A 227,486-nucleotide genomic window follows, 5' to 3' on the forward strand; every position below is an offset into this window, starting at 1 on the left:
AGTGCTCAACACCTCGGCTTTCTCGGTCAACACGACGGAAACGGAAACGGGCCGCAGCAGCTACGAAGGCGCCTGCCAGAAGGCGCTCGAGGCGGGCTTCCACATTGCCTTCACGACCGACCAGGACAACCACTGCGCAAACTGGGGCGCGTCCTACACCAACCGTACCGGTGTCCTGATCCCGACCGGCACCCCCTTCACCAACGCCAGCTTTATCGAGGCCCTCAAGGCGCGCCGCGTGTTCGCGACCATGGACAAGACCTCGCAACTGATCCTCACCAGCAAGGGCAACGGTGTGACGGTGGGCGAGACGCACATGATGGGCGAGCGCATCACCAACTACGGCTCGCTTGCCTTGACCGCGAACTATTCGAACAGCACCGGCAAGTCGGCCTCGACGGTGACTTTCTATGAAGGCGTGCCGGGCCGTAATGGCACCGTCACCGTGCTGGGAACGGGCGCATCGCAGGCCTTCACCCCGACACTCGGCGAGCATTTCTACTACGCCAAAGTGACCCAGAACGACGGTAACGTCCTGTGGTCGGCACCGATCTGGGTGACCCAGGTGGCCGGCGGCGACGATCTGGTTCCCCCGACTGTCAGCGCCGGTGTCAGCGGCAGCAGCGGCAACATCAAGCTGTCGGCCAACGCCACCGACGACAAAGGCGTGACCGTGGTCGAGTTCTACGTCGACGGCAACCTGATCGCGAGCACCGGCGTGGCCCCCTATGCCGCCACGCTCGATTCGACCAAACTGTCGAACGGCAGCCACAGCCTGGTGGCCTGGGCTTACGACGCGTCGAATAATATCGGCAAGTCGGCCCCGGTCAGCTTCACGACCAGCAATACGATCATCGATACGGTCGCGCCTAGCGTCTCCGCCAGCGTCACGGGTAGCGCGGGCCGCATTGCCCTCAACGCCACGGCCACCGACAACGTCGGCGTGACCAAGGTCGAGTTCTATGTCGACGGCAGCCTGGCCGGTTCCAGCACGGCGGCGCCGTACACGCTGGCATACGACTCCACCTTGCTGACCAAAGGCAGCCACAGTCTGGTGACCAAGGCCTACGACGCGTCCAATAACGTCGGCACCTCCAGCGCTTTTGCGTTCACGGTCGACAATACGGCGGGAACGCCTGCGCCCCAGGCTCCCCATCTGGTGATCAGCCAGATCTATGGCGCCGGCGGTAACGCCAACGCGGCGCTGAAGAACGATTACATCGAACTTTTCAACCCGACCTCGGCGCCGATTTCCCTGAGCGGCCTGAGTGTGCAATATGCCTCGACGGCAGGCACTTCGTGGAGCAACACCACGGCGCTGCCGGCGAAGACACTGCAGCCTGGACAATATTTCCTGATCGCGGAGTTTTCGGGCGGCGCCAACGGGTCGGCACTCCCTGCCGCGGATGCGACCGGCACGATCAATATGTCCGGGACGGCCGGCAAAGTGGCCCTGGTCAAGGGCACGGCCGTACTGCCCGCGTCGGCGACGCCAACGACCACGAACGTGATCGACTGGGTGGCGTTCGGCAGTGGATCGACGCCTGCCGAAGGTGGCACGCCGACCGCAACGCTGGCGCCGACGACGGCCGCCTTCCGCACCAATGAATGCGTCGATACCAATAACAACGGTGCCGATTTCACGGTCAAGCCTGTGTCGCCACGCAACATGTTGACCCCGATCCATAGCTGCATCACCAATGTCACCACCAGCTTCGGCGTCACCAGCGTGGGTCCGGTCTATAACCGTACGACCCAGAAGTTCAGCGTGACCTATACCTTGACCAACAAGTCGGCGGCAAGCATCAGCGGTCCGATCAACCTTGAGTTCACCGGCCTGACGACGGGCGTCTCGGTCGACGCCGCCTCGGGCACCCACAACGGTGCGCCGTACGTCACCTTGCCGAATGCCTCCTTCGCTGCGGGCCAGACCGCAACGATCACGGTGATCTTCTCCAACCCAAGCAAAGGCCCGATCGGCTACACCGCTGTCATCTACGCCGGCACTCTCTAAGTCTAAGGAAAACACATGTTCAACATTCAAAAATATCTGCGTCATGTCGTACTGGCCCTGGGCCTGACTGCGGCGAGCCTGACGGCCGGCGCCACCGTGCTGCCGACTTACAAGATCGGCGCCGCGAATACCGCCACCTCGGATATCGCCGCCATCGACCTGGTGTTCAGCAGCATCACCGGCGCCGCCCCCGTGACGGCCTACCTGTCTCACTTTACCGGGACCCCGCTTGTCGAGCTCGACCGTCAGGGCGCGGTCAGCGACACGGCAGGCGTTTTTTCGATCGGCAACCCCGGCAGCTACAACGATCTGTACCTCGAGGTCGACGGCCCGTTCGCGTTCAGCCTGAATTTTTCGGAAGCTTTCCTCAGCTCCAACAATGCCTCTGACAACAATGGCTTTTTCTCGATCGTGTTGTACGACTCGTTCGGCAACGTCATCGGCGATCCGACCGGCGCGCTGCAATTCGCGCTGACGAACACGGGCGTCGACTACGCGTCGACCTCGTCGCTGCTGAGCTTGAACCTGGTGCCGGAGCCGACCGACTGGGCGCTGATGCTGACCGGCCTGGCCCTGGTGGTCTACACGACGCGCCGCAAAGGCCGTGCCACGGTGCGCGGGATCGCCGCAGCGTAAGTGGTGGGGGCTCCGCCGCGCTAGTCGGCCACCTCGTTTGCCAGTACGGCGGCGGCCGGATCCGGCGCGGCCGTGCCTTCCATGACCAGTACGCGCTGCGTGGCGGGTGCTGCCGCTGCCGCACCGGCCTGGGCAAAAGTGCGCACCGGGCCGATCATGGTGCCCGCCGCCATGCCCTTGGCGTCGGTGCGCAGCGAGCCGGTAAGCTGGCCGCCGAGGTAGACGCTGTACTCGGTTCCCGGCTTGAGCTTGAACACCGTGACTTCCAGCGCATCGACCACGCCCAGTTGGCGCGCCACCACCAGGCCGCGGCCGGCGCCGCCTGGGGCCTTCAGCGACAGCGGCTGCGAATCCCGGTTCACCCGCTGGACCAGGTTGTCCGCGCTGCCCGGCGCGGCCACATTCGACAGATAGACCAGCGCTTGCGGCGCCTGGCCGCCCGGCATGCGGGCGATCACGCGATTGATGGCCGTGTCGATGACTTCGGCGCCGTCGCCGTTTTCCAGGCCCACGTAGACGCGGCTGCTGTCGTCCGAGGTCCAGATGCCGTGCGGTAGGGCGCCGGTCGGTATGCTGGCGACCGGTTTGGCTTCCTTGCCGGTGGTGTAGACCTTGACCAGGTTTTCGCCGCCGACGCTCACATAGACCAGTACCTTGCCATCCACCCTGGCGAAGGCCAGGTGGTTGGTGATGAAGCCGGTATCGATCACGCCGGTCACCGCCAGGGTATGGGTATCGATGCGGGTTACCTTGCCCACGTCCTTGTGGGTCATCCACACTTCCTTGAAGTCTGGCGTGAACTGCAGGAAGGGCGAGAACGGGCTGAGCACGGGTATGCGCTTGATCACCTTGTGGGCCTTGACGTCGATGACGTCGACTTCGGGCGTGAAGCTCGACACCGCGAACGCCAGCTTCCCATCCGGCAGGAACTGCACCATGCCGGGGCCGACCGCGGTCGGGATGCGGCGCGTTTCCTTGTAGGTGCGCGGGTCGATCACGGAAATATAATCCTCTCCGCGCACCACCACCCAGACTTCCTTGCCGTCCGCCGTGAAGAAGCCTTCGTGCGGCGATCGTCCGACATAGGTCTTGCCCTTGACCTTGTTGGTCGCGGTGTCGATGAAGGCGACGGAATTCGAGCCGTTCGAGATCGCGACCAGGGTCTTGTGGTCGGGCGAAAAACCCAGGCCGTGGACGTTGATCTCGCCGCGGTAGAGCGGCGACAGGACGTCGGGCCGCTGGTTTCCGAGCACGATCTGGCCCAGCAGCCGGTTGCTGGACGGGTCGAACACCGACACCGTGTTGGAATTCTGGTCGGCGGTGTACACGCGGTCGGACGGGGCAGGCAGGGCATGGGCAGCCGGCAGCGTACCGATCAGCCCCGCCAGTGTCAGCAGCCGTGGGATGGTCTTCATTTTTTCTCCTTGTGGTCGGGATGGCGCGCGAGCCAGGCCCGCATCACGTTGATTTCGTTCTGCTGCTCGGCGACGATGCCGAGCGCCAGGTTGCGCAATTCGGGATCCTGCGTATTCAGCAGGACCGCCTTGGCCATGTCGATCGCGCCCTGGTGGTGCGGCAGCATCATGGTCACGAAGTCGTGCCCCGGCTCGCCGTTCATCGGCGCCGCCTGCATGCCGCGGTCCATGACCGCCATCGCATCGTCCATCAGGCGGGCGAACGGGCGGTCGCTGCTGGCGACGAAGACCGCCGGCGCGCCGGCGGCCGGCTGGCCGTGGTGATGGTGCATCTCCTGCGCCTGCGCCCCGGCGGCCAGGCACAGTGCGAATGCGCTCAGGCGTGCTCGCATGGCTCAGCCCTGGCCATCCACCGTGAAGTTCACGGTCTCGCCGTTGACGACGTTGACGTAGCGGGTATCGGCGCCGACGGCGATGTTGCGGTTGCCGTCGGCGTTCACCAGCATGCCGGCGTCGAGCGGCGAGAAGGGACTGGGCAGGGCCTGCGCGCTGCCGGCGGCGAAGCCTGTGGCGGCCAGCAGGGGGAGGATCAGGGCGAGTGAGCGGGCTTTCATGAGGATGTCCTTTCGTGGTTGGGATGGCTGCAGTGTGCGGCCGCCACGCTGACGCCGGCATGACCCGAAGATGACAATTCGATGACAGTCCGCTGACGCACTTGTCATCCTCGGCGGCAGCAAACTCCGGCACAATGGCGGGAGGAGAAGATCATGCGAATTCTGATTGTCGAAGACGAGCCCAAGACGGGCGATTACCTGCACAAGGGCTTGCGCGAGTCCGGCTTCACGGCCGACCTGGCGCGCACCGGACCGGACGGCCTGCACCTGGCGCTCGAGCACGACTACGACCTGCTGGTGCTCGACGTGATGCTGCCGAAAATGGATGGCTGGGCAGTGCTGCAGAAGCTGCGCGAGTTCAAGCAGACGCCGGTGCTGTTCCTGACAGCGCGCGACGAGATCCCGGACCGCGTGCGCGGGCTCGAACTCGGTGCCGACGACTACCTGGTCAAGCCCTTCGCGTTCGCCGAACTGCTGGCCCGCATCCGCACCCTGCTGCGCCGCGCGCCGCTGCGTGAGCCGGAGATCCTGCGCGTCGACGACCTCGAGATCGACCTGCTGCGCCATCGGATCGTGCGCGGCGGCGCGCGCATCGACCTGACCCCGAAGGAGTACGCGCTGCTGCAGCTGCTGGCGCGGCGCCAGGGCGAGGTGCTGTCGCGCTCCCTGATCGCCTCGCAGGTCTGGGACATGAACTTCGACTCGGATACCAACGTGGTCGATGTCGCCATCCGCCGCTTGCGTACCAAGGTGGACGACCCGTATCCGCGCAAGCTGATCCACACCATGCGCGGCATGGGATACGTGATGGAAGCGCGCGACTGATGCGCGCGCCGCTCTCGATTTCCCTGCGTCTTGGACTGTTGTTCGCGGCCATCGCCGCCACGGTGTTCGTGGCGGTGGGGGCCTATCTGTACCAGACCCTGTCGGGCCAGATGGGAAGGCGCGACGATCTCGATCTGCTGAACAAGGCCGTGCTGATACGCCAGCTGCTGCACGAGACGCCGGATGGCGGGACCATGCCGCATGCGCTGCAGGACGTGCTGGGACGGGCCATCGGCCAGGATGGCGTCATGCTGCGTATCGTCGCGCCGTCGGGCGTGGCCCTGCTCGACACCATGTCCGCGGCGCCCGCGATGGCCCGCGGACTGCGCGCGCCGGTCGAACCCGGACGCGAGCCGCAGGCAGACGACATTGCCAGTATCGACGGCGCGACGGGACCGGTGCGGGTGCTCAGCGTGCTGGCCGGCGCGGATGGCGGCATGCTGAAGGTGACGCTGGCGCGCATGCGTTCGGACCGGCTCGCGGTCTTGAAGCGATATGCCTTCGACCTGTTGGCCGCGCTGGCCGTCGGCAGCCTGCTCGCCACGCTGCTGGGATTCGCGGCCGTGAGGCAAGGCTTGCGTCCGCTGTACGGCATGATCGCCAAGGCCAACGACATCAGCGCCCACCGTCTGGACCAGCGCCTCGCCGTCGACGGTGTGCCGGCCGAATTGCGCGAGCTTTGCACGGCCTTCAACGCCATGCTGGACCGGCTGGAGGAGGGCGTGCAGCGCCTGTCCGGCTTCGCCGCCGACCTGGCCCACGACCTGCGCACACCGGTCAACGCGCTGATGATGCAGACGCAGGTGGCCTTATCGCGCGAACGTCCGGTGGACGAGTACCAGGCCCTGCTCGCGTCCAATCTGGAAGAGTACGAGCGGCTGGCGCGCATGATCGAAAACACCCTGTTCCTGGCGCGCGCCGACAATGCCCAGCTGGCGCTGCGCCGCGAAACGCTCGACGTGCGTAAGGAACTTGCGCATATCCAGGACTACTTCGAGATGCTGGCGGAAGACCGGGACGTGGCGCTGACGATGGGGGCTGTCCCGGCCCTCGCGCTGCAGGCGGATCCCGTCCTATTGCGCCGTGCGGTGAACAATCTGGTGTCGAATGCCATCGCCCATACGCCGCCCGGCGGTACGGTTGCCCTGGACGCGTCTGAAGACGAAACCTGGCTTGCGATTACGGTGGCGAACACCGGCGATGGCATTCCCGAGGCCGACCAGGAGCGCCTGTTCGAACGCTACTACCGTGCCGACCCTGCGCGCGCGTCCGGCAGTTCCGCAGGCCTGGGCCTCGCGATTGTCCGGGCCATCATGCAACTGCACGATGGGATCGCGCAGGTAGACAGCCGTAATGGCAAGACGATATTTACGCTAAGCTTCCCACGCCGCGCCTCCACATTCTCCCGGCAGGACAGCGTTTGAGTTCCTGAGATGTGTATACTCGGTATTTTTGTAAGCGCGTTCCATGGCTGCTGAACAACCAGACCGAACACCCCCTATGAGCGCACGCGCAGGCTGCGGATCTTTCCGCAAGACGTCGGCGCTGCTGCTGTCACTGGCCGCCATGCTGAGCACCGGTTCCGCATCAGCTCAAGCGGTCAAGCCTTCACCGCCCGCGGCCTCCACCGCAGCTGCAAAAGTCGACACGGTCACCGTGCGCCGCGGCGACATCCAGGAAACAGTCGATGCAGCCGGCAAGCTCCAGCTCCACAAATGGGCGGATACCCATGCCCAGCTTTCTGGACAAATCAAGGACGTGCAGGTCGCCATCGGTGACACCGTCCAGGCCGGCCAGGTCCTGCTCGAGATCAGCCCGGCCCTGCAGCCTGCCAAAATCGAAAGCAACCGCGCCCGTATGGCCCGGCTGCAGGCGGAGCTGGCCGACCAGCGCGCGCAGCTCGATTTCGCCCAGCTTCAGTTCAAGCGCCAGACCCAGCTCAAAGCGCAGAACGCCACGCGCGAGGAAGCCTTCGAATCGGCGCGCATGAATGCCTCGTCGGCGAGCGCGCGTGTCGATGCGATCGCTGCGCAAATCCAGGAACTCGAAGCGACCGTGAAAATCGACGAAGACCTGCGCCAGCAAACGCAGCTCAAGGCGCCGATGTCCGGCACTGTCGTATCGCTCGCCGCACGGACCGGACAAACGGTCGCCGCCGGGCAGCCGGCTGCGTCGCTGGTCCGCATCGCCGACCTCTCCGACATGACGGTGGCGGCACGGGTTGCGGAAAACGATGTGACGCGTTTGCGGCCCGGCATGGCGGCGAGTTTCACGACCCCCGGCTATCCCGGGAAGCGCTGGTCGGGCAAGCTGCGCCAGGTCCTTCCCACGCCGGTCGACGGCACGGGTGAGCAGGGCAAGCAGGCCTTTTATATTGTCCTGTTCGACGTCAGGAATCAGGATCGCGAACTGATGAGCGGCATGAGTGCGCAGGTGCAGTTCGTCGTCGCGCAGGCGCGCGACACGCTGGTGCTGCCTGCAAACTGCCTCGGTGCGCCCGACGAGGATGGGATGTACAAGGTCTCTGTGCTCGATGCGGCCCAGCATGTCGGCGTCCGCAAGGTGAAAGTCGGCGTGCGCAACGCACAAACGGCACAGATCCTGTCCGGCCTGGCCGCAGGGGACAAGGTCGTCGCCGGCCCGGCTCCCGAGGAAGGCCAATGACGCGGCGCGCCCTGACGCCGGCATTTTTCCGCTGGCCGGCTGCTTCGTCCCTGCTGTCAGGTCTGGTCTGCGCCGTGCTGGCAGGCTGCGCCAGCCGCATGCCGAACCCGGAGCCGCCGCCCAGGGTCGACTTGCCCGCCCATTGGGTGGGGAACGGAAGCGCACATCCTCAAGCGTGGCCCGACAAGGATTGGTGGCAGCGCTTCGGCAGTCCGGAACTGACGCGCCTCGTCGACGAAGGCCAGGCCGGCAATCTGGAACTGGCCGGCGCGCTGGCGCGCGTGAAGCAGGCCGAGGCCGAGGCGCGCATTGCCGGCGTGTCGCTGCTGCCGACTGCGGACTTTTACACCGATGCCATCCGCGCCGTGCCGATCGGCAGCGGCAGTGCCAGCACCGCCGCCGGCAGCAGTCTGCAGGTCTCCTACGAAGCCGATTTCTGGGGCAAGAACAAGGCAGGCGTGGCGTCGGCGGAAGCCTCGCTCGAAGCCAGCAGTTTCGACCGCCAGACCGTGGCATTGACGGTTACCAGCGGCATCGTCGCGACCTATCTGCAGGTGTTGTCGCTGCGCGACCGCCTGGCCGTCGCGCGCGAGCATGTGGCGAACGCCGAGCATGTCCTGGCATTGGTCGAGGTGCAGCGAGGCGCGGGCGCGGCGTCGCCGCTCGACCTGGCGCGCCAGCGCTCCGTCGTGGCGCAGCAGAAGGCGACACTGCCGGAACTGATGCAGCAGGAGCGCGAAGCGCAGGCGGCCCTGGCCATCCTGCTTGGTAAAACGCCGCAGACCTTTTCCGTTGCCCAGAACGGACTGGACACAATTACCTTGCCCGAGGTGTTCCCGGGCTTGCCATCGGAGCTGCTGGCGCGCCGGCCCGATATCCGCCGCGCCGAGGCCACGCTTGCCGCCGCCGATGCCAACGTCGCGGTCGCGCGGGCGAACCTGTTCCCCAGCATTAAGCTCACCGGGGCCCTGGGCGCGCAGAGCAGCGCCTTGCTATCCCTGCTGAACGCGCCCAACCTGCTCGCGAATGTCAGCGCCTCGCTGACCGCGCCGATTTTCGATGGCGGCCGGCTGAAGCGGGAACGCGATCTCGCCATCGCACGCAAGCAGGAACTTGTGCAGGTGTATCGTGCGACCGTCATGTCCGCTTTGTCGGAAGTGGATACGGCGCTGGGCCAGATCCGCAGCCTGGACGAGCAGCGCGGCTTGAAGACGCTCGAGCTGGAAGAGGCGCGCAAGGCCTACGACCTCTCGGAAATCCGATACCGGGCAGGGGCCGAGGACCTGATGACGGTGCTCGATACGCAGCGCGCCTTGTCCGATGTGCAGAACGACATGGGGATCCTGAAACTCAAGCGCCTGCAAGCGACGGTGGCGTTGTACAAGGCGCTCGGCGGCGGATGGAGGGACGGACAAACGGAGCGCCATGGCAAGTCGGCTTCGTGATAAAACGATGAACTTATGAACTCGCATCGAAAGGCAATCGCCGTCGCGGCGGCCCTGTCCTCGCTGCTGTGGCCATTCAGCAGCCATGCCGACTGGGCGCAATTGTCCGATCCGCTGGTCGTCCGGACCACCCCGGCCAACGGCGAGCACCAGCTGCAGAACCCGCCCACCTTCACCTGGGCCCGTTACCCGGGCGCGGCCCGCTACGAGATCCAGATCCTACCGAGGGACGGTTCGCCGATGGGCGCGACCGTGGACCGCACCTGGTACCTGCCGGCCAAAGCCCTGGCCCCGGGCGATTACACCTGGCGCGTGCGTCCTGCCGGCTCGGCCGACTGGTCCAGCCCACGCGCATTTTCGATCGGCGCAAAGTCGGTCATCTTCGAGGTGCCGGACAATGCCGCCCTGCGTGCGCGCATCCTCGACAAAGCGCGGCCACGTTCGCTGCCGTCCTCGTTCGCGCCCTACGCCAGCTGGAGCCCGCAGAAGAAGCGTGACCTCGACCCCTATCTGAGCCGGCTGCTCAACGTGGTCAAGCTGCAGACGGGCGCATTGGCGGACCTGAGCGACGAAAGCTGGCCGCTCGCGATCGCGGCGCCGCTGACTGCGGCAATGGCGGCCCAGCAGAGAGAGGTCGCCAACCGCATCGACGAAACCACGCAGCAGCTGGAAGGGGCTGCCATCCTGTGGCGCCTGAAGAAGGATCCCGCGCACTTGAAAGAGGCGCTCAAGCGCGGCGACCAGCTGGCTGCCCTGAATCCTGCGGGCCCGACCAGCTATGCCAGCCAGGACCAGGCGACCCGCCAGATCGCGCTGTCGCTGGTGAAAGCGGTCGACCTGCTGGCCGACGACCTGGACGCCGAGCGCAAGGCGGCATGGCTGAAGGTGGTGAGCGTGCGCGGCAGCGAGATGTTCAGGGACCTGGCCGCCGGCGGCGGGCGCCTGGATCAGCAACCCTTCGATTCGCACGGCACTACGCTGCTGTCCTACATGGCCCTGATTTCCACGCTGGCGCTGGGTGAGGTGCCGGACGCGCAGAAGTGGTTCGACTTCACGTTCCGCCATTTTGCCGGCGCCGCCGACCCGTGGTCGGGGCCGGAAGGCGGCTACGCCAACGGCACCGCGTATGCCCAGTACGCGGCCGCCTACATGCTCGAACTGTGGGATCCGATACGCGAGGCGACCGGCGTGAACATGTATGCGAAGCCCTGGACAGCGGGCTTCATGGACTTCCTTATCGAGTTCGTACCGCCCGGTGCACCGGTGCATGCCTTCGGCGACGGTTCCGAGACCAGGCCCGATTTCCGTGTGCTGCGGGCGTTTGCGGACCGCGTGGCGACGCCGCACGCCGCCTGGTATGCGGACAAGCTGACGGCGAACGAGGACGCGCTGTCCCGGCTCGAGGCGCCGTACCCGATGTCGGTGGCAGCAAGGCGCAAGAGCAAGCCGCCCAACGCTGTCGGGTTCCAGAGCATCGGCTGGGTGGCCATGCACAGCGACATCGGCGCCAGCGGGGACATGGCCTTCTACTTCAAGTCCAGCCCCTACGGCTCGTTCAGCCACAGCCACGGCGACCAGAACGGATTGCTGCTGACGGTCGCAGGCCAGCCGCTGCTGGTCAAGGCCGGCTGGTACGACTGGTATGGTTCGCCGCGCTGGACCGACTGGTACCACCAGACCAGGTCGCAGAACGCCATCACCTTCGATGGCGGCAAGGGGCAGGTGGTCAGCGGATACCGCGAGCAGCTGCAGCACAACGGGAGCATCGTCCAGTTCACGCCGCGGCCGGACTACGACTACGCGGAAGGCGACGCGACCCCGGCGTATGGCGGCCAGCTGACGCAGGCCCGCCGCCAGGTGGTCTACCTGCATGGCCCGGATGCGATCGTGGTGCGCGACACCCTGTCGGCGTCGGCGCCGCACACCTACGAGTTCAACGTGCACGCGCCCAGCGTGATGAAGATCGAGAGCCCGTCCAGCGTGAAGATTGCGGCCGGCGGCCAGTCCGTTTGCCTGCGCGACCTGAATGACAATGCCCCGTTCGCGAAGTGGAGCGGGCCAAGCCCGAAAAAGGGCGTGACCGAAGACCATGGCGCGTTCTATCTGAAAGCCGATAGCGGGGAGGTGGCGGAATTCCTGGTGCTGCTGGACGTCGGCTGCAAGCGTCCGCGCGTCAGCGTCGATCAATCCGGCAAGCGCCGGACGGTGAAGATTGGCGGGCAGGTTTTCGAATTCGGTTGAGAATTCTGGCGGGCCCTATCGTTTAGAATACCCCGATGAGCAAATCCAGCCGATCGAAAACCGCCACCCCAAATGAGGAAGAAGAGGGCACCCGCGACAAGATCCTGAATGTCGCGCTCCAGGAATTTTCCAGGCGCGGCCTGAGCGGCGCCCGCATCGATGCGATTGCGCTCGAGAGCGGGAGCAACAAGGGGATGATCTACTACTACTTCGGCAGCAAGGAGGGACTGTACGTCGCCGCGCTGGAGGAGAGTTACCGCCGCTTCCGGCAAATCGAAAGCGACTTCCATCTCGAGAGCCTGGCGCCGCTGGACGCCCTGGCCCACCTGGTCGGCGCCAGCTTCGATTTCCATGCCGCGCATCCCGAGTTCATCCGCATGGTGATGAGCGAGAACATCAACCAGGGCGAGTACATCCGCAAGATCCCGGCGCTGCGAGAGATCAACCAGTCCGCCATCACCGTGCTCGACCGCCTGTGCAAGCGCGGCATCGCCGAAGGCGTGTTCCGCGCCGATGTCGATCCGGTCGACCTGCACATGTCGATCAGCGCACTGTCGTTTTACAACGTGTCGAACCGCCACACCTTCAGCTATATCTTCGAGCGCGACCTCGGCGCGCCCGAGGTGCATGCGGCGCGGCGAAAATCGGTCATCGACACGATCGTGCGCGCCGTCAGAAGGTGATTTTCAGCTGGGTGCCGATCGCCAGCGCGTTCTGCGTCTTGCGGTAGCCGAAGGCGCCGGGGTCGACGATGTACTGCAGGTCGGCCCGCACGCCCAGCCAGCGCCGCGGCTGCACACCGTAGCTCAGTTCGACCACGGATTCGCCGGCCGGCAGCGACGCATAGCTGCCGGTATCGGGACTGGAGACAGCGGCGCTCTCGCGCAAGCGCGGATTGACCTGGGCATGCACCAGGCCCAGCGCCAGCGTATCCGCATCCCGGCCCGCAAAGGTGCCGGTCTTGACCAGGCCGGCCGCATGCCAGCGCGTGATCTGGGCCGATGCCCGCGGATTGGCCGTGAACTGGCCGAACACCGAGAGGCCGCGGCCGCCCGCACCCTGGCGCAGGATCATCTGGTCCGCCAGCAGGTAGATGCCGTAGCGTCCGTCCACCGTCCCTGATTCGCCCTGCCGCTTCACGCGCGCCGTATCGTAGAAGACGCCAAGCTTGTAGTGGCCGGGCAGGGCTGCGCCGTGCGGCGCGCTGCCGGGCGCGTATTCCAGCTCCAGCGGCAGCAGCACGCCCGCCGTGCCGGCGGCGAATGGCTTGAACGCGTTGACCTTGTCGCCGAGACGCGGATTGTCCTGATAGACGCCGGTGCGCAGCAGCAGCTCCGGCCCCAGCCTGTAGCGTACCGCCGCGCCCCAGCGCGCATTCGGGTAGTTGTACCAGCCGCTATTGCCCGACATGGAAAGCGGGTGGGCGCAGAAGGCTGCGTTCACCAGCTGGCAGCCGATTGCCATGCCCCCCAGGTCGTTCCCCATCGCGAAAAATCCGAGACGCAGATCGAGCCGGCCGTCCATCAGCTGCTTTTCGATGCTGGCCTCGCTCAGGCGGGTGTAGGGGCCGCCGTAGACTTCCTGGACCGGCAGCCGGTTGCCGATGTAGTCGGCGGACACGCCCGCGCCGCGGCGGTCGTTGATGGTGAGGCGCAGCGTGGCGCCGGACCAGCCGGCGATGCGGTTCATATCGAGGTCCGCACCCAGGCGCAGCTGCTGGGCATAGGTGCTGCCCCGTGCGCGGCCGCCACTGACGTTGGCGAAGGTCTCCGACACGTAATCGCTGCGGAAGCTGACGCCGGCTTCGGCGTAACGGGTCCGCGCGCCGCCCCAGTCGCCGCTCAGGGTGGACGCATCGTCCGCGAATGCGGCTGCCGGCGCCAGCGCCGCCAGGGCCAGCAGCGTGGCGGGGCGCCAGATGCGCTGGCGCTCGAATCGATTCTTCACTTGCATTCCCGGCCTCACTTCAGCGCGTAGGCGATGACGTAGTCGCCGCGGTCCTGCGACTGGCGCGCGCCGCCGGCCGAGATCAGCACGTACTGCTTGCCGGTCTTCGGCGATACATAGCTCATTGGCCCGCCCTGGCTGCCCACCGGCAGGCGCGCTTTCCAGACTTCCTTGCCGGTCGCGCTGTCGAATGCGCGCAGGTAGTAGTCCTGGGTGCCGGCGATGAAGACCAGGCCGCCCTGGGTCGCCAGGGTCCCGCCCAGCGTCGGCATCCCGATCGGCATTGGCATGCGCATCTTGACGCCGAGCGGACCGGTGTCCTGCACGGTACCGACCGGCACCTGCCACAGCACTTTTTGCGTCTTCAGATCCACTGCAGACAGCGTGCCGAAGGGCGGCTTCTGGCAGGGAATGCCGAGCGGCGACATGAAGCGGTTCTTGTTGACCGCATAGGGCGTGCCTTTCAGCGGCACCGCGCCCATGCCGGTGTTGACCGCTTCGCCGCCGTTGCCGGCGGGGCCGGCCTCAAGCTTCTGCGGGATCATCTGCACCCACAGGCCGAGGCGCATGTCGTTGACGAAGATGAGGTGCTGGTGCGGATCGATGGAGAGGCTGCCCCAGTTCATGCCACCCAGCGAACCGGGGAAGCTCAGGGACACGTCGGTACCCGGCGCCGTGAACAGACCTTCGTAGCGCATGGACTTGAAGCTGATGCGGCACATGAGCTGGTCGAACGGGGTCGCGCCCCACATATCCGATTCCTTCAGGGTCTCTGCACCGATCTGCGGCATGCCGCTTGAAAACGGCTGCGTCGCGGCGTACTGCTCCTTCATGATGCCGGCGGTCTTCACCGGACGCTCCTCGACGCGCGTGAGCGGCTTGCCCGTCATGCGGTCGAGGACGAAGAGTTGGCCGGACTTCGAGCCGAACACGACGGCGGGGGTGCTCGAACCGTCCTGTTGCGGAAAGTCGACCAGGCTTGGCTGCATCGGCACATCGAAGTCCCACAGGTCGTTATGCACGGTCTGGTAGACCCATTTCTGCTTGCCCGTCGTCGCGTCCAGAGCGAGGATGGACGTCGCATAGCGATGATCCAGCGGCGTGCGATTGCCGCCCCACAGGTCCACCGAGGAACTGCCCATCGGGATGAACACGGTATTCATCGTGGCGTCGTAGGACATCGGCGCCCACGAATTCGGCGTGCTGCGGGCATAGGTCTGGCCCGGCTGCAGGCGCGCGGTCGGATCGTCGCGGCCGGGATCGAAGGCCCAGCGCATCTGACCCGTGACGACATCGAAGCCGCGCAGCACGCCGCCCGGCATGTCGATCTGCACGTTGTCCGCTACACGGCCGCCAACCACCACGGTCGTGCCGGCGATGGTGGGCGCCGAGGTCAGCTGGTACTTCGGATCCTCCGCACTCCCCAGTCCCGCCTTCAGGTCGACGAAGCCGCCCTTGCCGAAGCCTTCGCACATGGCGCCGGTGTCGGCGTCGATCGCAACGAGGCGGGCGTCGATGGTATTCATCAGGAGGCGGCGCAGGCAGTTTGCGCCGGCAGGGAGGGAAGGGACCGGAACCGGCGTGGCGCCGGCGGCGCTGGGCTGCTGGAGCGGCTGGGTCGCATCGAAATAGGCCAGGCCGCGGCAGCGGTTCCACACCTGGGACCGGGCGTTGATGTCGCGCTCCCAGATCTTCTTGCCGCTGTCCGCGTCGACTGCGATCACGTTGTTATGCGGCGTGCACAAGTAGACGCGGTCGCCGATCTGAAGCGGGGTCTCCTGGTCTTCCGCACCGTTGCCGGTCGGGCTGATCGGGGTATCGCCGGTATGGAAGGTCCACGCGACCTGCAGATTCTTCACGTTGTCGCGCGTGATCTGGTCGAGCGCGACGAAGCGGCTGCCGCCGGGCGTGTTGCCGTAGCTGCTCCAGTTCTTCTGCTCCTCGCCTTTCGCGACCGGCACCAGCGGCGTGGGCCTGCCTTCGAAGGCGACGGTCGGGTGCGGCGTGAACATGCCGGCGAAGGTGGCGGCCATGCCGACCGCGAGCAGCGCGGCCAGGGCATAGGCGCCTTTGTTCGCCGGTCTTCCGGTGTCGACCCTGCGCAGCGCCGGCCACGCGAGCAGCGCAAGCACCATCAAGCCGGTCGGCAGCATGAGACGCGAAACGAGCGGCCAGAAATCGAAGCCGACCTCGGTCAGCGCCCAAAGCAGGGTGCCGACAAATGCCACGCCATAGACGATGACCGCGGACGACTTCAGCCGTATGAACTGTATGGCCGAAGCCACGATGACGAGACCTGCGATCAGGAAGTAGGGACTCCCATGCAAGGCCACCAGTTTCGCGCCGCCGACGGCGAAGAACAGGCCGGTGGCCAGCAATACGAGTCCGAGCAATACACACCCGGCCTTCAGTGCGACTGAAGGGCGGGTTTCACTTGTAGTCATTTGAAAATTCTCCGAGAACGAATCCTGCATCGAAGCGGTGACAGGCACGGCCGAACAAGCCGCAAAACGAATTATAACTAACTAGTTGGTTAATTGCTGGCGCCGCGTTGGGCAGTGGCCCGATCCTTGCATGAGCTCAGCTATCCGAACGTGTCAGGGAGCCAATGATGTTTCTGCCAAATGATGTCATTCAGTACACGGATCCGGCGCGCGCGCTGCGCGTCCTATGGGTCGAAGCCCAGGCCGGCATCGTCCATCTATTCGTACTCGGGGGCGCCCGCAAGGTGCCCGAGCCTGTCCCGATACATGTGTTGACCGGCGACGTACGCAGTGGCCGTGCGCGCTTGCTGCTGCAGGATCCTTATGCCGCGGCGCCGGCGCCGGCGGTGCTTCCCCAAAAGCAGCGTGATATGCAGGCGCGCGCCTGGCGCATCGTCGTCGAGCTGCAATCCCAGGCCCCGGCTCTGTATTACCCGCGCGAACGCGCCGCCATGGTGGCGCGCAGCGCCGACGAACATGGCGTCTCGCGTGCCAGCGTGCTTCGCTGGCTGCGCCGCTTCTGGGAGCGGGGACAAAACCAGAATGCACTCCTGCCCGACTATGCGAACTCCGGCGCCCGGGGGAAGACGCGCACTGCCAACAGCGGCGTCAAGCGCGGCCGCCCGCGCAAGTCGGGTAGCTACCAGGGCCTGAACGTCGACGACGCGACGCGGGCCGTCTTCAGGGCTGCCGTTGCGCGTTATCGCGCTGCGCATCCCGGCGCCGGTTTCGTGCGCCGCGCTGCTTATCGCCAGATGCTCGACGAGTTTTATAAAGGCGCTCCCTCGTCGCAGACGCCCAGTTTTGGCCAGTTCAACTACTGGCTCGATAAGGATGAGGCGCCAAGCACGAGCAGGAAGCAAATGCCGGTGACTTACCCCAGGTTCGTTGCGGTGCAGCATACCTAGTGCCCGCAGCCAATCCAGTGCAGTGCGAACCAGCATGGTGCGGCGCACCAAATCACCGACAGGGCAGCCGGGGCACAAAGCGAAAAACAAAGTTTTGCTGCCGAAAATAAAGTCTGCTCTTTGAGGAATGCCGGCCAGGCGGTGAACGCCCATGCCGCAAGGGATGGAAACCGGCGCTGGAAAACTTTATTTTGCCAAACGAGCTTACTCCAAACTTACGTTCTTGAAAGGTAAAGACAAACTTTATTTTAATCGTCAAAAAGTCGTAACTACCTCATTTAGCTGGCACAGGTATTGCTGAAGCATAAGCGTAGGCAGAAGTGTTTCGGCAATAACAGATGAGGTGCGAATGAATCGTTTCAGTCCGTCGCTGACCCGACGAGAGTTCCTTTTCCGCGCCGCCGCCGTCGGCGGCTCGGCACTCCTACTCAACACCATGAACGCCTGGGGCATGGGCATTGCGTCGACGGCGAATGCCCCGCCCGCACTCTCCGGCAGCGGCAAGGGCAAGAAAATCGCGATCCTTGGCGCCGGCCTGGCCGGCATGACCGCGGCCTGGGAGCTGTCCAAGCTGGGCTACCAGGTCGAGGTGCTGGAAGCGCGGCATTTCGCCGGCGGACGCTGCCAGACGGCCCGCAAGGGTTTTCAGCTGCAGGAACTGGGGGGCGAGGCACAGGCTTGCCGGTTCGACGAGGGCCTGTACATCAACCACGGCCCCTGGCGCATTCCGCTCGACCACCAGTCCACGCTGTATTACACCAGGCAGTTCGAGGTCCCGCTCGAAGTCATGGTCAACGATAACGACCACGCCTGGGTCTACATGGAGGACGCAGGGCCGTTCTCGAAAAAGCGCCTTCGGCAGGAACAGGTCAAGGCCGACATGCGCGGCCACGTGGCGGAACTGCTGGCCAAGTCGGTCCAGTCGAAACAGCTCGATGCCCGGCTCACCGCCGACGACCAGGTACTGCTGCTGGACTACCTGGCCCACGAAGGCGCATTGAGCACCAAGGATCTCGTCTACAAGGGCCGCAACGGCGCCGGCTACGCGGTCAATCCCGGCGCGGGACTCAAGCCCGGACGGCTCACCGATCCACTGGGTTTTCACGACCTGCTGAGTGCCAAGGTGGGAAAGATCTACAGCGCCGTCCAGGAATTCCCGATGCACGCGACGATGTTCCAGCCGGTCGGCGGCATGGACCGCATCGCGCAGGCGTTTGCGAAGCGCCTGGGCAGGAAGATCCGTTATGGCCAGGAAGTCCAGACCATCCGCCAGGCGCCCGACAAGGTCAGCATCACGGTCAAGGACACGGCCAGCGGCAAGCTGTCGACCGTGAGCGCCGATTACGTGCTGTGCACGATCCCGCTGTCGGTGCTGCGCACCATCGACGCCGACTTCTCGGACAAGTTCAAGGGCGCGCTGAAAGCGGTGTCGTATGCACCGGTGGGGAAGATCGGCCTGCAGATGAAGCGCCGCTTCTGGGAAGAGGATGACCAGATCTATGGCGGCCATGTACTGACCGACATGAAGGGCATCAACACGATCTCGCTGCCTTCGTCCGGCTGGCAACAGAAGAAGGGCGTGGTGCTGGGCTACTACCACTACGCGCTGGACGCGATCGAAGCCAGCGCACTGACGCCCGCCGAACGCGCCGAGTTCGCGGTGGCCGCCGGCGAAAAGATCTTCCCTGCCTACCGCGACGCCTACGAAAACGCGTTCTCCGTGGCCTGGCACCGCGTCCAGTACAACCTGGGCGGATGGGCCGAATGGGACGACGCCGGCCGCAAGAACGCCTATCCGGTCCTGCTCGAGGGCGAGGGCAGGGTCATGCTCGCGGGCGAGCACCTGAGCTACCTGACCGGCTGGCAGGCCGGCGCCATCGAATCGGCCTGGCAGCAGATCGAACAACTCCACAAGAGGGCAAGCGCATGAGACTCCGATCCATCCTGATCGCGCTGGCGCTGAGCGGCGCCGGCATGGCCCCGGCGACTGCCGACGCCCAGGCCACGGCTTCGCAGGCGCCGGACGGCAAGACCCTGTTTGCGAAGAACTGCGCCGCCTGTCACCAGGCCAGCGGCAAAGGCATACCCGGCGCTTTTCCCGCGCTTGCCGGCAACGGCTTCGTCCAGGGCGCGCCTTCGGACGTCTCGACCGTCCTGCTCAAGGGCCGCGGCGGCATGCCCGATTTTTCCGGCAGCCTCGACGACGTCGAAATCGCCCAGGTGCTGAGCTATGTGCGCAGCAGTTGGGGCAACGCTGCGGCGCCGCTGTCGCCGGACGAGGTGGCGGCACAGCGCGCCAGTCTCGGCGTGGCGCCGGCCACTCACGGCCGCTTCGGCAACAAGCACTGACCATCCACCATCGAGAAAGAGCATCCATGACGTCTTCCCACACTGTCCGGCGCCTTGCCGCGCTGTCCCTCGTGCCGCTGCTGGTGGCTGTCCAGGCGCCCGCCGCCGCCGCGCCCGGCGAGGCCATCGTGCGCCACAAGATCCCGAACTCCGACTTCCCCATTGCCCAGGCCGTGACGCTGCCGGCAGGGACCACGATCCACTTCATCAGCGGCCAAGTGCCGCCCGCCGTCAGCAAGACCGCCGACCAGAATTCGCTCGCCGCCTTCGGCGACACCAAGACCCAGACCGTGGGCGTGCTCAACAAGATCCAGGACATCCTGAAGGGCATGGGGCTGGGCATGGGCGACGTGGTCAAGATGCAGGTCTTCCTGGTCGGCGATCCCGCCAGGAACGGCAAGGCCGACGTCGCCGGCTTCATGGAGGGCTATACCCAGTTCTTCGGCGGACCTCAGCCCAACCTGCCGGCGCGCGCCGTGGTGCAGGTGGCCGGCCTGTCGAATCCGGGCTGGCTGGTGGAGATCGAGGTCGTCGCCGCCAGGAAGTAAGCCAGCCCTTGCAAGGCCATCAGAACAATCCGTTTTGCAGTCCAAAAAAAGAGGGGTAATTCATGCACAAGGCCATTCTCCATTCCGGCGTCGCCGCCGGCGTTCTTTCTTGCGGTATCGGCTTTGCCCATGCGGCCGACGACAAGCCCGTCGACGACGACAAGCCCGCAGCGGCAGCGCCGGCCGTCGCCGCAGCAGCAGCCGAAGCCGGGCCGGTGACCAGCGGCGTGGTGATCGTCACCGGTACCCGCGCCATGGGCCTGAAGGTCGAGAACAGCGCATCGCCGGTGCAGGTGGTCGACGCCACCTCGCTCGGCCGCACCGGCCAGCCCGACCTGCTGCAGGCGCTGGCGCAGAACCTGCCGTCCCTGAACGCCCAGGCCTTCGGCGGCGACATGGCCAACATGACGCTGTCGGCACGCCTGCGCGGCCTGTCACCGAACAACACCCTGGTGCTGGTGAACGGCAAGCGCCGCCACGGCACCTCGAATCTGGCGGTGCTGGGCGGTCCCTACCAGGGCGGCGCCGCGGCTGACCTGAACTATATTCCGGTGGCCGCGATCGACCATATCGAGGTGCTGCAGGACGGCGCCGCGGCGCAGTACGGCACCGACGCCATCGCCGGCGTGGTGAACATCATCCTCAAGTCAAACTACCGCGGCGGCAACGTCAACCTGAACGGCGGCGGCTACGGCGACGGCGGCGGCCGCACCGGCGACGGCGCGGCGAACATCGGCCTGACGCCGTTCACCGACGCCTTCCTCAGCCTCACCGTGGAAAGCAAGTACCACGGCTTTTCCGACCGCGGCGGGATCGACCCGCGCGTCAACGATCCGGCCACGCTGGCCTCGATGCCGCAGCTGAAGAATGCGCCGGGCTACCCCTATGTCAACCACATCTCGGGCGATGCCCAGTACCGCCAGCACATCTTCGCCGCCAACTTCGGCGCGGAGCTGAGCGAGGACCTGAACCTGTACGGTTTCGCCACCTACGGCAAGAAGAAGGCCGCGGCCTTCGAGAACTACCGCATGCCGAACCGCCTGCCGACGATCTACCCGCTAGGCTTCTCGCCGCAGGAGCGGTTCAAGGAGGAAGACTATGCGTTCACCGCCGGCATCAAGGGCAAGGTCTTCGGCAGCTGGCGCTGGGACCTGTCCAGCACCTATGGCAAGGACGTCGCCGAACTGGGCGTGGCGCACTCGGGCAACGTGTCGCTGTTTGCCGATACCGGCGCCACGCCGCTCGACTTCTATGCCGGCAAGTTCATCGCCAGCCAGTGGACCAACAACCTCGACCTGAGCCGCGAATTCGACGCCGGCTGGGCCACCCCGCTGAATGTCGCGGTGGGCCTCGAGCACCGCCGCGACGAATACGAGATCGGCGCCGGCGACGCCGCTTCGCGCTACAAGGAAGGCTCGCAGTCCTTCCCGGGCTTTTCGCTCACCGATGCGGGCAGCCATAGCCGCAACAACAAGGCCGCCTACATCAACTTCTCCGGCCAGCCGGTGGCGGGATGGACGGTCGACCTGGCGGGGCGCTACGAGCACTTTTCCGACTTCGGCAACGCAAAGGTCGGCAAGCTGACCAGCCGCTACGACGTCTCGCCGATGCTGGGGCTGCGCGCGACCTACTCGAACGGCTTCCGCGCCCCGACCCTGGCCGAGGAATACTATTCGGCCACCAACGTGTCGCCGCGCAGCGCCTTCGTGCAGCTGGCGCCGAACTCGCCGGGCGCACGCCTGGTGGGCGTGAACGGCCTGCGTCCCGAGGCGTCCACCAACCTCAGCGCCGGCTTCGTGCTCAATCCTTCGGCCAATCTGGCCGTGACCCTCGACGCCTACCAGATCACGATCCGCGACCGCATCGTCGGTTCGGGCTCGCTGTACGGTTCGGGCGGCTCGGTGAACTCGCCGGCGGTGACGGCCGCGATCCTCGCGAACGGCAACGTGCTCGACCCGACCGTGGTGCAGACCGGCATCAACATCTTCTCGAACGCCGTGAACACGCGCTCGCGCGGCCTGGAGTTCGTGACTACCCTGAACAGCAACTACGGCGCGAACGGCAAGGTGGACTGGTCGCTGGCGGCCAACTATAACAAGGTGCAGGTCATCAAGATCAACCAGGCGCCGGCCCAGTTGCAGCCGCAGACCCTGCTCGACGCGACCGCGATTTCGGATCTGGAAACGGCGTCGCCGCGGGTCCGCGTCAACCTGGGCGCGCTGTGGCGGATCGGGAACTGGTCGGTGAACGCCCGCGAAGCCTTCTACGGCAAGTCCTCCGAACTGCAATCCTCGGATGGCGCCACCTACTATGAAACCAAGGTCAAGCCGACCGCTATCACCGACCTCGAGATCAGCTACCAGTTCAACAAGGCCTGGACGCTGTCGGTCGGCGCGAACAACCTGTTCAACCAGTACCCCGACCACGTGAATGCCACGCTGCTGGCCGAGCAGCGCGCCAACCTGGACAACGCGGCAGTCACGGTCTATCCCTCGTTCTCGCCCTTCGGGATCAACGGCGGCTATTACTACGCGCGGGCGGGCTTCAAGTTCTGATCGGAGACCTGCATGGCCATGTACAGTTTGCGGAAGATTTCCAAGCTCCGCCAACTCGTGAGTGCACTCGCGGCCGGCGCCATGGGGCCGGCCGCGGCCGCGGCACTGCTCGACATCTCCTACAGCGCCGCCCGCAATTACATGGAAGCGCTGGTCGAAGGGGGAGCGGCAAGCCATCACCCGGATCGGCGCAGCCATGTGCGCCTGCACCCTGACCGGGCTGTCGTCGAGCGTTTCCTGGACTCGCTGGCGGAAGAGGGCGGGGAACAGCGTGTCACCCTGCGGCGCAGCGCTTCGCGCCACTGCGTCGATCCCGGCAAGTCCTACCTGCACGTGCTGGCCGACGATGTCCGCTTCCCGCTGGTGCGGGCGCAGTCTTCGGCCAGGCGCGATCCCCTGGTCGCCGCCTTGTTCGGCGCCTGCAGCCGGCAGGCTGCCTGAGCTGAAATTCGCAAAAAAGCATCACCGTGCGAATTCCTTTTGGCGGAATACTTGTATAGACATTACACTTGCGTATTTACCAAATTTGTCTAACCACGTAAGGAAGAAAATGAAGCGTATCCAGATGCACCTGCCGCGCGCCGGCCGCCAGAGTCTCATTTGTCTCGCCATTCTTGGCGCCTTCCCGCTGCAGCATGCATCGGCCCAGGAAACCCCTGCGGCGGACAACGCTTCTGCCCCGCAAACCAATGCCGAACAAGGCGGCAAGCGCCTCGACGTGGTGATCGTCACCGCCCAGCGCCGGGCCGAGAACATCCGCGAAGTGCCGATGTCGATCACGGCGGTGAGCGGCGACCGCCTGGATACGCTGACTGCCGGCGGCCAGGACATCCGCTTCCTTTCCGGCCGCGCGCCCAGCCTCAGCGTCGAATCGGATTACGGCCGCTCGTTCCCGCGTTTCTACATTCGCGGCCAGGGCAACACCGATTTCGACCTGAACGCATCGCAGCCGGTGGGCCTGGTGGTCGATGACATCGTGCAGGAAAGCCCGATGCTGAAAGGCTTCCCGGTCTTCGACACGGAACGGGTCGAAGTCTTGCGCGGTCCGCAGGGCACGCTGTTCGGCCGCAATTCGCCGGCCGGCGTCATCAAGTTCGACTCGGTACGCCCGTCATTCAAGACGGAAGGTTATCTGAGCGTCGGCGCCGGCAATTACGGCGCCAAGAATGCGGAAGGCGTCTTCAATCTGCCGCTCAGCGAAACGGTGGCGGCGCGCGTATCGCTGCAGTCGCAGAACCGCGACGACCGCGTGCACAATCCACGTCCGACGGGCACCCGCGATTTCGAAGGCTATCACGACAACGCCGGCCGCATCCAGGTGCTGTTCCAGCCGAACAAGGCCTTCAGTGCGCTGCTGAACGTGCATGCCCGCGACCTCGATAACAACGCCACGCTGTTCCGCGCGAATATCATCAAGCAGGGCACCAGCGACCTGGTCGACGGCTTCGATTACGGTTCGTATCCGACCGATGGCGTCAACAAGCAGACCCTGCGTACCAAAGGCGCGAACCTGCGCATGCGCTGGAATCTCGACACGGTCACGCTGCACTCGATCACGGGCTACGAAACGGCCAAGTTCTACAGCCGCGCCGACGTCGACGGCGGCTACGGCGCCGTGTACGCACCGCCGATGGGCCCCGGCTACATCCCCTTCGTGGTCGAAACCGCGGACCTGCTGCCCAACCACAGGCAGCTGACCCAGGAATTCCGTGCCGAGTCGAACACCTCGGGCCCGCTGCAGTGGATCGGCGGCCTGTTCTTCTTCAACGAAGACATCCGCATCGACAGCATCAGCTTCGACTCGCTCGCACCGGGCAATCCGCAGAATCCGTTCTATGCCACCCAGGACCAGTCGACCAAATCGTGGGCCGCGTTCGGCTCCCTGAACTACACCGTCAGCGAGAAACTCAAGCTGCGCGGCGGCCTGCGCTACACCAACGACTCGAAGGACTTTTCGGCCAAGCGCGTCGAAGCCACCACGGCCGGTCCCTTCGTCATCAATAACGATTCCAGCAACGTCAGCTGGGATCTGAGCGGCACCTATGCGCTCGACAAGGACACCAACCTGTTCGGCCGCATTGCCACCGGCTACCGCGCACCGTCGATGCAGGGCCGCCTGAACGGCCTGGCGGACCGGCCGTCGTTCGCAGGCGCGGAGAAAGCCCTGTCCTTCGAAGCCGGCATCAAGGAAGAGCTGTTCGACCGCCGTGCACGCGTGTCGGCGAGCGTGTTCCAGTACCGGGTCAAGGACAAGCAGCTCACCGCCGGCAGCGGCGTGATCAACATGAATCAGCTGATCAACGCGGACAAGGTCACCGGTCAGGGCGTCGAGCTGGATATGCAGGCGGTGCTGAGCGACGCGGTACGCATGACGGTCGGCGCCAGCTACAACGACACCGAGATCAAGGATGCTTCGCTGTTCGTCCAGCAATGCGGCAACTTCGCAAACACCGGCGGCCGCGCCGGCTGCACGGTGACGAATGCGGTCGGCCCGTTCCCGGGCACCGTGCGCATCGACGGCAATCCGCTGCCGCGCGCACCGAAATGGCAGGCCAACTTCGCCCTGTTCTACAGTACGCCGATCGGCGAGGGCGTCTTCTCCGCTTCCACCGACTGGTCTTACCGCAGCACCTACAACATGTTCCTGTACGAGGCCAAGGAATACAAGGCCCGCTCGCTGGTGGAGGGCGGCGCGCGCATCGGCTACAAGTGGAAGGACGGGAAATACGAAGTCACGGCATTCGCACGCAACATCACCGACCGTGTCCAGGTCGTGGGTGCGATCGATTTCGACAACCTGACCGGCATCCTGAACGAACCGCGTACGCTCGGCGCACAGTTCAAGGTCAACTTCTAAAGGCCTGCGCGCCTGTACCGAGTTCCTTGACGGTATAGGCGTCACGTCCGGCGCGTTTGGTCTTGTAGAGCGCAGCGTCGGCATGCTGCAATAAATCGCCGGCCTGCGCGACCGGCGGTTTCGTCACCGCGAAGCCGATGCTGGATGTGACGGACAACTGCTTGCCTTCGACCTCGAAAGGCTTGCGGATTGCCTCGATCAGCCTGGCCGCCAGGCGTTCCACGCCCTGGGCCGAATCGACATGCTCGAGGATGATGACGAATTCGTCGCCGGCCAGCCTGAACGGCTGGTCGCTTGGACGGAGGTTGCTTGTCAAACGCCTGGCAAACTCCTTCAGCACGCAGTCGCCTGCAGCGTGGCCATGGGTGTCGTTGATGGATTTGAAATGATCGATGTCCAGGAAGCCGACTGCCAGCGCGTGCTGCCTGTCGGTGGCGCGCTGGACGGCGGCCGCCATCTCGTCATCGAGCTGGCGCCGGTTCCCCAGGCCGGTCAGGCTATCGGTCCGGCTCAGTAATTGCAGCCGCCGTTCCGCCTGTTCGCGCTTCAGGGACAGCGAATGGAAGGCCCGTCCGAGCGCGCCGACTTCATCGTCGCGATCGAGGTCGAACACGCCGATTTCCGCCTTTTCCTGTTCCACGGCCTTCACATGCCGCCGCAGCGAGCGTAGCGGTTTCAGGAGATACAGCACGGTGGCCCATCCGACCAGGCCGGCCAGGATGGCGATGCCGATTGCCGACGCCCACGCATAGCGGCGCGCCTTGGCAATCCCGGCGAATGCTTCGTCGGCAGGAAAAAACGACCCGAGGACCCAGGCCGAACCCCTCATCTGTTTGTAGGTCAGGATGCCCGGCAAGCCCTGCTTGTTATGCGACAGCGTCCATCCTTCCCAGCCGTCCAGGGCGGCCCTGGTCGAGGCGACCATGTGTCCTTGCTCCAGATTGAGGTTCTGTGTGAGGCGTTTGGCGTCCGGATGGTGAAGAATCAGCCCGCTTTTTGTAAAAGCGAAGAGATATCCTGTCGAGCCCGCATGAAGCCGGCCGATTTGTCCGAAGAACGCCGGGTCCGCAAGGTAGATCCCGCCACCGATCACGTACGCCACATTGCCTGCACGGTCCAGTATCGGCTCGGTGACCAGCACCACCGGCCGGCCCGACAAGGTGCTGATTATGGGCTGGGAAATCACGCCCCGGCGAAGGCGCAGGGTGTCCTTGAGATAGCTCCGGTCCGAATAGGGGCCGCGGCCGATGTTCGACGGATTCGTCATATCGGCCTTGAGCCAGCCTTGGGCATCGAAGATCACGACATTCGAAAACGCGGCAAGCAGGCTGGGATGCCGGACCAGGCTGTCCTGCATCGAACGGCCTGCGCCGGCGTCTGCCGACATCTCTTCGGCGACGAGCCGCAGCAGCTTGTGCTTGCTGCCCAGCTCCGCTTCCAGTTGCGACGCCGCGCTGGTCAGCAGATTGAGTTGCTGGCGCCCGATCGCCTCGACTGCGCCTTGCGACGCGATGTTCAATGCAACGGCACCGACCAGCACGCTCGAACCGGCGACGAGTACCACGACTGCAGCGGTCAGCCGGCCCTTCAGCGTTCCTGAAAACAGGCCGGCTCTTTTAACAAAAGGAATTCGGGAAGCCACGTTCGTCTTTATCCTCGCTGCAATTCTCTCCAATTGTAGCAATGTCCTCTGCATAACAACATTATTACCTGGCGCCGCCAGGATCAAATTATTTATCGCAATAACGATTATTTTGCTTGCCAAGCCCCGCGCCGGCTGCTATCTTTATCTTCACAATGATTATCACGATAAGTAGTTTTCGATTGTCTTCCTTTGGAGTACACCATGAGCAAGCATGACAAGTCTTTCCGTCTTCGTTTCATCGCGCTGAGCGTCCTCGCCGCGGCCCAACTCGGCATGGCCGGCATCGCTCGCGCACAAGCGCCGGCGCCCACCTTCGCCGCCATCAAGCAGATCGATGCCGGCGACCTGAACGTCGGCTACGTCGACGAAGGGCCCGCCAACGGTCCGGTGGTGATCCTGCTGCACGGCTGGCCCTACGACATCCACAGCTACATCGACGTCGTCCCCATGCTCACCAAGGCGGGGTACCGCGTGCTGGTGCCTTACCTGCGCGGCTATGGCACGACGCGCTTCCGCGACCCGAAGGCCGTGCGCAACGGCGAGCCGGCGGCGCTGGCGGCCGACGTCGTCGCCTTCATGGATGCGCTGAAGATCGACAAGGCGATCCTGGCCGGCTATGACTGGGGCGCGCGCAATGCCGACATCGTGGCGGCACTGTGGCCCGAGCGGGTGAAGGGCCTGGTCTCCGTCAGCGGTTACCTGATCGGCAGCCAGGAAGCCGGCAAGCAGCCCTTGCCGCCCAAAGCCGAACTGCAATGGTGGTACCAGTTCTATTTCGCCACCGAGCGCGGCCGCATCGGCTACGAAAAGAACCACCACGATTTCGCCAAACTGATCTGGCAACTGGCGTCGCCGGAGTGGAAGTTCGACGACCCTACCTTCGACCGCAGCGCCGCCGCGCTCGAGAATCCGGACCATGTCGCGATCACCGTCCACAACTACCGCTGGCGCCTCGGACTGGAACAGGGAGAAGCGAAGTACAGCCAGCTCGAAGCCCGCCTGGCCGCGCTGCCCGTCATCAAGGTGCCGACGATCACGCTGGAAGGCGATGCCAATGGCGCGCCTCACCCCGAGCCTGCAGCCTACGCCAAGCGCTTCACCGGCAAGTACAAGCACGAACTGATCAAGGGCGGCGTGGGCCACAACCTGCCGCAGGAAGCGCCGCGCGCCTTCGCCGACGCCGTGATCGCCGTCGACCATTTCTGATTCAGCTTCTCACCATCGAAAGGAAACACCATGAACAAGATCGATCAAGTCCTGTACACCGGCAAGACCCGCACCACCGGCGGCCGCGAAGGCGCCGCCCGCAGCGACGACGGCCGGCTCGACATCACCCTGACGCCGCCGGGCGGCCGCGGCAAGGGCACGAACCCGGAACAGCTGTTCGCGGCAGGCTGGTCCGCCTGCTTCATCGGCGCGCTGGGACTCGCCGCACGCGAACGGCAGCTCGCCTTGCCGGCGGAGACGGCGGTCGATGCGGAAGTCGACCTGGGCACGGGCGCCGCCGGCTACCTGCTGCAGGCCCGCCTGCGCATTGCCATTCCCGGCCTGCCGCGCGAACTCGCGCAGGAACTGGTCGATGCGGCGCACCAGACCTGCCCGTACTCGAAGATGACCCGCAATAACATCGACGTCGACCTCGCACTGGCCTGAACCATGAACCCGAAAAAACTGCTGCTGTCTCTGTCCCTCGCCGCATCCTTCGCCGCCGCCTTGCCGGCGGCACGGGCCGAGGCCCCCATCACCGCCGTGCAGGGCGCCGCCGCCCGGCCCACGATCGTGCTCGTCCACGGCGCATTTGCCGATGCCGGCAGCTGGAACGGCGTGGTGAAGGCCTTGTCGGCGAAGGGCTATCCGGTGCTGAGCATCGCCAATCCCTTGCGCAGCGTCGCCGGCGATGCGCAGTACACGGCCAGCGTTCTGCAAGCGCTCAAAGGCCCGCTCGTGCTGGTCGGGCATTCCTACGGCGGCATGGTCATTTCGAAGGCGGCCGAGGGCAACCCCGAAGTGAAGGCGCTGGTCTATGTCGCTGCGCTCACGCCGGAGCAGGGCGAAACGGTCGCCGGCCTGGCCGGTAAATTCCCTGGCGGGACCCTGGACCAGGCGCTGGCCGACCCTGTTTCCCTGGCCGATGGCGGCAAGGAGCTCTACATCCGCCAGGACAAGTTCCGCCAGCAGTTTGCCGCCGACGTGGCGCCCCAGCAGGCGGCGGCGATGGCCGCGGCCCAGCGTCCCGTGACCGTCGCGGCCCTGAACGAGGCGGCGACCGGTGACGCCTGGAAGCGCCTGCCCTCGTATTTCGTGTACGGCACGGCCGACCGCAACATTCCCCTCGAGGCGCTGCGCTTCATGGCCGGGCGGGCGCGGGCGAAGGACATCGTCGAAGTGAAGGGAGCATCGCACGTCGTCATGGTGTCGCACCCGGAAGCGGTGGCGAAGCTGATCGAAGAGGCCGCGGGCAAACGCTGACCCACTCACAAGGAGCAAGACATGAAACGACATATTCCGGGTATTGCAGCCGTCCTTGCCGCGATGGGCGTGATGGCCGGCCTGGCCGCAACGGGCACGCCAGCCGCCATAGCCCAGGCCAGCCGGGGCAGCTTGCCGGTGGAGGGAAGGGCGGCCGGCTTCGAGGGCGCGACCACCTGGCTGAACTCCGCGCCGCTGGGCGCCACGCAGTTGCGCGGCAAGGTGGTACTGGTGGACTTCTGGACCTACTCCTGCATCAACTGCATTCGCACCGTGCCTTATGTGCGCGCCTGGTCGCAGAAATACCGCGATCAGGGCCTGGCCGTGGTCGGCGTCCACACGCCGGAATTCCGTTTCGAGGAAGACCTGACGAACGTGAACAAGGCGGTGGGCCGCTTCAACATCGATTTCCCGGTGGCCGTCGACAGCAGGCAGGCGATCTGGCGCAGCTGGAACAACCGCTTCTGGCCGGCCTTGTACCTGGTCGACGCGAGCGGCAGGATCCGCTACCACCAGTTCGGCGAAGGCGATGTCGACAAGACGGAAAGGGCGATCCAGTCCCTGCTGGCCGAGGCCCGCGGCGCGCCGCTGGCGGACACCAGCCTGGTCGATCCGAAGGCCGGGGCCGAGCAGATGGCGCCCGACCTCGGCCGCCTGGGGTCGGAGGAAACCTATGTCGGCTACGGCAAGGCCGCCAATTTCCGCTCGCCGCAGCGCCTGCGCGAAGACAGGCCGCAGCAGTACACCGTGGGGAACCTGGGCCTGAACCAATGGGGGCTGTCGGGCCAGTGGGTGGTGGCGGAGGAGAGCGCGCGTGCCGACCAGGCCGGCGCCAGCATCGCCTACCAGTTCAGCGCACGGGACCTGCATCTGGTGCTGGGCCCCGGCGAGGCAGGGCGCAAGATCCGCATCAAGGTCACGCTGGACGGCAAGGCGCCAGGTGCCGACCATGGCAGCGACATCGATGCCGATGGCAATGGGACGATTACCGACACCCGGCTGTACCAGCTGGTGCGCCAGAGCGGCAAGCCGGGCCAGCGTCGTTTCGAGATCCGCTTCCTCGACCGCGGCGGCGAAGCCTACGCATTCACCTTCGGTTGAAGGATCTTTAGCTCCGCGCCCGCTATTTTTCAAGTACGATAATGCTTATCTCGATAAATAATTACGGACCATGATATGAGCAGCAAGGAAAATCAGCGGGAGAAGACCGCCAGGCTGGGCGACTTCATGTGCTTCGCCGTCTATTCGACCAACCTGGCCTATTCGCGTGTCTACAAGCCCGTGCTCGATGCGCTCGGCCTGACCTATCCGCAGTACGTGACCATCATCTGCCTGTGGGAACAGGACGACCAGACGGTCAAGGGGCTGAGCGAAAACCTGTTCCTGGAGCCCAGCACGATGACGCCGATGCTGAAGCGCCTCGAAGCCATGGGTTACGTCCGGCGCGAACGCGACAAGGAAGACGAGCGCAGCGTGCGCGTGTCCTTGACGGAAGCGGGGCGCCAACTGCGCGAGAAGGCCTTCGACTACCGCGAGATCACGGCCAAGGCCTCCGGCCTGTCGCCCGAGGAATTCCGGGTGCTGCAGAAAGCCATCGTCCAGCTGCGCACGAACCTGATCGATGCGGCCGACCAGAGGGCGGCGGCCGGCGAGAACTGATCCGCTGTCAAGGAAAGGCGCGGCTTACAGCGCTGCGGCGACCGCTTCCGCATCCTCGCCCGCGGGCAGCCGCATCGGCGCCGACGGCTCGGTTGCCGCCCGAAATACCGCATGCGCCACATCTTCGGCATGGGTGACCGGCCCCGGGCCGCGCACGCCGGCGAAGATGGCGTCCAGCATGGGCTGGTAGGCATGCGGCACCTCGCCCTGCATGTGGCCGCGCGCGTTGTCGCCGAAGCGGGTTTCGGGCGAACGTCCCGGCAGCACGAGGCGGGCGCGAATGCCGAGCGGTTCCAGTTCCAGCGCGAGCGACTCGGTGAAGGCATTCACCGCGGCTTTGCTGGCGGTGTAGACCGACAGCAGCGGGAGCGGCGTCAGGGTCACGCTCGATGTGACGTTGACGATCACGCCGGCGCCCCGTGCCCGGAAGGCGGGCAGCACGGCCTGGGTCATCGCGATCGTGCCCAGCGTATTGGTCTCGAACACGGCGCGCGCTGTCTCCATCGCGATCGCTTCGAGTGGATGGAGGACGCCGATGCCGGCATTGTTGACCAGGACGTCGACAGGGCCGGCGGCGTCGATGGCGGCGCGGATGCTCTCCGCATCGGTCACGTCCAGCGGGAGCAGGCGCAAACGGCCCGACTGCGGCAGGACCGCAGGGTCGGGCGTGCGCATGGTGGCGACCACGTTCCAGCCGCGCTCCAGAAAATGGCGCGCGATCTCCAGTCCGAAACCCGACGAGCATCCGGTGATGAGTACAGTGTGCATGAGCGGCTCCAATAAAAAGTGAAAGTAGGGATACGATAGAGCCTGGCATCCGGACGCGCTACAATCGAAAGTCCATCAATCTTTTGCGAGAGTCCGGATGATCGATCCACTGGCGGAAGTCGTCGGTTTGCTGCAGCCGGTCCCGCGCTATGCCAAGGTAGTCGGCGCCGCCGGCAGCTGGGGTGTGCGCCGCGCCGAGACCGGGCAGCCATCGTTCTGTGTCGTGCTCGACGGCAGCTGCCGTCTGGCAGTGGGCGACAGCGCGCCGCTGGTCCTGGCGGCCGGCGACTTCGTCCTGATCCCGGCCACTTATGACTTCGCCATGTCCAGCCTCGCGCCGCCGGCCGGCGGCGCGGCCGATATGCTGCCGGTGCAGCTGCGCCCCGGCGAATTCCGCCTGGGCGAACAGGACGGCGAGCCCGAGGTGCGCTTCATCATCGGCCACTGCGCCTTCGGCTCGCCGGACGCCGCGCTGCTGGTGCCGCTCTTGCCCGCACTGGTGCACGTGCGCGGCGAACCCCGGCTGGCCACGCTGGCGCAGCTGGTGCGCGACGAAACCCTCGCACAACGTCCCGCGCGCGACGTAGTGCTGGCGCGCCTGCTCGAGGTATTGCTGATCGAAGCCTTGCGCTCGGCGGACGGCACGGCGGCAACGCCCGGCCTGGTGCGCGGCCTGGCGGACGCCCGGCTGGCCCTCGCGCTGCGCCAGATTCACGCCGCGCCGGCACGCGCCTGGACGGTCGCCGCCCTGGCGCAGGAAGCGGCATTGTCGCGCTCGGGCTTCTTCGAGCGCTTCAGCAGGGCGGTGGGCATGGCGCCGATGGAGTATGTGCTGGCATGGCGCATGGGGCTGGCAAAAGAGCTGCTGCGGCGCGGCGCCGTAAGGATCGCCGAGGTGGCCGAGCGCGTCGGCTACAGTTCCGCCAGCACCTTCAGTGTCGCCTTTGCGCGCCATGTCGGCATGCCGCCGGCGCGCTATGCCCGCCTGGCCGATGAAGAGGTCCTTGCAGGAGCCCCTGCCGATCTGCATACGCCGGGCGCAAGCTTGGTGCAATGACAAACTTGCAAATTTGCGTATAAAACACAAAAACAGGTACTTACATTAAGAACCTGAGAATTTACTTTAAGTGTTCGCCGCGCTTTGCTAGCATCGTCCGCTCGTTTGGAGGAAGGCATGGCTGAGCAGAACCGCAATGATGCACGGACCGATGGCACAACCGCCTATTTTGTCGATCAAGGCCTGAAGCTGTGCACCCGTCATGGGGTGCATCCTGCGCTGCAGTTCATGGAACAGGCCGGGGTGCCGCGCGAGGTCGCGCTCAGGGTTTTGTGCTCGCCTGTGCATTTTCGCAAGGACTGCAAGATACACGACGATCGCCCGCACGGCCATCCTTGAATTACAGGCGAGCCCAGCTACCCTTGTACAGCACCGGCCCGGTCGGTCCGTTCGGATCGGGCGAGCCGCCTTTCGGCTCCAGGCTGATCGCCAGCAGCACCACATCCGGACCGATCGCGCGCTGGTCCAGCGTCAGCTCGGCGTGCCGGTTGTCGGCCAGGATGCCGAGCGAGCGCGGCTTGCCGTTGGCGCCGATCGCCCACAGCTGCAGGGTGCGGTCGTCGGGAACCTGCACGTCGCGCGCCACGCGCACGTCCAGCCTTCCGCGGGCGGCGTCCGCCGTCACCACCAGGGCCGTGCGCGACTGCGCGTCGGCCAGCGCTGCCACCTGCTGCGGCAGCGCCGTGCCTTCGCGCCCGGCAAGCATCACGCCCAGCGCCAAGGCGAGGCCGCCGGCCGCAAAGCTCAGCCAGGCCCAGGGGCGGGCCGCATCCAGGCGCCAGAATTGCCACCATGGCGCCGACGGCGCCAGCTGCAGGCGCCGCTCGATGCCGGTCCAGACCCGCGCCGGCGGCGTGACCGGGCGCCCCAGTTCCGACAGGGTGCCCAAATGCCCCTGCCAGCTGGCGACCGCGGCGCGCAGCGCGGCATCCTCGCGCAGCCAGGTTTCGAAGCGGCGCCGGGCGCCGCCGCGCAGGGTGCCCAGCACGTATTCGGCCGCCAGTTTTTCGCGCAGTACCGCATTGTTCCTGAGGTTCATGCAGTCTCCCGGTTCGTGAGGCAATCGCGCAGGCGGTCGAGGCCACGGCGGATCCAGGTCTTCACCGTCCCCAAGGGCAGGCTGAGCTCGGCCGCCACTTCTTTGTGCGACATATCGTGCAGGTAAGCCATGCCGATCGCCTGGCGCTGGCGTCCGGCCAGCTTTTCCATGCAGCCGGCCAGGGCCAGGGCATCGCGCGACAGCTCGGCCAGGTCCTGCGGGCCGGCGGCCGTGTCCTGCAGCGCTTCCACCGGATCGTAGTCCTGCAGGGCGAGTTCGAATTCGCCCTTCGGCTGGCGGCGATGGATGTCCAGGGCCTTGTTGCGCACGATGGTCGCCATCCAGGTGAGCGGGGCGGACAGGTGCAGCTGATAGCTCGCGGCCGCGTGCCAGATCGACACGAAGGCATCCTGCAGCGCTTCTTCCGCCAGCTCGTCCTTCCGCAGGATGCGCAGGGCGAAGCCGAACAGCTTCGCCGAGGTCGCGTCATACAGCTTGCGGAAGGCGCCCTGGTCCCCGAGCGCCACCGCGCCCAACAGGCGCTGCAGCTGCTCGCTGTCTTCCAGATCTCTGCTCACGGCGTCCCCGTCATTGATTTAATGCAATCATTCTAACGCGTCATTACGGGGATTGCGGCAGATTCGTCAAATTTTCCTGTTTCACTTCGGCATCAGGACGGTGTCGATCACGTTGATGACGCCGTTCGACTGCGCCACATCGTAGGTGCTGATGCTGGCGGTGTGGCCGCTCTCGTCCATGACCTGGATATTCCGGTTGCCGTTCATCGCGAAGCTCAGCATGCCGCCGCCGACCGTCGCCAGGCGCGCCTTGCCGCCCTGCTTGACGATTTCCCTCTGCAGCGCGGCAAAGTCGTAGCGGCCCGGCAGCACGTGGTAGGTCAGTACTTTGGTCAGCGTGTCCTTGCTTTCGGGCTTGAGCAGACCATCCACCGTGCCGGCCGGCAGGTGGGCGAAGGCGCTGTCGGTGGGCGCGAACACCGTGTAGGGTCCCTTGCCCTTGAGCGTGTCGACCAGGCCGGCCGCCTTGACCGCCGCCACCAGGGTCTTGTGGTCGGCCGAGTTCACGGCATTGTCGACGATGTCCTTGCTGGGGTACATGGCCTGGCCGCCGACCATGACCGTGCTCTCGTGCGCCTCCGCCGCAGCGGGCAGGGCGAGCAGGGCGCTAATGAGGGCGAAACTGCCGGCGGCGGCGAAGCCGGTGCGGGAAGTACGGAACATGGGTATCTCCTGGTTGTGGTCGGTGTACTTCATATACGCATGACCCACCCCGGCTGGATTCAAAAAATCTTTTTGAAATTTTTAAAATTTATTGAATCCAGTTGCACCGCCCCTGCGTATATGGATGGCAAGCATCTACGTTCGACGTCAACAAGGGGGAGAAAACATGAAACGCAAGGGAGCACTACTACCGGGTCTGATCGCCGCTGCGCTGTCCGCAGCCATCGTCCAGCCGGCCGCATACGCGTCGAGCCATCGCGAGGCGCCGTTCATCACCCAGCATCCGAAGATCGACGCCACCGACTTCTACATGTTCCGCAGCTACGAAGCGGGACGCGACGGTTTTGTGACGATGATCGCCAACTACGTGCCGCTGCAGGATCCGCAGGCCGGACCGAATTACTTCGCGATGGACCCGGAAGCGCTGTACGAAATCCACATCGATAACAATGGCGATGCGAAGGAGGACCTCACCTTCCAGTTCCGCTTCCAGAACACCAACAAGGACACCAAGCTGACCGTCGGCGGCAAGCAGGTGGCGATCCCGCTGGTCATCAACGGCGGCGCCATCGACGGCCCGAATGCGGCCGGGCTGAATGTGCGCGAGACCTATACCGTCAACGTGGTGCGCGGCGACCGCCGCACCGGCACCCGCGCGGCAGTCACCGGCATGAACGGTGTGACCACCTTCGACAAGCCGATCGACAACATCGGCAACAAGTCGATTCCGAATTACGCGGCCTACGCCGCCAAGCATGTCTACCAGGTGAACATTCCGGGCTGCGCGACGCCGGCGCGCATGTTCGTCGGCCAGCGCAAGGATCCCTTCGTGGTCAACCTCGGCGAGACCTTCGACCTCATCAACATCAAGGCGCCGGCCACCGAGTTCTCCGCCGGCGCCGAGCGCGCCGCCAAGGACGACCTGGCCGGCAAGAACGTGACCAGCATCGAGCTCGAAGTCGCGGCCTCTTGCCTGGTCGCAGGAACCGACCCCGTGATCGGCGGCTGGACGACCGCCAGCATGCGCCAGGCGCGCCTGTTGAATCCGACGCCCGGCACCGGCACCGGCGCCTCGAAGGAGGGCGGCGCCTGGACCCAGGTATCGCGTCTCGGCATGCCGCTGGTGAACGAGGTCGTGATCGGCCTGAAGGACAAGGACCGCTTCAATCACAGCAAGCCATCGGCCGACGGCCAGTTTGCCGACTACGTCACCAACCCGACCTTGCCGGCCCTGGTCGAGGTCCTGTACGGCAGCGCCGGCGCCAAGGCGCCGACCAACTTCCCGCGCAATGACCTGGTGGCCGCCTTCCTCACTGGCGTCAAGGGCCTGAACCAGCCGGCCAAGGTCACCGCTTCCGAGATGCTGCGCCTGAACACCACGATTGCTCCGGTGGCGCAGGGCGCGCAGAAACGCCTGGGCGTGATCGACGGCGACAATGCCGGCTTCCCGAACGGCCGCCGTCCCGGCGACGATGTGGTCGACATCGCGCTGCGGGTGGTGATGGGCAAGCTGTGCACCCTGAACCTGGGCTGCGCACCGGCCGACGCGCCCGCCGGCGGACTGCATTTCACCGACGGCGCCTACCTGGACGACAGCTTCTTCGGGAACGCCTTCCCTTATCTGAAGACGCCGCTGGCCGGTTCGCCGCAGCAGTGAGGAGGCCATCATGCGTACATTGAGCCTGCTTTGCCTGACGCTGCTGTTGTCGGCCTGCGGCGGCCACGACCGCCATGACGATGCGCCGGCGACCATGCCGCCGCCGCCACCGACCACCGGCGGCACGACCTCGCCGGACGTCTTTGCCGCCCAGGTATCGACGGTAGCGGCGACCCGGCCCGACGACACGGAACCGGCGGCCCTGGACGCGACCGCGCCCACCATGCCGGACAACACCGAACCGGCGCCGGTGACGCCATGAGGGGCGGCGCCGCTGGCCTGCCACGGGCCTTGCTTGCGGTGCTGATGGCGGCGCCCGTGCTGGCCGCGGCGGCGCCACGCCTGCCGGCCAGCGGCGCCGAAGTACTGGAAGTTCTGCCATGGCGGAACAGCCCGCAGCAGCGCGAACTGCGCGAGCTGCGCGCCAGCCTCGCCGGCTCGCCGCAGGACCTTGGCCGCGCCGCCAAGGTGGCGCGGCGTTATATCGAACTGGGGCGGCGCGAAGCCGACCCGCGCTTTTTCGGCTACGCCCAGGCCGCACTGGCGCCGTGGTGGCGCCAGCCGGCGCCGCCGGCCGAGGTACGCCTGCTGCGCGCCAGCCTGCTGCAGACCGAGCACCGCTTTCCCGAAGCCCTGGCCGACCTCGACGCCGTCACCGCCGCCGAGCCGGGCAATGCCCAGGCCTGGCTGACCCGCGCCACTGTCGAGACGGTGCGCGCCGATTACCCGGCCGCGACGCGCAGCTGCGCGCGCCTGTCCAGTCTTGCCGACGAACTGGTGACGGCCGCCTGCATCGCCAACGTCGGCGCCATGACCGGACGCCTGCATGCGAGCGAAGCGCTGCTGGCCGCCACCTATAAACGCGGCGCCGGCGCCCAGGCCGGGGTCGACGCCTGGGTGCTGGGCAGCCTGGCCGAGATGGCGGCGCGGCGCGGCGATGCGGCCAGCGCCCGCGCGCGCTTCCGCCAGGCGCTGGCGCTGGCGCCCGGCGACAGCTATCTGCTCGCCGCCTACGCCGATTTCCTGCTCGAAGAGCGCCGGCACGATGCGGTGCAAGCGCTGCTGGCGCCCTATCTGCGGATCGACGGCTTGCTGCTGCGCCACGCGCTGGCACTGGCGGGCGCCGGCGACAAGTCGCGGCTGGCGCCCGAGCTGGCCGAGCTGAACGCACGCTTCGACGCCGGCGAACGGCGCGGCGACGGCGTGCACCTGCGCGAACAGGCGCGCTTCGAGCTGCAGCTGCACGGCAACGGGCCGCGCGCGCTCGGCCTAGCGCAGCGCAACTGGGCATCGCAGAAAGAGCTGGCGGATGCCCGCGTGCTGCTGGAGGCGGCGCTGGCAGCGCGTCATCCGCTGGCGGCGCGCCCGGTGCTGGACTGGATGAAAGCCTCGGGCGTGGAAGACCCCGCGCTGGCGCGCCTCGCCCAGCAGCTGGGCGGAGCAAAGAAAGGGAACGAAGGATGAAGCGGATCTGCTGCCTGTTTTTCCTGCTGCTGGCCGTGGCGCTGCCGGCCGCCGCGCACAAGCCGAGCGACAGCTATCTCAGCCTGCAAGCGGCAGCGGGCAGCGCGCCGCTGCAGGGCCGCTGGGACATCGCACTGCGTGACCTCGATTATGCGATCGGCCTGGACGCCGATGGCGACGGCCAGATCACATGGGACGAGCTGCGGCGCCGCCATGCGGACATCGCCGCCTATGCGCTGGCGCGCCTGCGCATCGCGCGCGGCGGCCAGCCATGCCGGCTCTCGGCCGGCAGCCAGCTGGTCGACAGCCACACGGACGGCGCCTATACGGTATTGCCCTTTATCGCTACCTGCCCGGCCAGCGGCAGCCTGGAATTCGACTACCGCCTGTTCGCCGACGTCGATCCCCAGCACAAGGGGCTGCTCAGCGTGACCGGCGCAGGCGCGCCGCGCACGCTCGTGCTGGGCAGCAGCCAGCCGCACGCGCAGCTGGAAGAGAGCGGCGCGCAGGGCTTCCTCGGCTTCGTGCAGCATGGCATATGGCATATCTGGATCGGCTACGACCACATTCTGTTCCTGCTGTCCCTGCTGCTGCCCGCGGTGCTGGTATGGCGCGAGCACGCATGGCGGGCCGTCGCGGGGCCGCGCGCCGCCCTGGTGGACGTGCTGCGCATCGTCACTGCGTTCACGGTGGCCCATTCGATCACGCTGAGTCTGGCCGCGCTGGACGTGATCGCGCTGCCTTCGCGCTGGGTCGAGTCGGCGATCGCGCTGTCGGTGCTGCTCGCGGCGCTGAACAACCTGCGCCCCGTCACGCACAAGCGGCGCTGGGTCGCGGCCTTCGGCTTCGGGCTGATACACGGCTTCGGCTTCGCCAGCGTGCTGGGCGACCTGGGACTGCGGAGCGGTGGACTGGCGGCATCGCTGGTCGGCTTCAACCTGGGCGTCGAGATCGGCCAGCTGGCGATCGTCGCCGCCTTCCTGCCGCTGGCCTGGCTGGCGCGCGGCACCTGGTTCTATCGCCGCTTCATGATGATGGGCGGATCCTGCCTGATCATGCTGATTGCGGCTATCTGGCTCGGCGAACGCGTGTTCGACCTGCGCCTGCTGCCTGCCTGACGATCCAACGCGGCCTTGTCAGACGGACGGGGCGAGTTCCGAATGACGCGACAGGTGCTGGACGACGAACCAGCTTTGCAGCTCGTTGGTTCGCACGATCTCGCTGACGATCAGATCGTTCGTGCCGTCGTCGCCGGCGTCGTTGGCGGCGCGTGCCAGCGGACGGGCTTCCAGCAGGATCATTTCGTGCCCATCGGCCAGGCGGTCGAGCTGGGCGCGCGCCGTTTCGCGGCCGCGCGGCGCGCGGGCGATGGCCGATTCGCTCGCCACGTCGCCGGGCAGGGCGACCGTCACGCCGCCCAGCGTCTGGATGCGTTCCGCGATCGAATCCATCAGTGCCACCTGTTCGTCATAGTGCTTGTCGAACAGGAGATGCAGTTCATAGAAGGTTGCCCCGGCGGTCTGCCAGTGCGCTTTCTTGTAGGCGTCGCGCATCGCCATCGTATGCGCGAGCAGGCGGTTCAGCGCGCGCACGCTCTTGGAACGGACATCGGCATCGAGACCGATGCGGACGGGTGCGAGCGCACCGAATTCCTGGACTATATTCTTTGCAGTGGTGTCGGTCATGTCATCTCCTTGAATACCAATCGGCCAGCCGACATGATCGGCCGCCTGGCCTGTTCGCGCCCCTGCCCTAGGACAGGGGCGCAAGGCCGCCACAGCTTCCATACTTCGTTCTCGACCAGATCCTTGACATGGCAATCGCGGAACATGAGGCCTTCCAGTACCGAGCGGGCAAGCAGCGCAGAACGCATCGACGAGCACATCGACGTCCTGCGGATTCGTTTATGGAACCCGACCAGGGCGACTGTGCTGATCAGCGAGTTCCAGAGCGCCGATCGGGTCCTGGCGCGCTGGGGCTTGCATGCGGACCGCGATCATGTCGGCTTCGAGATCGTGTTCGCCGATGGCACCGTCGCCAGCGGATCGCATGAGTTCTTCAAGAACGGCAAGCGCCGCTGCCTGTTCTCGACCCACGTCCGCCGCCTCATGGACCAGGCGGCCAGGTCGCGCTACGCGATCCCGGGCTGAACCCGCGGCGCCGTGTCTACCGTCCTCTTTCCCTTCACTTCGCAGGATTTCAACATGCACCCTCGCTTCGTCCATGCCATTCCCACCGCGCACCGCTCCCGCCCAGCCGGGCTGCTGTACCGGTTTTTTCTTCTGCTGCTATGTTCGGCCTATCTGCAGGGCGGGCTGGAAAAGGCCATCGATTTTCCGGCAGCGCTGGCCGAGATGCACCACTTCGGGATGGAACCCGCGGCGCCGCTGGCCTTGCTGACCATCGTCGGCGAACTCGCCGCGTCCTTCCTGATCCTGAGTGGCGTCAAGCGCTGGGCCGGCGCCGTCTACCTGGCCTTGTTCACGCTGGCGGCGAACCTGGTCGCGAACCGCTTCTGGGAGCTGGCCGGCCCTGCGCGCAGCATGGCCGAGAACGGATTCTTCGAGCACCTGGGCCTGGCCGGCGCCTTCATGATCGTCGCCTATGCCGATCTGCGCACCCGGCCGCGGACCCGGAAACCCCGGTCCTTCGGCCAGGCGTAAGGAAAAGGAGGGGCGCCGCCCCTCCGGCGCCATCAGCCGGGACGGCGCGGCGGGATCAGCTGCGCAGGAAATCCAGCAGTTCGGCGTTCAGCTTGTCCTTGTGGGTCGACGGCAGGCCGTGGCCCGCGCCTTCGTACACCGACAGGCGGCCCTGCGGCAGCAGCTCGACGGCGCGGCGCGCGGTGGTCGGCAGCGGGACGATCTGGTCGTCGTCGCCGTGGATGACCAGGGTCGGGATGCTCATCTTCTTCAGGTCTTCCGTGAAGTCGGTCTCGGAGAACTGCGCGACGCAGGCATGCGCGCTCTTGATGCTGCATTGCAGGCCCTGGATCAGGAAGGACTGGCGCATGCCTTCCGATACCGTCGCACCCGGACGGTTGAAGCCGAAGAAGGGCATGGTGAGGTCGAGGAAGAACTGGGCGCGGTCCTTGCGCACGCCTTCGCGGATGCCGTCGAAGACCGACATCGGCACGCCGTCCGGGTTCGCCTCCGAAACCACCATCTGCGGCGTCACGGCGCCGACCAGCACCGCCTTGGCGACGCGGCCGGTGCCGTGGCGGCCGATGTAGCGCGCGACTTCGCCGCCGCCGGTCGAATGGCCGACCAGGGTGGCGCCGGTGATGTCGAGGGTGTTCAGCACCGTCGCCAGGTCGTCCGCGTAGGTGTTCATGTCGTTGCCGTGCCAGGCCTTGCTCGAGCGGCCGTGGCCGCGGCGGTCGTGGGCGATCACGCGGTAGCCATGCTCGGCCAGGAACAGCATTTGGTCTTCCCAGGCGTCGCCGGAGAGCGGCCAGCCGTGGCTGAAGACGACCGGCGTGCCGTGACCCCAGTCGGTAAAGTGGATGACGGTGCCGTCGTGTGCGGCCACGCTGTCGATGGTGCGGGTAGTGGTCATGCTGCGATCCTTTCAGGAAGTGATTGCGCCGCGGCCTGCGGCGTTGCTTCGATTGTGGATGCGATGGCCGTGCCGGCCTAGATATACGAAGGGATAGCGCGCGGCCGGCGCCGCCTTCAGAGGCTGATGTAGCCGCGCTTGAGCGCAAGGGTGACGGCGTGGGTGCGGTCGCTGGCGCCCAGCTTGACCAGGATGGTGCTCATGTGGGTCTTCACCGTCGGCTCGCCGATGCTGAGCGCTTCGCCGATGACGCGGTTCGAATTGCCGTTGGCGGCCAGGCGCAGCACGTCGAGTTCGCGCGGCGACAGCGCGTCGGCCCGGAAATGGCTGTCGACGTCGCTCTGCGCCAAGGGGGCGATCACGCTGGCGCCGCGATAGACGTTGCGCACCGCCTGCGCCAGGGCCAGTCCGGAGGCGTCCTTCAGCAGGTAGGCGGCGGCGCCGGCCTTCAGCGCCGCCAGCACGCGGGCGTCGCCGCGGTAGGTCGTCAGGACGATGATGCGCGCGTCGGGGTGCAGCGCGCGGATGCCGATGATGGCTTCGAGCCCGTCCTTGACCGGCATCTGCAGGTCGACCAGGGACACGTCGGGCCGATGGCGCGCGAAGTCGGCGATCGCCTCGTTGCCGTTGGCGGCGGTGCAGACGATTTCGATGCCGCCCTGGGCGAGCAGGGCGGCCGAGATACCTTCGCGCATCATCGGGTGGTCGTCGACGATCATGACGCGGATCGGGGCTGGAACAGGAGTGTGCATGGTGGTGGCGTGGAGATGGGCGAATACTACACCTTATTGCAGCGGCGCCGGCGTGGCGGCCACCGGCAGCCGCACCCGGAAGCAGGCGCCATGGGGTTCGCAAGGCTCGAACCAGATCGTGCCGCCATGTGCGCGCACGATGGACTGGCAGATCGACAGGCCCATGCCCGTGACACGCCCGTGTGCGGCCGGCTTGGTGCTGAAGCGGCAGCCGAACAGGCGTGCCCGGTCGCGCGGCGCGATGCCGGGGCCGTTGTCGCTGACGGCCAGTTCGACGCCGCGCTCGCCATTGCGCAGGGATGCGATGCGGACCCGCCGCGCGCCTGCCAGGCCGGCGGTCGCATGCGCCTCGATCGCGTTGACCAGCAGGTTGGTCAGCAGCTGCTGCAGCTGGACGCGGTTGGCGGCAATCGTCCGCGCGGCCAGGCCGAGCGCCAGCTCGACCTCGACCCCGTGCTCGCACAGGCGATGGCGCAGCATCGCCAGCACCTCGCGCACGGCCTCGTCGACCTCGACCACGGCCGTCTCGAGTGGCTGGCCGGACGCCAGGCACTGCAGGCCGCGGACGATCTCGCCCGCCTGGCGGCCCGCTGCGCCGATCAGCGCCAGGGAGTCCAGCGCGCGTTCCACGTCCGGCGCCGCGCGGCGCAGCCATTTGCCGGCCGCTGCCGCATGCAGGGCGATGGCCGCGAGGGGCTGATTGAGTTCGTGGGCGATCGCCATGGCGTGCCCGCGCTCGCCATCGGTATCCTCGTTCCAGGCGCGCTGCAGGGCATGCACCCGGCCGGCCGCGCCCCAGCTCCGGTAATGCGTCAGGCACTGGCGGCGATAATGGCGCGCCGCCGATGCCAGCCCGCTTTCGTCCGCCTGCATCGCGGCCTGTTCGTAGGCGAGCGCGGCCAGCCAGTGCAGGTCGAGCCGCGCCGCGCCGCCGGCGGTGCGTTCGAAGCCGCCCAGCGCGCCGATGCCGTCGCCGCGCCTGCGGGCGCAGGCGGCAAGCGCCAGTGCGTGCATGGCGCCGCCGCTGGCCTGGCAGCGTTCGTCCATATAGCGCAAGGCTTCGCAGTGCCGCTCCAGGCTCTCCGGTTCGGCCGCATCCTGCCACCAGGCCAGCGCCGATACCGCAAAGCTGTGGAAGAGCATCAGGTCGCCGGTCGAGGTCTGCGGGCCGGTCAGGGCAGCAGCCGCATCGACGGCCTCCAGCGCGACCGCGGGCGCCTGCGCGTACCAGGCGGCCTGCAGGCGCGTCAGCCAGTGGCCGAAGCGGAAACTCTGGCGGCCTTTCGGCGCCGCGCATGACTGCAGAAGGATGGCCGCGCTGTCGGGCGAGAGCAGGCCGCGCAGCAGGCGGGCGCGGTCCGCGAGTTCGCGCGCCAGCGCCCCGTTGTCCTCGGCCTGGGCCTGCCGCTGCGCCGACCCCAGATGACGCAGCAGGTCGGGAACCGATCTGCCTGCGGCGAACGCGATACCGCCGAGGTAAGGCGCAGCCGCCCGGCGCGGCGCGGCATTCCTGCGGATGGCGGGGTAAATGCGGGTCCCGCCAGGACGCGGGACGGGTTCGAGGACCAGGGTCATGGGCAGTACTCCTTCAAGGCAATCTTGGCGCCGCGCGCTTTCATCTGGCGCGGCGCTCAGTGCCATTATCGGACGTCCTGCCCCTTATCCCTTCATACGAAAGTCGTAGTGCCTCAGAAAGCGAAGCAGCTGCAGCCGAAGGCGCCCCAGAAGCCATGGTGGTCGGAAACCGGCATGGTCGAGCGGCGCGCGCGGTCGTGGCCGTGGCCATGCACCCCGCATGGCCCCTGGCACTGGTGGGCCAGCATGGGCTGCGGCGCCGCGTGGCGGTAATGGCCGCTCACCTTGTTCACCGGCGACCATTCCGGCAGCACCGGAATCGGCGGCGGTGCGATGGACGAGAACTCGGCCTGGCCGTACACGATCTTGCCGCCGACGACAGTCAGCACCGATTCGATCGCCTTGATCTCCTCCTCGGGTACGCGGAAGAAGTCGCTGGAGAGCACTGCGAGGTCGGCCAGCATGCCGGCGCGGATCCTGCCCTTCTTGTTTTGCTCGCTCGAGAACCAGGCGCTGCCGCTGGTCCAGAGTTCCAGGGCGGTGCCGCGCGCCAGGCGCTGGCCGGCATCGTAAAGACGCAGGCCGCCAACGGTGCGTCCGGACACCAGCCAGTACAGTGCAGTCCACGGGTTGTAGCTGGCTACGCGGGTGGCGTCGGTGCCGCCGCCGACCGGAACGCCCATTTCCAGCATGCGCGCCACCGGCGGCGTCGCCTTGGCCGCCTCGGCGCCGTAGCGCTCAACGAAGAACTCGCCCTGGAAGGCCATACGGTGCTGGATGGCGATGCCGCCGCCCAGCGCGCGCACGCGCTCGATGTTGCGCGGGCTGATGGTTTCGGCGTGGTCGAAGAACCAGGGCAGGCCGTCGAAGGGAATCTCGCGGTTCACCGCCTCGAACACGTCCAGCATGCGCGTGATCGACTCGTCATAGGTCGCGTGCAGGCGGAAGGGCCAGCGCTGCTCGACCAGGTGGCGCACGACCTTTTCCAGCTCGCCTTCCATGCCGGGTGGGAGGTCGGGACGCGGCTGCAGGAAGTCTTCGAAGTCGGCGGCCGAGAACACCAGCATCTCGCCGGCGCCGTTATGGCGGTAGAAGTCGCTGCCCTCGCCGGGCTTGACCATGCCGGTCCATTGTTCGAAATCGGCCAGCTCGCGGCCCTTGTTCTGGGTGAACAGGTTGTAGGCGATGCGGATGGTCAGCTGGTTCTCGCGCGCCAGCTCGTCGATGACGGCGTAGTCCTCGGGATAGTTCTGGAAGCCGCCGCCGGCGTCGATCGCGCTGGTGACGCCGAGGCGGTTCAGTTCGCGCATGAACTGGCGCGTCGAATTCACCTGCAGGTCGTGGGGCATGGTCGGACCCTTGGCGAGGGTGGCGTACAGGATCATGGCGTTGGGACGGGCGATCAGCATGCCGGTCGGATTGCCGTCGGCGTCGCGCACGATCTCGCCGCCCGGCGGATTCGGCGTGTTGCGGTCGTAACCCACCGCGCGCAGGGCGGCGCGGTTGAGCAGGGCACGGTCGTACAGGTGGAGGACGAAGACCGGGGTGTCGGGCGCGGCGCCGTTGATTTCCTCGATGGTCGGCATGCGCTTTTCGGCGAACTGGAATTCGTTCCAGCCGCCCACCACGCGCACCCACTGCGGATGCGGCGTGCGCTGCGCCTGTTCCTTCAGCATGCGCAGGGCGTCCGCCACGGAGGGCACGCCTTCCCAGCGCAGCTCGAGGTTGTAATTCAGGCCGCCGCGGATCAGATGCAGGTGCGAATCGTTCAGGCCGGGGATGACGGTGCGTCCGTTCAGGTCGATCAGCTGGCTGCCGGGCGCCCGGTGGCGCATGACTTCGTCGGTATCGCCGACGGCGAGGAATTTGCCGTCCTGGATGGCGACGGCGCTGGCCTGGGGATTTTCACGGTCGACGGTGTGGAAGCAGCCGTTGAAAAGGATGAGGGGGGCCGATGGCGTGGATGCCGGCGCCGTTGCTTGCATGTTTGCTCCGTGGTTGCGGGCCCGCGGGCCCTTGGTGGTTCAGTAGGGATGCAGCAGGCCGCGCTGCTGGGCGACGCAGGCTGCTTCCGTGCGGGACGAGACGTTCAGTTTCGAGAGGATGTTATTGATGTGGTATTTCACGGTGCCGACGCCGATGCCGGCATCGCGTGCAATCAGCTTGTTGCTCTTGCCGGCGGACAGGTGGCCCAGGATGTCGAGCTCGCGGCGCGAGAGTGCGCTGCTGTGGATGCGCGAGGCCAGCTTGTGCGCCAGCTGGGGGGGCAGGTAGCGGCCGTGGCGCACGACCTGCTGCAGGCACAGCACGATTTCCTCGAAGGCGGACTGCTTGAGCAGGTAGCCGGCGGCGCCGGCCGCCAGGCCGCGGTGCACGTCTTCGTCGCCCTCGTAGGTCGTGAGGATCACCACTTTCGCCTCCGGATGGCGGGCCCGCACCCGGGCGATCGCTTCCAGTCCGCTGCCGGGCATGTTGAGGTCGACCAGCAGCACGTCCGGACGCAGGCGTTCGTACTGCGCGACCGCGCCGTCGGCGTCGACCGCCTGTCCGAGCAGGCGCAGGCCGGGCTCGGATTCGATCAGGGTGGCGATACCGGCGAGAATCAGAGGGTGGTCATCGGCGATGACCAGGGAGATCGTAGGCTTGTCCAATCGAAGGCTCCTGCAGGCGGATGGCGAAGGCGTCGGCGGCATCCGGGCCGACCGCGCCATTGTCGGCGGCGGCCGGCCGCTGGTCCAGCTATACCAAAGGATAGGCGGCGCCTTCGTCCTTACGCCTTGATGAAGGCGAGCAGGTCGTCGTTGAGGCGATGCTTGTGCGTCGTCGGCAGGCCGTGCGGCGCGCCTTCGTAGACCAGCAGGCTGGCGTTCTTCACCAGCCTGGCGGCGGCGCGGGCGGACGCGTCGACCGGCACGATCTGGTCGTCGTCGCCGTGCACGATCAGGGTCGGCACGTCGATCTTCTTCAGGTCGGCCGTGAAGTCGGTTTCCGAGAACTGCTTGATGCAGTCATACGCATTCTTGATCCCGCACTGCATGCCCTGGGCGCGGAAGGTGTCGCGCACGCCCTGCGACACCTTGGCGCCGGGGCGGTTGTAGCCGTAGAAGGGCAGGGTCAGGTCCATGAAGAACTGCGAGCGGTCTTCCAGCACGGCTTTGCGGATGCCGTCGAAGACATCCATCGGCAGCCCGTTCGGATTGCCTGGCGACTTCACCATCTGCGGCGGCACGGCGCCCACCAGCACGGCTTTCGCCACGCGGCTGCTGCCGTGGCGCCCCAGGTAGCGGGCGACTTCGCCGCCGCCGGTCGAGTGGCCGACCAGGATCGCCTTCTTCAGGCCGAGGTGGTTCAGCAAGGCCGCCAGGTCGTCGGCGTAGGTGTCCATGTCGTTGCCGGTCCATGGCTGGCTCGAGAGGCCGTGGCCGCGGCGGTCGTGGGCGATCACGCGGTAGCCGTGCGAGGCCAGGAAGAACATCTGGTCTTCCCAGGCATCGCCCTGCAGCGGCCAGCCGTGGCTGAACACGACCGGCTGCCCGCTGCCCCAGTCCTTGTAATGGATGACGGTGCCGTCGGCAACGGTGAGGAAGTTGCCGGCGCGTGCGCCCGCCTGGGTTGGCGCCGACGGTTTGCCGCTTGCGGCTGCAGCGGCGGTGCCGGCGGCGGCCAGTCCTGCGCCCGCGGCGGCGGTGGCGGCGCTGGCCAGCAGCGAGCGGCGCGAGAGAGATGCTTGTTTCATGCGTGTCCTTTCAGGGATTCGGTCCTGCGCGATGGATGGCAGGGTGCGCCCAGTCTAGGCAGGCAGCCCGGCCGCGGCACCGGCCAAAAGGCCAGGTGGCGGCCGAACTGGCCTTATGGGAGGGGCAGGGCGGGCGCCGCGCTTCTAGCATGGCGGCATGCATGTTGACTGGGAAGGAAAAGAAGCATGAATGAAAACCAACGCAGCCAGGCGCAAGGGGCGGCGCTCGGCTTCCTGGCCGGCTATGTCGACACGCTCGGTTTCCTGGCGCTGTTCGGCCTGTTCACCGCCCACGTCACCGGCAACTTCATCCTGATCGGCGCCGCCCTGGCCGACCCCTCGCGCAGTTCGGTGCTGCTGAAATTCCTGGCCTTCCCGGCCTTCATCGCCGGCGTGGCGTTGGCCCGGCTGCTGATCGTCGCGGTGGAGAAACGCCAGGGCGCGGCCCTGCGTCCGGCCCTGCTGCTGGAACTGCTACTGCTGCTGGGCTTCATGGGCTTCGGCATGGCGGCGACGCCGGTCGGCGCCGAAGCCGGCGCGCTGGCCATGACGGCCGGCCTGCTGGGCGCGGCTGCCATGGGCGCCCACAGTGCCACCAGCCGCCTGCTGCTGGCCAACCTGGCGCCCACCTCCATGATGACCGGGAACGTGACCCAGATCGTGATCGATACCGTCGACCTGCTGCGCGGCGCCGACGACGCCGGCCTCAAGGTCCGCTTCGCCAAATTCCTGTGGCCGCTGGCGGCCTTCGCCATCGGCTGCACGGCGGCCGCATTCGCATACGCCTGGTTCGGCTTCGCCGCGCTGGCACTCCCTGTGCTGATCCTGGCGGGACTGGCACATTCTTCAACCAAGTAAACAAAAGGTAACACCATGCGCAATCCAAAACTGGAAGTCCTGACCCCGCAAAACTGCCAGATCATCTTCATCGACCAGCAGCCGCAAATGGCCTTCGGCGTGCAGTCGATCGACCGCCAGGTCCTGAAGAACAACACCGTCGGCCTGGCCAAGGCCGCGAAGGTCTTCAACATCCCGACCACCATCACCACGGTCGAAACCGAAAGCTTCTCAGGTCACACCTACCCGGAACTGCTCGACGTCTTCCCGGGCAAGGAGATCCTGGAGCGCAGCTCGATGAACTCCTGGGACGACCAGAAGGTCCGCGACGCGCTCGCCGCCAACGGCCGCAAGAAGGTCATCGTGTCGGGCCTGTGGACCGAAGTCTGCAACACCACCTTCGCCCTGTGCGCGATGCTGGAAGGCGAGTACGAGATCTACATGGTGGCCGACGCTTCCGGCGGCACCTCGAAGGATGCCCACGATTTCGCCATGCAGCGCATGATCCAGGCCGGCGCGGTCCCGGTGACCTGGCAGCAGGTGCTGCTAGAGTGGCAGCGTGACTGGGCCCACCGCGATACGTATAATGATGTGATGGCAATCGTCCGCGAGCACTCCGGCGCCTACGGCATGGGCGTCGATTACGCCTACACCATGGTGCACAAGGCGCCGCAGCGTACCAAGGGCAGCCACGAGACCCTGGCGCCGGTACCGGCGAAGTAAAGGCCGCATGCGCGTGCCGGCGCGGGCAAGTACGGACAAGCCGCCTGGCACGAGCAGAGGAGCGTCGACAATGAACCGGCAGCAGGAACAAGACGAGCAGCACGCGCTGTCCACGAAGCCGACCGTGTACGTGGTCGACGACGACGACAGCGTGCGCGCCTCGGTGCTGAACCTGATGCAGGCCGAAGGCATCGACGCGCGCGGTTTCTCCGCCGGCGCCGATTTCGTGGCGCACGCCCGCGCCGATGCGCCGTCCTGCCTGGTCTGCGACATGCAGATGCCCGAGCTCGACGGCCTGGAAGTGGCCGCCGAACTGGCGCGCCTCGGCAAGGCCATCCCCGTCATCTTCATGACCGGCTTCGGCTCGATTCCACTGTCGGTACGGGCGATGAAGGCCGGCGCCATCGAATTCCTCACCAAGCCGGTCGAACCGGATGCCCTGATCCAGGCCGTGCGCGAAGCGCTGGCGCTGGATGCCGAGGGCCTCGCCTCCCGCCGCGAACTGGCGGACCTGCGCCGGCGCCATGCAAGCCTGACCCCGCGCGAGCAGGAAACCCTGCGCCTGGTGATCGGCGGCCTGCTCAACAAGCAGATCGCGGACGAACTGGGCGTCAGCGAAATCATGGCCAAGACCCACAAGCGCAAGGTCATGGAAAAGATGGCGGCGCGCTCGCTGCCCGACCTGGTGCGCGACGCCGAGCGGCTGCAGATCGAAAAGACGCGCAGCCGCTAGCCCCGTCAGAAGGCGTGGCGCATGCCCAGGGCGGTTCCCGAGACTGTCGAACCGGCGCCGCCCTCCAGTCCATTGATCGCAAAATCGGTCACGCCGCGGCTGTCGTTGCGCAAGTGCGTGTAGAAGGCGAACAGGCTGCTGCGCTTCGACAGCGCATACTCGTAGCCGACCGTCGCATGCACGGCGCCGGTGTCGCTGCCGGCCCGGACGAATCCCACCCGTTCGGTGCTCTCGCCTTTTCCATCGCCTGCCCTGGCGATGCCGAAGCGCAGGCCATGGGGCCCGAATTGCCGGCTCAGCGACAGGTAGTAGTCCATCCGTTCCAGCTTCCCGCTCAGCGTTTCGTAACGCAGCTTTTCGACCGCGCCGGCCAGCTTGAGGGCGCCGAACTGCCAGGACGCCGCCAGCTTGATGCCCTGGTCATTTAGGCCGGGCCCGCGGTAGTCGTGGTGGCGCTCGTAGGCGAGGGCGGCATACAGCGCTTCGCCCTGGAACTGCAGCGAGCCCGAGCTCAGCGAGGGCCTGGCGCCGCTGGCCGGCCGTTCTTCGTTCAGGCCCTGGGCCAGGCGCAGCGACCATCCTCGCCACGCCGGGCTCCAGTAATGCAGGCTGTTGCGCTGGCGGCGGTCGAAGGAGCTGGTGTCGCTGGCATTGTCGGCGCTCGCGGCCGAGCCGTTGCCCATGATGCTCATGTAGCCGGCCGTGGTCGGATAGAAGGGATCGAGGCTGGCGCTGGCGGCATTGTAGGGCGTGGTCCAGTTGCCGGCGAACAGGGTGCCCCAGTGTCCTTCCAGTCCCACGCGCGTATCGCGTGCGGCGACGGCCCCGGCGCCCGTGTCCGGCGACAGCGTGCCTTCGACCTGGAACAGCAGCTTCAGCCCGTCGCCCAGCTCTTCGCCGCCGCGCACGCCGAACACCGAGCGGTAATTCGAGAGGCGGACCGAGGTGGCCTGGCCGTCGCCATGGACACGCATGTCTTCGACGCCAAGGTTCAGGCGCCCATATAGTTGCGTCGCTTCGGCCTGGGCCAGGCCATGACCGGCCAGCAGGCCGAGCAGGGAGGTACGGAGGATCGTGGTTTTCATGAGGCTCGCTTCGAATGGAGGATGAACCGATCCTAGCAATCCGGCGCAGGCTTGACCCCCGCCATTGGGCAAGGCGACGCCACCATGCCAAGCATCGAAAAATTCGATCGGTAATAACAAAATAACTCGTTTTTCCATCCTGCCGCGGCCCTGCATAATCCACTTCGTCCAAGCCGCCGGCCCCGTCATAAGGCAGGGGACGCCGGCGCCGCCAGCCCTTATCGTGAACGGAAGCTGCTCAGCCTCGCAATCAAGGAAAGACCGATACCATGACCAACCACACCCCAACGATGCGCACCGCGCTCCTGTCCACCGCGCTCGCCGCCAGCCTGTTCGCCGCCAGTGCGGGCGCCCGGGCCCAGGCCGACCTCATCCTCACCAACGGCAAGATCGCCACCATGGCCCGCGAGGGCGAGTTCGTCCAGGCCGTGGCGGTCAAGGACGGCAAGGTCCTGGCCACCGGCAGCGATGCCAGCATGCTCAAGCTGAAGAACGCCGCAACCCAGGTGATCGACGCCGGCGGGCGCACCGTGATCCCCGGCCTGAACGACTCCCACCTGCACGTGATCCGCGAAGGCCTGAACTACAACATGGAGCTGCGCTGGGACGGCGTCACCTCGCTCAAGCGCGCCCTCGAGATGCTGAAAGAGCAGGCGGCGCGCACGCCGGAAGGCGAATGGGTGAAGGTGGTCGGCGGCTGGAACGAATACCAGTTCGAGGAAAAGCGTCTGCCGACGCTGGAAGAAATCAACGCGGCCGTACCCGACCGCCCGGTCTTCATTCTCTACCTGTACGGCCTCGGCTTTCTCAACAAGAAGGGTGTCGAGACCCTCGGCTACACCAAGGACACCAAGTACAAGGACGGCGAAGTCGAAATCGGCGCCGACGGCCGCCCGACCGGCAGGCTGATCGCGAAGCCGAACGCCCTGATCCTGTATTCGACCCTGGCCAAGACCAATAAGCTGAGCCGCGACGACCAGCTGAATTCGACGCTGCACTATTACCGTGAGCTGAACCGCCTCGGCCTGACCAGTGCCATCGATGCCGGCGGCGGCTTCCAGAACTACCCGGACGACTACGGCGTGACGCTGGAGCTGGCGCGCGAAGGCAAGCTGACGGTGCGCACCTCCTACTACCTGTTCGCCCAGCGCGCCGGCAAGGAACTGGAAGACTTCCAGCGCTGGCTGACCATGACCCATCCGAAGAAGAACGACCATATGTTCTACCCGAACGGCTTCTCGGCCGAGGGCGGCGGCGAGAACCTGGTGGCCAGCGCCGCCGACTTCGAGAACTTCCTCGAGCCGCGGCCCGAGCTGCCGGCATCGATGGAAGGGGAGCTGGAGCAGGTGGTGAGCCTGCTGGTGAAGAACCGCTGGCCCTTCCGCCTGCACGCCACCTACGGCGAGAGCATCGACCGCGACCTGGCGGTGATCGAAAAGGTGAATGCCAGCACGCCGCTGAACGGCTTGCGCTTCATCGTCGACCATGGCGAGACCATCACCGACAGCCAGCTGGTGCGCATCAAGAAGCTGGGCGGCGGTGTGGCGGTGCAGGACCGCATGCACTTCCAGGGCGAGGCCTACTGGAAGCGCTACGGCGAGCAGGTGCGCCAGATGCCGCCGATCCGCAAGATGCTCGACATGGGCGTGCCGGTCGGACTGGGCACCGACGGCACCCGCGTCTCCAGCTACAACCCCTGGCCTTCCCTGTATTGGGCGGTGACGGGCAAGACCGCCGGCGGCATGAAGATCTGGCGCGACAAGGATGTCCTGAGCCGCTATCAGGCGCTGCGCCTGATGACCACCGGCTCGGCCTGGATGAGCGGTGAAGAAAAGCTCAAGGGCACGATCAAGCGCGGCCAGTACGCGGACTTCGTGGTCCTGCCGCAGGACTTCTTCACGATCGATGCGGAAAAGATCAAGCGCCTGGAAAGCGTGCTGACCGTCGTGAACGGCAAGGTGGTGTACGGCGCCGGCGCCTACGCACCGCTGGCGCCGCAGCTGCCGGCGGTGTCGCCGGCCTGGAGCCCGGTGGCCGCGTATGGCGGCTACCAGAACCGCTGATCGTCCGGCCGGAGCGGGAGACGTCATGGGCAAAGGCAGGCTCGAAGCATTCAGCGATGGGGTGATCGCCATCATCATCACCATCATGGTGCTGGACCTGAAGACGCCGCACGAGGCCACGCTAGCGGCGCTCGGCCCGCTCATGCCGGTGGTGTTCGGCTACGTGCTCAGTTTCATCTACGTGGGCATCTACTGGAACAACCACCATCACCTGTTCCAGGCGGTGCGTCGCATCGACGGCGCCACGCTCTGGCTGAACCTGCATCTGCTGTTCTGGCTCTCGCTGCTGCCGTTCGCAACCGCCTGGATGGGGGCGCAGGGCGTGCACACCGTGCCGGTCGCCCTGTATGGAACGGTGCTGCTGATGTGCGCGACGAGTTATACGCTGCTGGAGCACAGGCTGGCGCGCCTGCAAGGCAGGAACGGCAGGCTGGCGCGGATGCTGGGGGCCGATCGTAAGGGGCTGGTGTCGCTGCTGCTGTACGCCAGCGGCATCGCGCTCGGGCTGCTGAACGCCTGGCTGGGGCTGGGCATCTATGTGCTTGTGGCCGCCATCTGGTTCATTCCCGACCGCCGCATCGAGCGCGCCTTCGCCACGCGCTAGCAGGCGTGCTCCGGTGCGCCGCCGCACCGGCCTATAATGGCCGCGTGTCTATCCGGCGAGCGCGCATGAACACATTACTGGTCTTCGACTTCGAGACGACAGGGACGGATCCGGTCCGCGACCGTCCCGTACAGTTTGCATGCGTCCGTACCGACCTGGATCTCGAAATCCTCGCCCAGCCCACCACCCTGCATTGCCAGCCGGCGCCGGATCATCTGCCCGATCCGGCGGCCTGCCTGCTGAACGGCATCACGCCCCAGTTCTGCCGGCAGGTGGGCCTGCCCGAATTGCGCTTCGCCGATGCCGTCAACCGCGAGCTCGGGTCGCCGGGCACCATCAGCTTCGGCTACAACTCGATCGCCTTCGACGACGAGATCGTGCGTTTCATGCTGTGGCGCAATCTCATGGACCCCTATGCCCGCGAATGGAAGGACGGATGCGGCCGCTGGGATCTGCTGCACCTGGTGCGGGCCGCCTATGCACTGCGCCCCGACACGCTCGAGTGGCCGCGCAAGGAACAGGGTGAGGTCTCCTTCGAACTGGCGCGCATCAGTGCGGCGAACGGGCTGCTGCACGAATCCGCGCACGATGCGCTGTCCGACGTGTATGCCGCGCTGGCGCTGGCGCGCCGCATCAGGGAGCGCCAGCCGCGCCTGTACGCCCACTGTTTTTCGATGGCCGACAAGAACCTGGCGCTGCGGGAGATGGACGTGGCGCAGCGCCGGCCCTTCATCCACGTCGGCCGCAACGCCGCGACGGCGGCCGGCATACGCATCATGCTGCCGATCGCCCAGCATCCGATCAACCGCAATGTGGTGATTTCCTGGGACCTGGCGAAGGACCCGCGCCAGCTGCTCGACATCGACGCCGAGACCATGCGCAGGCGCCTGCTGACCGGCCAGGAGGAGCGTCCCGAGGATTTCGATCCCTTGCCGCTTTCCTGCGTCGCCGCGAACCAGTCGCCGGCGGTGTTTCAGGATCTGAAGGTGCTGTCGCGCGAGCGGGCCGCCGAACTGGATATCGACGTCAGCGCCGCGCTCGCGAATGTGCCCGTCCTGCTGGGCGTGCTCGAGACGCTCGACCTCTCGCGGCAGCTGCAGGCCGTGTTCGACCCGCGCGGGCCCCAGTGCCACCCCGAGCAGGCTTTGTATGCGGGCTTTATCGGGCATACTGACCGGCGCGCGCTGGATGCGCTGCGGGCCCTGGACCCGGCGGAGCTGGCCATCGTCAAGCCCGAGTTTGCCGACCCCAGGCTGGCTGAGCTCTTCCTGCGCTACAAGGCGCGCCATTATCCGGAAGCGCTCTCGCAGCGCGAACAGGACAAATGGGAAGAGTACCGCTTCCGCAAACTGATAGCCGGCGATTGCGGTAGCCGCACGGTATCGGCGGTGCGCGAATCGGTGGAAAACTGCCGGCGGCAACTGGCCGCGACCGGCGACACCGCCGATCCGGCGGCCGAGGCGATCCTCGACGAGGTGCTGGCCTACACCAACAGCCTGGCGGCCGTGATCGATCCTTTCGACATCGCCGCGCCGCCGGTTGCACCGGCGCCGGCGCCGGCGCCCACGCCAGCGAGTGCGCCGGTACAGCCCGACTTCTTCGGCGGCGCAGGCAAGGCGCCACCCAAACGCCGCGCTACGGCGCGCCGCCGCTGAGCAGGCGCGCGCGGACCAGCGCCGGATCGACGCCTTCTTCGAAATCGAAACGCTGGCCGTGCGTGCTGAATACCGCGCCGGCCCGCTCCAGCGCGCGCCGGATGTCGGCGAAGCGGCTCAGCTCCTGGATGGGCAGTTTCAGGCTGCTGCCTTCCGGCTCCAGCGCGGCCAGCTGTTCGCGCAGTTCCTCGTCGCTGTGCGGCGCCGGCGTGGCCGGGAGCTCCGGCGCGGCCGGCTGGTCGGGCAGGGCGGCGTCTGCGAGGCCGGCAAGCAGCGGATCGGCGCGGTAGGCGGCCGCGAGCTGCCGCGTCAGGCGCCCGGCATCGAAGCAGCCTGCATAGCGGCGGCCGGAGAGCAGCTGGAATTTGAGATAGAGGCGGCCGTCGTCGCCGGCCTCGAGCAGGTAATCGTCCGCCAGGTGTCCGGCCGCCGGCCCGCGTCCGCCGGCGCGAGCGATAAAGTCCTTCAGTTCCTCGGTGGCCTGCACCCGTACCGAAAACGCGGCGGCGAGCACCCGCGGGTCCTCGGGGTCGAAGCCGGCGTCCCTGAGCGCCTGCGCGCGCAGCGTGTCGCCGATGTGCAGGGTGAGCTCGCCGGGCCCGTGCGCCGGCACGCCGGTTGCATAGCGCACCGCGCCAGGATCGTCCGCACGCGGCAGCGCGATGGCATCGAACAGTGCGGCGATACTGTCTTCGTTCAAGACGCTGCGGTAGCGCGGGTCGAGCGCCGCCAGCCCGACGCCGTCCGCCGCGCCGTCGGCCAGGCAGCGTTCGCGCAGCGCCTGGTAGGCCGGATCGGCCTCGAGCTCCGGCGCGGGAAAGCGCAGTTCGCGGTCGATGCGCTGGCCATCGTAGTCCGGAACGCGCGCCGCCCTGAACTCTTCGCGGGTGGACTCCGCGGTCGGCCAGCGCTTATGGTAGGCCGCGAACAGCTTGCCGAGACCGATGTAGTAGGACAGGTCGCGCGCCGTCTCCTGCTGGCCGAGCGGCAGTTCGAGCTGGGATGTACCGGCTTGCGCCGGATTCGCTTTGCGCCTCATGCCAGGCACGATACACGATCGCCGCAAAGCCAGCCGCAGCCTTGGTACAATGGCATCACCATGACCAAGACCGCTCTCTCCCTCGTCCTCGGCGTGACCCTGTGCGCCGCGCTGTCCGCCTGCGACAGCAAAACCTCCGCCAACGAAAAGAACTTCGGCATGACCGTCACCCAATACTTTGCCAAGAAGGGTGACATGTGCCTGGACCCCATCAAATGGCCGGTCGACGTGTACGACATCGACATGCGCCAGCGGAAGCTGTACCCGGACGGCGTCGCCGGCCAGATGACGGCGTTGGAGGCGGCGGGCCTGGCCAAGGGCGAAGACGTTGACGTGCCCGGCATGGCGGTAAAGGTCAGGCGCTACACCATGGCCGATGCCGCCAAGCCTTTCCTGCACACGGATGCCAGGCAGCAGTCGCGCCTGTGCTGGGGCCGCAAGGCCCTGCACAAGGTCGTGCGCTGGGCGGACCCGCACAAGTCGGAGGGCCACGAAGAGTCCGCCGTGATCTACACCTACACGCTGTCGAACGTGGCCGCCTGGGCCCGGAAGCCGGACATCAAGGAAGCCTTCCCCGTCCTCGGGCGGACCGTCGACGGCGAGCGAACCCAGAAGGAAAAGCTGTACGTCAAACTGACGCCGCAGGGCTGGGAAGCCTTCGGCCTGAACGACTGAGCGCCTGCCGGGGCCATCGCCGGCGGCATCTCAGCTTCCGGCGGGGACGCGTTCCTTCACGATGCCGCGGTAAACCAGGAAGGTGGCGATCAGGCTGATCGCGCCCGCGGCCGCCATCCAGTAGCCGGGCGCCGCCTTGTCGCCGGTGGCCGCGATCAGCCAGGTGGAAAGCAGGGGCGTCATGCCGCCGAACAGCGCCGTCGCCAGGCTGTAGGCCAGCGAGAAGCCGGTCGTGCGGATCTGGACCGGGATGATTTCCGTGAGGGCGACGATGGTCGCGCCGTTATAGCTGCCGTACAGGAAGGACAGCCAGAGTTCGACCAGGACCATATGGCCGAAGCTCGGGTTCGCGATCAGCCAGGACAGCGCCGGATAGGCGGTCGCCGCCGTCAGCGCCGCGCACACGGTCATCACGGGCCAGCGGCCGATGCGGTCCGAGAGGGCGCCCATCACGGGCAGCCAGAAGAAATTCGATACCCCGACGCACAGCGTCACCAGCAGGCTTCCCTCGGTGCTCAGCTTCAGCACGCTCTTGCCGAAGGTGGGCGTGTACACCGTAATCAGGTAGAAGGCGACGGTGGTCAGCACCACCAGCATGGCGCCGGCGGTGACCAGCGGCCAGTTGGCGCGCATGGTGCGCATCATCTGGCCGAAGCTCGGATGGGTTTTCTGCGCCAGGTAGGCTTCCGTTTCCTGCAGCGACCTGCGGATGATGAAGATCACAGGGATGATCGAGCAGCCGACGAAGAAGGGAATGCGCCAGCCCCAGTCGGCGATGACGTCCTTCGGCATGGCCTGGTTCAGCGCATAGCCGAGCGCAGCGGAGCAGATCACGGCGAGCTGCTGGCTGGCCGACTGCCAGCTGACATAGAAACCCTTGTTGCCAGGCGTGGCCATTTCGGACAGATAGACCGAGACCCCGCCCAGCTCGACGCCGGCCGAGAAGCCCTGCAGCAGGCGGCCGATCAGCACCAGCAGCGGCGCCAGCAGGCCGATGCTGGCATAGCCCGGCACGAAGGCGATCAGGGCGGTGCCGGAGGCCATGATCGCCAGGGTCAGCACGAGTCCCTTGCGGCGCCCGATGCGGTCGATGTAACTGCCGAGGAAGATCGCGCCCAGCGGCCGCATGAAGAAGCCGGCGCCGAAGGTCGCGAAGGTCATCATCAGGCCCGCATATTCGCTCGTGGCGGGAAAGAAGGCGGCGGCGATCTGGCTGGCGTAGAAGCCGAACAGGAAGAAATCGTACATCTCGATGAAGTTCCCGCTCGTCACGCGAATGACGGTGGACAGCCGGGAATGGGGACGGACCGGCCGCGAAACGGCGGGTGCGGCGGGCGCCTCGATGACGCTGCGCTTGATGCTTGGTGTTTGCATGGTCTGCTATGCCTCCGGATGAATGCCTTCTTGTCGAGGCTGGGAATTGGTCGGATCATCATCCACCAGACTGAGTGATTTGATAATTGCAATTTTCGGGCGTATTCTTGCGCCATGCGCATCAATTACGACATCCTCGATCTGCAGGCCTTCGTCGCCGTCGCCGAACGGGCCAGCTTTCGCCAGGCGGCCGCCGACCTGTTCCTGTCGCAGTCGGCGCTCAGCCGCCGCATCGACAAGCTCGAAGAAAGCCTGGGCGTGCGGCTGTTCGAACGCACGACCCGCCGCGTGCAGCTCACCAACGTGGGCGAGACTTTTCTCGTCAACGTGCGCACCGCACTGGACGGCCTGGAAGACGCGGTGCTGGGCATCGCCGACCTGGCGGCGCATCGCACCGGCACGGTCAGCTTTGCCTGCGTGCCGTCCGCGGTGCGGCACTTCCTGCCGGCGGTGTTGAAGCGCTTCAGCGAACGCTATCCGCGCATTCGCGTACGCATCCACGACGAAAGCGCCCAGGACGTGCTGAACCTGGTGCTGAACGGGGAAGCCGACTTCGGCATCAATTTCGCGGGCGCGGAAAACCCCGAGATCGTGTTCGAGCCCATCCACGTCGAGAGCTATGTGCTGGCGATGCGGCGCGAGCATCCGCTGGCGAAGCGGAAAAAACTGGCCTGGAAGGAGACGGTCGGCGAGCGCTATATCTCGGTCGCCAAGTCGAGCGGCAACCGCAGCCTGATCGACACGGCGCTGGCCGGCATCGAGAAGCACCCCATCATCTTCTGCGAGGTCAACCACGTGGCCGGGGTGCTGGCGCTGGTCGAGGCCGGGATGGGCGTGGCCGCCGTGCCGGGGCTGTCGCTGCCGCCCGGCGGGCAGGGGAGCATCGTCGGCGTGCCGCTGGTGAGCCCGGAAATCAAGCGCACGCTGGGCCTGATCGGCAAGCGCGATCACAGCATGGCGCCGGCGGCGCGCACGCTGTTCGAGATGCTGCGAGAAGCCTTGGGCGCTCAGCAGTCCGAATCGTCGGCGTAGTTGACGGTGCTGGTTCCGGTCTCGGGCGCATACGTCAGGCTGCACGCCGGATGCCGGGGATCGACGGCGATCACGCCCGCCACGCGCGTATCGTAGCCATCCGCAAGCCCGGCGGCGACCACGATGCCGGCGCCGGTCGGATAACCGTTCCCGTTCATCTCCACCTCGTCGAGCACGGTCGCCGTCGACGGCGAGCCGGCCAGCATCCACTTAAGGTGGTACATCCGCGCCGACTCGTTCACGGCGCGGCGGGCGATCTCCATCTTGGCCACGCGCGCGCTGCGCATCGTGTCGACATAGCGCGGCATGGCAATCGCCGACAGCGTGCCGACGATCGCGATCACGGTAGTGAGCTCCAGCAGCGTGGAACCGCCCTGGCGTTTTGGCATCCGCATGACATCGCTCCCTGACGAAAGGCGCTGTCATGCATTTTAGATAATTGTCGAGCCGGCGGGCGCGCGCCTGTGAGAAGCTGGGACAGCCTGCCGGCGCGGACACGGCTATCGTGCGCCGGTGGATTCCTTTGTGTTCCTGGATTAAATTAGAGCAAACTGCGTGGAGGTGATGCGATGCTGCACCTTTTCAACGATTTCGAACCCAGGCTCCTGCTGCATGCGGGAATACTCGTCTTTGGACTCGCCACCTTTGTCGCCCTGATCCTGTATAGCCAATGCCCACGCTGCAACTGGCTCGAGTGGGTGAGCGAGCGCCGGGACGCCGACGACGCCGAATGAAGCAGGGCTGTGCGGCAGCGATGAATCAGCTACGCAGCAGCTGCAGGATGGTGTCGATCCTGTAAGGCTTCGACGTGTAGAGATAGGGCCGTTCCCGATCCGCCAGCAAGTTGGGGAGGGTGTAACCGGAGGCCAGCACGATCTTGACCCGCGGGTACATCTCGCGGATCGCATCGGCCATCTGCAGGCCGGTCATCCCGGGCATGACGACATCCGAGAACACAGCGTCGATCTCTGGATCGTCGGCAAGAAACTGCATGGCGGCGTGGCCGGAATACGCCGTGACGACTTCGAGGCCGTGCGCACTCAACAGGGTAGAGGCCAGGTCGGCCAGGTCCTGCTCGTCGTCGACCACCAGCACCTTGCGCAGCAGGGAAGGGCGCGCGTCGGCCGGCTCGCCTGCGGTATCGGAGGAGCCGAACGGGCCATGAGCCTTGCTTTTGTTGCCGGACCAGTGGGTAGTGCGCGCGCCTTGCATTGCCTGCTTTCGAAATCGGTGTTGGGTCCATTCTAGCGAATACATTGGCCGCGTGAACGTCCCGCATTCCGAAAATTGCAGGAATGCTCAATTTGTTGCTTTTCTTACACGTTCGCCGGCTGGCCTGGCGGCGTGCGCGGCGGATCCATGGAACTGTTAGTATGCCGCGATACCCTACCAATTTTCGTCGCCGCCTACCTGCATGCTGCCCACTTCCCCTGCGGACGTACTGCGCAATCCCGATGCATTGCATGAGCACCTGCCCGCGGGTGTGGTGGTCCATGCGGCCGACGGGCGCATCGTTACCGCGAACCGCCTGGCGCTGGAACTGCTCGGCGTGAGCGAGACCGAGCTGCGGGCATACGAGGCCGGTACGATCCCGCGGCAGATCCTGCGCGGAGACGGCTCGGTGATGCCGGTCGCGGAATTTCCTGCGAATGTGGTTCTGCGGACCGGCGAAAAACTGTCCGGCCTCGTGGTCGGCATCGGCGCGGCGGGATCGACGTCCTGGCTGTTGTGCAACGCCTATCCCGAGTATGACGAGGCAGGCGCCGTCCACCAGGTCGTGGTCTGTTTTACCGATTGCACCGCGCTGAAGCAAACCCAGTTGTCGCTGGAGAAGTCCGAAGAGAGGCTGCGCCTCGTACTGAAGGGGTCGACCGATGCACCCTGGGACTGGGACCTGATCACGGGCGAGGTGTATTACTCGGAACGGTGGTGGAACATGCTGGGCTATCCCAGCGGCGAGAGAGTCGACGATCCCGGCGCATGGCTGCGGCTCATGCATCCGGACGACGAAGCCAAGATCGCCGAGTACGTGCAGAACCTGACGCAAGGCCCCCAGGACGCCTACTGCCTCGAGTTCCGCTTGCGCCATCGCGAAGGACACTACGTGCCGGTGCTGGCGCGCGGTTACGTCTTGCGCGACGCGGCGGGAACGGCGCTGCGCATTTCCGGCGTCAACACCGATTTGACCGAACGTAAGCGCACCGAAAGGCGGATCTACGAACTGGCTTATTTCGACCAGTTGACCGGCCTGCCGAACCGCCGCTTCCTGCTCGAGGAACTGGAACATGTGCTGGCGCGCGGCCGCCGAACCAGGCATTACAGCGCGCTGGCCTACCTCGACCTGGACAACTTCAAGCTGCTGAACGACACCAAGGGGCATGACCTGGGGGACATGCTCTTGCAGCAGGCCGCGCAGCGACTGCGCTGCACGGTGCGCGAAAGCGACCAGTTGTCCCGGCTCGGCGGCGACGAGTTCGTCGTGGTGCTGGAAGATATCGGCATGACGCCCCGTACCGCGGCCGCTGAGGCGGACCGGACGGTAGCGAAGATCCTGGCGGCCCTGGGCCAACCCTTCCAGCTCGGTTCGGTCCTGTTCAAGACCTCGGCCAGCATCGGCATCACGCTGTTCGACGGCAGCGGCACGAGTGTCGAAGGCCTGCTGAAACAGGCGGACCTGGCGATGTACCGCGCCAAGGCCGACGGCCGCAACCTGGCCCGCTTCTTCGATCCGAGCATGCAGGATGCGGCCAACCGCCGCGCCAGCCTGGAAGCGGCGATGCGCGAAGGACTAGCGCTCGGCCAGTTCCGCCTGTTCTGCCAGCCGCAATTCGATTGCCGCAAACGGCTGGTCGGGGCGGAGGTGCTGCTGCGCTGGCAGCGCAGCGCCGATGAGCTGCTCGGGCCAGGCCATTTCATCGCGTTTGCCGAGGAGTCGGGCCTGATTCTTCCGCTCGGCGAGCAGGTGTTGAAGCAGAGCTGCCAGGCGCTCGCGCGCTGGCATCGCGACCCTGTGCTCGGCAGCCTGAATCTCGCCGTAAACGTGAGTATCCACCAGATGCGCGATCCCGATTTTGCCGGTGCGGTCGCCGGCATTCTCGACGACACGGGCGCCCCTGCGGAACAGCTATGCCTGGAACTCACCGAAAGCGTGTTTGCCGAAAACATGCAGGAGATCACCCATCGCATGCACGAGATCCGCTCGCTGGGCATCTACTTCTCGCTCGACGATTTCGGCACGGGCTATTCCTCGCTGGCCTATCTCAACCGTTTTCCGCTGGCCGCGCTGAAGATCGACCGCTCCTTCGTGCGCGACGTCGGTCTCCAGTCCGGATCGGCGCCGATCGTCGAAGCCATCATCGCGCTCGGACACAAGCTCAAGCTGGACATCGTCGCCGAAGGCGTCGAGGACGAAGCGCAGCGCAAGTTCCTGGTCGAGGGCGGCTGCTCGTCGATGCAAGGCTTCCTGCTGGGGCGGCCGCTGCCGATGAGCGAATTCGAGCGGGTTTACGGCGCCGCCGGGGTTGGCCACGCCTGACGCCGGCGCGGACCGTGATAGAATGCAAGGCCATATCGCCGCTTGCCGGCGATTTTGCATTTCTAGCCCCGAAAAAAATAGCGAACTGATCATGGATCACGAGAACAAGAGCATCAAAGAAGTCGGCGCGCTCGTGCTGCGCGCCTGGCGCGAAGCGGCGTCCTTTTTCCTCAGCATCGAGCTGTGGCTGGTGGTGCTGGTGGCGTTTGCCACGGTGGGCGGCGTCTGGCTGGCCGCCATGGGTGACCTGCGCTGCCTGCTGGCCTTCGGTTTCGCGATCGCCTACGTGACGGGGCGCTCGGTGCTGCACGTGAAGCGCATCCTGGCCTGGCCCTTCATCTGAGCGCAGGCCGCTTCATTCGTCGACGGGCGCGTCCACCAGCAGCCGCGGATCGAGCGCCCGCATCCGTGGTTCGACGTAGTAGCCGCCGGCTTCGACATACTTGAGGCAGCAGCGCCCGCAGACGGCGCACTGGAGCACGCTGCAACGGTTATAGGGATAATGCCGCCAGGCGATCGGCGCCTCCGCCGACCAGTAATTCGTGCCGGCAGGATGATATTCCTCGTAGGTCGCTTCGAGGTAGGGATCGTCGACCAGGGTGCCCGCACCCCGCATCTGCTGCTCGGGGAAGGACACCGGAATGCGGGTCCATTCGCGGCAGTTCTCGATGGCGCAGGCGCAGCTGCGGGTGACGGCGGCCGATGCGGTCGCCAGTTGCATCAGTTCGGGGAATGCCAGTTTTTTGTCGGTGCTCATGCTGCGAGTATGCCATGCCGGCGCCATCGGTTTGCGCCACCGCATGGCCGGCCCGGTCCATGCGCGTACCATTCTCTTCGGCGAGGTAGCAAAGAGGTTATGCAGCGGCTTGCAAAGCCGCGTAGACAGGTTCGATTCCTGTCCTCGCCTGAGGATTCCGATCAGCCCACCGCCGCGTGGGCTTTTCTTTTTTTACTTGTCTGCTATAGTTCTCCACACAAATTTGGCAACGTTTCCAATTCGGCGCCGGCACCGGCGGCGGGGTGGGAGCGCCTACAACAAGGAGACGAAGACGATGGCAATCATCACCCGGCTGCGCCTGCGCAGCGCGATCCCCATCCTGCTGGCCGCGGCGTTCAGCGCGTTCCCGGCAGCCGCCGCAGCCATGAAAGGCGAGGGCGCCACGGTCCATGCCTGGATTACCACCGGCGACCAGGCCAAGCTGCTGTCCCGCGAAGCCGACGCCAGCTTCGGCAGCGCGATGGTCAAGATGGCCGCCGGTACGCCCGTGATCGAGGTCGATCCCGCCACCAGCTACCAGCAGATCGCCGGCTTCGGCGCGGCCATCACCGACGCCTCGGCTTACCTGATCCAGCAGAAGATGACGCCGCCGCAGCGCGAAGCCCTGATGCGCGAGCTGTTCGGGCGCGCGGGGCAGGGCATCGGCCTGTCCTTCACCCGCCTGACCATCGGCGCTTCCGATTTCTCGCGCAGCCACTACAGCTTCGACGACATGCCGCCCGGCCAGGCCGACCCGCAGCTGCAGCACTTCTCGCTGGATGCCCAGCGCGACACCGTGCTGCCGGCGGTGAAGGCGGCGCTCAAGGTCAATCCGCAGCTGAAGGTGATGGCCTCGCCCTGGAGCGCGCCGGGCTGGATGAAGAGCAGCGACAGCCTGGTCAAGGGCACGCTCAAACCCGAAGCCTTCGACGCCTTCGCGCGCTACCTGAAGCGCTACGTCGACGCCATGCAGGCCGAGGGCGTTGCCATCTCCGCGCTGACCGTGCAGAACGAACCCCATTTCGAACCCGGCGACTATCCCGGCATGCGCGTCGATCCGCCCAAGCGCGCCGCCTTCATCGGCGGCCATCTGGGCCCGCTTATGGCGCGCGCGAACCCCGGCACCGCGATCTTCGACTGGGACCACAACTGGGACGAGCCGGATTCGCCGGCCACCGTGCTGGCGGATCCGCAGGCGGCAAAGTACGTGAGCGGCATCGCCTGGCACTGCTATGCCGGCAAGCCGGACGTGCAGGCCATGCTGCACGACAAGTTCCCGTCCAAGGACACCTGGTTCACCGAATGCTCGGGCGGCCGCTGGTCGCCGGACTGGGCCAAGAACCTGCAGTACTTCACGAAGACCCTGGTGATCGACACCACCCGCGGCTGGGCGCGCGGGGTGCTGTTCTGGAACCTGGCGCTGGACGAGAACGACGGCCCGCACCTGGGCGGCTGCAAGGATTGCCGCGGCGTCGTCACCGTCGATTCGAAGACCGGCGCCGTCACCCGCAACGTCGAGTACTATGCGCTGGCCCACGCCAGCCGCTTCGTGCTGCCGGGCGCGCGCCGCATCGCGTCGAGCGAAGCATCCGATGGCGTGGCCAATGTCGCCTTCCGCAATCCGGACGGTTCCATCGCGCTGCTGCTGGCGAACGGCGAGGCGGCCGCGCGCACGGTCGCGGTCAAGGTAGGCAGGCAGTCCTTCCGCTACACGCTGCCGGCGTCCAGCGTCGCCACGCTGGTCTGGAAATAAGCTGGCAGAAGCTGCGTTGGCTGTTGCGCACACGCACCTTCTCTATTGACATTGAAATTCGAGCAAGTTAATAATGTCAAGACAGCATCTGGCAACGTTTCCAATCTTCGGCTTCATACGATTGGACCAGGAAACCAGATGCGATGAAGGCTGACTTACCGAGCCGGACCCCATTACCGGAAACGTTCCGCCCTAATCTGGCAACGTTTCCATTTTTTAGGTCGCGGTTTGGCAACGTTTCCATACCCGGACCATAAAAACATTCAGGAGACAGAAACATGGCTCACCCAAGCACCCGCCGCGCCCATCCCTTGTCCATCACCCCGATCGCCGCTGCCTGCGCGATGCTGCTGTGGGGCGGCGCCGCCGTCGCCCAGGACAGCACCCAGGGCGACTCGCCCTCGCAGGTGGTCGTCACCGGCATCCGCGGCAGTATCGAGAGCTCGATCGCCATCAAGAAGGATGCGGACAACATCGTCGAGGCCATCACCGCGGAAGACATCGGCAAGCTGCCGGATACCTCGATTGCCGAATCGATCGCGCGCCTGCCGGGCCTGACCGCCCAGCGCGTGGCCGGCCGCGCCCAGGTGATCTCGCTGCGCGGTCTGGCGCCGGACTTCGGCGTGACCCTGCTGAACGGCCGCGAGCAGACTTCCACCAGCAACGACCGCAGCGCCGAATTCGACCAGTACCCGTCCGAGCTGCTGGGCGGCGTGACCGTGTACAAGACGCCGGATGCGGCGATGACCGCGGCCGGCCTGTCGGGCACCATCGACCTGCGCGCCGTGCGTCCGCTGGACCGCCGCGGCCGCACCGTTGCCGTCAACCTGCGCGGCGAGCATAACGGCAACGGCAAGCTGAATAATGGCTGGTCGGACAACGGCGGCCGCGCCTCGATCTCCTACATCGACCAGTTCATGGACAACACCCTGGGCATCGCGATCGGCTATGCCCACCTGGATTCGCCGGGCCAGCAGAAGGAGTACAAGTCCTGGTGGTGGGGCGACCAGAACAATCTGCCGCCGGGGAACGCGGACGTGGTCGGCCTGAAGGGCGCCGAAGTCACGGCCACCTCGCGCAAGCAGGTGCGCGACGGCCTGATGGCGGTGGTCGACTACAAGCCGAACCGCGACGTGCGCTCGGTCCTCGACCTGTACTACTCGCAGTTCGACCAGAAGGAAATCATGCGCGGCATGATGTGGAACTCGCACCAGTGGAGCGACGTCACCTACAGCAACCCGCAGATCCAGACCATAGGCGGGACCCGCCTGCTGACCGGCGGCGCGCTGGTCAACCTGGAACCCATCGTCCGCAACGACTACAACAGCCGCAAGGACAACCTGTTCGCCGCGGGTCTCAACAACAACGTGAAGCTGGCGAACCGCTGGACCCTGGACAGCGACCTGTCCTATTCCTCGGCCAAGCGCAAGGAAACCACGTCCGAGACCTATGCCGGCCTGGGTCCGGCCGGCTCGCACGTGACCGACAATAACTTCCAGTTCCAGATCCCGGTCGGCGCCGGTCTGCCGCGCTTCACCCCGAGCGTGGACTTCACCAATCCGGCCATCATCCGCCTGACCGACGTCGGCGGCTGGGGCCATGACGCCACCATGCACCACCCGATCGTCGAGGACACGCTGAGCGCCGCCAAGTTGAGTGCCCGGCACGAAATGGACGGTTTCTTCCGCGACGTCCAGGCCGGCCTGAGCTACTCGCAGCGCGAGAAGTCGCACGAAGACGTGTCGCAGCTGTACGCGCTGAAGAACAATCGCGCGATCACCACGGTCGGTTCCGACATCATCCAGCCGACCACCTCGCTGGCCTGGGCCGGTATTCCGGGCGTGCTGAGTTTCGACCCGATCGCCGCCATCAACCGCTACTACGACAAGATGCCGGTGGATACCGACGTCGCCCAGCAGGATTGGGGCGTGACCGAGAAGCAGACCCTCGGCTACCTCCGCCTCGGCATCGACACGGAGCTCGGCAAGATCCCGGTGCGCGGCAATGCCGGCGTCCAGTACGTGCACGTGAACCAGCAGGCCGAGGGCAAGGCCGTCAACAATGGCGTGATCTCGGACCTCCACGGCGGTTCTTCCTATAACGACGTCCTGCCCAGCCTGAACCTGAACTTCGACCTCGGCAACTACGTGGGCGACACCTACCTGCGCTTCGGCGCCGCCAAGACCGTGGCCAGGCCGCGCATGTCGGACATGCGCGCCGGTATCTCGGCCGGCGTCGACCAGACCACCCGCATGTGGAACGGCAGCGGCGGCAATCCGAAGCTGGAGCCGTGGCGCGCCAATTCCTACGACCTCTCGCTGGAGCACTACATCAGCAAGGGTAGCTATGTGTCGGCCGCTTACTTCTTCAAGGACCTGAAGAGCTATATCTATAACCAGCAGCGCGAGTTCGACTACAGCGGCTTCCCGAATTCGAGCGCGGTGGTCCCGCTGCAGAGCATCGGCACCATCAACCAGCCGGCGAACGGGCAGGGCGGCTTCGTGCGCGGCGTCGAGCTGACCGCCTCGATGCAGCTGAACATGCTGTGGAAGCGCCTGGACGGCTTCGGCCTGCAGGCCAGCGCCTCCGGCACCGACAGCTCGATCCACCCGAACGGCCCGGGGACCAAGGAAAAGCTGCCCGGCCTGTCCGGGGTGGTGGCGAATCTGACCGCCTTCTATGAAAAGAACGGCTTCTCGGCGCGTATCTCGGAACGCTACCGCTCGGCCTTCCGCGGCGAGGTCACCGGCCTGTTCGCCCAGCGCGCCTTCAGCGAAATCCGCGCCGAGCGCCAGATCGACGTCCAGATCGGCTACGAGTTCCAGGAAGGCCGCTTCAAGAACCTGGGCCTGCTGCTGCAGGCGAACAACCTGCACAACCAGCCTTACCAGACCATGCAGGGCGATCCGTTCAGCAGCGGCGCCTACGCGCCTGAGCGTTACACTACCTACGGCCGCCAGATTCTGCTTGGCCTGAACTATAAGCTGTGAACGACGAGGAGACCAGATTGACGACCAAACGATATGCGATGCGGCTGCTGTGCGCGGCCCTGATGATGGCCGCGGGCGGCACGGCGCTGGCCGCGGATAATCAGCAGTGGCAGGTCTACACCACGGCCCAGGGCGCGAGCGAGCGCTTCGTGCCGCAGACCCTGGGCGCGCCGCGCGCCGCGACCCAGCCGATGGAGACCGAGATCGCGGTGTTCGTGGACACCCGCCGCAGCTTCCAGGAGGTGTTCGGCTTCGGCGGCGCCGTCACCGACGCCACCGCCGAGACCTATGCCAAGCTGACCCCGGCGCAGCAGCAGGCCTTCCTGGCCGCCTACTTCGACCCGAAGCAGGGCCTGGGCTACAGCATCCTGCGCACCACCATCCACAGCTCGGACTTCAGCAGCGGCAGCTACACCTACGTGAAGGACGGCGACCGCGCGCTGGCGTCCTTCAGCATCGACCACGACATGAAGTACCGCGTACCGCTGATGCGCCAGGCGCTGGCGGCCGGCGCCAGCAAGGGCACGCAGATGCGCGTGTTCGCCTCGCCCTGGAGCGCCCCAAGCTGGATGAAGTCGAACGGCAGCATGCTAGGTGGCGGCACGCTGCTGCCCGAGTACCGCGACACCTGGGCCCAGTACATCGTCAAGTTCGTCAAGGCCTATGAAAAGGCCGGCATCCCGCTGTGGGGCCTGTCGATCCAGAACGAGCCGATGGCCAAGCAGAAGTGGGAATCGATGATCTACACCGCCGAGGACGAGACCCGCTTCCTCGGCGACCACCTCGGGCCGGCCCTGAAGGCCGCCGGCCTGCAGGACAAGAGGGTGATCGTCTGGGACCACAACCGCGACCTGCTGCCGCAGCGCGCCGGCCACATCCTGGCCGACAAGAAGGCGCGTCCCTACATCTGGGGCGTCGGCTACCACTGGTACGAGACCTGGGCCAAGGGCGAGCCCATGCACCGCAACCTGGCCGCCGTGCACGAAGCCTGGCCGGAGGTGCCGTTCCTGCTGACGGAATCGTCGATCGAGCACTTCGACCCGGCGCAGATGCAGTCCTGGGTCAACGGCGAGCGTTACGGCAGCGAGATCCTGGCCGACCTGAACGCCGGATCGAGCGGCTGGGTCGACTGGAACATGCTGCTCGACAGCCGCGGCGGTCCCAACCACGTTGGCAACTACTGCTTCGCACTGCTGCATGCGAGCGACGACGGCCAGCTGATTTATACGCCGAGCTATGCCTACATGGGCCACTTCACCCGTTACATCCGGCCGAAGGCGCGCCGCGTGAGCGCCGCCACCAGCCGCAGCACGCTGGATGCGACGGCCTTCCGCAATGCCGACGGCAGCCTGGCGGTGGTGGTGATGAACAAGACCGCGCAGCCGCAGCATTACCGCCTGATCGTCGACGGCAAGGAAGTCGCGGTCGACATCCCGGCCCACGCGATCCAGACCGCCGTTCGGTAAAACGGCGGCCGAAAGCTGCTGCGCCCGGGCCCGGCTTGCAGTATGCTTGGGCCCGGGAGGGGACTGTCTGTGTCGACTATCAAGGATGTAGCGCGCCTGGCCGGCGTCGGCCTCGGTACCGCGTCGCGCGTGGTGCGCGGCAAGGGCTCGGTGTCGCCGGCGAAGCTGGAGCGCGTGCGCAAGGCCATCGCCACGCTGGGCTACCGTCCCTCGCACGCGGCGCGCTCGCTCCTGTACGGCAGCAGCCGCATGATCGGGGTCTACATCCCGCTCATGTCCGGCACCTTCTATACCTCGATGCTGCAGATCGTCGACGCCGAGCTGCGCGGCGCCGGCCTGCACATGATGGTCGCCTTCGGCGTCGAGCGCGAAGGCGCGCGCCAGCAGGCGATCGACGGCGTCCGCTTCCTGGTCGAGCGCGGCTGCGACGGCGTGATCGTGCTGACCAGCCCCCTGCTGGAAGAAGACCTGGAAGCCCTCGGCCCCAAGCGGGACAAGCTGGTCCTGCTGAACCACAGCTTCGACAGCATCCCCGAACAATGCTTCACCGTCGACCACCGCCTCGGCGGCCGGCTGGCTGCGCGTGCGCTGCTGGACCACGCGCACCGCGAGATCGCCGTCATCGCCGGCCCGGCCAGCGTGGCCGACAACATCGAGCGCATCGCCGGCTTCATGCAGGAGCTGGAGGAGGGCGGCATCGATACCGCCGGCCTGTGGATGACGGAGCGCGACTTTTCTTCGGACGGCGGCTGGTCGGCGGCACAGGAGCTGCTGGCCTCGGGACGGCCGTTCAGCGCGGTGTTCTGCGCCAACGACGAGATGGCGCTGGGCGCGCTGGCCTGCTTCCACGAAGCCGGCATCCGCGTGCCGCAGGACGTGTCCGTGATCGGCTACGACGACGTGCCGAGCGCCGCCTACTCGGCGCCGCGCCTGAGCTCCGTCCACATCCCGTGGCGCGAGATGACCCGCAGCGGGGTCGCGGCCCTGCTCAATCTTTGCTATGGCCACGAGCGGCCGCTGACGCGCACGTTTCCGGTCAGTGTGAGCCTGCGGGCTTCGCTTGCAAGGCCGGCCACGCCAGCGCGGCGCAAGGCCTAGCCGTCCATCCCGCGCCAGACGATCCTGTTCCGCCCCGCATGCTTGGCGCGGTACAGCTGCACGTCCGCCGCCTCGAACAGTTCCGCCGCGCTTTCCGGCCCATTCCCGCTGAGCGTCGCGCCGCCCACGCTGGCGGTCAGCCAGGGCGCCACGCCGGAAGCGGCATGCGCCAGCTGCAGGTCGGCGATGGCCTTCAGTATTTCATCCATCACATGCCGGGCCTGCAGCGCGTCGGTGTCCGGCAGCAGCAGCACGATTTCTTCGCCGCCGTAGCGCGCCGCCAGGTCGGCGGGGCGGCGCAGGCCGGCGCCGGCCGCGCGCGCCACGGCGCGCAGGGCGCGGTCGCCGGCCGGGTGGCCGTAATGGTCGTTGTACTGCTTGAAGGCGTCGATGTCGAGCAGGGCCAGCGACAGCGGACGGCCGTTGCGCTGGGCGCGCTGCCATTCGACCGCGTACAGCTCGTCGAAGCGGCGGCGGTTGGCAAGTTCGGTCAGGCCGTCGACGTTGGCCAGGCGCTCCAGCATGCGGCGCTGGCGCACCAGCTGCAGGTGCAGGGCCACGCGCGCCATCACCACCGTCGCGTTATAGGGCTTGGCGATGTAGTCGGCGGCGCCCATCTTCAGGCCGTTGGCTTCGTCCTCCGGGCGGTTCAGGCCGGAGATGAAGATCACCGTGACCTGCGCCGTCTGCGGATCGGCGCGCAGCCGGCGCAGCACTTCGTAGCCGTCCATGTCCGGCATCATTACGTCCAGCAGCACCAGGTCGGGCGCGTGGCGCTGGACGCGCTCCAGCGCCTGCTCGCCGTTCTTCGCCAGCAGCACCGTGTACTCCGGCTTCAGCAGGTCGGCCAACACCTGGCGGTTGATCGGGTCGTCGTCGGCGATCAGGACTTTTTGCGGTTCGAGGTTCATGCCTGCAGCGCCTCCGGTCCGCCTTCCAGTTCCGCCAGCATCGCCAGCGCGCTGCCGTACTCGATCTCGTCGACCGCCTTGCGCAGCGCCGCCAGCAGCTCGGCGTGCCGATCGCCCGGCAGGGCTGCCTGCAGCTCGGCCAGCGCATCCTCGGCGCGGGCGTCGTCGGCGCGCAGATGCTCGGCCAGGCGCCGCAGCAGGGTCTGGACCTCGGCTTTCGGCGCCGGCGCGCCAGCCGCGGCGCCGGCCGCCCGCGCCAGGCCGTTGAGGACGGCGTCGAGCGTCAGCGAAAGTTCCGGCGCAAGCAGCGGCAGGCGTTCGCGGCGGCCGGCGCGGAGCGCCTGTTCGAGTTCGCCGCTGACGCGCGCCAGCGCGTTCGCGCCGATATAGGTGGCGCCCGAGCGCAGGTTGTGCGACAGGCCGAGCAGCACATCGTCGGCGCCGGCGGCCAGCGCTTCGCGGATCGTGCGCGGGGCGTCGCCGTATTCGCGGACGAAGCTGGCAAGACGGCGGCGCAGGCGCGCCGGATCGCCGGCGGCGCTGGCAAGCGCCTGGCTCCAGTCGACGCCCGCCACCGGCGGCAGCGGCGCATCCGGCGCGGCGCCGGGATCGGCCTCGCCGGCTGCGCGCTGCGGCAATGCGCGCCCCACGAGGCGCTGCGGATCGATCCAGCGCAGCAGTGCGTGGAACAGCAGGTCGGGGTCGATCGGCTTGACCACGTGGTCATTCATGCCGGCCGCCAGGCTCTTCTCGCGATCGCCGGACAAGGCGTTCGCGGTCATGGCGACGATAGGCAGCGCGGCGCGGCCGGGCAGGGCGCGGATCTCGCGGGCGGCGCTCAGGCCGTCCAGCACCGGCATCTGGATGTCCATCAGCACCAGGTCGTAATCGCCGGCGCGCACCATGTCCACTGCCTCGCGGCCATCGACGGCGACGTCGACCCGCATGCGTGCGGCCTCGAGGAAGTCGAGCGCGACTTCGCGGTTGTTGGCGTTGTCGTCCACCAGCAGGATGCGGGCGCCGTCGAGGCGCGTGAGATCCGGTGCGGCGGCGGGGACGGCCGCCTGCGCGGCCAGCGCCAGTTCCGGATGCAGGGCCTGCAACACGCTCTGCTGGAGCAGGGCCGGGTTCACCGGCTTGGTCAGGAAACCGTCCAGCGGCACCTCTCCCTGTTCCTGCAGCACGCCTTCGCGCGTGCAGACGCTGACCATCAGGATGGACGGTGTCGCCTCGAGGCGGGCGTCGCCGCGGATGCGGCGTATCGTTTCGACGCCATTCCAGCCGGGCATCAGGTAATCCATCAGGACCAGCTGGTAGGGCGCGCCTGCTTCGGCAGCCCGCGCCAGCTGCTCCAGCGCTTCCTCGCCGGAGGCGACGGCGCCGGCCCGGACGCCATAGGCGCCAAGCATCTCGACCAGGGCGTCGCGCGCGCTGGCGCTGTCGTCGACCACGAGCACGCGGGCCTGCTCCAGCACCGCGGCCCGCACGCCCTCCGGCCCGAGGCCGAGGGTGACAGTGAAGCTGAAGCGGCTGCCGGCGCCCGGCGTGCTGGTCACGCTGATCGCGCCGCCCATCAGCTCGACCAGCTGCCTGGAGATCGTCAGTCCGAGGCCGGTGCCGCCGTACTTTCGCGTCACCGAGCTGTCGGCCTGGGTGAAGGCCTGGAACAGGCCGGCCAGCTGCTCGCCGCTCATGCCGATGCCGGTGTCGCTGACGGAGAATCGCAGCCTCGCCCGGCCGTTGCGGGCGTCGACGGGTTCGACCAGCTCGACCGCGACCACGATCTCGCCGCGCTCGGTGAACTTGACGGCATTGTTGGTCAGATTGATCAGTACCTGGCCCAGGCGAAGCGGATCGCCGACCAGCTGCGGCGGCACCCCGGGCGCCACGCGGAACACCAGTTCGACCTGCTTGGCGTCCGACTTGATGGCGGCGATGCCGGCCAGGTGCTCGAGCAGGCTGTCGAGTGCGAACGGGGCCGATTCGACCGTCATGCGGCCGGCCTCGATCTTGGAGAAGTCGAGGATGTCGTTGATGATGCCCAGCAGGTGTTCGCCGGCGCCGAGGATCTTGCCCAGGTAGTTGCGCAGCTTCGGATTCGGCTCGGTCATCAGGGCCAGCCGGCTCATGCCGAGGATGGCGTTCATCGGCGTGCGGATCTCGTGGCTCATGGTGGCCAGGAATTCGGACTTCATGCGCGCGGCATCCTCGGCGCGCAGGGTGGCGTCGCGGCTGGCGCGGCTGCGCAGGCCGACGATGCGCAGGAAGGCCAGCATGTCGAGCGCGGCGCCGAATTGCACGGCATGCATGTTCCAGAAGGTCGGCGGGGCGCCGGCATGCGATACTTTGGTCATGATGGCGGCGCCGGTGAAGCTGATCGTCCAGCCGACCAGCAGCCAGATGCCGACCGGGTCGCGCTTGCGCGCCAGGCGGAAGGCCCCGGGCAGGCCGAACAGGGTCGGGAAGATGCCCAGCGTGCTGACCATCAGGATCAGGAACTCGTCATGGATGATATCGAGGCCGAAGGCGACGGCCAGCAGCAGGCACAGCACGGCGCAGGTCTTCATCACGCGCGTGAAGATGCGGTTCTGGCCCGGACGCGCCAGCACGTGTTCGACGAACAGGTAGGCGCTGCACGAGCAGACCATGGCGGCAATGCCGCTCATGTGCAGCGACGCCCACATGCTGCCGGCCCACAGGTACTGGCCGCCCACGCCGTACACTGCGGCCGAATAGATGGCCAGGCTGCCGACGTAGAGCGCATATTTGGCGTACAGCGTTTCGCGCAGGTGGGCCCATTGTGCCAGGCTGTAAATCACCAGGAACAGGCTCAGTCCGGACAGCAGTCCTTGCAGGATCTGTTCGTTCATGGTGTTGCGATAGGCGGCCTCCGGCTTGCGCAGGCGTACCGGCAGGATCTTCGGCGCCTCGGTATCGATCCGCAGCAGCAGTTCGTAACGCACGCCCGGTGTCAGCTGCATGCGGAAGGCCGGATTACCAGGGCCGAGGGCGCCTTCCGGTTTGACCCCGGAGCCGCCGACCGCATGGCGCACGATGCGTCCATCGCGCACCAGCCACAGGTCGGCGCGGTTGATCAGGCCATAGGCGATGTCGAGCACCCATTCGCCGTCGCCGCCGGTGGTCTGCACGGGAATGCGCAGCCATGCGTGGCCCTTCTGTACGCCAATGCTGGCAAACGGCGAGTCGGGCTTCCCGAAACGCTCCGGTGCATTCAGCAGCGTCTCGACCTCCAGCCGGCGGCCGGGGTCGACCAGCACGCTGACGGCCGGCCATGGGTCGACGTCGAGCTGATGGTCGTCCAGCAGCAGGGGTGCCGCCGGAGCGCCCTGGGCGCCGCCCGTCATCAGCATCAGCATCGTCAGGACAAAGGCGGCGGTCCAGGTTCGCATGGTGGGTCTTTCTTAGAAGCGGTAGTCGAAGCGCAGGTCGGCGGTGCGCGGCGCACTGGGCAGGGCCATGCCGAAACTGTTGACGGCGGTCGGCCGCACTTCATTCTCGAGGTTGCGCACGCGCGCTTGCAGGGACCATGGCGCGCCTGCCGGTTCCCACGCGAGGCGCAGGTCGGATTCTGTATGGCCGGGCACCCCGTACTTCAGGGCCTTGGTCGGCACCGTCAGCAGAGTGCGGCCGCTTGCGCGGGTGTGCACGCCGGCGACCAGCGCGCCGCCGGGGAGGGCGAAGCGGTGTTCCCAACCCAGCGACAGGGTGCGGGTGGGCGTGCGGTCCAGCTTCACGCCGGCCCAGGAATGCAGACCGTCCGGCGAATACTTCACGTAGTGGGCGTCGGTCAGGGTCAGCGCGTAATCGATGCGGTCGAGCGGGGTGGCGCGCAGCTGGCCTTCGGCTTCGAGGCCGTTGACGACCGCCTGGCCGGCATTGCTGGTCACGTAGACCGGCGAACCGCCATGGAAGGCCACCGCCGACAGCTGCAGGTTGCGGTAGTCGTAATGGAAGGCCGCCAGGTTCAGGCTGGCGCGGTTCTGCCAGAAACGCGTCTTGAGCCCCGCTTCATACGAGGTCACGGTCTCCGGTGCGTACACCAGGTCGGCCGCCGGCACCTGGCTCAGGGCATTGCAGCGCACGCCCAGCTGCTCTTCGCCGGCCACGCAGCCGTCGTTGAAACCGCCCGCCTTGAAGCCCGTGGCGACCACGCCATACAGCAGCGTGGCGGGCGCCAGGTCGTAGTCGGCGCCCAGGCGCCAGGTGGTCTTGTGGGTCGAGAGTTCGCCGTGGACCAGCGCGCGCAGGTCGGTGGCGGCATTGAAGCTGCGGGCCTGCTGGTAGCTGGTGGTGCCGACGCGCGACTTGCCGTCCTGGTTGACGCGGGCGCCAGCGGTCAGGCGCAGGGCGTCCGTGAGGGCGTAAGTCGCCTGGCCGAACACGGCGCGGCTGCGCGACACCGATGGAATGATGTCCCACACGTAGTAGGGCGTCAGGCCGATCGGCTCCATGTCGCGGTAGACGTAATGGTTGTTCGCGTCTTCGCGGAACCAGTACAGGCCTCCCTGGGCGCTCAGGCGCCCGCCCGCCCTGGTGGCGAAGCGCAGCTCGTGGGAGTCCTGGTTGTAGTCGCCGCTGAAATCGTGTCGCAGGCCGATCGCCAGGGTCGGCACCACGCGGTAGTAATAGTTGTACAGGTAGGTCGAGGAGAAATCGCGGTGCGACGCCAGCCAGGTCGCGGTGAACGGCCCCAGGTCCCAGTTCAGTTCCGCCGACAGCGCCGACATGGTCTTGTGCGTGTGGCCCTGTTCGTTGCGCATGTTGGGCGCAATGAAGGCATTGGTCAGGCGCTGCGGGGCGGGAGCGTCGATCCAGACCGGCGTGCCTTGCGCGGCGCCGCGGTAGAAGTTCGTGTCCGGCAGGCTGTCGTCGTTGCTGGCGTCGTTCTGCTGGCGCTCGTAGCGCAGCAGCAGCGAACTGTCGCCGCCCAGCACGGCGCCGAGCTCCGCTTTCGCCGACAGGCGCGCGGCCCAGTCGTCGCGCTCCAGGCCGAGATGGTAGGGCGTGCCCTGGGCATTGCGCAGGAAGGAGTCGCGCTGGTTCGATGCGAGCGCGGCGCGCAGCGCAAGCGCTGGGCCGACCGGCACATTGACCGTGGCGCCGAGCTTGCGGCTGTTGTAGGCGCCGGCTTCGGCATGGGCTTCGCCCTCGAAGCGCGGCACCGGGGCCTTGCTGATCACGTGGACCACGCCCGCCGTCGTATTGCGGCCATACAGCGTGCCTTGCGGGCCGCGCAGGACTTCGACGCGGTCGACGTCGAAGAAGGATACCGTCTGGCTCTGCGGGCGCGCGACGTAGACGCCGTCGACCATGAAGGCAGCGGATGGATCGCCTTTTTCCGTGTTGTCGGCGTTCGACACGCCGCGGATCGTGATGCGCAGGCCGTCGTTGCCGTATTCCAGATAGGTGTTCGGGAGACGGCTGCCGATCGCCATCGGATCGTCGAGGCCGAGTTTATCGAGCTGTTCGCCGGTGAGCACGCTCATCGTCACCGGGGTTTTCGATTCCGGCGCCGCGGTGCGCTGGGCCGTCACGATCACTTCCTGGAGGGACTGCGCCTGGGCGCCTTGCCAGGCGATGCCGGCCAATGCAGCGGCCAGCAGGGTAAGGTTCATGCGAACCTGCTGCTTCTTCATAACATCCCTATAACTACTTGATTTTGTGATTAATCTTTTTTGTAATGCATCTGCCTGCGTTGTCTTGCAGGCATGCTTGTTGCATATATGCTAGTTGCGAGTCTAGCAGTTAGTGCTTGTGCGCAATAGTGCTGTGTAACCACAGTTTGTGTTATTTGTGACTGGCGCGCACAAATGAGACAGCGCAAACGGCAGCGTTGCCCGGCCTCTAAGCTGGCATGCATTACGGGTGAACGACGAGGTGACAACATGCCGGCAGCACCCCGCGTCAGCGTCCTGATGCCCAGCTTCGAGCAGGCGCATTTCCTGCCGCGCGCCCTCGCCAGCCTGCAGGCCCAGACCCTGTCCGAGTGGCAGGCGATCATCGTCGACGACGGCTCGCAGGACGCGACCTGGCGCGCCGCCGCGCCCTTCCTCGACGATGCCCGCATCCGCTATCTGCGCCTGCCGCACAACGAGGGCCTGGGGCGGGCGCTCAATGTGGCCCTCGACCACGCCGAGGCCGGACTGGTGGCCTACCTGCCCAGCGACGACGTGCTCTATCCGCGCCACCTCGAGACCCTGGCGGCCGCGCTGACGGACGCCCTCGAGGCGGTGCTGGCCTATTCCGGCATGCGCCACCACTACAACCGCAGCGCGCCCGGCGCGATCCCCGGAACATGGCTCCAGCTGGTGCAATGCATGCACAGGCGCGTGGACATGCGCTGGATCGAGCGCGCCGAGCTCGAATCCGACGACCTCGAACGCCTTTTCTGGTCGCGCCTGCGCATGCTGGGTGCGTTCGTCGGTACCGGCGAGCTCAGTTGCGAATGGGTCGATCATCCCGCCCAGCGCCACAAGGCCATGCAGGAACCGCTCGGCGGCATCAACCTGTTCCGCCAGCGCTACCGCGTGCGCACGCCTTTGCGCTACCACGCCAGCACCGGCAACGCGATCGACGAGGCGCGCCTGTACCGGCAATTCCGCGAGCGTCCGCCGACGCCGGCCGCGCCGGACGGCCTGCGCATCCTGCTGGTGGGCGAACTGGCCTACAACGCCGAGCGCGTGCTGGCGTTGGAAGAGCAGGGCCACGCGCTATACGGGCTGTGGATGCGCGAACCTAGCTGGTTCAATACGGTCGGCCCGCTGCCTTTCGGCCACGTGCAGGACCTGCCACGCGAAGACTGGCCGGCCGCCGGCCGCGAACTGCAGCCCGACCTCATCTACGCCCAGCTCAACTGGCAGACCGTGCCTTTCGCCCACGAGGTCATGTGCGCCACGCCGGGGATTCCCTTCGTCTGGCATTTCAAGGAAGGGCCTTTCATCTGCCTGGAAAAAGGAACGTGGGGCCAGCTGCTGGAGCTGTACCGCCATGCCGACGGCCAGATCTACAGCAGCCCCGAGATGCGCGACTGGTTCGACACCGTCTGTCCCGGCCTGAGCGGCTCGGCGCCGCAACTGGTGCTGGATGGCGACCTGCCCAAGCGCGACTGGTTCGAGGCCAGGCGCTCGCCGCTGCTGTCAAGCGTGGACGGCGAAGTGCACACGGTGGTGCCGGGACGTCCGATCGGCCTGCATCCGCACACCGTGGACGAACTGGCGCGGCAGGGCGTGCATCTGCATTTCTACGGCGATTTCACCCAGGGGCTGTGGCGCGACTGGATCGCCAAGGCGGGTGCGCTGGCGCCGCGCCGTTTGCACCTGCATGCGAACGTGGCCCAGGACCGCTGGGTCGAGGAATTCTCGCGCTATGACGCCGGCTGGCTGCACTGCTTTGCCAGCCGCAACGGCGGCGAGCTGCGGCGCGCGGACTGGGACGACCTGAACTATCCGGCGCGGATCGCAACCCTGGCCATGGCCGGGCTGCCGATGATCCAGCGCGACAACGCCGGCGCCATCGTGGCGGCGCAGAGCCTGGCGCGGCGGCTGGATACCGGTCTTTTTTTCGACAGTATCGACGACCTGGCGGCCCAGCTGCGCGAGACAGGCCGGATGGAGCGCCTGCGCGCCAGCGTGTGGCGCCAGCGCGGGCATTCGCCTTCGACACCCACGTGCCGGCGCTGCTCGCGTTCTTCCGGCAGGTGATGCGGGAGGCCGGCGCTCAGCGTCCCTGCAGCAGGTCGGCGCGTGGATAGCCCCAGCCCGGTATCGGCCGCGGGCAGGGCTGTGCACTGGCGCCGCCATAGTTCATGGTCGAGAAGTTGCGGCTCCCCGGCTCGCCCCAGCGCACATCGGTCGCCACGCCTTCCGCCAGCGAGGGTGCGCGGGCGAAGCGCATCCAGGCGTTCACCCGGCAATCACGCGCCGCCAGCTCGCGCAGCGTCGCCAGCGGCTGGCGGTCCTCCGCCTGCCAGGCGATCTGCGGCGGGGCATCTTCGAGCGCCGGACCGGCGATGCGCGCCGGGCAGTGCGACACCGGCGTCAGGCCGGGCGCGACGCTCAGCATGCCGCGCCGCAGGTGGACCGTGCCGCTGTTGTCCGCGCCGGTCCTGGCCACCGTCACGAAGGACCAGCACAGCGGATTCGCGGGGTAGGCCGAGAGCGCCGTGTCCAGCAGGCGTTCTCCGGCATCGATGCGTTTCACTTCGGCCGCGACGATGGCGCGCGCCTGCTGCAGAGTGAATGCCTGGACGCCGACCCAGGCCAGGCAGACCGCGAGGCCGGCGGCCAGCGCCATGCGTCCGCGTTCGGACCTGCTCTCGCCGTGGTGTTCGTCGCTGCGCCGCTGTATCCAGGCCAGTAGCAGGCCCAGCACCAGCAGGCCCAGCAGCGATCCCCATTGCAGGAAGCCGAGCAGGGTGGCCGCCAATGGCACCAGGGCGATCACGGCCAGCCATAGCAGGCGCAGCGGCCGGCTGCGCACCAGGGCCGCCAGCGGCACACCGAAGGCGATCCAGAACACCGGCTCGACGATGAAGACCAGGTCGCCGTAATACCAGTTCGGGTCGAAAGGCCAGAAGGGGTGGACGCCGTAGACGTTCAGGCTGTCCATGCTTATGTGCAGCGCCAGCCCGGCGAAGGAAGCCAGCGCTGCGCCCCAGCGCGCCGCTGCGCTGGCTTGCTGCAGGCGCCGTGCGGCCGGCCACAGCAGCCAGACCAGGGCCAGCAGCAGGGTGGCCTCGAGAAGGGCGGCGATCAGCGTATGCGTGTGGCCGCGGTGGTGCAGCAGGTAGCCCAGCGGCGCATCGAGCAGGGGCGTGAGGACCAGGTCGAGGTCGGGGAAATTGCTGGCCAGGCAGCCGATCACGAGCAGCATGCGCGAGCGGGTGCGGCGCTTGTCGGGATCCGCTTCGGCGGGCAGGCTGCGGTCGATCAGGGCGCCGATGCCGAGGCCGACGACGGAGTGGGTAAGATTATCCATTCTGCAATCTTACCCGGATTGCAAGCTGGATGGTGTCAGGCTGAGCCGGGCGGCAAGGCGAGGATGCCGGCATAGCCTTCGGGCAGCTCCAGCGGCAGGCAGCGGCAGGCGGCCAGTTCGGCGTCGCCTTCCTCGCTCCATTCGATGAGTTCGCGGCCCAGGTATTTCAGGCGCGCCTCGCGTTCGCTCCAGGCGCGGGCGAAGGTCTCCGCGAGTTCGGCGGCGGGCAGGGCAGCCAGCGCCGCTGTTACCGCCGGACCGAGGTAATCGCGCGCCACCGGCTCCCAGTCCGGAATGTCCATCACAAGGGTGACGTCGATGCCGACCGCGCCCTGCAGGGAGATCGCGGCCAGCGACAGCGCGCCGTCGTGGCTGATGGCGATCCAGGCGCGGTGCTGGCCCGTAGGCGTGTCGAGCAGGGCGTAGGGCACCTGGCCTTCCGGCGTGTGCAGGGCGATGCGCTGCGGCGGCAGGCCGCTCAGCGCCGCCAGTTCGTCCACGATGGCGGCGCGGATCGCAAGGCGCGCGGCTTCGCGGCCTGGCTGCCCCTGGATGCCGATGACGACGGCGCCTTCGAGCTCGCAAGAATTTGCAACTAACCGACAGGAGCCGGCAGGACCACCGAAACCCCCGCCGCCAGGGGCCGACGGGGACGTGGGGGACGGCGGCGACGAGGGTGAAGCATCGCCCACCGCCCGCCACTGAACCGGCACCGCATCGAGGCTGGAAGATCCCGTCATCGCTGTCTCCTCCAGATCGGATCAATCCCGCTGCGGCGCAGCCGGCAAGCCATTCCACGCGGTCGCCGCCGGAATATGCTCGCCCTTCATCACCAGGGTCAGCGGCCCGATGCGCGCATTGTCGCCCACCTTGGCGCTGTACAGCACCGCGCTGCGCGGGCCCACGTACACCTTGCTGCCGATGTCGACGCGGTCGATCTTCATCACGCGGTCTTCGAACAAATGGGTCTGCGGGCAGGACAGGGAATTCAGTTCGCTGTGGTCGCCGATGTGCACGCAGTCGAATTCCGTAATGTCGGTGGTGTCCATGTAGACGCCCTTGCCGATGCGGCAGCCGAGCAGGTTGAAGGCCAGCGGCAGCCAGGGCGTGCCGCGCAGGTAGCGCATGAAGTTGGGCACGGCGATGCCCTCGTACATATTGGTCACGCCCTCGGACAGCCAGACGAAGGGCGTCCACATCGGTTCCGCGCGCTTCTTGTAGCGGCCCAGCAGCAGCCACTTGAAGGCCAGCACGAACAGGTAGTTGCCGATGCCGTAGGCGAGGCCGACCAGGGCCATGTCCCAGATCACTTCGCCCCAGCGTCCCTGGCCGGCCAGCGGCATCAGGTCAAGCACCACCGTGTAGCCGACCGCGATCACCACCGCGTGCGGGGCCACGATGCGGAAGGCCTCCACCAGCGCGCGTCCCAGGCGGCGCGCCATCGAGGGCCGGTAGGTCAGATGCTCCGGATAGCCGCTGACCTGCTCGCGCGCCGGCAGGTGGATGGGCGGGGAGCCGAGCCAGGTGTCGCCGCCCGTCATGCGCTCGTTGGCCGGGGCATGCGTGTGCACGCCCACCAGCACGCCTTCCGGCAGCACGGTGCCGTCCGGGATGTAGCTGCCGTTGCCGACGAAGGAGCGGTTCGACACCACGGTCGGTTCCATCGTCATCCAGCCGCCGTCGATCTGCTCGTCGCCCAGCATCACGGCGTCGGCGATGAAGGTCTCGTCGCCCAGGGTCAGCATGTCGGGCACCACGCCCAGCGCGGTCGAGATCTCGGCGTCGCGGCCCACCTTGGCGCCCAGCAGGCGGTACCAGAAGGGCGCATACACGGTCGCGTAGATGCCGTGCAGGACTTGCAGGCTGGACTCCTGGATGTGCGAGACCAGCCACTTCTTGCAATAGGTGTTCGAGTGCACCGCCGAGCGGCCCGGCTGCAGGCGCGGCAGGAAGCCCCAGCGGATCGCCGCCGACACCAGCATGGTCAGCGCGATCAGTACCGCGCTGGCCGGCAGCGCGAGCACGAAGTAGCGCGCCAGCTGGCCCTGGATGGTGCTGGCCTGCAGCCAGGCCAGGGTGCCGCGCTCGTCGAACCAGTCGATCAGCACGAAGCTGGGGAAGACCGGCATGAAGAACAGGGTCGCCACCAGCAGGATGCCGAACACGAAGAACAGGCCTTCGCCTGCCAGGCGCGCGCGGCTCGCGACCGGCCGCGGCGGCAGCGTGGACGGATCGAAGGCGCCGGCATCGCGCGCGGGCGACCCCGACCACACGCGGCCAGCCGGCACTTCCGCGCCATCGCCGAGCGCCGACTGGCCCTCGAGGTGGCCGCGGCGTCCCATGCGCGTGTTCCCTTCGAGGATGGCGTAGGACGAGACGCAGGCGTCGTCTTCGAGTGCAATGGGCCCCAGCAGCAGGCGCCCGCGTTCGACGCGCGCGTTCTCGAAGTTGACGCCGTTGCCGATGCTGACGTTGTTCCCGAGTGTGAACAGGTCCGGAGCGCGCAAGGTCATCGAGCCAATGACGACGTCCTTGCCGACCTTCGCCCCCAGCAGGCGCAGCCACCAGCCGTACAGCGAGGAGCCGGCCAGCAGATAAGTCGGCGCCGCCTCGACCAGGCGGTCGGACAGCCACCAGCGGTAATAGGTCATGCCCCACAGCGGATAGCTGCCGGGCTTCAGCCTGCCGGCCACCAGCCACTTGCCAGCGGCCGCGAACACGAATTCCATGACGGTGGCGAGCAGGAACACGCCGATCGAGGCGGCGATCGCGCGCGGGATCGAATCGCCCGGGTCGCCGGTCATGAAGTGATAGGTGAAGAAGGGCGCCAGCCACTGCGCCATGCGCAGGGTCACCAGCACCGGCACCGCGGCCAGCTGGCCTATCCCGCAGGCCCAGCGCCGCGCGCTCGGGGCCGGTGTCCAGTCCTGCTCGACGTGGGCGGTGCCGGCGGCCTGGTCGAGGCTGGAGGCGATCGCGCCGATCTGGCGATTCTGGTAGATGTCGCGCACCGTCATGTGGGCGAAGGCCGGGTCCTTGCGCAGGGCCGTGGCCAGGCGCGCGGCAAAGAAGGAGTGGCCGCCGAGGTCACTGAAGAAATCGAGCTCGCGCCGGATCGGCTGGCCCGGGAACAGCTGGGCGAGGGCGGCGAACAGGGCTTCCTCGGCCGGGGTCTCGGGGGTGTCCGATTCGGCGGCGTCGCTGGGCAGCGGCGCGCTCAGGGCCATCGCCTTCAAGGCCTTGCGGTCGATCTTGCCGGAGGTCAGGCGCGGCATCACGTTCAGCACTTCGAAGCGGCTCGGCACCATGTAGGGCGGCAGCCTTTCGGCCAGGGCTTTGCGCAGGGTGGCCGCGGCCAGCTGCTCGCCGGTGGCGCCCAGCGCCGGCACCAGGTAGGCCACCAGGCGGTCGATGCCGTCGTCCTTCCGCAGCAGGACGGCGGTGGTGCCGATACCATCCTGCTGGGCCAGCACGGCCTCGATCTCGCCCAGCTCGACGCGGAAGCCGCGGATCTTGACCTGGTCGTCGGTGCGGCCCAGGCAGACCACCTGGCCGTCCGGCTCGATGCGCGCGAGGTCGCCGGTGCGGTACAGGCGCAAGTCGTCGGGGCCGGCGCTCCACGGATTCGGCTGGAATTTTTCGGCGGTGAGGTCGGGGCGGCCCAGGTAGCCGCTGGACAGGCCGGGGCCGATGATGCACAGCTCGCCGGTATCGCCGCGCGGCAGGAGCTGCAGGCCCTTTTCCGTATCCGTGGAGATCACCAGCAGGCCGTAGTTCGGCAGCGGATGGCCGATCGTGATCAGCTTGCCCGGTTCAAGGCGCGCCAGGCTGGCCGACACCGTGGCCTCGGTCGGCCCATAGGTGTTGAACATCTGGCGGCCCGGTTTCGAGAAGCGCTCGACCACGGTCTCCGGGCACATCTCGCCGCCCAGGTTGATGATGCGCAGGCTGGGCACGTCCTCGGCGAACAGGGCCAGCAGGGTCGGCACCGCATGCAGGACCGTCACACCGTTCTCGTGCAGGAGGCGCGGCAGGGCTTCCGGATCGCCGGCCGTCTCTTTCGGGCCGAGCCAGAGCGTGGCGCCGACCAGGTAAGAGATCCAGATCTCTTCGAAGGACATGTCGAAGGCGACCGAGAAGCCCTGGTAGACGGTATCGGAGGCAGCCACGCCCAGCACCTCGTTCTCGCTGCGCAGGAAGTGGCAGATGCTGCGCTGGTCGATCAGGATGCCTTTCGGCTTGCCGGTCGAGCCGGAGGTGTAGATGACGTAGGCGGGCGCGCTGCCGGACACGGGACCGCGGCGCTTGAGCGCATAGCCGGCGGGGGCGGGCGCCAGCAGGCTCTCGGCCGTGTGGATCGGGCGGTCGACGCCGGCCAGGCGTTCGCCCATGCGCTCGCTGCTCACCAGGGCCGGCGAACCGGCGTCCTCCATGCAGACCAGCAGGCGCTCGACGGGCGTGTCCTCGTCCACCGGCAACCAGGCGGCGCCGGCCTTGGCGATTGCGGCCTGCATGACGAGCAGCTCGATCCCGCGCGGCATCCACAGGCCGACGATATCGCCGGGCAGGATGCCGGCCTCGATCAGGCGCGAGCAGGCCAGGCTGGCCAGTTCGTCGAGTTCGCGGTAGCTGAGCCGGCGCTCGCCGGCGACCAGCGCAGTCTGCTCGGGTGTTCGAAGAGCGCTGGCTTCCAGCAGGTCGGCCAGGATTTCGTCGCGCAGCAGCTCGGGCTGGTGCGGACCGTAGAGGACATCGGGATGCCGTGTCAGGTGGGAAATATCGTTCATCGACGGCAGATGAGGGCAAACAAAGGGGCAAACAAGAGCGGGCACATGGGCGCAGCGTACAACATTTTGCGCAAGTTCCGCAGCGCGCTTTGCTTTTTTAGCCGGGACGAGCCATTCGCCTACGTTTTTGATCTAGATCAAGGATCTTTCTTGCCTCAGGTCGATACAATTCGCCCAGCAAATGTTGCTGTATGGAAATTAAGGAATTGTCGTGCGCACTAACCTGCCGGTCACCGGCATCGAATACCTCCTCCAGGACGGCCAGTCCATCGTCTCCAAAACCGACACCAAGGGCCGCATCACCTACGTCAACCCGACCTTCGTCGAGGTCAGCGGCTTCGCACGCGGCGAGCTGATCGGCAAGGCCCACAACATCGTGCGCCATCCGGACATGCCGCCGGAAGCCTTCGCCGACCTGTGGCAGACCCTGCAGGCCGGCCTGCCCTGGACCGGCATGGTCAAGAACCGCCGCAAGAACGGCGACTTCTACTGGGTGGTCGCGAACGTCGTGCCGATCAGGGAAAACGGCGCGACGGTGGGCTACATGTCAGTCCGCACCCGTCCCGAACGCGAACAGGTGAAGGCAGCCGAGGAGCTGTACCGCCGCTTCCGGACCGGCGAAGCGAAGGGCATGGCGATCCGCCGCGGCGCCGTCGCCCGCACCGGCTGGCGGGCGCGCGTGGCGAGCCTGCGCAAGCTGCCGCTGGGCCGGCGGCTCGGCCTGATGCTGGGCACGCAGTCGGCGCTGCTGGTCGCGCTGGCGGCAGCCGTCGACGGCACACTGTGGCGCGTGCTTGCCGGAGCGGGCGCCCTGTTCACGCTGCTGGCCTGGAGCGAACTGCAGCGCGCCATCGTGCGCCCGCTGCAGCAGGCCAAAGATGCCGTCCATGCCTTGGCCGGCGGCGACCTCTCGCACATGCCGCCGCTTGGGCGCGACGACGAAGTCGGCCACCTGCTGCTGGCGCTGCGCCAGCTGAACGTCAACCTGACCGCCATCGTCGGCGACGTGCGCGCCAACGTCGCCGCGATCGAGACGACCACGCGCGGCATCGCGGCCGGAAACCAGGACCTGGCGCAGCGCACCGAATCGCAGGCGGCGAGCCTGGAGCAGACCGCGGCCAGCCTGGCCCAGGTGGCCGCGGCGGCCGGCAGCAACACCGAGAGCGCGGTGCGCGCCGACGGCCTGGTGGGCGCCGCCTCCAGCGTGGCCGACCGCGGCGGCGCGGCGGTGCAGCAGGTGGGCGCGACGATGGACCAGATCAGCGGCTCGGCCACGCGCATCGTCGACATCATCGGCCTGATCGACGGCATCGCCTTCCAGACCAATATCCTGGCCTTGAATGCGGCCGTCGAAGCGGCGCGCGCCGGCGAACAGGGCAGGGGCTTCGCGGTCGTCGCCGGCGAGGTGCGCTCGCTGGCCCAGCGCTCCGCCGGCGCGGCCAAGGAGATCAAGTTGCTGATCGAAGATTCGGTGGCGAAGGTCGGGCAGGGCAACGAGTACGTCGGCGCCGCCGGCCAGACCATGCGCGAAGTGGTGGCCTCCGTGCAGGACGCGGCGCGCATCATGCACGGCATCACCCTGGCTTCACGCGAACAGCACGAAGGGATCGCTCAGGCGGATGCGGCGATGCGCGCGCTGGACGGGATCACGCGCGAGAATGCGGCGCTGGTGGAGGAAGCCGCCGCGGCCTCGAGTAATGTGGCCGAACAGGCCCGGCACCTGTCGCAGGCGCTGTCGGCGTTCAAGGGAGTCTGATCAGGTACCGACCGGTTTTTTCACCGGACGCAGATGATCTTCCAGTTCCTTGAAACTCGGTCGCCGGCTTGTCGACACCAGTTTCCTGCCGAATTCGACGGCCAGGCTCGGTGCGTATCCATTCATGCTCGCAATGATGGAAACCTTGATGCACTGATACACCCTGGTCGACTCCTGGAGCTTTCGGGCGAGCAGGTTTGCCAGGGGCGTGACGACACCATAGGCCAGCAAAATCCCCAGGAAGGTGCCGACAAGTGCCGCCGCGATCAGGTTGCCGAGTTGGGCCGGCGGCATGCCCACCGATCCCATCGTGTGAACCACACCCATGACCGCCGCCACGATGCCGAAAGCCGGGAGCCCGTCCGCCACTTTGTGCAAGGCCTGGATGGCGAGTTCGCCATCCTGATGATGAACGTCGATTTCGTTGTCCATCAGGTTTTCGATCTGGAAGGGATCCATATTCCCCGAGACCATCAACCTGAAATAGTCGGTAATGAACTCGACCAGATGATGGTCCTTCGAAACGATGGGATAGCTGGTAAACAAAGGGCTGTCGTGCGGGTTGTCGATGTCGGATTCGATGGACATCAGCCCCTCTTTCCTGACTTTCGAAAATATGTCGAAAAGGAGCGAGAGCAATGCAAGATAGAGCGCCCGGTTCTGCTTTGCCGATTGAAATATCGTGGGGAGCGCCTTCAGGGTGGCGCTTCTCGATTCGCTGTCATTGGAGATGACGAATGCGCCCAGGGCGCCACCAAGGATCATCAGAAGCTCGTAGGGCTGAAACAGTGGGCCCAGATGTCCGCCCTCCAACGCGAAGCCGCCGAAAATAGCGCCCAGGACTAGTACGATACCGATGATGACAGCCACTTTCACTCCAAGTTATAGAATTGTCACCATCCTAGCAGGATGCGCCACGGAAAGATACGAGTGGGAGGCCTGGCGAAATTTTGATGCACGTCAAGGATTTTGCTGATCTAGATCAATAGACTGCTTGCATAAAGTGACCCCGCCCATCGGTGGTCCGCAAGGAGTTTTCATGACGCAGTTACAAGACCTGCCGGCCACAATCCTGGCCTTCCAGCCCACGGCGCAATCTTCCGTCGACTTCGACGCCGGCCTGATCTCCCGCCTCAGCAAATCCGGCCCGCGCTACACCTCGTATCCGACCGCCGACCGCTTCAGCGACAGTTTCGGCTACCGCGACTACCTGCATGCGGTGGCCGATCGCCGCACCCGCGGCAATGCACGCCCGCTGTCGCTCTACCTGCACATCCCGTTTTGCGACACGGTCTGCTATTACTGCGCCTGCAACAAGATCGTCACCAAGAAGCGCGAAAAGGCCGCCACTTACCTGGCCTACCTGAAGCGCGAAGTGGCGATGCAGGGCGCGCTGTTCGCCGGCATGAACGACATCGAGCAGCTGCACTTCGGCGGTGGCACCCCGACCTATCTCAGTGGCGCGCAGATGGGCGAGCTGATGGAGCACCTGCGCCGCTGCTTCCGCTTCGCCCCTGACGCGGTCGGTGAATATTCGATCGAAGTCGACCCGCGCACCGTGTCAGCAGAGCGCGTGCACGGCCTGCGCGCGCAGGGCTTCAACCGCATCAGCCTGGGCGTGCAGGACTTCGACGCCGACGTGCAGCAGGCAGTCAACCGCATCCAGCCGGAAGCAGAGACGCGCGCCATCATCGCCGCCGCGCGCGACGCCCGCTTCCGCTCGGTCAGCATCGACCTGATCTACGGCCTGCCCAGGCAGACCCCGGCCACCATGGCCGCGACCCTCGAGAAGGTGGTGGCGGCCGATCCGGACCGCATCGCCGTCTACCACTACGCGCATCTGCCGCATCTGTTCAAGCCGCAGCGGCGCATCATCGACGAGGACATGCCGGACAGCGATGCCAAGCTGCGCATGCTCCAGTTCTGCATCGAGCGCCTGACGGCGGCCGGCTACGTCTATATCGGCATGGACCATTTCGCCAAGCCGGACGACGACCTCGCCATTGCCCAGCGCCAGGGCCGACTGCACCGCAACTTCCAGGGCTACTCGACCCATGCGGACACGGACCTGGTCTCCTGCGGCGTGTCCGCCATCGGCGCGGTGGGCGCGACCTACAGCCAGAACCTCAAGACCCTGGACGCTTATTACGATGCGCTCGACCGCAACGAGCTGCCGGTGGCGCGCGGCGCCCGCCTGAACATGGACGACGTCCTGCGCCGCAGCGTCATCCAGAAGCTGATGTGCCAGTTCGAGCTGTCGATTTCCACCATCGAGCAGGCCTTCCCGGTCGTGTTCCGCCAGTACTTCGCCGCCGAGCTGGCGCAGCTGGCGGCGATGGAAGACGACGGCCTGGTGAGCGTGAACGGCGACTGGATCAGCGTGAGCGCAAAAGGCCGCCTGCTGATCCGCAATGTGTGCATGGTGTTCGACCGTTACCTGGCTGCGCGCAGCGCCGAACCGCGCTATTCGAAGACCGTCTGAGATGGGCATCGCGTTGTTTCCGCTGTTCTTGGTCGGCCTGCTGGGCAGCGTGCATTGCGCCGGCATGTGCGGCGGGATCGTGGGGGCGCTGTCGATGGCGCCGGCTGGCCGGCCGGCGCCGGTCCCGCTGCGGAGCCTGACTCCGGCGCGGCCCGCGCTGGTGAACGTGCTGGCCTATAACCTGGGCCGCATCGGCAGCTACATGCTGGCCGGCGCCCTGGCCGGCGGCATCGGCCAGGGCGCGGGTGCGCTGGCCCGGCTGCCGGCCCTGCAGGCGGGCGGCTACTGGATGGCCAACCTGATGCTGGCCATGCTCGGCCTGTATCTGATGGATGCCTGGCGCGGCCTGGCGCGCCTGGAGCAGGGCGGCCAGATCCTGTGGCGCCGTGTGCAGCCGCTGCTGCGCCATGTGCGCCCGGCGCCGGGCGCAGGTTTCGGCCCGGTCCGGATGCTCGCCGCCGGCGCGCTGTGGGGCTGGCTGCCCTGCGGGATGGTCTACAGCGTGCTGGTGACGGCCATGCTGTCCGGCTCCGCGGTGGGCGGCGCGCTCGCGATGCTGGCATTTGGCCTCGGCACGCTGCCGATGCTGCTCGGCCTTGGCCTGCTGGGCGCGCGCCTGCGCGCGGGCCTGCGCCGGCGCGGCGTGCGCCTCGCCTGCGGCGCGCTGGTGCTGGGCTTCGGCCTGCTCGGACTGGCACGCGCGGCCGGCGGGCTGCCGCACAGCTGGCTCGAAACCATTTGCCTGACAGCGGGAGCGGCGTCATGAACGCGGTCAGCGAGTTCGCGGCCTGCTTTCACTGCGGCCAGCCGGCCGTCGACGGCGCGCGCTGGCGGGTCAGCATCAAAGGCGAGGCGCGCAGCATGTGCTGCCCCGGCTGCGCGGCGGCGGCCCGGGCCATCGCGGACGCCGGCCTGGACGATTACTACGACAGGCGCAGCGGCTACGCGGCCTCGGCCGCCGGGGACGATGCGCCCGAGCTGAAGCTCTACGACGAACTTGGCCTGGATGGCGACGCCGTGTTCACGGTCGAGGGTCTGCGCTGCGCGGCCTGCGTCTGGCTGATCGAGCGCCGCGTGTCCGCACTGCCGGGCGTGCTCTCCGCCGTGCTGAACGTGGCCACCGAGCGCCTGCACGTGCGCTGGGATGCCGCCGTGTGCCGTCCCAGCGACACCCTGCAGGCCCTGCGCGCGATCGGCTATACCGCCTATCCCTACGACGCCGGCCGCCATGGCGCCCAGCTGGAGCGCGCCCGCAAGACCCTGCTGCGGCGCCTGTTCGTGGCCGGGCTGTCCATGATGCAGGTGATGATGTACGCCTTCCCGGTCTACATGGCGACCGATGGCACGATGGACGCCGACATGAAGGCCCTGCTGGGCTGGGCGTCCTTCCTGCTGACGCTCCCCGCGGTCACTTACTGCGCCTGGCCATTCCTGCGCGGCGCCTGGCTGGACCTGCGCCGCGGCCTGCCCGGCATGGACGTGCCGGTGGCGCTGGCCATCCTGGCCGCCTTCGCCGGCAGCGCCGTCTCGCTGCTGCGGGGGCAGGGCGAAGTCTGGTTCGATTCGATCACCATGTTCGTGTTCCTGCTGCTGGGCAGCCGCTGGCTCGAGCTGGACGCCCGCCGCAAGGCTGCGCGCGCGCTGGAGGGCATGCAGCATGCCGCGCCGGCCACCGCCTTGCTGCTGGCCGGCTGGCCGGCGTCGTGCGAAGCGGCGACGATCGCGGCCGATCGGCTGCGTCCCGGCGACGTGATCCTGGTCCCGCCGGGGCAGACCGTCCCGGCGGACGGAATCATTCTCGAAGGCGCTACCTGCGTCGACCTGGCCCTGCTGACCGGCGAGAGCCGCACCCGCGCCATCGGCCCCGGCGACCAGCTGCCCGGCGGCGCCGTGAACGTTACGCAGGCGGTGACGCTGCGGGTAGCCAGCAGCGCCGCCGACAGTACGCTCGCCATGCTGGTCCGCCTGAGCGAACGCGCCGGCCAGGACAAGCCGCAACTGGCGCAGTGGGCCGATCGCGTCGGCGCCTGGTTCGTGCTCGCGCTGCTGGCCCTGACGGCGGCCGTGTTCGCGTTCTGGCACGCGGTCGATCCGGCGCGCGCCTGGCCGGCGGCGATTGCGGTGCTGGTGGTGTCCTGTCCCTGCGCGCTGTCGCTGGCGACGCCGACCGCGCTGGCCGCCGCGCTGGAACGCCTGTTGCGGCACGGCGTGCTGGCCGTGAAACCGCATGTGCTGGAGACGCTGGAGCGCGCCACCCACGTGGTGTTCGACAAGACCGGCACCTTGACCCTCGGCCGGCCAGCGCTGCGCGAGACCGTGGCGCTGGGCGCGGCGGACGGCGCCGCTTGCCTGCGCATTGCGGCGGCGCTGGAAGCGGGCAGTGCACACCCCTTGGCGGCCGCCTTGCGCGATGCCATGGCCGCTCCCGGCGCCACTGCGTTGACGGCGCGCGGCATCGAGAACATGGTCGGACAGGGCATGGAGGGCGAAGTAAGCGGCCGGCGCTATCGCCTCGGCAGCGCCGCTTTCGTGGCCGAACTGGCCGGTAGCGAAGCCCCGCCGGGTGCATCGTCTGGCGCCACCGCCGTCTGGCTGGGAAGCAGCGAAGGCTGGCTCGCGCGCTTCGAGCTGGCCGACGCGCTGCGACCTGAAGCGCCGGCCCTGGTGCGCGCGCTGCAGGCGCGAGGCAAGACCGTGCTGCTGCTGTCCGGCGATGACGATGACGCGGTGCAGGCAGTGGCTGCGCAACTCGGCATCCGCGGCGCGCGCGGCCGCCAGCTCCCGCAGGACAAGCTGGACGCGGTGCGCGCCCTGCAGGCCGGCGGCGCCGTGGTGGCGATGGTCGGCGACGGCATCAACGATGCCGCGGTGCTGAGCGGCGCCGACGTCTCCTTCGCCATGGGCCAGGGCGCCCAGCTGGCGCAGCTGCATGCGGATTGCGTGCTGCTGGATGCCGGCGATGCGGGCCTGGCGCCCTTCGGCGAAGCGCTGCGCACGGCGAGCGCCTGCGTGCGCATCATCCGCCAGAACCTGGGCTGGGCGATGCTGTACAACCTGGTGGCGATTCCGGCGGCGGCCGGCGGCTTGCTGAACCCGTGGCTGTCCGCGATCGGCATGACGGGCAGCTCGGCGCTGGTGGTCCTGAATGCCTTGCGGCTGAGGAGGGGAGGCTGATGGAAGCCTTGTACTTGCTGATTCCGCTGAGCCTCGTCCTGGTGGCGTTTGCGGTGTGGGTGTTCTTCGGCGCCGCGGAGAGCGGGCAGTTCGAGGATCTGGACGGCCCGGCGCTGCGGATTTTGAATGATGACGATTAGAGAAAACTACATCGTCGGCCCACGCCCCGTACCCTGTTCCTTCTCGATCTGTTCCTGGCAAGCGATACAGGTCTGCACGGCCGGCGTCGCGACCAGGCGTGCTTCCGGGATGTCCTGGCCGCAGGACACGCAGATCCCGTAAGCGCCCGCTTCCAGGCGGCCGAGCGCGGCATCGATATCGGCCAGCATCCTGGTCTCGTGCTCGGCCAGGTGTTCTTCGTTATGGCTCAGCATTTCGCCGGCCGGGGCATCGTCGTTCGAGCCCATGTGGGCCATCGGCGAGATCGCCGGGCGGTCGTCGGTATCGCCGTCGGTACGGGCGCGTATGGTGGCCAGCATGTCCTCGCGATCCTTGCGAAGTCGCTTGAGGATGTCGTCATGTAATTGGGCGGAAATGGGCGGCATGGGAGTCCTATCGAGGCTTAAGTGTTCTTTCTCGTCCCTTACTACAACCCGTTCTGAACATTTTGATTCACATCAAGGATTTTTCAAGTTCAGAAACTTACGCTTCCGATGTCGTCCTTTATTCTTATCAGGGAGTGCATCTTGGACAGCAGTCTAAACTACAACTACAAAATCGTGCGCCAGTTTGCGATCGCCACCGTGGTCTGGGGCGTGATCGGCATGCTGGCCGGCGTGTGGATCGCGGCCCAGCTGGCGTGGCCGGCGCTGAACTTCGACATCCCGTGGCTGACTTATGGCCGCCTGCGTCCGCTGCACACGAACGCCGTCATCTTCGCCTTCGGCATCTGCGGGCTGTTCGCCACCTCCTACTACGTTGTGCAGCGTACCTGCCAGGTCCGGCTGTTCTCCGACAAGCTGGCCGCCTTCACCTTCTGGGGCTGGCAGGCGGTGCTGGTATCGGCGGCGATCACGCTGCCGATGGGTTTCACGCGCGGCAAGGAATACGCCGAGCTGGAATGGCCGATCGCGATCCTGATCGCCATCGTGTGGGTGGCCTATGCCGTGGTCTTCTTCGGCACCATCGTCAAGCGCCGCGTGCAGCACATCTACGTGGCCAACTGGTTCTTCGGCGGCTACATCGTCGCGGTAGCGGTGCTGCACATCGTGAACGGCATGTCGATGCCGGCTTCTTTCATGAAGTCCTACTCGATGTACGCCGGCGTGCAGGACGCGATGATCCAGTGGTGGTACGGCCATAACGCGGTCGGCTTCATCCTCACCGCCGGCTACCTCGGCATGGTGTATTACTTCATCCCCAAGCAGGCCGAGCGCCCTGTGTATTCCTACCGCCTGTCGATCGTGCACTTCTGGGCCCTGATCTTCACCTACATGTGGGCCGGTCCGCACCACCTGCATTACACCGCGCTGCCCGACTGGACCCAGTCGCTGGGCATGGTGTTCTCGCTGATCCTGCTGGCGCCATCCTGGGGCGGCATGATCAACGGGATGATGACGCTGTCGGGCGCCTGGCACAAGCTGCGCTCGGACCCCATCCTCAAGTTCATGATCGTCTCGCTGTCCTTCTACGGCATGGCCACCTTCGAGGGCCCGATGATGTCGATCAAGACCATCAACTCGCTGTCGCACTACACCGACTGGGGCATCGCCCACGTCCATGGCGGTGCACTGGGATGGGTCGGTTTCATCACCATGGGTTCGCTCTACTACCTGATCCCGCGCCTGGCGAACAAGCAGCAGATGGCGAGCGTGGCCCTGATCGAGGCCCACTTCTGGCTCGGCACCATCGGCATCGTGCTGTACATCGCGGCAATGTGGATCGCCGGCGTGATGCAGGGCCTGATGTGGCGCGCGGTGAACCCGGACGGCACCCTGACCTATACCTTCGTCGAGGGCGTCAAGGCGACCTATCCCTACTACGTGATCCGCTTCGGCGGCGGCCTGATGTACCTGAGCGGCATGTGCCTGATGGCTTACAACACCTGGCTGACCATGCGCGGCACCTCGTCGGTGGATGCGCGCATCCCCTCGCTTCAGCCGCACAAGCCGGCTGCCACGCCGGCAATTCCCGGACACGCTTAACCAACGCAGGATAAAACATCATGAAACTTGGCGTTAGAAAATTCAGCCATGAGTGGATCGAGAAGAACCCCTGGCTGCTGATCGGCCTGGTGCTGGTCGTGATCTCCTTTGGCGGCCTGGTCGAGATCGTGCCGCTGTTCTTCCAGAAGTCGACCACCGAGCCGGTCGCCGGCCTGAAACCCTATTCGGCCCTGCGCCTGGCCGGCCGCGACATCTACATCCGCGAAGGCTGCTACAACTGCCACTCGCAGATGATCCGGCCCTTCCGCGCCGAGACCGAGCGCTATGGCCATTACTCGGTGGCCGGCGAATTCGTCTACGACCATCCTTTCCAGTGGGGCTCGAAGCGCACCGGCCCGGACCTGGCGCGCGTCGGCGGCCGCTACTCGGACGAGTGGCACCGCACCCACCTCGACAACCCGCGCGACGTGGTCCCGGAATCGAACATGCCGGGCTACCCATGGCTGGCCGCCACCCGCCTCGACCCGCAGTCCATCGTGCCGAAGATGCGCGCGATGCAGCGCCTTAACGTGCCCTACTCGGAGAAGGAAGTGCAGGACGGGCCGGCCGAGCTGGAAGGGAAGAGCGAGCAGGATGCACTGATCGCCTACCTGCAGGGCCTGGGCACGCAGATCAAGACGAGGAACTGAGATGGAACTCCACACCCTTTTTGAGAACGCAAGCCGCGTCATGACCGTGATCAGCTTTGCCACCTTCACCGGCATCCTGGTCTGGACTTATGTGCGCAAGGAGCGCGACTACGCCCAGGCGGCGGCACTGCCCTTCGCCGACGAGCAGGAGGCGGAAGATTATGTCTGACTTCACGAGCGGTTTCTGGAACTGGTACGTCGCCCTGATCACGCTGCTGTCGATTGCCGGCTGCGGCATCCTGCTGTGGTCCCAGTCGCGATACAAGGTCAAGATCGGCCAGGACGGGCAGCCCGAGAAGACCACGGGCCACGTCTGGGACGAGGACCTGACTGAACTGAATACGCCGATGCCGCGCTGGTGGATGGTGCTGTTCTACCTGACCATCGTGTTCGCGATCGGCTACCTGGTGCTGTATCCGGGCCTCGGCGCCTATGCGGGCAAGCTGGGATGGAAGTCGAGCGGCGCCTACCAGCTCGAGGTGAAACAGGCGAATGCCGACTATGGGCCGCTGTTCGACAAATACCTGCAGCAGGACATCAAGGTGGTCGCGCGCGACCCGCAGGCGCATGCGATCGGCGAGCGCCTGTTCCTGAACTACTGCGCGCAGTGCCACGGCTCCGATGCCCGCGGCAACAAGGGCTATCCGAACCTGACCGACAAGGACTGGCTGTACGGCGGCGAGCCCTCCATCATCAAGGAAACCATCATGAAGGGCCGCAACGGCCAGATGCCGCCCATGGGCGCGGCCCTTGGTTCCGATACCGACGTCGAAAACGTGGCGCATTACGTGCGCAGCCTGTCCGGCCTGACCGCGGATCCGCTGAAGGTCGCTTTCGGCAAGCCGAAGTTCGGCGCCTGCGCGGCCTGCCACGGCGCCGACGCGCACGGCAATCCGGCGCTGGGCGCGCCCAACCTGACCGATAAAGTCTGGCTGTATGGCGGCAGCGCGGAAACCGTGATGGAAACCATCCGCAAGGGCCGCAACAACACCATGCCGGCCTGGGGCGAATTCCTGGGCGAGGGCAAGTCGCACGTACTGGCCGCCTATGTCTGGAGCCTGTCGAACGAGGGCGAATCGAAATGAACGCGCCGGTGGTCAAGGAGGCGGTCGTCAAGATGTACGCCGCGCGCGAAGAGATTCACCCGCGCGAGGTGAAGGGCCGCTACGCCACGCTGCGCTGGGCCTGCGTCTGGCTGACCCAGGCCCTGTTCTACGGGCTGCCCTGGCTGGAGCTGCACGGTCGCCAGGCCGTCCTGTTCGATCTCGGCGCCCGCAAGTTCCACCTGTTCGGCCTGGTGCTGTGGCCGCAGGACTTCATCTACCTGGCCGGCCTGCTGATCATCTGCGCCTATGGCCTGTTCCTGGTGACCACGGTGGCCGGGCGCGTCTGGTGCGGCTATGCCTGCCCGCAGACGGTCTACACCGAGATCTTCCTGTGGATCGAGCGCCGCATCGAAGGCAACCGCAGCGCGCGCATCCGCCTCGACCGCCAGCCGTGGACGCTCGACAAGCTGGGCAAGCGCACCGCCAAGCACCTGGCCTGGGGCGTGGTGGCGCTGTGGACCGGTTTTACCTTCGTCGGCTACTTCACGCCGGTGCGCCAGCTGGCCCACGAGGCGCTGAGCTTCTCGCTGGGGCCATGGGAAGCGTTCTGGGTGCTGTTCTACGGCTTCGCCACCTACGGCAACGCCGGCTGGATGCGCGAGCAGGTGTGCAAGTACATGTGCCCCTACGCCCGCTTCCAGAGCGCGATGTTCGACCACGACACCCTGATCGTCAGCTACGACACGGCCCGTGGAGAAAGCGACTGCATCGACTGCAGCATGTGCGTGCAGGTCTGCCCGACCGGCATCGACATCCGCAAGGGCCTGCAGTACGAATGCATCGGCTGCGCCGCCTGCATCGACGCCTGCGACAGCGTGATGGACAAGGTGGCAAGGCCTCATGGCCTGATCCGCTACGCCACCGAGAATGCGCTCGCAGGCGGCTGGTCGTCTGCACAGATCAAACGCAGGCTGCTGCGCCCGCGCGTGCTCGGCTACGGACTCGTGTTTTTCGCCATCGCCGCCGCCTTTTCAAGCGCGCTGGCCTTGCGCACGCCCTTGAAGGTCGACGTCATCCGCGACCGAGGCGCCATGGGGCGCGAAGTCGAGGACGTGATGATCGAGAACGTGTACCGCCTGCAGGTGATGAACACCGCCGAGCAGGAGCATTTGTACCGCATCGAGGTCGACGGCATCCTGAGCGCCGGCATCGCCGACGAGGACGTGGTCGAACTGGCCGGCGCCTCCACGCGCGCGGTGCCGGTGCGCGTGCGCATCGCCGCGGGCAAGGCCGGCGGCGGCTCGCATCCGATCCGCTTCACCGTCAGCGCGCTGGACGATCCGTCGCTGCGCGTGACGGAAAAAGCGGTCTTCATCGTACCGAAGTAAAGGAAACGCCATGCACATCACTCCTACGCAAAGCTCGCCCTGGTACACGCACCGCTGGCCCTGGTTCCTCATGATCGGCCCGGCCGCGGTGCTGGTGGGGGGCTCGGTCGCCACCTGGCTGGCGCTCGGCCACCCGGACGCCATGGTGGTCGACGACTACTACAAGCAGGGCAAGGCAATCAACCAGGACCTGCGCCGCGACCGCGCCGCCAGCGCCATGGGACTGGCCTTGCAGCTGCGCTATGAGGGCGGCCGCCTGAGCGGCCGGATCGCGGGCTTCGGCCGGCCGCTGGCGGCGCCGTTCACGATCAGGCTCGCGCATCCGACCTTGCCGCAGCGCGACCTGAGCCTGCTGGTCAGGCCGGATGGGCAGGGCGCTTTTTCGGTATCGCTGCCGGTGCTCGAGCAGACTCACTGGCAGGTGGTCGTCGAGGGGGACCGGCGCGACTGGCGCCTGGCCAGGAGCTGGGACTGGCCGCGGCAAACGGCGTTGAAAATCGTGGCGGATACCCTCTCGGAATAAGCTGTGGTGCTTATTCAACATGCAATAAGGATATTTCAAAACCGCAAGTATTTTCGTCAAGAATTGCTGCAAAATCCTCTAGGTTTTCTTACTCGAGGAGGCAGCGATGGTGAACCTGGTGGTATGTTGCGACGGTACCTGGAACGACCCGAACCAGAAAGACAACGGGGTGCTGGCGCCCACGAATGTCGTCAAGCTGTACAACGCGGCGCTCGACAGCGACGCGCAGAAACGCTACTACCACCCCGGTGTCGGGGCCGGCGATTCCTGGTGGGACAAGGCGATCGGCGGCGGCACGGGCACGGGGCTGTCGCGCAACATCATGAGCGCCTACCGCTGGCTGTGCGAGAACTACGAAGCGGGCAGCGCCATCTACCTGTTCGGATTCAGCCGCGGCGCCTTCACGGTGCGCAGCCTGGTCGGCTTCATGAATTGCTGCGGACTGCTGCGCACGGCGCAACTCGGGGTCGAGGAAGTGTGGCCGGCCATCGAGAAATTGTACGAACGCGGCTACCGGCAGCGGGCCGACATCGGCCTCTTGCGCGAAGAGATCGGCGAATCGAAGTTCCACAACGCGGCGAAAGAGCTGATTCCGGTCCGCTTCGTCGGCGTGTGGGATACCGTCGGCGCGCTCGGCATTCCCGATTATCTCGGCCTGCTGAACGCGGTCTTCGACCTGCGCGACAACAACTTCCACGACACCCGCCTGGGCCGCAACGTGCAGACGGCCCGGCACGCGCTTGCCATGGACGAGATGCGCGAAAGCTTCCAGCCGACGCTGTGGACCGATGTCCCGGCGGACGCCGACGTCAAGCAGGTGTGGTTCCCCGGCGTCCATTCCGACGTCGGCGGCGGCTACCAGCAAAGCGGCTTGTCGGACGGCGCGCTGCAGTGGATGCTCGAGGAAGCAAAGCAGGCCGGCCTGAAGGTGCGGGCGGGCGTCGAGCAGCAGATCAAGCCGAACGCCCTGGACATCCTGCACGACTCCTGCGAAGGTTTCTTCTCGATGCTGCCGACCCAGCCGCGCGCCGTGCCTTCGCTGCTGGAGCACGGGCATTTCCATTCCTCGGCCCTGGAGCGCTACGAGGTGCCGCCGCTGACCCAGGCGCCGTATCGCATGCCGCACCGCAGCGCGGACGGCAAGGGCATCGACATCTTCGCGCGCCAGCAGTGGAACCTGACCGGCATCTGGCTCGAGGCGGGCAAGACCTACCGCTTCAAGGCGCGCGGGCAATGGCTGGACGCCTCGATCAGCTGCGGCCCGGCCGGTGCCGATGACGGGCATTTCCAGGCCGGCGAACTGGCATATGCCTTCGGCGACCTGCTCGGCCAGGTAAGACGCGCCTTCCGCAAGATGACCGGCAACGAGAACGCCGACCTGCGATTCACCCGCCGGCATGAAGACGTCGAATGGTTCTGCCTGACCGGTGCGATCGCGAACGGCCGCGGCGTCGTCGGCGCCCACGCCGTACCGCACGAGTACTTCACCATCGGCGACGGCTGCACCTATGTGCCGCAGGAAGCGGGCTATCTGTACGCGTATGCGAACGATGCCTGGAACTGCTACGGCAACAACAAGGGTTCGGTCGAGCTGACGGTCGAGGAGGTGGACGGCTGAGGCAGACACCGGCCGGCGAGCGTTTCGTGTTCGCCGGCCGGTCCGGAAAGCCGGGCTGGGCCGGCTTTTCATGGTAAATTTCTCAGAGTCAATACGACTCGAACGATAAGAGAGAGACATGCCCCAGACCCGTCCACGCGCACTTCACGCCTTCCTTGCCACCCTGTTCCTCCCGCTGGCCCTGAGCGCCGGCATGCCGCAGGCACTTGCGGCCGGCACCTCCGCCAAACCGGCGGCCGCCGCCATCAAGCCGAACAAGGCCTTCGACACCTGGGCCGACCGCTTTGCCGAAGACTGGGTCCGCGCCAATCCGCAGCTGGCCACCTCGACCCAGTACTTCGAAGGCGCCCGCCAGGACGCCCTGGACCGCCAACTGACCCCGCTCACCCGCGAGCAGCGCCGCAAGATGGTGGCGCTGGCCAAGACCGGCGTGGCGCGCCTGGACGCCTTCCTGGCCGGCCCGCTGAGTGAAGAGCAGCGCACCTCGGCCGCGGTGATGCGCTGGAGCCTGGCGAATACGGTCGCCAGCGAGCCCTTCGAGGACTACAGCTTCGTCTTCAACCAGTTCAGCGGCGTGCAGGTGGGCCTGGTGAACTTCATGACCAACACGCACCCGCTGCGCCGCGCATCGGACCTGGGCAGCTACATGGCGCGCCTGGAGCAGGTCGGCCCGCGCATCGACGAAGCCCTGGTGCGGGCGAAGGAAGCGGCGGCGAAAGGCCTGATCCCGCCGCGCTTCATCCTCGAGCGCGCCCAGTACCAGGTCGACCTGTTCCTGACGCCCGAGGCCGCGAAGAACGTGCTGGTGACCACGCTCGACGAGCGCCTGGCCAAACTGGCCGACGTGCCGGAAGCGGCGCGCACCAAGGCGGCGACGGACGCGGCGCGCATCGTCGAGGAGAAGATCCGCCCGGCCTACCGCCGCGTGCAGGCCTTCATGGCCGAGATCCATCCGCGTACCGGCGACATTGCCGGCATCACGCGTCTGCCGGGCGGCATGGCGGCCTACCAGCAGGCCTTGCGGACTTATACCAGCACCAGCCTGACGGCCGAGCAGATCCACGAGATCGGCCTGCGCGAAGTGGCGCGCATCGAGGGCGAGATGGACCGCCACCTGCGTTCGCTCGGCTTCGCGGAAGGCACGATCGAGCAGCGCATGAAGCAGCTGGACGCCAGCTTCCAGCCGAAGACGGAAGGCGATCCGCGCCCCGAGATCCTGAAAAAGTACGCGGCCATGGTGGCGGACGCCGAGCAGCGCAGCAATGCCCTGTTCAACCTGAAGCCGCGCGCCCCGGTCGAGGTGCGCCGCGAACCGCCGCTGACCGAGCCCTCGGCCGCCGCGCATTACTCGCTGCCGGCGCCGGACGGCAGCCGTCCCGGCATCTTCTGGGTGCCGATGCGCGGCCCGAGCTTCGACATGGTGCGCATGCGCAGCCTGTCCTACCACGAGGCGGTGCCGGGCCACCACTTCCAGCTGGCGATTCAGCAGGAGCAGACCGGCCTGCCGAAGTTCCGCGCCCAGCGCATCTTCGGCGGCGGCAGCGCCCACAGCGAAGGCTGGGGCCTGTACGCCGAACGGCTGGCGGTGGAGCAGGGCTGGTACGAGGGCGACGTGCCCGGCCTGCTGGGCGCACTCGGCTCGGAGCTGTTCCGCGCACGCCGTCTCGTGGTCGATACCGGCCTGCACACCAAGGGCTGGACCCGCCAGCAGGCGATCGACTACGGCATCGGTGCGCAGGAAGTGGAGCGCTACGTGGCATGGCCGGGCCAGGCATGCGCCTACATGGTCGGCATGCTGCGCATCCTGGAACTGCGCGACCAGGCGAAGCGCGATCTGGGCGACAAATTCTCGCTGCCGGCCTTCCACGACGTGGTGCTGAAGAACGGCTCGGTGCCGCTGGACGTGCTGGGCGAGATCGTCCAGCGCTGGGTGGCGCAGCAGAAGCAGGCCTGAGGCCTCAGCCCGGCCGCACCAGCGCCGCCAGCCGGCGGCAGTCCTCGGCGATGCGGGCCACGTCGACGTTGGTCACGCCCAGCAGCAGCCCTTGCCGGCGGGGCGGCTGATCGTACCAGGGCGACAAGGGTGTCGGCGCCAGGCCGAACTGGCGCGCGCGCACGGCAATCTCGACGTCGGATACCGGCCCGTGCAGGCGGGTCACGACCGCCATGCCGGCCGTGGCCTGCACTTCGATCGCGCCGGCCGCCTGCTCGCGCAAGCCATCCAGCAGGGCTGCGCGGCGCGCCGCATACACCCGCTTCATGCGCCGCAGATGCCGCAGGTAGTAACCTTCCTGCATGAAGGCTGCCACCGCGCGCTGGACCATGCCGGCGGGCGCCGGCGCCAGGCAGGCCATCAGGTCGCCGAAGCGGCGTACCAGAGCCGGCGGCACCACCAGGAAGCCCAGGCGCAAGGCCGGGCTGATCGTCTTGCTGAAGGTGCCGATATGGAGCACGCGCTCGCCCTGGTCGAGCGAGGCGAGTGCCGGCGCAGCCCGTCCCGCCAGCTGCAGCTCGCTCAGGTAATCGTCCTCGACGATCCATGCATCCTGCTGCCGCGCCCATTCCAGCAGCGCCAGGCGGCGCGACAGCGGCATCGTCATGCCGAGCGGCGCCTGCTGGCCCGGCGTCACCACGGCGAGCGCCGCAGCGGGTGCGATCCGCGTGCCGGCCGCCACGTCCAGTGCTTCCTCGTCGACCGGAACGGCCACCGGCCGCATGCCCGCCAGGCCCAGCGCGGTGCGGGTGAGCGGAAAGCCCGGCTCCTCCATCCAGGCCTGCTTGCCTTCCAGTCCGAGCCCGCGGATGGCGAGGCCCAGCGCGCCGGAAAAGCCCGCCGTGATCAGCACCTGGGACGGGCTGCAGCGCAGTCCGCGGCCGATGCCCAGGTAGGCCGCCACTTCCTTGCGCAGGGCCGGGTCGCCGCGCGGATCCGGATACCCGACCGCGCCCGCTGCGCTGCGCTTCGCCTCCTGCGCCAGCATGCGCGACCACAAGCTGACAGGAAACTCGTCCTGCGCCGGAACGCCCATCTGGAAGGGCAGGGGCAGGGTCCCGAAATCATGGAACAGGTCGGGCATGGGCGGCGCTTCCGCGGACCAGGGCGACACCGGGGTGGTTGAAGGGCGCTCGGTGACGCGGGTGCCGGCCGCGCCCAGGCCCAGCGCAAGCTGCTCGTCGATGAGGCGCTCGTAGGCCAGGCGCACGGTGCCGCGCGAGACGCCCAGCTGCACCGCCAGGTCGCGCCACGATGGCAGCTTGGCGTGCGGCGGGATTTGCCCCGACTCGATGGCCGCGCGGATGGTCGCGTAGATCTGGGTGGCGAGCGGCGTCTTCTTGTCGCGGTCGAGGCTGATGGAAAGCTGGGTCATCGCCGATGGTACATTGAAAATGGCGATTCTTGGCACTGTTTTTTGACCACCCGATAAGCCATCCTTCTGCTTTCACCCGCTCAAGCAAGGAGAACACAATGACTCAGCGTATGGACTACAACACCGCAAGCCCCGCCGGCATGAAAGCGCTCGGCGGCGTCTACGGGCATATCCTGCAATCCGGCCTGCCCAAGGTCTTGGTCGACCTCGTCTACCTGCGCGTCTCGCAGATCAATGGCTGCGCCTATTGCATCGACATGCATTCGCGCGACCTGCTGAAAGAGGGCGTCACGATCGACAAACTTGTGCTGGTGCCGGCCTGGCGCGAGGCCGAGGCCCTGTTCAGCAGCGCCGAGCGCGCCGCGCTGGCCTGGGCCGAAACCGTCACCCGCGTGGCGGACAGCGGCGTGCCGGACGCCGAGTACGAAGCAGCAGCGGCAGTATTCGACCAGAAGCAGCTGGCCGATCTGACCATCGCGATCGGCCTGATGAACGCCTACAACCGCATGGCGATCGGCTTCCGCGCCGTGCCGGCGGCCGTCAAATAATCGGCGCAGGGCCATGGACACCGCTATCGCCGGCGTGCGCATCCCGGACAGCAGCATCGCGCGCGAGATCGCCCAGCTCGTCCGCGATACCGGGAGCGAGCTGCTGTTCCAGCATTCGCTGCGCGTCTATTACTGGGGCGCCCTGAGCGGCAAGCGCCAGGGCCTGCAATTCGATCCGGAACTGCTGTACGCGGCCGCCATGTTCCACGACATCGGCATCGCGCCACGCTACCACGGCAGCCAGTTGCGCTTCGAAGTGGACGGCGCGAATGCCGCGCGCGACTTCCTGCGCGGCCACGGGATTCCCGAGAGCGAGGTCGAGAAAGTCTGGCTGGCGATCGCCCTGCACACGACGCCGGGAATTCCGGAGCACATGCATCCGGAAATCGCCCTGCTGCAGGCCGGCGCGGGCATGGACATCGCGGGCCGCAACTTCGACCAGTTCAGCGGCGACGAACGCGAAGCCGTGCTGGCCGCCCATCCGCGCGGCCCCGGCTTCGGGCACGAAATCATCGACGCCTTTTATTGCGGGTTGAAGCACCGGTCGGCCAGCACCTTCGGCAGCTTCAACGACGACTTCCTCGCCTTCAAGGATCCGGGCTTCCAGCGCGCCGACATGTGCAGCATCATCCTCGGCTCGCGCTGGGAGCGGCCGGAGGCCTAGCCCACCACCACCTCGCTCATCTGGATCACCGGCTTCTGGTTCGTATAGTTGGGAATATCGCCCATGATTTCCTTCGTATGCGGCCCGAAGCCGGTCTGGAAGTCCTCGACCGAATCGCAGAACAGGTGGCCCATGGCGATGTAGGGCGCGTTCGGGTCGGCTGCGCCCTTGGCCAGCGCCTTGTCGACCGTATAGAACTTGCAGTAGTCGCCCATCAGCCGCTTCACCATGGGCATGTGCTGGTCCCGGTAGTAAGTGTCGTCGAAGCGGGCGTCCGGGCCGTTCGGGTACATCACGCTAACCTTGATCATGGTCTGTCTCCTCTTTGGGGTTGGCTCAAGTTGTGCAGTGCATCCTGCGCCAGTGGCGGGCGCTTTTCAAGTTCCCATGCATATATCAGCAATTCGTCGTTCAGACATCGAATACCGCAACTCATCGCAATATATCTTGAACATTGCTTTTAATTAAGTGTAGATTATCCAAAAGGAAATATTCCTGGACAACTTTTGGAGAACCCGGATGTTATCGATCAAGCAGCTCAACAAGACCTATGCCAACGGCGTCAAGGCCATCAACAATGTCAGCCTCGAGATCCCGAACGGCATGTTCGGCCTGCTCGGCCCGAACGGCGCCGGCAAGTCCTCGCTGATGCGGACCATCGCGACGCTGCAGGATCCGGACAGCGGCAGCATCCATTTCAATGGCCTCGACGTCCTGAAGAACAAGGAAGGGCTGCTGCGCCAGCTCGGCTACCTGCCGCAGGACTTCGGCGTCTATCCGAAAGTCAGCGCCGAAAAGCTGCTGAACCACTTCGCCGTGCTGAAAGGCCTGACCGGCAAGGGCGAGCGTAAGGAAGCGGTCGAAGGCCTGCTGCACCAGACCAACCTGTGGGACGCGCGCAAGCGCCAGCTCGGCACCTATTCGGGCGGCATGCGCCAGCGTTTCGGCATCGCCCAGGCCCTGCTCGGCGCGCCGCGCCTGGTGATCGTCGACGAGCCGACCGCCGGCCTCGATCCCGACGAGCGCAACCGCTTCCTCAACCTGCTGGCCAAGATCGGCGAGCAGGTGGTGGTGATCCTGTCCACCCACATCGTCGAAGACGTGACCGACCTGTGCCCGCGCATGGCGATGATCGCCAAGGGTACGGTGCTGCTGCAGGGCGAGCCCCAGGCCGCTATCGATACCCTGAAGAACCGCGTCTGGCGCCGCACCGTCAGCCAGGACGCGCTGCCGGAATACCAGGAGCGTTTCAATGTGCTGTCGACGCGCCTGGTGGCGGGCCGGCCGCAGATCAACGTATTCGCCGAGTCGCAGCCGGACGAGGGCTTCGTGAGCGTCGAGCCGGACCTCGAAGACGTCTACTTCCTCCAGATCCGCAACGCCGGCCGTGCAGCAAGCGCGGCGCCGGCCGTGGCCGCACCCGCAATGGCATAAGGAGCGGCCATGTTGAGAGAATTCTTCAGTTTCGAGCTGGGCACCCAGCTGCGCCAGCCCCTGCTGTGGGTATGCGCGCTGATCTTCGGCGCGCTGGCCTTCGGCGCCACCACCACCGACGCGATCCAGGTCGGCGGCAGCATCGGCAACGTGAACCGCAATGCCCCCGTCGTCGTTGCCAACCTGCTCGGCGCCTTCAGCCTGATGTCGATGTTCGTGGTGACCATCTTCATTGCCGGCACCGTGCTGCGCGACAGCGAAGTCGGCATCTCCGACATGCTGTTCGCGACGCCGATGAAGAAGCATCATTACCTGGTCGGCCGCTTTTCCGCCGGCCTGGTGGCCTGCCTGCTGATCTTCGCCGTCGTCATCGCCGGCATGATGCTCGGTCCGCAGATGCCCTGGGTCGACCCGCAGCGCGTCGGGCCTTTCCCCGGCGGCGCCTACCTGTGGGCGCTGGGCGTGCTGGTCCTGCCCAACCTGTTCTTCGTCGGCGCGCTGCTGATGCTGCTGGCCTCGACCACGCGCTCGATCATGCTGGTCTACGTCGGCGTGCTGGCCTTCTTCGTGCTGTGGATCGTGGCCGGCAAGTTCACCCAGAACATCGACAACGAATGGATCGCCGTCCTGGCCGACCCCTTCGGCATCCGCGCGCTGGGCCGCGCCACCCGCTACTTTTCCACCGCCGAGGCCAACGCCGGCCTGCCGGACATCGCCGGCTATATGCTGGCCAACCGCGTGGTCTGGACCTCGGTCGCGCTGGCGCTGTTCGGCCTGACCCTGGTCCTGTTCAAGCCGCAGCGCGCGGGTACGGGCAAGCGCCTGTTTGGCAAGGCCAAGCCACTGCCGGCGCCGGTGCCGGTTCCCGCACACATCGCCCTGCCGCGCATCGAACCGCGCTTCACGAACGCCACCCGCTGGACCCAGTGCTGGCACATCTTCGCCTTCGATGCCGTGGCGGTGTTCAAGAGCGTGCCTTTCCTGGTCATGCTGCTGTTCGGCGTCCTGAACATGGTCGGCGCCGGCTCCCAGATGGGCAAGATGTTCGGCACCGACGTCTATCCGATGACCCATCTGATGATCGAACTGCTGAGCGGCAGCTTCAACTTCTTCCTGATCATCATCGTGACCTTCTACGCCGGTGAGCTGATCTTCAAGGAGCGCCAGGTCAAGATCGCCGACGTCAACGACGCCATGCCGGTGCCGAACTGGGCGCCGCTGGCGGCCAAGAGCCTGGCGCTGATGGGCGTGGTGCTGGCCTTCCTGTTCGCGGGCAGCCTGGCGGCGATGGCGATCCAGCTGGTCAAGGGCGGGGCGCCGATCGAGCTGCCGGTCTACGTCAAGGGCGTCCTGATTTCCGGCCTGCCTTTCGTCCTCATGGGCTTGATTGCCGTGGTCCTGCAGGTCATCACGAACAACAAGTTCGTCGGCTATCTGCTGATGATCCTGCTGCTGGTATCGCAGATCGTCGCCGGCTTCATGCACTTCGATCACAACCTGATGAACATCGCCGGCCTGCCGCGCACCCCTTACTCGGACATGAACGGCTATGGCCACTTCATCGCCGGCTGGGCGTGGTTTGCGCTGTACTGGAGCCTGTTCACCGTGGCTTCCCTGATCCTGGCCCAGGCCTTCTGGGTGCGCGGGCTGTCGCTGGACTGGCGCTCGCGCGTGCGCCACGCCGGCCGCCGCCTGAAGGGCGCGTCCGGCGTGGCGCTGGCGCTGTGCCTGGTCGCCTTCGCCGGCGTGGGCGGCTGGATCTTCCACAACACGAATACCCTCGCGCGCTACGAAGCCGGCGACGTGGCCATGGACAAGAGCGCGGACTACGAAAAGACCTATCGCAAGTACAAGGACCTGCCGCACGCGAAGATCACTGACGTCAGCGCCGCGGTGGACATCTATCCGGACCAGCGCCGTGTGCTGATCAAGGGGCACTACGTCCTGCAGAACAAGACCGGCCAGCCGCTCGACACCCTGCGCCTGCAGCTGAATCCGGACGTGGAGACCACCTTGTCCGGACTGCCCGCGCACAAGGTCGAGCTGGATGACAAGAAGTTCGGCTTCCGCATCGTCAAGCTGGCGCAGGCCCTGCCGCCGGGCGGACGTTTGCCGCTGGACTTCACGGTCGACGTGCGCCGTCCGGGCTTCCGCAACAACGGCGAGGCCGACACGATCAACTACAACGGCACTTTCTTCAACAACCGCGCCTTCTTCCCGCTGATCGGCTACCAGCGCGACCAGGAGCTGCAGGACCGTAACGAGCGCCGCAAGCGCGGCCTGGGCGAACCGGAGCGCATGGCCAAGCTGGAAGACCAGGCAGCGCGCGCCAATACGATGTTCGGCGCCGACGCGGACTGGATCAACTTCGAGACGACCGTCTCGACCAGCGGCGACCAGATCGCGCTGGCGCCTGGCTACCTGCAGAAGTCGTGGAAGGAGAACGGCCGCAACTACTTCCAGTACAAGATGGACCAGAAGATGATGCCTTTCTTCGCCTACCTGTCGGCCAACTGGCAGGTCAAGAAGGGCGACTGGCACGGCATCCCGATCGAGATTTACCACGATCCCAAGCACCGCTACAACGTGGACCGCATGATCGAGGCCACGCAAAAGGCGCTGGACTACTACACGACCCAGTTCACGCCTTACCAGCACAAGCAGGTGCGCATCCTGGAGTTCCCGAACTACGCCAGCTTTGCGCAGTCGTTCGCGAACACGATCCCGTTCTCGGAAGCGATCGGCTTCATCGCCGACCTGCGCGACAAGGAAGCCATCGACTACGTCTTCTACGTGACGGCCCACGAAATGGCGCACCAGTGGTGGGGTCACCAGGTCACCGCCGCCAACGTGCAGGGCTCGAGCATGCTGATCGAATCGCTGTCGCAGTATTCGGCGCTGATGGTCATGGAGAAGGAATACGGCCGCCACCAGATGCGCCGCTTCCTGCGCTATGAGCTGGACCGCTACCTCAGCTCGCGCGGCAGCGAAGCCATCGAAGAACTGCCGCTGATGCGCGTGGAAAACCAGCAGTACATCCACTACCGCAAGGGCAGCCTGATCTTCTACCGCCTGCGCGACGAGATCGGCGAAGAGGCCCTGAACCGCGCGCTGAAGCGCTTCCTCCAGGACAAGGGCTACCAGGAGTCGCCGTTCACGACCTCGGCCGAGCTGGTGTCGTATATCCGCGCCGAAGCGCCGGCGGACAAGCAGGCGCTCATCACCGACCTGTTCGAAAAGATCGTCTTCTACGACAACCGGGTGACTGAGGCGAGCGCGAAGAAGCGCGCCGACGGCCAGTGGGACGTGACCATGAAGCTGCACCTGGCGAAGATGCAGGCCGACGGCAAGGGCAAGGAGACTCCGCGCGCCTACGACGAGCCGGTGGAGATCGGCGTGTTTGCGCGCGCCAAGGGGGCCAAGGAGGCGGACGAGAAGGTGCTGTTGCTGGAGAAGCGCGTGCTGTCCGGGGCCAATCCGGTGCTGACCGTGACGGTGAAGGAGCGGCCTTTCGAAGTTGGCGTCGATCCTTACAACAAGATGATCGACCGGGTGTCGCGGGATAATCGCAAGGAGATCAGTATCGACTGAGCACCGGGGTCGAAGCGCTGAACGAGGCTTCGATCCCGACTTCCGTCCATTGTTAAGATTTGGGGGCTAAGTTGCGTGTTGCTTGGCCTTCGACTTCACCGCTTCATCGACAGCTTGCCTCAGACCTGGTGACATGCCGGTAATGATGTAGAACCCGTTTCTCCACTCCTCATCAATGGCATAAGTGGCATTCTCACGTTCTTCGTCTCGCTCGGCTTTCGTTCCTCCGCGAACCTGGACTCGCTCGTAATGGCATGCGGTGAAGAAAAGCTGGGTGGTGGTACACCTGGCGACGATTCGTCGTTTGCCCCGATGCTTGAGTCCGGGCGTCGGGACCGTGTACTCGAGGTACCTGCCGCTCGGCAGATCGCCAAAACTGTTCCCAAAGAAGTCACCATCTTTCCCCGGGTAAGGAAATGGCCCGTCGGTCACGATCAGCCCGATGGTCTTACGGGCTTCGGGCGGTAACTGGTCGTAGTCGATTGCATATAAGGCGTTCCCCATGTTGCTGCCGCGCCCGAGCATTCCATGTCGCCGCATCCCGTGTTCTTCGATTGACCGATCCAAATAACTTACTGCAACGGGTCTGGACATCATCTTTCTCCGCCAGGTTCGCCGACGCAGCCGGCGATCGCTGCCCGGCCTGGCGGTGTCCGCCATGGCAGCCGGGCAAGCGCGATGCGTCGCCACTTAACGCCGGTCTGCCGGCGGCGTGTCGGTTGGCGGGGTGCTAGGCGGGGTGGTTGGCGGGGTCGTCGACGTTGCGCCGGCGCCCTGGCCCGAAGCACCCACCGTACCCGGGCTGCCGGTGGCGGGCGAACCCGCGGCGCCGCTCTGGCCGCTGCCGGTGGTACCCATCGCGTTGCCTTCCGTCGTGCTGCTGGAGGCGGAGCCGCTTGCCGTCGAACCCGTTGCCGAGCTGCCGCTCATGTCGCTGTCGCGGCTGCCTGTCGCGCTGCATGCTGCCAGGGACAAGCTAATCATGCTGCTGATGAGAAGGACTTGCATTGTTTTCATGATCATCTCCTTATATAGCTTGGTAAGATCACCACAACAGCAAATAGTTCAGGATCAGGGATGCATGCAATTCTTACCATCTCGGACCAGTTCCTGCCCCATGCCGAGTTGAGGAATGCGACCGAAAAGCTGTACCTGGAAGGCTGACTCGGGGCCATCCCCCTGTCGGTTCGCGCGCCGCTCCGGTATCATTCGGGGATGAACCAGATTTCCTTCCAACCCTTTGTCATCGGTGTCGCCGGCGGTAGCGGCAGCGGCAAATCGACGGTGACCCAGCAGGTGCTGGCGTCCTTCGGCGCCGAAATGGTCTCGGTCGTGATGCAGGACGACTACTACAACGACCAGTCCGACCTCACCCCCGAAGTCCGCCGCAAGCAGAATTACGACCATCCGGACGCCTTCGACTGGGCGCTGATGGTGCAGCATGTCCAGGCCCTGCGTAATGGCGAAACGATCCAGATGCCGGAATACGACTTCACGATCGACAACCGCTCCAGCAAGACCATTCCGGTCAAGCCGGCGCCGGTGATCGTGATCGAAGGCCTGTTCGCCTTGTACGACGCGGACTTGCGCAAGATGATGTCGCTGAAGATTTTCGTCGACACGGCGCCGGACGTGCGTTTCATCCGCCGCATGCAAAGGGATATCTCCGAGCGCGGCCGCACGACGGACAGCATCGTCAACCAGTACCTGGAAACAGTGCGTCCGATGCACAAGCAATTCATCGAACCGACCAAGCGCCACGCCGACGTCATCCTGCCGCACGGCGCGAACGGCCCGGCCGTCGACGTCATCACCACCAAGGTGGCGAGCGTCATTGGAAAGCTGAAACAGCCCTGATCAGGCCATCGGACTGCACTGCTCGGTCCCGGCCGCCAGCGCCTTCAGGCGCGCCGGATCGAGCAGGGTCACCTCGCGCTTGTCGATGGCCAGCAAGCCCATCTTTTTGAAACGCGACAGCAAGCGGCTGATGCTCTCGATCGTCAATCCCAGGTAGTTGCCGATGTCTTCGCGCGACATGCGCAGGGCGAACTGGGTCGGCGAATAGCCGCGCGCGGCGTAGCGGGCCGACTTGTTGACCAGGAAAACGGCGAAACGCTGCTCCGCCCGCATATTGCCGAGCAGCAGCATCGCGTTCTGCTCGCGCGTGATCTCGCTGCTCATCATGCGGTGGAAGTGGCGCAGCAGGGTGGGCACCTGGCCGAACAGGTCTTCCAGATTGGCGAAGGGGATCTCGCAGACTTCGCTGTCCTCGAGCGCGACGGCATCGCAATGGTGGCGTTCGCTGCTGATCGCATCCATGCCGAGCAATTCGCCGGCCATCTGGAAGCCGGTGATCTGGGTCTCGCCGGCCGCGTTGATCTGGTAAGTCTTGAAATGCCCGAAGCGCACCGCGTACAGGTTGCGGAATGGGTCGTCCTTGCGGTACAGGTGCTCGTCGCGCGCCACCCGGCGGCGGCGGCCGATGATCTTGTCGAGGCGCTCGATGTCCGCATCTTCCAGGCCCATCGGCAGGCAGAGCTGGTGCATGCTGCAGGCCACGCAGCTGGCCTTCAGGGTCTGCACGTTCAGCGGCTTGTCGTCATTGGGGAAGCTGATGGCCTGGATCATCGGGTAGGCGGGCGAAGGGTGTGAATGTCCGTGATTATACGGGTGCTGTTCAAGGAGCGGGCCGCCATCAGGCTGAGCTTTAATGTCCTGTTCACACTCTGTCGCATTTTGATCCCGGACCAGCCTTGCCACCCTGGCAATCGTGCGCACCCCCGCGCGTGCTAGATTCGGCACACAACAATAAGGGGAGCTCACATGTTCGGCTTGGCGGCATTGGACCTGGCGCGCCTGCAGTTCGCGTTCACGATGTCGTTCCACATCCTGTTTCCGGCCATCACTATCGGCCTGGCAAGCTACCTGGCCGTGCTCGAGCTGTGCTGGCTGAAGACCAAGCGCCAGGTCTTTGTCGACCTGTATCACTTCTGGCTGAAGATCTTTGCCGTGACCTTCGGCATGGGCGTGGTCTCCGGCATCGTGATGGCTTACCAGTTTGGCACCAACTGGAGCTATTTCTCCGAATACGCCGGCGCCATCACCGGGCCGCTGCTGGCCTATGAGGTGCTGACCGCCTTCTTCCTCGAAGCCGGCTTCCTGGGTGTGATGCTGTTCGGCTGGACCAAGGTCGGGCCCGGCCTGCATTTCCTCGCCACCTGCATGGTCGCGCTCGGCACGCTGATCTCCGCCACCTGGATTCTCGGCTCCAACAGCTGGATGCAGACGCCGCAGGGCTATGCCATCGTCGAGGGTCGCATGGTGCCGGTCGACTGGCTCAAGATCATCTTCAATCCTTCCTTCCCGTACCGGCTGGTGCACATGTCGATCGCCGCGTTCCTGTCGACGGCGCTGTTCGTGGGCGGATCGGCCGCCTGGCATTTGCTGAAGGGACGTGGCAATGAAGCGGTGCGCACCATGCTGTCGATGGCGATGTGGATGGTGCTGATCGTCGCGCCCATCCAGGCCGTGGTCGGGGACATGCACGGCCTGAACACACTGCAGCACCAGCCTGCCAAGATCGCGGCGCTCGAGGGACACTGGGAAAACGAAGGGAACAAGCCGCTGCCGCTGCTGCTGTTCGGCATCCCGTCGATGAAGGACGAGGAGACCAGGCTGGCCGTCGGCATCCCCCGCGTCGGCAGCTGGATCCTGACCCACACCTGGGGCGGCCAGATCAAGGGTCTGAAGGAATTCCCGAAGAACGAGCGGCCCAACTCGCTGATTCTTTTCTGGAGCTTCCGCACGATGGTCGGCCTGGGCCTGCTGATGATCGCGCTGGGCGCCTGGAGCCTGTGGCTGCGGCTAAAAAAGCGGCTGTACGACAGCCGCGGCTTCCTGACAATGGCGATGTGGATGGGCCCGGCGGGCCTGCTGGCAGTGCTGGCCGGCTGGATCACCACCGAGGTCGGGCGCCAGCCCTGGATCGTCTATGGCGTGCTGCGCACGGCGGATGGCGCCTCGAAAATCTCCGCCGGGCCGCTTGCCTTGAGCCTGGCCCTGTTCGTGGCCGCCTACCTGTTCGTGTTCGGGGTCGGCATCGCCTACGTGCTGCGCCTGGTGCGCAAGGGGCCGCAAGCCTTCGACACCACCCGCGCGGCGCGGGGCGGGCCGGGCCAGGGACGCACGCCGGCGCGGCCCTTGTCGGTGCCGGAAGCCGAGGCCTCGGCCAACGAAGACAACATCACCTGAACGAGCATGGACATCGACATCACCGCGGTCTGGGCAGCCATCATCTTCTTCTCCGTCTTCATGTACGTGGTGCTGGACGGCTTCGACCTCGGCATCGGCATGCTCTATCCCTTCGTCCCGGCCAGGCGCGACCGCGACACGATGATGAACTCGGTGGCGCCGATCTGGGACGGCAACGAGACCTGGCTGGTGCTGGGCGGGGAAGGGCTGCTGGCGGCCTTTCCGGTGGCCTATGCGGTGATCCTGCCCGGCCTCTACCTGCCGCTGATCTTCATGCTGATCGGCCTGATCTTCCGCGGCGTGGCCTTCGAATTCCGCTTCAAGGCCAACGACCGCGAACGGCCGATCTGGGACCTGGCTTTCATCTGCGGTTCGATGGCGGCGGCCTTTTTCCAGGGCGTGGCGCTGGGCGCCTTCCTTTCCGGGATTCCGGTGTCGGGACGCAGCTACGCGGGCGGGCCGCTGGACTGGTTCGCGCCTTTCCCGCTGGCGTCCGGCGGCGGCGTCATGATCGCCTATGCACTGCTGGGCGCGACCTGGCTGGTGATGAAGACCGGCGGCGAACTGCATGAACGCATGCTGAAGCTGGCGCGGCCCCTCACCTGGCTGCTGCTGGCGTCCATCGCCGTGGTCAGCGTGTGGACGCCTCTAGCCCAGCACCAGGTGGCCGAGCGCTGGTTCAGCTTCCCGAACCTGCTGATCCTGTCGCCGGTGCCCTTGCTGGTGGCGGCAGCCGCCTTCTGGCTGCTGTGGTCGCTGCAGCGCAGTCCGTCCTGGCAACCCTTCGCCGCCGCGCTGGCGCTGGTGCTGCTGGGCTTTACGGGCATGGCGATCAGCATCTGGCCGCACATCGTCCCACCCTTCATCACGATCTGGGAGGCGGCCGCGCCGCCGGCCACCCAGAGCTTCGCGCTGGTCGGCACGCTGATCGTGCTGCCGCTGATCCTGGCCTATACGGGTTGGGCTTATTACGTGTTCCGCGGCAAGGTCGTCGATACCGAGGGTTATCACTGATGAAGTCGCTTTGGATGCGCAGGCTGGGCTGGATGCTGGGTCTCTGGATGCTGGGCGTGGCGGCGCTGGGCGCCATCGCCTGGCTGTTGCGGGTGCTGATGCATGCGGCCGGCATGAGGTGAGGGGGCCGAAAAAGTTCAAGCGTGCGCGCCCTTCAGCTTCCCTGGTACTACACTTTCGGTGCAGATTTGCTAACGGGAGAACCGCTCAGTGCCACCGGAGAACGCGTCTTTACAAACGATTGCCTTACCCTTGTCTGATGAAGACCAGGCGCGGGCCGATTTTTACGCACTGATTGCCCGCCTGATGCTGGCGCCGCCGAACGCCGGCCTCTTGAAAGCCTTGGCCGACGCCGAGCCTGTCCACGCCGAGGGCCTCGCCGAAGCGGGTCTCGCCCTCGAAGACGCCTGGCTGAAACTGAGCCAGGCCGCCAGCGTGATGGACGCGGAGGCCGTCGCCGAGGAATTTTCGGCCCTATTCGTCAGCACCGGCAACCCGCTCCTGAATCCGAATGGCTCCTTCTATATCGCGGGCCACCTGAACGACACGCCGCTGGCCGAACTGCGCCATGACCTCTCGCGCCTGCGCATTGCGCGCGCGCGCGGCGTCGGCGAGTTCGAGGACCACCTTGGCGCCCTGTGCGAAACCATGCGCGTGCTGATTGCCGGCGCGCCGGGCATCGCGCGCCAGCCGCTCGAAGAGCAGCAGCAGCTGTTCACGGCCCATATCCAGCCCTGGTACGCGGCCTGCCTGGCCGACATCGCAGCCGCGGAACCGGCCAATTTCTACCGGGTGGTCGCCGCCTTCGCCGGCGCCTTCCTCGGGGTCGAAGCCCTTGCGTTTGCAATGTGGCAGCCGGCCGATTCCTACCAGCCCGCATGAGGACCATCATGGCCAACGACCCGAAACGTCCCGATCACGCTCCCGATCAGGCTCCCGATCCCGCCCGCCGCAGCCTGCTGAAGGCCGCGCCCCTGGGCGCCCTGGCCGTGGTGGCCGCCCGCGCCGGCGCCGCCGAGACAGCGCCGCCCGCAGCCGCGCCCGCGGAAGACGCCAAGCCCAAGGGCTACCGCGAGACCGAACACATCCGCCGTTACTACGCGACGGCCGCGTACTGGTAAAGAGGAGCAGCAGCCATGAGCCTGGTGAAGACTTCGCGCGACAACGGCCTGAAGCGCCGCAAATTCCTGGTCGGCGCCGGCGTCACGGCCGGCGCGGCGGCGGTCGCGCGCCACCTGCCGCTGAACGTCATCGAGCCGGCCAGCGCCGCCGATCCGGCGCCGGCGGCGGCCGCCAAGACCGAGATCAAGCACACCGTCTGCAGCCACTGCTCGGTCGGCTGCTCGGTGGAGGCGGTGGTCAGCAACGGCGTCTGGGTGCGCCAGGAAGCGGCCTTCGATTCGCCGATCAACATGGGCGCCCACTGCGCCAAGGGCGCTTCGGTGCGCGAGCACGGCTTCGGCGAGCACCGCCTGCGTTATCCGATGAAGCTGGTCAACGGCAAGTACGAGCGCATCTCCTGGGACCAGGCCATCAACGAGATCGGCGACAAGCTGGCCGAGCTGCGCCAGAAGTCCGGTCCGGATGCGCTGATGGTCATCGGCAGTTCCAAGCACAACAACGAGCAAGCCTACCTGCTGCGCAAATTCGTCTCGATGTGGGGCAGTAACAACTGCGACCACCAGGCGCGCATCTGCCACTCGACCACGGTGGCGGGCGTGGCCCAGACCTTCGGCTACGGCGCGATGACGAACTCCTTCAACGACCTGCACTACAGCAAGGCCGTGATGTTCATCGGTTCCAATCCGGCCGAGGCCCACCCGATCTCGATGCTGCACTTCCTGCACGCCAAGGAGCTGGGCGCCAAGATGATCGTGATCGATCCGCGCTTCACGCGCACGGCGCGCTTCGCCCATCACTACGTGCGCGTTCGTCCGGGCACCGACATCCCGCTGGTGTGGGGCATTCTGTGGCATATCTTCGAGAACGGCTGGGAAGACAAGGAATACATTGCCGCCCGCACCTACGGCATGGACGACGTGCGCAAGGAAGTGGCGAAATGGACGCCGGATAAAGTCACCGACGTGACCGGCGTGCCGGAAGCCAGCGTCCGGATGGCGGCCGAGATGCTGGCCAAGAACCGTCCTTCGTCGGTGGTCTGGTGCATGGGCATTACCCAGCACCACGTCGGTACCGCCAACGTGCGCGCACTGTCGATCCTGCAGCTGGCGCTGGGCAATATCGGCAAGCCCGGTGGCGGCGCCAACATCTACCGCGGCCACGACAACGTGCAGGGCGCGACCGACGTCGGCCCGAACGGCGACTCGCTTCCGGGTTACTACGGCATCGCCGAAGGCGCGTGGAAGCACTTCTGCGCAGTCTGGGGCGTCGATTACGAGTGGATCAAGTCGCGCTTCGGCTCCAAGGAGCTGATGGAAAAGCCGGGCATCACGGTCTCGCGCTGGTATGACGCCGTGCTCGAGGACAACCAGTATGTCGACCAGCCGAGCAACCTGCGCGCGGTGTTCTACTGGGGACACGCGCCGAACAGCCAGACCCGGCTGCCGGACATGAAAAAGGCGATGCAGAAGCTCGACATGCTGGTCGTGATCGACCCGTATCCGAGCATGACGGCCTCGATGCACGGGCGCGAAAACGGCGTCTATCTGCTGCCGGCGGCCTCGCAGTTCGAATGCCAGGGCTCGGTCACGGCTTCGAACCGTTCGATCCAGTGGCGCGAGCGCGTGATTCAGCCGCTATTCGAATGCAAGACCGACCACGAGATCATGTATTTGTTCGCGAAGAAGCTCGGCTTTGCGGAGCAGCTGTGCAAGAACATCAAGGTGGTCAACAACGAGCCCGTCATCGAGGACATCCTCCGCGAGATCAACCGATCCTGCTGGACCATCGGCTACACCGGGGCCTCGCCGGAGCGCCTCAAGCTGCACATGCAGAACAAGCACACCTTCAATCCGACCACCATGCGCGCCGACGATGGCCCCTGCAAGGGCGATTACTACGGTCTGCCGTGGCCGTGCTGGGGTACGCCGGAAATGAAGCACCCGGGCACGCCCATCCTGTACGACCTGAACAAATCGGTGGCCGAGGGCGGCCTGCCGTTCCGCGCCAACTGGGGCGTCGAACACAACGGCGAGACTTTGCTGGCGGCCGACGGTTCCACCAATAAGGACAGCGAACTGGACGTCGGTTATCCCGAGTTCGACCACGTGTTCCTCAAAAAGCTGGGCTGGTGGGCCGATCTCACGCCGGAAGAGCAGCTGGCGGCAGAGGGCAAGAACTGGAAGACCGACCTATCGGGCGGCATCATCCGCGTGGTCATCGCCCACGGCTGCGCGCCCTGGGGCAACGCACGGGCACGCTGCAACGTCTGGAACTTCCCGGATCCGGTGCCGACCCACCGCGAGCCGCTGGTGTCGCCGCGCCGCGACCTGGTGGCGAAATACCCGACTTACGACGACAAGGCCGCCTTCTGGCGCCTGCCGACGCTCTACAAATCCGTGCAGCAGGTCGATTTCTCGAAAGACTATCCGCTGATCATGACCTCCGGCCGCCTGGTCGAGTACGAAGGCGGCGGCGATGAGACCCGTTCCAATCCCTGGCTGGCCGAGCTGCAGCAAAACATGTTCTGCGAGGTGAACCCGGAGGACGCCGCGCAGATCGGCGTCAAGCTGGGAGACTTCATGTGGGTCGAGACCCCGACCGGGGCCCGCCTGAAGCTGATGGCAATGGTGACCCAGCGCGTGCCGGTGGGCATCGTGTGGATGCCTTTCCACTTCGGCGGCTGGTGGATGGGCGAGGACCTCGAAAAGCATTATCCGGAAGGCGGCGCCCCAACCGTGCGCGGCGAGGCCGTCAACACAGGATGGACCTATGGCTACGATGCCGTGACGATGATGCAGGAAACCAAAGTGTCGTTGTGCCGCCTCGTGCGCGCTTAGTGAGGAGCTGAACATGTCGGCAAGGATGAAATTTATTTGCGACACGGAGCGCTGCATCGACTGCAACGGCTGCGTGACCGCCTGCAAGAACGAAAACGAAACGCCCTGGGGCGTGAACCGGCGCCGCGTGGTGACCATCAACGACGGCGTGCCCGGCGAGCGCTCGATCTCGGTGGCCTGCATGCATTGCACCGACGCGCCTTGCCTGGCGGTGTGCCCCACCAACTGCATCTACCACACCGAGGACGGCATCGTGCTGCACTCGAAAGACCAGTGCATCGGCTGCGGCTACTGCTATTACGCCTGTCCCTTCGGCGCGCCGCAATTCCCCGAGACCGGCCTGTTCAACCACCGCGGCAAGATGGACAAGTGCACCTTCTGCGCCGGCGGTCCGGAACCGGATACCTCGGAAGCCGAGTTCAAGAAATACGGCCGCAACCGGATTGCCGAGGGCAAGCTGCCGGCCTGCGCCGAGATGTGCGGCACCAAGGCCCTGCTTGCCGGCGACGCCGGTGTGGTCGCCGACATCTACCGCCAGCGCGTCGAGACCCGCGGCTATGGCCCGGAGCTATGGGGCTGGAAAATTGCCTACGGCAAGCCCAAGCGCGGCGGCGACATCAAGGCCACCGGCAACGCGCCGCGCGAAAACCAGAACCTCAGGGATTCGCAGAACGACGAAGGGAGACTGGTTCCATGAAGCGATTCTTCCTGATGCTCATGCCACTCGCGCTGCTGGCCGGCTGCCTGGAGGTCGACCAGCACCCGAACTGGATCAAGGGCCAATACGCGGGAAAGAAAGACAACCGCCAGTCCGACGTGCACCTCCACCATGACAAGCTGTCCTGGTGGGGCACGATCAGCAACCGCAACCAGCACCAGAACGAATACAACCGGGCCAATCCCTGAGGAGCCGACAATGCGATCGTCGAACTGGATCTTGTCCTGCCTGTTGGCCCTGTTGATGGCGTTCAGCCTGTCCTCGGCCCGGGCCGGCGTCCCCAACAACCGCGCAGAGCCGGCCTACGCCGAAGAGCAGACCATCCTGCAGGCCCAGCAGGACTCGAAGGCGCCTGAACCGGGCCTGGCGTCGAAGGATTCGGGCCGCGTGCATATCGACCGCCACTACCTGGGGCAGTACGGCAGCAAGGAGGGGACGGTCATCGTCCAACGCGGCGGCAACCAGTGGCGTGTGTGGCGCAATGGGCCGCTGGCGACGCTGGCCGGGGCCATCCTCGTGCTGGCTCTGCTCGCCATCCTGCTGGTGGCCAAGGTGGTCGGCAAGCTGACTTCCGACCCCGATACCGGGCGCCGCATGCAGCGTTTCACTGCCTGGGAGCGTCACGTGCACTGGGCAACGGCGATCACCTTCCTCATTCTGGCCGTCACCGGCCTGGTCATCCTGTTCGGCAAGAAGCTGCTGATCCCGCTGGTCGGGCACGATGTGTTCGCGTTCATCGCCTACATCTTCAAGTACCTGCACAACTTCGTCGGTCCGCTGTTCATCGTGTGCTCGGTGCTGATGTTCTTCACCTTCCTGCATAGGAACTTTTTCCGCAAGATCGACTGGCAGTGGTTCAAGAAGGGCGGCGGCATGCTCACCCATGAGCATGTGCCCGCCGGCTTCTTCAATGCCGGCGAGAAGAGCTGGTTCTGGCTGGGCGTGACACTGCTGGGCCTCGTCATGTCGATCAGCGGCCTGATCCTCGACTTTGTCAGCTTCGGCCAGACCCGCTACGTACTGCAGATCGCCAACTACCTGCATCTGCTGGGCGCCACCTTCTACATCGCCGCGGCCATGGGGCATATCTACATCGGCACCTGGGGCACACCGGGCGCCTACCACGCGATGCGCCATGGCGACGTCGACGAAGCCTGGGCCAGGGCCCACCACGGTATCTGGTATGACGAGGTAAAGGCCGGGGTTCCGCCGGGGACCTTCGACAAGCGCCCGCCGCCGCCCGACCATCCGCCAGCCGGCGGCGCCCCGCGCGACCTGCCGCCGGGGGTACGTCCATGAAAGCATTAACTTTTCTTATGCATGCAGGCGCTGCTGCCTTGCTCCTGAGTACGGCCGGCTGCAAGCAGCATGGCGATAACGCCCTGCGCGAGACCAGGTTCCCCGGCATGGTCTCTGCAGGCGGCGGCACCAGCGGCCAAGTGATGGCTGCCAGCAGCAAGCCGAAGACCGATGCCACCACCGCTGGCGGGACCCCGGGCCTGGCCGGCGGCTCCGGCGGCAACAACGCCGGCGCGGAAATGGGCGGCACGGTCCGCGAAACCGGCCAGGGCCCCAGTTCGGGCGTGTCGACGCCGTCCAGCGGCGCCGCCGCGCGGACAGGCGCCACCAACACGCCGTCCGGCGATAGCGGCAATAACCCGGTCAAGCCGGACGCGGCGCCGGCGCCGCAGCCGGCCGCCGCCCACCGCGACCCGGGCGCAAACAGCGCCGCGCCAGGACGTTGATCAGAGTGAGGAGTCAGGCATGAAACCGAGCCACATCCGAAGGGGGCAAGCGCAAGGGCATCCGGCGCTCAAGGCGGCAGTGCTGATCGTGGGGCTGTTGGTGGCCAGCCTGGCCTGGGCGGCCCTGCCGGCGCCCACCCCGGCCCAGCAGCAGGCCGCGGCCGAGAAGAAAGCCAAGGCCGACGCCCAGGCCGCGAAGGACAAGGAAAGCCTCGCGGCTTCCATGGATGCGGTTACCGCCCACTACCGCACGCGTGCGGCCCAGCAGGGTTGGAAGACACATCCCGCGGTGGCGATCGCGGCCGCGCCGACAGCCGCTGCCGCGCCAGGGTCCGCGGCCGCTACCGCATCCGCGCCAGCCAGCGCGCCCCCTGCCGGAACCGTGGGAGCGGGCGCGACGCCGAGCGGTGCTGCGCCCAAGATCCAGAGCGAAAAGCTGGGCACTGCGCCGCCGAGCGAGGACGTCAAGAAGATGCAGACCCGCGCCCAACCGCGCGATGCCAAACCGACCGTCGACAAAGGCACGCCCGACGTGAAAAACAAATGAAGATGGGGAGCATGCCGATTGCGGTGCTGATGCAGCGCCGCAGCGTCAAGCACGTCTGGGCCGACGAAGCCTGGGAAGCGGTGGGCGTGGTGCCCGACCGCGGCAATTTGCCGAAGGTAGAGATGCTGAGCCAGTCGCCGGAGCGCGACTACTACCTGGTCTCGGGACTGGAGCTGGAACTCTACCCGGACGAGAACGAGGGCTATTTCGAGAACGTGATGGCGCCGGAATCCAAGGTCTTTGTGTTGTGGCGCATGGAAGACGGCCGGGCGATGCCGGTGCGGGCCTCGGTCAGCTATGTCGAGGGCACCCGCATGTTCGACTCCGGCGAGAACGCCGACGGCGTGACCATGCCGGCCGATATCTACGCCTGGGTGGCGAGCTACCTGCGCGAACATTATCAGCCCAAGCCGCGCCGCGGCCGGCAGCACGGATAAGGCAAGGCATGGCCGACGAAGGCTTCCTGCGCCGCTGGGCGCGCCGCAAGACCGAGGTGCTGGAAGGGCGCGAGCCCCCGCCGGAACCTGCGCCGGCGCCTGTGGTCGAGGCGCCGCAGCATGAGCCGGCGTACGCGGCGCCGGTGGCCGCACCCGTGCAGCCACCGGTGAAAACCACTGCCGCGCCTTTACCCGCGGCGCGCCCGCTGCCGACCATGGACGATGTCGCGGCGCTGGACAAGGATTCCGATTTTTCTGGCTTTGTCGCCCGCGGTGTCGACCAGGCCGTGCGCCGCAGCGCGCTGAAGAAACTGTTCGCCGATCCTCACTTCAATGTCATGGACAGGCTGGACGTCTATATCGACGACTACACCAAGCCCAGCCCGGTTTCCGATGCGATGCTGGCTTCGCTCGAGCACGCGAAGAGCGTGTTCATGAAGATGGTCGAGGATGAACCGGAAGCGCCGGAACTAGAAAACAAAACACAAGCACCACCACCTGAACAAGAGACACAATGAATATCCGTTTCATCGAAGGGCAGGGCGCCGACCCGGCCCAGGAGGCCAGGAACCTGCTCGCCAGGGTGGCCGCGATCGCCTCCCTCGGGACCATCGAAGCGCCCGAGGCGCTCGACACGGTCGGCTACCAGTCCGCCGGCCATACCCTGGTCATCGGCAGCAGCGCCCAGGCGCTGCCCTGGGCCGACCGCCTGTCCGGCGGCCTGAACGTGACGGTGCTGCTGCTGGACGACGATGCGCTTGAGCCAACCCGGCCGCCGCTGCGCATCTACCCGGTCTTCAACGCCCGCGCCATTGTGCTGAGCGGCTGGCTGGGCGCCTTCCAGGCCACCTGGCAGGCGCCGGGCAGGGCGCCCGAGCACGGCAAGTTCGACCTGGTGCTGGACCTGGGCGCCGCGCCGCAGATCGCCACCCACCAGCGTCCGCACGGTTACTACTATCCCGGCCCCGACGAAGCCGCGCGTACGCAAGCCGTCGAGCAGCTGCTGGACATGGTCGGCGAATTCGAGAAGCCGAAATACTTCAGCTACAAGGAGCGCCTGTGCGCGCACAGCCGCAACCAGCTGGTCGGCTGCAACGCCTGCGTCGAGATCTGCTCGGCCGGCGCCATCGAAGGCGCCGGGGACCTGATCAAGGTGAACCCCTATCTGTGCGCCGGCTGCGGCGCCTGCACCACGGTCTGCCCGACCGGCGCGATTTCCTATGCCTACCCGTCCGCCAGCCACACGGGCGGGCGCATCAAGACCGTGCTGCAGGCCTATGCGGAAGCGGGCGGCCAGGAGCCGGTCCTGCTGCTCCACGGCCTCGAAGGCGCGGCGATGCTGGCCCAGGCCGGCGACGCCATCCCCGGCCGCCTGCTGCCGCTCGGCCTGCATCACACGGCATCGACCGGCATCGACGTCTGGCTCAGCGCGCTGGCCTACGGCGCGGCCGGGATCACGGTGCTGATGACCGAGGCCGAAGCCCCCCAATATGCGGCCGCGCTGGGCCAGCAGATGGAGATCGCCCAGGCCATCCTCGACGGTCTCGGGTATGCCGGACCGCACCTGCAACTGCTGCGGGTGAGCAGCCTGGACGAGCTGACGGTGGCGCTGCAGCACGCGCCGCGTGGCGAAGTCCCAGCTCAGCGCGCCGGCTTCAACATCGCCGCCGATAAACGGAATACGCTCGACTATGCGCTCGACCACCTGGTGAAGCACGCCCCGGTGAAGGCGGACCAGATCGCGCTGCCGGCCGGCGCGCCCTTCGGCACGCTGGCGGTGGACAGCGCGGCCTGCAGCCTGTGCATGTCCTGCGTCGGCGCCTGCCCGAGTTCCGCGCTGATGGACGGCCAGAACGCGCCCCAGCTGCGCTTCGTCGAGAAGAACTGCGTGCAGTGCGGCCTGTGCGCCACCACCTGCCCGGAAGACGCGATCCGCCTGGTACCGCGCATGAACCTGACGGAGACGCGCAAGCAGACCGTGGTGCTGAACGAGACCCAGCCTTTCCACTGCATCCGCTGCAGCAAGCCCTTCGGCACCCTGAAGATGGTCGAGACCATGCTGGCGCGCCTGGCTTCGCACCCGGCCTTTGCAGGGAACCTGGACCGCATGCGCATGTGCGGCGACTGCCGCGTGATCGACATGATGACGCCGAAGGACGAGGTCAACATCGCTGAGGTAAGGGAGCTGCGCCGCTAAGCAAGCCATGGCAGAATGTTCGAAACAGAACATAAGGAGACTGCCATGGCCGCTACCCCCTACGAGCGCTTCATCCAGGCGCGCGACTTCTTGCAGCAGCACCGCCTCGACTACGATACCGCCTATCGCGACTACCGCGCCCCCGAACTCGATGAGTTCAACTGGGCGCTCGACTTCTTCGACGTCCAGGCGCGCGGCAACGATACGCCGGCCTTGTGGGTGGTCGAGGAAGACGGCAGCGAACGCAAGATCAGCTACGCCGACATGGCCGCACGCTCCGACCAGGTGGCCAACTGGCTGCGCGCCCAGGGCGTCAAGCGCGGCGACCGCGTGCTGCTGATGCTGCCCAACCGCGTCGAGCTGTGGGAGATCATGCTGGCCGGGATCAAGCTGGGCGCGGTGCTGGTGCCGACCACGATGCTGGTTTCGCCCGCCGACCTCGAAGACCGCCTGCAGCGCGGCCATATCCGCCACGTGATCGCGCAGGCGTCCGAAGCGCACAAGTTCGCGACGCTGGCCGGCGACTACACCCGCATCGCCGTCGGCGGCGCGGCCGAAGGCTGGACCGAATTCACGGATAGCGCCAGGGCCGACAAGCAATTCGTCCCCGAAGGCGTGACCAAAGCCACCGACCCGCTGCTGCTGTACTTCACCTCGGGCACCACCGCGAAACCGAAGCTGGTGTTGCACAGCCAGCAGAGCTACCCGGTCGGCCACCTGTCGACCATGTACTGGATCGGCCTGAAGCAGGGCGACGTCCACTGGAACATCAGCTCGCCGGGCTGGGCCAAGCATGCGTGGAGCTGCTTCTTCGCGCCCTGGAATGCCGGCGCCACCATCTTCGTCTACAACTACGAGCGCTTCTCGGCGCGCGCCTGCCTGGACGTGATCTGCCGCTGCGGCGTCACCTCGCTGTGCGCGCCGCCGACCGTGTGGCGCATGATGATCAAGGAAGACCTGAGCGCCTGGAAACCGCCGCTGCGGGAACTGGTCGGCGCCGGCGAGCCGCTGAATCCGGAAGTCATCGAACAGGTCGAGCGCGCCTGGGGCATCCGCATCCGCGACGGTTTCGGGCAATCGGAAACCACCTGCCAGATCGGCAATCCGCCGGGCCAACTGGTCAAGCCGGGCTCGATGGGACGCCCGCTGCCGGGCTACAAGGTGACCCTGCTCGACATCGACGAGCAGCCGGCGCAAGAGGGCGAGATTTCGCTCATCCTCGACCCGGCGCCGCTGGGCCTGATGCTGTGCTACGAAGGCGACGAGGCCAACACCGCGGACGTCATGCGAGGAGGCCACTACAACACCGGCGACACCGCCACCGTCGACGAGGACGGCTACTACTTCTACGTCGGCCGCAACGACGACGTGTTCAAGTCCTCGGACTACCGCATCAGCCCCTTCGAGCTGGAGAGCGTGCTGATCGAGCACCCGGACGTGCTGGAAGCGGCCATCGTGCCCAGCCCCGATCCGCTACGCCTGTCGGTGCCGAAGGCCTTCATCACCCTGCGGCCGGGCGTCGAGCCGACCCGCGAACTGGCCGGCGCCATCTTTGCCTTCGCGCGCGAGCGGCTGTCGCCGTATAAACGGATCCGCCGGCTGGAGTTCGCCGAGCTGCCGAAGACGATCTCGGGCAAGATCCGCCGGGTCGAGCTGCGCAAGGCGGAGCAGGCGGGTGGGCGAGAGGGGATGGAATTCCGGGAAGAGGATTTTGCTGCTTGATTGCAGGTTTGTGATCTGATGGCGTACAGTCTGGATGGCAAAGACCGCTTGAATAGCGGGCGGACGTTCGATTACAACTCGAAGATCCTGCTTTCTACGGGCGACAGCCTGTGGTCCGACTCCAGCAAGCAAATGCTGACGATCGTTGCTGACGAGGTAGGCCGACACGATTTTCTATACGCGGCCTGCAGTGTCGAAATGTTTCAAATCCAGTACGGCGTCGAAGGACACCATCCGAACTGCACAGAGAATTTGACGAAAGGCCTGCAGACGCTGGGCATCGAGCCCGGTCCGCTGCCAATCCCATTCAACATTTTCCAGCACGCTACGATTGAGGGCGCCAAGCTTGTCGTGCACTCGCCGCTATCCGAAGCTGGCAACGCAATCGTATTCAAAGCGGAGATGGATGTGGCGATTGCGCTTTCTGCATGCTCAGCTTCAGTCTGTAATGGTGGCAAGTGCAAGCCGATTGCATTCGAGATCCTGGAGCAGTAGAGCTCACCCCTATGGCAAACTCGCAGGCTCACGCGCAAAAATGGATAAGCTTCCTGTTGACGCAGGACCTGCCGTTTATCGCCACTTTGTCGAAACAGATAGCAGTCGGCAAGCTTGGCGAGCTTTGTGAGTGCGGCTGTCACGGATTTGCGTTTGTGGTCCCGGATGACGCGAAGGTCCCGCCGCTACAGGATAGAGCGGGCCTGTTTTACGAGGTGGCTTTCACGTCGAACTTCCCCGAAGAGATCGATATGCTTTTCTTTACTGACGAGAGAGGGAATCTGAGCTGGGTGGACGTCACGTACGGCGGGGCGAACATCGGGCCTATGCCTGAAGGGGTGATTCCAGGTGACAAAATCGGTGTCTGGCCAGCCCAGCGTGACTAGCCCACTGGCGAACATGTCGAGCAAGTCAGTCAAGTTGGCGCCGCGAAAATTTCATGAACTGATCGACCGGGGATGGGTGTAACATGGCATTTTGGCAACCCACCATGTCGAAAGAAGCCTCCATGCGCCTGCCCATCGTCCGTCGCTTGTCCACCGTGCTTCTCGCGCTGTCCGTGATCGCCGCCTGTTCGACGCTGCAGTGGCGGCCTGACAGCAAGGCCACTGCGCCGGCAATCGATGGTTTCGGCGTGGACGGCATGCAGCCTTCCAAGGCCAACGAAGCCGCGCGCCGCCTGTTCGCGCAGGGCATGGCCCAGGTCTACGGCTTCAACGAGGCTGAAGCCATCCGCTCCTTCAAGGCCGCGCTGGCACAGGATCCCGATTGCGCGCTGTGCGCCTGGGGCGTGGCGTATCAGATGGGGCCGAACATCAACGATACCGACCGCCACGACCTGCGCGAGGCGATCCGTTACGTGGACTACGCCGTCAAGCACAGCGCCGGCAGTTCGGAGCACGACCGGGCCCTGATCGATGCGCTCGCCGTGCGCTACGGCACGGACCGCAAAGCCCGCGCCGCTGCCGTGATCCAGGCGGACATCTGCGGCGCGCCCGGATCAAAGCGGGCCGATCCACTCGACATTGTGTATGCCGAGCGCATGCGCGAGCTGGTAGCGCGCTTTCCCGGCGACCCGGATATCCTGGCGATCTATGCCGAAGCCGAGCTGGTGGCCACGCGCGACGACTGGTGGGACCGGCGTACCGGCAAGCCGGCCGGCCGCGTGGGCGAGCTGGCCGGCATGCTCGAACAAGGCCTGGTGCTGCATCCCGGACACGTCGGGCTGAACCACTACATGATCCACACGGTCGACGCGGTGCCGGTAGCCCGGCGCGCCGAGGCGTCAGCAGACCGGCTTGGCGCGCTGGCGCCAAAGTCGCCGCATTTGCTGCACATGCCGTCCCACACTTACGCCCACCTGGGCCGCTATGCCGACGCCACCCGCGTCAACCAGGCGGCCGTTGCCGCCGACGAGGCCATGGAACTGGAAATGAAACGCCAGAAGTTCTCGGTTAGCAAGGACTGGCGCGGCCACAATCTCCACTTCCAGTGGCATGCCGCGCTGATGGAGGGACGCGGCGACCTGGCGCTGTCCACTGCGCGCGCGCTCGCCCTGCGCGGCAAGGGCGACAACACGTATCACGAATACCTGCGAAGCCTGCCGATGCTGACCCTGCTGCGCCTGCAGCGCTGGGACGCACTGCGCAAGGAGCCACTGCCGACCGGCGACAAGGGCGTCGCGACCGTGATGGGGCAAATGGCGAGTGGCATCGCACTGGCGCAGGCGGGGCAGCGCAGCGCAGCGCAGGCGGCGCAAGCGCGGCTGGACCCGGCGGCCGATAAGTTGGTCAAGGATCATCCCGGCCAGGGCTATGTGGACAAATTGATGCGCAGTCTGGCGCGCACCGCGCAGGCGCAACTGCGCGCCGAAATTGCCTGGTACGGCCAGCAGGTGGACGAAGCCCTGGCTCAGCAGCAACTGGCTGTGACCGCCTCGTACGACGCCGAAGCCACCGAGCCGCCGATGCTGGCCGGCGGTCCGGGTTTGCGCCTGGGCGCCATGCAATTGGAGGCGCGGCGCTACGCGGCGGCCGAACAGAGCTTCCGCGCCCACCTGGCGGAACATCCGGGCAACGGTTGGGCCTTGCAAGGCTTGCGCCAGGCGCTGGCGGCGCAGGGCAAGCAGGCGGAAGCACAGGCCACCGAGCGCGAGCTGGAACGCAACTGGAAGCAGGCCGACAGCGGTTTGCGCTCGGCGGCGCGATAAGTTCCGGGATCAGCCCACAGGCTTACAAACCGAGCATCCTGATAAGGAAGTAGGTGACGAGCCCCAGGCCCAGGAGCGCCAGCAGGAAAACTGCGACCGCCTTGCCGCCCGCGCGCAACACCGCACGCCTTTCGTTCGCGATCCGCTTCCCTTTCTTCCCCTGATCGTAATGCCACTTGACGGCGAAGAACATGCCCGTGGCTAGCACGAGAAACTTGAACGCAACGAAGACGACAGGGATCCATTCCATCATGTGAATATTTCTAATGTGCCGAATGCAGATGAGAGGAGAAAAGCTCAGCGAACGCCATGCAAGAACGGTGTCGCTACACGTTCTGACGCATACTACTTGAAAGCAATATCCATACATCGAGACAAAATGTCCCAGTTGAGAACCATACAAGATGAGGATTTGCCAAGCTGGCTGCCGCGCCTGGCCGGGAACAAAGGGCCACGTTTCCTGCAGATTGCGGATGCCTTGCAAGCGGCAGTGGAGGACGGATCGCTAAAACCGGGCGACCGTCTGCCTCCGCAGCGCCAGTTGGCAGCCCAGCTGGACGTCGACCTGACGACAATCACCCGCGCCTACGACGAAGCCAGACGCCGCAAGCTGTTGGAGGGCCGGGGCGCGCGAGGCACGTATGTCGCGGCGCCGAAAGTCGAATTGACGGCTATCCTCGACCTGAGCATGAATACCCCGCCACCGCCGGAGGGCGTGGACTTCGACGACATGTTGAAACAAGGTCTGTCTCAAGTACTGATCCGGGCAGATAACGAATTGCTGATGACTTACCACCTGGGCGGGGGCAGCGACGCCGACCGCAAGGCTGGCGCCACATGGCTGGCGCCGATGTTCGGACATCTGGATTCGCGACAGCTAGTCGTCTGTCCGGGTGCGCAGGCGGCGATCGCCGCCTTGATCCTTGCGCTGACGGTGCCTGGCGACGTCATCCTGGCAGAGCCAACGACGTATCATGGCTTGCGTGACGCAGCGACCCAGTTCGGCCGGCACCTCATTGCGGTGGACGCGGACAAGCACGGGATGGTGCCGGAGATGCTCGAGGAAGCGTGCCGCCGGCACATGCCCCGCCTGGTCTACCTCAATCCGACCTTGCAGAACCCGACCGCGATCACCATGCCGGAACGCCGGCGCAAGCAGCTTGCCGGCATCGCGAAGCGCTGCAATGTACGCATCGTCGAGGACGATCCCTACTGGCTCCTTGCCGATGCCCCGCCACCGCCCATTGCCAGCTTCGCCCCGGAACAGGCGATCTACATCTCGACCCTGTCGAAATGCCTGACGCCCGGCTTGCGTATCGCCTTCGTGCTCATACGCGATCCGCGGGAACGCGAACGTTTCCTGGTCGCGTTACGATCGTTTGCACTGATGGCCGCGCCCCTGACGGCCGCACTGGCGACGCAGTGGATCCTCGACGGTTCGGCTCAGGGATTGATGGAAGGCGTACGCAAGGAGGCGCGCCTGCGCCAACGGATGGCCCGGGATGTTCTGGCGGGGCGCTATAGCGGCGCCGGAGATGGCCTGCACGTATGGCTCGAGTTGCCGGCCTATTGGAACTCATCGGCGCTTGCGCGTGCCGCCGCCAGCGACGGCATCGCAGTCACGCCCGCGGAGGCATTCGCAACCGGCAGCGTATCCCCGAATGCAATTCGGATCTCCTTGGGCAGCATCAGGGATCGTGGCCGCTTGCAGGCGGGTCTGCAACGCCTGTCCCAGCTGCTTGTGCGGCGGCCCGAGTCGGTCGGCGCTGTGGCGTCCTGAGGTGGCCTACATCGCCAGGCCGATCCCTGCCGCGCCTGCAAGGACCAGGCTGGCGCCCCACACGGCATCCAGGTTCAGCCAAACCCGCCGCAGAAAACTCAAGCCCAGATAGCGGTACACGATCCACGCAATGGCGATCCCGGCGAGCAGGGTAGCGAGGGTGTGCACCACCGCGACCAGCACCGCCGTCCCCATGGTCGCCTGCGCCAGGGCGCGCGCCAGCTCGCCATGGCCCGGCGCGGGGCACAGGCTGAGCATGAAGGGCACCAGCATTAATCCCGCCCCGTGCGCGGTGGCCATCAGGAAGGACCACCACGCCAGCCGGGTCGGCGGAATGCGCGCCAGCAGGCGGGGGTGGCGGCGCCTGAGCAGCTTGAAGGCGCCGAACAGCAGCACGGCCAGGCCGGCGCCTATGCGGATGGCGCGGCTCCACTCCACATACCAGCTGAGCCAGGCAAAGGGCGCCAGCGCGACGGCGATCGCCATGAAATGGCCGCCGCCCAAGGGCAGCAGGGTGGCGAAGACGGACCGCGCGCGCCGGTCCGCCATGCCGTTGGCCACCGCCAGCGGCCAGCCCATGGCGGGATTCAGGCCATGGTAGAGGCCCAGCGCGACAACGGCGACCCAGAGCGCGATGGTGTTCAAGCCGAGCGCATCAAGCCGATGGATAGCAGAACGAATCGGTCGAGCAGTCGCCGCCCTGCAGCCGGATCTGGTGCGCGGCGTAATCCGGCCCGAAATCGACATAGAAGGACGGGTCCAGTTCGATGCCGCCGTTCTCGCCGACCTTGCACATCAGCTGCACGCCCGGCACGCCGTCCGGGTAGAACTGCGCGTCCCAGCTGCTGTAGAGCGAGTTGGTGAAGTAGACGCGCTTGCCGTCCCGGCTGATCTCCGTCATCTGCGGGCCGCCGCCGACCGGCCGGCCGCTCGGATGCTTCGCATGCTGCGCGATGCCGCCGACGCGTACGCTGCCGGTCAGCTTCGGGTTCATCGGATCCCTTACGTCGTACTGCCGCAGCTCGCCGGTGCCCCAGCAGGCCACGTAGAGGAAGCGGTCGTCGAGCGACAGGTCGATATCGCTGATCAGCGGCGGCACCGCGCCAAAGCCTTTCAGCAGCGCCGGCAGCTGGTCGGCGTCGGCCGGCTCCGGCGGGATGACGGCGGTCTTCTTGATGTGGAATGTGCCGTTTTCGCGATACCAGGTCCAGATCGATCCTTCCAGGTTGCTGGTGTCGACCACCACGCCCAGGAAGCCGTATTCCCGGGTGGGATCGTGGGCGGGGCGGATCTCGAGCGCCATCTGGTGCTTGGCGCCCAGGTCGATGGTCTGCAGGTGCTTGCGGTCGCGCAGGTTCCAGAAATGCACTGCGTGCCCGTATTTGTTCGCGAGCAGGTCTTCGGGGACGATGCCGTTTTCGAATTGCGGCGGCAGCCCCCATTCGCTCGACACCATGTAATCGCGCGGCAGGTTCCACCAGAAATCGTAGTGCAGCTTTTGCGGGCCGCGGTCGATTTCCCACTTGCCGAGGATCTCGAAGTTTTCACAGTCCATGATGGCGATGCCCGGAGGACCCTCGGTGCCGTCCGCACCGGCGCCGCCCAGGGTGCTGATGTAGATGCCCTCCGGGCCGCAATGCACGGTGTGGGGACGCGAGTAGCCAGTCTTGCGCATCAGCTCTTCCGGTTCGATGGTCTTGACCAGCTGCGGGTTGCGCGGATCGGGCTGCGTATCCACGATGTAGATGCGCGAGGAGCGGATGCCGGGAATGACCAGGTAGCGGCGCGCCAGGTGCGCATGGCCCGACATCGGCGACAGCGCCGAGCTGCAGGCGTTCCAGCCGAAGTGGTGGAACTCGTCCCCGGTATAGGGCATGACCAGCTTGTTGATCACCGCGCCATAAGTGCTCGACTGCGGATCGACGTCGATGACGGCCAGGGCATCGGGCCGGGAGCGGCTAGGGGACAGCAGCACCGTGTAGGCGATATGTTCGGGTTCCGCTTCCATCGCGAGGCGCGGCGACGGATGAAAGGTGGGATCGGGACGCAAGGTCTGCAGCATGACGGTTCCTCATTCAAGGTGGTCAGGGTGGCCGACCCATAAGACTGTGCGCAGGACCGGGCGCCGTCAAGACCGATGCTTATGCTCTTTGTCCCGGATCATATTGTTCGTGTGCGGCACAAGTAGTGCTTTTCGGTCAATAATAGGCATCCTCTTCGTTCATCCATCGCCCACGAAACCGCAATGAGCCCATCCGCAAAAAGTTACGAAGTCAGGAAGTCCCCGGTCCACGGCAACGGCGTGTTCGCGCTGCGCCCGATCGCCGCCGGGGAGCGCATCATCGAATACCGCGGCGAACGCATCAGCTGGGATCACGCCACCGAGCGCGCCGCCGAGCGCGGCGGGCCGATCAACCACACCTTCTATTTCAGCCTCGCCGACGGCAACGTGATCGACGGCGGCCGCCGCGGCAACGATGCGCGCTGGATCAACCACGCCTGCGAGCCGAACTGCGAAGCCTACGAGGAAGACGGCCGGGTCTACATCCACGCCCTGCGCGATATCGACGAGGGCGAGGAGCTGAACTACAACTACGCGCTGATCTACGACGAGCGCCACACGCCCGCCCTCAAGCGCCTGTTCGCCTGCCGCTGCGGCACGCCGGGCTGCACCGGCACCATGCTGGCGCCGAAGCGCCGCGCCAAAAAGTCGTCCACCGCCCGCGCCTGAATCGAAAGGTCTTCATGAAACCAGTCGTCCGCAGCCTGTTAGAGACCGATCTGTACAAGTTCACGATGTGGCAGGCTTTCCTGCACATGCACCCGGGCGCCACCGGCGAATACGATTTCAAGTGCCGCAACACGCCCGCCTATCCGCTGGCCGAGCTGAAGGACGACGTCGAGCGCGAGCTGGACCACCTGTGCGAGATGATGTTTACCGAGGAGGAAGTCGAGTACCTGCGCGGGCTCCGCTTCATCAAGAGCGACTTCGCCGACTTCCTGACCCTGTTCCGCTTCCAGCGCAAGTTCATCCACGTCGAGACCGACGGCCCGCACCTGCGTATCCGTGCCGTCGGCCCCATCGTGCACGTGATGGGCTTCGAGATCTTCGTCCTCTACATCGTCAACGAGCTGTACTTCCGCCGCTTCGACCAGGCCGTCGCGCTGGAAGAGGGACGCAAACGCCTGGCGCAGAAGGTTGAGGAGTTCCGCGCCTTCGATGCCGAGCCCAAGCGCCTGAACCCCTTCGAGTTCTTCGACTTCGGCGTGCGCCGCCGCTTTTCCGGCGAATGGCACGAGGAGGTGGTGCAGACCATGGCGCGCGAGCTGCCGCACTTCTTCAAGGGCACCTCGAACGTCTACCTGGCCAAGAAATTCAACCTGGTGCCGATCGGGACCATGGCCCACGAATACATGCAGGCCTTCCAGTCCTTCGACGTGCGCCTGCGCGACTTCCAGAAGAAGGCGCTCGAGGACTGGGTGCAGGAATACCGGGGCGACCTCGGCACTGCGCTGACCGACGTGGTCGGCATGGACGCCTTCCTGCGCGACTTCGACCTGTATTTCGCCAAGCTTTTCGACGGCCTGCGCCACGATTCCGGCGACCCGGTCGAGTGGGGCGAGAAGGCGATTGCCCACTACGCCAAGCTGCGCATCGACTCGCGCACCAAGCGCCTGGTGTTCTCTGACGCGCTGACGGTGCCGAAGGCGCTGAACCTGTACCGCCACTTCGCCGACCGCGTGCAGCTGGGCTTCGGCATCGGCACCAAGCTGACCAACGACACGCAGTATGAGCCGCTCAACATTGTCATGAAGCTCACGCGCTGCAACGGCCAGCCGGTGGCCAAGCTGTCCGACAGCCCGGGCAAGGGCATGGGCACGGACGAGACCTTCATCGCATACTTGAGGCAGGTGTTCGACCAGCATATCTGAGGAGTTGCGATGAAACTCGACGGGCGCAGCGCAATAGTGACCGGTGCGGCCGGCGGCATCGGCCTCGCCACCGCGCGCCGGCTGCTGAAGGACGGCGCCAGCGTGCTGCTGGCCGACCTGAACGAGGAAAAGATGGCGGCGGCCGCGGCCCAGCTGGCGGCCGAGCTGAAGGCTGACCCCAAGCGCATCGCCACCATCGTCTGCGACGTTGCGAACGAGGACCAGGTCGTTGCTGCGGCCGACGCCGCGATCGCGAAGTTCGGGCACTGGGACATCGTCGTCAACAATGCCGGCCTGATGATCTTCAAGCCGATCGAAGAGCAGACCGTCGAGGACTGGCAGCGCATCCTCGGCGTCGACCTGCTCGGCGCCTTCCTGTTCATCAAGCAGGCCTTCCTCAAGATGAAAGGGGGCGGCGCCGTGGTCAACGTCTCCAGCGTGCATGCGGTCGAGACCGTGCCGCTGGTCGCGCCCTATGCGGCGGCCAAGACCGCGCTGCTGTCGCTGACGCGCTCGGCCGCGCTGGAGGGCAAGCCCAAGGGCGTGCGCGTGAACGCCGTGCTGCCGGGCGCGGTCGATACGCCCATGCTGTGGGAGAACCCGAACGTGCGCTCCGGCGCCGAAGTCATCAACAAGGCCGAAGTCGGCACCCCCGACGACATCGCCGCCGCCATCGCCTTCCTGTGCGGCGACGATGCCGCCTTCATCCTGGGCGCCGGGCTGCGCGTGGATGGCGGGCGGCTGGTGCGGCTTTGATCTCTCAACGACGACTGCGCTTGCAGATCCTCGCATAGCACCTATCCTGCATAGGATGGCGCCGATGGCGTCCACTATTGCGGAGGTGCGCATGACCAACATGAAAAACGAAGTGGTCGCGGCATTCAAGGCCACGCTGCGGGGACCGGTGCTACAGTCGGGCGACCCCGGCTACGACGATGCGCGCGCGATCTGGAACGCCATGATCGACCGCCGCCCCGGCCTGATCGCACGCTGCGCCGGCACCGCCGACGTGGTCCAGGCCGTGAATTTCGCGCGCGAGAACGGCTTGCCGCTGGCCGTGCGCGGCGGCGGCCACAACATCGCCGGCAGTGCACTGTGCGAGGACGGCCTGGTGATCGACCTGTCCGGCATGCGCGACGTCCACGTCGACCCGCGCAAGCGCTTTGCCTGGGTCAGCGGCGGGGCGCTGCTGTCCGACGTCGACCATGAAACCCAGTCCTGCGGGCTGGCGGTCCCGCTCGGGATCAACTCGACCACCGGCGCCGCCGGCCTGACCCTGGGCGGCGGCTTCGGCTGGCTGAGCCGCATGTACGGGCTGGCGGTCGACAACCTGGTCGGCGCCGAGGTCGTTACCGCGGACGGCAAGCGCCACTGGGCGAGCGCGCAGGACGAGCCGGACCTGTTCTGGGCGATCCGCGGCGGCGGCGGCAACTTTGGCGTGGTCACGCTGTTCCAGTTCGCCCTGCACCCGGTCGGACCGGAGGTAACGGCCGGGCTGGTCGTGTTCCCGTCCTCGCAGGCACGCGAGGTGATGCGCCGCTACCGCGATTTCGTCGACGTCCTGCCGGACGACGCCAGCGTCTGGGCCGTGCTGCGCCAGGCGCCGCCGCTGCCTTTCCTGGCGCCCGAGGTGCACGGCACCGCCATCGTCGCGCTGGCCGTGTTCTCGCCCAAGCCTCCCGATGCGGTGGCGCCCATGCTGGAACAGATCCGCGGCTTCGGCCAGCCGGTGGGCGAGCACGTCGGCGCGATGCCCTACGAAGCCTGGCAGAAGGCCTTCGATCCGCTGCTGGCCCCGGGCGCGCGCAACTACTGGAAATCGCACAACTTCACGCGCCTGTCCGACGACGCCATCGACGTCGTGCTGCGCTATGCCGGGGCGGTGCCGACGCCGCAATGCGAGATTTTCCTCGGCCTGATCGGCGGCAAGGCCAACGCCCGCGCCCCCGGCGACACCGCCTACCCGCACCGCAACGTGCAGTTCGCGATGAACGTGCACGGGCGCTGGCTGGAACCGGCCGACGACGACAAGGTGGTGTCGTGGGCGCGCGAGTTCTTCACCGCCGCCGCGCCGCACGCCGCCGGCAGCGTCTACATCAACTTCCTGACCCAGGACGAAGGGGCGCGCATCCACGAGGCCTATGGCCCCAACTACGCGCGCCTGGTCGAGATCAAGCGGCGCTACGATCCCGACAACCTGTTCCGCTTCAACCACAACATCCGTCCTGACGCATGACGCGTCGGATCGATGCCCGGGGGCATCGCTTGCGGTGCCCCCGGGACCGTTCACCCGTCCTATCGGTGCTAAACTAGCCCGATGCTTTCCACCGTCGACCTCCACCTGCGCAGCTACGGCAAACTCACCGATCCGGACCGCCACGACTACGGCCAGCTGGTGCTGCCGCTGAAGGGCGCGCTGCTGCTCGAGGTCGAAGGGCGGCAGGGCGTGCTCGATCCGCTGCGCGCCGGCTTCGTCGCGCCTGGCGCCTGGCATGCCCAGCACGGCGATGCCGGCAACCGCTCCATCATCGTCGACATCGGCTTTGACGCGATCGCGCCGGACGCCGCCGAGCGCCTGTTCGAGCGTCCCTTCGCGCCGCTCGGCCCGGCCTCGCGCAAGCTGATCGAATTCATGGCGCTGATGACGGAGCGCGGCGCGGCGGCGCCTGCGGTGGTGCAGGGCTGGGTGCCGCTGCTGGTCGATACTCTCACGCTCGACGAAGCGCGTCCCGCGTCCAGGCTGGCCGCGCTGCTGGCCCGCATCGAAGCCGCGCCCGGGCAGCCATGGACCACGGAATCGATGGCGAAGCTGCTGGGCTGCAGCGTCAGCCGCCTGCACGCGCTGTTCCGCGAGGAGCACGACACCACGCCGCATGCCTGGCTGCTGGAGCACCGCCTGGCCCGCGTGCGCGACTGGCTGACGAGCACCGACGCGCCTATCGCCGAGATCGCGCTGCGCGCCGGCTTCTCGGAACAGAGCGCGCTGACGCGGGCGCTGCGCAAGGCCACTGGAATGACGCCGGCGGTGTACCGGCGGCAGCACCGGTCCGCTCAGGCATGAGCCGCAAGCCGCCGCCATTCACGGATGCCGACCGCTGGGAGCTGTCGCGGGCGATGCTGACCCTCGCTGACCAGGCTGAGGCGATCTGGGCTGAGCTGGCGGCGCAGAACTATGGCCGGCCGAGTGCAATCGTGCGTGCGGCGCAGCTGGATTTTGCCGGCCGGGTCGCGAGCAGGGAAGGCTTGCGCGCATATTGGCGTGAGACGGCCAGGGAGCAGTTGTCGGCCCTGGATTCCACGTTCGACAAGCAAAGCGGACATGTTGTGGCGCCCTACGCCTACCGTTCGCCCTTGATCGGCGAGCTGCGCAGCAAGGCGCATTTGCTGCCGAGCGCCCCGGGCCGGACTTCGCCGCAAATCGAGCCCGCACTCAAGGCATGGGTCGAGGAAATCGGCACGGCTTATGCGGACAAGGAAGGGCTGCTGGAGCCTGCACGGAGTGCGATCCGTGACGCGGCAAAGGCCCTGGGCGCTCCCGAACGGCCCGAATTTGCCGGACTGGATTGGCGCGGGCGCATGGCGCTGCAGCGCGAACGCTACGCGCAGGCCCTGGCTCCCGAAGGCTTCACGCTTGTGGCCCCCAGCCGCAGCTTCACGCATTTCCAGCGGCCTATGACGGGCGGCAAATATGTTTTCAGCCTGCTCGACGATTTCAAGGCGATGGGCATGCATGGCAAACTCACGCCCCAGTTCGCGATCATTTTGCCAGGCACGCCGATCGCCTCCGTCCATCGCATGCCGCCTTGCCTGGCCGAATTCGCGCCAGGCGCGGTGGTGCCGGAGTTCCACTGGTCCTGTCATTTCGAGCCCGCCTCGTGGCCCGAACTCTGCCTGGCCACCGACACGGTCGCCCACCTGACAACGATCCTGTTCCGCCGCTTGGACGCCGCGCTGCAGAACAGGTCAATTTGAGGCGAGGCCGGGTCAAGAAATAGCCGAGCGTTTCCCGCATCATGCTGCTCGGAGGTTTTACTTACATGCTTACACGTAATCACTGGCTCGGCATTGGCGCGAGTATCCTGGCCGGCGCCTTCTGGGGCCTGGTCTTCCTTACTCCCGAGCTGACGCGCGGCTTCACGCCGCTGCAGCTCTCGGCCGGCCGCTACCTGGCCTACGGGCTGGTGGCCGCGGCGCTGCTGGCGCCGTCCTGGCGCCGCGTGCGGCCCATGCTGGGCTGGCGCGACTGGCGCACGCTGGGCTGGCTCAGCTTTGCCGGCAACATCATCTATTACGTCTTCCTGGCGAACGCCGTACAGCTGGGCGGGGTGGCCATGACCTCGCTGATCATCGGCCTGCTGCCGGTGACCGTCACGCTGGCCGGGCGCCGCGACGCCGATGCAGCGCCCATGCTGCGTCTGCTGCCTTCGCTCGCGCTGGGCATTGCGGGACTGGCCTGCATCAGCTGGCAGTCGCTGTCGAACCCGCAGCATGGCTCGATGCAGGGCTCGCTGGTCGGCCTGTTGTGCGCGGTCGGTTCGCTGGTGTCCTGGACCCTGTACGCGGTCGGCAACAGCCGCGCGCTGACCCGGCTGCATGGGGTGTCGGCCCACGACTGGAGTTTGCTGGTCGGCGTCGTCACCGGGGCCCAGGCGCTGCTGTTGGCGGTGCCGGCTTTCGTGCTGCATCCCGGCGAGCATGCCTCGTCTTCGTGGCTGTACTTCGCCGGCGTGGTCACCACCGTCGCGATCCTGTGCTCGGTGGTCGGCAACGCCTTGTGGAACCACGCCAGCCGCCTGCTGCCGCTGACCATGACCGGGCAGATGATCGTGTTCGAGACCCTGTTCGCGCTGCTCTACGGCTTCATCTGGGAAGCGCGCCTGCCCACCGGGCTGGAATGGCTGGCGATGGCGCTGCTGATCGCGGGTGTGCTGAGCTGCGCGTCGGCGCACCGGGAGCGCTCGCCGGAAGCTGCTGCCGTCGTTACCTGAGCAGCGCGAGTTCAGCAAACTGCGCCACGGCGAAATCGACGAAGGCACGCAGCCGCGGCGGCATATGGCGGCTGCTGGGCATGACCAGGTGCACCGGCAGCGGCTCCGGTTCGTAATCGTCCAGCACGCGCGTCAGGAGGCCGGCGCGGAGCAGCGGCTCGACCTGGTAGGACAGGGCGCGCGCAATGCCGAAGCCGTCGCAGGCCGCGCCCAGCACCGCCTCGACGTCGTTCATGCGCAGGCGCGGGCTGTAGCGCACCACGTGCTCGCGTGCGCCGGCCTTGAATCGCCATTCGGCAACGCTGCGCACCGAGGTCGACATGATCAGCTCATGCTCCGCCAGCTCGGCCGGCGTGGCCGGCGTGCCGCGCCGCTCGAGATAGCCGGGACTGGCCACGGTCACCCGGGCTACCTGGCCGAGCGTGCGCGCGACCAGGCTCAGATTCGACAGGGCGCCGATGCGTAGGGCGGCGTCGATGCCTTCCTCGATCAGGTCCACGTTGCGGTCCGACAGCAGCAGCTCGACCTGCACTTCCGGATGCGCGGCGAGGAAGCGCGTCACCACCGGCGCCACGTGCCTGCGCCCGAATACGTTCGGTGCGGCGATGCGCAACAGGCCGCGCGGCGTGCCGGCGGTTTCCGGCAGCAGCGCGGCGTCGTAGTCGGCCAGCAGGCGGCGCGCCTGTTCCGCCAGGCGCAGGCCTGCTTCGGTCGGCGTCAGGCGGCGCGTGCTGCGTTCCAGCAGACGCGCGCCGGCGCGCACTTCCAGCGCGCCCAGCACGCGCGTGACGGCGGCCGGGGAACGGCCCAGCTTGCGCGCGGCGGCGGCCATGCTGCCGGTATCCAGGATGGCGACCAGGATCTGCAGTTCGTCGAGTCTGTCCATTATTGCGTGAAATGAAATGCTGAATTGCCATTATGCCGGATTCACACGGTAAGGCGATGGGCCTAGGATGGTGGCTCCAATCACTCTGAAGAGACGATCATGGACCAGCCTCGACGCATCCTCCACGGCACCCGCCTGTCCGGCCACACCCACCGGGTCATGCTCTTTCTGCACCTGCTCGGCCTGACTTACGAGTTTGCCGACAGCCCGGCGGCGGTGCGCGACACGCCCGCATTCCGCCGCCTGAACCCGACCTGCCAGATCCCGGTGCTGGAAGACGAGGGCCTGGCGCTGGCCGACAGCAATGCCATTCTCGTCTACCTCGCCAAGCGCTATGCGGCGAACAGCAACTGGCTGCCGGAAGACCCGGCGGGTGCGGCGCGCGTGCAGCGCTGGCTGTCGCTGGCGGCCGGCGAGATCGCCTACGGCCCGGCCAGCGCCCGCATCAACGCGCGCTTCTACGACACGGGCGTGCAGCCGGCGCTGATCCAGCGTCTTGCGGCCAGGGCGCTTGGCTTGATGGAAGGCGAGCTGGCCGCGCATGCCTGGCTGGCCGGCGAGGCGCCGAGCATCGCCGACGTTGCCTGCTACGCCTACATCGCCCATGCGCCCGAGGGCGGCATCGCCCTGGATCCCTACCCGCAGGTGCGCGCGTGGATCGCCAGGGTGCAGGCCTTGCCGGGCTTCGTCCCGATGCCGGACGCGTGAGGCGGCCATGAGCGACGACCGTATCGCCATGCCTTTCCACGCCGGCGAGCTGCAAGCCCAGCGCCTGGCCGGCGCCGCACCCGCCGCGGCGCCGATCCGTGCCACCATGCCGGAGCAGCACCGGGCCTTCTTTCCCTTGCTGCGCTTCGTCTGCGTGGCGGTGCCGGATGCGGACGGCTGGCCGCTGGCGACGCTGGTGGAGGGTGCGCCCGGTTTCGCCAGTTCGCCCGATCCGGCGCGGCTGATGGTCGGCGCGATGCCGCCGTCCGGCGATCCGGTGCGTGCGCATCTGAGGGCAGGGGCGCCGGTCGGCCTGCTCGGCATCGACCTGGGCACGCGCCGGCGCAACCGCCTGAACGGCACGTTCGTGCAGGTGGCGGCGGAGGGCTTCGCGATCGATGTGCTGCAATCTTTCGGCAACTGCCCGCGCTATATCCAGGTGCGCGAGCTGGCGCCGGTGGTGCGCCAGACCGGGCCAGCGATCGACTTCGGTGAAGTGTTGCCGGCACGGGCGCGCGAGCTGCTGGCAAGCAGCAGCACCCTGTTTGTGGCCAGCGCCAGCGGCGCCGATGCGGCAGGCGCGGCGTCAGGCCTGGACATCTCGCACCGCGGCGGCCCGGCCGGCTTCGCGCGGCTGGAGGACAGCGTGCTGAGCATCCCGGACTTCAACGGCAACCGCTACTTCAACACGCTCGGCAATTTCATCGCCGAGCCGCGCGCCGCCATCGTGCTTGCCGATTTCGAGAGCGGCGACATGCTGCAGCTGCAGGGCCTCGTCGAGATCGACTGGAGCGCGGCGGATCCGGACCAGACGCCGCCGGTCGAGCGGGTCTGGCGCTTCCGCATCGTGCGCGGCGTGCTGCGCGAGGGCGCATTCGGACTGGTCGACCGCGCCGCACGGGGCCTCAGTGTCCAGGCAGGCGCAGGCGCCACAACTGGGTCGGCAGCGCCAGCGGCGCATCGCGGTTGAAGAAGGCCGAGTCCTGGATGCGCGAGGTGGTCACGTAGAGGCTCCCGTCCGGTCCCTGGCTGAAGGTGTCCGGCCAGCGCAGCCGCGGGTCCTGCGCCACCACGCGCAGGCCGCCAGCCGGACCCTGGGAGAGGTCGCGCGCCTTGACGGCATTGTCTTCGATCGAGGTGACGAACAGGGTCTGGCTGCCGCGGCCTATCCACAAGCCATCCGTGGGGCCGACCTGGCCGTAGGGCTGCACATAGCTGGAGACGTCCTGGCCGGCGAAGCCGCGCGTCTCCAGCACCGCGGACGGGATCCGGTACAGGTTTTTGCCGGTCAGCGACTTCCAGTACAGGTAGCTGCCATCCGAGGATAAGGCGATGCTGTCCGCCGCGAAGCTGATCTTGCGCCCGTCCGGATAGCGCAGCGGGCGACCGTCCGTTTCCACCACCACGCCCCGTTCCGGCTGGGTCGATGGATGGCCGTCGAGCACGCGGCGCGCCTCGCCGCTGGCCAGCTCGACCACTACCAGCGCGCCGCGCTGTCCCGCATCGGTAATGAAGGCAAAATGGCCGTCCGTCGAGAAGCGCACGTCGTTCAGGTAGGAACCCGGAATCGCGACCTTCTGGTTAAAGCGGATCACCTGGACGACGCGGTTGCTGGCCAGATCGACGCGTACCATTTTCGGTCCGCCCGGCACCAGGCCGTCGACGGCGGGCGCGGCCGGGTCGAGCACCCACAGACTGCCGCGTCCGTCGGCGACCACGCTCTGCACGCACACCCAGTAACGGGCCGGGTCGAGCTCGTCGGCGCGCACGTTGCGCCAGGCATTCCAGCGTGCGTCGGGATAGGGCCGCAGCGTGCCGTCCTTCATCACTTCGGCGACGGAAACCGGGCTGTCCTCGGTCCAGCGCGGGAAGTTGACGAAGATGCGGCCGCCTTCCGTCACGGTGACGCCGGTGACCTGGTGGGCGAACTGCGCGACGCGCTCCGGCGTGACCGTGTTGCCGGTCCAGCCCGTGGCCGCGGGCAGGTAAGCAAGACCGCCTGCGGCGGCGCTCGCAAGGACGAGTGCGGATAGCCTGAGTCTGAGCACCATGTCGATCTCGTGATTGGGCTAGCCGCAAGTCTGACATGCGCTTTTCGAAGGGCGTGTAGGCGCACGCCGGTTCCAGCTTAGGAATCGATGAAGACGATGCGGAAGGCGCCGGCGCCGTCAAAGATGACGCAGTGCCCACAGCCAGGCCGGCATGGTCGCCGCGCACAGGAGGCTGGAGAGCAGGATGGCCGAGTTCACGAGCTGGGCGCCGCCCCCGGCCGGCTTGACCACGAAGGCGGCGTTGATGCCGACCGGGCAGGAGGCCAGTACGGTCAAGACCATCGCGGCCGCCATCGGCAGCTGGAACACGAACACGGACAGGGCCGTCACGCCCAGCGGCAGCAGGACCAGCTTGGCCAGCACGACGGCGCCGGTGCGGCTCCAGCGGCCGGGCTTGAGCGAGGCCACCGAGGCGCCCAGCGACAGCAGCGCGCAGGGCAGGGCCGCGCCGCCCAGCATGTCGAGCGCGCGCAGCAGCGGGGCCGGCAACCCGACGTGCAGCAGGTTCAGCGCAAGGCCGAGCAGCAGGGCGGCGACGATCGGATTTTTCAAGGTGTTCAGCACCGGGCCGAACCAGCCGGACGGCGCCCCATCCTCGCTCAGGTGATAGAGCGTGAAGCAGAACAGGCTGTGGAAGGCGATCACGGGATAGGCGAACTGCAGGCTGCCTTCGCCGAGCACCTGCACCAGCACCGGCACGCCGACGAACACCGTATTCGAGTAGGTGGCAGCCAGGGCCGTGGCGGCGCCGTCGCTGCCGCGCTTCGCGATCCAGCGCGCCCCGGCGAACAGCAGGCCGAGCGGCAGGTAGAAGGCGCACAGCACCTTCCACGACAGCGAAGGCGGAATGCCGGTGCGCCAGGCGCTCGTGAACAGCAGGACGGGCACCAGGAATTTTGCCGTCAGCTCGGTGACGTCGGCATGCCAGCCAGGCTTCAACCAGGGCAGGCGGACGAGCAGGGCGCCGAGGCCCGCGAGCAGGAAGACCGGCAGCAGTTGAGTGAAAGGCATCGGCGCAGGAAGAGTCGGGTTCTGCGCCATTCTAATTGATGCGTTGCTTCTAGGATACACGTTACATTTCGTGTATTTCCTTTTGTATTTATCGCGGTATGCTAGAAAACTAGCTGCACAGAAATATCTAGAATCAGGATAAAGACATGAGACACTCCCTGCCTTCCACCCGTTTCCGCCGCCTGCGCGTGCTGTCCCTGCTGGCCGCCGTTGTCGCTCTTGCCAGCATCAGCCTGGCGCATGCCGATACGTCGCCGGCGCCGGTTCAAGCCGTCCAGAGCCGTTAATCGATCTTCCCGCGTACGCCGGCGCACAGTCGGCGTGCTGGCGCTTGCGTACAGTGTTCTCATTGGCCCCATGGCCTTCGGAGAACACAATGGATTCTATCAACCGCAATCAGCCCGAGAACAATCGCAAGGACCTCAGCGGCCGTGACGCCGTCAAACGCCTCAAGGACATGGCCGATGAGGCCGAGACCTGCTTTTTCGTGACCGCCACGGCGACCGGCGAAACCAACGGCGTGCGCCCGATGAGCGTGCGGGAAACCGACGACGCCGGCAACCTGTGGTTCCTCAGCGCCAGCGACAGCCACAAGAACCAGGAATTGGCATCCAACCCAGCGGTGAAGCTCTACTTCCAGGTCGGCGCCCATGCCGGTTTTCTCGAACTCGAGGGCCGCGCAGAAGTCCTGCAAGACAAGGCGAAGATCCACGAGCTCTGGAACGGCATGCTGAAAACCTGGTTCACGGAGGGCGAGGATGACCCGCGCATCACCGTGATCCGTTTCCAGCCGCAGTCCGGCTACTACTGGGACAACAAGCACGGCGCCGTCGTGGCGGGCGCCAAGATCGCCGTCGGCGCGCTGGTCGGCAAGACCCTCGACGATTCGATCGAGGGCCGCCTGGTCTTCTGAGGCTTCCGGAATACGGCGCTCAGCTGTCGAAACGCAGCTTCCACAACTGCGTCGGCAGCGCCGCCGGCGCATCCGGCTTGAAGAAGGCCGAGTCCTGGATGTGCGAGGTCGTCACGTAGATCGTGCCGTCGGGCCCCTGCGAAAAGGTGTCCGGCCAGCGCAGGCGCTCGTCCTGCACCACGATCTTCGCTTCGGCCTGCGGTCCGTCGGACAGCTTGCGCACCTTGATGGCATTGTCCTGCACCGAAGTCAGGTACATGTCCTCGCTGCCGCGTGCGATCAACAGGCCGTCGTTGACGCCGTTGGTGCCGTACTGCTCGACCTGGCCCGACACGTCCTCGCCTTTCAGACCCGGGCCGGTGAGGGCGCTGGACGGGATGCGGTACAGCTGGTCGCCCTTGATCGCCTGCCAGTAAAGGTACTTGCCGTCGGATGACAACTCGATGCCGTCGGCCGAGAACTCGACGCCGCGGCCGTCCGGGCGGCGCAGCACCTGGCCGTCGGCCGTCACGTTCAAGCCCTTCTTCATCTGCGTGGACGGATGGCCGTCCAGCACGCGCGCCGTCTTGCCGGCCGCGATATCGACCACCAGCAGCGCGCCCTTGACGCCGGAATCGGTAATGAACGCGTACTTGCCGTCGTTCGAGAAGCGCACGTCGTTCAGGTAGGAGCCTTGCGGCGCGGCGTCTTCGTCGAAGGCGATCACCTGGGTCACCTTGTCGCTCGCGAGATCGATGCGCACCAGCTTGGGCCCCTTGTCGACCACGTGGGCCTGGGCCGGCGCGGCCGGGTCCAGCACCCACAGGCTGCCGCGCTGGTCGGCCACCACGCTCTGCACGCAGACCCAGTGGTCGTTCGGCGTGATCTCGTCCTTCTTCGCATTGCGCCAGGCGTTCCACTCTTCGTCGGGATAAGGCTTGACTTCGCCGTCCCTGAGTTCCGCCACCGAGACCGCAGTGTCCTCGGTCCAGCGCGGGAAGTTCACGAAGATGCGATTGGTCTCCGAGACCGACACGCCCGTCACCTGGTGGCCGAAGTCGGCGACCAGTTCGATGTTTGCCTTACCTGTCATCGTACGTCCTTTTTTGTTAGGGGTTGAGCTCAGGCGGCCCTGCGGCTGCGCTGGACCTTCTTCGGCTCCGGCACGTCCCGCGCCAGGCGCTGCTGCAGCATGGCCAGCACCGCGGCTTCCTCGGGCTGCAGGTCCTGCAGGTCTTCGGCCAGTTTCTCTTCGGCGCGCGCCAGCAGGCCCTCGACCATGGTGCCGTCCATGTAGGAGTCCAGCACGGCCGGGTGCACGTAGCATTTACGGCAGACCGAGGGCGTGTTGCCGAGTTTTTCGGCCACCGTCTCGATGGCGCGCACCACGTTCTTCTTGGCCTGGGCCTCGGAATCGAATTTCTCGAATTCCTGCAGCGCGATCGCGGCCAGGACCGTGCCCGACCAGGTGCGGAAGTCCTTGGCGGTATAGTCCTCGCCGCTGATTTCGCGCAGGTAATCGTTGACGTCGGCGGAGTTGACCGTGTGCGGCTGCTTGTCGTCGTCGAGGTACTCGAACAGGTCCTGGCCGGGCAGGTCGCGCGAGCGCTGGATGATGCGCGCCAGGCGCCGGTCGTTGACCTTGACGTCGTGGTAGACACCGCTCTTGCCGCGGAAGCGGAACTCGACTTCGCTGCCGTCGATCTTCACGTGGCGGTTGCGAAGCGTGGTCAAGCCATACGACTTGTTTTCGCGCGCGTATTCGTCATTCCCGATCCGCATCATGGTCGCCTCGAGCAGGTAGACGATGGTCGCCAGCACCTTCTCGCGCGGCAGGCCGGGCAGGCTGAGGGCGCGGTCGACCTCCTTGCGGATCTGCGGCAGCGCCTTGCCGAACTTGATCATCCGCTCGTACTTCACCTCGTCGCGCACCTCGCGCCATTTCGGATGGTAGCGGTACTGCTTGCGCCCGCGCGCGTCGCGCCCGGTGGCCTGCAGGTGGCCATTGGCCTGGGGGCAGATCCAGACCTCGGTCCAGGCCGGCGGGATGGCCAGCGCCTTGATGCGCTTGAGGGTCGCTTCGTCGTGGATGGGCTCGTTGCGGGCGTCGAAGTAGCGAAAGCCGTCCTTGTCCGGCTCGCGGCGGATGCCGGGACGGTCGTCGAGGACGTAGCGCAGGCCGGCCGCTTTGGCGGCGGTGGGCGGGTCGCTGTTCGGTATCGGGTCGGCGTCTGTGGCGCGTTGTTCGGGGTCGTTGTCGCTCTTCATGATGGTCCCGTTCGTAGGTAGAAGCGGGGCCAAGTCTACGCCGGGGGCATATCGGTGCACCGTACGGGAGCGCACTTTGCTGCGGTATCTGCTTTACGATGACCATGTAGAAAAGAAAGGAGTGACGGTGATTACTCGACGGGATGCACAAAAGTATTTTCAGAAGTACGGAATTGCTTGATATGTTTTCAAGATCTTCAGACTGCTGTCGTTAATGCACTTACCTCAACCTTTGTCTTGAACAATATGAACAAATATGTGCAGTTTATTTTCATCGTTCTATTTTCGATCGTGTCAGCATTTTCCGAAGCGGCCACGAGCGATCCCTTAGAACGGACAAAGGCCACCTTGAACATGATTCAGCAAATTGCGAATGACATGTGTGAACAAGTGCCGCTAAATGGCTCACAGCAGAATTGGGAATTGTCCGGTGAAATGAAGGTGAAGCTGAGCAAGCTTCTCAAAGTGGCGGCAGATGCCGGCTTCAGCGGCGCTGCCAAATACAAGACCGGAGACTACAGTGGTTTGCTGCAACGGGATTTGCTGGCCGCGCAGAGGAATCGCAATGAGTGCCGCCAACACTACTTCGATGGCTTGAAAGACAAGCTCTTGAGTCCGAACCGTGTGGGCTCGAGTGCCATGCCGGCAAATTCGGCCAAGGTATCCTTGACGATCGACGATTTCAGCGTCGACGCCAAATCGAGGACACTCCAGCTGCGCGGTGTGTTCAGCAATACTCTCTCCAGCCCCGTGACAGTTACCGCAGTCTCGTTTTCGGCAAAGCACGAAGAACACAGAGCCAGACTCATCATCGCCGAACCGCAGTGGTCCCCGTTGTCCCTTTCACCGAATACGGCAACACCTTACTCGTTCGCAGTCCCTATTTCAGCCCGGGATGCAGACTCTTTTGCACAGCCTGCCAATCTCCCCGAGCAGATCTTCATCGATGTGCGTTCAGTCGACTCGAACGGCAATGCGAGCGACACAAGCAAACATTTCATGACTCTGAACTACTCCGAAAATTGTCACTGTGTGATCGGGATGTTGTTCGCAATGCCACACGCGATTCTTAAAAATACGACACCTATCTATAAGCCGGGAAAAGATGTTTATATAGTTGCAAAAGGGTTCATGCCTGCTTTGGACTAGATCGCCCATTAATACCTTCTGCTTGTCCTGATATAGAGAAAGAGCTAACGTGTCGGAACCGGCATCAATTAGCTTGATGGCTCTGGCTGCCGATTAGGGCTCCCTATACCGCGCCTCTACCAGATCAATCTCCCGCAACAACTTCCGCGCAACCTCATCCGAAATCTCGCGCCGCCGCCCCAGCCGCAAGATGGTATCCCGCTCCGCCCGCAGCGCAGCCAGCCGATACTCCCGCTCGGCCCGGCGCGCCGCGTGGACGTCCGGCCCGTTGGCATCGCTCTGCTGGATATTGCGCAGTCGGTTGCGGTAGAGGTTGACCACCGTGCCGCAGACGTTGGCATGCATCTCGGCGTCGGGCCCGCCGGCGTGTTCGCGGCCGGCGCGTTCCACCGCCTCGACAGCGGCCTGGACAGCGGCATGGCGGGCACGGTCCTCTTCCTGTTCGACGTCCGGTTCAAGCGGCACTTCCAGCCCGCGCAGCAGCCGCGGCAAGGCCACGCTGGCGAGCAGCAGCGAGACCACGATGACGGCGCTGGCCAGCAGGATCGCCAGCTGGCGGCCGGGGAAGGGCGAGCCGTCTGCCAGCGTCAGCGGCAAGGTCATCACGCCGGCCATGGTCAGCGCACCGCGCACGCCGGCGAATGAGGTCGCCAGGACCAGCCGCATGCGCGGCTTGAACACCTGTTGGCCCAGGCGGCGCTGGTTCAGGATGGTCAGGCGCAGCGACACCCACACCCAGATGAAGCGCAGCAGCACCAGGCCCAGGCTGAGCGCCAGCGCATTGCCCGCCAGCCACCACGGATCGAGGGGCGCGCCGCCGCCGGGCGGGTGCAGGGCGCCCCGCGCGATGTCGGGCAGCTGTTCGCCCAGCAGCACGAACATCACGCCGTTGAGCGCGAACTGCAGGGTGTCCCAGACCACGCCGCGGCGGATGCGGGTGGAGGGCGAGGCCGAACCGCTCAGCTCCACATAGCTCATCGTGATGCCGGCCGCCACCGCCGCCAGGATGCCCGAAGCGTGGATGTGCTCCGCCGCCAGGTAGGCGCCGAAGGGCGTCAGCAGGTTGATCAGGATGGGCATGCCGTCGTCCTCGCCGAAGCGCCGCAGCAGGGCGCCGTGGGTGCGGGTGACTGCCCAGGTAACAAGCACCCCGGCGGCGATGCCGGCCAGCGCCACCCACAGGAAGGTCAGGCCGGCCTGGGTGGGCGAAAAGCTGCCCGTCACCGCGGCTGCCACCGCGAAGCGGAAGCAGACCAGGCCGCTGGCGTCGTTGAGCAGTGACTCGCCCTCGATGATGTGCATCAGGCGCGGCGGCACCGGGATCCGGCTGGTAATCGCGGACACCGCCACCGGATCGGTGGGCGCCACGATGGCCGCCAGCGCGAAGGCCACCGGCAGCGGCATCGAAGGGATCAGCCAGTGGACCAGGTAGCCGGCGCCGACCACGGTGAACAGTACCAGGCCGAGCGCCAGCTCGATGATGGTGCCCTTGTCGCGGAACAGGCCGACCTTGGGGATGCGCCAGCCGTCCAGGAACAGCAGCGGCGGCAGGAACAGCAGGAAGAAGATGTCCGGTTCCAGCGCCACGCCGTGGCGGAACACGCCCGATATCACGGCGCCCAGCGCGATCTGGATCAGCGGCAGCGGCACGCCGAAGGGCAGTATCCGTCCTACCCAGCCGCTGGCGACCACCGCCAGCAGCATTGCCAGGACGACTTCGACCGACTCCATCCCCTACCTCCTTATCAAAACCCGATGATAAGGGATGCCGCGGATGAGCGTGGTCCGTTACCGCGGCGAGGACGTCATGGCTGGCCCCCGGCGCCGGTCTGGCCCAGGGTCTCGGCCATGCGCACCAGCTTCACGAACTCGGCGCGGTAGCCGTCCGGATCGTCGCCGCGCGCGGTGTTGGCCAGCTCGGCGATGCGGTCGTAGCCGAAGTCCGCCAGCTGCGGCTCGCCGCGCAGGCGCTGGCCGAAGGCGGCGACGGCGATGGCGAAGCGCTGGTCGCTCGGCGCCGCATCCAGGCTCTTGCGCGCGGCCGTGGCATGCACCGGGTGCGCGATCTCGCGGCTGGTCGGCTTGCCCGGCAGCTTGTAGCGCAGTTTGACGAAGCAGAGCTCGTCGCCATGCTTGCCTTCAGCGGCTTTCGCCTTTTCCTTCTTGCCGTAGCGGAGAGGGTCGGCCAGCTTGCCTGCCTCGCTGGCCGGGGTGATCTCGTAGATCGCGGTGACGGTATGGCCTGCGCCCATGTCGCCGGCGTCGATCTTGTCGTCTTTAAAATCCTGGCGCTGCAGCATGCGGGTTTCGTAGCCGATCAGGCGGTAGGCCGCCACTTGCTCGGGATTGAATTCGACCTGGATCTTGACGTCGTTCGCGATCGGGAACATGGTCGAGCCCAGTTCTTCGCCCAGTGCCTTGCGCGCTTCCAGCAGCGAATCGATGTAGGCGGCATTGCCGTTGCCCGATTGGGCCAGGCGCTGCATCAGGGCGTCGTTCAGGTTGCCTTCGCCGACGCCGAAGATCGACAGGTAGATGCCGGTCTTGCGCTTGTCGACGATGAAGCGTTCCAGCTGCTTCGGATCGGTCATGCCGAGGTTGAAGTCGCCGTCGGTGGCCAGGATCACGCGGTTCACGGCTTTCGGGTCGAAGTGCCGCTCCGCCATTTCGTAGGCGCGCTGCAGGCCCGCGCCGCCCGCCGTGCCGCCGCCGCCGCGCAGCGAGTCGATGGCGTCGAGGATCTTGCCCTTGTCCTTGCCCGGTGTCGGTTCGAGCACCACGCGGGTGCCGCTCGCATAGGTGACGATGGCGACGGTGTCCTCGTCGCGCAGCTGCTGGGCGAACAGGCGGAAGCCTTGCTGCAGCAGGGGCAGGCGGTCGGCCGGCATCATCGAACCCGAGACGTCGACCAGCAGCACCACGTTGGCACGAGGCCGCGCGGCAGCCTTGATGTCGTAGCCGCGCACGGCGATGTGGACCAGCTGGGTGCCGGCTTTCCAGGGATTCGGCAGCACCTCGGTCGCGACCGCGAAGGGCTGGTCGGTGCTGCGCGGACCGGCGTAGTGGTAGGGGAAGTAATTCACCATCTCCTCGACCCGCACCGCGTCCGGCGCCGGTAGCCGGCCTGCGGACAGGGTGCGGCGCACGAAGGCATACGAGGCGGTATCGACGTCGGCGCTGAAGGTGGAAACCGGCTGCTCGCTCACCAGCACCGTCTTGTTGGCTTCCTTGTCCGGGAACTTGTCCGTGTTCCGGGGCAGTACCACTGCAATGCCGGGCGGGATATACGAGGGCGGCGGCGCGTACATCAGCGTTCCCGGTGCGCGCCTGTATGCCTGCGCGTTGGCGGAACCCGTGACCGTCACCGGGGACGGCGCCGGCGGGGCCGCCGGTGCGGGCAGCATCACGGAGCGCGCCGAGCTGGCATCCGCGGCCACCGTCTTCTCGACCGTGACTTCCTGTTGGGACGGTGTGGACGTGCTGCAGGCGGCCAGCAGCAGGGCGGTCAGGGTCAGTGAGCCGGCGGCGGTTGCGGGTTTCATCGATGGACCTCGTAGAAGTTATTGTGCCGATAACTTGCTACAAAGGCATGGCCCTGGCAACCGCCGTTACATCTTGATATCTTTTCAGCTCCTGACCTTGGCCTCGGCAGCCGCCGCCAGGATGTCCGACAGCTGGGTCGTGTTCACCGGCTTGACCAGGTAATGATCGAAGCCGGCCGCCATCGAGGCGTCGCGGTCCTGCTGGCGGCCGTAGCCTGTCATCGCGATCAGGGTCGCGCTGGTGGTCTGCGGCAGCACGCGCAGGCGGCGCGCCAGTTCGTTGCCGTCGAAGTCGGGCAGGCCGATGTCGAGCAGGCAGACGTCCGGGGCGACGGTCTTCGCCAGCTCCAGCGCATCGCCGGCCGAATACGCGACCTCGACCTCGTGGCCGGCCGAATGCAGGAACAGCTGCAGCGTATGGACGGCGTCGACATTGTCGTCCACCAGCAGGATGCGCAGCGGCGCGGCGCCCTCGGGCAGGGGTTCGCCGGACGGCTGCGGCGCCAGCACCACGTCCTGGGTGTAGCGCGGCAGGCGCACGGTGAAGGTCGAGCCCTTGCCCAGGCCCGCGCTGGCCGCCTGCACGGTGCCGCCGTGCAGTTCGACCAGGCTCTTGACCAGCGCCAGGCCCAGCCCCAGGCCGCCCTGCGAGCGGTCCGGCGTGCGCTCGGCCTGGGTGAACAGGTCGAACACGCGCTCCACCAGGCCCGGGTCCATGCCGATACCGTCGTCGAGGACGGTCAGCACGAAGTCGTCACCGTCGGCTTCCAGGCGCACGCGCAGGGTGCCGCCTTCCGGCGTGTACTTGGTCGAGTTGTTCAGCAGGTTGGCGACCACCTGCACCAGGCGCTTGTGGTCGCCCTTGACGTGGGCCGGGCTCGGCGGCAGCTCGACCACCAGGCGGTGGCGCCGCGCGGTGATCAACGGGCGGATCTGCTCGGCGGCGTCGTCGACCACGCGCTTCAGGTCCAGTACCTGGGTCGACAGCGACACCAGGCCGCGCGTCACGCGCGAGACGTCCAGCAGGTCGTCGACCAGGCTGGTCATGTGGTCGACCTGGCGCACGATGATCGAGCAGGTCTGGGTGATCTGGGCGTTATCCGAATGTAGCAGCTTGAGCAGATGCGCCCCGGTGCTGATCGGCGCCAGCGGGTTGCGCAGCTCGTGCGCCAGCATCGCCAGGAACTCGTCCTTGCGCTGGTCGGCGGCGCGCAGCTCGCGTTCGGCCAGCGAGCGCGCCGCTTCCTTCTTCTGCAGCGAGGCGGCCATGCGGTCCAGCGCCTGGGCCAGGTTGCCGATCTCCTCGTTGGCATAGTCGATGCCGGAGCGGGCGTCGAGGTCGCCGGCGGCGATGCGCTCGGCGGTGCCCATCAGCTTGCGCACGCGCTGCACGATCAGCACGTCGCCGACCAGCCAGGCCGCCAGCAGGGCCAGCATGGTGGTGGCGCCCAGGCCCAGCAGCGACATCAGCTGGTCGTGGCGCGCGGCCGAGGTGATGGTCTCGGTCGGGATGCCGATGGTGACGGTGTAGTCGGTCAGGGCCGGCGCGCCGACGCGGGCGAAGGTGTGCAGGCGCTCGATGCCGTCCTCGCCGCGGATCGTGACGGCGCGCTGCCCGGCGGTGGCCAGCGCCTCCAGCGTGGGCGGCGACAGCTTGGTGCCGAAATAGCGCTCCGGATCGGGGCGGCGCGAGATGATGCTGCCGCGCGCGTCGGCGGTCGCCAGCACGGAGCCCGGCGGCAGGTTGATGTCGTTGATGAAGGTGTCCAGGCCTTCCAGGTCCATGGCGGCGAACACCACGGCCAGCACCTTGCCGCTGCGGTCGATGACCGGGTAGGTGAGGTTGATCGTGTGCTTCTTGATCACGCGCCCGAACACGTAGTCGCCGGCGATGAAGCGGCGCTCGGAGATCGCACGGCGGAAGTGGCTGCGGTCGCCCAGGTTGACCGGGTGCAGCAGGGGCACGGCGGAGCAGGTGACGTCGCCGTTCAGCTGGATCAGGCCGAAGTTGACGAAGCCCTCGTTACGGTCGAGGACATCCGACAGCAGCGAAGTGCACTTGGCGGTATCGCCCATCAGATCGGGCACGCTGGCCAGGTCGACCAGGATCTGGCGCGCGCCTTCGATCGACTGGGCCTCGTTGGCCGCCGCCATGCCGGTCAGCCGGCGCAGGTTTTCCTCGGACGCCTTGATGGCGTGCTCGCGCTCGCGTATGCCAGACAGGATCGTCATTACCGCGAGCGGCATCATTGCCAGCGCAACCAGCAGCATCAGCCGGCTGCGCAAACTGTTCAACCGAAATCGACCCTTACTACGGCCCAACCCAGAAGTCATTGTTATCTTTACACTGCCTTGTAGGCATCACCAAAGTCTATGATCCTGCAGATGCCGTCGCGCAGCGTTGCCACGTCGTCGGAAATGTAGCCCAGGCGGATAAAGCCCGGTACGCCCAGCGCCTCGCCGGGCATGATGGCCACTTTCTTCTCTTCGATCAGCCGCTCGGCGAAGCCGACGGTGTCCATCGTCAGGCTGCGCACGTCTCCCCACAGGTACGGACCGGAGGCCGGCGCGTGCATGACGATCCAGGGGACCTCGGCAAACAGCCTGACCGCCAGATCGCGCCGCTGGCGGTATTCCGCCATCATCTCGTGGGGCGCGCCGGTGGCGAAGGCAACGTCGGCCGCCACCTGCGACAGGTGGGGCGCGGCGGCCGTGATCGGACCCTGCAGCGTCTGCATCGCGTTGACCACTTCGGCAGGGGCCAGCGCGAAGCCGACCCGCCAGCCCATCATGGCGTAGCTCTGCGAGGCCGAGAAGATGGTGATCACGCCGATCTTCCGCCAGTCGCACGAGGCCGCCAGGCTGACGTGTTCGCCGTCGAAGATCAGGTGCTCGTAACTCTCGTCGACGATGACCTTTGCCCCAATGCGTTCCACCCAGGCACGAATGTGTTCCAGTTCGCCGGGAGTGTACACCTTGCCGGTCGGGTTGTGCGGGTTATTGATGATGACGACCCTGGGCGTTTCCAGGCTTTCCAGGAACTGTGGCGTGATCGCGTCGGGCAGGTCCGCCAGGATGGGACGCAGGCCCAGCAGCTGGGAAGTGGCGACGTAGGCCGGCCAGTGCGGCTTGAACACCAGGACGCTGTCGCCGGCATTGGTGATCGTGTACAGGGCTTCGTACAGCGCCTGCTTGGCGCCGTTGGTGACGATGATCTCGTCGGGCGTGGCGTCGATGCCGTTTTCCTTGGACAGCTTGGCGGCAAGGCGGGCGCGCACGTCGAGCGCGCCGACCACGCTGGTATAGGGCATGGTGCGCTCGCGTTCGACCGCGGCGGCGACCGCGTCGAGCACGGGGCGCGGGGCCGGGAAGTGCGAGATCGCGATCGAGAAATCGATGACCGGCACACCTTCCGCGCGCAGGCTTTCCACACGCCCGTGCATGGCGGTGGTCGCAAGAGGGCGGGAGTTGGCGATCCTGGCCGATATATGCATTCTGTGCTGCCTCCGTAACTGTCTGATATTGCTGAGATTTTTACCGTCGTACGGTAGAGTGTTTCCTGATTGTACTAGTTTTAAAAATTCATGACGCACGGGACACATATGTAACTGACGGGCAATCTTGGACGAGAACCAGGGGTGCGCGAGCGCCGCGCCGCGGCCGTTTCTGGTACGGTGAACTTGACCACATCCTTGTTGGAGCAAGCCATGCATAACCCCATCGTCCGTACTTTCAAGCAGCTGGCCTCGGCCGAGCAGGCGCGCCAGGAACTGCTGGCGGCCGGCGTCCCGGCCGACGACGTCAAGATCGACGTCCTCATTTATGAAACCGGCGCCGTCCAGGGCAATTTCACCGTGGGCGACAACCCGCAAGTGAAAGGCAAGACCGCCTACACCCATACCTACGCGCCGACGGCGCAGGACGACGTGCGCGACTGCATGATCGTCGTGAACGCGCTCGAAGACGATCTGGCGGAGCGGGCCGAGGCCATCCTCGAGCGGCACGGTGCGCTGGACCCGGATCCGGCGCACCGGCACTGAACAGAGCGACCAAAGTTGTACCGTTAATTACGGTATGGTATTTTCGAAGTACGGATTCCTTTACTTCAGCATGGATTCCCGCCTCCGCGGGAATGACGACTGAGCGGAGAATTAATGAGCGCCATCCACCTCGAACCCAGCGACGCCCTGCTCATCATCGACATGCAGGTCGACTTCCTCCCCGGCGGCGCCCTTGGCGTCGAGGCCGGACACGAGGTCGTCGCGCCGATCAACCACCTGATCGAACTGTTCCGCGAGCAGGGACTGCCGATCGTCGCCTCGCGCGACTGGCATCCGGAGAATCACTGTTCCTTCGCCGCCCAGGGCGGGCCATGGCCGCCGCATTGCGTGGCCGGCACGCCGGGCGCCGAGTTCACTGCCGAACTGGCGCTGCCGGACGACGCCATCGTCGTCTCCAAGGCCGATACCGCGGCGCTCGACGCCTATTCGGCCTTCAACGGCACCAGCCTGGCCGGCGAGCTGCGCGCGCGGGGCGTCGCACGCGTCACCGTGTGCGGCCTGGCCACCGATTACTGCGTGCTGAACACCGTCACCGATGCGCTGGAAGAGGGCTTCGACGCCATCATCGTGCCCGAGGCCATGCGTGCGGTGGATGTGGAGGCGGGCGATGGCCGGCGTGCGATGGACCGCATGGTGGCGCGTGGCGCCGTGCCGGTGCGTCTGGGCGAAGTGGGGATGACCGCTCTGTCGGTCGCTTGATCGGTGCGTGGGCACCCCGTGCCCACGCGGAATTACGTTAACGTCACGCGCAGAAGGAAGAGTTGGCCAGCCACGTCGGCGCCGTGCTCCTTGCGCAGCACGGCCTCGCGCGTCTCGACCACCTCGAAGCCGGCCGCCGCCGCACAGGCGCGCACGTAGGCGGGCGCGTGCGCGAAGCGGTTCGAGGCCGTGATCGCGTAGCCGGCGCCGCCTACCTCGGCGGATGCCAGCGACTCCACCGAAAACGCGAACCAGCCGCCGGCACGCAGGGCGCGCGCGATGCCGCCGAACAGCGGCGCCAGCTCGCCCAGGTAGACCAGCACATCGGCCGCCAGCACCAGATCCCATTCCGCCTGCCGGCCGTCCAGCCAGGCCACAATGTCGGCGCAGGCCAGCTCGTCATACAGCCCGGCCTCGCGCGCCTTGTCAAGCATTTTCTCCGACAGGTCGACCCCGGCCAGGCGCCGCGCCAGCGGCCGCAGCAGGGGCGCGCACAGGCCGGTGCCGCAGCCGAGATCCAGCGCCGAGTCCAGCGCCGGCTGCGGCCCCAGGTGGGCCTGCAGCAGCCCGATCAACAGTTCCGGCGTGCGGTAGCCCAGCACCCCGACCAGGTGGCGGTCGAAGTGGCCGGCGTACTGGTCGAACAGGCCCTTCACGTAGTCGGCCGGCGCCGAGGAAGGCAGTTCGCCTTCGCCCAGTGCGGCCAGCGCGAAGGCGATGCCGGCCGGGTCGGCGCCCAGCTCGCGCGCGCGGCGGTAGGCCTGCACGGCATCCTCGCGGCGGCCCAGCGCGCGCAGGACGTTGGCGCGGTAGTGCTCGGCCATCGCGTAATCGGGGCGCAGCTGCAGCGCCTGCTGGTAGCTGTCCAGGGCCTGCTCAAGCATGCCGGACTTCTTCAGCGCGGCGCCGCGTGCGCACCAGATTTCCGCCTGCTGCGGCGCTGGTGCGGCCGCGAGGGCGCGGTCGTAGGCCGCCACCGCTTCCAGGAAGCGCTCCAGCGCCTGCAGGGCATTCCCGAGCGCCTGCAGCGCATCCGCATAGCCGGCGCGTATGCTGAGGGCCTGTTCGGCGCTGGCGGCGGCATCGGCATGGCGGCCGAGGTCGTTCAAGACGATGGCGCGGTGGCACCAGGCTTCCGGATAGCCGGTCTGCAGGGCGAGGGCGCGCTCGTAGCTGTCGAGGGCTTCGGGCTGGCGGCCCAGGCGGCGCAGGGTGTTGCCGCGGTTGTTCCAGGCCAGCGCATAGCGCGGGTCGAGGCGCAGCGCGGTCTCGTAGCTGTCGAGGGCGGCGTCGAGCTGGCCAAGGTCGTTCAGGGCCGCCCCCAGGTTGGCATGGGCACGCGCCTGTTGCGGGTCGATCCGCAGCGCCGCGCGGATCAGGTCCACGGCGCGCACCGAGTCGCCGCGCTGGCGCTCGATTACGCCGCTCAGGTGCAGGGCGTCGAACTGGTTCGGATCGAGGGCCAGCACCTGCCCGTAGAGCGCGTGCGCCTGCTCCAGCCGGCCCTGCTGGTGCAGGGCGACGGCCTGGCGGAGCAGGGCAGCCAACTCCACGTTCAGCTCCAGCTGAGGTCCGCGTTGGACAGCGGCAGCTCGCGCACGCGCTTGCCGGTGGCGGCGAAGATCGCATTGCAGACGGCCGGCGCCAGCGGCGGGAACACCGGTTCGCCCAGGCCCGTGACCGGATAATCGGTCTTCAGGAAGTGGGTTTCGATTTTCGTGGGCGTGTCCGGCATGCGCAGCAGCGGGTAGTCGTGGAAGTTGCTCTGCACGATGCGGCCCTTCTCGACGTTCAAGGCCGGGTACATCAGCGTCGACAGGCCGTCGATCACCGAGCCCTGCACCTGGTTCTCGGCGCCGGACAGGTTGACGATCTGGGCGCCGATGTCGGTGACCACCACCACGCGGTCGACCTTCAGCTGGCCTTCCTTCGATACGCTTACCTCGGCCACTTCGGCCACATAGCCGCGGTGGCTGAAGTGGAAGGCCACGCCCGCGCCTTGCCCGCGCGCGAACTTGCGCTTGCCCCAGCCGGACTTCTCGGCCACGGCCTTGAGCACATTGCGCATGCGCGCCACGTTGTAGGGCACACCGCGTTCGCCGGTGCCGGCCACCATGTCCTTGTCGCCCAGGATCTCGAGACGGAACTCGATCGGATCCCGGCCCGCCGCATGGGCCAGCTCGTCGATGAAGCTGTGGAAGACCCAGGCGAACACGTTCGAGCCCGGCGCGCGCCACGGTCCCATCGGGATGCGGCATTCGAGCGGGGTCTGCTCCAGCAGGCAGTTGGGCGCCCAGCGGCCGGGGAACTCGTCACCGGACAGGTTGCCGCCACTGCCGGGCTGCAGCACGCTGTTGCTGGTGCCGTCGCTTTCCTTCTTCTCGATGCGGTTGGCGAAGGTGACGAAGTGGTTGTGCCAGGCCACCAGCTTGCCCGCTTCGTCGACGCCGCCGCGCAGGAAGTGGAAGCCGCCGGCGCGGAAGTGGTCGTGCTGCAGGTCGTCTTCGCGCATCCAGGTCAGCTTGACCGGCGCTTTCACCTTCTGAGCGATGGCGACAGCGTCGACGATGAAGTCCGACGACAGCCGGCGTCCGAAGCCGCCGCCGCTGCGCGTGATGTGCAGCTCGATCTTCTCTTTCGGGATGTTGAAGGTGCTGGCCACCAGCGCCTGGCCGGCGCCCGGGTTCTGGGTCGGCGCCCACAATTCGATGCTGCCGTCCTTCGGATCGACCGAGGCGGTGCAGTTCTGCGGTTCCATGCTCGCGTGCGAGATGAAGGGATAGACGTAGGCCGCTTCCACGGTGCGGGCGGCCCCGGCCAATGCCGTTTCGACGTCGCCGTCGCGGCGCATCGTGGCGGCGCCCGGCTGCTTGCTGGCCGCCTGGGCCTGGGCCAGGAAGCCCGACCAGCTGTGGTTCGCGCCTTCGCCTTCGTCCCATTGGACCACCAGCTTCTTGCGCGCGCGGATCGCGTTCCAGGTGCTGTTGGCGACGATCGCCACGCCCGGACGCAGGCCGTTCAGGTTGTCGGTGCCTTCGACGATGAAGGCATCCTTCACGCCCGGCATGGCCTTGATGGCCTCCAGGTTGGCCGACACCGGGCGGCCGCCCAGCACCGGGCACTTGACGTAGACGGCGTACAGCATGCCGGGCAGCTGGACGTCGATGCCGAACAGCGGCTTGCCCGCGACGATCTTGTCGTTGTCGACGCCGCCGACGCGGGTGCCGAGCAGTTTATAGCTGGCGGGATCCTTCAGCTTGACGCCTTTCGCATCCGGCACCGGCAACCTTGATGCCGCCTTCACCAGCTCGCCGTAGCCGAGACGGCGTTTCGAGGCATCGTGCAGCACGGCGCCGTGCTCGGCGCGGCATTCTCCCGCCGGCACGCCCCAGGCCTGGCTTGCAGCCTGGACCAGCATGGTGCGCGCGGTGGCGCCCAGGCGGTGGAAGTTCTCGTAGTTGGTCGGCGTCGAGGTCGAGCCGCCGGCGCCCTGCGAGCCATAGGCCGGGTTCAGGTCGCCCTGGACCACGCGCACATCCTTCCAATCGACTTCCAGTTCTTCCGCGATCACCATCGGCAGCGAAGTCTTGATGCCCTGGCCGATTTCCGGCTGCTTGGACACCAGGGTGACCGTGCCGTCCTGGGCGATGCGGATGAAGACGTTGGGCGAGAATTCGGCGCCGGCCGCATTGCCGGCGGCCTTGTCCTGGCCCTGGGCGAGGGCGGCGATGGCGCCGTTGCCGAAGACGCCGAGCGCCAGCAGCGAGCCGCCGGCCGCGGACTGGCGCAGGAAGCTGCGGCGCGCATTGGAAACCGGCGCCGATGTCAGGTCGTCGTGGCGGGCGCTCATTTCTTGCCCTTTCCGGTCGATGCAGTCGATGCACTCGATGCGATGTCGGCCGCGCGGCGGATGCCGGCGCGGATCCGCACATAGGTGGCGCAGCGGCACAGGTTGCCGGCCATGGCCTCGTCGATCTGGGCGTCGCTCGGGCGCGGATGCTGCTTGAGCAGGGCGCAGGCGCTCATGATCTGGCCGGACTGGCAGTAGCCGCACTGGGGCACGTCGAGTTCCTGCCAGGCTTGCTGCAGCGGGTGGGCCGCCCTGGCGTCCAGTCCCTCGATGGTGGTGATCTTGCGCTTGCCGATGCTGGAGACCGGCAGCTGGCAGGCGCGCGCCGGCTGGCCGTCCACGTGCACAGTGCAGGCGCCACAGGCGCCGACGCCGCAGCCATACTTGGTGCCTACCAGGCCCATGGTATCGCGCAGGGCCCACAACAGGGGCGTATCGGCCTCGACGTCCACGGCTTGCGCCTTGCCGTTGACGTTCAACGTGTATTTACTCATGTCTCCGCTCAATGTCCGCTTGTTTCCGATGATGAATTGCCAGAACATAACGCCCAACATCCTAAACCAAAGCGGGCCGTCAAGACCAAGGATTTATGGATGCAGTTTCGATAATCTGTCACACTGACAGCACAAAAGGAGAAGCGGATGATCGATCTGGATCCAGGCGTCGTCCAGGCCAGCGTCGCCCGGCATGAAGGCAGGCATGAGGATGCACTGGGTGTGCTGATCGGCCTGTTCGCGCGCGTCTGCAAGGACGAGGCGTTTGCCGCCAATAACATGTTCATCGTGATGTTCGAATGGCGCATGCTGTGCGAGGTGCATGCGCCGGCGCGCGCTGCCCTGGCCCGCGCACGCGACGCCCAGGTCCACCAGCTGCTGGGCGGCGATACGGATTTCCGCTCGGGGCGAATCTATCCGAACACCCGCTTCCAGTTCATTGCCGACCTCAACGACACGCTCGCAGATCCACAGTCGACCCGCGACCTGTTCGTGCAGATGGAAAGCGCGATGCCCGAAGCCGCGCGTGAGGCGGCCTGGACCGCCTTGCCGGCCCTGGTCGAGGCCGGCGACTTCGAACGCGCGGAGCGCTACCTGCCCGAGCCCCTCGCGCGCATCGAGGAGCTGAACGCCTTGGCCGCGAAGCTGCCGCTATTTCCCCCACATGGCGCGGCGCCGCGGCTGGCGGCCGAGCTGTCCAATACCATGAAGGACTTGCGGCTGTGCGTCGCGACCCTGGAAGGGCTGGGACGGACCGGCGAAGCGGCAGATTTGCGCAGCGCTGCGCTGGCGCGGCTGGGTTCCGACGAGATGCGCGAGCTCGGCGGGCGCGAACTGGCCGAGCCGGGCGCCATTCACCGTGAGAACGCCGCCCGCCAGATGGCGCAGGAGGGAAAGGGCAGGCACCTGCACATCGTTCAAAGCCCGCCGGGATAGGTCTCGGGCGGCTCTTCCGAATGCCAGCCGCCGCCCGCGTCGAGGGGCGTGACCGCCGTGGTGCGGTCGATGTGGATGACGGCGTCGAACTGCACCGCCATCTGGGCCGAAAAGTAATGGCTCTGGCGCTCGGTGCGCGGCAGATAGATGACGCCGATCGCGCGCTCCAGGCGGCGCTGCATCAGGGCTTCGCGGGCGGGATTGTCTCCGCGCAGGGGGAGCATGAAGCGCTCGATGCCTGTGCTGTGCAGCAATTCCTCGTAGCTGCCGGGCATGCCGGGGCGCACCTGCTTGTGCTCGGCCGGGCCATCCCATTCCGAGGCCGCCGTCACGAAGCCTTCATAAGTCGAAAAGCCGATCAGGCGGGTCTGGCCATCGTAGGCCTTTCGCGCCAGTTCGCCGACGTTCCACTCGCCCAGCTCGCCGACCTCGGTGGCACGGGCGTCGCCGATGTGGGAGTTGTGTTCCCAGACGACGATCTTGGCCGGCTCGCCGTCCTTCGACAGATGCTGGGCCAGGGCTTCCAGGGTCTCGGCCATGTGGCTGTCGCGCAAATTCCAGGACGAGACGCGGCCGCGGAACATGGTCCGGTAGTATTCCTCGGCATTCTTCACCAGCCGCGCGTTCTGCTGGGCGTGGAAGAAGGCGTCGGCGCTGCCGTCCTTCTGCGAATACTCGTAGGCGCGCTGCTGCAGCTGGTTCAACTGCTCGATCACGCCTTCCTCGCAGGAGGCGGACAAATTCATGTTGGCCGAGTAGCCGTAGTGCTGGCTGTCTTCGTAATAGTGGTCGAAGCAGGCATAGCGCTCGCGCGCCACCCTGGCCGCCTGCGGATCGACCTTGTCGAGGTAGGCCAGCACTTCGCGCAGCGAGGTGAACAGGCTGTACAGGTCTAGGCCGTAGAAGCCGACCTGCCTGCCTTCGGCCTGCTGTTGATTGTGCTCGCGCAGCCATTCGACGAAGGCGGAGACGTCGGTGTTCCGCCACATCCAGTTCGGGAAGCGCTCGAAGCCGGACAGGGCGGCGTTGGCGTCGCCGTCCTCTCCCTGGCCGCGCACGTAGCGGTTGACGCGGTAGGCATCCGGCCAGTCGGCTTCGACGGCCACGGCATGGAAGCCTTTTTCCTCGATCAGCCTTTGGGTGATCCGCGCGCGTTCCTCGTAGAACTCGTGGGTGCCGTGGGTGGCTTCGCCCAGCAATACGAAGCGGGCGTCGCCGACCAGGTCCAGCAGTGCGTCGTAGTCGCGCGGCCCGCCGCCCAGGGGGAGGGCGGCGGCGCGGATGGCGTCAACGGGATCGAGAGTCGCCATAATGCTCAGCGCGGAGTCGCTGCCGGTTTAGTGCAGGAAGCGGCTGGTCCAGCTGGACTGGGCCGCCTCGCGCGGCATGGAACCGCGCTCGATGAAGGCCCGCATGCGCGCCAGGTCCTCGTCCATCTTGGACTTCGGATCGGAACCGAGCAGCAGGGCCAAGCCATGGCCGAGGGCGCCGGCCGGCGGGGTGTAGGACATGCGCACGGTGACCAGGGTGCCGCCGCGGTGGCGCTCGAACTGGATCGAACCGCTGTTCGGGATCTCGGCGCCGGCTTCGCTGCGCCAGGCCAGGCGGTTCGGCCGGCTCTGCTCGGTCAGCACGGAATTCCACTCGAACTTGGAGCCGCCCGGACCCTTCACGCTCCAGTGGGAGCGGCGGTGACCCAGGTCGCGCACCTCGGTCACGTGCGACATGTAGCGCGGGAAGTTCTCGTAGTTGGCGAACTGTTCGAAGACCTCGTCCGGCGATGCTTCGATGTGGATGGTCTTCTCGAAGTCAATGGTCTGGTCCATGCTCAGCTTGTGCGCCAGGTCCTTGCTCATGCCGAGACCGGCGGCGCCGCGGCCCGCCAGCGCGCGCAGCGGCTGGTTGGCGGCGCTGCGGGCCAGCAGGGCGGCGCCGGCGAGGCTGAGGACGGCGCCCATCGGCGAACGGCGCATCAGGCCCATCAGTGCCAGCAGGCCGCCACCCACCAGCGCGGTGTTGCGCATGGTCGGGCTCCAGGCGCCCTGGCTGTCGCCGCGCACTTCCTCCGCCACGCGCTTGCCGAGGAGGCCGGCGCTCTTGCGGGTGTCGTCGTAGAAGTCGGCGGCAGTGTCGGCGGCGCGGCTCACGGCCTTGCTCACGCTGTCGCGCGCGTTCGAATACGTGTCGCTGTCCCTGGCATCGTCGGCCAGGTCGCCGGCGGCGCTGGAGGCGCGGCTGAACACATCCTTGGCTTTCGAGATGGTGCTCGAGATTGCCGAGCCGATGCTGCCGTCCGGTTTGGCCGCTTCGATGGCATCGTCGGCGGCTTCGCCGATGTGGCTGCCGGCGCCACGCCAGACATTGCCGAGGGCGCTGGAAGTTCGCGTGCCGGCGTTGCGCACGGCGGCGGCCGACTGGGCGCGGCGTTCGCCGCCGCGGTCGGGGTCGAGCATGTACATCAACAGGGCGCCGGCGGCGGCGCCGCCCAGCCATTTGGCAAGTTCAAGCCCGGTGTCCGTCGTCGTCGTGCTTGTCGTCGGCAGTCGTTGCATGATTCGGTCCTCCATGTGGTTGTTGTCGTTCGGCCGTCCGCGCATGCCAGGCGTCGGCCAGCAAATCCTGCACTTCCTCGTCGCTGGTCTGGTCGAAGGCGTCGTACCACTGTCCCACGGAGCGGAACAGGGGCGGCGCCGACAGGCACACCAGGCGGTCGACCTCGGGCTCGAGCATGGCCAGGGTCTGCGGCGGCGCCACCGGCACCGCCAGCACCAGCTTGCCCGGGTCCAGGCCGCGCGCCACGCGAATCGCCGCCAGCATGGTCGAGCCGGTGGCGACGCCGTCGTCGACCAGGATCGCCGTGCGCCCGGCCAGCGCCAGCGGCTCGCGCGCGCCGCGGTAGGCACGCTCGCGCCGCTCCAGTTCCTCCAGCTCGCGCTGCGTGACCGCCTCGACCTGCCCGGCTGTTACGCCCAGCAGGCCGGGCACGCCCGGCTGCAGCACCCGCACGCCGCCGCTGCCGACCGCGCCCATGGCGTATTCCTCGCGCCCCGGCAATCCCAGCTTACGTACGAGAAGAATATCGAGTTCGATTGCGAGCCGCTGTGCGATGGCGAACCCAACTGGCACGCCGCCGCGCGGCAAGGCCAGCACGATCGCATCCGCGCGCCCCGCGTACCCGCGCAGATCCCGGGCCAGCAGTTTGCCGGCCTGGGTGCGGTCCTTGAAGCGGCGATACTCGGCCATGCCTTGCTGCGCTCCCGCTGCCTGGCAGCTCACTGGATGGTCAGGCGCTTTGCCGCGCCACCCTGTTTCTTGGGCAGCGTCAGCATCAGGATGCCGTTCTCGAGCTTCGCCTCGGCGCCGGCGTCATCGACCTCGGACGGCAGCGTGAAGCTGCGCTGGTACCTGCGCGTCGAACGTTCAGAATACACCACCTGTTCGCCCTGACGCTGTTCGTTTGCCTGTTGACATTCTCCCTCGATAGTGACGCGCTGGCCGTCGATCGAGACCTTGAGATCGTCCTTCTTGACGCCCGGCAGCTCGGCCTGCACTTCGAAGCTTTTCTCGGTCTCGCTGACGTCCAGGCGCGGCATGGCCAGGCCATCATCGGTCCAGCGCCCGGCCTGGGCCAAGGGTGCGAAGAAATCCTGGAACATGTTCTCGACCATGCGGCCGAACTGCTCGTCGATGGGGCCGCCACGCATGGTGGAGAGTGGGCTGTTGCCTCTGCGGATCAGGTTCATGATGACCTCCCTTTGTAATGGATGAATCACATGGCGGACGATGCAAAGCATGCCGCCACTCCTTTTTTATAGGGCGGACGAAAACCGATTTCAAGCGGAGCGGAAGCAATTTTGACGCCCGCCAGCCGGCGGGCGCACGGAGGGAATCTTGCGGGTCAGGCGAGATTGCGGGCGTGGAAGCGCAGGTGGTCTTCGACGAAGGTCGAGATGAAGTAATAGCCGTGGTCGTAGCCGGCATGGCGGCGCAGTTCGAGCGGCTGGCCGGCGGCGCGGCAGGCTTCCTCCAAGGCTTCCGGATACAGCTGCTCGGCGAGGAATTTGTCGGCCAGGCCCTGGTCGACCAGGATGCCGTCCGGGAAGACGGCGCGGCCCGCATCCTTGATCAGCTCGCTGGCGTCGTGGGCGCGCCAGGCCGCCTGGTCGGCGCCGAGGTAGCCGCTGAAGGCCTTCTGGCCCCAGGGGCAGCGGGTCGGCGCGGCGATCGGCGCGAAGGCCGAGACCGAACGGAACAGCTCGGGGTGGCGCAGCGCCAGGGTCAGTGCGCCATGCCCGCCCATCGAATGGCCGAAGATGCCGACCCGTTGCGGATCGACGGGCAGGCTGGCCAGCACCAGTTCGCGCAGCTCGAGGATGTAGCTCTCCATGCGGTAGTGACGGGCCCAGGGCTCGACGGTGGCGTCGAGGTAGAAGCCGGCGCCCACGCCGAAGTCCCAGCTGTCGGTCTCTCCGGGGATGCCAGCGCCGCGCGGGCTGGTGTCGGGCGCGACCAGGACCATGCCCAGCTCGGCGGCCACGCGCTGGGCGCCGGCCTTGATCATGAAGGTTTCTTCGGTGCAGGTCAGACCGGCCAGGTAGAACAGCACCGGCAGCTGCTTGCCTTCGGCGCCGGGCGGCAGGTAGACGGAAAAGCGCATCGGCAGGCCGATCGCGCTGGAGGCGTGCTGGTAGAAGCGCTGGACGCCCCCGAAGCAGGCGTGTTCGCTGAGCACATTTAATTGGGCAAGCTCGGTCATGTTTCTTCTCTCGTCAGGTGAGCAATAACGCAAGTATGCCGCCTATGCGCGCGCCGTGCACGGCGGCGCTCACATTACACGGGCTGGTGCAAGGCGCCCAGGGCAAGGCGCACCGGCGAAGACAGTACGCCAGTACGGCGAGCCGGTGCAACGCCGGCATGGGCGCCTTACACCAGCCCGAAGCCGCCGAGGAGAGCGCCGGCCGCTAGAACCCACAGCAGGTGCAGCTTGGTACGCCAGATCACGACGCCGGCCGCGACCGCCAGCAGCGGCAGGCGCCAGCCTGCGGCGCCCACCGAGCTGCCGAGGATCCAGGCGGTCGACAGCAGCAGTGCGATCACCACCGGCGCCATGCCCTGCTTGAAGGCGCGTACCGCGCGCAGCTCGCGGTTGCGGTGGCCCCAGCGCGCGGCCGTGTAGGTGATGATGGTGGAAGGCGTCATGATGCCGACCATGCTGACCAGCACGCCGAACAGGGCGGCGCCGACGCTGCCCGCGTTCATGCCGACATGCCAGCCTATCAGCGCGACGAATAAGACGTTCGGACCGGGCGCGGCCTGGGCCAGGGCGATGGCGGCGTTGAACTGCTCCGGGCTCAGCCAATGATGCTGCTCGACCAGGAAGCGGTGCATTTCGGAGGAGGTGGAGATGGCGCCGCCGATCGACATCATCGACAGCAGCAGGAAATGGCCGAACAGATTCAGCCAGTCGGACCAGGCCAGGGCCAGGTGCAGGGTCTCGGGCGCCGGGCTCATGCCTTGAGCCTGCGCCAGGTGAGGATGCAGCCGAGGCCGCCGAGCCCCAGCAGCACATATAAAAGAGGACATTTCAGCAGCGCCACCAGCACGAAGCCGGACGCGGCGATGGCCACGCACCAGGCCATCGGCAGCGGGCTGCGTTTCAGGGCCACGGCCAGCTTCAGGCCGGCGGCGCCGATCAGGCCGGCCGAGACGGCGGCCATGCCGCGCAGGGCGCCGGCGACTTGCGGGTTGTCGGCGAAGCTGTCGTGCAGCACGGCCAGGCCCAGCACCAGCACCAGCGGCAGGGCCAGCAGCCCGCCGAGAGCGGCGAGGGCGCCGGGCAGGCCAAAGTAGCGTCCGCCTATCATCAGCGACAGGTTGACCACGTTCGGGCCCGGCATGATCTGGGCCACGGCCCAGTCCTCGATGAATTCTTCCTGGCTCAGCCAGCGCTTGCGCTCGACCAGTTCGCGCTGGACGACGGCGAGCACGCCGCCGAAACCCTGCAGGGCCAGCAGCGTGAAGGAGATGAAGAGATCGGACAGGGATTGCGGGCGGTGCGCAGAAGCGGGGTCTGCTGGCGATGGCTGCGGCGGTATGCTCATGGCACGATTATCGCGCCGGCATAGCCTCCCTGTCCATGCGGAGAGCTACTTAGCCGCCGCCGATGCCGCGCATCACGCGGCCTGTGCCTTCGCATTCCGGGCACTGTTTGCCATTGTCGAGCTTGCCGCTGCCGCCGCAGGTCTCGCACAGGTCCTCGCCCGCGCCCGGGGTGCCGGGCTCGGCTTCGTCGCCCGGTTTCAGGTCGGGATCGGGAGTCGTGGTCATGGGGTCCTCGCTGGTGATGGATGTCGGGGCCATTCTAGGCCGGGCGGCGCGGGGACGGCGCACGCGGTCGCGCTGGCGGCAAAATTTGTCTTGACTTAAGGATGTGCGCGCCGATACTGCACTTGCGGCAATCGGCCGCGATCATGAAACGGGAGGACCGATGAACCAGATTCGCACCAGCCAGCGCCAGGATGCGCACCGCCGCGAGATCGTCGACCGCGGCATTGCCCTGCAAGGCGATTCCGGCACCGTGTCGGCCGTTGAATTCCTGCGCTCTCAGGACATTGCCGCCGCAGTTATTGAACGGGTGCTGGGCGAGCCGGAACGTCGTCGTGCTTGTGTTGCCTGAGCCTTTCTTGGGCACACTGGTTATGCACAAAAGTTTCCAGCGCACATCTTGCAAAAATATTTGAATTGTGCGCGTCTTGACTTCGTAAACCATTGATTTTGTGGTCTTCACACGCTGCACGTGCAATGTGCAACTTGTTGAAAGCCGCATCAATCCTTGCTTCCCGCATGTCAAGGGGGTGTTTTTCCACATGCTTGTCCACAGATTTTGTGGATATCTGGACAAGCCCGGCAATAGATGGGACTTGCGTAACTCTACTGGATAAATGTACAGTTCTGTCATCATCAGAACTGTCGTCCCATGCCCGATACCGTCGATCCCAGTTGCCAGGAAGCCGAGCCCGCGCTCGCCGATCCTTACGCGTCCCTGAACCCCGAACAGCGCGCGGCGGTCGAGCATGACGTCGGCGCGCAGGCGCCGCGGCCGCTGCTGGTCGTTGCCGGCGCCGGCTCGGGCAAGACCAATACGCTGGCGCACCGCGTCGCGCGCCTAATCCAGTCCGGCGCCGATCCGCAGCGGATCCTGCTGCTGACGTTTTCGCGGCGCGCCGCCAACGAGATGGTGCAGCGCGCCGGCGGCGTCCTGCAGCGTGTCCTCAAGACCTCGAGCCAGGCGGTGGCCGCGCTGCCCTGGGCCGGCACCTTCCACGCCATCGGCGCGCGCCTGTTGCGCGAGTACGCGGGGCGGATCGGACTGGAAGCCTCCTTCACCATCCACGACCGCGCCGATTCCGAAGACCTGATGGGCATGGTGCGCCAGGATATCGGCCTTACTGGCGGCCAGAAGCGGTTTCCCTTGAAAGGGACCTGCCTGGCGATCTACTCGCGCGTGGTGAACAGCCGCGATACGCTGGGCGAGGTGCTGCAGTCGACCTTCCCCTGGTGCAGCGAGTGGGAAGAAGAGCTGAAACGCCTGTTCGGCGCCTACGTGGACGCCAAGCAGGAGCAGAACGTGCTCGATTACGACGATCTGCTGCTGTTCTGGTCCGAGATGGCGTCCGACCCGGAACTCGGGCCGGAGCTGGGTGCGCTGTTCGACCACGTGCTGGTCGACGAATACCAGGACACCAACCGCCTGCAGGCCGCCATCATCCAGGGCATGAAGCCGGACGGGCAGGGCGTGATGGTGGTCGGCGACGACGCCCAAAGCATTTATTCCTTCCGCGGCGCGACGGTGCGCAACATCCTCGACTTCCCGCAGGCCTTCTCGCAGCCGGCGCGCACGATCACGCTGGACCGCAACTACCGCTCGACCCAGCCCATCCTGGATGCCTCGAACGCGGTGATCGCGGCGGCGCTGGAGCGGCATGCGAAGACGCTGTGGACGGACAAGGTATCGACAGCGAAGCCGCAGCTGGTGCTGATCCCGGACGAAGCCGAGCAGGCGCGCTGGGTCTGCAACCGCGTGCTGGAGCAGCGCGAAGCGGGCACGAAACTGACGCAGCAGGCGGTGCTGTTCCGCGCCGCCAGCCACAGCGCCGCGCTGGAGCTGGAGCTGGTCCGCCGTAATATCCCCTTCGTGAAATTCGGCGGCCTGAAGTTCCTGGAGGCGGCCCACATCAAGGACATCCTGGCGGTGCTGCGCTTCGCCCAGAACCCGAGCGGGCGCCTGGCCGGCTTCCGCGTCGCCCAGCTGATCCCCGGTATAGGCCCGGCCACCGCGGCGCGCCTGCTCGATGCGGTGGCCGAGGCCGCCGAACCGACGGCGGCAGTGGAAGCCTTCGAGGCGCCGGCCCGCGCGCTGGGTGACTGGGAACCCTTCGTGGCCCTGTTCAAGCGCCTGCGCACGCCGGGACTGCGCTGGCCGATGGACATCGAGCTGGTGAAGGACTGGTATCTGCCGCACCTGGAGCGCCTGTACGACGACGCCCCGGTGCGCACGGCCGACCTCGAACAGCTGGTGCAGCTGGCCGGCGGCTACGGTTCGCGCGAGAGCTTCCTGACCGAGCTGACCCTGGACCCGCCCGACGCCACCAGCGACCGCGCCGGCCCGCCGCTGCTGGACGAGGACTACCTCATCCTGTCGACCATCCATTCGTCCAAGGGGCAGGAGTGGAAGTCCGTGCACGTGCTGAACGTGATCGACGGCTGCATCCCCTCCGACATGGCGACCGGCAGCGCGGAGGACATCGAGGAAGAGCGGCGCCTGCTCTATGTGGCGATGACGCGCGCCAAGGAGCAGCTGCACCTGGTGCTGCCGAACCGCTTCTTCATCAAGCAGCAGGCGCAGATGGGCGACCGCCATGTGTACGCCCAGCGCACCCGTTTCATCAGCCCGGCCATGCTCAAGCATTTCGAGGAATGCAGCTGGGTGAATGCGGAGACGCCGCACAGCCGCAAGCCGATGCCGGACGAAGTCAGGATGCTGGTGCGCGAGCGGGCAAGAAACGCGTGGAAATAGGCCGAAAACAGGCTAGTCCGAATGAGTTATCCCCCGTGTCCTACACGTGTAGGAATTTGCCTCATAGCCATATCCTGCACAAAACTAGGGCTCGTGTAAGTCATTGATTTATATAAGCTTAAAATTTGCCTGTTGAACGGGCAATTTGTTGAAACCCGCATCAATACTGCGCTCCCGGCTTGTCAAGAGGCGCTTGTCCACACAGTTATCCACATTTCCTGTGGATATGAAAATAAAAGCTGAGGAATCAAGGATTTAGGCGCTGATCTTGAGAAAGGTCTTAGCATTTTCGTAAGGCCAATTCTTCTGGCTGGCTATGGTTTCGCGGCTAGTTCTTATGAAAGAAAATTTCACCACGAGCTAGTTGCTGAAAGATTCTTTCACTGCTGCAAAGCTTCGCGCAGGCGGCGCAGCGCATCGAGTGCGCCGGCAGCGATGCCGACATCACGCGGCAAAGGCACTTCCGGCTCGCGTGGATTGATCCGGATTAGCGGTGCGCCCAGGCTTTCCCCCATCCGCCGCACCGAGGGCACATCAGTGCCGGCGCCCAGCTCGATCACGACCAGGCGCTGGGCCTGCCTGAGCCAGGCTTCGAAACGGCCGTACTGGGCATCGGTGCGCGCGTCCAGCCAGCTGCCGTCATTGAACATCAGGACGTTCGGCCGCGCCAGCGCGCCGCAGCGGGGGCAGGCGGGCAGGGGCGAGTGCATCAGGCAGTCGGCAGGGTCGATCTCGGGCTGGACCGCATCGGCGGGCCAGATGGCGTCATGGCAGGGCCGGCTGCACTGCAGGTGGTGGATCGAGCCATGGCATTCGACCACCTGCGCATCGCTGAAGCCGGCGCGCTGGAACTGGCCATCGACGTTGCTGGTGAAGACGAAGACGCCGTGGGTCAGTGCCTCGCCCAGTTCGCGCAGAATCGCAAAACCCTCGTGCGGCGCCGTACTGCGGTACAGCGCCAGCCGGTGCCCATAAAAACCCCAGGCCAGCTCCGGATGCCGGGCAAAGCTGCGCGGATTCGCGATCTCGACGAAGCGGATGCCCAGCCTGGCCAGCGGCGGATAGGCTTTCCAGAAGCCGTGGTCGCCGCGGAAGTCGGGCAGGCCGGAATCGACGCCCATGCCGGCGCCGGCGCCGATCAGCAGGGCGTCGGCATCGCGCAGCAGGCCGGCGGCGCGGGCGATCGCGGCATCCAGGCCGGCCTCAGCCATGCGCCTCTCCCGCATCGATGCGCTGCTTCAAATGGTCCAGCTCGAGCAGGAAGCGCTCGGCCGCGACGACAGGCGGCCAGGGCTCCCACGGCCGGCAGCGGTAGCGCCCGGCCAGCGGGTCTTCTTCCAGCACGGCGGCGCGGATTTTCAGGGTGTTCCACACTTCCTCCACCTTCCAGCCGACCACGTGCACGGCTTCCGTCGCGGCGGCCAGGCGGTCGGCCAGCTTGTGCTTCGCGTGTTCGGTGGGCGTCCAGGCCGGCAGGCCGTAGCGCAGGAAGACCATCTGTTCCAGCCGCTGCGTGAGTTCCTTGAAGCCTTCGCCGAGGAAGGGTTTCAGAGGCGAGACGGCGTCGAAGCCGAGCAGGCCTTCCTCGGCATCGTGCAGCAGTTCGCGCAAGGCGACGACCGGGTCCAGCGGCTCGGGAGAGGCAAGCTGGCGCAGCAGCATCACGCAGATCGAATGCTGGGCCACGGACAGCGGCAAGGGCCAGGCCGAGTGGCCGCCCCAGCGGTAGGTGCGCGCGAGGCCCAGGGCCAGGTCGGCGTCGTCCCAGTCGAAGGGAGTAGGATTGAGCAGGTCGAGGCGCTTGCCGGAAGGCATGCGAACCCAGGCGCGTGTCGTCATGCGGGAATTCTACATTGATATGGCCGAACACCCGCGGCCGGGCGGACCGTACACTTGACTGCTGCGCGGACCATGGGAGGACGGATGAGCGAGCATTCACGACGCATCGATTGTGACGTACTGGTGGTGGGTGGCGGGATCAACGGCGCCGGCATCGCGCGCGACGCCAGCGGGCGCGGCTTGCGCGTGGTCCTGTGCGAAAAAGACGACCTGGCCCAGCACACATCCTCGGCCTCGAGCAAGCTGATACACGGCGGCCTGCGCTACCTCGAGCAATACCACTTCGGCCTGGTGCGCAAGGCGCTGGCCGAGCGCGAGGTGCTGCTCAAGAGCGGCCCGCACATCATGCGCCCGCTGCGCTTCGTGATGCCGCACGCGCCCGGCGTGGGCATGCGGCCGGCGTGGATGATCCGCGCCGGCCTGTTCCTCTACGATCACCTGGCGCACCGCGATTTCCTGCCCGGCTCCGAGGAGCTGTCGCTGCGGGACGACCCGGCCGGGGCGCCACTGCAGCCGCATTTCAGCCGCGCCTTCGCCTATGCCGACGCCTGGGTCGACGATGCCCGGCTGGTGGTGCTGGCCGCCGTCGATGCCCGCGAGCGTGGCGCCACCGTCCTCACGCGCACCCGCTGCACCAGCCTCGTGCGCGAGCCCCAGCGCTGGGTCGCGGCCCTGCAGGGCGCCGACGATGCGCTGCGCGTGCACGCGCGCTGCGTGGTGAATGCGGCCGGTCCGTGGGCCGCGAGCTTCCTGGGTACGGCCACGCCCCAATCCACGGCGCGCAGCCTGCGCCTGGTAAAGGGCAGCCACATCGTGGTGCCGCAGCTGTTCACGCACGACAGCGCCTACATCCTGCAGCAGCCGGACGGCCGCATCGTCTTCGCGATACCCTACGAAGGCCGCTTCACCCTGGTCGGCACCACCGACGTGGATTACCAGGGCGACCTCGATAAAGTAGCGATCGGCGATGCGGAAGTCGACTACCTGTGCGATGCCGTCAACCGCGCCTTCATGCAGCGGATCGGGCCCGAAGACCTGGTGTGGAGCTATGCCGGCGTGCGGCCGCTGATCGGGGAAGACGGGGGCGACTCTTCCGCCAGCGCGTCGGGCGCCAGCCGCGATTACCGCCTGGAGACCGACCGCGACGGCGCGCCGCTGCTGTCCGTCTTCGGCGGCAAGGTGACGACCTTCCGCAAGCTGGCCGAGCAGGCCGTGGACTGGATCGCGCCGGCGCTGGGACGGCGCGTGCCCGGCTGGACGGCGCAAGCCTGCCTGCCAGGGGGCGATCTGTTCGGCCGCCAGCCCAGCGCCCGCTCGGTGCGCGACTTCGAGGCCTGGACCCGCACCCGCCAGCAGCAGTACGCCGCATTGCCGCCCGAACTGGTGACCCGCTATGCGCGCGCCTATGGCAGCCGGCTGGGGGCCATGCTGGGCCATTGCCGCGGCCGCGCCGACCTCGGCGAGGAGATCGTGCCCGGGCTGTTCGAGGTCGAGGCCGACTGGCTGGTGAAGCATGAGTGGGCGCAGACCGCCGACGACATCCTGTGGCGGCGCACCAAGCTGGGGCTGCACGTGCAGCCTCACCTGCGGGCGGACGCCACGCAGCGCCTGGATGCGTGGCTGGCGGCGCGGCGCAATGCCGCCGCGCCGGCCACCGTCATGCGAGCCCTGGAGTAAAGGCGGTGTCGCTCAGCCGCCGTTCTGCTGCAGCCAGGCGTCGATTTCGGGCAGGCGCGCCGCATTGGTCTTGATGCGGTCCTGGATCGACGCGATCGCCGCATCGACGTCGCCGCGCGAGCTCGGCGCCAGGTTGGCCTGTCCATAGCCCTTCAGCTTGACGATCGTCGCCGGGTTCGACGAGCCCATGGCCAGGCGCGCGAAGTAGCGGCTGCGCGAGCTGGCGTCGACGCGCTGGTTGATCTTCTCCACGTTCGCGAGCGCGAAGTCGAGCGCCATGTCCGGATAGCGCTGGGCCACCGCCGAGATCATCGCCGCGCTGTTGGTGAGGCCCGGCTCGTCCGTCAGGGCCATGTCCAGCGCGCGCTGGGCCAGCGCCTTGTCTTCGGCGATGGCCAGCAGCGCGTACAGGCGGTCGCGCAGCAGCGGATTGGTCTCCGCGCGGGCGCGGGCGTGCAGGCCGTCCCAGGTGACGGCGTCGGCATGCTGGGCGACCACCGCCAGCACCGTCTTGCGCAGCGGGCCCGGCACCGCGGCCGGGTCCTTGTCCATCGCGGCGTAACGGCGGCGCGCCTCGGCGATGACGGTCGGGTCGCCCAGTTCGCTCAGGGTGTCGATCAGCTGCTCGCGCAGGTTGGCGATGGCGGAGTCTTCGCCGCTGCGCGCTTCCCAGCCGGTCTGCGCCATCACCGGCGCCAGGCGGGCGATCGCGAAGGCGTCCAGGCGCTGGCGGCGCGCCTTGTCGTCGCTCATGTCACCTTTCATGCGCCAGTGCAGGCCCTCGAACACGTGGCCGATGCGGCTCCAGACTTGCGGATCGGCGCTCACCGGCGTGGCCTTGACCAGGTCCAGCGCGCTCGATGCCGGCTGCAGGCCGGCCAGGCCCAGCGAAGTGCTGTCCGACAGCAGGCCAAGCTGGTCGATCGGCGCCAGCGTGGCGAAGGCCTGCGCCAGCTGGGCGAATTGCTTCGGCGCGTACAGGGTGCGGTAATAGCCGCTCTGGCCGGCGTTGACGATCACCGCGCCGCAGCCCGGCAGCGTAATCGTGCCCTTGCCGCCGGAAACCAGCGTGGACGCCTGCTTCGTGTTGCCCGCGACTTGCGCGATCACCGGCACGCGCCAGGCCAGCGGCTTCTTCTCGGGCTGGTCGCGCGAGAACTCGCCCTGAGTCAGCGGCACGCTGGTGGCGCCATTCTTGCACACCGGTTCGCCGACGCGGATCAGCGGCACGCCCGGCTGCAGCGTGAAGTCGTGGGCGATCGCCGTGACCGGTTTGCGGGCCGCCTTCTCGATCTGCTTCCACAGGTCGTCGGACACGGTATTTCCGTAGGCGTGGGCCTTCATGTAGCTGCGCACGCCGCTGCGCCAGGCGTTCTCGCCCACGTAGGCTTCGAGCATGCGGATTACCGCTTCGCCCTTTTGGTAGGTGATCTCGTCGAAGGCCTGGTTGGCCTGCTCGACGGTCTCGATGTGCTGCACCACCGGGTGGGTGGTGGCCACCGAGTCGCGCTGCATGGCGCCGTCGCGGCTGGCGACCGCGCCCAGGCGGGTATTCCATTCCGGATGCAGGCGCTGCGTCATGCGGCTTTCCATCCAGGACGCGAAGCCTTCGTTCAGCCACAGGTCGTCCCACCAGCGCATCGTGACCAGGTCGCCGAACCACTGGTGCGCCATCTCGTGGGCGGCGGTGGCGAAGATCTCCTGGCGGTCGTGCTGGGTCGAGCTGGCCGGGTCGAACAGCAGCGCGTACTCGAAGGTAAAGATCGCGCCCCAGTTTTCCATCGCGCCGAAGAACTGGCTGCGGCCGGCGCCGGCGATGTTGTCCAGCTTGGGCAGCGGATAGCGCACGCCGAAGTAGTCGTTGTACTCGCGCAGGATGTCCTTCGACGAGTCCAGCGCGAAGCGGGCCTGGTCGATGGCGCCGCGGCGGGTCACCACGCCCAGTTCCGTACCCTCGACCTTCGTGGTGGCGCGCTCGAAGTCGCCGACCCCGAGGAACAGCAGATAGGTCGACATCTTCGGCGAGGTCGCGAAGCTGATCTTCTGGAGCCCATCCGGCAGCGTGGCCGTGCCGGCGGCCGGCATGTTACTGACCGCCATCTGGCCGGCCGGGATCGTGACGTTCAGCGAGAAGCTCGCCTTGTAGGCAGGTTCGTCCCAGGACGGGATCATGCGGCGCGCGTCCGAGTTCTCGAACTGGGTGTAGAGGGCGCGCTGCTGCTTGCCGTCGCTGCCTGGATAGTCGAGCGAGAACAGGCCCACGGCCTGGGTGCCGATCACGCCGCTGTAGTCCAGCGTGAGCTTGTAGAGGCCGGGCGCGAGCGGCTTGTCGACGCTGAAGGTGGCGGTCTGGGCTTCTCCGTTGATGCTGGCCTTCGCAGTCTGCGCGGCGCCGCCGGCGGCCGGGCTCAGGCTCGCTTCCTTGAAGCTCAGGTCGGCCGCGTTCAGCGTGATACTGCTGGTGGCCTTGCTGACCTGGAGCGTAATGACGGCCCTGGCCGTGAAGCGCCCGTTGGCGGCGTCGGGCGTCAGCGCGATATCGTAATGGCTGGGGATCACGCCGCGCGGCAGCTGGGTGGTCGCTTCCTGGCTCGCTGCGGCCTTCGTGGCCGCGGCAGCTTGATGAAGGGGGAGGGTCGCGAACGCGAGGGCGACGGCGGCGGAGATCAGGCTGCGGTGCATGGTGGACCTATGTGATGGGGACTAGTCCGCGAATCTACGTTCAAGATGCATGGCTGTCAATGAACATCCGGCCTGCGCTATCATCGTCCTTACAATCACAAACTGGAGGAGAACCATGAAGCTGTACACCAGCCACCGCACCCCGAACCCGCGCCGCGTGCTCATGTTCATCGCCGAAAAGGGTATTACCGGGATCGAGCTGGTACCTGTCGATCTGTTTAAGGGCGAACATCGGAGCGAGGGCTTCACCGGCATCAACCCGATGGCGCAGATCCCGGTGCTGGAGCTGGACGATGGCCGCGAGCTGGCCGAGACGCGTGCGATCTGCACCTACCTGGAAGGCCTGTACCCCGAACATAACCTGATGGGCGAAGGCTTCGAGGAGCGCGCCTTCATCGAGATGGCGGACCGCCGCGCCGAGTTGCAGCTGTTCCTGAAAATCGCCCACTGCATCCGCCACACCCACCCGGGCCTGGCGCCGCTGGAGCAGCCGCAGTTCGCCGACTTCGGCGTGGAGCAGGGACGCAAGATGCGCGACACCGCGCGCTGGCTGGACGGCGTGCTGGCCAAACAGGCGTACGTGGCCGGCGAGCGCTTCACGATCGCCGACATCACCGCTTTCTGCGCGCTGGAGTTTGCGCGCGGGCTGATGAAGTTCAGGCCGGGGGAGGAGGGGTTTGGCTACCTGCAGGCCTGGCGCGACCGCATCGCGGAACGGCCAAGCGCGCAGGTGCTTTGATCCGGGGGGGGCTCAGCCCACCCGCTTGTACCAGGGGCGGTCGCCTTCGATCGCCTGGTAGGTTCCCGCATAGGCATCCGCCACCGACAGCTGGCGGTCCAGGCACAGCACGCCGAAACGCGCCAGGCTGTCGTGAAACAGCCGCAGCACGCGCTGGCGCAGCACCGGCCCGAAGTCGGACAGGGCGTGGCAGCACAGGATGGCCTGGAACTCGTTGAAGGAGGCGTCGGTCACCAGGCTGTACTGCGACCAGGTGATGCGGCGGCGCAGGTCCGCACGCAGGCGCGCGCATTTGCCATCGGCCCCATCCTCGATTTCGAAGAAGGACAGCAGGTCGCCGCGGCCGCCGCTCTCCACGTGCCGCTGGCTCGCTTCCTCGAGCTCGGCCAGCGGCAGGCAGGCGTCCTGCATCTGCGCCACCAGCTCTTCGTTGGCGAGGGTGGCGTGGATGTCGAGCTTGCCCAATACGCCTTCCTCGGCCAGCACGATGGCCAGGGTCCAGGCTTCGCCCACGCCGGCGCAATCGGCCAGCCAGACCCGCGGTATCGGCCAGCCGCGCAGCGAGGGCGCCAGCACCCCGCGCAGGCGCGCAGCATGGCCGACGCAGTCGAACAGCGGGCTCGGTGCCACCGACAGCGTGCGCAGCAGCGCCGATGCGGCCCTGGGGTCGTGCAGCGCCTTTTCCTGCAGTCCCGACAGGGTGCAGGCGCCGCCCTCGCGCATGGCCTGGTTCAGCTTGGCCCGCAGGGCCGCGCGGTCGTAGGCTCGGAAGTCGTAGCCGAAGCGCTGGAAGAGCGCTTCCAGCAGCAGCTCCGTTTCCAGCTCCTCGATCGCGAGCCCGGCGGCCAGTCCGGTCCACGCGTTCATGATGAACTCCTCGGTGAAGTCATCAATGCAGCCAGACGCGCATCATCGACAGCAGCTGGGCCACATCCACCGGCTTGGTGATGTAGTCCGAGGCGCCGGCGGCGATGCACTTGTCGCGGTCACCCTTCATCGCTTTCGCGGTCAGGGTAATGATGGGCAGCGACTTGAACTTCGGAATGCGGCGGATCGCCCGCATCGTGTCGTAGCCGTCCATCTCCGGCATCATGATGTCCATCAGGACGATCTCGATGCTCGGGTCCTTCTCCAGCACCTCGATGCCGTCGCGGCCGTTTTCGGCGAACAGCACCTGCATCTGCTGGCGCTCCAGCAGCGAGGACAGCGCGAAGATGTTGCGCAGGTCATCGTCGACGATCAGCACCTTGCGGCCGGCCAGGCCGCCGTCGGCCGCGTGGATCTCTTCCAGGATGCGGCGCTGCAGGTCCGGCAGGCTGGCGTGCGAGCGGTGCAGGAACAGCGCCGTCTCGTCCAGCAGACGCTCGGGCGAGCGGGCGTCCTTGACCACGATGGTCTTGGCGTAGCGCTTGAGCTTCGTGACTTCCTTGCGGCCCAGTTCCGCGGCCGTGTAGATCACGATCGGCAGGTCGCGCAGGGCCGGCTGCTTGCCGATCTGGTCGAGCAGTTCGAAGCCCGAGATGTCCGGCAGGGTCAGGTCCAGCACCATGCAGTCGAAGTGCTGGGCGGCCAGGGCCTCCAGCGCCGCGGCGCCGGTTTCCACCGTCACGATGCGGACGTCGGAATCGCCGATCAGCGAGACGATCGATTCGCGCTGGGCCATGTCGTCCTCGACCACCAGCAGCGAGCGCTTGCCGCCCATCAGGAACTTCTGGATGCGCGTGAATTCTTCCTGCAGCATCTCGCGGCTGACCGGCTTGTTGATGTAGCTGATCGCGCCCTGGCGCAGCGCGCGCTCGCGCTCGCGCATCGCCGACAGCACGTGCACCGGGATGTGGCGGGTGCCCGGGTCGCGCTTCAGGCGCTCCAGCACGGTCAGGCCGTCGATGTCCGGCAGGTCGATGTCCAGCAGGATCGCGGCCGGCTGGAAGTCGCGCGCCAGCGACAGCGCGGAGTCGCCGCGGTGGGTCACGATGCCCTTGAAGTTCTTCTCGCGGGCGAAGTCGAGCAGGGTCTTGGCGAAGCGCTCGTCGTCCTCGACGATCAGCACCGAGGGGTCGCCCGGCACGATCAGGCCGCGGTCGTCCAGCACGCTCGCGTACTCGACCAGGCCGCTCGACGGATCGGACACGGCGACGGCCGTGCCGACCGCGGTGGCGGTGTCGGTTTCCACTTCCAGCAGCATGGTCGGCGTGGGCGCCGCCAGCGGGGCGGGCTGCTGCGGAGGCGCCAGGCGCGCCGGCTGTGGCTGGCGGGTCTGTTCGTAGTTGATGAAGCCGGCGCGGTTGTACGGCAGGTAGAGCGTGAAGGTCGAGCCGATGTTGACCGTCGATTCGACGCGGATCTCGCCGCCCAGCAGGCGCGCCAGTTCGCGCGAAATCGACAGGCCCAGGCCGGTGCCGCCGTACTTGCGGGCGGTCGAGCCGTCGGCCTGCTGGAATGCCTCGAAGATCAGCTGCAGCTTGTCGGACGGGATGCCGACGCCGGTGTCGCGCACCGAGAAGGCCAGCACCGCGTCCGCATGCAGCAGGTGGGGGTGGTCGGCGGTCCAGCCGCTGGTCACCAGGCTGATCGTCAGCGCGACGTTGCCGTGGCTGGTGAACTTGAACGCGTTCGAGAGCAGGTTTTTCAGAACCTGCTGCAGGCGCGTGGTGTCCGTCATCAGCGCGGTGGGCAGGTTGTCCGCCAGGTCGACCTGGAAGCCGAGATGCTTGGCTTCGGCCATGTGGCGGAAGGTGCGGTCCACGTAGTTGCGCAGCGCCGAGAAGCGGTACTCGGACACGTCCAGCGTGACGGTACCCGACTCGATCTTCGACAGGTCGAGAATGTCGTTAATCAGGGTCAGCAGGTCGGAGCCCGAGCCGTGGATGGTCTTCGCGAATTCCACCTGCTTGCCCGACAGGTTGCCCTCGGGGTTATCCGAGAGCTGCTGTGCAAGGATCAGCAGGGAGTTCAAAGGCGTACGCAGTTCGTGCGACATATTCGCCAGGAACTCGGACTTGTACTTCGAGGACAGGGCCAGCTGGGTCGCTTTTTCTTCCAGCGCCAGTTTCGCCTGTTCCACCTCGCGGTTCTTGCGTTCCACCTCGATGTTCTGCTCGGACAGCAGGCGCGCTTTCTCCGCCAGCTCCTGGTTGGTCTGCTGCAGTTCCTGCGCCAGCGACTGCGACTGGGTCAGCAGCGATTCGGTACGGCTGTTCGCCTCGATGGTGTTCAGCACCACGCCGATCGATTCCATCAGCTGGTCGAGGAAGGACAGGTGGGTCTCGGTGAAGCGGTCCAGCGACGCGATCTCGATGACCGCCTTGACCTGCTGTTCGAACAGGATAGGCAGCACCACGATGTTGGTCGGCGGCGCCGCGCCCAGGCCGGACGACACCTGGATGTAGTCGCGCGGGACGTCGGTCAGCCAGATGCGGGTCTTCTCCAGCGCGCACTGGCCCACCAGGCCTTCGCCCGGCAGGAAGGAGGTCGGCAGCTTGCGGCTGGAACGGTAGCCGTAGGAAGCGATCAGGCGCAGGCGCGCGTCGTTGCCCTCGGAATCCATCATATAGAACACGCCGTGGTGGGCGGTGATCAGCGGCGCCAGTTCGGACAGAATCAGCTTGGTCACGGCGCCAAGGTCGCGCTGGCCCTGCAGCAGTCGGGTGAAGCGCGCCAGGTTGGTCTTCAGCCAGTCCTGCTGCGCGTTCTTCTGCGTGGTCTCCTTCAGGTTACGGATCATCTCGTTGATGTTGTCCTTCAGGTAGGACATCTCACCACGCGCTTCCACCTGAATCGAACGCGAAAGGTCGCCGCGGGTCACCGCCGTCGCCACCTCGCCGATCGCACGCATCTGGTTGGTCAGGTTTGCCGCCAGCTGGTTCACGTTCTCGGTCAAGTCCTTCCAGGTACCCGCGACGCCCGACACGTTTGCCTGGCCGCCCAGCTTTACCTTCGGTACCCACCTCACGCGCCACGCGGGTCACCTCGGATGCGAAGGAGGACAGCTGGTCCACCATCACGTTGATGGTGTCCTTCAGTTCCAGGATCTCGCCCTTCACGTCCACGGTAATCTTCTTCGACAAGTCACCGCGCGCCACCGCGGTCGTCACCGCCGCGATGTTACGCACCTGGCCCGTCAGGTTGGACGCCATGAAGTTCACGTTGTCGGTCAAGTCCTTCCAGGTACCGCCGACGCCCGGCACGTAGGCCTGGCCGCCCAGCTTACCTTCGGTACCCACCTCACGCGCCACGCGGGTCACCTCGGATGCGAAGGAGGACAGCTGGTCCACCATCACGTTAATCGTGTTCTTCAGTTCGAGAATCTCGCCCTTCACGTCCACGGTAATCTTCTTGGACAGGTCGCCGTTCGCCACCGCGGTCGTCACGTCCGCAATGTTACGCACCTGCGCCGTCAGGTTACCCGCCATCGAGTTCACGCCGTCGGTCAAGTCCTTCCAGGTACCCGCGACGCCCGGCACGTTCGCCTGGCCGCCCAGCTTACCTTCGGTACCCACTTCTCGTGCGACGCGGGTCACCTCGGATGCGAAGGAGTTCAGCTGGTCGACCATCACGTTGATGGTGTTCTTCAGCTCGAGAATCTCGCCCTTCACGTCCACCGTAATCTTCTTGGACAAGTCGCCGTTCGCCACCGCGGTCGTCACGTCCGCAATGTTACGCACCTGGCCGGTCAGGTTACCCGCCATCGAGTTCACCGAGTCGGTCAAGTCCTTCCAGGTGCCCGCTACGCCCTTCACCTGCGCCTGGCCGCCCAGCTTGCCCTCGGTACCCACTTCTCGTGCGACGCGGGTCACCTCGGATGCGAAGGAGGACAGCTGGTCCACCATCACGTTAATCGTGTTCTTCAGTTCGAGAATCTCGCCCTTCACGTCCACCGTAATCTTCTTGGACAAGTCGCCGTTCGCCACCGCGGTCGTCACCGCCGCGATGTTACGCACCTGGCCCGTCAGGTTGGACGCCATGAAGTTCACGTTGTCCGTCAAGTCCTTCCAGGTGCCGCCGACGCCCGGCACGTAAGCCTGTCCGCCCAGCTTACCTTCGGTACCCACCTCACGCGCGACTCGGGTCACCTCGGATGCGAAGGAACGCAGCTGGTCCACCATCACGTTGATGGTGTCCTTCAGTTGCAGGATCTCGCCGCGCACGTCCACCGTAATCTTCTTCGACAAGTCGCCGTTCGCCACCGCGGTGGTCACCTCCGCGATGTTACGCACCTGCGAGGTCAGGTTACCCGCCATCGAGTTCACCGAGTCGGTCAAGTCCTTCCAGGTACCCGCGACGCCCGGCACGTAGGCCTGGCCGCCCAGCTTACCCTCGGTACCCACCTCACGCGCCACACGCGTCACCTCGGAAGAGAAGGAGGAGAGCTGTTCCACCATCGTGTTCGCGGTGGTCGCCGCGCGCAGGTACTGACCCTTCAGCGGGTGCCCGTCCACTTCCAGGGCCATGGTCTGCGACAAGTCGCCCTTCGCCACCGCGCCGATGACGCGCGCCATTTCCGTGGTCGGACGCACAAGGTCGTCGATCAGGGTGTTGACGGAACTGATGATGGTCGACCAACCGCCGACCACGCCCGGCACGTCCGCTCGCTGGGTCAGGTGGCCTTCGCGGCCCACGACGCGCGACACTTCCGTCACCGTCTCGACCATTTTCTGCTTGGTTTCGATGATGTCGTTGAGGGTGTCCGCGATCTTGCCGGACACGCCGGTCCAGTCGGAGGGCATGCGCACCGAGAAATCGCCTTTTTTCAGCGCCATCAGCGTGGAAAGCAGCAGCTTGACATCCAGCTGTTCAGCCATGTCAGTCATGTTATTCATTGACTTGGGTTCCTCGAGGTAGAGAAGGGGTAGAGCGGGCAGACATGTATTGTTAAATGTCAGAAACTCGTAAAGATACTCTTGTGTCCGGTCAAGTCAAGCTCAGGCAAGTAAAAAATGGCAACACTGTTACGCGGCTGCCATAAACTTGCACATTTGCAATTTTCGATAGACAATCCGCGCGAGCTTATCGGATTTTGAAAATGGGGCGCGCACGATTGACGAGTTCGTAAACACGCTTGTTGTAGTACGACGACAACTTCTTTGCGGCTTTGTCCAACACGAAGATGATTAAAAGAATAATTTTTCGTGCTTTTCGGTTACAACTCAACTAGCATACGGGTGTCACAACAGTTGTTACACCATCAACAGCGCGGGGTTACCATGATGACCGTCGAACTTGACGAGCTGATGCATTGCGACACGGCGTCGAGCTGGGGAGAGGCGCTGTTTTCCCTGGGCCGGCACTACGGTTTCGAGAAAGTCCTCTTTGCGATGTCGGGTTCGCGCCATGCGCGCCTGGAACATGCGTTTTTCCAGACGAATTATCCGCGCCAATGGCGGGACCGCTACGAGGCCGAGCGCCTCGCCTATGTCGACCCGCTGGTCAGCCATTGCCTGGCGAGCACGCTGCCGCTGGTGTGGCAGGCCGATACCTTCCGCAGCCCGGCCCAGCGCGCCATGTATGAAGAGGGCTGCGTGCACGGCATCCGGGCCGGCGTCAGTTTTCCTATCCATGGGCCGAACGGGGAGTTCGGCTTGCTTACTTTTGCCTGCGATCCGGCGCCGGAGCGGGGGTTTGCGCGCGAGGTCATCGGCCTGCTGCCGGAACTGGCCCTGGTGCGCGACCATGCCTTCGCCTCGGGCGTGCGCTTCTGCCCGCCGTCCACGCACGAAGCTGCGCCACGGCTCACGCCGCGCGAGCTCGAGGTCTTGAACTGGGTAATGGTGGGGAAATCTTCGTGGGAGATTTCAAAGATTACCGGCTGCTCGGAGGCGACGGTGAATTTCCACATGGGTAACATCAGGCAGAAATTCAACGTCAACACCCGGCAGCAGGCGGTCGTGCGGGCGATTTCGCTGGGGCTGATTACCCCAGAAGATCACCATCGTTGAGTTTGCCGTTCACGTACAGTTTCAGGAGCAGGGCGACCGGGGCCGGAATGGCCAGGCCCGTCTCGAAGCGGCTGCCGCTCGATTGCGTCACGCCGAAGCGTCCCCAGAATTTCTCCTGACTTTCCCGCTTGCTGATGCGGTACTTCTTCAGTTCGCTGACGGTTGGAGCCAGCGCTGCCTGGAATTTTGCATTGCCTGCTTCGGGCTCCCGCAGGCTTGCTTCGGTAACGAAATCATTAGCCATCGCCGCTCCTCCTTCGTAAAGGTTGTAAAGATGTGTGGAAGACAAGTATTCCATGCATCATTCATCCGGCGACCTAGCAATATTGATAGTTCCTGTAGGAACTCCCCCTTAGAGAGGGGGAAGTGTTGTTCCGCTATTTGAGCCAGCGCAAATCTCATGCTTTCGGGCTTGATTTTCGGGTCAATTCTTGCCACAGGAAAGTATAGGTCAAGGCCCACATGGTGGCGGTCTGCTCGTTATTGGCCGCCCCGGCATGGCCGCCTTCCGTGTTTTCCCAATACAGCACGTCGTGCGCCTGTTCCTCCATCAGCGCCGCCATCTTGCGCGCGTGGCCCGGATGGACCCGATCGTCGCGGGTGGAGGTGGTGAACAGCACCCGCGGATAGCGCTTGTGCTGCGACACCTGGTGATAGGGCGAATACTTGCCGATGTAGGCCCACTCTTCGGGATCGTCCGGGTCGCCGTACTCTCCCATCCAGGACGCGCCGGCCAGCAGCTGGTGATAGCGCCGCATGTCGAGCAGCGGCACCTGGCAGACCACGGCGCCGAACAGCTCCGGGCGCTGGGTCAGGGCGGCGCCGACCAGCAGGCCGCCATTGCTGCCGCCCATGATGCCCAGGTGCGCCGGGCTGGTGAGCTTGCGCGCCACCAGGTCTTCGGCCACCGCCAGGAAATCGTCGAAGGCCTTCTGGCGCTGATGCTTGAGCGCGGCCTGGTGCCAGCGCGGGCCGAACTCGCCGCCGCCGCGGATGTTCGCCAGTACATAAACGCCGCCGCGCGCCAGCCAGGCTTCGCCGGTCACGCCGCTGTAGAAGGGCGTCAGCGAGACCTCGAAGCCGCCGTAGCCGTACAGCAGGGTCGGATTCGCGCCATCCATCTGCGTATCGGCGCGCATCACGACGAAGTAGGGGATGCGCGCGCCGTCGCTCGACTCGGCCTCGAACTGGCTTACGGTGTAGGGGCTGGCGTCGAAGAAGGCCGGCATCGCCTTCAGCAGGGTGCGTTCGTCGCTGCCGGCGCGCGCCAGGTAGAGCGTGCTCGGGGTCAGGAAATCGGTCACGGTCAGGAAGTAGTCGTCGGACTCGATCTCGTCGAGGCCCGAGACGCCCAGTGCGCCCATGCCCGGCGCGGTGACTTCGCGCCGCTGCCAGGCGCCATCGACGTGGCGCAGCTCGACGATGCGGTTCTTGACCTTGTCCAGCACCGTCAGCAGGATGGCGTCACGGGTCACGCCGATGCCGTCCAGCGAGGTGGTGTCGGTCGGCGTGAACAGCGGCTGGAAATCGCGTGCGCCGGCCATGAAGTCCCGGAAGCCGATCGCCAGCAGCGCGCCCTGCGGCCAGGTCGTGCCGCCAAGTTCCCAGCTTGATCGCAGCTGGACCAGCAGCTGGTCGCGCACCGTGAAGGCGTCGGCGTCCTCGGGCTTGTCGACCCCGGTGAGAACGCCGCTGGCGGGATCGCGCACGAACAGCTCGCTGCTGTAGAAGCCGATCTGGCGCTGCACGAACTGGCGCTCGTGGCCGGGCGTGTAGTCGAACCAGGCGGAGGCCGAGAGGTCGTCCTCCTGCGCCTCGTAGACGGGAAGCGCGTCCGCCAGCGCGGTCCCGCGCCGCCATTCCTTCACCACGCGCGGGTAGCCCGAGCTGGTCATCGAGCCGGGGCCGAAGTCGGTGGACACGAACACGGCGTCGCGGTCTATCCAGCTGGCGCCGCCTTTTGCTTCCGGCAGATTGAAGCCGTCCGCGATGAAGGCCAGGATTTCGAGGTCGAACTCGCGCACCACGTGGGCATCGCCGCCGCCGCGCGACAGCGAGACCAGGCAGCGCCCGCCGTGCGGCTTCAGGAAGGAGGCGCCGGCCCAGACCCAGTTCTCGTTCTCCTCGCGCGCCAGCAGGTCGAGGTCGAGCACCGTCTCCCACTGCGGCGCCGGCTTGCGGTATTCCTCCATCGTGGTGCGGCGCCAGATGCCGCGCTCGTGGTCGGCGTCGCGCCAGAAGTTGTAGCAGCGGCCCTCGTACAGGCTGACGTAGGGGATGCGGTCCTTCGAATCGAGGATGGTCTTCAGGCGCGTGCGCAGCTGTGCGTAGCCGGGCGCCGCGGCCAGCTCGGCTTCGGTGCCGGCGTTGCGTTCGCCGACCCAGCCGAGCGCGCGTTCGGAGGCGACGTCCTCAAGCCAGAGGTAGGGATCTTCCATCGTGTGCATTTGCTGTCCTTATTGCTGGGCTCTCGCCAATTGAGGCCGATTGCGTAATACTAGCAATTATTGAAAATTCGCCCACGACGACAGGACATGGCTGAAGCGAGCACGCGCAACATGGGGAAGACCGTCGGCGCCAGCGGCCCGGTGCGCATCGCTTTGTGGGGCGGCGGCCTGTGGCTGGCGCTGCTGGTGGGGGCGGCCCTGCACCTGGGCGCCACCCGCACCGTCGAGGACGACGCCCGGCGCCGCTTCGACAGCATCGCCCAGGGTGCGCGCCAGCGCCTGGACGGCGCCGTGCAATCCTATGCCCAGGTGGTGCGCAACCTCGGCGCCTTGTTCGGTGCGAACGGCGGCGCGGTCTCGCGAGTGCAGTTTCACCGCTATGTCGCATCGCTGAACGTCCGCGAGCATTTTCCGGCCATCGAATCGGTCAACTTCGGCGCCCACGTCCTCGATGCGCAGCGTGACGCTTTCGTCGCGGCCGTGAAGGCCGACCGCAGCCTGGATCCGCTCGGCTACCCTGCCTTCGACATCAAGCCGGCCGGCCGCCGCCCGGAATATCTGGTGCTGACCTATATGGAGCCGATGATGCCGTCCCGGCTCGGCGTCGACATGCTGGCGAACGGGCCGGCGGTCGCGCGCTATCTTACGGAGGCGCGCGACCGCGCGGAGCTGTCCGCATCCGGCAAGCCGCTGAAGCTGACGGTCCCGCGCCCCACGCTCGGCTTGACCCTGCGCTTGCCGGTCTACCGCGGCGGCGCCGTGCCGGACAGCGTCGAAGGGCGGCGCGCCGCCTACGTCGGCTCGGTCGGCATCGGCTTCTCGATACCGACCCTGGTGCACCGCGCGCTGGATGGCATGGGACGGCATCCGGTGGCGCTCCAATTGTATCTGGGGGCCGAGGGCCAGCCGGCCACGGGTCGCCCGCTCGCCGTGACGGCGGTCGACACGCTGCTGTACGACAGCGTCGGCGGCGAAACGCCCGGACCGCAGGCGCGGGCCGAGCCCGGCGAGCTGTTCGAGACAGTGCTGCCGGTGCGCTTCCAGAACAACCTGTGGAAGGTGCGCTTCGTCGCCGCGCGCGCCGAGCTGGTCGACGGCTTCGGCGCCTGGTTTCCGCGTCTGGCCTTCCTCGCCGGCTTCGGCGCCACCTTGCTGATCTATGCGCTGTTCCTGAAGCTGTACTGGTCGCGGCGCCAGGCCGTTGAGCAGCGCGTGCTGCTCGACCTGGTGCTCGACAACGTCGACGCCTACGTCTACATGAAGGACCGCGAGCGCCGCTTCAGCTACGTGAACGCGAAGACGGCGGCGGCGGCCGGCATGCGCGCCGAGCAGATGATAGGCCGGCGCGACAGCGAGATCGGATTGCCCGGCTCCAGCAAGTCGATGTGGGAAGTCGAGCAAGCCGTGCTGGAGACGGGGCAGGGCCGCTCGGTGCAGAACGAGGTCCATCTGGCCGACGGCAGCGTGCGCCAGCTGTGGAGTGTGAAGGTGCCGGTGCGCGCCGACGGCGAGGTGACGGCGATGCTGTGCGTGTCCACCGACGTCACCGAGCTGCACCTGCTGAAGGCCAGGGCCGATGCCGCCAGCCAGGCCAAGAGCGACTTCCTGTCGAACATGAGCCACGAGATCCGCACGCCGATGAACAGCATTATCGGCATGTCCTGGCTGGCGCTCAAGCAGGCGGTCGAGGCGCGCCAGCGCGACTACCTGCAGAAGATCCACCACTCGGCCCAGCACCTGCTCGGCATCATCAACCACATCCTCGACTTTTCCAAGATCGAGGCCGGGCGCGTCGAGCTCGAGCTGCTCGACTTCACGCTGGACGCCCTGATGCGCAACCTCGCCAACCAGCTGGGCGAAGCCGCCGCCGCCCGCGGCCTGGTGCTGGAAGTCGAGATCGCGCCCGAGCTGCAGCGCCCGCTGCGCGGCGATCCGCTGCGGCTGGAACAGGTGCTGCTGAACTTCACCTCGAATGCGATCAAGTTTTCCGAGCGGGGCACGATCCTGGTGCGGGCCCACACCGTCAGCACCCTGGGCGCCGAGATGCTGGTGCGCTTCGAGGTGCGCGACCACGGCATCGGCATTGCCGCGGACGAGCTGCCGCACCTGTTCACGCCTTTCCACCAGGCCGACCCCTCGACCACGCGGCGCTACGGCGGCACCGGCCTCGGGCTGGTGATCAGCAAGCAGCTGGCCGAACTGATGGGCGGCGAGGTCGGGGTCGAGAGCGTGCCGGGCGAAGGCAGCACCTTCTGGTTTACCGCACGCCTGGCCGCGGCCGGAGAATCGAAAGCGCTGCAGCAGGCCGTACGGCCGGCCGCGCCGCACGCTGGACCGGCCGCGCTGGCCGGCAGCACCATCCTGCTGGTCGAGGACAACGCCTTCAACCAGCAGGTCGCGCGCGAGCTGCTGGAAGACGCGGGCGCCGGCGTGGTCGTGGCCGGCAACGGCAGCGAGGCGCTGGACCTGATGCGCGGCCGCGAGCAGGGCGCCGCCTTCGACTGCGTGCTGATGGATGTGCAGATGCCGGTGATGGACGGCTTCGAGGCCACCCGCCGCATCCGCGCCGACGCCGCCTTGAAGGACACCCGCGTGATCGCGATGACGGCCAACGCCGGGCTGGAAGACCAGGCGCGCTGCCAGGCCGCGGGCATGGACGAATTCGTGACCAAGCCGGTGGCGCCGGAAGCCCTGGTGGCGACCGTCGCCCGCGCGCTCGGGCGCAGCGTGCAGCACGCGCTGGCCCCGGCCGCGCCGCTCGCACCGCCGGCCGCGGCGACGCTGCTGGACATGGAAGTGCTGTCCGATAGCTTCGGCGGCAATCCGGACAAGATGCGCAAATATGCCTTCATGTTCCTCGAGACCGCGCGCGAAGGCCTGCTGGAGATCGACCGCGCGCTGGCCGCCGGCGAGATCGAGCGCGCCGCCGGCGTCGCGCACCGCATCAAGTCCTCGGCGCGCACGGTGGGGGCGATGGGCTTCGGCGACGTCTGCGCCGACCTCGAAGCCCAGCGCGAGCGCGGCGCGATCGCCCAGGCGCGCTCGCTGGCCGCACGCCTGCGCGCGCTGCTGGCGCGGCTGGAACGCCACATTGCCGCGGAACTCGGGGCGCGCCAGCAGGATCAAAAGGTTTGAGCTCAGCCTTTGCCTTGTTCGACCCACCCCCTTGGTAGTATGCTGCGGGGGTCTACCTGAAGTCTTCCACCATGCGCTCCCCGATCTCTCCCGGCCTCCTCATCCTGCACGGCAACCAGATGGAATTGCTGCGCGCCGCCGTCTTCGACTGGCTGCGTGCGAATCCGCTCGGCCCGCTCGAGGAGGAAATCATCCTCGTGCAGTCGAACGGCGTGGCCGAGTGGCTGAAGATCGCGCTGGCCGAGGAACTGGGCGTGTGCGCGGCCACCCGCGTGGCGCTGCCGGCGCGCTTCCAATGGGAGGCCTACCGCGGCATGCTGGGACCGGAACGGGTGCCGCGCCGCTCGCCCTTCGACAAGGATGCGCTCACCTGGCGCCTGATGCGCCTTCTGCCCGAACTGCTGGCCAAGGACAAATTCGCGCCGCTGCGCCACTTCCTGTCCGACGGCGACCCCGAACGCCGCCTGCAGCTGGCCGAGCGCCTGTCGGACCTGTACGACCAGTACCAGGTCTACCGCGCCGACTGGCTGACCGACTGGGCCGCCGGCGAGGACCAGCTGCGCCGTCCGGGCGGCGAGCCGGTTGCGCTGGCGCCCGACCAGTGCTGGCAGGCCCAGCTCTGGCGCGAGATCCACGAAAGCCTGCCGCCCGAGCGCCGCTGGTCGGGCCGCGCCACCATCCACCAGCAGTTCATGGCCGCGGTCGAGGACGAGCGCCAGCCGGCCCAGCGCCTGCCGCGCCGCGTGGTGCTGTTCGGGATGTCGACCCTGCCTTACCAGACCATCGAGGCGATGGCGGGGCTGTCGCGCTACACCCAGGTGCTGCTGGCGGTGCCGAATCCCTGCCAGTACCACTGGGGCGACATCATCGAGGGCCGCGAACTGCTGACCGCCGCCTACCGCCGCCACCAGTCGCGCAACGGCAGCAACCTGGCCGAGGTGCCGGTCGAGGAACTGCACGCGCACAGCCATCCGTTGCTGGCCAGCTGGGGGCGCCAGGGCCGCGACTTCGTCCGCATGCTGGACGAGTTCGACGGCGGCCAGGGCGCGAAGTTCGGCAACATGCGGGTCGACCTGTTCAACGAGGGCGACAACGGCACGCTGCTGTCGCAGGTGCAGGCGGCGGTGCGCGATTTGCTGCCCCTGAGCGAGCATCCGCACGTCCCGCCCGAGCCGGATGACCGCTCGATCGAATTCCACATCGCCCACAGCGCCCAGCGCGAGGTCGAGGTGCTGCACGACCAGCTGCTGTCCTGGTTCGCCCAGGACCGCGAACTGCGTCCGCGCGACATCGTCGTCATGGTGCCGGACATCGACAGCTTCTCGGCCGCCGTGCACGCGGTGTTCGACCAGCACAAGCGCAGCGACCCGCGCTACATTCCCTTCGAGATCGGCGACGTCAAGGACCGCAGCGTGAATCCGCTGCTGGTGGCGATGGAATGGCTGCTGCGCCTGCCGCAGCAGCGCTGCCGCCAGAGCGAAGTGCGCGACCTGCTGGACGTGCCGGCGCTGGCCGCACGCTTCGGCCTGGACGAGGATGACCTGCCGACCCTGGGCCGCTGGATCGAGGGCGCCAGCGTGCGCTGGGGTCTGGACCAGAAGCACCGCGCCGGCCTGGGCCTGGGCTCGGCCGGCGAGCAGAATTCCTGGCTGTTCGGCATCCGGCGCATGCTGCTGGGCTATGCCACCGGGGCCGGCCCAAGCTACGGCGATATCGAGCCCTATGCGGAAGTGGGCGGACTGGATGCGGCCCTGGCCGGCGCCCTGGCCGAGCTGGTGGAGAGCCTGCTGGCCTGGCGCGAGCAGCTGGATGCGGTCTTGAGCCCGGCGGAATGGGGCCAGCGCGCCCGCGCCCTGATGGCGCGCTTCTTCCGCGCCCGTGACGACGAAGACCGCATAATGCTGAACCAGCTCGAGGAAGCGCTGCAGTGCTGGCTGGAGATCTGCGAGAACGCGATGTTCGACGAAGCGGTGCCGCTGGGCGTGATGCGCGAAGCCTGGCTGTCGGAGCTCGACCAGCCGGCATTAAGCCACCAGTTCGTGTCCGGCGGCGTGACCTTCTGCACCCTGATGCCGATGCGCGCCGTGCCTTTCAAGGTGGTCTGCCTGCTGGGCATGAACGACGGCGACTTCCCGCGCCGCGGCCACCAGTCGGACTTCGACCTGCTGGCGCTGCCCGGCATGGGCCGCCCCGGCGACCGCTCGCGCCGCGACGACGACCGCTACCTGATGCTGGAAGCCCTGCTGGCCGCACGCGACAAGCTGTACGTGAGCTGGGTCGGCCGCAACGTGCGCGACAACACCGAGCAGCCGGCTTCGGTGCTGGTCTCGCAGCTGCGCGACTACCTCAAAAACGGATGGGACATGGAAGAGGGCCTGCCCGACCGCACCACCGTGCACGCGCTGCAGCCGTTCTCGCGGCGTTACTTCGAGCGCGGCGGCCTGCTGACCTATGCCGGCGAATGGAGATCCGCGCACAGGGAAGGCGAGGAAGCCGCGGGCGGAGACGATGCTCTCCCGCCCTACGAGCTGGAAGAAGGCTACCGCCTGAAGCTGGGCGAACTGCTGGCCTTCCTGCGCCAGCCGGCGCGCTACTTCTTCCGGCGCCGCCTCGGCGTGAACTTCGGCAGCAACGAGGTAGTGGGCGAGGACGAGGAACCGTTCTCGCTCGACGCCCTCGAACGCTACTTTTTGGAAGACACGCTGCTGGACGACAGCGGCACGCCGGAGCCGCAGAACGAGGTACGCCAGGTACTGGACGCACGGGCCCAGCGCCTGGTGCGCGAAGGCAGGCTGCCGATCGGCCTGGTGGGGAAGCAGTGGCAGCAGCAGCTGGTGGAAGACCTGGTGCCGGTGCGGCGCAGCTGGCTGGCGCTGGGCGCCCGCTATCCGACGCCCGCGCCCAAGCTTGTCGTCAGCCTCGAGCTGAACGGGGTGCTGCTCGACGACTGGATCGACAAGCTGCGCAGCAACGAGGGCGAGACCGTCTGGCTGCTGCAGATCTCCTCGAAGGTCCTGGACCGCAAGGGCGCGCCGCGCGGCGACAAGCTGATCGGCCCCTGGCTGCGCCAGCTGGCGGCAAGCGCCGTCGGCGAGCGCATCACCGGCTACCTGGTGGCGCGCGACGCCACCTTGCAGCTGGACGCCATCGATCCCGCCTTCGCTCAAGCGGCGCTGGAGAACATCGTGGCGCTGTGGCGCGCCAACCTGGATCGTCCGCTGGCAGTGGCCTGCAAGACCGCGCTGGCCCACCTGGATGGTGGCGACCCGCGCGAGGCCTATGACGGCGGCTTCGAGATCGGCGGCGAGGTCGACGACCCTGTTCTTTCGCGCCTGTGGCCGGAATTCGCGGTGCTGCGCGCGGCCGGCGACTGGCCGCGCTCGGCCGAGGCCTTGTACGGTCCGCTGGCGATCTGGCTGCGCGACAGCGTTCGCGTGACGAAATTCGGCGATGAAGAAGGGAAGGACGCATGAGCGAACTGCTCCAGCCCCTGCATTTCCCGCTGCACGGCTCGCGCCTGATCGAGGCCAGCGCCGGCACCGGCAAAACCTGGACCATCGCCGCGCTCTACCTGCGCCTGGTGCTGGGACACGGCGGCGAACAGGGCTACACCCGGCCGCTGCTGCCGCCCGAAATCCTGGTGATGACCTTCACCCGCGCCGCCACGCGCGAGCTGTCGAACCGCGTGCGCGAGCGCCTGGTGCAGGCCGCGGCCTACTTCCGCGGCGAAGCCTATGTGGACGATCCCTACCTCGAAGCGCTGGCCGAGAGCTACGAAGACGAGGCCGCGCGCCTGGTCGCGGCCCACCGCCTGGTGCTGGCCGCCGAGACCATGGACGAGGCGGCGATCTTCACCATCGACGCCTGGTGCCAGCGCATGCTGCGCGAGCACGCCTTCGACAGCGGCAGCCTGTTCGACGAAGAGCTGGTCGGCGACGAGCGCGCCCTGTTCGAGGACGCCGCCAACGACTACTGGCGCCAGCACGTGTATCCGCTCAACGGCCACGCGCTGAAATCGCTGCTGGACGTGTGGAAGGACGTCGAGGCCCTGAAAGCGGCGGCGCGCGAGCTGGTGCAGCGCGCCGAACTGCTCGGTCCGGACTGCGTGGACGAGGAGGGCAGGCCCAACGACATGGAAGCGCTGGGCGCCGTCATCGCCGGCGTCGAGCGCGCGCAGAAGGGCAAGCTGGCGCGCCTGAAGGAAGGCTGGCGCGAGCGCGCGGACGCAATGGAAAGCTGGATCGCCTCGCAGCGCGCGGCCAATCCGCGCTGCCTGAACGGTACCATGATGAAGGCGGAGACCATTGCCAAATGGTTCGAGGGCTTGCGCGCCTGGGCCATGGACCCGGCAATGCTGGCGCCGGACATCGGCGAAAAAGCCTGGACGCGCCTGACGCCCGGCGGCATTGCCGAAGCCTTCGCCAGGGGATACAGCGCCGAAGTGCCCGAGTGCTTCGAGCATACCGAGGCGCTGAAGGCAGCGCTGGACGAGATCGAACCAATGGCGCACGCGCTGCTGCGCCACGCCGCCTGCAATATCGCGCGCCGCATGATCGACCTGAAGCGCCGCAACCGCCAGTTCGGTTTCGCCGACATGCTGGCGCGCCTGAAGAACGCGCTCGAAGGCGTGAACGGCGAAGCCCTGCGCAAGCGCATCGTCGACCAGTTCCCGGTCGCGATGGTCGACGAATTCCAGGACACCTCGCCCGACCAGTACCGCATCTTCGATCTGCTGTACCGCGTGCTTGAGAACGACCCCGAACACGGGCTGTTCCTGATCGGCGACCCCAAGCAGTCTATCTACGGCTTCCGCGGCGCCGACATCCACAGCTATCTGTCGGCGCGGCGTGCCACCAGCGGGCGCCATTACCAGCTGGGCACCAATTACCGCTCGACCGAGAACCTGGTGGCGGCCGTCAACCGGCTGTTCGAGTTCGCCGAGCAGGGCCACGCGGCCGGCGCCTTCCGCTTCAAAAAAGACGGCGAGAATCCGCTTCCCTTCGATTCGGTGGAGGCGGCCGGGCGCCGCGAGCAGCTGGTCGGCGTCGACGGCCCCTTCCAGGCGCTGGCGGTGGCCACTACGCCGCGCGAGGACCTGCGCGTCGACGATTACCGCGACTTCTTCGCCCACCACTGCGCCGAGCACATCGTCACCCTGCTGAACGACACCAAGGTCGGCTTCCAGGATGACGAGGGCCGCTTCAAGCGCCTGATGCCGGCCGATATCGCGGTGCTGGTGCGCGACCGCCGCGAAGCCTCGGCCATCCGCCGTGCACTGATGCAGCGCCGCGTCGCCAGCGTCTACCTGTCCGACCAGGACTCGGTGGTCGAGAGCCAGGAAGCGGTGGACGTGCTGCGCTGGCTGCAGGCGGTCGCGAGTCCGCTGGATGGCGTATTGGCGCGCACCGCCTTCGCCACCGCCACCTGCGCGCTGCCGCTGCCCGAGCTGGCCCGTTTGTCGAGCGACGAACTGGCCTGGGAAGAACGCGTCGAGCAGCTGAAGAACCTGCACCAGACCTGGCAGCGCCAGGGCGTGCTGGCGATGCTGCGCCGCTTCATCCACGAGCTGGGGCTGCCCGCCAAGCTGCTGGGCGCCAGCGGCGGCGAGCGGCGCCTGACCAATCTGCTGCACCTGGCCGAGCTGCTGCAGGAAGCCAGCCGTGAGCTGGATGGCGAACAGGCCCTGATCCGCTGGTTCGCCGAGCAGGTCGAGGGACTGGGCGAGGGCGGCGACGAGCGCGTGCTGCGCCTGGAAAGCGACGCCGAGCTGGTGAAGGTCGTCACGGTGCACAAGTCGAAGGGCCTGGAATACCCGCTGGTGTATCTGCCTTTCGCCGTCACCGCGCGCAAGACCGACCGCCGCAACCGTGCCTTCTTCGAGTACGTGCACGAGGATGGCGGGCGGCGCATCGACCTCGGCCTGAGCGAGGATGCGCTGAAGGCCGTCGACCGCGCCCGCATCGAGGAGGATCTGCGCCTGCTCTACGTGGCGCTGACCCGCGCCAAGCACTTCCTGTGGCTGGGCGTGGCGGCGGTGGCCGCCGGCCGCAAGGGCGAGAACCGGCTGCACGAATCGGCGCTGGGCTATCTGCTGACCGGCGGCGAGCCGGTACAGGCCAGCGCCATGCAGGAACGCTGGGAAGCCTTGCGCGGCGGCCTCGATGCGATCGAGCTGCACACGCTGGACGCGCCCGAAGGCTGCACGATGCTCCGCCGCGCCGACGTGCGCCCGGAGCTGGTCGAGGCGCCGGCCTATGCCAGCCAGTTCGAGCGCAACTGGGCGGTCGGCTCCTTCACCTCGCTGACCCGCCATACGGTGGCGGCGCCGACCCGGCCGCAGGAAGAGAATCTGCTGGAAGAAGAGGAGCCGGGCACGGTCGAAGTCCTGAAGAGCGACGACGCGCCCTGGCACCGCTTCCCCCGCGGCGCGACCCCCGGCAACTTCCTGCACGAGCAGCTGGAGTGGATGGCGCAGGAAGGTTTCAATCGCATCGACGAGGATGAATTCGTCAAGCGCCTGCACCAGCGCATCCTGCGCGCCGGCTGGGGCAACCGCGTGGACGACGCCATGGCCTGGCTCGACGCATTGGTCACGCTGCCGCTGCCGCCGACCGGCTGCGCGCTGTCGGATCTCGAGGAAACCCTGCCCGAGATGGAATTCTGGTTCCCCAGCCACGGCCTGGACGTCGGCGCGCTTGACCGCCTGTGCCGCCGGCATCTGCTGGGCGACACCCAGCGTCCGACCCTGCCTGAACGCCAGCTGCACGGCATGCTGAAGGGCTTTACCGACCTGGTGTTCGAATGCCATGGCCGCTACTGGGTGCTGGACTACAAGTCGAACGCGCTGGGGCCGGGCGACGCCGCCTACACCGACAAGGCGATGGCGGCCGCGATGGCCGAGCACCGCTACGACATCCAGAGCGCGATCTACCTGCTTGCCCTGCACCGCCTGCTGCGCGCGCGCCTGGGCGAGGCTTACGACCCGGCCGAACAGCTGGGCGGCGCCGTGTTCCTGTTCCTGCGCGGGATCGGCAACGAGTTCACGCGCGGCTGCTACCTGATCGAGCCGGACATGGAACTGCTTGACGGCCTCGACGGACTGCTGGCAAATGAATAACGCAATGGACCCCGACAAGATCGACATCTTCTGGTTCGAGGTGGAGCGCCTGACCGAGGCCGGCGAACTGCGCCGCCTGTCCGGCGCCTTCGCCCGCTTCATGGCCTCGCTGGGCCCGGCGCCGGGACCGCTGCTGCTGGCCTCCCTGGTGCTGTCCGAGCTGGAAGGGCGCGGCCACAGCTGCCTGCTGCTGGCCGACCTGGCCGCGGACACTGCCGGGCTGCTCGGCCTGCCCGAGGAGGAGTGGACCGAACTGGCGGCCGCCATCAAGCCGCTGCCGAAGAACGCCAAGGGCTGGATGGCCCAGCTGGCCGGCTGCGAGCAGGTGCTGCGCGCCGGCGAGTTCGACTTCGGCCAGCCGCTGGTGCTCGACGGCGACCCGGACAACGGCCGCCTCTACCTGCGCCGCTACTGGCGCGACGAGACCACCGTCGCGTCCAGCGTGCGTGAGCGCGCGGGCGAGCGCCAGCAGGTCGACGTGCCGGCCGTGCGCGAATGGCTGGACCTGCTGTTCGCGTCCCAGCGTGCTGCCGAAAAGCCGGACTGGCAGAAGCTGGCCTGCGCCATCGCCCTGCGCGGCAGGATGGCGATCATCACCGGTGGCCCCGGCACCGGCAAGACTTATACGGTGGCGCGCCTGCTGGCGCTGCTGTTCGCGACCGCGCCGGACGCCGCCCGCCAGCGCATCGCCCTGGCCGCGCCGACCGGCAAGGCGGCGGCGCGCCTGAAGCAGTCGATCGACAAGGCGCTGGGCGAGCTGGCGGACAAGGTCGGCGAGCAGCTGCCGCTGCGCGAACTGACCGCCCGCATGGGCGCCGCCCGCACCCTCCACAGCCTGCTGGGCGCGCGCCCGGACAGCCGCGCCTTTGCTCACCACCGCGGCAATCCGCTCGACGTCGACGTGCTGATCGTCGACGAAGCCTCGATGGTCCACCTGGAGATGATGGCCTCGCTGCTGGACGCCTTGCCCCCAAGCGCGACCCTGATCCTGTTGGGCGACAAGGACCAGCTGGCCTCGGTGGAAGCAGGCGCGGTGCTCGGTGATTTGTGCGCGGATGCGCAGGCCGGCAACTACGACCAGGCGACGGTGGACTATGTGCGCGAAGCCAGCGGCGAGGAGATCCCGGCGGACTACGTGCACGCCGGCGGCGCGCTGGCCCAGCAGACCGTCATGCTGCGCCACAGCCGGCGCTTCGGCGGCCCGATCGGACAGCTGGCGCTGGCCGTCAACGCCGGCGACGTCGAGGCCGCGGCCGCGGTGCTGCGCGAGCGCGGCGTCCTGGGCGTCGAAGTCGCCCACGCGCTGCGCTGGATCGAGCACGCCCAGCAGCAGCATGCGATCGGGCTGGCGCTGGAAGGCTACCGTCCCTATCTGCGCCTGCTGAGCGAGGGAGCCGAAGGAAATCACGAAGACTGGGTGCGCGCGGTGCTGCAGCGCTTCGAAGCCTTCCGCATCCTGTGCGCGGTGCGCGAGGGTGAATGGGGCGTCGAGGGCCTGAACACGGCGATCGAGCAGCGCCTCGACGGCGTCGGCCTGATCCGCCGCAGCGGCGACTGGTACGTCGGCCGTCCCGTGATGGTGACCCGCAACGACTATGCGACCAACGTCTTCAACGGCGACATCGGCCTGACCTTGCCCGACCCTGCGCGCCCCGGCTCGCTGCGCGTCTGGTTCCTGGAAGGCGACAAGGTACGCAGCGTGCTGGCCACCCGCCTGCGCCACGTGGAGACGGCCTACGCGATGACGGTCCACAAATCCCAGGGCTCGGAATTCGCGCACACCGTGCTGGCGCTGCCGAAGGAGGGCGGGGCGGTGCTGGCGCGCGAGCTGGTGTACACCGGCATCACGCGGGCGAGCCGGGAATTCACCTTGCTGACGCCGGTGCCCGGGGTGCTGGGGGAGGCGATCCAGAAGCGGACGCACCGTGCGAGTGGCCTGCGCGGGATGATTGAAAGATAAGCGTCTTCGGAAACCCGGCATGGGTTCCCGCTTCCGCGGGAACGACGCCGTGGTATTTCTCGCGTAACTTTTGCGCCAGTCTTTGCTTTCCTGATGGCAACAATGTTAAAGTTGCCGTCTGGAATCTCTGGAGACTGCACCATGTTGATCTTTGTCGGTTTTATGGTCGTGCTGCTGGCCGTGTTCGGCGGCTTCGTGCTGCAGGACGGGCACCTTGCCGCGCTGTTCCAGCCGTATGAACTCTTGATGATCTTTGGCGGCGCGCTGGGCGCCTTCGTGATCGGCAACGACCGCAAGGCGATCTCCCTGACCTGGCACAGCATCCCGACCCTGTTCCACGGCTCGCGTTACACCCGCGAGCTGTACATGGCGCTGATGGCCTTGATGTTCGACGTGCTGACCAAGGTGCGCCGCGAAGGCCTGATGTCGCTCGAGGACGATATCGACGCGCCCTACGAGAGCGCCATCTTCGGCAAGTACCGCCTCGTGCTGATGGACGACCACCTGCTCGACTTCATCACCGACTACCTGCGCCTGCTGGTGTCCGGCACCATGAATTCCTATCAGCTGGAAAACCTGATGGACTGCGAGATCGAGACCTACCAGGAAGACTCGGACATTCCGGTGCAGGCGATCCACAAGCTGGCCGACGGCATGCCGGCCTTCGGCATCGTCGCCGCGGTGATGGGCGTGGTGCACACCATGGGCGCGATCGGCCGTCCGCCGGCGGAACTGGGCAGCCTGATCGCGGCGGCCCTGGTCGGCACCTTCCTCGGCATCCTGCTGTCTTATGGCATGGTCGCGCCGCTGGGCAGCCTGCTGCATCGCCGCCACCAGGAAGTGGTCAAGGCCCTGCAGTGCGTGAAAGTGACCCTGCTGGCCAGCATGAACGGCTATGCGCCGACCATCGCGGTCGAGTTCGGGCGCAAGGTGATCTCGGCCACCGAAAGGCCGACCTTCGCCGAGCTGGAAGGGCATGTGCGGCAGCTGAAGTCGCGCTGAACCGATAGCGCCCGCGTCCCATCCGCACAAATGAAAAAGCCGCGACGGGTTGCCGTCGCGGCTTTTTTAATTTGAAACCAGGCGTATAGCGATCAGCGATGACGGCGATGACGCGTCACCGGCGCATGCTTGAAGCGGCTGACGCGGCCGGCCGAAGCCTTGACGCGGGCGCCGCCGATGGATGCCTTGATGCGCGGACCGCCGACGGCGGCCTTGAGGCGCGAGGCGACGCGGGCGCGCACCGGGCTGGTGGATGCCGGGGCATCGTCGCCCAGCACGTGGCGGCGGATGTTCAGGGCGTCCAGGATACGCACCGAGGACGCGCCGGCGTTCAGCAGGACCATGGTGGCGTTCTTGCCGGCGGCTTTCACGCGCATGATCAGGCAGCGGCCCGCTTCCTGGGTGTAGCCGGTCTTCGACAGGCCGATGTCCCAGCCCTTGGCGCCGACCAGGCGGTTGGTGTTGTGGTACTCGACTTCGCGGCCCTTGATGTTGATCAGGTGCTCGGAAGAGGTCGTGATCCGGGTGATCTCGGCGTAGTTCGAGGCGGCGGTCGCCATCTTGACCAGGTCAGTGGCCGAGGACTTGTTATGCGGGCTCAGGCCGGTCGGCTCTTCGATCACGGTCTGGGTCATGCCCAGCGCGGCGATCTTGCGCTTGACGGCCAGGCGGAAGGCTTCCATGCCGCCCGGGTAGGTGCGGCCGAGGGCGGCAGCAGCGCGGTTGTCCGAGGACATCAGGGCCAGCTGCAGCACGTCGCGGCGCGGAATGGTCGCGCCGACCGGCACGCGCGAGCTGCTGTGCTTGAGCACGTCGACGTCCTGCTTCTCGATCTCGATCGGCTCGTTCATATCCTGGTGGGCATCGAGCACGACCATGGCGGTCATCAGCTTGGTCAGCGAAGCGATGGGCACGACGGCGGCCGAGTTCTTTTCGAACAGGACCTTGCCGGTATCGTCTTCGACGACGAGCACCGATTGCGATCCGAAAGGCACAGCGAGGGCGGCCGCGCTGGAAATCGTCATCAGCACGGCAGCGAGGAATTTTTTGATCATGTGTGTGTATGAGGTACGGTTAATGGTCGGGCGCCGGACGGCGGCGGAGCATCAAATCGTTCAGTTAGACCAATAGCGGCCAGCTATATGGGAACTTTTCATTGGCAGAATACCGATGCAATGACATAGATCAATGTCACCGGAGGAAAATCAAATACCAACGGAAAGATTCTACAAGAAAAAAAGGCCTCGCGTGATTGCAAGGCCTTCTTTGTGAACGGAAAATTTGAAATTTGTCTAAAAGAAATCTCTAAAAAACGACTCAGCTATATTTTCCGTTGGTAAATCCTGTATATCTATACAGTCTTATTGCGATTCCGAATTTCAAATCCTTTATTTCGACCCGTAGATCTTGTCGAATTCACCGCCATCGTCGAAATGGCGTTTCTGCGCCGCGCGCCAGCCGCCGAATACATCGTCGACCGTGAACAGCTGGATCGGCTTGTAATTGGCCGCGAACTGCTTCATGACTTTCTCGCTGCGCACGCGCAGATAATGCTTGGCGCCGATCTCCTGGCCGGCTTCCGTGTACAGGAAGTTCAGGTAGCCGACGGCCTGCTTGCGCACGCCCTTGCGGTCGACCACCTTGTCGATGACCGCCACCGGGGTTTCCGCCAGCACGGAGATCGAGGGATAGACCACCTCGAAGTTGTCGCCAAACTCGGCGCGCACCAGGTTCACTTCGTTCTCGAAGGTCACCAGGGCGTCGCCGATCTGGCGCTGAGTGAAGGTGGTGGTGGCGGCGCGGCCGCCGGCGTCCAGCACCGGCACGTTCTTGAAGATCTTGCCGACCAGGTCGCGGGCCTGACCTTCGTTGCCGCCCTTCTTGAGCACCGAGCCCCAGGCCGCCAGATAGGTGTAGCGGCCGTTGCCAGCGGTCTTGGGGTTCGGGATCACGACCTTGACGCCCGGCTTGGCCAGGTCGGCCCAGTCGTGGATGCCCTTGGGGTTGCCCTTGCGGACCAGGAACACCATGGTCGAATAATAGGGCGAGGCATTGTTCGGGAACTTCTTGTTCCAGTCCTTGGCGACCAGGCCGCGGTCGGCCAGCATGTCGATGTCGTTGGCCTGGTTCAGGGTCACCACCGAGGCTTCGAGGCCATCGGCGACGGCGCGCGCCTGCTTGCTGGAGCCGCCGTGCGACTGCTTGATGACGACGGTTTCGCCGGTGGTCTTCTTCCATTCGGCGATGAAGGCCGGGTTCACGTCCTTGTACAGTTCGCGCGCGACGTCGTAGGAAACGTTCAGCAGCTCGACTTCGGCAGCCTGTGCGGCGTAGGGCAGGGCGGCGCCCAGCGCCAGGGTGAGCGCCAGCAGATGGCGGCGCAGCGGAGAAGGGGTTCGGATCATTGTTTGTTCTTCCTTGTAGAGACCTGTGGAAACCAGGGTCATCATCTATGAAGAAATATCGGAACAAAAGTACATTTTTATCATATGCTTAGACGGTCTATGCCCGCCGCATGGCCGGGCAGCACGATTGCACGCTTTAGGTTATAGTCCGGCCTGCCGAACCACCGCTTTTTAGACCGACAGTACATGGGTATTGACATCCGCCAGGCAACACCGAACGACGCGCCGGAAGCATGCGCGCTGCTGCGCCGCTCGATTGAAGAAGGCTGCGCGGCCGACCACGGCCAGCGTGCGGACATCCTCCAGGCCTGGCTGAGCAACAAGACGCTGCAGAACGTCAGCACCTGGTTTTCCTCGCCCAGCAATTACGCGGTGGTGGCCGTCAACGGCCAGCAGCTGGCCGGCATGGCGCTGCTGACCCAGGCCGGCAAGCTGGCCCTGTGCTATGTGATGCCGGGACAGCTCCGTCAGGGCATCGGCAGCGCCATGCTGCACGCCGTCGAGGCGCGCGCCCGCAGCTGGGATATCGCCAAGCTGCACATGCACAGCCCCGCATCGAGCAGCGGCTTCTTCGAACGCCTGGGCTATGTCAACGCCGGCAAGGACAAGGCCTGCTTCGGCCTCGAGTGCGATTTCCTGTGGAAGCAGCTGAATGCCGTCGAGCCGCCGGCGAGCAAGCGTTACTGCACCTGCAGCGGCAAGTAGTCGGCAACACCCATCAATTCCGCGATGTTGTGTGAAACATGCGGTAACACGCGCTCATCTTCTTTCCCGCAATCTATTGAGATATAGTACGCGGGTTCCAATGATGAGTTTGTTATGGCTTCCCGCAGAGATTTCCTTCACCACGGCTTGCGCCTCACCGCACTCGGCCTGGTCGCTACGCCGCTGATCGACGCCAATGCCGCAGCACGCGGCGCTTCCAGCCAGGCCGCGCAAGATACGCCCAACACCGACATCGCCCCGCCCCCCGACCTGTTCGACGCCCAGGTGGTCGACCTCGACTTCTGGGTCAAGCCGCGCACCCTGTCCGTGGTCCGTCCGGCCAGCGGCGAACGCACCAGGGTGCTGTACTGGAAGGACGGCGAGGTGATCGACTCGGCCTACCAGGAACTGTGCCACCTGCTGCGCGACGTCAACGGCAAGGCCAGCATGCCCATCGATCCCAAGCTGATCGAGACCCTGTGGGCGTCCCAGGCCTTCGTCGCGCGCTACGGCCTCGACAAGCCGCTCGAGATCCTGTCCGGCTACCGCACCCCGGATTCCAACAAGCGCCTGATCGAGCAGGGCATTCCGGCCGCGCGCCAGTCGCTGCACATGTCCGGCAAGGCGGCCGACGTCCGCATCGCCGGCCTGACCGAAGAAGTGCTGGGCGGCCTGGTGCGCAGCTTCCGCCAGGGCGGGGTCGGCTTCTATTACCGTTCCGGCCCGAAAGGCGGCTGGATCCACGCCGATACCGGCCTCAACCGCACCTGGAAGGGTTGAGTACCCCGCTGCGTTCCTGAGCGGATAGGCGGCGCGCGCCCGCGCGCATTTTTGCTATCTTGGCTTGCCTGTCAAACTTTCCGAAGGAGGACACGATGGCAACCATGAACGCACCCACCATGGAACGGCGGCACCTGCCCGAGCGGCGGGCGGCCGTGCGCGAAGGGCATACGGCGATGTCCGCGGTCGACTACATCGCCATGGCCCTCCTGATCATCGGCGGCCTGAACTGGGCGACGGTCGGCCTGTTCGACGTCGACGTGGTCGCCAGCCTGTTCGGCGCCGGCAGCCCGGCCAGCCGCCTGGTCTATGTGCTGGTCGGCATTTCGGCCCTGTACTCGATCTGGACGGCCAGCAAGATGGCCCGACACCGGACGCCGGGCTGAGTTGGCGCCCGACGCCTCGCGGCGGGCCATGCGGATCGGTCTGATCTCGGATACGCATGGCCTGCTGCGCCCCGAAGCCCTGGATTTCCTGGCCGGCAGCGACCACATCGTGCACGGCGGCGACATCGGCAATCCGGACATCCTCGAGCGCCTGGCCGCCATCGCGCCGCTGACCGTGGTGCGCGGGAATAACGATACCGCCGCCTGGGCGGGCACGATTCCCGTCACCGCGCGCATCGCGCCGGGCGGCGTGCCTGTGTATGTGATCCACGACCTCAAGGAACTCGAGCTCGACCCGCTTGCCGCCGGGCTGCGCGTGGTGGTGTCCGGGCATTCGCACAGGCCGGCCTGCACGGAGCGCGGCGGGGTGCTGTACGTGAACCCGGGCAGCGCCGGGCGCCGGCGCTTCAGCCTGCCGATCGCGGCCGGCGAACTCATCATCGAGGACGGGGAGGTCACGGCGCGCCTGGTGACGCTTGCATGAGCGCTTGCATGAGCGCTTACATGACAGCCCGCTTGCGCCGTCCGCCATCCATGGCTTAGCATACGCGACCTTGCCTTCCCACTATCACACCTCAAAACCCTCATGAGCCAAGATTCGACCAAGGACGGCGCCGAGCGCCCCCGTTTCCGCCCGGTGCCCTGGACCCCGCTGGAAACCCCGCAGGACGTCGAACTCTGGGTCGATGCGCACAACCGCACCATGCAGGAAATGATCGGGCCGCAGGAGACCGGGGTCGGCGTGCGCTTCACGCTGGCGCCGGGCGGCGACGTCTACCTGCAGACCACCGGCGACGCCGTGCTGCTCGACGTCGAACCGGACGCCGGCTGGATCACGCCCCTGATCATGGCCGCCACCGGCGCCGAGCAGCCCGCCGGCCAGGTCTGGGTGCTGCCGGAAGACAAGCTTGTGCAGCTGCTGCTAGGCTTGTCGACCCTGGTCGAGAGCACCTTGATCGTCACAGGCCACAATTTCAAGCATAGCCGCAGGCTATACTGACAGGCCGATAATTCCCTTTTCGCATCATCGCATTTCAGTTATAAATCACATTCTGCCGCTTGAATGGAGTGCGAAGGAATGCAAAAGGGTCTCCCGAATCGCTTACGCAGGGCCGTGATGGCCGCTACTGCGCTTGGCGCTGCTGCCGTGATTGCGCTGCCGGCCCACGCCGCCGACCTGCTGGATGCGGCCAAGGCACGCGGCACGCTGCGCATCGCCCTCGAGGGAACCTACCCGCCCTTCAACTTCAAGGATGCCAAGACCGGCCAGCTGACCGGCTACGACGTCGACGTCGCCCGCCTGGTGGCGGCAAAGCTGGGCCTGAAACCGGAGTTCGTGACCACCGAGTGGGCCTCGATCCTGGCCGGCCTGGGCGCCGGCAAGTACGACGTCATCATCAGCCAGGTCAACGTCACGCCCAAGCGCGAGCAGGCCTTCGATTTCTCCACCCCCTACACCTATTCGACCCCGCAGCTGATCGTGCGCCGCAACGAGCGCATCGACTACAAGAAGCTGGAGGATCTGAAGGGCAAGAAGGTCGGGGTCGGGCAGGGCAGCGTGTTCGAGCAGCAGGCCAAGGCCGTGCCGGGCGTCGAGGTGAAGAGCTATCCGGCGGCGCCGGAAAACCTGCAGGACCTGGCCTTCGGCCGCATCGACGCCGCCCTGAACGACAGCCTGATGGTGGGCTACCTGCTGAAGTCCTCGCAGCTGCCGATCCGCGCCGGCGCGCGCGTGGGCGCGGTCGAGCGCACCGCGGTCGCCTTCCAGAAGGGGAATCCGAAATTCCACGCCGCCGTCGACAAGGCGCTGCAGGAGGTCCGCGCCGACGGCAGCCTGAAAGCCGCGTCGGTGAAGTGGTTCGGCGTCGACGCCACCCGCGCGCCCTAAGCCTTCAATGGAATTCCAGGAACTGCTGGACTTGCTGCGCGAGTCCGCGCCGGTCATGCTGCGCGGCGCTGGCCTGACCCTGTCATTGGCGGTAGCGGCCATGCTCGGCGGCCTGCTGCTGGGCCTGCCGACTGCCCTGATGCGGGTCTCGCCCTGGGCGCTGCTACGCTGGCCCGCCGCGGTCTACGTCAGCGCCTTCCGCGGCACCCCGCTGCTGGTCCAGCTGTTCGTGGTCTACTACGGCCTGCCCAGCATCGGCATCGAGTTCACGCCGGTAACGGCGGGCGTGCTGACGCTGTCGCTGAACGCCGGTGCCTACCTGTCCGAAAGCCTGCGCGGCGCCATCCTGTCCATCGCGCAGGGCCAGTGGCGCGCCGCCTACAGCCTCGGCCTGGGCTGGGGCCAGACCCTGGGCCACGTGGTGCTGCCGCAGGCGCTGCGGGTGGCGGTGCCCTCGATGAGCAATACCCTGATCAGCCTCATCAAGGACACCTCGCTGGTGTCGGTCATCACCATGACCGAACTCATGCTTGTCACCAAAGAGTTGATCTCCGTCACATTCCGTCCATTGCCGCTCTACGTCGCAGCGGCCATCATCTACTGGATCCTGAGCCTGTTCTTCGAACGCCTGCAGCGCCAGGCCGAGCGTCGCCTCAATCGGGCTCATCAGCAACACTAGAACAATAGCGGATCGACAACGTCTTTGCGGCATGCTAGGCTTTTCTAAAAAGCAATAGAATCCGGGCAACTCAACCAAGCGAAGCGGGGTGAGATGGACATGGACGTGCAACAGCTCGACAGTGGCGTCAGCCCCGAGCGTCTGCGCCACGAGCAGGAACAGGCGCATTTCAACGAACTCTACCTGCTGGCCCCGGTCGGCTACTTCGTGGTTGCCTTCGACGGCCGCATCCTGCAGGCCAACGTCGCCGGGGCCCAGCTGATCGGCGTCCCGCGCGGCGCGGCCGGCGGACACCGCTTCCGCGACTTCGTGCGGCGCAGCTGGCGCGAAGAGTTCGACGCCTTCTTCGAATCCGCCATCAACAGCCGCGCCCCGCGCCGCCAGCGCTTCGAGATGACCTGCGCCGACCTTGGCGCGCCCGGCCCGGTGATGCTGCTGGCGAGCGCCGACGGCAGCGGCCAAGCCTGCCGCATCGTGGTCGAACCGGTCGACGGCAACCTGTCCGCGCTGGAACGCTCCGAGGAACGCTTCCGCCGCATCGTCCACTGCGCCGACGAAGGCATCTGGGAGATCGACGCTCTCGGCTTCATCACCTTCGTCAACCCGAAGATGGCGGCCCTGCTGGGCTGCGAGATCGAAGGCCTGCTCGAGCAGCCGCTGGTGCGCTTCATGGACGAGGAGGGCCGGGCGCGCTTCGAGGCCCACGACGTGCGCCGCCAGCATGCGCGCGGCGAGCGCGTGGAGCTCAAGTTCATCCGCTGCGACGGCAGCGAACTGTGGACCAGCGCCGCCACCACGCCCATCTTCGACGTCGCCGGCAACTACCTCGGCACCCTGGCCCTGGTCACCGACATCACGCGCCAGCGCGCCTCCGCCGAGCGGATCTGGCACCAGGCGAATTTCGACGAGCTGACCGGCCTGCCGAACCGCCACATGTTCCGCGACCGCCTGGCCCAGGAGATGCGCAAGGCCGACCGCGGCGCCACCTTCGTGGCCCTGCTGTTCATCGACCTCGATCACTTCAAGGAGGTCAACGACCGCCTCGGCCACGCCGTCGGCGACACCCTGCTGGCCGAGGCCGCGCGCCGCGTGAAGGCCTGCGTGCGCGCCACCGACACCCTGGCGCGCCTGGGCGGCGACGAATTCACCGTGATCCTGTCCGGGCTGGAGCGCGTCGGCAGCGTCGACCGCATCGCCCAGTCGATTGTCGATGCGCTCGCGCGGCCGTTCGACCTGGTGGGAGAGCTGGCCGAGATCTCGGCCTCGGTCGGCATCGCGCTGTATCCCGCCGACGCGCGCGAGCTGCCGGACCTGCTGTCGCACGCCGACCAGGCCATGTACGCATCCAAGAACGCCGGCCGCAACCGCTACAGCTACTTCACCCAGGACCTGCAGGAAGCGGCGCTGGCGCGCCAGGTGATCGCGCTTGAACTGCGCGAGGCAATCACCAGGCAGCAGTTCGAACTCCTGTACCAGCCCATCGTCTCGCTTGCCACCAACGCCGTGCACAAGGCCGAGGCCCTGCTGCGCTGGCGCCATCCGACCCGCGGGCTGCTGGCGCCGGCCCAGTTCATCCCGTTTGCGGAATCGAGCGGCATGATCGTCGAGATCGGCGACTGGGTGTTCCGCGAAGCCGCGCGCCAGGTCCAGTGCTGGCAGCGCAGCATCGGCCCCGATTTCCAGGTGAGCGTGAACAAGTCGCCGGTGCAGTTCCGGCGCGACGGCGGCCAGTACCAGGGCTGGCTCGACTACCTGCGCGAGATGGCGCTGCCGCCGCAGAGCATCGTGGTGGAGATCAGCGAAGGCGCGCTGCAGGGCGGCGCCGACGCGCTATTGGGGCGGCTGGCGCAATACCGCATGCTGGGGCTGCAGGTGGCGCTCGACCACTTCGGCACCGGCTACGCCTCGCTGGCGCATCTGAAGCGCTACGACATCGATTTCGTGAAGATCGACCCCTCGCTGGCGCAGACGCTGGACGGGGAGGGCGGGGAGCTGGCGCTGTACGAAGCGATCGTCGCGATGGCGCACAAGCTGGGATTGAAGGTGGTGGCGGAAGGGGTGGAGACGCCGGCCCAGCGCGCCATCCTGATCGACGCCGGATGCGATTACGCGCAGGGCTACATGTTCGGACATCCGATGACGGCGGCCGAGTTGGAAAGATTGGCGCTACGATGAAACGTGGGCACCCCGTGCCCACGTGCATTGCGCCGACCAAATTACATATTCGGGTAATTCGGCCCGCCGCCGCCTTCCGGCGTGACCCACACGATGTTCTGGGTCGGGTCCTTGATGTCGCAGGTCTTGCAGTGCACGCAGTTCTGCGCGTTGATCTGCAGGCGATCCTTGCCCTCGTCGGTCTTCACGAACTCGTACACGCCCGCCGGGCAGTAGCGCTGTTCCGGACCGGCGTACTTGGCCAGGTTGACTTCGACCGGTATCGCCGGGTTCTTCAGCGTCAGGTGCACCGGCTGGTCTTCCGCGTGATTCGTGTTCGAGATGAACACCGAGGACAGGCGGTCGAAAGTCAGCTTGCCGTCCGGTTTCGGATACACGATGGGCTTGAAGTCGGAGGCCGGCCGCAGGCATTCGTGGTCGGCGTGCTTGTGGTGCAGGGTCCAAGGCGCCTTGCCCTTGAACAGGATCTGGTCGATGCCGACCATGATCGTCCCCAGGTAGAGACCCTTGCTCATCCACGGCTTGAAGTTGCGCGCCACGTGCAGTTCCTCGTGCAGCCAGGACTGCTCGAAAGCGGCCGGGTAGCTAGCCAGTTCGTCGTGCTGGCGGCCTTCACCCAGCGCGGCAAAGGCGGCGTCGGCGGCCAGCATGCCGGTCTTGATCGCGGCGTGGCTGCCCTTGATGCGGCTGGTGTTCAGGAAGCCGGCGTCGCAGCCGATCAGGGCGCCGCCCGGGAACACGGTCTTCGGCAGCGACTGCAGGCCGCCCGCGGTGATCGCGCGCGCGCCGTAGGAGATGCGCTTGCCGCCTTCGAAGAACTTGCGGATTTCCGGGTGCGTCTTGTAGCGCTGGAATTCTTCGTAGGGCGACAGGTAAGGGTTCTGATAGGACAGGCCTACCACGAAGCCGACCGCGACCTGGTTGTTCTCCAGGTGGTACATGAAGGAGCCGCCGTAGGTGTCGTTGTCGAGCGGCCAGCCGGCGGTGTGGATCACCAGGCCGGGCTTGTGCATCGCCGGGTCGATCTCCCACAGTTCCTTGATGCCGATGCCGTAGGTCTGCGGATCCTTGCCTTTGTTCAGGTCGTACTTCGCCATCAGCTGCTTGCCCAGGTGGCCGCGCGAGCCTTCGGCGAACATCGTGTACTTGGCATGCAGTTCCATGCCCAGCTGGAACGCGTCGGTCGGTTCGCCATGGCGGTTCACGCCCATGTTGCCGGTGGCGACACCCTTGACCGAGCCGTCGTCGTTGTACAGCACTTCGGCGGCCGGGAAGCCCGGGAAGATTTCGACGCCCAGCGCTTCGGCCTGCTGACCCAGCCAGCGCACCACGTTCGCCAGCGAAATCACGTAGTTGCCGTGATTGGTCAGGGCCTTCGGCACCATGAAGCTGGGGGTGGCGGTCGCCTTTGTCTCGGTCAGGAACAGCACGCGGTCTTCAGTGACGGCCGTGTTCAGCGGTGCGCCGAGTTCTTTCCAGTTCGGGAAGAGTTCGTCCAGCGCGCGCGGATCCATGACCGCGCCCGACAGGATGTGCGCGCCCAGCTCACCGCCCTTTTCGAGCACGCAGACCGAGACTTCGCGGCCCTGTTCCGAGGCCAGCTGCTTCAGGCGGATCGCCGCCGACAGACCGGCAGGGCCGCCGCCGACGATCACGACGTCGTATTCCATCGCTTCGCGCGGACCGTATTGTTCGATGAGGGAGTTGGGCTGAGTCATGTTTTATAGGTGTTAGAAAAATTTAAGCACGAGTGTGCACTTTTTTGCTCATGATTGCAACGCAGCGCGCTATTGTAGGGCAGATATTAGATGCGGCAATCTAATCGCGGCGAAATGGGTGAAGTATGTAATCATTATGAGGTCGCAACAGAATATAGTTCGGTGAGACTGAGGACAGGAGCGAAAACGTGGGCATAGAAGTCAATTTCGAAGGCAAGATCGCAATGGTGACCGGCGCGTCCAGCGGATTGGGCGCGCGCTTCGCGAAGGCCCTGGCCGGGGCTGGGGCGCAAGTGGTGCTGGCTTCGCGCCGCATCGAGCGCCTGAAGGAACTGCGCGCGGAGATCGAGGCGGACGGTGGCGCCGCCCACGTGGTGGCGCTGGACGTCACCGACCTCGCCAGCATCAAGGCGGCAATCGCCCACGCCGAGACCGAGGCGGGCCCGATCGACATCCTCGTCAACAACTCGGGCGTGTCGACCACCCAGCGCCTGCTGGACGTCACCGAGGAAGACTACAACTACATCATGGACACCAATCTGCGCGGCGCCTTCTTCATGGCCCAGCAGTGCGCCAAGCGCATGATCCAGCGCGCGAAAGGCGATCCGAAAAAACAGCACCGCATCGTCAACATCGCCTCGGTGGCGGGCTTGCGCGTGCTGCCGCAGATCGGCGTCTACTGCATGAGCAAGGCCGGCGTGGTGCAGATGACCAAGGCCATGGCGGTGGAGTGGGGTCGCTACGGCATCAACGTCAACGCCATCTGCCCCGGCTACATCGCCACCGAGATGAACGAGGACTACTTCGACTCCGAGCAGGGCAAGAAGCTGATCGAGATGCTGCCGCGCCGCCGCATCGGCAAGCCGGAAGACCTCGACGGCCTGCTCCTGCTGCTGGCGGCCGAGGAAGCCCACTTCATCAACGGCACCATCATCACGGCCGACGATGGCATGACGGCGCAATGACGGCGCTGGTCATCGTCCACGGCCTGCTCGGTTCCGGCAGCTATTACGAACCGCAGCATTACCTGGCCGGCCTGGACGTGCGCACGCCCGACCTGCTCGGCTATGGCGCGAACCGCAGCGTGGACGTCGGCATCGACCTGCACGCGCAGGCCGACGAGGTCGCGCGCGTGCTGCGCGAGGAAGTCGGCGAGCCGGCCTGGCTGCTCGGCCACAGCGTCGGCGGCGCCGTCATGATGCTGGCGGCGGAGCAGGCGCCGGAACTGGTGCGCGGCTTGATCAGCGTGGAGGGCAATTTCACGCTCAAGGACGCATTCTGGTGCTCGCGCATCGCGCCCATGCCGGAGGCCGACTGGGCCGACGAATACGGTGCCATGGAAGACGACCCGGCGGCTTGGCTGGAGAGAATAGGCATCGAGGCCAGCGACGAGCGCATCGCCATGACGCGCGAGGTCCTGGAAAATCAGCCTTACTCGACCATCCAGGCGATGGCGCGCTCGGTGCTCGAGGTGACCGGCTCGCCTTCGTATCTGGAGGGCGTGCGCCGCGTGCTCGGCACCGGGGTGCCGCTCTACCTGCTGGGCGGCGAGCTGTCGGCGGCCGGCTGGGACATCCCCGAATGGGTGCTGGCGCTGGCCTCGCAGAGCCTGGTGCAGCCGAAGGCCGGACACATGATGATGCTGGAGGATCCGGCGGCCTTCTGCGGCATCGTCGACTTTATCGTACGGGGGCAAGGAGACCTGCACCGCGCCGGCTGAGGCACTACAATGCCTGTTTTTTCAAAAGAAGCAGGCAACAATGAACGACGCAACGAACAACCGCAAGCTGATGCACACCATGCGCCAGGCCATCCGCTGGGGCGACATGGACGTGCTGGGCCACGTCAACAACACGATCTATTTCCGCTACATGGAAACCGGCCGGATCGCCTTCCTGGAAGACCTGAACGGCAAGTTCGACGCCAAGGGCGAGGGCCCGGTGATCGTCACCGCCTACTGCACCTTCATCAAGCAGCTCAAGTACCCGGGCGAGATCGAAGTCCGCACCTATGCCGGCGCGCCGGGACGCTCGAGCTTCGAAGTCACGCACGAGATCAGCCTGGTGGACGAGGATGGCAAGGCCGACACCGTGTATGCCCACGGTGGAGGCAAGGTGGTGTGGATCGATTTCCAGGCCGAGAAATCGGTGGCGCTGCCGGATCGGATCAGGAGCCAGCTGCCGGCCGTCGAGGCTTGAGACAATTCGAGGATTTTCAGGCTGCCCGGCTCGGGTAGGATGGCGTGTCAAAACAAACCGGGACGACACCGATGATGAAATCCGCCTTGCTTGCCGCGATCCTGCTCGGCGCCGGCCCTTTGGCCGCCGCGGAGGCCAACCTGCTCCTGGGCCACGTCCAGCGCCTGACCCTGGAACCGTCGGGCACCCCGAACTGCCCACCCATCTGCCCGGCGTTGATAACGGAAAATGCCGACGGTTCGCGGAGCGTATGCATCTCCCGCAACGGCGCCTGCGAGATCATGGAGTTCAAGGTCGACCAGCCGCTTGTCGGTGAATCCGCCGTGACGCGGCAATTCAAGGCGCGCAGTGGCGAATTCGGACCCTACTTCGCGGCGGCCAGCGGGCCGGTCGTCGTCGTCGAAGAATCGGGCAGGATAGGCTGGGCGGCCGTCATCGAACGCGACGGCAAGCAGTTCGTCGATCCCAAGCGCTTGTGGAAGTTCAGGGGCGTGCCGGCGTCAAGCCCGGGCGACGCCGAACTGGTAGAACTGGACGAAGTGCTCGCGCGCCTGGGCGTGCGGCGCTAGGGGGAGCGGCCATGCAAGCGACGCTGCATCGGCGGATCGGGCCGGTTTTTCTTTTTCTTGCCTTGATGGTTTTCGGCACGGCGAAGGCGATACCGCCGCCACCCGATCATGTGGAACTCACCAGTGCCGAAATGAAGAGCAGGAAAATTGCTTTCAAAATTCACAGGTATAAGGAATCGTCGATCGAACTGCGTTTCCCCAAGCGATTGCTTGTGAAGGATTCCTGGCTTGTGCCTTACTACACCCATCTCGTTGTCAAGAACAAGGCTGGAGATACCATTGCCAGCACGACGAACCAGGTGTTGGACAACGAAAATCCGTCCATCTCCGGCGCATATGATCACGCGATTTCGGATTTATCCGTGTCGATCACGTACGGATGCCCACAAGCACGTAGCAGCAGCTGCCACGGCGCCACGACATTCGCGATGTCCTCGGTTTCCCGGTTTTTCGATACCAACCCCGACGCCGTGAACCTGCCGCTCAAATGCAGGAAGGTCGCGAATGCCCCTCTTGACATGTACGACTGCACCGAACGTGATTGAAGGCGCGCTGGTCAGCGCGCCACACCCACCAGCTTGTGCACCAGCTCGGAAGAAGTCGACGCCGAAAACTTCTTCATCAGCTTGGCCCGGTGCATCTCCACCGTGCGCGGCGACAAGTCGGTCTCGCGCGCGATCACCTTGCTGGTCTTGCCCTCGACCAGCAGGGCGGCGATCTCGCGTTCGCGCGGGGTCAGCGCGGCCGTCACCGGGCGCTTCTCGCTGACATCCTCGAAGGTCCAGATGCCGGCGCCCAGCGGTTCTTTCGGATCGATTGCCCGGCCCGTCACGTGGCACCAGAACAGTTCGCCGTTGGCGCGGCGCATGATGCGCTCGTCCGAATAGCGGCCCTTGGCGTTCATGATGGGGACGATGCGGTCGCCGGTGCGCAGGAACTCGTCCTCGGTCGGGTACAGCACCTCGAAGGATTTGCCGTTCAGGTGGGCGCAGTCGTAGCCGAACATGTCGGCCAGCGTGTGGTTGCAGGCCTGGATGATCCGATTGACCGAGATGCACATGCCGACCGGCGCATGCTGGAAAATCATCTCGTAATCGATGGCGTATGATGCTGTCGTCTGAGGCAAGCTTACTTCTCCACTTCTTTGTCTCCGCGGTCCGGGCGGGCCGGTAGTTCTACGGTATTGTGCTTTGCAGGGCGCTATTTTATTCTCGAATTCTACTCTGCTGTACAGATCACTTACTAAAGGGACGGGTATGAATAAAGTTTATCCAGATGCGCGGTCCGCGCTCGAGGGCGTCGTCCAGGACGGCCAGACCATCGCCGTGGGCGGCTTCGGCCTGTGCGGCATTCCGGAGGCGCTGATCCTGGCGCTGCGCGATTCCGGCGTCAAGAACCTGACCGCCATCTCGAACAATGCCGGCGTCGACGATTTCGGTCTCGGCCAGCTGCTGACCACGCGCCAGATCAAGAAGATGGTCGCGTCCTACGTCGGCGAAAACAAGGAGTTCGCGCGCCAGTACCTGGCAGGCGAGCTCGAGCTCGAATTCACGCCGCAGGGCACGCTGGCCGAGAAGCTGCGCGCCGGCGGCGCCGGCATCCCGGCCTTCTTCACCAAGACCGGCTACGGCACCATCGTCGCCGAGGGCAAGGAGACCCGCGAGTTCGACGGTGAAATGTACGTGATGGAACGCGCGTTGAATCCCGACGTCGCCCTGGTCAAGGCCTGGAAGGCCGACCGCGCCGGCAACCTGGTGTTCCGCAAGACTTCGCGCAACTTTAACCCGAACGTCGCCACCGCCGGCAAGGTCTGCATCGTCGAAGTGGAACAACTGGTCGAGACCGGCGAGATCGATCCGGACCAGGTGCACCTGCCCAGCATCTTCGTGCACCGCATCGTTCACAACCCGACGCCGGAAAAGCGCATCGAACAGCGCACCGTGCGCGCAAGCTAAGACCAGGAGAATCGAACATGGCATGGACTCGTGATGAAATGGCCGCGCGCGCGGCAAAGGAACTGCAGGACGGCTTCTACGTGAACCTGGGCATCGGCTTGCCGACCCTGGTGGCGAACTACGTCCCCAAGGACGTGGAAGTGTTCCTGCAGTCGGAAAACGGCTTGCTGGGCATCGGCCCCTTCCCGACGGACGCGGAAGTCGACGCCGACCTGATCAATGCCGGCAAGCAGACCGTGACGGCGCTGCCGGGCGCAGCGTACTTCAGCTCGGCCGATTCCTTCGGCATGATCCGCGGCGGCAAGATCAACCTGGCAATCCTGGGCGCGATGCAGGTCTCGGAAAAGGGTGACCTGGCCAACTGGATGATCCCGGGCAAAATGGTCAAGGGCATGGGCGGGGCGATGGACCTGGTGGCCGGCGTCAAGCGCGTGGTGGTGCTGATGGAACACGTCGCCACCGCCAAGGACGGCTCGACCAGCCACAAGATCCTCAAGAAGTGCGACCTGCCGCTGACCGGCGTGGGCGTGGTCGACCGCATCATCACCGACATGGGCGTGATCGACGTCACCGATACCGGCCTCAAGCTGGTGGAGCTGGCGCCGGGCGTGACCAAGGAGCAAGTAGTCGAGGCGACGACGGCGGAGCTGGACGTCTCCGCAGTCTAAGCAGGCGCTATCGGAGAAAAGCCGCCTCGATGGCGGCTTTTTTCATTCCAGAGTCCAGACGTACTGGACAGGTTGCATGCTCCTGACGGGCACGCCGTCTTCGCGTGCGGGACGGAAGCTGCACAAGGCCAGGGCGCCGCGCGCAGCCTCGTCCAGGCCGGCGTGGCCGCTCGACTTCTTGACGAATGCGTCCAGCACCGTGCCTTGCTCGTCGAGCATGAAGCCGAGCGTGACCGTGCCCGTATGCCCCGCGGCGAGGTCGTCCTTCGGGTAGTTCGGCTTGCGGCAGCTCGAGAAATTCACGACTGCCGGGCTGTGGTTCTTCTGTTTTGCGGCTGTGCTACGGTCGGCATGCACCATCGGCGCATGCGCGCTGGCGGCGCATACCACGGCCAGGCCCAGTACCGGGATCGCCGCCTTCCAGTTCAGCGCCTGGACGTCCGGGCGCAGCAGGCGGCGGATGCGGCCCATCAGGTCGCCGCCATTCGCGGCCTGGGCCAGGTGGTGGCTGGAAAACTGCAGCTTTTCCAACTCCGACAGCGCCAGCGCCAGGCGGCGCGGCTCGCCCAGGTGGTAGGCGGCGAAGTCGTCGGCGATCTGTTCGCGCTCGGCGCGGATGCGGCGCGACAGCCACCACACGGCCGGGTGGTAGAACAATAAAGTCTCGATCACGTTCTGCAGCAGGTTGACGAGGTAGTCGTGGCGCCGCACGTGGCCGAGTTCATGGGCCAGCAGGGCCTCGAGCAACTGCGGCGGCATGCCGGCGACCAGGCTGGCCGGCACCAGCACCACCGGGCGCCACCAGCCGGCCGTGATCGGACTGGCCAGGCCGTCGACGACACGCAGCCGCACTTCGCGGCCGAGACCGCAACGTTCGGCCAGGCGCGACAGGCGCTCCTGCCAGGCAGGATCGATGGCCTGGATGCGCGCAGCGCGGCCGATCCACAGCAGGCCGACCGCCATGCGCAGGGTCAGCGCACCGGCGCAGCCCGCCCACAGGGCGACGATCCAGCCCAGGTTCCGGCCGAGCCAGGGCAGCAGCCCGGCCGCATCCGGCGCGGCCGCGATGGCGCCGGCGCCGCCACCGAGCAACTTGCCGCCGCCCATGCCCGGCCCGGCCTGCAGCAGCAACGCGAGGTCGACCGCAGGCCACGCCAGGCAGAGCAGCAGGCCCAGGCAGGCCACCGCATACCGCGTTTCGGGTCGCGCATTGCGTAGAAGCGTGAGGACCACGGCCACGGCGCAGCCGAGCAGGGCGCCTTGCCAGACGAAATGGACCAGGGTCCAGCCGATGGCGCCAATCAGGGCCGGGGCGCTCATTGCTTGTCCTCGCCCTTCAGCAGCTCTTCGATTTCCTCTCTTTCCTTCTTCGAGATACCGGATTTGAGTGCAGCCAGCACCAGCGCCTTGGCCGAGCCAGAGAAGGCGCGCTGCATCAGGTCCTTCAGCAGATTGGTTTGCAGCGATTCCTGGGCCTGGGCCGGCGCATACACGTGAGACCGTTCGCTCTCGTCGCGGATCAGCAAACCCTTGGCATGCATGATCTGCATCAGGCGCAGCACGGTGGCGTAAGTCACGTCCGGGCGGGTCTTCAGGATCTCGTCGTGTACCTGGCGCGCGGTGCCGGAGCCTAGCGGCCACAGCACCTGCAGCAGGTCGAGTTCAGCCGGGGTCGGCTTGGATGGGGCAGGGGACTTGGCCATGGTGGATTCTCTTAAAGCGGACGGGTCGCCCGCGTAGACTATCCCTTCTAGATTGGACTGTCTACAAAAATATTTGTCGAAACGCTATTGCCGGACGGAGCATAACCGGCATAGCATAGACAGCATTGTCTACTTCTTCGAGGATGCCGATGGATCTGCGAAACATGCGCCTGGCATGGCGCCTGCTGGCCCGCGAGCCCGTTTATTCCGCCGTTGCCGTGCTTGGTTTGGCGGTGGCGCTGGCCGCCTGCTTCCTGCTGTTCGGGCTGGTCCGCTACGCCTGGACCTACAACGACGCCATCGCCGCCGCCGACGAGATCTACGTCGTCAAGGAGCGCCGCAACCTCTTCCCGCGCGCGAGCTGGGGCGCGAGCGGGCCGGCGCCGCTGGCGGGCAGGGCGGTCGCCGCCGGGCTGGCGAGCACGGCGACCAGCGCCAGGTCGCAACTGGTCGGCGCACGGGTCCAGCAGCGTTTCGTGCAGCTCAAGGTGTCCGTGGCCGACGCGAATTACCTGTCCTTCTTCGGCCTGCGCGCGATTGCCGGTGATGCCGACGCCGCGCTGGGCCGCCCCGACGCCCTGGTGCTGAGCCGCAGCGAAGCCGAGCGCCTGTTCGGTACGCCCGATGCGCTCGGCAAGGTGCTGACGATTGCAGGCAGCCCCTTCGTCGTGCGCGCCATCGTCGCCGAACCGCCGGCAAACACCAGCCCGGCCTTCGGCGCCTTGCTCGGCAAGGGCGTGCATAGCTGGGATCCGCCGCCCAAGTCCAATCAGGACGCCTGGTTCCGGCGCCACAGCCTCTACCTGCGGCCGGCGCCGGGCGTCACGGCCGCGCAACTGCAGGCGGCGCTGGAACACATGGTGGCCGCCGAGCGCGACGCCAGCTTGCCGGTATCGCTTCGAGAGGGCCGGCCCAAGCCCTTGACGAGTGTCGGCGTGACGCCGCTGTCCAGGATCTATTTCGACCAGGACATGGCGGCCAGCGGTAACGCGTCGGACAACGGCAACCCGGCGGCAATCGCTGGCCTGGCCCTGCTGGGCGTGCTGATCCTGGTGCTGGCGGCCACGAATTACGTGAACCTGGCGGCGGTGCGCACCGTCGCGCGCCGGCGCGAGATTGCGGTGCGCAAGACGCTCGGCATCTCCGGCGCTGGCCTGGCCGGCCAGTTCGCGGCCGAGGCGCTGCTGGTGGGCGCCGGCTCGACCCTGCTTGGCGGGCTGCTGGCCTGGCTGAGCATGCCCCTGTTTTCCGAGCTGGTCGGGGTGCCGCTGGCCGCCGCCTTCGGGCCCGGGGCCTGGGCCCTCATGGCCGCGATCGGCATCGGGACCGGCTTGCTGTCCGGTCTGTATCCGGCCTGGCTGGCGGCCCGCGTGCCGGCCAGCGTGGCCCTCGGCGGGCGTGACGGCGAGACCGTCGAAGGCGTGCGCCTGCGCCGCATCCTGACGGTGGCGCAGTTCGCGGCCGCGATCGGGCTGGTGGCCGCCAGCCTGTCCGTATGGTGGCAGGCGCACTATGCCAGCCAGGCTGACCCTGGCTTCGATCCATCGTCGCAGCTGGTGCTGGAACTGCCTGGCCAGCGCGGCGCGGACACGGGCAGCGCGGCGCACGCCTTCCAGGCCGAACTGGCGCGCCTGCCCACGGTCGAGGGCGTGACCGCGATGTCGGAAGCGATCGGCCGCGACGAGGTCACGATCACCCTTTCCGTCAGCATGCGCGACGGCAGCACCCTGCCGATCGAAGGCAAGAAGGTCGGCGCCAACTTCTTCCAGGTGTTCGGCCTGCGCCCGCTGGCCGGCCGGCTGTTTTCGCGCGAGGGCGAAGAGGGCGTGGTGCTGAATGCGCGCGCCGCCTACGCGCTTGGCTTCGCCACGCCGGAAGCGGCGGTCGGCCAGATCGTCGACAAGAAGAGGCGCGTGATCGGCATCGCGCCTGACCTGCGCTTCACCACCTTGCGCGAGAAACCCGGGCCGATCATGTATCTGCAGAATGAGAACGGCGGCGTGCTGACCGTGCGCGTGCGCGGCGCGCTGCCGGAGGCGCGCGCCGCCATCGAGACGCTGTGGGTGCGCCACTTCCCCAACGATGCACCGAATATCGAGAGCGCGTCTGCCGTCTTCGCCAGCAATTACGCCGACGATCTGCGCCAGGCCAGGCTGCTGGCCCTTGCCGCCGTGGTGGCGACGGCGCTGGCCTGCTTCGGCATCTACGTATTGTCGAGCTACACGATCCGCCGCCGCGCCCGCGAATTCGTACTGCGCAAGCTGCATGGGGCCACGCCGCGCCACATCGGCCTGCTGGTGCTGCGCGAATGGCTGGCGCTGCTGGCCGTCGGCGCACTGCTGGCGCTGGGGCCGGCCTGGCTGTGGACCGAGCGCTACCTCGCCGGCTTCGTCGAACGCGCGCCGTTGGGCTGGTGGCCGCTGGTGCTGGCCTGTGCCGGCGTCGGCGCGGTCGCCCTGGCCGGCTGTGTGCGCCAGGCGGTGGCGGCGATGCGGGTCTCGCCGGCGCTGGCCCTGCGCGATCAATGATTTCTTAACGATGGAGTGTCCATGCTTAAACTGAAGCCTTTCCTGCCCATCCTTGTCGCGAGTTTCCTGGCTGCCGGTGCGCTGGCCTTGCCGATCACCCCCGCCGTGGCCTCGACCATTCCCGACTATCCTTTCGTGCACGTGGTCGGCACTTCCTTCCGGGTCGAAATGCCGGACATCGCCGCGCTCGACTTCCAGATCATCGCGGCGGACGCCGATCCGGCCGCCGCACGTGCCGTGATCGAAGCCAGGGTGGCCGAGATCCGCGCCCTGATGCAGGAACTGAGCGTCGATCCGGAGGACATGGTGGTGAGCGATGTGCGCCAGGGCGTGCGCAAGGAACATGCGCCGAACGGCGCCGCGGTGTACGAATTGAGCGCCGCCGTGAAGATCAACGTGCGCAATGTCGCCAACTGGGCGCGCCTGGCGGGCGGCGTGCTGGGCAAGCCGAATGTGGACAGCTTTGCCGCGGACTTCGATCTCAACACGATGGACAAGGCCAACGACGAACTCGTGGCCGAGGCGATCGTGGACGCGCGCCGCCGGGCCGAAGTGATGGCTACTGCTTCCGGGCGCCGCCTCGGTCCGGCCATGGCGATGACGACCGATGCGCTCAAGAAGCTCGGCACGCGCCTGGGCCTGGAGCGCGAAGAGTTCAAGGCGCCGCGTGCCGGCCGCCGCACCGGGAATCAGCGCGCGGACGAGATCGACCGGGACACCTTCCTGACGGTGCAGGCGCTCAAGCTCGGCCAGTCGGTGGACGTCGTCTACCGTCTCGAGAACGGTCCGGCCGCGAAGGCGCCGGCGGCCAGGCGGCCATGACCGGTCCGGCGCGCGCTTGAGGCGGCTCAGGCGCGCGCCGCGACCCAAATCCGCCATGCCCGGTCCAAGTACTATCACCCCGGACCGAGGCCATGGCTTCCAACGCAGACACCGTCGACGATCCCGACTCACCCGGCCCGCGGCGTCCCTTCGCCGCCGAGCTGTGGGAAGTCACGAAGCATTACCGCTGGCGCATCGGCGCCTCGGTGCTGCTGCTGATCGTCGCCAAGATCGCCACGGTGGCGGTGCCGCTGGTGCTCAAGCGCATCATCGACGCCTTTTCCCAGCCTTCGCTGCCGGCGCGCCTGCCCATCTACCTGCTGGCCGGGTATGCCTTGCTGCGCTTCGCCTCGACCCTGTTCAACGAATGGCGCGACCTGCTGTTCGCGCGCGTGACGCTCAGTACGGTCTCCAGCTTCGCGCAAAAGACCTTCGCCCACCTGCATGCGCTTGGGCCGCGCTTTCACGCCCGGCGCCAGGTCGGCAGTCTGCTGCCGGACATCGACCGCGGCACCAACGGCATCGCCTTCCTGCTGGGTGTCGGGCTATTCACCATCGTCCCGACCCTGGTCGAGATCGGCCTCGTGCTGGCCATCATGCTGCGCCGCTACCATCCCGCGTTTTCCGCGATCATCGTCGCCACCTTCTTCGCCTACGCCGGCTTCACCCTGGTGTTCACCGCCAGGCGGACCATTTACCAGCGGCGCGTGAACAAGCTGGACTCGCGCGCCAAGGGCCAGCTGGCGGACAGCCTGATCAATGCCGACACCGTCAAGTACTTCAGCAACGAGGCCTACGAGGGCCGCAAGTTTTCAAGCATCATGGACCACTGGCTGCTGGCCGGGATCGGCAACCAGCGTGCCCTGTTCACCCTGCACGTGGGGCAGAGCTTCGTGATCGCTATCGGCGTCGCCGCCATCATGCTGTTCGCCGGCAAGGCCGTGATGGACCACCGCATGAGCGTGGGCGACCTGGTGCTGATCAATGCCTACGCGCTGCAGGTCTGCCTGCCGCTGAACGCCCTCGGCTTCGTCTACCGCGAGGCGCGCGACGCCCGCGTCAATGCCGAGCGCCTGTTCGACCTGCTGCGCGAGTGCCCGGAAATACCCGATCCGCCCGATGCGCCGGTCCTGCATCCCGGCGCCGGCGAGGTCGTGTTCGAACACGTCAGCTTTCATTACGATCCCGAGCGGCCAGTGCTGTTTGACGTCAGCTTCCGCATCCCGCCCGGCACCACCCTGGCGGTGGTCGGGCGCAGCGGTTCCGGCAAGTCGACCCTGGCGCGGCTGCTGCTGCGGCTGTACGACCCGAATTCGGGCCGCGTGATGATCGACGGCCAGGACATCCGCCACCGCAGCCCCTCCAGCGTGCGCCGCGCGATCGGCGTGGTGCCCCAGGACGCGGCGCTGTTCAATGACACGATCGGCAACAACATCGCCTATGCGCGCATCAGCGCCGGCAGGGAAGAGGTGGTGGCGGCGGCCAGGGCCGCGCAGCTGGACGAATTGATCTCGGCCCTGCCGGAGGGTTACGACAGCCCGGTGGGCGAGCGCGGCGTGATGTTTTCGGGCGGCGAGAGGCAGCGCATCGGCATCGCCCGCGCCATTTTGAAGAATCCGCCCATCCTGATCTTCGACGAGGCCACCTCGGCGCTCGATTCGGTGTCCGAGCACGCGATCACGCAGGAACTGGAAAGGCTGGCGCGCAACCGCACCACCCTGATCATCGCGCACCGGCTGTCGACCATCGTGAATGCCGACGCCATCATCGTCATGGAAAACGGCCGCATCGTCGAGCGCGGCACCCATGCGGAGCTGCTGGCGCAGGAGGGCGCCTACGCGCAGTTGTGGTTACTGCAACAACAGGCGGCGCAGGCGCCGTGAGCGCTCAGCCTTCCAGCTTGGCCAGCTTGCCTAAACACCGCCGCTGGAAGTTGTCCAGGCCCTCCGTCACCAGGCTGTCGTCTTCGCCCACCACCCCGGCGTCGATCAGCATGCGCAGCTTGGCGATGCGGTCGCCCTGGGCCAAGGCTTCGGCCAGGTGGTCCGCACCCGGGTTGCCGGCGTGGGCGATGGCCTGCGTGACTTCCGCCGGGAAGTTCCAGTGCGCCGCGATGGCGGAGGACAGCTGGCGGCTGCTGGACAGCAGGCGGGCGCCGAAGGCACTGGAGCCCGGTATGCGGCCGTCGCTGCAGACGCGGTCGGCCAGGCGGAAGGCCACCACCAGGCCGACGTTCTGCATCAGGCCGGCCAGGTAGGCCTCGAACACGCCGGTGCTCAGGCCCGGCGCCATCAGGCTGGCGGCGAGGGCGCAGCTGACCGACTGGTTCCAGACCTGGGGCGCGGCCTCGCGCGCGAAGCCGTTGGCCTGCATATTGATGAGGGGACGGAAGGCGATGCGCGCCAGCAGCATGCGCAAGCCGTTCTGGCCGAGCATCATGATGGCCGCCTCGACGTTTTTTACCGGGGCGATAGGGCGGTAGTACGCGCTGTTGGCTTCGCGGATGACTTCCGCCACCAGCACCACGTCCTGCGCGACCTGGCGTGCCAGCTCGGGCACGGAAGCGTCGTCGTCGCTCAGGCTGGCCAGCAGTTTGGGAATCGCTTCGGGCACGCGCGGCACCAGGCCGGCCGCTTCGCCGGGCTGCAGGCCGATGATCCGGACTTCGTCGAGGATGCGGGTTTCCACCTCGTCGGGCGCGTCGTAGCCGCGCGCCGCCGTCAGCCAGCGGTAATAGGTGGCCTCGATTTCGGCCGTGACGTCGGCGGCCTGTTCCTCGGCTGTGGCGGCCGGGACGGCAGCGGTGGCGGGTGCGTTGTCCGATCCGCCACGCAAGCGATTGATCCAATTCTTCATAGGATGGATTCTAACCGCAAAAAAAGACGCCGGGCGAACCCGGCGTCTGAACGAGGAGACTCAAGCCGAAAGGACTCAGGCGGTCTCGTGCATTGCTTCGGTGCGCAGCGAACCTTCGTCGACGCTCGGATTCCTCAGCTCGGCGGTCAGGCGCTCCTTGTCGAGCTCGCCTTCCCACTTCGACACGACGATGGTGGCGACGCCGTTGCCGATGATGTTGGTCAGGGCGCGGCATTCGCTCATGAACTTGTCGATGCCCAGGATCAGGGTCATGCCCGCCACCGGGATGGTCGGCACCACGGCCAGCGTTGCGGCCAGGGTGATGAAGCCGGCGCCGGTGATGCCGGACGCGCCCTTCGAGGTCAGCATGGCCACCAGCAGGATGGTCAGTTCCTGGGTCAGCGTCAGCTCGGTGTTGGTTGCCTGGGCCACGAACAGGGCCGCCATCGTCATGTAGATGTTGGTGCCGTCCAGGTTGAAGGAGTAGCCGGTCGGAACCACCAGGCCCACCACCGATTTCGGGCAGCCCAGCTTTTCCAGCTTGCGCATGATGGCCGGCAGCGCGCTTTCCGACGAGCTCGTGCCCAGCACGATCAGCAGCTCTTCCTTGATGTAGGCCAGGTAGCGGAAGATCGAGAAGCCGGTCCAGCGGGCGATGGCGCCGAGAACGATCACGATGAACAGGAAGCAGGTCAGGTAGAAGGAACCGACCAGCGAGGCCAGCGGGATCAGCGACTTCACGCCGTACTTGCCGATGGTGAAGGCCATCGCACCGAAGGCGCCGATCGGGGCTGCCTTCATGATGATGTTCACCACGCCGAAGATCATGTGCGACAGGGTTTCGATGCCGCGGGTAATCGGACGGCCGCGCTCGCCCATCATCGACAGCGCAAAGCCGCACAGGATCGCGATCAGCAGCACTTGCAGGATCTCACCCTTAGCGAACGCATCCACGAAGGTATTCGGGATGATGTTCATCAGGAAGTCGGTCGTGGTCAGCGCCTTGGTCTTGTCGGTGTACTGGGCGATCGAGTGGGTGTCGATGGTGGCCGGGTTGACGTTGAAGCCGGCGCCCGGTTTGATGACGTTGGCGACGATCAGGCCGATCGCCAGCGCGAAGGTCGACACGATTTCGAAGTAGATCAGGGCCTTGCCGCCGACGCGGCCGACCTTTTTCATGTCCTGCATGCCGGCAATACCGGCGACGACGGTACAGAAGATCACCGGTGCGATGATCATCTTGATCAGTTTGACGAAGCCGTCTCCCAAAGGCTTCATCGCAGTGGCCAGGCCCGGATCGAAGATGCCCAGCAGGACACCGACGATAATCGCGAACAAGACCTGGATATACAGTACTTTATAGAATGGTTTTTTCATGATCAGGCTTCATGAGCTAATGATAGTGCCGTCATCATTACTGAAAATATCTGCGCCATCTATTGTGGAAAACCGCAACGCCGGCGCATATAACCCATCCTACGCTTTCTGAATGTCAGGCCTCGCCCGATTGCCTGTTCGCGCTCACGGGCGGCGATAGACGGTGCCGCCTTTCATGACGAAGCCGACCTTGCGCAGCGCCGCGATGTCGGCGGTCGGATCGCCCTCGACCGCGACCACGTCGGCCAGGCTGCCGGCCTGCAGCGCGCCCAGGTCCTTCTTGCCGAGGATGCCGGCGGCGA

The 227,486-nt window shown here is 66.5% G+C and carries 199 protein-coding genes, 1 tRNA gene and 1 pseudogene (2 of these 201 cut by a window edge); 126 read left to right on the forward strand and 75 right to left on the reverse strand.

Annotated features, from left to right (window positions below):
• Positions 1–2,014 carry the 3' portion of an Ig-like domain-containing protein gene (locus AC07PE_RS08665; protein ID WP_498763211.1) on the forward strand. 1,100 nt of this gene lie to the left of the window's left edge, so the window shows 2,014 of its 3,114 coding nt (coding positions 1,101–3,114); the start codon falls outside the window, past its left edge; the stop codon is at positions 2,012–2,014.
• A gap of 15 nt (positions 2,015–2,029) precedes the next feature.
• A complete protein-coding gene (locus AC07PE_RS08670) occupies positions 2,030–2,650 on the forward strand; it encodes an NF038129 family PEP-CTERM protein (protein WP_498763213.1) in 621 nt (206 codons plus the stop codon).
• A 20-nt stretch (positions 2,651–2,670) separates the two neighbouring features.
• Here the strand turns inward: AC07PE_RS08670 and AC07PE_RS08675 are convergent, their stop codons facing one another.
• The 3 genes from AC07PE_RS08675 to AC07PE_RS08685 are packed head-to-tail and all read right to left on the reverse strand — an operon-like array spanning position 2,671 to position 4,679.
• Positions 2,671–4,065 carry a YncE family protein gene (locus tag AC07PE_RS08675; RefSeq protein ID WP_498763215.1) on the reverse strand — a complete coding sequence of 465 codons (1,395 nt, stop codon included), beginning with the start codon at positions 4,063–4,065 and terminating at the stop codon, positions 2,671–2,673.
• Entirely contained in the window at positions 4,062–4,457 is a 396-nt protein-coding gene (locus tag AC07PE_RS08680; protein ID WP_498763217.1) for a DUF305 domain-containing protein, read from the reverse strand. The genes AC07PE_RS08675 and AC07PE_RS08680 overlap by 4 nt, the downstream gene beginning before the upstream one ends.
• 3 nt (positions 4,458–4,460) lie before the next feature.
• A complete protein-coding gene (locus AC07PE_RS08685) occupies positions 4,461–4,679 on the reverse strand; it encodes a hypothetical protein (RefSeq protein ID WP_498763219.1) in 219 nt (72 codons plus the stop codon).
• A gap of 153 nt (positions 4,680–4,832) precedes the next feature.
• Here AC07PE_RS08685 and AC07PE_RS08690 point away from each other — a divergent pair, with 153 nt between their 5' ends.
• From AC07PE_RS08690 to AC07PE_RS08715, 6 genes are all read left to right on the forward strand, one after another.
• Entirely contained in the window at positions 4,833–5,504 is a 672-nt protein-coding gene (locus AC07PE_RS08690) for a heavy metal response regulator transcription factor (RefSeq protein ID WP_498763221.1), read from the forward strand.
• Complete coding sequence (locus tag AC07PE_RS08695) at positions 5,504–6,928, forward strand: heavy metal sensor histidine kinase (protein WP_498763223.1); 1,425 nt, start codon at positions 5,504–5,506, stop codon at positions 6,926–6,928. Before AC07PE_RS08690 ends, AC07PE_RS08695 begins: the two co-directional genes overlap by 1 nt.
• Before the next feature lie 76 nt (positions 6,929–7,004).
• Complete coding sequence (locus tag AC07PE_RS08700) at positions 7,005–8,168, forward strand: efflux RND transporter periplasmic adaptor subunit (protein WP_498763225.1); 1,164 nt, start codon at positions 7,005–7,007, stop codon at positions 8,166–8,168.
• The gene (locus tag AC07PE_RS08705; RefSeq protein ID WP_498763227.1) at positions 8,165–9,613 is read left to right on the forward strand and encodes an efflux transporter outer membrane subunit; all 1,449 of its coding nucleotides are present in this window, start codon (positions 8,165–8,167) and stop codon (positions 9,611–9,613) included. The genes AC07PE_RS08700 and AC07PE_RS08705 overlap by 4 nt, the downstream gene beginning before the upstream one ends.
• A 15-nt stretch (positions 9,614–9,628) precedes the next feature.
• Positions 9,629–11,854, forward strand: coding sequence for a heparinase II/III domain-containing protein (locus tag AC07PE_RS08710; protein ID WP_498763229.1), 2,226 nt, complete (start codon positions 9,629–9,631; stop codon positions 11,852–11,854).
• A 35-nt stretch (positions 11,855–11,889) separates the two neighbouring features.
• Positions 11,890–12,537 carry a TetR/AcrR family transcriptional regulator gene (locus AC07PE_RS08715; protein WP_498763231.1) on the forward strand — a complete coding sequence of 216 codons (648 nt, stop codon included), beginning with the start codon at positions 11,890–11,892 and terminating at the stop codon, positions 12,535–12,537.
• Here AC07PE_RS08715 and AC07PE_RS08720 read toward each other — a convergent pair.
• Together AC07PE_RS08720 and AC07PE_RS08725 are read right to left on the reverse strand one after the other, a co-directional pair.
• Positions 12,527–13,801, reverse strand: coding sequence for a carbohydrate porin (locus AC07PE_RS08720; protein WP_498763233.1), 1,275 nt, complete (start codon positions 13,799–13,801; stop codon positions 12,527–12,529). The two genes, AC07PE_RS08715 and AC07PE_RS08720, sit on opposite strands and share 11 nt — an antisense overlap.
• A gap of 14 nt (positions 13,802–13,815) precedes the next feature.
• Positions 13,816–16,245 carry a glucose/quinate/shikimate family membrane-bound PQQ-dependent dehydrogenase gene (locus AC07PE_RS08725; protein ID WP_498763235.1) on the reverse strand — a complete coding sequence of 810 codons (2,430 nt, stop codon included), beginning with the start codon at positions 16,243–16,245 and terminating at the stop codon, positions 13,816–13,818.
• 167 nt (positions 16,246–16,412) lie between these two features.
• Here AC07PE_RS08725 and AC07PE_RS08730 point away from each other — a divergent pair, with 167 nt between their 5' ends.
• The 7 genes from AC07PE_RS08730 (at position 16,413) to AC07PE_RS08760 (ending at position 25,501) form a co-directional block, all read left to right on the forward strand.
• On the forward strand, positions 16,413–17,192 hold the full coding sequence (locus AC07PE_RS08730) for a hypothetical protein (protein ID WP_498763237.1): 780 nt from the start codon (positions 16,413–16,415) through the stop codon (positions 17,190–17,192).
• A gap of 349 nt (positions 17,193–17,541) precedes the next feature.
• Positions 17,542–19,122: a flavin monoamine oxidase family protein gene (locus AC07PE_RS08735; protein WP_498763239.1), complete on the forward strand. Its 1,581-nt coding sequence runs from the start codon at positions 17,542–17,544 to the stop codon at positions 19,120–19,122.
• On the forward strand, positions 19,119–19,541 hold the full coding sequence (locus tag AC07PE_RS08740; RefSeq protein WP_498763241.1) for a c-type cytochrome: 423 nt from the start codon (positions 19,119–19,121) through the stop codon (positions 19,539–19,541). The genes AC07PE_RS08735 and AC07PE_RS08740 overlap by 4 nt, the downstream gene beginning before the upstream one ends.
• Before the next feature lie 26 nt (positions 19,542–19,567).
• A complete protein-coding gene (locus AC07PE_RS08745; protein WP_498763243.1) occupies positions 19,568–20,089 on the forward strand; it encodes a RidA family protein in 522 nt (173 codons plus the stop codon).
• Positions 20,090–20,151: 62 nt separating this feature from the next.
• Positions 20,152–22,644 (forward strand): TonB-dependent receptor plug domain-containing protein, encoded by a 2,493-nt coding sequence (locus tag AC07PE_RS08750; protein WP_498763245.1) that lies wholly within the window; start codon positions 20,152–20,154, stop codon positions 22,642–22,644.
• A 57-nt stretch (positions 22,645–22,701) separates the two neighbouring features.
• Complete coding sequence (locus AC07PE_RS08755) at positions 22,702–23,085, forward strand: hypothetical protein (RefSeq protein WP_498763247.1); 384 nt, start codon at positions 22,702–22,704, stop codon at positions 23,083–23,085.
• A 109-nt stretch (positions 23,086–23,194) separates the two neighbouring features.
• Entirely contained in the window at positions 23,195–25,501 is a 2,307-nt protein-coding gene (locus tag AC07PE_RS08760) for a TonB-dependent receptor (RefSeq protein WP_498763249.1), read from the forward strand.
• Here the strand turns inward: AC07PE_RS08760 and AC07PE_RS08765 are convergent.
• Positions 25,491–27,143 carry a sensor domain-containing diguanylate cyclase gene (locus tag AC07PE_RS08765; protein WP_498763251.1) on the reverse strand — a complete coding sequence of 551 codons (1,653 nt, stop codon included), beginning with the start codon at positions 27,141–27,143 and terminating at the stop codon, positions 25,491–25,493. The two genes, AC07PE_RS08760 and AC07PE_RS08765, sit on opposite strands and share 11 nt — an antisense overlap.
• 204 nt (positions 27,144–27,347) lie before the next feature.
• Between AC07PE_RS08765 and AC07PE_RS08770 the strand changes: the two genes are divergently transcribed.
• The 5 genes from AC07PE_RS08770 (at position 27,348) to AC07PE_RS08790 (ending at position 31,274) form a co-directional block, all read left to right on the forward strand.
• Entirely contained in the window at positions 27,348–28,352 is a 1,005-nt protein-coding gene (locus AC07PE_RS08770) for an alpha/beta fold hydrolase (protein ID WP_498763253.1), read from the forward strand.
• Positions 28,353–28,382: 30 nt separating this feature from the next.
• Complete coding sequence (locus tag AC07PE_RS08775; RefSeq protein WP_498763255.1) at positions 28,383–28,799, forward strand: organic hydroperoxide resistance protein; 417 nt, start codon at positions 28,383–28,385, stop codon at positions 28,797–28,799.
• 3 nt (positions 28,800–28,802) lie between these two features.
• Entirely contained in the window at positions 28,803–29,615 is an 813-nt protein-coding gene (locus AC07PE_RS08780; RefSeq protein WP_498763257.1) for an alpha/beta fold hydrolase, read from the forward strand.
• Between the two features lie 21 nt (positions 29,616–29,636).
• Entirely contained in the window at positions 29,637–30,716 is a 1,080-nt protein-coding gene (locus AC07PE_RS08785) for a thioredoxin family protein (protein ID WP_498763259.1), read from the forward strand.
• A 75-nt stretch (positions 30,717–30,791) separates the two neighbouring features.
• Entirely contained in the window at positions 30,792–31,274 is a 483-nt protein-coding gene (locus AC07PE_RS08790) for a MarR family winged helix-turn-helix transcriptional regulator (RefSeq protein ID WP_498763261.1), read from the forward strand.
• Positions 31,275–31,298: 24 nt separating this feature from the next.
• Here the strand turns inward: AC07PE_RS08790 and AC07PE_RS08795 are convergent, their stop codons facing one another.
• A complete protein-coding gene (locus AC07PE_RS08795) occupies positions 31,299–32,042 on the reverse strand; it encodes an SDR family oxidoreductase (protein ID WP_498763263.1) in 744 nt (247 codons plus the stop codon).
• Positions 32,043–32,139: 97 nt separating this feature from the next.
• On the opposite strand from AC07PE_RS08795, the gene AC07PE_RS08800 reads away from it, so the two are divergent.
• Both AC07PE_RS08800 and AC07PE_RS08805 read left to right on the forward strand, forming a co-directional pair.
• On the forward strand, positions 32,140–33,099 hold the full coding sequence (locus tag AC07PE_RS08800) for a cupin domain-containing protein (RefSeq protein WP_498763265.1): 960 nt from the start codon (positions 32,140–32,142) through the stop codon (positions 33,097–33,099).
• A gap of 117 nt (positions 33,100–33,216) precedes the next feature.
• Complete coding sequence (locus AC07PE_RS08805) at positions 33,217–33,438, forward strand: hypothetical protein (RefSeq protein WP_498763267.1); 222 nt, start codon at positions 33,217–33,219, stop codon at positions 33,436–33,438.
• Position 33,439: 1 nt separating this feature from the next.
• On the opposite strand, the gene AC07PE_RS08810 is transcribed toward AC07PE_RS08805, so the two are convergent.
• From AC07PE_RS08810 to AC07PE_RS08820, 3 genes are all read right to left on the reverse strand, one after another.
• Complete coding sequence (locus tag AC07PE_RS08810) at positions 33,440–34,138, reverse strand: anti-sigma factor (RefSeq protein ID WP_498763269.1); 699 nt, start codon at positions 34,136–34,138, stop codon at positions 33,440–33,442.
• On the reverse strand, positions 34,135–34,716 hold the full coding sequence (locus AC07PE_RS08815; RefSeq protein WP_498763271.1) for a sigma-70 family RNA polymerase sigma factor: 582 nt from the start codon (positions 34,714–34,716) through the stop codon (positions 34,135–34,137). The genes AC07PE_RS08810 and AC07PE_RS08815 overlap by 4 nt, the downstream gene beginning before the upstream one ends.
• An 81-nt stretch (positions 34,717–34,797) precedes the next feature.
• On the reverse strand, positions 34,798–35,274 hold the full coding sequence (locus AC07PE_RS08820; RefSeq protein ID WP_498764745.1) for a fasciclin domain-containing protein: 477 nt from the start codon (positions 35,272–35,274) through the stop codon (positions 34,798–34,800).
• A gap of 271 nt (positions 35,275–35,545) precedes the next feature.
• Here AC07PE_RS08820 and AC07PE_RS08825 point away from each other — a divergent pair, with 271 nt between their 5' ends.
• Genes AC07PE_RS08825 through AC07PE_RS08840 form a run of 4 tightly spaced genes read left to right on the forward strand, consistent with a single transcriptional unit; the run spans position 35,546 to position 39,618 of the window.
• Positions 35,546–37,036 carry a DUF4331 domain-containing protein gene (locus AC07PE_RS08825; protein ID WP_498763273.1) on the forward strand — a complete coding sequence of 497 codons (1,491 nt, stop codon included), beginning with the start codon at positions 35,546–35,548 and terminating at the stop codon, positions 37,034–37,036.
• 10 nt (positions 37,037–37,046) lie between these two features.
• Positions 37,047–37,298 (forward strand): hypothetical protein, encoded by a 252-nt coding sequence (locus AC07PE_RS08830; RefSeq protein ID WP_498763275.1) that lies wholly within the window; start codon positions 37,047–37,049, stop codon positions 37,296–37,298.
• Complete coding sequence (locus AC07PE_RS08835) at positions 37,295–38,500, forward strand: tetratricopeptide repeat protein (protein WP_498763277.1); 1,206 nt, start codon at positions 37,295–37,297, stop codon at positions 38,498–38,500. Before AC07PE_RS08830 ends, AC07PE_RS08835 begins: the two co-directional genes overlap by 4 nt.
• Complete coding sequence (locus AC07PE_RS08840; protein ID WP_498763279.1) at positions 38,497–39,618, forward strand: HupE/UreJ family protein; 1,122 nt, start codon at positions 38,497–38,499, stop codon at positions 39,616–39,618. The genes AC07PE_RS08835 and AC07PE_RS08840 overlap by 4 nt, the downstream gene beginning before the upstream one ends.
• 18 nt (positions 39,619–39,636) lie before the next feature.
• Here AC07PE_RS08840 and AC07PE_RS08845 read toward each other — a convergent pair whose 3' ends face one another.
• Positions 39,637–40,185, reverse strand: a complete 549-nt coding sequence (locus tag AC07PE_RS08845) for a Dps family protein (protein ID WP_498763281.1) — start codon at positions 40,183–40,185, stop codon at positions 39,637–39,639.
• 144 nt (positions 40,186–40,329) lie between these two features.
• Between AC07PE_RS08845 and AC07PE_RS08850 the strand changes: the two genes are divergently transcribed.
• On the forward strand, positions 40,330–40,650 hold the full coding sequence (locus tag AC07PE_RS08850) for a hypothetical protein (protein WP_498763283.1): 321 nt from the start codon (positions 40,330–40,332) through the stop codon (positions 40,648–40,650).
• A 54-nt stretch (positions 40,651–40,704) separates the two neighbouring features.
• Positions 40,705–41,163 (forward strand): DoxX family protein, encoded by a 459-nt coding sequence (locus tag AC07PE_RS08855; protein ID WP_498763286.1) that lies wholly within the window; start codon positions 40,705–40,707, stop codon positions 41,161–41,163.
• A gap of 55 nt (positions 41,164–41,218) precedes the next feature.
• Here the strand turns inward: AC07PE_RS08855 and AC07PE_RS08860 are convergent, their stop codons facing one another.
• The 5 genes from AC07PE_RS08860 to AC07PE_RS08880 form a co-directional block, all read right to left on the reverse strand.
• Complete coding sequence (locus tag AC07PE_RS08860; RefSeq protein WP_498763288.1) at positions 41,219–42,058, reverse strand: alpha/beta fold hydrolase; 840 nt, start codon at positions 42,056–42,058, stop codon at positions 41,219–41,221.
• A gap of 116 nt (positions 42,059–42,174) precedes the next feature.
• Positions 42,175–42,810, reverse strand: a complete 636-nt coding sequence (locus tag AC07PE_RS08865; protein ID WP_498763290.1) for a response regulator transcription factor — start codon at positions 42,808–42,810, stop codon at positions 42,175–42,177.
• A gap of 33 nt (positions 42,811–42,843) precedes the next feature.
• Positions 42,844–44,385 carry a sensor histidine kinase gene (locus AC07PE_RS08870; RefSeq protein ID WP_498763292.1) on the reverse strand — a complete coding sequence of 514 codons (1,542 nt, stop codon included), beginning with the start codon at positions 44,383–44,385 and terminating at the stop codon, positions 42,844–42,846.
• Positions 44,386–44,498: 113 nt separating this feature from the next.
• The gene (locus tag AC07PE_RS08875; RefSeq protein WP_498763294.1) at positions 44,499–46,370 is read right to left on the reverse strand and encodes an amidohydrolase; all 1,872 of its coding nucleotides are present in this window, start codon (positions 46,368–46,370) and stop codon (positions 44,499–44,501) included.
• Between the two features lie 39 nt (positions 46,371–46,409).
• Complete coding sequence (locus AC07PE_RS08880) at positions 46,410–47,036, reverse strand: response regulator (protein WP_498763297.1); 627 nt, start codon at positions 47,034–47,036, stop codon at positions 46,410–46,412.
• On the opposite strand from AC07PE_RS08880, the gene AC07PE_RS08885 reads away from it, so the two are divergent.
• A complete protein-coding gene (locus AC07PE_RS08885) occupies positions 47,029–47,166 on the forward strand; it encodes a hypothetical protein (protein WP_498763298.1) in 138 nt (45 codons plus the stop codon). The genes AC07PE_RS08880 and AC07PE_RS08885 overlap by 8 nt on opposite strands.
• Here AC07PE_RS08885 and AC07PE_RS08890 read toward each other — a convergent pair.
• Positions 47,156–48,121: an alpha/beta fold hydrolase gene (locus AC07PE_RS08890; RefSeq protein ID WP_498763300.1), complete on the reverse strand. Its 966-nt coding sequence runs from the start codon at positions 48,119–48,121 to the stop codon at positions 47,156–47,158. The genes AC07PE_RS08885 and AC07PE_RS08890 overlap by 11 nt on opposite strands.
• A 186-nt stretch (positions 48,122–48,307) precedes the next feature.
• On the opposite strand from AC07PE_RS08890, the gene AC07PE_RS08895 reads away from it, so the two are divergent.
• The 3 genes from AC07PE_RS08895 to AC07PE_RS08905 all read left to right on the forward strand — a co-directional run bounded on the left by AC07PE_RS08895 (position 48,308) and on the right by AC07PE_RS08905 (position 50,414).
• Positions 48,308–48,979, forward strand: coding sequence for a YoaK family protein (locus AC07PE_RS08895; protein WP_498763302.1), 672 nt, complete (start codon positions 48,308–48,310; stop codon positions 48,977–48,979).
• A 15-nt stretch (positions 48,980–48,994) separates the two neighbouring features.
• The gene (locus AC07PE_RS08900; RefSeq protein ID WP_498763305.1) at positions 48,995–49,681 is read left to right on the forward strand and encodes a hydrolase; all 687 of its coding nucleotides are present in this window, start codon (positions 48,995–48,997) and stop codon (positions 49,679–49,681) included.
• Between the two features lie 70 nt (positions 49,682–49,751).
• The gene (locus AC07PE_RS08905) at positions 49,752–50,414 is read left to right on the forward strand and encodes a response regulator transcription factor (protein WP_498763307.1); all 663 of its coding nucleotides are present in this window, start codon (positions 49,752–49,754) and stop codon (positions 50,412–50,414) included.
• A 5-nt stretch (positions 50,415–50,419) separates the two neighbouring features.
• On the opposite strand, the gene AC07PE_RS08910 is transcribed toward AC07PE_RS08905, so the two are convergent.
• Positions 50,420–51,499: a porin gene (locus tag AC07PE_RS08910; RefSeq protein WP_498763309.1), complete on the reverse strand. Its 1,080-nt coding sequence runs from the start codon at positions 51,497–51,499 to the stop codon at positions 50,420–50,422.
• A gap of 269 nt (positions 51,500–51,768) precedes the next feature.
• On the opposite strand from AC07PE_RS08910, the gene AC07PE_RS08915 reads away from it, so the two are divergent.
• The 3 genes from AC07PE_RS08915 to sbcB all read left to right on the forward strand — a co-directional run bounded on the left by AC07PE_RS08915 (position 51,769) and on the right by sbcB (position 55,821).
• Positions 51,769–53,562: an amidohydrolase gene (locus AC07PE_RS08915; protein ID WP_498763311.1), complete on the forward strand. Its 1,794-nt coding sequence runs from the start codon at positions 51,769–51,771 to the stop codon at positions 53,560–53,562.
• 25 nt (positions 53,563–53,587) lie between these two features.
• Entirely contained in the window at positions 53,588–54,166 is a 579-nt protein-coding gene (locus AC07PE_RS08920) for a TMEM175 family protein (protein WP_498763313.1), read from the forward strand.
• Between the two features lie 65 nt (positions 54,167–54,231).
• Positions 54,232–55,821 carry an exodeoxyribonuclease I gene (sbcB, locus tag AC07PE_RS08925; RefSeq protein WP_498763315.1) on the forward strand — a complete coding sequence of 530 codons (1,590 nt, stop codon included), beginning with the start codon at positions 54,232–54,234 and terminating at the stop codon, positions 55,819–55,821.
• Here sbcB and AC07PE_RS08930 read toward each other — a convergent pair.
• Positions 55,802–56,860 (reverse strand): hypothetical protein, encoded by a 1,059-nt coding sequence (locus AC07PE_RS08930; protein WP_498763317.1) that lies wholly within the window; start codon positions 56,858–56,860, stop codon positions 55,802–55,804. The two genes, sbcB and AC07PE_RS08930, sit on opposite strands and share 20 nt — an antisense overlap.
• A gap of 60 nt (positions 56,861–56,920) precedes the next feature.
• On the opposite strand from AC07PE_RS08930, the gene AC07PE_RS08935 reads away from it, so the two are divergent.
• On the forward strand, positions 56,921–57,535 hold the full coding sequence (locus tag AC07PE_RS08935) for a hypothetical protein (RefSeq protein WP_498763319.1): 615 nt from the start codon (positions 56,921–56,923) through the stop codon (positions 57,533–57,535).
• Between the two features lie 30 nt (positions 57,536–57,565).
• On the opposite strand, the gene AC07PE_RS08940 is transcribed toward AC07PE_RS08935, so the two are convergent.
• Positions 57,566–58,909 carry an MFS transporter gene (locus tag AC07PE_RS08940; protein ID WP_498763321.1) on the reverse strand — a complete coding sequence of 448 codons (1,344 nt, stop codon included), beginning with the start codon at positions 58,907–58,909 and terminating at the stop codon, positions 57,566–57,568.
• Between the two features lie 114 nt (positions 58,910–59,023).
• Here AC07PE_RS08940 and AC07PE_RS08945 point away from each other — a divergent pair, with 114 nt between their 5' ends.
• On the forward strand, positions 59,024–59,941 hold the full coding sequence (locus AC07PE_RS08945; protein WP_498763323.1) for a LysR family transcriptional regulator: 918 nt from the start codon (positions 59,024–59,026) through the stop codon (positions 59,939–59,941).
• Here the strand turns inward: AC07PE_RS08945 and AC07PE_RS08950 are convergent.
• Positions 59,917–60,336 carry a type II secretion system protein gene (locus tag AC07PE_RS08950; RefSeq protein ID WP_498763325.1) on the reverse strand — a complete coding sequence of 140 codons (420 nt, stop codon included), beginning with the start codon at positions 60,334–60,336 and terminating at the stop codon, positions 59,917–59,919. The genes AC07PE_RS08945 and AC07PE_RS08950 overlap by 25 nt on opposite strands.
• Positions 60,337–60,510: 174 nt before the next feature.
• On the opposite strand from AC07PE_RS08950, the gene AC07PE_RS08955 reads away from it, so the two are divergent.
• The gene (locus tag AC07PE_RS08955; RefSeq protein ID WP_498763327.1) at positions 60,511–60,675 is read left to right on the forward strand and encodes a hypothetical protein; all 165 of its coding nucleotides are present in this window, start codon (positions 60,511–60,513) and stop codon (positions 60,673–60,675) included.
• Between the two features lie 25 nt (positions 60,676–60,700).
• On the opposite strand, the gene AC07PE_RS08960 is transcribed toward AC07PE_RS08955, so the two are convergent.
• Positions 60,701–61,198 (reverse strand): response regulator, encoded by a 498-nt coding sequence (locus AC07PE_RS08960; RefSeq protein ID WP_498763329.1) that lies wholly within the window; start codon positions 61,196–61,198, stop codon positions 60,701–60,703.
• 157 nt (positions 61,199–61,355) lie between these two features.
• Here AC07PE_RS08960 and AC07PE_RS08965 point away from each other — a divergent pair, with 157 nt between their 5' ends.
• Both AC07PE_RS08965 and AC07PE_RS08970 read left to right on the forward strand, forming a co-directional pair.
• The gene (locus AC07PE_RS08965) at positions 61,356–63,476 is read left to right on the forward strand and encodes a putative bifunctional diguanylate cyclase/phosphodiesterase (protein WP_498763331.1); all 2,121 of its coding nucleotides are present in this window, start codon (positions 61,356–61,358) and stop codon (positions 63,474–63,476) included.
• A gap of 91 nt (positions 63,477–63,567) precedes the next feature.
• On the forward strand, positions 63,568–63,819 hold the full coding sequence (locus tag AC07PE_RS08970; protein ID WP_498763333.1) for a hypothetical protein: 252 nt from the start codon (positions 63,568–63,570) through the stop codon (positions 63,817–63,819).
• A gap of 12 nt (positions 63,820–63,831) precedes the next feature.
• On the opposite strand, the gene AC07PE_RS08975 is transcribed toward AC07PE_RS08970, so the two are convergent.
• Entirely contained in the window at positions 63,832–64,233 is a 402-nt protein-coding gene (locus tag AC07PE_RS08975) for a hypothetical protein (RefSeq protein WP_498763335.1), read from the reverse strand.
• Positions 64,234–64,312: 79 nt separating this feature from the next.
• Between AC07PE_RS08975 and AC07PE_RS08980 the strand changes: the two genes are divergently transcribed.
• The 5 genes from AC07PE_RS08980 to AC07PE_RS09000 all read left to right on the forward strand — a co-directional run bounded on the left by AC07PE_RS08980 (position 64,313) and on the right by AC07PE_RS09000 (position 71,540).
• Positions 64,313–64,383, forward strand: a tRNA-Cys gene (locus tag AC07PE_RS08980).
• Between the two features lie 145 nt (positions 64,384–64,528).
• Positions 64,529–65,986, forward strand: coding sequence for a glycoside hydrolase family 30 protein (locus AC07PE_RS08985; RefSeq protein ID WP_498763337.1), 1,458 nt, complete (start codon positions 64,529–64,531; stop codon positions 65,984–65,986).
• Positions 65,987–66,264: 278 nt separating this feature from the next.
• Positions 66,265–68,976 carry a TonB-dependent receptor gene (locus AC07PE_RS08990; protein ID WP_498763339.1) on the forward strand — a complete coding sequence of 904 codons (2,712 nt, stop codon included), beginning with the start codon at positions 66,265–66,267 and terminating at the stop codon, positions 68,974–68,976.
• Positions 68,977–68,993: 17 nt separating this feature from the next.
• Positions 68,994–70,442, forward strand: coding sequence for a glycoside hydrolase family 30 protein (locus AC07PE_RS08995; protein WP_498763341.1), 1,449 nt, complete (start codon positions 68,994–68,996; stop codon positions 70,440–70,442).
• Between the two features lie 69 nt (positions 70,443–70,511).
• Positions 70,512–71,540, forward strand: coding sequence for a LacI family DNA-binding transcriptional regulator (locus AC07PE_RS09000; protein WP_498763343.1), 1,029 nt, complete (start codon positions 70,512–70,514; stop codon positions 71,538–71,540).
• On the opposite strand, the gene AC07PE_RS09005 is transcribed toward AC07PE_RS09000, so the two are convergent.
• The 3 genes from AC07PE_RS09005 to AC07PE_RS09015 are packed head-to-tail and all read right to left on the reverse strand — an operon-like array spanning position 71,537 to position 78,087.
• A complete protein-coding gene (locus AC07PE_RS09005; RefSeq protein WP_498763345.1) occupies positions 71,537–72,451 on the reverse strand; it encodes a diguanylate cyclase in 915 nt (304 codons plus the stop codon). The genes AC07PE_RS09000 and AC07PE_RS09005 overlap by 4 nt on opposite strands.
• Positions 72,448–75,861, reverse strand: a complete 3,414-nt coding sequence (locus AC07PE_RS09010; protein WP_498763347.1) for a hybrid sensor histidine kinase/response regulator — start codon at positions 75,859–75,861, stop codon at positions 72,448–72,450. The genes AC07PE_RS09005 and AC07PE_RS09010 overlap by 4 nt, the downstream gene beginning before the upstream one ends.
• Before the next feature lie 12 nt (positions 75,862–75,873).
• Positions 75,874–78,087 (reverse strand): TonB-dependent receptor, encoded by a 2,214-nt coding sequence (locus tag AC07PE_RS09015; protein ID WP_498763349.1) that lies wholly within the window; start codon positions 78,085–78,087, stop codon positions 75,874–75,876.
• 270 nt (positions 78,088–78,357) lie between these two features.
• Here AC07PE_RS09015 and AC07PE_RS09020 point away from each other — a divergent pair, with 270 nt between their 5' ends.
• Positions 78,358–80,172, forward strand: coding sequence for a glycosyltransferase family 2 protein (locus AC07PE_RS09020; protein ID WP_498763351.1), 1,815 nt, complete (start codon positions 78,358–78,360; stop codon positions 80,170–80,172).
• A gap of 16 nt (positions 80,173–80,188) precedes the next feature.
• On the opposite strand, the gene AC07PE_RS09025 is transcribed toward AC07PE_RS09020, so the two are convergent.
• The 3 genes from AC07PE_RS09025 to AC07PE_RS09035 are packed head-to-tail and all read right to left on the reverse strand — an operon-like array spanning position 80,189 to position 86,235.
• Entirely contained in the window at positions 80,189–81,448 is a 1,260-nt protein-coding gene (locus tag AC07PE_RS09025; RefSeq protein ID WP_498763353.1) for a metal-dependent hydrolase, read from the reverse strand.
• Between the two features lie 35 nt (positions 81,449–81,483).
• Positions 81,484–82,188: a 4'-phosphopantetheinyl transferase superfamily protein gene (locus AC07PE_RS09030; protein WP_498763355.1), complete on the reverse strand. Its 705-nt coding sequence runs from the start codon at positions 82,186–82,188 to the stop codon at positions 81,484–81,486.
• Positions 82,189–82,209: 21 nt separating this feature from the next.
• A complete protein-coding gene (locus AC07PE_RS09035; protein WP_498763358.1) occupies positions 82,210–86,235 on the reverse strand; it encodes a Pls/PosA family non-ribosomal peptide synthetase in 4,026 nt (1,341 codons plus the stop codon).
• Between the two features lie 211 nt (positions 86,236–86,446).
• On the opposite strand from AC07PE_RS09035, the gene AC07PE_RS09040 reads away from it, so the two are divergent.
• Complete coding sequence (locus AC07PE_RS09040; protein ID WP_498763360.1) at positions 86,447–87,991, forward strand: methyl-accepting chemotaxis protein; 1,545 nt, start codon at positions 86,447–86,449, stop codon at positions 87,989–87,991.
• Here AC07PE_RS09040 and motA (AC07PE_RS09045) read toward each other — a convergent pair whose 3' ends face one another.
• Positions 87,992–88,861 carry a flagellar motor stator protein MotA gene (motA, locus tag AC07PE_RS09045; RefSeq protein ID WP_498763362.1) on the reverse strand — a complete coding sequence of 290 codons (870 nt, stop codon included), beginning with the start codon at positions 88,859–88,861 and terminating at the stop codon, positions 87,992–87,994. It lies immediately after the preceding gene.
• A gap of 169 nt (positions 88,862–89,030) precedes the next feature.
• Between motA (AC07PE_RS09045) and hemN the strand changes: the two genes are divergently transcribed.
• The 4 genes from hemN to ccoS are packed head-to-tail and all read left to right on the forward strand — an operon-like array spanning position 89,031 to position 93,787.
• Positions 89,031–90,473, forward strand: coding sequence for an oxygen-independent coproporphyrinogen III oxidase (gene hemN / locus AC07PE_RS09050; protein WP_498763365.1), 1,443 nt, complete (start codon positions 89,031–89,033; stop codon positions 90,471–90,473).
• Between the two features lies 1 nt (position 90,474).
• Positions 90,475–91,239, forward strand: coding sequence for a sulfite exporter TauE/SafE family protein (locus AC07PE_RS09055; protein WP_498763367.1), 765 nt, complete (start codon positions 90,475–90,477; stop codon positions 91,237–91,239).
• Positions 91,236–93,647 (forward strand): heavy metal translocating P-type ATPase, encoded by a 2,412-nt coding sequence (locus AC07PE_RS09060; RefSeq protein WP_498763369.1) that lies wholly within the window; start codon positions 91,236–91,238, stop codon positions 93,645–93,647. Before AC07PE_RS09055 ends, AC07PE_RS09060 begins: the two co-directional genes overlap by 4 nt.
• Positions 93,647–93,787, forward strand: coding sequence for a cbb3-type cytochrome oxidase assembly protein CcoS (ccoS, locus tag AC07PE_RS09065; RefSeq protein ID WP_498763371.1), 141 nt, complete (start codon positions 93,647–93,649; stop codon positions 93,785–93,787). The genes AC07PE_RS09060 and ccoS overlap by 1 nt, the downstream gene beginning before the upstream one ends.
• Before the next feature lie 6 nt (positions 93,788–93,793).
• Here ccoS and AC07PE_RS09070 read toward each other — a convergent pair whose 3' ends face one another.
• Positions 93,794–94,192 carry a TraR/DksA family transcriptional regulator gene (locus AC07PE_RS09070; protein ID WP_498763373.1) on the reverse strand — a complete coding sequence of 133 codons (399 nt, stop codon included), beginning with the start codon at positions 94,190–94,192 and terminating at the stop codon, positions 93,794–93,796.
• A gap of 141 nt (positions 94,193–94,333) precedes the next feature.
• Between AC07PE_RS09070 and ccoN the strand changes: the two genes are divergently transcribed.
• From ccoN to AC07PE_RS09110, 8 genes are all read left to right on the forward strand, one after another.
• Complete coding sequence (gene ccoN, locus AC07PE_RS09075; protein WP_498763375.1) at positions 94,334–95,791, forward strand: cytochrome-c oxidase, cbb3-type subunit I; 1,458 nt, start codon at positions 94,334–94,336, stop codon at positions 95,789–95,791.
• A 20-nt stretch (positions 95,792–95,811) separates the two neighbouring features.
• Entirely contained in the window at positions 95,812–96,441 is a 630-nt protein-coding gene (gene ccoO, locus AC07PE_RS09080) for a cytochrome-c oxidase, cbb3-type subunit II (protein WP_498763377.1), read from the forward strand.
• A 1-nt stretch (position 96,442) separates the two neighbouring features.
• Complete coding sequence (locus AC07PE_RS09085; RefSeq protein ID WP_498763379.1) at positions 96,443–96,610, forward strand: cbb3-type cytochrome oxidase subunit 3; 168 nt, start codon at positions 96,443–96,445, stop codon at positions 96,608–96,610.
• Positions 96,603–97,526, forward strand: coding sequence for a cytochrome-c oxidase, cbb3-type subunit III (ccoP, locus tag AC07PE_RS09090; RefSeq protein ID WP_498763382.1), 924 nt, complete (start codon positions 96,603–96,605; stop codon positions 97,524–97,526). Before AC07PE_RS09085 ends, ccoP begins: the two co-directional genes overlap by 8 nt.
• A complete protein-coding gene (gene ccoG / locus AC07PE_RS09095; RefSeq protein ID WP_498763384.1) occupies positions 97,523–98,875 on the forward strand; it encodes a cytochrome c oxidase accessory protein CcoG in 1,353 nt (450 codons plus the stop codon). Before ccoP ends, ccoG begins: the two co-directional genes overlap by 4 nt.
• Positions 98,876–98,885: 10 nt before the next feature.
• Positions 98,886–99,398: a FixH family protein gene (locus tag AC07PE_RS09100; RefSeq protein WP_498763386.1), complete on the forward strand. Its 513-nt coding sequence runs from the start codon at positions 98,886–98,888 to the stop codon at positions 99,396–99,398.
• Positions 99,399–99,504: 106 nt separating this feature from the next.
• Positions 99,505–101,016 carry a T6SS phospholipase effector Tle1-like catalytic domain-containing protein gene (locus tag AC07PE_RS09105; protein WP_498763388.1) on the forward strand — a complete coding sequence of 504 codons (1,512 nt, stop codon included), beginning with the start codon at positions 99,505–99,507 and terminating at the stop codon, positions 101,014–101,016.
• 118 nt (positions 101,017–101,134) lie between these two features.
• Positions 101,135–102,970, forward strand: a complete 1,836-nt coding sequence (locus AC07PE_RS09110; protein WP_498763390.1) for a DUF885 domain-containing protein — start codon at positions 101,135–101,137, stop codon at positions 102,968–102,970.
• Between the two features lie 4 nt (positions 102,971–102,974).
• Here the strand turns inward: AC07PE_RS09110 and pdxR are convergent, their stop codons facing one another.
• A complete protein-coding gene (pdxR, locus tag AC07PE_RS09115) occupies positions 102,975–104,384 on the reverse strand; it encodes a MocR-like pyridoxine biosynthesis transcription factor PdxR (RefSeq protein ID WP_498763392.1) in 1,410 nt (469 codons plus the stop codon).
• 98 nt (positions 104,385–104,482) lie between these two features.
• Here pdxR and AC07PE_RS09120 point away from each other — a divergent pair, with 98 nt between their 5' ends.
• Both AC07PE_RS09120 and AC07PE_RS09125 read left to right on the forward strand, forming a co-directional pair.
• On the forward strand, positions 104,483–104,932 hold the full coding sequence (locus AC07PE_RS09120) for a carboxymuconolactone decarboxylase family protein (protein WP_498763394.1): 450 nt from the start codon (positions 104,483–104,485) through the stop codon (positions 104,930–104,932).
• 13 nt (positions 104,933–104,945) lie between these two features.
• Complete coding sequence (locus AC07PE_RS09125) at positions 104,946–105,596, forward strand: HD domain-containing protein (protein WP_498763396.1); 651 nt, start codon at positions 104,946–104,948, stop codon at positions 105,594–105,596.
• Here AC07PE_RS09125 and AC07PE_RS09130 read toward each other — a convergent pair.
• Positions 105,593–105,907 carry an EthD family reductase gene (locus AC07PE_RS09130; protein WP_498763398.1) on the reverse strand — a complete coding sequence of 105 codons (315 nt, stop codon included), beginning with the start codon at positions 105,905–105,907 and terminating at the stop codon, positions 105,593–105,595. The two genes, AC07PE_RS09125 and AC07PE_RS09130, sit on opposite strands and share 4 nt — an antisense overlap.
• 208 nt (positions 105,908–106,115) lie before the next feature.
• Between AC07PE_RS09130 and AC07PE_RS09135 the strand changes: the two genes are divergently transcribed.
• A complete protein-coding gene (locus tag AC07PE_RS09135; RefSeq protein WP_498763400.1) occupies positions 106,116–107,030 on the forward strand; it encodes an ABC transporter ATP-binding protein in 915 nt (304 codons plus the stop codon).
• Between the two features lie 9 nt (positions 107,031–107,039).
• A complete protein-coding gene (locus tag AC07PE_RS09140; protein ID WP_498763403.1) occupies positions 107,040–110,621 on the forward strand; it encodes a M1 family aminopeptidase in 3,582 nt (1,193 codons plus the stop codon).
• Positions 110,622–110,687: 66 nt separating this feature from the next.
• On the opposite strand, the gene AC07PE_RS09145 is transcribed toward AC07PE_RS09140, so the two are convergent.
• Positions 110,688–111,215: a ribonuclease domain-containing protein gene (locus AC07PE_RS09145; protein ID WP_498763405.1), complete on the reverse strand. Its 528-nt coding sequence runs from the start codon at positions 111,213–111,215 to the stop codon at positions 110,688–110,690.
• Between the two features lie 96 nt (positions 111,216–111,311).
• Positions 111,312–111,638: a hypothetical protein gene (locus AC07PE_RS09150; protein WP_498763407.1), complete on the reverse strand. Its 327-nt coding sequence runs from the start codon at positions 111,636–111,638 to the stop codon at positions 111,312–111,314.
• A gap of 198 nt (positions 111,639–111,836) precedes the next feature.
• Between AC07PE_RS09150 and udk the strand changes: the two genes are divergently transcribed.
• Complete coding sequence (udk, locus tag AC07PE_RS09155; protein WP_498763409.1) at positions 111,837–112,478, forward strand: uridine kinase; 642 nt, start codon at positions 111,837–111,839, stop codon at positions 112,476–112,478.
• On the opposite strand, the gene fnr is transcribed toward udk, so the two are convergent.
• Entirely contained in the window at positions 112,479–113,249 is a 771-nt protein-coding gene (fnr, locus tag AC07PE_RS09160; protein WP_498763411.1) for a fumarate/nitrate reduction transcriptional regulator Fnr, read from the reverse strand. It abuts the gene before it with no gap.
• Positions 113,250–113,444: 195 nt separating this feature from the next.
• Here fnr and AC07PE_RS09165 point away from each other — a divergent pair, with 195 nt between their 5' ends.
• The 18 genes from AC07PE_RS09165 (at position 113,445) to AC07PE_RS09250 (ending at position 129,915) form a co-directional block, all read left to right on the forward strand.
• Positions 113,445–114,872 carry a cytochrome ubiquinol oxidase subunit I gene (locus AC07PE_RS09165; protein ID WP_498763413.1) on the forward strand — a complete coding sequence of 476 codons (1,428 nt, stop codon included), beginning with the start codon at positions 113,445–113,447 and terminating at the stop codon, positions 114,870–114,872.
• Between the two features lie 6 nt (positions 114,873–114,878).
• Positions 114,879–115,886: a cytochrome d ubiquinol oxidase subunit II gene (cydB, locus tag AC07PE_RS09170; RefSeq protein WP_498763415.1), complete on the forward strand. Its 1,008-nt coding sequence runs from the start codon at positions 114,879–114,881 to the stop codon at positions 115,884–115,886.
• Positions 115,886–116,008 carry a DUF2474 domain-containing protein gene (locus AC07PE_RS09175; RefSeq protein WP_498763417.1) on the forward strand — a complete coding sequence of 41 codons (123 nt, stop codon included), beginning with the start codon at positions 115,886–115,888 and terminating at the stop codon, positions 116,006–116,008. The genes cydB and AC07PE_RS09175 overlap by 1 nt, the downstream gene beginning before the upstream one ends.
• A gap of 130 nt (positions 116,009–116,138) precedes the next feature.
• Positions 116,139–116,768 carry a TorD/DmsD family molecular chaperone gene (locus tag AC07PE_RS09180; RefSeq protein ID WP_498763419.1) on the forward strand — a complete coding sequence of 210 codons (630 nt, stop codon included), beginning with the start codon at positions 116,139–116,141 and terminating at the stop codon, positions 116,766–116,768.
• Positions 116,765–117,007, forward strand: a complete 243-nt coding sequence (locus AC07PE_RS09185) for a formate dehydrogenase (protein WP_498763421.1) — start codon at positions 116,765–116,767, stop codon at positions 117,005–117,007. The genes AC07PE_RS09180 and AC07PE_RS09185 overlap by 4 nt, the downstream gene beginning before the upstream one ends.
• A gap of 15 nt (positions 117,008–117,022) precedes the next feature.
• The gene (locus AC07PE_RS09190; RefSeq protein WP_498763424.1) at positions 117,023–119,845 is read left to right on the forward strand and encodes a formate dehydrogenase subunit alpha; all 2,823 of its coding nucleotides are present in this window, start codon (positions 117,023–117,025) and stop codon (positions 119,843–119,845) included.
• 13 nt (positions 119,846–119,858) lie between these two features.
• Positions 119,859–120,542, forward strand: coding sequence for a formate dehydrogenase FDH3 subunit beta (gene fdh3B / locus AC07PE_RS09195; protein WP_498763426.1), 684 nt, complete (start codon positions 119,859–119,861; stop codon positions 120,540–120,542).
• Positions 120,539–120,751, forward strand: coding sequence for a hypothetical protein (locus AC07PE_RS09200; protein WP_498763428.1), 213 nt, complete (start codon positions 120,539–120,541; stop codon positions 120,749–120,751). Before fdh3B ends, AC07PE_RS09200 begins: the two co-directional genes overlap by 4 nt.
• A 10-nt stretch (positions 120,752–120,761) precedes the next feature.
• The gene (locus AC07PE_RS09205; RefSeq protein ID WP_498763430.1) at positions 120,762–121,862 is read left to right on the forward strand and encodes a formate dehydrogenase subunit gamma; all 1,101 of its coding nucleotides are present in this window, start codon (positions 120,762–120,764) and stop codon (positions 121,860–121,862) included.
• A 38-nt stretch (positions 121,863–121,900) separates the two neighbouring features.
• On the forward strand, positions 121,901–122,308 hold the full coding sequence (locus AC07PE_RS09210) for a hypothetical protein (RefSeq protein ID WP_498763432.1): 408 nt from the start codon (positions 121,901–121,903) through the stop codon (positions 122,306–122,308).
• Between the two features lie 88 nt (positions 122,309–122,396).
• A complete protein-coding gene (locus tag AC07PE_RS09215; RefSeq protein ID WP_498763434.1) occupies positions 122,397–122,855 on the forward strand; it encodes a hypothetical protein in 459 nt (152 codons plus the stop codon).
• Positions 122,852–123,292 (forward strand): DUF3305 domain-containing protein, encoded by a 441-nt coding sequence (locus AC07PE_RS09220; RefSeq protein WP_498763436.1) that lies wholly within the window; start codon positions 122,852–122,854, stop codon positions 123,290–123,292. The genes AC07PE_RS09215 and AC07PE_RS09220 overlap by 4 nt, the downstream gene beginning before the upstream one ends.
• A gap of 8 nt (positions 123,293–123,300) precedes the next feature.
• Positions 123,301–123,810, forward strand: a complete 510-nt coding sequence (locus AC07PE_RS09225) for a DUF3306 domain-containing protein (RefSeq protein ID WP_498763439.1) — start codon at positions 123,301–123,303, stop codon at positions 123,808–123,810.
• Positions 123,807–125,489 (forward strand): 4Fe-4S binding protein, encoded by a 1,683-nt coding sequence (locus AC07PE_RS09230; protein ID WP_498763441.1) that lies wholly within the window; start codon positions 123,807–123,809, stop codon positions 125,487–125,489. The genes AC07PE_RS09225 and AC07PE_RS09230 overlap by 4 nt, the downstream gene beginning before the upstream one ends.
• A 45-nt stretch (positions 125,490–125,534) precedes the next feature.
• Positions 125,535–127,211 carry an AMP-binding protein gene (locus AC07PE_RS09235; RefSeq protein ID WP_498763443.1) on the forward strand — a complete coding sequence of 559 codons (1,677 nt, stop codon included), beginning with the start codon at positions 125,535–125,537 and terminating at the stop codon, positions 127,209–127,211.
• Entirely contained in the window at positions 127,212–127,706 is a 495-nt protein-coding gene (locus AC07PE_RS09240) for a DUF1989 domain-containing protein (RefSeq protein WP_498763445.1), read from the forward strand.
• An 11-nt stretch (positions 127,707–127,717) separates the two neighbouring features.
• A complete protein-coding gene (locus AC07PE_RS09245) occupies positions 127,718–128,092 on the forward strand; it encodes a hypothetical protein (protein ID WP_498763448.1) in 375 nt (124 codons plus the stop codon).
• Between the two features lie 122 nt (positions 128,093–128,214).
• On the forward strand, positions 128,215–129,915 hold the full coding sequence (locus AC07PE_RS09250) for a YfgM family protein (protein ID WP_498763450.1): 1,701 nt from the start codon (positions 128,215–128,217) through the stop codon (positions 129,913–129,915).
• A 22-nt stretch (positions 129,916–129,937) separates the two neighbouring features.
• On the opposite strand, the gene AC07PE_RS09255 is transcribed toward AC07PE_RS09250, so the two are convergent.
• Entirely contained in the window at positions 129,938–130,168 is a 231-nt protein-coding gene (locus tag AC07PE_RS09255; RefSeq protein ID WP_498763454.1) for a hypothetical protein, read from the reverse strand.
• 126 nt (positions 130,169–130,294) lie between these two features.
• Here AC07PE_RS09255 and AC07PE_RS09260 point away from each other — a divergent pair, with 126 nt between their 5' ends.
• Positions 130,295–131,695: an aminotransferase-like domain-containing protein gene (locus tag AC07PE_RS09260; RefSeq protein ID WP_498763457.1), complete on the forward strand. Its 1,401-nt coding sequence runs from the start codon at positions 130,295–130,297 to the stop codon at positions 131,693–131,695.
• A 6-nt stretch (positions 131,696–131,701) separates the two neighbouring features.
• Here the strand turns inward: AC07PE_RS09260 and AC07PE_RS09265 are convergent, their stop codons facing one another.
• Positions 131,702–132,340, reverse strand: coding sequence for a hypothetical protein (locus tag AC07PE_RS09265; protein ID WP_498763461.1), 639 nt, complete (start codon positions 132,338–132,340; stop codon positions 131,702–131,704).
• Between the two features lie 10 nt (positions 132,341–132,350).
• The gene (locus AC07PE_RS09270) at positions 132,351–133,757 is read right to left on the reverse strand and encodes a selenium-binding protein SBP56-related protein (RefSeq protein ID WP_498763464.1); all 1,407 of its coding nucleotides are present in this window, start codon (positions 133,755–133,757) and stop codon (positions 132,351–132,353) included.
• A gap of 183 nt (positions 133,758–133,940) precedes the next feature.
• On the opposite strand from AC07PE_RS09270, the gene AC07PE_RS09275 reads away from it, so the two are divergent.
• The 7 genes from AC07PE_RS09275 to AC07PE_RS09305 all read left to right on the forward strand — a co-directional run bounded on the left by AC07PE_RS09275 (position 133,941) and on the right by AC07PE_RS09305 (position 140,616).
• Positions 133,941–134,426, forward strand: coding sequence for an SET domain-containing protein (locus tag AC07PE_RS09275; protein WP_498763466.1), 486 nt, complete (start codon positions 133,941–133,943; stop codon positions 134,424–134,426).
• A 14-nt stretch (positions 134,427–134,440) separates the two neighbouring features.
• Positions 134,441–135,628, forward strand: a complete 1,188-nt coding sequence (gene pncB, locus AC07PE_RS09280; RefSeq protein ID WP_498763470.1) for a nicotinate phosphoribosyltransferase — start codon at positions 134,441–134,443, stop codon at positions 135,626–135,628.
• Between the two features lie 9 nt (positions 135,629–135,637).
• Entirely contained in the window at positions 135,638–136,384 is a 747-nt protein-coding gene (locus tag AC07PE_RS09285) for an SDR family NAD(P)-dependent oxidoreductase (RefSeq protein ID WP_498763472.1), read from the forward strand.
• A gap of 91 nt (positions 136,385–136,475) precedes the next feature.
• Positions 136,476–137,864, forward strand: a complete 1,389-nt coding sequence (locus AC07PE_RS09290) for an FAD-binding oxidoreductase (RefSeq protein ID WP_498763474.1) — start codon at positions 136,476–136,478, stop codon at positions 137,862–137,864.
• 81 nt (positions 137,865–137,945) lie between these two features.
• Entirely contained in the window at positions 137,946–138,689 is a 744-nt protein-coding gene (locus AC07PE_RS09295) for a helix-turn-helix transcriptional regulator (protein ID WP_498763476.1), read from the forward strand.
• The gene (locus AC07PE_RS09300) at positions 138,686–139,600 is read left to right on the forward strand and encodes a hypothetical protein (RefSeq protein WP_498763479.1); all 915 of its coding nucleotides are present in this window, start codon (positions 138,686–138,688) and stop codon (positions 139,598–139,600) included. Before AC07PE_RS09295 ends, AC07PE_RS09300 begins: the two co-directional genes overlap by 4 nt.
• Before the next feature lie 65 nt (positions 139,601–139,665).
• On the forward strand, positions 139,666–140,616 hold the full coding sequence (locus tag AC07PE_RS09305) for a DMT family transporter (RefSeq protein ID WP_498763481.1): 951 nt from the start codon (positions 139,666–139,668) through the stop codon (positions 140,614–140,616).
• Here the strand turns inward: AC07PE_RS09305 and AC07PE_RS09310 are convergent.
• A complete protein-coding gene (locus AC07PE_RS09310) occupies positions 140,609–141,502 on the reverse strand; it encodes a LysR family transcriptional regulator (protein ID WP_498763484.1) in 894 nt (297 codons plus the stop codon). The genes AC07PE_RS09305 and AC07PE_RS09310 overlap by 8 nt on opposite strands.
• Before the next feature lie 99 nt (positions 141,503–141,601).
• Here AC07PE_RS09310 and AC07PE_RS09315 point away from each other — a divergent pair, with 99 nt between their 5' ends.
• Positions 141,602–142,210 carry a glutathione S-transferase family protein gene (locus AC07PE_RS09315; RefSeq protein ID WP_498763486.1) on the forward strand — a complete coding sequence of 203 codons (609 nt, stop codon included), beginning with the start codon at positions 141,602–141,604 and terminating at the stop codon, positions 142,208–142,210.
• A gap of 7 nt (positions 142,211–142,217) precedes the next feature.
• Entirely contained in the window at positions 142,218–143,180 is a 963-nt protein-coding gene (locus AC07PE_RS09320; protein WP_498763488.1) for a pyridoxamine 5'-phosphate oxidase family protein, read from the forward strand.
• On the opposite strand, the gene AC07PE_RS09325 is transcribed toward AC07PE_RS09320, so the two are convergent.
• Both AC07PE_RS09325 and AC07PE_RS09330 read right to left on the reverse strand, forming a co-directional pair.
• Complete coding sequence (locus tag AC07PE_RS09325) at positions 143,116–144,261, reverse strand: L-dopachrome tautomerase-related protein (RefSeq protein WP_498763490.1); 1,146 nt, start codon at positions 144,259–144,261, stop codon at positions 143,116–143,118. The two genes, AC07PE_RS09320 and AC07PE_RS09325, sit on opposite strands and share 65 nt — an antisense overlap.
• A 117-nt stretch (positions 144,262–144,378) precedes the next feature.
• On the reverse strand, positions 144,379–145,272 hold the full coding sequence (locus tag AC07PE_RS09330; protein WP_498763492.1) for an AEC family transporter: 894 nt from the start codon (positions 145,270–145,272) through the stop codon (positions 144,379–144,381).
• A gap of 146 nt (positions 145,273–145,418) precedes the next feature.
• On the opposite strand from AC07PE_RS09330, the gene AC07PE_RS09335 reads away from it, so the two are divergent.
• Together AC07PE_RS09335 and AC07PE_RS09340 are read left to right on the forward strand one after the other, a co-directional pair.
• The gene (locus tag AC07PE_RS09335) at positions 145,419–145,559 is read left to right on the forward strand and encodes a hypothetical protein (protein ID WP_498763494.1); all 141 of its coding nucleotides are present in this window, start codon (positions 145,419–145,421) and stop codon (positions 145,557–145,559) included.
• Between the two features lie 89 nt (positions 145,560–145,648).
• On the forward strand, positions 145,649–146,185 hold the full coding sequence (locus tag AC07PE_RS09340; protein WP_498763496.1) for a pyridoxamine 5'-phosphate oxidase family protein: 537 nt from the start codon (positions 145,649–145,651) through the stop codon (positions 146,183–146,185).
• Positions 146,186–146,204: 19 nt separating this feature from the next.
• Here AC07PE_RS09340 and AC07PE_RS09345 read toward each other — a convergent pair whose 3' ends face one another.
• Together AC07PE_RS09345 and AC07PE_RS09350 are read right to left on the reverse strand one after the other, a co-directional pair.
• The gene (locus AC07PE_RS09345; RefSeq protein WP_498763498.1) at positions 146,205–147,257 is read right to left on the reverse strand and encodes an L-dopachrome tautomerase-related protein; all 1,053 of its coding nucleotides are present in this window, start codon (positions 147,255–147,257) and stop codon (positions 146,205–146,207) included.
• A 29-nt stretch (positions 147,258–147,286) separates the two neighbouring features.
• Positions 147,287–148,432 (reverse strand): DNA topoisomerase IB, encoded by a 1,146-nt coding sequence (locus AC07PE_RS09350; RefSeq protein WP_498763500.1) that lies wholly within the window; start codon positions 148,430–148,432, stop codon positions 147,287–147,289.
• A 237-nt stretch (positions 148,433–148,669) separates the two neighbouring features.
• Here AC07PE_RS09350 and AC07PE_RS09355 point away from each other — a divergent pair, with 237 nt between their 5' ends.
• Entirely contained in the window at positions 148,670–149,581 is a 912-nt protein-coding gene (locus AC07PE_RS09355) for a hypothetical protein (RefSeq protein WP_498763502.1), read from the forward strand.
• Positions 149,582–149,674: 93 nt separating this feature from the next.
• Here the strand turns inward: AC07PE_RS09355 and AC07PE_RS09360 are convergent, their stop codons facing one another.
• The 4 genes from AC07PE_RS09360 to AC07PE_RS09375 form a co-directional block, all read right to left on the reverse strand.
• Positions 149,675–151,312 carry a Na+/H+ antiporter gene (locus AC07PE_RS09360; RefSeq protein ID WP_498763504.1) on the reverse strand — a complete coding sequence of 546 codons (1,638 nt, stop codon included), beginning with the start codon at positions 151,310–151,312 and terminating at the stop codon, positions 149,675–149,677.
• A gap of 74 nt (positions 151,313–151,386) precedes the next feature.
• The gene (locus AC07PE_RS09365) at positions 151,387–153,123 is read right to left on the reverse strand and encodes a vWA domain-containing protein (protein ID WP_498763506.1); all 1,737 of its coding nucleotides are present in this window, start codon (positions 153,121–153,123) and stop codon (positions 151,387–151,389) included.
• A gap of 84 nt (positions 153,124–153,207) precedes the next feature.
• Positions 153,208–155,355, reverse strand: a complete 2,148-nt coding sequence (locus tag AC07PE_RS09370; RefSeq protein ID WP_498763508.1) for a hybrid sensor histidine kinase/response regulator — start codon at positions 155,353–155,355, stop codon at positions 153,208–153,210.
• Between the two features lie 110 nt (positions 155,356–155,465).
• Positions 155,466–156,617, reverse strand: coding sequence for a pyridoxal phosphate-dependent aminotransferase (locus tag AC07PE_RS09375; protein ID WP_498763510.1), 1,152 nt, complete (start codon positions 156,615–156,617; stop codon positions 155,466–155,468).
• A gap of 213 nt (positions 156,618–156,830) precedes the next feature.
• Here AC07PE_RS09375 and AC07PE_RS09380 point away from each other — a divergent pair, with 213 nt between their 5' ends.
• On the forward strand, positions 156,831–157,163 hold the full coding sequence (locus tag AC07PE_RS09380; protein ID WP_498763512.1) for a hypothetical protein: 333 nt from the start codon (positions 156,831–156,833) through the stop codon (positions 157,161–157,163).
• 114 nt (positions 157,164–157,277) lie between these two features.
• Entirely contained in the window at positions 157,278–157,883 is a 606-nt protein-coding gene (locus AC07PE_RS09385) for an isochorismatase family protein (protein WP_498763514.1), read from the forward strand.
• A gap of 32 nt (positions 157,884–157,915) precedes the next feature.
• Here AC07PE_RS09385 and AC07PE_RS09390 read toward each other — a convergent pair whose 3' ends face one another.
• From AC07PE_RS09390 to AC07PE_RS09400, 3 genes are read right to left on the reverse strand one after another with little or no spacing between them, the layout of a single operon-like run.
• Positions 157,916–159,430 carry a tetratricopeptide repeat protein gene (locus AC07PE_RS09390; RefSeq protein WP_498763516.1) on the reverse strand — a complete coding sequence of 505 codons (1,515 nt, stop codon included), beginning with the start codon at positions 159,428–159,430 and terminating at the stop codon, positions 157,916–157,918.
• Positions 159,431–159,438: 8 nt separating this feature from the next.
• Positions 159,439–161,733, reverse strand: coding sequence for a xanthine dehydrogenase family protein molybdopterin-binding subunit (locus AC07PE_RS09395; protein WP_498763518.1), 2,295 nt, complete (start codon positions 161,731–161,733; stop codon positions 159,439–159,441).
• Positions 161,730–162,227 carry a (2Fe-2S)-binding protein gene (locus AC07PE_RS09400; protein WP_498763520.1) on the reverse strand — a complete coding sequence of 166 codons (498 nt, stop codon included), beginning with the start codon at positions 162,225–162,227 and terminating at the stop codon, positions 161,730–161,732. Before AC07PE_RS09400 ends, AC07PE_RS09395 begins: the two co-directional genes overlap by 4 nt.
• A gap of 147 nt (positions 162,228–162,374) precedes the next feature.
• Between AC07PE_RS09400 and AC07PE_RS09405 the strand changes: the two genes are divergently transcribed.
• Positions 162,375–163,163 (forward strand): hypothetical protein, encoded by a 789-nt coding sequence (locus tag AC07PE_RS09405; protein ID WP_498763522.1) that lies wholly within the window; start codon positions 162,375–162,377, stop codon positions 163,161–163,163.
• Here the strand turns inward: AC07PE_RS09405 and AC07PE_RS09410 are convergent.
• The 8 genes from AC07PE_RS09410 to AC07PE_RS09445 form a co-directional block, all read right to left on the reverse strand.
• Positions 163,145–164,473 carry an erythromycin esterase family protein gene (locus tag AC07PE_RS09410; RefSeq protein WP_498763524.1) on the reverse strand — a complete coding sequence of 443 codons (1,329 nt, stop codon included), beginning with the start codon at positions 164,471–164,473 and terminating at the stop codon, positions 163,145–163,147. The two genes, AC07PE_RS09405 and AC07PE_RS09410, sit on opposite strands and share 19 nt — an antisense overlap.
• A 27-nt stretch (positions 164,474–164,500) precedes the next feature.
• Positions 164,501–165,715 (reverse strand): SRPBCC family protein, encoded by a 1,215-nt coding sequence (locus tag AC07PE_RS09415; protein WP_498763526.1) that lies wholly within the window; start codon positions 165,713–165,715, stop codon positions 164,501–164,503.
• Positions 165,666–166,406 carry a phosphoribosyltransferase gene (locus tag AC07PE_RS09420; RefSeq protein ID WP_498763528.1) on the reverse strand — a complete coding sequence of 247 codons (741 nt, stop codon included), beginning with the start codon at positions 166,404–166,406 and terminating at the stop codon, positions 165,666–165,668. The genes AC07PE_RS09415 and AC07PE_RS09420 overlap by 50 nt, the downstream gene beginning before the upstream one ends.
• Positions 166,407–166,435: 29 nt before the next feature.
• Positions 166,436–166,906 (reverse strand): Hsp20/alpha crystallin family protein, encoded by a 471-nt coding sequence (locus AC07PE_RS09425; RefSeq protein WP_498763530.1) that lies wholly within the window; start codon positions 166,904–166,906, stop codon positions 166,436–166,438.
• 155 nt (positions 166,907–167,061) lie between these two features.
• Positions 167,062–167,919: an S-formylglutathione hydrolase gene (fghA, locus tag AC07PE_RS09430; protein ID WP_498763532.1), complete on the reverse strand. Its 858-nt coding sequence runs from the start codon at positions 167,917–167,919 to the stop codon at positions 167,062–167,064.
• Positions 167,920–168,086: 167 nt separating this feature from the next.
• Entirely contained in the window at positions 168,087–168,674 is a 588-nt protein-coding gene (locus AC07PE_RS09435) for a chromate transporter (RefSeq protein WP_498763534.1), read from the reverse strand.
• Positions 168,671–169,264 carry a chromate transporter gene (locus AC07PE_RS09440; protein ID WP_498763536.1) on the reverse strand — a complete coding sequence of 198 codons (594 nt, stop codon included), beginning with the start codon at positions 169,262–169,264 and terminating at the stop codon, positions 168,671–168,673. The genes AC07PE_RS09435 and AC07PE_RS09440 overlap by 4 nt, the downstream gene beginning before the upstream one ends.
• Positions 169,265–169,313: 49 nt before the next feature.
• Positions 169,314–169,490 carry a hypothetical protein gene (locus tag AC07PE_RS09445; RefSeq protein WP_498763538.1) on the reverse strand — a complete coding sequence of 59 codons (177 nt, stop codon included), beginning with the start codon at positions 169,488–169,490 and terminating at the stop codon, positions 169,314–169,316.
• Positions 169,491–169,650: 160 nt separating this feature from the next.
• On the opposite strand from AC07PE_RS09445, the gene AC07PE_RS09450 reads away from it, so the two are divergent.
• Positions 169,651–169,839: a hypothetical protein gene (locus AC07PE_RS09450; RefSeq protein ID WP_498763540.1), complete on the forward strand. Its 189-nt coding sequence runs from the start codon at positions 169,651–169,653 to the stop codon at positions 169,837–169,839.
• Positions 169,840–170,139: 300 nt separating this feature from the next.
• Positions 170,140–172,239 carry an ATP-dependent helicase gene (locus AC07PE_RS09455; RefSeq protein ID WP_498763542.1) on the forward strand — a complete coding sequence of 700 codons (2,100 nt, stop codon included), beginning with the start codon at positions 170,140–170,142 and terminating at the stop codon, positions 172,237–172,239.
• Positions 172,240–172,619: 380 nt separating this feature from the next.
• Here AC07PE_RS09455 and AC07PE_RS09460 read toward each other — a convergent pair whose 3' ends face one another.
• Both AC07PE_RS09460 and AC07PE_RS09465 read right to left on the reverse strand, forming a co-directional pair.
• Positions 172,620–173,450 (reverse strand): SIR2 family NAD-dependent protein deacylase, encoded by an 831-nt coding sequence (locus tag AC07PE_RS09460; protein WP_498763544.1) that lies wholly within the window; start codon positions 173,448–173,450, stop codon positions 172,620–172,622.
• Positions 173,443–174,078, reverse strand: a complete 636-nt coding sequence (locus tag AC07PE_RS09465) for a phosphohydrolase (protein WP_498763546.1) — start codon at positions 174,076–174,078, stop codon at positions 173,443–173,445. The genes AC07PE_RS09460 and AC07PE_RS09465 overlap by 8 nt, the downstream gene beginning before the upstream one ends.
• Positions 174,079–174,162: 84 nt before the next feature.
• Between AC07PE_RS09465 and glpD the strand changes: the two genes are divergently transcribed.
• The gene (gene glpD / locus AC07PE_RS09470) at positions 174,163–175,755 is read left to right on the forward strand and encodes a glycerol-3-phosphate dehydrogenase (protein ID WP_498763548.1); all 1,593 of its coding nucleotides are present in this window, start codon (positions 174,163–174,165) and stop codon (positions 175,753–175,755) included.
• A gap of 12 nt (positions 175,756–175,767) precedes the next feature.
• Here the strand turns inward: glpD and AC07PE_RS09475 are convergent, their stop codons facing one another.
• Entirely contained in the window at positions 175,768–178,437 is a 2,670-nt protein-coding gene (locus AC07PE_RS09475) for a M1 family metallopeptidase (protein WP_498763550.1), read from the reverse strand.
• Positions 178,438–178,552: 115 nt separating this feature from the next.
• Between AC07PE_RS09475 and AC07PE_RS09480 the strand changes: the two genes are divergently transcribed.
• Positions 178,553–179,176 (forward strand): glutathione S-transferase family protein, encoded by a 624-nt coding sequence (locus AC07PE_RS09480; RefSeq protein WP_498763552.1) that lies wholly within the window; start codon positions 178,553–178,555, stop codon positions 179,174–179,176.
• 12 nt (positions 179,177–179,188) lie between these two features.
• Here the strand turns inward: AC07PE_RS09480 and AC07PE_RS09485 are convergent, their stop codons facing one another.
• Both AC07PE_RS09485 and AC07PE_RS09490 read right to left on the reverse strand, forming a co-directional pair.
• Entirely contained in the window at positions 179,189–180,043 is an 855-nt protein-coding gene (locus tag AC07PE_RS09485; RefSeq protein WP_498763555.1) for a CheR family methyltransferase, read from the reverse strand.
• Between the two features lie 22 nt (positions 180,044–180,065).
• A pseudogene (locus AC07PE_RS09490) lies at positions 180,066–184,995 on the reverse strand (response regulator).
• Between the two features lie 384 nt (positions 184,996–185,379).
• Here AC07PE_RS09490 and AC07PE_RS09495 point away from each other — a divergent pair.
• A complete protein-coding gene (locus AC07PE_RS09495; protein WP_498763557.1) occupies positions 185,380–186,111 on the forward strand; it encodes a helix-turn-helix transcriptional regulator in 732 nt (243 codons plus the stop codon).
• On the opposite strand, the gene AC07PE_RS09500 is transcribed toward AC07PE_RS09495, so the two are convergent.
• Both AC07PE_RS09500 and AC07PE_RS09505 read right to left on the reverse strand, forming a co-directional pair.
• Complete coding sequence (locus AC07PE_RS09500) at positions 186,086–186,409, reverse strand: helix-turn-helix domain-containing protein (protein WP_290368551.1); 324 nt, start codon at positions 186,407–186,409, stop codon at positions 186,086–186,088. The two genes, AC07PE_RS09495 and AC07PE_RS09500, sit on opposite strands and share 26 nt — an antisense overlap.
• 100 nt (positions 186,410–186,509) lie before the next feature.
• A complete protein-coding gene (locus tag AC07PE_RS09505) occupies positions 186,510–188,558 on the reverse strand; it encodes a prolyl oligopeptidase family serine peptidase (RefSeq protein ID WP_498763559.1) in 2,049 nt (682 codons plus the stop codon).
• Positions 188,559–188,645: 87 nt separating this feature from the next.
• Between AC07PE_RS09505 and AC07PE_RS09510 the strand changes: the two genes are divergently transcribed.
• The 5 genes from AC07PE_RS09510 to motA (AC07PE_RS09530) all read left to right on the forward strand — a co-directional run bounded on the left by AC07PE_RS09510 (position 188,646) and on the right by motA (AC07PE_RS09530) (position 201,772).
• Positions 188,646–191,693, forward strand: coding sequence for a CHASE domain-containing protein (locus AC07PE_RS09510; RefSeq protein WP_498763562.1), 3,048 nt, complete (start codon positions 188,646–188,648; stop codon positions 191,691–191,693).
• A 71-nt stretch (positions 191,694–191,764) separates the two neighbouring features.
• A complete protein-coding gene (recC, locus tag AC07PE_RS09515; protein WP_498763564.1) occupies positions 191,765–195,166 on the forward strand; it encodes an exodeoxyribonuclease V subunit gamma in 3,402 nt (1,133 codons plus the stop codon).
• The gene (gene recB, locus AC07PE_RS09520; RefSeq protein WP_498763566.1) at positions 195,163–198,810 is read left to right on the forward strand and encodes an exodeoxyribonuclease V subunit beta; all 3,648 of its coding nucleotides are present in this window, start codon (positions 195,163–195,165) and stop codon (positions 198,808–198,810) included. Before recC ends, recB begins: the two co-directional genes overlap by 4 nt.
• On the forward strand, positions 198,803–200,770 hold the full coding sequence (gene recD, locus AC07PE_RS09525) for an exodeoxyribonuclease V subunit alpha (protein ID WP_498763568.1): 1,968 nt from the start codon (positions 198,803–198,805) through the stop codon (positions 200,768–200,770). The genes recB and recD overlap by 8 nt, the downstream gene beginning before the upstream one ends.
• A gap of 141 nt (positions 200,771–200,911) precedes the next feature.
• A complete protein-coding gene (gene motA / locus AC07PE_RS09530) occupies positions 200,912–201,772 on the forward strand; it encodes a flagellar motor stator protein MotA (protein WP_498763570.1) in 861 nt (286 codons plus the stop codon).
• A gap of 92 nt (positions 201,773–201,864) precedes the next feature.
• Here motA (AC07PE_RS09530) and AC07PE_RS09535 read toward each other — a convergent pair whose 3' ends face one another.
• A complete protein-coding gene (locus AC07PE_RS09535) occupies positions 201,865–202,827 on the reverse strand; it encodes a serine hydrolase (protein ID WP_498763572.1) in 963 nt (320 codons plus the stop codon).
• Between the two features lie 333 nt (positions 202,828–203,160).
• Positions 203,161–204,177: a sulfate ABC transporter substrate-binding protein gene (locus tag AC07PE_RS09540; protein WP_498763574.1), complete on the reverse strand. Its 1,017-nt coding sequence runs from the start codon at positions 204,175–204,177 to the stop codon at positions 203,161–203,163.
• Between the two features lie 186 nt (positions 204,178–204,363).
• Here AC07PE_RS09540 and AC07PE_RS09545 point away from each other — a divergent pair, with 186 nt between their 5' ends.
• The 8 genes from AC07PE_RS09545 (at position 204,364) to AC07PE_RS09580 (ending at position 210,790) form a co-directional block, all read left to right on the forward strand.
• On the forward strand, positions 204,364–204,882 hold the full coding sequence (locus tag AC07PE_RS09545) for a GNAT family N-acetyltransferase (RefSeq protein ID WP_498763576.1): 519 nt from the start codon (positions 204,364–204,366) through the stop codon (positions 204,880–204,882).
• A 114-nt stretch (positions 204,883–204,996) separates the two neighbouring features.
• On the forward strand, positions 204,997–205,662 hold the full coding sequence (locus AC07PE_RS09550; protein WP_498763578.1) for a YcbK family protein: 666 nt from the start codon (positions 204,997–204,999) through the stop codon (positions 205,660–205,662).
• A gap of 95 nt (positions 205,663–205,757) precedes the next feature.
• Complete coding sequence (locus tag AC07PE_RS09555) at positions 205,758–206,048, forward strand: DUF378 domain-containing protein (RefSeq protein ID WP_498763580.1); 291 nt, start codon at positions 205,758–205,760, stop codon at positions 206,046–206,048.
• 28 nt (positions 206,049–206,076) lie between these two features.
• Positions 206,077–206,532, forward strand: a complete 456-nt coding sequence (locus tag AC07PE_RS09560; protein WP_498763583.1) for a metallophosphoesterase family protein — start codon at positions 206,077–206,079, stop codon at positions 206,530–206,532.
• 102 nt (positions 206,533–206,634) lie between these two features.
• Positions 206,635–207,048 (forward strand): hypothetical protein, encoded by a 414-nt coding sequence (locus AC07PE_RS09565; protein ID WP_498763585.1) that lies wholly within the window; start codon positions 206,635–206,637, stop codon positions 207,046–207,048.
• Between the two features lie 78 nt (positions 207,049–207,126).
• Positions 207,127–207,936 carry a transporter substrate-binding domain-containing protein gene (locus tag AC07PE_RS09570; RefSeq protein ID WP_498763587.1) on the forward strand — a complete coding sequence of 270 codons (810 nt, stop codon included), beginning with the start codon at positions 207,127–207,129 and terminating at the stop codon, positions 207,934–207,936.
• Between the two features lie 7 nt (positions 207,937–207,943).
• Entirely contained in the window at positions 207,944–208,615 is a 672-nt protein-coding gene (locus tag AC07PE_RS09575) for an amino acid ABC transporter permease (protein WP_498763589.1), read from the forward strand.
• 99 nt (positions 208,616–208,714) lie between these two features.
• Positions 208,715–210,790: a putative bifunctional diguanylate cyclase/phosphodiesterase gene (locus tag AC07PE_RS09580; protein WP_498763591.1), complete on the forward strand. Its 2,076-nt coding sequence runs from the start codon at positions 208,715–208,717 to the stop codon at positions 210,788–210,790.
• 41 nt (positions 210,791–210,831) lie between these two features.
• Here AC07PE_RS09580 and AC07PE_RS09585 read toward each other — a convergent pair whose 3' ends face one another.
• Positions 210,832–212,508 carry an electron transfer flavoprotein-ubiquinone oxidoreductase gene (locus AC07PE_RS09585; protein WP_498763593.1) on the reverse strand — a complete coding sequence of 559 codons (1,677 nt, stop codon included), beginning with the start codon at positions 212,506–212,508 and terminating at the stop codon, positions 210,832–210,834.
• Between the two features lie 188 nt (positions 212,509–212,696).
• Between AC07PE_RS09585 and AC07PE_RS09590 the strand changes: the two genes are divergently transcribed.
• The 5 genes from AC07PE_RS09590 to AC07PE_RS09610 all read left to right on the forward strand — a co-directional run bounded on the left by AC07PE_RS09590 (position 212,697) and on the right by AC07PE_RS09610 (position 215,820).
• Complete coding sequence (locus AC07PE_RS09590) at positions 212,697–213,473, forward strand: SDR family oxidoreductase (protein WP_498763595.1); 777 nt, start codon at positions 212,697–212,699, stop codon at positions 213,471–213,473.
• Positions 213,470–214,228 (forward strand): alpha/beta fold hydrolase, encoded by a 759-nt coding sequence (locus AC07PE_RS09595; RefSeq protein ID WP_498763597.1) that lies wholly within the window; start codon positions 213,470–213,472, stop codon positions 214,226–214,228. Before AC07PE_RS09590 ends, AC07PE_RS09595 begins: the two co-directional genes overlap by 4 nt.
• A gap of 40 nt (positions 214,229–214,268) precedes the next feature.
• Positions 214,269–214,706, forward strand: coding sequence for an acyl-CoA thioesterase (locus AC07PE_RS09600; RefSeq protein ID WP_498763599.1), 438 nt, complete (start codon positions 214,269–214,271; stop codon positions 214,704–214,706).
• A 71-nt stretch (positions 214,707–214,777) separates the two neighbouring features.
• Positions 214,778–215,275 carry a hypothetical protein gene (locus AC07PE_RS09605; protein ID WP_498763601.1) on the forward strand — a complete coding sequence of 166 codons (498 nt, stop codon included), beginning with the start codon at positions 214,778–214,780 and terminating at the stop codon, positions 215,273–215,275.
• 11 nt (positions 215,276–215,286) lie between these two features.
• The gene (locus tag AC07PE_RS09610) at positions 215,287–215,820 is read left to right on the forward strand and encodes a hypothetical protein (RefSeq protein ID WP_498763603.1); all 534 of its coding nucleotides are present in this window, start codon (positions 215,287–215,289) and stop codon (positions 215,818–215,820) included.
• Between the two features lie 11 nt (positions 215,821–215,831).
• Here the strand turns inward: AC07PE_RS09610 and AC07PE_RS09615 are convergent, their stop codons facing one another.
• Complete coding sequence (locus tag AC07PE_RS09615; protein ID WP_498763605.1) at positions 215,832–216,362, reverse strand: LuxR C-terminal-related transcriptional regulator; 531 nt, start codon at positions 216,360–216,362, stop codon at positions 215,832–215,834.
• A 169-nt stretch (positions 216,363–216,531) separates the two neighbouring features.
• Here AC07PE_RS09615 and AC07PE_RS09620 point away from each other — a divergent pair, with 169 nt between their 5' ends.
• The gene (locus tag AC07PE_RS09620) at positions 216,532–217,230 is read left to right on the forward strand and encodes a CoA transferase subunit A (RefSeq protein ID WP_498763606.1); all 699 of its coding nucleotides are present in this window, start codon (positions 216,532–216,534) and stop codon (positions 217,228–217,230) included.
• A gap of 17 nt (positions 217,231–217,247) precedes the next feature.
• Complete coding sequence (locus tag AC07PE_RS09625) at positions 217,248–217,898, forward strand: CoA transferase subunit B (protein ID WP_498763607.1); 651 nt, start codon at positions 217,248–217,250, stop codon at positions 217,896–217,898.
• 42 nt (positions 217,899–217,940) lie between these two features.
• Here AC07PE_RS09625 and AC07PE_RS09630 read toward each other — a convergent pair whose 3' ends face one another.
• Positions 217,941–219,218, reverse strand: coding sequence for a TonB family protein (locus AC07PE_RS09630; RefSeq protein ID WP_498763608.1), 1,278 nt, complete (start codon positions 219,216–219,218; stop codon positions 217,941–217,943).
• Complete coding sequence (locus tag AC07PE_RS09635; protein WP_498763609.1) at positions 219,215–219,601, reverse strand: BlaI/MecI/CopY family transcriptional regulator; 387 nt, start codon at positions 219,599–219,601, stop codon at positions 219,215–219,217. The genes AC07PE_RS09630 and AC07PE_RS09635 overlap by 4 nt, the downstream gene beginning before the upstream one ends.
• A 149-nt stretch (positions 219,602–219,750) precedes the next feature.
• Here AC07PE_RS09635 and AC07PE_RS09640 point away from each other — a divergent pair, with 149 nt between their 5' ends.
• The 3 genes from AC07PE_RS09640 (at position 219,751) to AC07PE_RS09650 (ending at position 224,834) form a co-directional block, all read left to right on the forward strand.
• Positions 219,751–222,129, forward strand: a complete 2,379-nt coding sequence (locus tag AC07PE_RS09640; RefSeq protein ID WP_498763610.1) for an ABC transporter permease — start codon at positions 219,751–219,753, stop codon at positions 222,127–222,129.
• A gap of 21 nt (positions 222,130–222,150) precedes the next feature.
• Positions 222,151–222,951: an SIMPL domain-containing protein gene (locus tag AC07PE_RS09645; protein ID WP_498763611.1), complete on the forward strand. Its 801-nt coding sequence runs from the start codon at positions 222,151–222,153 to the stop codon at positions 222,949–222,951.
• Positions 222,952–223,043: 92 nt separating this feature from the next.
• The gene (locus tag AC07PE_RS09650; RefSeq protein ID WP_498763613.1) at positions 223,044–224,834 is read left to right on the forward strand and encodes an ABCB family ABC transporter ATP-binding protein/permease; all 1,791 of its coding nucleotides are present in this window, start codon (positions 223,044–223,046) and stop codon (positions 224,832–224,834) included.
• 4 nt (positions 224,835–224,838) lie between these two features.
• On the opposite strand, the gene AC07PE_RS09655 is transcribed toward AC07PE_RS09650, so the two are convergent.
• From AC07PE_RS09655 to AC07PE_RS09665, 3 genes are all read right to left on the reverse strand, one after another.
• A complete protein-coding gene (locus AC07PE_RS09655; RefSeq protein ID WP_498763615.1) occupies positions 224,839–225,807 on the reverse strand; it encodes an HDOD domain-containing protein in 969 nt (322 codons plus the stop codon).
• A 75-nt stretch (positions 225,808–225,882) separates the two neighbouring features.
• A complete protein-coding gene (locus tag AC07PE_RS09660; RefSeq protein WP_498764747.1) occupies positions 225,883–227,187 on the reverse strand; it encodes a dicarboxylate/amino acid:cation symporter in 1,305 nt (434 codons plus the stop codon).
• A gap of 141 nt (positions 227,188–227,328) precedes the next feature.
• Positions 227,329–227,486 carry the end of a metal-dependent hydrolase family protein gene (locus tag AC07PE_RS09665; RefSeq protein WP_498763617.1) on the reverse strand. Its footprint extends 1,144 nt past the window's final position, so the window shows 158 of its 1,302 coding nt (coding positions 1,145–1,302); the start codon falls outside the window, past its right edge; its stop codon occupies positions 227,329–227,331.

This window comes from Telluria sp. GW821-FHT07G12 (assembly GCF_059418525.1).

Bases quoted from the DNA above. Each gene is read 5' to 3' on its own strand.
- AC07PE_RS08670 (WP_498763213.1), top strand. From the start codon at position 2,030: ATGTTCAACATTCAAAAATATCTGCGTCATGTCGTACTGGCCCTGGGC.
- AC07PE_RS08675 (WP_498763215.1), bottom strand. From the start codon at position 4,065: ATGAAGACCATCCCACGGCTGCTGACACTGGCGGGGCTGATCGGTACG.
- AC07PE_RS08680 (WP_498763217.1), bottom strand. From the start codon at position 4,457: ATGCGAGCACGCCTGAGCGCATTCGCACTGTGCCTGGCCGCCGGGGCG.
- AC07PE_RS08685 (WP_498763219.1), bottom strand. From the start codon at position 4,679: ATGAAAGCCCGCTCACTCGCCCTGATCCTCCCCCTGCTGGCCGCCACA.
- AC07PE_RS08690 (WP_498763221.1), top strand. From the start codon at position 4,833: ATGCGAATTCTGATTGTCGAAGACGAGCCCAAGACGGGCGATTACCTG.
- AC07PE_RS08695 (WP_498763223.1), top strand. From the start codon at position 5,504: ATGCGCGCGCCGCTCTCGATTTCCCTGCGTCTTGGACTGTTGTTCGCG.
- AC07PE_RS08700 (WP_498763225.1), top strand. From the start codon at position 7,005: ATGAGCGCACGCGCAGGCTGCGGATCTTTCCGCAAGACGTCGGCGCTG.
- AC07PE_RS08705 (WP_498763227.1), top strand. From the start codon at position 8,165: ATGACGCGGCGCGCCCTGACGCCGGCATTTTTCCGCTGGCCGGCTGCT.
- AC07PE_RS08710 (WP_498763229.1), top strand. From the start codon at position 9,629: ATGAACTCGCATCGAAAGGCAATCGCCGTCGCGGCGGCCCTGTCCTCG.
- AC07PE_RS08715 (WP_498763231.1), top strand. From the start codon at position 11,890: ATGAGCAAATCCAGCCGATCGAAAACCGCCACCCCAAATGAGGAAGAA.
- AC07PE_RS08725 (WP_498763235.1), bottom strand. From the start codon at position 16,245: ATGACTACAAGTGAAACCCGCCCTTCAGTCGCACTGAAGGCCGGGTGT.
- AC07PE_RS08730 (WP_498763237.1), top strand. From the start codon at position 16,413: ATGTTTCTGCCAAATGATGTCATTCAGTACACGGATCCGGCGCGCGCG.
- AC07PE_RS08735 (WP_498763239.1), top strand. From the start codon at position 17,542: ATGAATCGTTTCAGTCCGTCGCTGACCCGACGAGAGTTCCTTTTCCGC.
- AC07PE_RS08740 (WP_498763241.1), top strand. From the start codon at position 19,119: ATGAGACTCCGATCCATCCTGATCGCGCTGGCGCTGAGCGGCGCCGGC.
- AC07PE_RS08745 (WP_498763243.1), top strand. From the start codon at position 19,568: ATGACGTCTTCCCACACTGTCCGGCGCCTTGCCGCGCTGTCCCTCGTG.
- AC07PE_RS08750 (WP_498763245.1), top strand. From the start codon at position 20,152: ATGCACAAGGCCATTCTCCATTCCGGCGTCGCCGCCGGCGTTCTTTCT.
- AC07PE_RS08760 (WP_498763249.1), top strand. From the start codon at position 23,195: ATGAAGCGTATCCAGATGCACCTGCCGCGCGCCGGCCGCCAGAGTCTC.
- AC07PE_RS08770 (WP_498763253.1), top strand. From the start codon at position 27,348: ATGAGCAAGCATGACAAGTCTTTCCGTCTTCGTTTCATCGCGCTGAGC.
- AC07PE_RS08775 (WP_498763255.1), top strand. From the start codon at position 28,383: ATGAACAAGATCGATCAAGTCCTGTACACCGGCAAGACCCGCACCACC.
- AC07PE_RS08780 (WP_498763257.1), top strand. From the start codon at position 28,803: ATGAACCCGAAAAAACTGCTGCTGTCTCTGTCCCTCGCCGCATCCTTC.
- AC07PE_RS08785 (WP_498763259.1), top strand. From the start codon at position 29,637: ATGAAACGACATATTCCGGGTATTGCAGCCGTCCTTGCCGCGATGGGC.
- AC07PE_RS08790 (WP_498763261.1), top strand. From the start codon at position 30,792: ATGAGCAGCAAGGAAAATCAGCGGGAGAAGACCGCCAGGCTGGGCGAC.
- AC07PE_RS08795 (WP_498763263.1), bottom strand. From the start codon at position 32,042: ATGCACACTGTACTCATCACCGGATGCTCGTCGGGTTTCGGACTGGAG.
- AC07PE_RS08800 (WP_498763265.1), top strand. From the start codon at position 32,140: ATGATCGATCCACTGGCGGAAGTCGTCGGTTTGCTGCAGCCGGTCCCG.
- AC07PE_RS08805 (WP_498763267.1), top strand. From the start codon at position 33,217: ATGGCTGAGCAGAACCGCAATGATGCACGGACCGATGGCACAACCGCC.
- AC07PE_RS08810 (WP_498763269.1), bottom strand. From the start codon at position 34,138: ATGAACCTCAGGAACAATGCGGTACTGCGCGAAAAACTGGCGGCCGAA.
- AC07PE_RS08820 (WP_498764745.1), bottom strand. From the start codon at position 35,274: ATGGTCGGCGGCCAGGCCATGTACCCCAGCAAGGACATCGTCGACAAT.
- AC07PE_RS08825 (WP_498763273.1), top strand. From the start codon at position 35,546: ATGAAACGCAAGGGAGCACTACTACCGGGTCTGATCGCCGCTGCGCTG.
- AC07PE_RS08830 (WP_498763275.1), top strand. From the start codon at position 37,047: ATGCGTACATTGAGCCTGCTTTGCCTGACGCTGCTGTTGTCGGCCTGC.
- AC07PE_RS08835 (WP_498763277.1), top strand. From the start codon at position 37,295: ATGAGGGGCGGCGCCGCTGGCCTGCCACGGGCCTTGCTTGCGGTGCTG.
- AC07PE_RS08840 (WP_498763279.1), top strand. From the start codon at position 38,497: ATGAAGCGGATCTGCTGCCTGTTTTTCCTGCTGCTGGCCGTGGCGCTG.
- AC07PE_RS08845 (WP_498763281.1), bottom strand. From the start codon at position 40,185: ATGACCGACACCACTGCAAAGAATATAGTCCAGGAATTCGGTGCGCTC.
- AC07PE_RS08850 (WP_498763283.1), top strand. From the start codon at position 40,330: ATGAGGCCTTCCAGTACCGAGCGGGCAAGCAGCGCAGAACGCATCGAC.
- AC07PE_RS08855 (WP_498763286.1), top strand. From the start codon at position 40,705: ATGCACCCTCGCTTCGTCCATGCCATTCCCACCGCGCACCGCTCCCGC.
- AC07PE_RS08860 (WP_498763288.1), bottom strand. From the start codon at position 42,058: ATGACCACTACCCGCACCATCGACAGCGTGGCCGCACACGACGGCACC.
- AC07PE_RS08865 (WP_498763290.1), bottom strand. From the start codon at position 42,810: ATGCACACTCCTGTTCCAGCCCCGATCCGCGTCATGATCGTCGACGAC.
- AC07PE_RS08870 (WP_498763292.1), bottom strand. From the start codon at position 44,385: ATGACCCTGGTCCTCGAACCCGTCCCGCGTCCTGGCGGGACCCGCATT.
- AC07PE_RS08875 (WP_498763294.1), bottom strand. From the start codon at position 46,370: ATGCAAGCAACGGCGCCGGCATCCACGCCATCGGCCCCCCTCATCCTT.
- AC07PE_RS08890 (WP_498763300.1), bottom strand. From the start codon at position 48,121: ATGAAACAAGCATCTCTCTCGCGCCGCTCGCTGCTGGCCAGCGCCGCC.
- AC07PE_RS08895 (WP_498763302.1), top strand. From the start codon at position 48,308: ATGAATGAAAACCAACGCAGCCAGGCGCAAGGGGCGGCGCTCGGCTTC.
- AC07PE_RS08900 (WP_498763305.1), top strand. From the start codon at position 48,995: ATGCGCAATCCAAAACTGGAAGTCCTGACCCCGCAAAACTGCCAGATC.
- AC07PE_RS08905 (WP_498763307.1), top strand. From the start codon at position 49,752: ATGAACCGGCAGCAGGAACAAGACGAGCAGCACGCGCTGTCCACGAAG.
- AC07PE_RS08910 (WP_498763309.1), bottom strand. From the start codon at position 51,499: ATGAAAACCACGATCCTCCGTACCTCCCTGCTCGGCCTGCTGGCCGGT.
- AC07PE_RS08915 (WP_498763311.1), top strand. From the start codon at position 51,769: ATGACCAACCACACCCCAACGATGCGCACCGCGCTCCTGTCCACCGCG.
- AC07PE_RS08920 (WP_498763313.1), top strand. From the start codon at position 53,588: ATGGGCAAAGGCAGGCTCGAAGCATTCAGCGATGGGGTGATCGCCATC.
- sbcB (WP_498763315.1), top strand. From the start codon at position 54,232: ATGAACACATTACTGGTCTTCGACTTCGAGACGACAGGGACGGATCCG.
- AC07PE_RS08930 (WP_498763317.1), bottom strand. From the start codon at position 56,860: ATGAGGCGCAAAGCGAATCCGGCGCAAGCCGGTACATCCCAGCTCGAA.
- AC07PE_RS08935 (WP_498763319.1), top strand. From the start codon at position 56,921: ATGACCAAGACCGCTCTCTCCCTCGTCCTCGGCGTGACCCTGTGCGCC.
- AC07PE_RS08940 (WP_498763321.1), bottom strand. From the start codon at position 58,909: ATGCAAACACCAAGCATCAAGCGCAGCGTCATCGAGGCGCCCGCCGCA.
- AC07PE_RS08945 (WP_498763323.1), top strand. From the start codon at position 59,024: ATGCGCATCAATTACGACATCCTCGATCTGCAGGCCTTCGTCGCCGTC.
- AC07PE_RS08950 (WP_498763325.1), bottom strand. From the start codon at position 60,336: ATGCGGATGCCAAAACGCCAGGGCGGTTCCACGCTGCTGGAGCTCACT.
- AC07PE_RS08955 (WP_498763327.1), top strand. From the start codon at position 60,511: ATGCTGCACCTTTTCAACGATTTCGAACCCAGGCTCCTGCTGCATGCG.
- AC07PE_RS08960 (WP_498763329.1), bottom strand. From the start codon at position 61,198: ATGTATTCGCTAGAATGGACCCAACACCGATTTCGAAAGCAGGCAATG.
- AC07PE_RS08965 (WP_498763331.1), top strand. From the start codon at position 61,356: ATGCTGCCCACTTCCCCTGCGGACGTACTGCGCAATCCCGATGCATTG.
- AC07PE_RS08970 (WP_498763333.1), top strand. From the start codon at position 63,568: ATGGATCACGAGAACAAGAGCATCAAAGAAGTCGGCGCGCTCGTGCTG.
- AC07PE_RS08975 (WP_498763335.1), bottom strand. From the start codon at position 64,233: ATGAGCACCGACAAAAAACTGGCATTCCCCGAACTGATGCAACTGGCG.
- AC07PE_RS08985 (WP_498763337.1), top strand. From the start codon at position 64,529: ATGGCAATCATCACCCGGCTGCGCCTGCGCAGCGCGATCCCCATCCTG.
- AC07PE_RS08990 (WP_498763339.1), top strand. From the start codon at position 66,265: ATGGCTCACCCAAGCACCCGCCGCGCCCATCCCTTGTCCATCACCCCG.
- AC07PE_RS09005 (WP_498763345.1), bottom strand. From the start codon at position 72,451: ATGAACCTCGAACCGCAAAAAGTCCTGATCGCCGACGACGACCCGATC.
- AC07PE_RS09010 (WP_498763347.1), bottom strand. From the start codon at position 75,861: ATGCGAACCTGGACCGCCGCCTTTGTCCTGACGATGCTGATGCTGATG.
- AC07PE_RS09015 (WP_498763349.1), bottom strand. From the start codon at position 78,087: ATGAACCTTACCCTGCTGGCCGCTGCATTGGCCGGCATCGCCTGGCAA.
- AC07PE_RS09020 (WP_498763351.1), top strand. From the start codon at position 78,358: ATGCCGGCAGCACCCCGCGTCAGCGTCCTGATGCCCAGCTTCGAGCAG.
- AC07PE_RS09025 (WP_498763353.1), bottom strand. From the start codon at position 81,448: ATGGATAATCTTACCCACTCCGTCGTCGGCCTCGGCATCGGCGCCCTG.
- AC07PE_RS09030 (WP_498763355.1), bottom strand. From the start codon at position 82,188: ATGACGGGATCTTCCAGCCTCGATGCGGTGCCGGTTCAGTGGCGGGCG.
- AC07PE_RS09035 (WP_498763358.1), bottom strand. From the start codon at position 86,235: ATGAACGATATTTCCCACCTGACACGGCATCCCGATGTCCTCTACGGT.
- hemN (WP_498763365.1), top strand. From the start codon at position 89,031: ATGACGCAGTTACAAGACCTGCCGGCCACAATCCTGGCCTTCCAGCCC.
- AC07PE_RS09055 (WP_498763367.1), top strand. From the start codon at position 90,475: ATGGGCATCGCGTTGTTTCCGCTGTTCTTGGTCGGCCTGCTGGGCAGC.
- AC07PE_RS09060 (WP_498763369.1), top strand. From the start codon at position 91,236: ATGAACGCGGTCAGCGAGTTCGCGGCCTGCTTTCACTGCGGCCAGCCG.
- ccoS (WP_498763371.1), top strand. From the start codon at position 93,647: ATGGAAGCCTTGTACTTGCTGATTCCGCTGAGCCTCGTCCTGGTGGCG.
- AC07PE_RS09070 (WP_498763373.1), bottom strand. From the start codon at position 94,192: ATGCCGCCCATTTCCGCCCAATTACATGACGACATCCTCAAGCGACTT.
- ccoO (WP_498763377.1), top strand. From the start codon at position 95,812: ATGAAACTTGGCGTTAGAAAATTCAGCCATGAGTGGATCGAGAAGAAC.
- AC07PE_RS09085 (WP_498763379.1), top strand. From the start codon at position 96,443: ATGGAACTCCACACCCTTTTTGAGAACGCAAGCCGCGTCATGACCGTG.
- ccoP (WP_498763382.1), top strand. From the start codon at position 96,603: ATGTCTGACTTCACGAGCGGTTTCTGGAACTGGTACGTCGCCCTGATC.
- ccoG (WP_498763384.1), top strand. From the start codon at position 97,523: ATGAACGCGCCGGTGGTCAAGGAGGCGGTCGTCAAGATGTACGCCGCG.
- AC07PE_RS09100 (WP_498763386.1), top strand. From the start codon at position 98,886: ATGCACATCACTCCTACGCAAAGCTCGCCCTGGTACACGCACCGCTGG.
- AC07PE_RS09105 (WP_498763388.1), top strand. From the start codon at position 99,505: ATGGTGAACCTGGTGGTATGTTGCGACGGTACCTGGAACGACCCGAAC.
- AC07PE_RS09110 (WP_498763390.1), top strand. From the start codon at position 101,135: ATGCCCCAGACCCGTCCACGCGCACTTCACGCCTTCCTTGCCACCCTG.
- pdxR (WP_498763392.1), bottom strand. From the start codon at position 104,384: ATGACCCAGCTTTCCATCAGCCTCGACCGCGACAAGAAGACGCCGCTC.
- AC07PE_RS09120 (WP_498763394.1), top strand. From the start codon at position 104,483: ATGACTCAGCGTATGGACTACAACACCGCAAGCCCCGCCGGCATGAAA.
- AC07PE_RS09125 (WP_498763396.1), top strand. From the start codon at position 104,946: ATGGACACCGCTATCGCCGGCGTGCGCATCCCGGACAGCAGCATCGCG.
- AC07PE_RS09130 (WP_498763398.1), bottom strand. From the start codon at position 105,907: ATGATCAAGGTTAGCGTGATGTACCCGAACGGCCCGGACGCCCGCTTC.
- AC07PE_RS09135 (WP_498763400.1), top strand. From the start codon at position 106,116: ATGTTATCGATCAAGCAGCTCAACAAGACCTATGCCAACGGCGTCAAG.
- AC07PE_RS09140 (WP_498763403.1), top strand. From the start codon at position 107,040: ATGTTGAGAGAATTCTTCAGTTTCGAGCTGGGCACCCAGCTGCGCCAG.
- AC07PE_RS09145 (WP_498763405.1), bottom strand. From the start codon at position 111,215: ATGTCCAGACCCGTTGCAGTAAGTTATTTGGATCGGTCAATCGAAGAA.
- AC07PE_RS09150 (WP_498763407.1), bottom strand. From the start codon at position 111,638: ATGAAAACAATGCAAGTCCTTCTCATCAGCAGCATGATTAGCTTGTCC.
- udk (WP_498763409.1), top strand. From the start codon at position 111,837: ATGAACCAGATTTCCTTCCAACCCTTTGTCATCGGTGTCGCCGGCGGT.
- fnr (WP_498763411.1), bottom strand. From the start codon at position 113,249: ATGATCCAGGCCATCAGCTTCCCCAATGACGACAAGCCGCTGAACGTG.
- AC07PE_RS09165 (WP_498763413.1), top strand. From the start codon at position 113,445: ATGTTCGGCTTGGCGGCATTGGACCTGGCGCGCCTGCAGTTCGCGTTC.
- cydB (WP_498763415.1), top strand. From the start codon at position 114,879: ATGGACATCGACATCACCGCGGTCTGGGCAGCCATCATCTTCTTCTCC.
- AC07PE_RS09175 (WP_498763417.1), top strand. From the start codon at position 115,886: ATGAAGTCGCTTTGGATGCGCAGGCTGGGCTGGATGCTGGGTCTCTGG.
- AC07PE_RS09185 (WP_498763421.1), top strand. From the start codon at position 116,765: ATGAGGACCATCATGGCCAACGACCCGAAACGTCCCGATCACGCTCCC.
- AC07PE_RS09190 (WP_498763424.1), top strand. From the start codon at position 117,023: ATGAGCCTGGTGAAGACTTCGCGCGACAACGGCCTGAAGCGCCGCAAA.
- fdh3B (WP_498763426.1), top strand. From the start codon at position 119,859: ATGTCGGCAAGGATGAAATTTATTTGCGACACGGAGCGCTGCATCGAC.
- AC07PE_RS09200 (WP_498763428.1), top strand. From the start codon at position 120,539: ATGAAGCGATTCTTCCTGATGCTCATGCCACTCGCGCTGCTGGCCGGC.
- AC07PE_RS09205 (WP_498763430.1), top strand. From the start codon at position 120,762: ATGCGATCGTCGAACTGGATCTTGTCCTGCCTGTTGGCCCTGTTGATG.
- AC07PE_RS09220 (WP_498763436.1), top strand. From the start codon at position 122,852: ATGAAGATGGGGAGCATGCCGATTGCGGTGCTGATGCAGCGCCGCAGC.
- AC07PE_RS09225 (WP_498763439.1), top strand. From the start codon at position 123,301: ATGGCCGACGAAGGCTTCCTGCGCCGCTGGGCGCGCCGCAAGACCGAG.
- AC07PE_RS09230 (WP_498763441.1), top strand. From the start codon at position 123,807: ATGAATATCCGTTTCATCGAAGGGCAGGGCGCCGACCCGGCCCAGGAG.
- AC07PE_RS09235 (WP_498763443.1), top strand. From the start codon at position 125,535: ATGGCCGCTACCCCCTACGAGCGCTTCATCCAGGCGCGCGACTTCTTG.
- AC07PE_RS09245 (WP_498763448.1), top strand. From the start codon at position 127,718: ATGGCAAACTCGCAGGCTCACGCGCAAAAATGGATAAGCTTCCTGTTG.
- AC07PE_RS09250 (WP_498763450.1), top strand. From the start codon at position 128,215: ATGCGCCTGCCCATCGTCCGTCGCTTGTCCACCGTGCTTCTCGCGCTG.
- AC07PE_RS09255 (WP_498763454.1), bottom strand. From the start codon at position 130,168: ATGATGGAATGGATCCCTGTCGTCTTCGTTGCGTTCAAGTTTCTCGTG.
- AC07PE_RS09260 (WP_498763457.1), top strand. From the start codon at position 130,295: ATGTCCCAGTTGAGAACCATACAAGATGAGGATTTGCCAAGCTGGCTG.
- AC07PE_RS09270 (WP_498763464.1), bottom strand. From the start codon at position 133,757: ATGCTGCAGACCTTGCGTCCCGATCCCACCTTTCATCCGTCGCCGCGC.
- AC07PE_RS09275 (WP_498763466.1), top strand. From the start codon at position 133,941: ATGAGCCCATCCGCAAAAAGTTACGAAGTCAGGAAGTCCCCGGTCCAC.
- pncB (WP_498763470.1), top strand. From the start codon at position 134,441: ATGAAACCAGTCGTCCGCAGCCTGTTAGAGACCGATCTGTACAAGTTC.
- AC07PE_RS09285 (WP_498763472.1), top strand. From the start codon at position 135,638: ATGAAACTCGACGGGCGCAGCGCAATAGTGACCGGTGCGGCCGGCGGC.
- AC07PE_RS09290 (WP_498763474.1), top strand. From the start codon at position 136,476: ATGACCAACATGAAAAACGAAGTGGTCGCGGCATTCAAGGCCACGCTG.
- AC07PE_RS09295 (WP_498763476.1), top strand. From the start codon at position 137,946: ATGCTTTCCACCGTCGACCTCCACCTGCGCAGCTACGGCAAACTCACC.
- AC07PE_RS09300 (WP_498763479.1), top strand. From the start codon at position 138,686: ATGAGCCGCAAGCCGCCGCCATTCACGGATGCCGACCGCTGGGAGCTG.
- AC07PE_RS09305 (WP_498763481.1), top strand. From the start codon at position 139,666: ATGCTTACACGTAATCACTGGCTCGGCATTGGCGCGAGTATCCTGGCC.
- AC07PE_RS09310 (WP_498763484.1), bottom strand. From the start codon at position 141,502: ATGGACAGACTCGACGAACTGCAGATCCTGGTCGCCATCCTGGATACC.
- AC07PE_RS09315 (WP_498763486.1), top strand. From the start codon at position 141,602: ATGGACCAGCCTCGACGCATCCTCCACGGCACCCGCCTGTCCGGCCAC.
- AC07PE_RS09320 (WP_498763488.1), top strand. From the start codon at position 142,218: ATGAGCGACGACCGTATCGCCATGCCTTTCCACGCCGGCGAGCTGCAA.
- AC07PE_RS09325 (WP_498763490.1), bottom strand. From the start codon at position 144,261: ATGGTGCTCAGACTCAGGCTATCCGCACTCGTCCTTGCGAGCGCCGCC.
- AC07PE_RS09330 (WP_498763492.1), bottom strand. From the start codon at position 145,272: ATGCCTTTCACTCAACTGCTGCCGGTCTTCCTGCTCGCGGGCCTCGGC.
- AC07PE_RS09335 (WP_498763494.1), top strand. From the start codon at position 145,419: ATGAGACACTCCCTGCCTTCCACCCGTTTCCGCCGCCTGCGCGTGCTG.
- AC07PE_RS09340 (WP_498763496.1), top strand. From the start codon at position 145,649: ATGGATTCTATCAACCGCAATCAGCCCGAGAACAATCGCAAGGACCTC.
- AC07PE_RS09345 (WP_498763498.1), bottom strand. From the start codon at position 147,257: ATGACAGGTAAGGCAAACATCGAACTGGTCGCCGACTTCGGCCACCAG.
- AC07PE_RS09350 (WP_498763500.1), bottom strand. From the start codon at position 148,432: ATGAAGAGCGACAACGACCCCGAACAACGCGCCACAGACGCCGACCCG.
- AC07PE_RS09360 (WP_498763504.1), bottom strand. From the start codon at position 151,312: ATGGAGTCGGTCGAAGTCGTCCTGGCAATGCTGCTGGCGGTGGTCGCC.
- AC07PE_RS09365 (WP_498763506.1), bottom strand. From the start codon at position 153,123: ATGAAACCCGCAACCGCCGCCGGCTCACTGACCCTGACCGCCCTGCTG.
- AC07PE_RS09370 (WP_498763508.1), bottom strand. From the start codon at position 155,355: ATGACGATCCTGTCTGGCATACGCGAGCGCGAGCACGCCATCAAGGCG.
- AC07PE_RS09375 (WP_498763510.1), bottom strand. From the start codon at position 156,617: ATGCATATATCGGCCAGGATCGCCAACTCCCGCCCTCTTGCGACCACC.
- AC07PE_RS09380 (WP_498763512.1), top strand. From the start codon at position 156,831: ATGCATAACCCCATCGTCCGTACTTTCAAGCAGCTGGCCTCGGCCGAG.
- AC07PE_RS09385 (WP_498763514.1), top strand. From the start codon at position 157,278: ATGAGCGCCATCCACCTCGAACCCAGCGACGCCCTGCTCATCATCGAC.
- AC07PE_RS09395 (WP_498763518.1), bottom strand. From the start codon at position 161,733: ATGAGCGCCCGCCACGACGACCTGACATCGGCGCCGGTTTCCAATGCG.
- AC07PE_RS09400 (WP_498763520.1), bottom strand. From the start codon at position 162,227: ATGAGTAAATACACGTTGAACGTCAACGGCAAGGCGCAAGCCGTGGAC.
- AC07PE_RS09405 (WP_498763522.1), top strand. From the start codon at position 162,375: ATGATCGATCTGGATCCAGGCGTCGTCCAGGCCAGCGTCGCCCGGCAT.
- AC07PE_RS09410 (WP_498763524.1), bottom strand. From the start codon at position 164,473: ATGGCGACTCTCGATCCCGTTGACGCCATCCGCGCCGCCGCCCTCCCC.
- AC07PE_RS09415 (WP_498763526.1), bottom strand. From the start codon at position 165,715: ATGCAACGACTGCCGACGACAAGCACGACGACGACGGACACCGGGCTT.
- AC07PE_RS09420 (WP_498763528.1), bottom strand. From the start codon at position 166,406: ATGGCCGAGTATCGCCGCTTCAAGGACCGCACCCAGGCCGGCAAACTG.
- AC07PE_RS09425 (WP_498763530.1), bottom strand. From the start codon at position 166,906: ATGAACCTGATCCGCAGAGGCAACAGCCCACTCTCCACCATGCGTGGC.
- fghA (WP_498763532.1), bottom strand. From the start codon at position 167,919: ATGACCGAGCTTGCCCAATTAAATGTGCTCAGCGAACACGCCTGCTTC.
- AC07PE_RS09435 (WP_498763534.1), bottom strand. From the start codon at position 168,674: ATGAGCCCGGCGCCCGAGACCCTGCACCTGGCCCTGGCCTGGTCCGAC.
- AC07PE_RS09440 (WP_498763536.1), bottom strand. From the start codon at position 169,264: ATGAGCATACCGCCGCAGCCATCGCCAGCAGACCCCGCTTCTGCGCAC.
- AC07PE_RS09445 (WP_498763538.1), bottom strand. From the start codon at position 169,490: ATGACCACGACTCCCGATCCCGACCTGAAACCGGGCGACGAAGCCGAG.
- AC07PE_RS09450 (WP_498763540.1), top strand. From the start codon at position 169,651: ATGAACCAGATTCGCACCAGCCAGCGCCAGGATGCGCACCGCCGCGAG.
- AC07PE_RS09455 (WP_498763542.1), top strand. From the start codon at position 170,140: ATGCCCGATACCGTCGATCCCAGTTGCCAGGAAGCCGAGCCCGCGCTC.
- AC07PE_RS09460 (WP_498763544.1), bottom strand. From the start codon at position 173,450: ATGGCTGAGGCCGGCCTGGATGCCGCGATCGCCCGCGCCGCCGGCCTG.
- AC07PE_RS09465 (WP_498763546.1), bottom strand. From the start codon at position 174,078: ATGACGACACGCGCCTGGGTTCGCATGCCTTCCGGCAAGCGCCTCGAC.
- glpD (WP_498763548.1), top strand. From the start codon at position 174,163: ATGAGCGAGCATTCACGACGCATCGATTGTGACGTACTGGTGGTGGGT.
- AC07PE_RS09475 (WP_498763550.1), bottom strand. From the start codon at position 178,437: ATGCACCGCAGCCTGATCTCCGCCGCCGTCGCCCTCGCGTTCGCGACC.
- AC07PE_RS09480 (WP_498763552.1), top strand. From the start codon at position 178,553: ATGAAGCTGTACACCAGCCACCGCACCCCGAACCCGCGCCGCGTGCTC.
- AC07PE_RS09485 (WP_498763555.1), bottom strand. From the start codon at position 180,043: ATGAACGCGTGGACCGGACTGGCCGCCGGGCTCGCGATCGAGGAGCTG.
- AC07PE_RS09495 (WP_498763557.1), top strand. From the start codon at position 185,380: ATGATGACCGTCGAACTTGACGAGCTGATGCATTGCGACACGGCGTCG.
- AC07PE_RS09500 (WP_290368551.1), bottom strand. From the start codon at position 186,409: ATGGAATACTTGTCTTCCACACATCTTTACAACCTTTACGAAGGAGGA.
- AC07PE_RS09505 (WP_498763559.1), bottom strand. From the start codon at position 188,558: ATGCACACGATGGAAGATCCCTACCTCTGGCTTGAGGACGTCGCCTCC.
- AC07PE_RS09510 (WP_498763562.1), top strand. From the start codon at position 188,646: ATGGCTGAAGCGAGCACGCGCAACATGGGGAAGACCGTCGGCGCCAGC.
- recC (WP_498763564.1), top strand. From the start codon at position 191,765: ATGCGCTCCCCGATCTCTCCCGGCCTCCTCATCCTGCACGGCAACCAG.
- recB (WP_498763566.1), top strand. From the start codon at position 195,163: ATGAGCGAACTGCTCCAGCCCCTGCATTTCCCGCTGCACGGCTCGCGC.
- recD (WP_498763568.1), top strand. From the start codon at position 198,803: ATGAATAACGCAATGGACCCCGACAAGATCGACATCTTCTGGTTCGAG.
- motA (WP_498763570.1), top strand. From the start codon at position 200,912: ATGTTGATCTTTGTCGGTTTTATGGTCGTGCTGCTGGCCGTGTTCGGC.
- AC07PE_RS09535 (WP_498763572.1), bottom strand. From the start codon at position 202,827: ATGATCAAAAAATTCCTCGCTGCCGTGCTGATGACGATTTCCAGCGCG.
- AC07PE_RS09540 (WP_498763574.1), bottom strand. From the start codon at position 204,177: ATGATCCGAACCCCTTCTCCGCTGCGCCGCCATCTGCTGGCGCTCACC.
- AC07PE_RS09545 (WP_498763576.1), top strand. From the start codon at position 204,364: ATGGGTATTGACATCCGCCAGGCAACACCGAACGACGCGCCGGAAGCA.
- AC07PE_RS09550 (WP_498763578.1), top strand. From the start codon at position 204,997: ATGGCTTCCCGCAGAGATTTCCTTCACCACGGCTTGCGCCTCACCGCA.
- AC07PE_RS09555 (WP_498763580.1), top strand. From the start codon at position 205,758: ATGGCAACCATGAACGCACCCACCATGGAACGGCGGCACCTGCCCGAG.
- AC07PE_RS09560 (WP_498763583.1), top strand. From the start codon at position 206,077: ATGCGGATCGGTCTGATCTCGGATACGCATGGCCTGCTGCGCCCCGAA.
- AC07PE_RS09565 (WP_498763585.1), top strand. From the start codon at position 206,635: ATGAGCCAAGATTCGACCAAGGACGGCGCCGAGCGCCCCCGTTTCCGC.
- AC07PE_RS09570 (WP_498763587.1), top strand. From the start codon at position 207,127: ATGCAAAAGGGTCTCCCGAATCGCTTACGCAGGGCCGTGATGGCCGCT.
- AC07PE_RS09575 (WP_498763589.1), top strand. From the start codon at position 207,944: ATGGAATTCCAGGAACTGCTGGACTTGCTGCGCGAGTCCGCGCCGGTC.
- AC07PE_RS09580 (WP_498763591.1), top strand. From the start codon at position 208,715: ATGGACGTGCAACAGCTCGACAGTGGCGTCAGCCCCGAGCGTCTGCGC.
- AC07PE_RS09585 (WP_498763593.1), bottom strand. From the start codon at position 212,508: ATGACTCAGCCCAACTCCCTCATCGAACAATACGGTCCGCGCGAAGCG.
- AC07PE_RS09595 (WP_498763597.1), top strand. From the start codon at position 213,470: ATGACGGCGCTGGTCATCGTCCACGGCCTGCTCGGTTCCGGCAGCTAT.
- AC07PE_RS09600 (WP_498763599.1), top strand. From the start codon at position 214,269: ATGAACGACGCAACGAACAACCGCAAGCTGATGCACACCATGCGCCAG.
- AC07PE_RS09605 (WP_498763601.1), top strand. From the start codon at position 214,778: ATGATGAAATCCGCCTTGCTTGCCGCGATCCTGCTCGGCGCCGGCCCT.
- AC07PE_RS09610 (WP_498763603.1), top strand. From the start codon at position 215,287: ATGCAAGCGACGCTGCATCGGCGGATCGGGCCGGTTTTTCTTTTTCTT.
- AC07PE_RS09615 (WP_498763605.1), bottom strand. From the start codon at position 216,362: ATGATTTTCCAGCATGCGCCGGTCGGCATGTGCATCTCGGTCAATCGG.
- AC07PE_RS09620 (WP_498763606.1), top strand. From the start codon at position 216,532: ATGAATAAAGTTTATCCAGATGCGCGGTCCGCGCTCGAGGGCGTCGTC.
- AC07PE_RS09625 (WP_498763607.1), top strand. From the start codon at position 217,248: ATGGCATGGACTCGTGATGAAATGGCCGCGCGCGCGGCAAAGGAACTG.
- AC07PE_RS09630 (WP_498763608.1), bottom strand. From the start codon at position 219,218: ATGAGCGCCCCGGCCCTGATTGGCGCCATCGGCTGGACCCTGGTCCAT.
- AC07PE_RS09635 (WP_498763609.1), bottom strand. From the start codon at position 219,601: ATGGCCAAGTCCCCTGCCCCATCCAAGCCGACCCCGGCTGAACTCGAC.
- AC07PE_RS09640 (WP_498763610.1), top strand. From the start codon at position 219,751: ATGGATCTGCGAAACATGCGCCTGGCATGGCGCCTGCTGGCCCGCGAG.
- AC07PE_RS09645 (WP_498763611.1), top strand. From the start codon at position 222,151: ATGCTTAAACTGAAGCCTTTCCTGCCCATCCTTGTCGCGAGTTTCCTG.
- AC07PE_RS09650 (WP_498763613.1), top strand. From the start codon at position 223,044: ATGGCTTCCAACGCAGACACCGTCGACGATCCCGACTCACCCGGCCCG.
- AC07PE_RS09655 (WP_498763615.1), bottom strand. From the start codon at position 225,807: ATGAAGAATTGGATCAATCGCTTGCGTGGCGGATCGGACAACGCACCC.